At 58.3% G+C, this 230,686-nt stretch carries 199 protein-coding genes and 1 pseudogene (2 of these 200 running past the window's edge); 103 read left to right on the forward strand and 97 right to left on the reverse strand.

The annotated features are described in order from the left end of the window. Nucleotides 1-551: the end of a YVTN family beta-propeller repeat protein gene (locus EU556_RS16730; RefSeq protein WP_084549015.1), read on the forward strand. The gene continues 922 nt to the left of window position 1, outside the view; only the last 551 of its 1,473 coding nucleotides appear in the window; the start codon falls outside the window, past its left edge; it ends in the stop codon at nucleotides 549-551. A gap of 101 nt (nucleotides 552-652) precedes the next feature. On the opposite strand, the gene EU556_RS16735 is transcribed toward EU556_RS16730, so the two are convergent. From EU556_RS16735 to EU556_RS16760, 6 genes and pseudogenes are all read right to left on the reverse strand, one after another. Then, the gene (locus tag EU556_RS16735) at nucleotides 653-937 is read right to left on the reverse strand and encodes a DUF202 domain-containing protein (protein WP_073285404.1); all 285 of its coding nucleotides are present in this window, start codon (nucleotides 935-937) and stop codon (nucleotides 653-655) included. A gap of 11 nt (nucleotides 938-948) precedes the next feature. Continuing rightward, complete coding sequence (locus EU556_RS16740) at nucleotides 949-1,611, reverse strand: MBL fold metallo-hydrolase (protein WP_073285406.1); 663 nt, start codon at nucleotides 1,609-1,611, stop codon at nucleotides 949-951. 62 nt (nucleotides 1,612-1,673) lie between these two features. Further along, nucleotides 1,674-2,744: a YeiH family protein gene (locus EU556_RS16745; RefSeq protein ID WP_230687945.1), complete on the reverse strand. Its 1,071-nt coding sequence runs from the start codon at nucleotides 2,742-2,744 to the stop codon at nucleotides 1,674-1,676. Nucleotides 2,745-3,027: 283 nt separating this feature from the next. Beyond that, complete coding sequence (locus tag EU556_RS16750) at nucleotides 3,028-3,939, reverse strand: LysR substrate-binding domain-containing protein (RefSeq protein ID WP_073285409.1); 912 nt, start codon at nucleotides 3,937-3,939, stop codon at nucleotides 3,028-3,030. Nucleotides 3,940-4,027: 88 nt separating this feature from the next. Further along, entirely contained in the window at nucleotides 4,028-4,168 is a 141-nt protein-coding gene (locus EU556_RS16755; protein WP_179225616.1) for a hypothetical protein, read from the reverse strand. Between the two features lie 420 nt (nucleotides 4,169-4,588). Beyond that, a pseudogene (locus tag EU556_RS16760) lies at nucleotides 4,589-5,334 on the reverse strand (IS5 family transposase). Nucleotides 5,335-5,498: 164 nt separating this feature from the next. On the opposite strand from EU556_RS16760, the gene EU556_RS16765 reads away from it, so the two are divergent. Together EU556_RS16765 and EU556_RS16770 are read left to right on the forward strand one after the other, a co-directional pair. Beyond that, nucleotides 5,499-7,235 (forward strand): phospho-sugar mutase, encoded by a 1,737-nt coding sequence (locus EU556_RS16765; protein ID WP_135435266.1) that lies wholly within the window; start codon nucleotides 5,499-5,501, stop codon nucleotides 7,233-7,235. A gap of 75 nt (nucleotides 7,236-7,310) precedes the next feature. Then, entirely contained in the window at nucleotides 7,311-7,820 is a 510-nt protein-coding gene (locus EU556_RS16770) for a hypothetical protein (protein ID WP_135435267.1), read from the forward strand. Between the two features lie 27 nt (nucleotides 7,821-7,847). On the opposite strand, the gene EU556_RS16775 is transcribed toward EU556_RS16770, so the two are convergent. From EU556_RS16775 to EU556_RS16805, 7 genes are all read right to left on the reverse strand, one after another. Then, nucleotides 7,848-9,539: an ABC1 kinase family protein gene (locus EU556_RS16775; RefSeq protein ID WP_135435268.1), complete on the reverse strand. Its 1,692-nt coding sequence runs from the start codon at nucleotides 9,537-9,539 to the stop codon at nucleotides 7,848-7,850. A gap of 165 nt (nucleotides 9,540-9,704) precedes the next feature. After that, nucleotides 9,705-10,247, reverse strand: a complete 543-nt coding sequence (locus tag EU556_RS16780; protein WP_135435269.1) for a phasin family protein — start codon at nucleotides 10,245-10,247, stop codon at nucleotides 9,705-9,707. Between the two features lie 208 nt (nucleotides 10,248-10,455). Then, entirely contained in the window at nucleotides 10,456-11,397 is a 942-nt protein-coding gene (locus EU556_RS16785; RefSeq protein ID WP_135435270.1) for an alpha/beta hydrolase, read from the reverse strand. Nucleotides 11,398-11,504: 107 nt separating this feature from the next. Then, entirely contained in the window at nucleotides 11,505-12,662 is a 1,158-nt protein-coding gene (locus EU556_RS16790) for a lysophospholipid acyltransferase family protein (protein WP_245327719.1), read from the reverse strand. A gap of 187 nt (nucleotides 12,663-12,849) precedes the next feature. After that, on the reverse strand, nucleotides 12,850-13,965 hold the full coding sequence (locus tag EU556_RS16795) for an aspartyl protease family protein (RefSeq protein WP_167855610.1): 1,116 nt from the start codon (nucleotides 13,963-13,965) through the stop codon (nucleotides 12,850-12,852). Between the two features lie 302 nt (nucleotides 13,966-14,267). Beyond that, on the reverse strand, nucleotides 14,268-15,350 hold the full coding sequence (locus EU556_RS16800) for an o-succinylbenzoate synthase (RefSeq protein WP_135435272.1): 1,083 nt from the start codon (nucleotides 15,348-15,350) through the stop codon (nucleotides 14,268-14,270). Between the two features lie 213 nt (nucleotides 15,351-15,563). Beyond that, nucleotides 15,564-15,821 carry a KGG domain-containing protein gene (locus EU556_RS16805; protein WP_135435273.1) on the reverse strand — a complete coding sequence of 86 codons (258 nt, stop codon included), beginning with the start codon at nucleotides 15,819-15,821 and terminating at the stop codon, nucleotides 15,564-15,566. A gap of 267 nt (nucleotides 15,822-16,088) precedes the next feature. On the opposite strand from EU556_RS16805, the gene egtB reads away from it, so the two are divergent. From egtB to EU556_RS16835, 6 genes are all read left to right on the forward strand, one after another. Beyond that, entirely contained in the window at nucleotides 16,089-17,390 is a 1,302-nt protein-coding gene (gene egtB / locus EU556_RS16810; protein WP_135435274.1) for an ergothioneine biosynthesis protein EgtB, read from the forward strand. A 141-nt stretch (nucleotides 17,391-17,531) separates the two neighbouring features. Beyond that, the gene (gene egtD, locus EU556_RS16815; RefSeq protein WP_245327737.1) at nucleotides 17,532-18,485 is read left to right on the forward strand and encodes an L-histidine N(alpha)-methyltransferase; all 954 of its coding nucleotides are present in this window, start codon (nucleotides 17,532-17,534) and stop codon (nucleotides 18,483-18,485) included. Between the two features lie 142 nt (nucleotides 18,486-18,627). Then, entirely contained in the window at nucleotides 18,628-19,776 is a 1,149-nt protein-coding gene (locus EU556_RS16820; RefSeq protein WP_210116314.1) for a pyridoxal phosphate-dependent aminotransferase, read from the forward strand. Nucleotides 19,777-19,873: 97 nt separating this feature from the next. Continuing rightward, on the forward strand, nucleotides 19,874-21,250 hold the full coding sequence (locus EU556_RS16825; protein WP_135435277.1) for an MATE family efflux transporter: 1,377 nt from the start codon (nucleotides 19,874-19,876) through the stop codon (nucleotides 21,248-21,250). A 137-nt stretch (nucleotides 21,251-21,387) separates the two neighbouring features. After that, complete coding sequence (locus tag EU556_RS16830) at nucleotides 21,388-21,954, forward strand: DUF922 domain-containing protein (protein WP_135435278.1); 567 nt, start codon at nucleotides 21,388-21,390, stop codon at nucleotides 21,952-21,954. 101 nt (nucleotides 21,955-22,055) lie between these two features. Next, nucleotides 22,056-22,388 (forward strand): tRNA-binding protein, encoded by a 333-nt coding sequence (locus EU556_RS16835; RefSeq protein ID WP_135435279.1) that lies wholly within the window; start codon nucleotides 22,056-22,058, stop codon nucleotides 22,386-22,388. Nucleotides 22,389-22,393: 5 nt separating this feature from the next. Here the strand turns inward: EU556_RS16835 and EU556_RS16840 are convergent, their stop codons facing one another. After that, complete coding sequence (locus tag EU556_RS16840; protein ID WP_135435280.1) at nucleotides 22,394-22,762, reverse strand: DUF4296 domain-containing protein; 369 nt, start codon at nucleotides 22,760-22,762, stop codon at nucleotides 22,394-22,396. A gap of 38 nt (nucleotides 22,763-22,800) precedes the next feature. Here EU556_RS16840 and EU556_RS16845 point away from each other — a divergent pair, with 38 nt between their 5' ends. The 5 genes from EU556_RS16845 (at nucleotide 22,801) to EU556_RS16865 (ending at nucleotide 26,931) form a co-directional block, all read left to right on the forward strand. Then, nucleotides 22,801-23,703: a DUF58 domain-containing protein gene (locus EU556_RS16845; protein ID WP_135435281.1), complete on the forward strand. Its 903-nt coding sequence runs from the start codon at nucleotides 22,801-22,803 to the stop codon at nucleotides 23,701-23,703. Further along, nucleotides 23,696-24,634 carry a hypothetical protein gene (locus EU556_RS16850; RefSeq protein WP_135435282.1) on the forward strand — a complete coding sequence of 313 codons (939 nt, stop codon included), beginning with the start codon at nucleotides 23,696-23,698 and terminating at the stop codon, nucleotides 24,632-24,634. The genes EU556_RS16845 and EU556_RS16850 overlap by 8 nt, the downstream gene beginning before the upstream one ends. A gap of 119 nt (nucleotides 24,635-24,753) precedes the next feature. Beyond that, nucleotides 24,754-25,803 (forward strand): vWA domain-containing protein, encoded by a 1,050-nt coding sequence (locus EU556_RS16855; RefSeq protein WP_135435283.1) that lies wholly within the window; start codon nucleotides 24,754-24,756, stop codon nucleotides 25,801-25,803. Between the two features lie 11 nt (nucleotides 25,804-25,814). Continuing rightward, complete coding sequence (locus EU556_RS16860) at nucleotides 25,815-26,480, forward strand: YggS family pyridoxal phosphate-dependent enzyme (RefSeq protein ID WP_135435284.1); 666 nt, start codon at nucleotides 25,815-25,817, stop codon at nucleotides 26,478-26,480. Between the two features lie 73 nt (nucleotides 26,481-26,553). Further along, nucleotides 26,554-26,931, forward strand: a complete 378-nt coding sequence (locus EU556_RS16865; RefSeq protein WP_135435285.1) for a DUF423 domain-containing protein — start codon at nucleotides 26,554-26,556, stop codon at nucleotides 26,929-26,931. 6 nt (nucleotides 26,932-26,937) lie between these two features. Here EU556_RS16865 and EU556_RS16870 read toward each other — a convergent pair whose 3' ends face one another. The 9 genes from EU556_RS16870 to EU556_RS16910 form a co-directional block, all read right to left on the reverse strand. Beyond that, nucleotides 26,938-27,852, reverse strand: a complete 915-nt coding sequence (locus tag EU556_RS16870; protein ID WP_135435286.1) for a helix-turn-helix domain-containing protein — start codon at nucleotides 27,850-27,852, stop codon at nucleotides 26,938-26,940. Nucleotides 27,853-27,856: 4 nt separating this feature from the next. Beyond that, complete coding sequence (locus tag EU556_RS16875; RefSeq protein ID WP_135435287.1) at nucleotides 27,857-28,750, reverse strand: alpha/beta hydrolase family protein; 894 nt, start codon at nucleotides 28,748-28,750, stop codon at nucleotides 27,857-27,859. 58 nt (nucleotides 28,751-28,808) lie between these two features. Beyond that, nucleotides 28,809-29,804 carry an aldo/keto reductase gene (locus EU556_RS16880; RefSeq protein WP_135435288.1) on the reverse strand — a complete coding sequence of 332 codons (996 nt, stop codon included), beginning with the start codon at nucleotides 29,802-29,804 and terminating at the stop codon, nucleotides 28,809-28,811. Between the two features lie 137 nt (nucleotides 29,805-29,941). Continuing rightward, the gene (locus tag EU556_RS16885; RefSeq protein ID WP_135435289.1) at nucleotides 29,942-30,991 is read right to left on the reverse strand and encodes an aldo/keto reductase; all 1,050 of its coding nucleotides are present in this window, start codon (nucleotides 30,989-30,991) and stop codon (nucleotides 29,942-29,944) included. Between the two features lie 251 nt (nucleotides 30,992-31,242). Next, nucleotides 31,243-31,785 (reverse strand): DUF1573 domain-containing protein, encoded by a 543-nt coding sequence (locus tag EU556_RS16890; protein WP_135435290.1) that lies wholly within the window; start codon nucleotides 31,783-31,785, stop codon nucleotides 31,243-31,245. A 248-nt stretch (nucleotides 31,786-32,033) separates the two neighbouring features. After that, the gene (locus EU556_RS16895) at nucleotides 32,034-32,708 is read right to left on the reverse strand and encodes a hypothetical protein (RefSeq protein ID WP_135435291.1); all 675 of its coding nucleotides are present in this window, start codon (nucleotides 32,706-32,708) and stop codon (nucleotides 32,034-32,036) included. A 134-nt stretch (nucleotides 32,709-32,842) separates the two neighbouring features. Then, nucleotides 32,843-34,267, reverse strand: coding sequence for an ATP-dependent DNA helicase (locus EU556_RS16900; RefSeq protein ID WP_135435292.1), 1,425 nt, complete (start codon nucleotides 34,265-34,267; stop codon nucleotides 32,843-32,845). A gap of 93 nt (nucleotides 34,268-34,360) precedes the next feature. After that, nucleotides 34,361-36,580 (reverse strand): ATP-binding protein, encoded by a 2,220-nt coding sequence (locus EU556_RS16905; RefSeq protein ID WP_135435293.1) that lies wholly within the window; start codon nucleotides 36,578-36,580, stop codon nucleotides 34,361-34,363. A 117-nt stretch (nucleotides 36,581-36,697) separates the two neighbouring features. Then, complete coding sequence (locus EU556_RS16910) at nucleotides 36,698-37,132, reverse strand: PaaI family thioesterase (protein WP_135435294.1); 435 nt, start codon at nucleotides 37,130-37,132, stop codon at nucleotides 36,698-36,700. Between the two features lie 134 nt (nucleotides 37,133-37,266). On the opposite strand from EU556_RS16910, the gene EU556_RS16915 reads away from it, so the two are divergent. From EU556_RS16915 to coaD, 3 genes are all read left to right on the forward strand, one after another. Continuing rightward, complete coding sequence (locus tag EU556_RS16915) at nucleotides 37,267-37,782, forward strand: NUDIX domain-containing protein (protein WP_135435295.1); 516 nt, start codon at nucleotides 37,267-37,269, stop codon at nucleotides 37,780-37,782. A 132-nt stretch (nucleotides 37,783-37,914) separates the two neighbouring features. Beyond that, on the forward strand, nucleotides 37,915-38,817 hold the full coding sequence (locus tag EU556_RS16920) for a DUF3822 family protein (protein ID WP_135435296.1): 903 nt from the start codon (nucleotides 37,915-37,917) through the stop codon (nucleotides 38,815-38,817). 133 nt (nucleotides 38,818-38,950) lie between these two features. Beyond that, complete coding sequence (gene coaD, locus EU556_RS16925; protein WP_135435297.1) at nucleotides 38,951-39,424, forward strand: pantetheine-phosphate adenylyltransferase; 474 nt, start codon at nucleotides 38,951-38,953, stop codon at nucleotides 39,422-39,424. 43 nt (nucleotides 39,425-39,467) lie between these two features. On the opposite strand, the gene EU556_RS16930 is transcribed toward coaD, so the two are convergent. The 10 genes from EU556_RS16930 to nagB form a co-directional block, all read right to left on the reverse strand. Further along, entirely contained in the window at nucleotides 39,468-39,896 is a 429-nt protein-coding gene (locus EU556_RS16930) for a hypothetical protein (RefSeq protein ID WP_135435298.1), read from the reverse strand. A gap of 86 nt (nucleotides 39,897-39,982) precedes the next feature. Continuing rightward, nucleotides 39,983-40,684 (reverse strand): NUDIX hydrolase, encoded by a 702-nt coding sequence (locus EU556_RS16935; protein ID WP_135435299.1) that lies wholly within the window; start codon nucleotides 40,682-40,684, stop codon nucleotides 39,983-39,985. 333 nt (nucleotides 40,685-41,017) lie between these two features. Then, a complete protein-coding gene (locus tag EU556_RS16940; RefSeq protein WP_135435300.1) occupies nucleotides 41,018-41,416 on the reverse strand; it encodes a group III truncated hemoglobin in 399 nt (132 codons plus the stop codon). Between the two features lie 23 nt (nucleotides 41,417-41,439). Beyond that, entirely contained in the window at nucleotides 41,440-41,928 is a 489-nt protein-coding gene (locus EU556_RS16945) for a hypothetical protein (protein WP_135435301.1), read from the reverse strand. 211 nt (nucleotides 41,929-42,139) lie between these two features. Further along, a complete protein-coding gene (locus tag EU556_RS16950) occupies nucleotides 42,140-44,185 on the reverse strand; it encodes a HelD family protein (protein ID WP_135435302.1) in 2,046 nt (681 codons plus the stop codon). Between the two features lie 280 nt (nucleotides 44,186-44,465). Continuing rightward, complete coding sequence (locus tag EU556_RS16955; RefSeq protein WP_135435303.1) at nucleotides 44,466-46,334, reverse strand: beta-N-acetylhexosaminidase; 1,869 nt, start codon at nucleotides 46,332-46,334, stop codon at nucleotides 44,466-44,468. Nucleotides 46,335-46,463: 129 nt separating this feature from the next. Continuing rightward, a complete protein-coding gene (locus EU556_RS16960; protein WP_135435304.1) occupies nucleotides 46,464-48,038 on the reverse strand; it encodes a SusD/RagB family nutrient-binding outer membrane lipoprotein in 1,575 nt (524 codons plus the stop codon). Between the two features lie 32 nt (nucleotides 48,039-48,070). Then, a complete protein-coding gene (locus EU556_RS16965; protein ID WP_135435305.1) occupies nucleotides 48,071-51,139 on the reverse strand; it encodes a SusC/RagA family TonB-linked outer membrane protein in 3,069 nt (1,022 codons plus the stop codon). A gap of 136 nt (nucleotides 51,140-51,275) precedes the next feature. Continuing rightward, nucleotides 51,276-52,211, reverse strand: a complete 936-nt coding sequence (locus EU556_RS16970) for a glycosyl hydrolase family 18 protein (RefSeq protein ID WP_135435306.1) — start codon at nucleotides 52,209-52,211, stop codon at nucleotides 51,276-51,278. Between the two features lie 96 nt (nucleotides 52,212-52,307). After that, the gene (gene nagB, locus EU556_RS16975; protein ID WP_135435307.1) at nucleotides 52,308-54,224 is read right to left on the reverse strand and encodes a glucosamine-6-phosphate deaminase; all 1,917 of its coding nucleotides are present in this window, start codon (nucleotides 54,222-54,224) and stop codon (nucleotides 52,308-52,310) included. A 572-nt stretch (nucleotides 54,225-54,796) separates the two neighbouring features. Between nagB and EU556_RS16980 the strand changes: the two genes are divergently transcribed. The 5 genes from EU556_RS16980 (at nucleotide 54,797) to EU556_RS16995 (ending at nucleotide 60,139) form a co-directional block, all read left to right on the forward strand. After that, the gene (locus EU556_RS16980; protein WP_135435308.1) at nucleotides 54,797-55,885 is read left to right on the forward strand and encodes a LacI family DNA-binding transcriptional regulator; all 1,089 of its coding nucleotides are present in this window, start codon (nucleotides 54,797-54,799) and stop codon (nucleotides 55,883-55,885) included. A gap of 667 nt (nucleotides 55,886-56,552) precedes the next feature. Continuing rightward, on the forward strand, nucleotides 56,553-58,217 hold the full coding sequence (locus EU556_RS16985) for a heavy metal translocating P-type ATPase (RefSeq protein WP_245327740.1): 1,665 nt from the start codon (nucleotides 56,553-56,555) through the stop codon (nucleotides 58,215-58,217). Between the two features lie 84 nt (nucleotides 58,218-58,301). Further along, the gene (locus EU556_RS26535; protein ID WP_245327750.1) at nucleotides 58,302-58,979 is read left to right on the forward strand and encodes an HAD-IC family P-type ATPase; all 678 of its coding nucleotides are present in this window, start codon (nucleotides 58,302-58,304) and stop codon (nucleotides 58,977-58,979) included. A gap of 145 nt (nucleotides 58,980-59,124) precedes the next feature. Next, nucleotides 59,125-59,220: a cbb3-type cytochrome oxidase assembly protein CcoS gene (ccoS, locus tag EU556_RS26770; RefSeq protein ID WP_317128719.1), complete on the forward strand. Its 96-nt coding sequence runs from the start codon at nucleotides 59,125-59,127 to the stop codon at nucleotides 59,218-59,220. Nucleotides 59,221-59,638: 418 nt separating this feature from the next. After that, nucleotides 59,639-60,139: a metallophosphoesterase family protein gene (locus tag EU556_RS16995; protein ID WP_135435309.1), complete on the forward strand. Its 501-nt coding sequence runs from the start codon at nucleotides 59,639-59,641 to the stop codon at nucleotides 60,137-60,139. Nucleotides 60,140-60,311: 172 nt separating this feature from the next. Here EU556_RS16995 and EU556_RS26115 read toward each other — a convergent pair whose 3' ends face one another. After that, complete coding sequence (locus EU556_RS26115) at nucleotides 60,312-60,482, reverse strand: hypothetical protein (protein ID WP_167855613.1); 171 nt, start codon at nucleotides 60,480-60,482, stop codon at nucleotides 60,312-60,314. Nucleotides 60,483-60,580: 98 nt separating this feature from the next. On the opposite strand from EU556_RS26115, the gene EU556_RS17000 reads away from it, so the two are divergent. The 3 genes from EU556_RS17000 to EU556_RS17010 all read left to right on the forward strand — a co-directional run bounded on the left by EU556_RS17000 (nucleotide 60,581) and on the right by EU556_RS17010 (nucleotide 63,734). Beyond that, on the forward strand, nucleotides 60,581-61,612 hold the full coding sequence (locus tag EU556_RS17000; protein ID WP_135435310.1) for a threonine aldolase family protein: 1,032 nt from the start codon (nucleotides 60,581-60,583) through the stop codon (nucleotides 61,610-61,612). A gap of 173 nt (nucleotides 61,613-61,785) precedes the next feature. After that, a complete protein-coding gene (locus EU556_RS17005; RefSeq protein WP_135435311.1) occupies nucleotides 61,786-63,063 on the forward strand; it encodes a cation:proton antiporter in 1,278 nt (425 codons plus the stop codon). A gap of 38 nt (nucleotides 63,064-63,101) precedes the next feature. Continuing rightward, on the forward strand, nucleotides 63,102-63,734 hold the full coding sequence (locus EU556_RS17010; protein WP_135435312.1) for a DNA-3-methyladenine glycosylase family protein: 633 nt from the start codon (nucleotides 63,102-63,104) through the stop codon (nucleotides 63,732-63,734). Nucleotides 63,735-63,747: 13 nt separating this feature from the next. Here the strand turns inward: EU556_RS17010 and EU556_RS17015 are convergent, their stop codons facing one another. Genes EU556_RS17015 through EU556_RS17025 form a run of 3 tightly spaced genes read right to left on the reverse strand, consistent with a single transcriptional unit; the run spans nucleotide 63,748 to nucleotide 65,218 of the window. Continuing rightward, entirely contained in the window at nucleotides 63,748-63,978 is a 231-nt protein-coding gene (locus EU556_RS17015) for a hypothetical protein (protein WP_135435313.1), read from the reverse strand. A gap of 25 nt (nucleotides 63,979-64,003) precedes the next feature. Further along, on the reverse strand, nucleotides 64,004-64,261 hold the full coding sequence (locus EU556_RS17020) for a hypothetical protein (RefSeq protein WP_135435314.1): 258 nt from the start codon (nucleotides 64,259-64,261) through the stop codon (nucleotides 64,004-64,006). Nucleotides 64,262-64,297: 36 nt separating this feature from the next. Then, nucleotides 64,298-65,218: a DUF58 domain-containing protein gene (locus EU556_RS17025; protein ID WP_135435315.1), complete on the reverse strand. Its 921-nt coding sequence runs from the start codon at nucleotides 65,216-65,218 to the stop codon at nucleotides 64,298-64,300. A 317-nt stretch (nucleotides 65,219-65,535) separates the two neighbouring features. On the opposite strand from EU556_RS17025, the gene EU556_RS17030 reads away from it, so the two are divergent. The 4 genes from EU556_RS17030 (at nucleotide 65,536) to EU556_RS17045 (ending at nucleotide 68,207) form a co-directional block, all read left to right on the forward strand. Further along, the gene (locus EU556_RS17030; RefSeq protein ID WP_135435316.1) at nucleotides 65,536-65,877 is read left to right on the forward strand and encodes a DUF3276 family protein; all 342 of its coding nucleotides are present in this window, start codon (nucleotides 65,536-65,538) and stop codon (nucleotides 65,875-65,877) included. A 363-nt stretch (nucleotides 65,878-66,240) separates the two neighbouring features. Further along, nucleotides 66,241-67,338 carry a redox-regulated ATPase YchF gene (ychF, locus tag EU556_RS17035; protein WP_135435317.1) on the forward strand — a complete coding sequence of 366 codons (1,098 nt, stop codon included), beginning with the start codon at nucleotides 66,241-66,243 and terminating at the stop codon, nucleotides 67,336-67,338. 58 nt (nucleotides 67,339-67,396) lie between these two features. Beyond that, nucleotides 67,397-67,606 (forward strand): alkylphosphonate utilization protein, encoded by a 210-nt coding sequence (locus EU556_RS17040; protein WP_125419623.1) that lies wholly within the window; start codon nucleotides 67,397-67,399, stop codon nucleotides 67,604-67,606. A 106-nt stretch (nucleotides 67,607-67,712) separates the two neighbouring features. Further along, a complete protein-coding gene (locus EU556_RS17045; RefSeq protein ID WP_135435318.1) occupies nucleotides 67,713-68,207 on the forward strand; it encodes a hypothetical protein in 495 nt (164 codons plus the stop codon). A 27-nt stretch (nucleotides 68,208-68,234) separates the two neighbouring features. On the opposite strand, the gene EU556_RS17050 is transcribed toward EU556_RS17045, so the two are convergent. The 4 genes from EU556_RS17050 to abc-f all read right to left on the reverse strand — a co-directional run bounded on the left by EU556_RS17050 (nucleotide 68,235) and on the right by abc-f (nucleotide 74,785). Next, on the reverse strand, nucleotides 68,235-69,686 hold the full coding sequence (locus tag EU556_RS17050; protein ID WP_135435319.1) for a M48 family metalloprotease: 1,452 nt from the start codon (nucleotides 69,684-69,686) through the stop codon (nucleotides 68,235-68,237). 151 nt (nucleotides 69,687-69,837) lie between these two features. After that, on the reverse strand, nucleotides 69,838-71,124 hold the full coding sequence (locus EU556_RS17055) for a cation:proton antiporter (protein WP_135435320.1): 1,287 nt from the start codon (nucleotides 71,122-71,124) through the stop codon (nucleotides 69,838-69,840). 155 nt (nucleotides 71,125-71,279) lie between these two features. After that, nucleotides 71,280-72,629 carry a type IX secretion system plug protein gene (locus tag EU556_RS17060; RefSeq protein WP_135435321.1) on the reverse strand — a complete coding sequence of 450 codons (1,350 nt, stop codon included), beginning with the start codon at nucleotides 72,627-72,629 and terminating at the stop codon, nucleotides 71,280-71,282. Between the two features lie 245 nt (nucleotides 72,630-72,874). Continuing rightward, nucleotides 72,875-74,785 (reverse strand): ribosomal protection-like ABC-F family protein, encoded by a 1,911-nt coding sequence (gene abc-f, locus EU556_RS17065; protein ID WP_135435322.1) that lies wholly within the window; start codon nucleotides 74,783-74,785, stop codon nucleotides 72,875-72,877. 109 nt (nucleotides 74,786-74,894) lie between these two features. On the opposite strand from abc-f, the gene EU556_RS17070 reads away from it, so the two are divergent. Continuing rightward, complete coding sequence (locus EU556_RS17070; protein WP_135435323.1) at nucleotides 74,895-75,836, forward strand: restriction system modified-DNA reader domain-containing protein; 942 nt, start codon at nucleotides 74,895-74,897, stop codon at nucleotides 75,834-75,836. 169 nt (nucleotides 75,837-76,005) lie between these two features. On the opposite strand, the gene EU556_RS17075 is transcribed toward EU556_RS17070, so the two are convergent. Then, on the reverse strand, nucleotides 76,006-77,643 hold the full coding sequence (locus EU556_RS17075) for an amidase (RefSeq protein ID WP_135435324.1): 1,638 nt from the start codon (nucleotides 77,641-77,643) through the stop codon (nucleotides 76,006-76,008). Between the two features lie 219 nt (nucleotides 77,644-77,862). On the opposite strand from EU556_RS17075, the gene EU556_RS17080 reads away from it, so the two are divergent. Further along, on the forward strand, nucleotides 77,863-78,891 hold the full coding sequence (locus EU556_RS17080) for an SMP-30/gluconolactonase/LRE family protein (RefSeq protein ID WP_135435325.1): 1,029 nt from the start codon (nucleotides 77,863-77,865) through the stop codon (nucleotides 78,889-78,891). A gap of 79 nt (nucleotides 78,892-78,970) precedes the next feature. Here EU556_RS17080 and EU556_RS17085 read toward each other — a convergent pair whose 3' ends face one another. The 5 genes from EU556_RS17085 to EU556_RS17105 form a co-directional block, all read right to left on the reverse strand. Next, the gene (locus EU556_RS17085) at nucleotides 78,971-79,498 is read right to left on the reverse strand and encodes a PAS domain-containing protein (protein ID WP_135435326.1); all 528 of its coding nucleotides are present in this window, start codon (nucleotides 79,496-79,498) and stop codon (nucleotides 78,971-78,973) included. A gap of 16 nt (nucleotides 79,499-79,514) precedes the next feature. Beyond that, entirely contained in the window at nucleotides 79,515-79,880 is a 366-nt protein-coding gene (locus EU556_RS17090) for a hypothetical protein (RefSeq protein WP_135435327.1), read from the reverse strand. 276 nt (nucleotides 79,881-80,156) lie between these two features. Continuing rightward, nucleotides 80,157-80,519 (reverse strand): STAS domain-containing protein, encoded by a 363-nt coding sequence (locus EU556_RS17095; protein ID WP_135435328.1) that lies wholly within the window; start codon nucleotides 80,517-80,519, stop codon nucleotides 80,157-80,159. Nucleotides 80,520-80,899: 380 nt separating this feature from the next. Then, complete coding sequence (locus tag EU556_RS17100; RefSeq protein WP_135435329.1) at nucleotides 80,900-83,590, reverse strand: sensor histidine kinase; 2,691 nt, start codon at nucleotides 83,588-83,590, stop codon at nucleotides 80,900-80,902. A gap of 95 nt (nucleotides 83,591-83,685) precedes the next feature. Further along, the gene (locus tag EU556_RS17105; protein ID WP_135435330.1) at nucleotides 83,686-86,607 is read right to left on the reverse strand and encodes a CheR family methyltransferase; all 2,922 of its coding nucleotides are present in this window, start codon (nucleotides 86,605-86,607) and stop codon (nucleotides 83,686-83,688) included. 362 nt (nucleotides 86,608-86,969) lie between these two features. On the opposite strand from EU556_RS17105, the gene EU556_RS17110 reads away from it, so the two are divergent. The 3 genes from EU556_RS17110 to EU556_RS17120 all read left to right on the forward strand — a co-directional run bounded on the left by EU556_RS17110 (nucleotide 86,970) and on the right by EU556_RS17120 (nucleotide 89,003). Then, on the forward strand, nucleotides 86,970-87,983 hold the full coding sequence (locus EU556_RS17110) for a chemotaxis protein CheB (RefSeq protein ID WP_210116316.1): 1,014 nt from the start codon (nucleotides 86,970-86,972) through the stop codon (nucleotides 87,981-87,983). A gap of 174 nt (nucleotides 87,984-88,157) precedes the next feature. Beyond that, complete coding sequence (locus EU556_RS17115) at nucleotides 88,158-88,415, forward strand: KGG domain-containing protein (protein ID WP_135435331.1); 258 nt, start codon at nucleotides 88,158-88,160, stop codon at nucleotides 88,413-88,415. Nucleotides 88,416-88,547: 132 nt separating this feature from the next. Continuing rightward, nucleotides 88,548-89,003: a hypothetical protein gene (locus EU556_RS17120; RefSeq protein ID WP_135435332.1), complete on the forward strand. Its 456-nt coding sequence runs from the start codon at nucleotides 88,548-88,550 to the stop codon at nucleotides 89,001-89,003. A gap of 211 nt (nucleotides 89,004-89,214) precedes the next feature. On the opposite strand, the gene EU556_RS17125 is transcribed toward EU556_RS17120, so the two are convergent. Both EU556_RS17125 and EU556_RS17130 read right to left on the reverse strand, forming a co-directional pair. Next, nucleotides 89,215-89,865, reverse strand: a complete 651-nt coding sequence (locus EU556_RS17125) for a response regulator (protein WP_135435333.1) — start codon at nucleotides 89,863-89,865, stop codon at nucleotides 89,215-89,217. A gap of 149 nt (nucleotides 89,866-90,014) precedes the next feature. Then, a complete protein-coding gene (locus EU556_RS17130; protein WP_135435334.1) occupies nucleotides 90,015-92,174 on the reverse strand; it encodes a DUF748 domain-containing protein in 2,160 nt (719 codons plus the stop codon). A 179-nt stretch (nucleotides 92,175-92,353) separates the two neighbouring features. On the opposite strand from EU556_RS17130, the gene EU556_RS17135 reads away from it, so the two are divergent. From EU556_RS17135 to EU556_RS17145, 3 genes are all read left to right on the forward strand, one after another. After that, on the forward strand, nucleotides 92,354-92,932 hold the full coding sequence (locus EU556_RS17135) for a 2'-5' RNA ligase family protein (RefSeq protein ID WP_135435335.1): 579 nt from the start codon (nucleotides 92,354-92,356) through the stop codon (nucleotides 92,930-92,932). A 98-nt stretch (nucleotides 92,933-93,030) separates the two neighbouring features. Beyond that, nucleotides 93,031-93,501 carry a hypothetical protein gene (locus EU556_RS17140; RefSeq protein ID WP_135435336.1) on the forward strand — a complete coding sequence of 157 codons (471 nt, stop codon included), beginning with the start codon at nucleotides 93,031-93,033 and terminating at the stop codon, nucleotides 93,499-93,501. Nucleotides 93,502-93,644: 143 nt separating this feature from the next. Continuing rightward, the gene (locus EU556_RS17145) at nucleotides 93,645-93,848 is read left to right on the forward strand and encodes a hypothetical protein (protein ID WP_135435337.1); all 204 of its coding nucleotides are present in this window, start codon (nucleotides 93,645-93,647) and stop codon (nucleotides 93,846-93,848) included. Here EU556_RS17145 and EU556_RS17150 read toward each other — a convergent pair. From EU556_RS17150 to EU556_RS17170, 5 genes are all read right to left on the reverse strand, one after another. Beyond that, nucleotides 93,845-94,606 (reverse strand): SDR family NAD(P)-dependent oxidoreductase, encoded by a 762-nt coding sequence (locus tag EU556_RS17150; protein WP_135435338.1) that lies wholly within the window; start codon nucleotides 94,604-94,606, stop codon nucleotides 93,845-93,847. The two genes, EU556_RS17145 and EU556_RS17150, sit on opposite strands and share 4 nt — an antisense overlap. Before the next feature lie 71 nt (nucleotides 94,607-94,677). After that, nucleotides 94,678-95,097 carry a helix-turn-helix transcriptional regulator gene (locus EU556_RS17155; protein WP_135435339.1) on the reverse strand — a complete coding sequence of 140 codons (420 nt, stop codon included), beginning with the start codon at nucleotides 95,095-95,097 and terminating at the stop codon, nucleotides 94,678-94,680. Nucleotides 95,098-95,361: 264 nt separating this feature from the next. Next, nucleotides 95,362-95,544 (reverse strand): hypothetical protein, encoded by a 183-nt coding sequence (locus tag EU556_RS17160; RefSeq protein ID WP_135435340.1) that lies wholly within the window; start codon nucleotides 95,542-95,544, stop codon nucleotides 95,362-95,364. 15 nt (nucleotides 95,545-95,559) lie between these two features. Further along, the gene (locus EU556_RS17165; protein WP_135435341.1) at nucleotides 95,560-96,030 is read right to left on the reverse strand and encodes a carboxypeptidase regulatory-like domain-containing protein; all 471 of its coding nucleotides are present in this window, start codon (nucleotides 96,028-96,030) and stop codon (nucleotides 95,560-95,562) included. 49 nt (nucleotides 96,031-96,079) lie between these two features. After that, nucleotides 96,080-96,478: a hypothetical protein gene (locus EU556_RS17170; RefSeq protein WP_135435342.1), complete on the reverse strand. Its 399-nt coding sequence runs from the start codon at nucleotides 96,476-96,478 to the stop codon at nucleotides 96,080-96,082. A gap of 318 nt (nucleotides 96,479-96,796) precedes the next feature. On the opposite strand from EU556_RS17170, the gene EU556_RS17175 reads away from it, so the two are divergent. Beyond that, nucleotides 96,797-97,534 carry a LytR/AlgR family response regulator transcription factor gene (locus EU556_RS17175; RefSeq protein WP_135435343.1) on the forward strand — a complete coding sequence of 246 codons (738 nt, stop codon included), beginning with the start codon at nucleotides 96,797-96,799 and terminating at the stop codon, nucleotides 97,532-97,534. Nucleotides 97,535-97,632: 98 nt separating this feature from the next. Here the strand turns inward: EU556_RS17175 and EU556_RS17180 are convergent, their stop codons facing one another. After that, nucleotides 97,633-101,457 carry a PAS domain-containing hybrid sensor histidine kinase/response regulator gene (locus EU556_RS17180; protein ID WP_135435344.1) on the reverse strand — a complete coding sequence of 1,275 codons (3,825 nt, stop codon included), beginning with the start codon at nucleotides 101,455-101,457 and terminating at the stop codon, nucleotides 97,633-97,635. 281 nt (nucleotides 101,458-101,738) lie between these two features. On the opposite strand from EU556_RS17180, the gene EU556_RS17185 reads away from it, so the two are divergent. From EU556_RS17185 to EU556_RS17200, 4 genes are all read left to right on the forward strand, one after another. Further along, entirely contained in the window at nucleotides 101,739-102,638 is a 900-nt protein-coding gene (locus tag EU556_RS17185) for a helix-turn-helix domain-containing protein (RefSeq protein WP_135435345.1), read from the forward strand. An 82-nt stretch (nucleotides 102,639-102,720) separates the two neighbouring features. Continuing rightward, nucleotides 102,721-103,560 (forward strand): oxidoreductase, encoded by an 840-nt coding sequence (locus EU556_RS17190; protein ID WP_135435346.1) that lies wholly within the window; start codon nucleotides 102,721-102,723, stop codon nucleotides 103,558-103,560. Between the two features lie 161 nt (nucleotides 103,561-103,721). Next, nucleotides 103,722-104,570, forward strand: coding sequence for an SDR family oxidoreductase (locus EU556_RS17195; protein WP_135435347.1), 849 nt, complete (start codon nucleotides 103,722-103,724; stop codon nucleotides 104,568-104,570). A gap of 373 nt (nucleotides 104,571-104,943) precedes the next feature. Continuing rightward, nucleotides 104,944-105,846 carry an N-acetylmuramoyl-L-alanine amidase family protein gene (locus EU556_RS17200; protein ID WP_245327751.1) on the forward strand — a complete coding sequence of 301 codons (903 nt, stop codon included), beginning with the start codon at nucleotides 104,944-104,946 and terminating at the stop codon, nucleotides 105,844-105,846. 72 nt (nucleotides 105,847-105,918) lie between these two features. Here EU556_RS17200 and EU556_RS17205 read toward each other — a convergent pair whose 3' ends face one another. Continuing rightward, a complete protein-coding gene (locus tag EU556_RS17205) occupies nucleotides 105,919-106,248 on the reverse strand; it encodes a hypothetical protein (protein ID WP_135435348.1) in 330 nt (109 codons plus the stop codon). 239 nt (nucleotides 106,249-106,487) lie between these two features. On the opposite strand from EU556_RS17205, the gene EU556_RS17210 reads away from it, so the two are divergent. Further along, nucleotides 106,488-107,285, forward strand: a complete 798-nt coding sequence (locus tag EU556_RS17210) for a hypothetical protein (RefSeq protein ID WP_135435349.1) — start codon at nucleotides 106,488-106,490, stop codon at nucleotides 107,283-107,285. Between the two features lie 809 nt (nucleotides 107,286-108,094). Next, complete coding sequence (locus EU556_RS17215) at nucleotides 108,095-108,544, forward strand: DUF7878 domain-containing protein (RefSeq protein ID WP_135435350.1); 450 nt, start codon at nucleotides 108,095-108,097, stop codon at nucleotides 108,542-108,544. Between the two features lie 74 nt (nucleotides 108,545-108,618). On the opposite strand, the gene EU556_RS17220 is transcribed toward EU556_RS17215, so the two are convergent. From EU556_RS17220 to EU556_RS17250, 7 genes are all read right to left on the reverse strand, one after another. Next, nucleotides 108,619-109,590 carry a deoxyhypusine synthase family protein gene (locus EU556_RS17220; RefSeq protein WP_135435351.1) on the reverse strand — a complete coding sequence of 324 codons (972 nt, stop codon included), beginning with the start codon at nucleotides 109,588-109,590 and terminating at the stop codon, nucleotides 108,619-108,621. 133 nt (nucleotides 109,591-109,723) lie between these two features. Then, nucleotides 109,724-110,218: an STM3941 family protein gene (locus EU556_RS17225; protein WP_135435352.1), complete on the reverse strand. Its 495-nt coding sequence runs from the start codon at nucleotides 110,216-110,218 to the stop codon at nucleotides 109,724-109,726. A gap of 14 nt (nucleotides 110,219-110,232) precedes the next feature. Continuing rightward, on the reverse strand, nucleotides 110,233-110,769 hold the full coding sequence (hslV, locus tag EU556_RS17230; protein ID WP_135435353.1) for an ATP-dependent protease subunit HslV: 537 nt from the start codon (nucleotides 110,767-110,769) through the stop codon (nucleotides 110,233-110,235). 459 nt (nucleotides 110,770-111,228) lie between these two features. Beyond that, the gene (locus EU556_RS17235) at nucleotides 111,229-113,562 is read right to left on the reverse strand and encodes a S9 family peptidase (RefSeq protein ID WP_135435354.1); all 2,334 of its coding nucleotides are present in this window, start codon (nucleotides 113,560-113,562) and stop codon (nucleotides 111,229-111,231) included. 259 nt (nucleotides 113,563-113,821) lie between these two features. After that, the gene (locus EU556_RS17240) at nucleotides 113,822-116,371 is read right to left on the reverse strand and encodes a TonB-dependent receptor (protein WP_135435355.1); all 2,550 of its coding nucleotides are present in this window, start codon (nucleotides 116,369-116,371) and stop codon (nucleotides 113,822-113,824) included. 313 nt (nucleotides 116,372-116,684) lie between these two features. Further along, a complete protein-coding gene (locus tag EU556_RS17245; protein WP_135435356.1) occupies nucleotides 116,685-118,439 on the reverse strand; it encodes a pyruvate dehydrogenase complex dihydrolipoamide acetyltransferase in 1,755 nt (584 codons plus the stop codon). Nucleotides 118,440-118,727: 288 nt separating this feature from the next. Then, entirely contained in the window at nucleotides 118,728-119,354 is a 627-nt protein-coding gene (locus EU556_RS17250) for a histidine phosphatase family protein (RefSeq protein WP_135435357.1), read from the reverse strand. Nucleotides 119,355-119,563: 209 nt separating this feature from the next. Here EU556_RS17250 and EU556_RS17255 point away from each other — a divergent pair, with 209 nt between their 5' ends. From EU556_RS17255 to EU556_RS17280, 6 genes are all read left to right on the forward strand, one after another. Further along, nucleotides 119,564-119,995, forward strand: coding sequence for a hotdog fold thioesterase (locus tag EU556_RS17255; protein WP_135435358.1), 432 nt, complete (start codon nucleotides 119,564-119,566; stop codon nucleotides 119,993-119,995). Then, nucleotides 119,992-121,215 (forward strand): chorismate-binding protein, encoded by a 1,224-nt coding sequence (locus EU556_RS17260; RefSeq protein WP_135435359.1) that lies wholly within the window; start codon nucleotides 119,992-119,994, stop codon nucleotides 121,213-121,215. Before EU556_RS17255 ends, EU556_RS17260 begins: the two co-directional genes overlap by 4 nt. Before the next feature lie 171 nt (nucleotides 121,216-121,386). After that, a complete protein-coding gene (gene menD / locus EU556_RS17265) occupies nucleotides 121,387-123,342 on the forward strand; it encodes a 2-succinyl-5-enolpyruvyl-6-hydroxy-3-cyclohexene-1-carboxylic-acid synthase (protein ID WP_135435360.1) in 1,956 nt (651 codons plus the stop codon). A 15-nt stretch (nucleotides 123,343-123,357) separates the two neighbouring features. Continuing rightward, complete coding sequence (menB, locus tag EU556_RS17270) at nucleotides 123,358-124,182, forward strand: 1,4-dihydroxy-2-naphthoyl-CoA synthase (RefSeq protein WP_135435361.1); 825 nt, start codon at nucleotides 123,358-123,360, stop codon at nucleotides 124,180-124,182. A 131-nt stretch (nucleotides 124,183-124,313) separates the two neighbouring features. Beyond that, on the forward strand, nucleotides 124,314-124,673 hold the full coding sequence (locus EU556_RS17275) for a DUF6370 family protein (RefSeq protein ID WP_135435362.1): 360 nt from the start codon (nucleotides 124,314-124,316) through the stop codon (nucleotides 124,671-124,673). A 582-nt stretch (nucleotides 124,674-125,255) separates the two neighbouring features. Continuing rightward, nucleotides 125,256-125,771, forward strand: a complete 516-nt coding sequence (locus tag EU556_RS17280; RefSeq protein ID WP_135435363.1) for a hypothetical protein — start codon at nucleotides 125,256-125,258, stop codon at nucleotides 125,769-125,771. Between the two features lie 120 nt (nucleotides 125,772-125,891). On the opposite strand, the gene EU556_RS17285 is transcribed toward EU556_RS17280, so the two are convergent. Next, nucleotides 125,892-126,110 (reverse strand): DUF4102 domain-containing protein, encoded by a 219-nt coding sequence (locus EU556_RS17285; protein ID WP_135435364.1) that lies wholly within the window; start codon nucleotides 126,108-126,110, stop codon nucleotides 125,892-125,894. A gap of 169 nt (nucleotides 126,111-126,279) precedes the next feature. Here EU556_RS17285 and EU556_RS17290 point away from each other — a divergent pair, with 169 nt between their 5' ends. The 3 genes from EU556_RS17290 to EU556_RS17300 all read left to right on the forward strand — a co-directional run bounded on the left by EU556_RS17290 (nucleotide 126,280) and on the right by EU556_RS17300 (nucleotide 128,620). Beyond that, nucleotides 126,280-126,726, forward strand: coding sequence for a hypothetical protein (locus EU556_RS17290; RefSeq protein ID WP_135435365.1), 447 nt, complete (start codon nucleotides 126,280-126,282; stop codon nucleotides 126,724-126,726). Nucleotides 126,727-126,779: 53 nt separating this feature from the next. Next, nucleotides 126,780-127,913 carry an AMP-binding protein gene (locus tag EU556_RS17295; protein ID WP_135435366.1) on the forward strand — a complete coding sequence of 378 codons (1,134 nt, stop codon included), beginning with the start codon at nucleotides 126,780-126,782 and terminating at the stop codon, nucleotides 127,911-127,913. A 278-nt stretch (nucleotides 127,914-128,191) separates the two neighbouring features. Beyond that, the gene (locus EU556_RS17300; protein ID WP_135435367.1) at nucleotides 128,192-128,620 is read left to right on the forward strand and encodes a hypothetical protein; all 429 of its coding nucleotides are present in this window, start codon (nucleotides 128,192-128,194) and stop codon (nucleotides 128,618-128,620) included. Nucleotides 128,621-128,717: 97 nt separating this feature from the next. Here the strand turns inward: EU556_RS17300 and EU556_RS17305 are convergent, their stop codons facing one another. Then, a complete protein-coding gene (locus EU556_RS17305) occupies nucleotides 128,718-129,416 on the reverse strand; it encodes a hypothetical protein (RefSeq protein ID WP_210116317.1) in 699 nt (232 codons plus the stop codon). Between the two features lie 160 nt (nucleotides 129,417-129,576). On the opposite strand from EU556_RS17305, the gene EU556_RS17310 reads away from it, so the two are divergent. Both EU556_RS17310 and EU556_RS17315 read left to right on the forward strand, forming a co-directional pair. Continuing rightward, on the forward strand, nucleotides 129,577-130,038 hold the full coding sequence (locus tag EU556_RS17310; RefSeq protein ID WP_135435369.1) for an ABA4-like family protein: 462 nt from the start codon (nucleotides 129,577-129,579) through the stop codon (nucleotides 130,036-130,038). A gap of 35 nt (nucleotides 130,039-130,073) precedes the next feature. After that, the gene (locus tag EU556_RS17315; RefSeq protein WP_135435370.1) at nucleotides 130,074-130,925 is read left to right on the forward strand and encodes a hypothetical protein; all 852 of its coding nucleotides are present in this window, start codon (nucleotides 130,074-130,076) and stop codon (nucleotides 130,923-130,925) included. Nucleotides 130,926-130,930: 5 nt separating this feature from the next. Here EU556_RS17315 and EU556_RS17320 read toward each other — a convergent pair whose 3' ends face one another. Beyond that, complete coding sequence (locus tag EU556_RS17320; RefSeq protein ID WP_135435371.1) at nucleotides 130,931-132,475, reverse strand: hypothetical protein; 1,545 nt, start codon at nucleotides 132,473-132,475, stop codon at nucleotides 130,931-130,933. A 499-nt stretch (nucleotides 132,476-132,974) separates the two neighbouring features. On the opposite strand from EU556_RS17320, the gene EU556_RS17325 reads away from it, so the two are divergent. From EU556_RS17325 to EU556_RS17395, 15 genes are all read left to right on the forward strand, one after another. Beyond that, complete coding sequence (locus EU556_RS17325; protein ID WP_135435372.1) at nucleotides 132,975-133,883, forward strand: branched-chain amino acid transaminase; 909 nt, start codon at nucleotides 132,975-132,977, stop codon at nucleotides 133,881-133,883. A gap of 156 nt (nucleotides 133,884-134,039) precedes the next feature. Continuing rightward, nucleotides 134,040-135,767: a dihydroxy-acid dehydratase gene (ilvD, locus tag EU556_RS17330; RefSeq protein WP_135435373.1), complete on the forward strand. Its 1,728-nt coding sequence runs from the start codon at nucleotides 134,040-134,042 to the stop codon at nucleotides 135,765-135,767. Next, nucleotides 135,724-137,487, forward strand: coding sequence for a biosynthetic-type acetolactate synthase large subunit (gene ilvB, locus EU556_RS17335; RefSeq protein ID WP_135435374.1), 1,764 nt, complete (start codon nucleotides 135,724-135,726; stop codon nucleotides 137,485-137,487). Before ilvD ends, ilvB begins: the two co-directional genes overlap by 44 nt. 177 nt (nucleotides 137,488-137,664) lie before the next feature. Then, nucleotides 137,665-138,270, forward strand: a complete 606-nt coding sequence (gene ilvN / locus EU556_RS17340) for an acetolactate synthase small subunit (protein WP_135435375.1) — start codon at nucleotides 137,665-137,667, stop codon at nucleotides 138,268-138,270. Nucleotides 138,271-138,458: 188 nt separating this feature from the next. After that, nucleotides 138,459-139,526, forward strand: coding sequence for a ketol-acid reductoisomerase (gene ilvC / locus EU556_RS17345; protein ID WP_135435376.1), 1,068 nt, complete (start codon nucleotides 138,459-138,461; stop codon nucleotides 139,524-139,526). A gap of 142 nt (nucleotides 139,527-139,668) precedes the next feature. After that, nucleotides 139,669-140,940 (forward strand): threonine ammonia-lyase IlvA, encoded by a 1,272-nt coding sequence (ilvA, locus tag EU556_RS17350; protein ID WP_135435377.1) that lies wholly within the window; start codon nucleotides 139,669-139,671, stop codon nucleotides 140,938-140,940. Nucleotides 140,941-141,381: 441 nt separating this feature from the next. Beyond that, nucleotides 141,382-142,548, forward strand: coding sequence for a 2-isopropylmalate synthase (locus EU556_RS17355; RefSeq protein ID WP_135435378.1), 1,167 nt, complete (start codon nucleotides 141,382-141,384; stop codon nucleotides 142,546-142,548). 85 nt (nucleotides 142,549-142,633) lie between these two features. Beyond that, nucleotides 142,634-144,028, forward strand: a complete 1,395-nt coding sequence (gene leuC, locus EU556_RS17360) for a 3-isopropylmalate dehydratase large subunit (RefSeq protein WP_135435379.1) — start codon at nucleotides 142,634-142,636, stop codon at nucleotides 144,026-144,028. 168 nt (nucleotides 144,029-144,196) lie between these two features. Beyond that, nucleotides 144,197-144,796, forward strand: a complete 600-nt coding sequence (leuD, locus tag EU556_RS17365) for a 3-isopropylmalate dehydratase small subunit (protein ID WP_135435380.1) — start codon at nucleotides 144,197-144,199, stop codon at nucleotides 144,794-144,796. Next, the gene (leuB, locus tag EU556_RS17370) at nucleotides 144,784-145,908 is read left to right on the forward strand and encodes a 3-isopropylmalate dehydrogenase (RefSeq protein ID WP_135435381.1); all 1,125 of its coding nucleotides are present in this window, start codon (nucleotides 144,784-144,786) and stop codon (nucleotides 145,906-145,908) included. Before leuD ends, leuB begins: the two co-directional genes overlap by 13 nt. A 302-nt stretch (nucleotides 145,909-146,210) precedes the next feature. Continuing rightward, nucleotides 146,211-147,161 (forward strand): alpha/beta fold hydrolase, encoded by a 951-nt coding sequence (locus tag EU556_RS17375; protein WP_135435382.1) that lies wholly within the window; start codon nucleotides 146,211-146,213, stop codon nucleotides 147,159-147,161. A 9-nt stretch (nucleotides 147,162-147,170) separates the two neighbouring features. After that, nucleotides 147,171-148,223 carry a sensor histidine kinase gene (locus EU556_RS17380; RefSeq protein WP_135435383.1) on the forward strand — a complete coding sequence of 351 codons (1,053 nt, stop codon included), beginning with the start codon at nucleotides 147,171-147,173 and terminating at the stop codon, nucleotides 148,221-148,223. Nucleotides 148,224-148,240: 17 nt separating this feature from the next. Continuing rightward, on the forward strand, nucleotides 148,241-148,711 hold the full coding sequence (locus EU556_RS17385) for a DoxX family protein (RefSeq protein WP_135435384.1): 471 nt from the start codon (nucleotides 148,241-148,243) through the stop codon (nucleotides 148,709-148,711). A gap of 60 nt (nucleotides 148,712-148,771) precedes the next feature. Continuing rightward, a complete protein-coding gene (locus EU556_RS17390; RefSeq protein WP_135435385.1) occupies nucleotides 148,772-149,575 on the forward strand; it encodes a LytR/AlgR family response regulator transcription factor in 804 nt (267 codons plus the stop codon). A 103-nt stretch (nucleotides 149,576-149,678) separates the two neighbouring features. After that, nucleotides 149,679-150,812 carry an acyltransferase family protein gene (locus tag EU556_RS17395; protein ID WP_135435386.1) on the forward strand — a complete coding sequence of 378 codons (1,134 nt, stop codon included), beginning with the start codon at nucleotides 149,679-149,681 and terminating at the stop codon, nucleotides 150,810-150,812. Nucleotides 150,813-150,830: 18 nt separating this feature from the next. On the opposite strand, the gene EU556_RS17400 is transcribed toward EU556_RS17395, so the two are convergent. From EU556_RS17400 to EU556_RS17420, 5 genes are all read right to left on the reverse strand, one after another. Further along, nucleotides 150,831-151,625 (reverse strand): LytR/AlgR family response regulator transcription factor, encoded by a 795-nt coding sequence (locus EU556_RS17400; protein WP_135435387.1) that lies wholly within the window; start codon nucleotides 151,623-151,625, stop codon nucleotides 150,831-150,833. A 337-nt stretch (nucleotides 151,626-151,962) separates the two neighbouring features. Then, nucleotides 151,963-153,090, reverse strand: a complete 1,128-nt coding sequence (locus EU556_RS17405) for a sensor histidine kinase (RefSeq protein ID WP_135435388.1) — start codon at nucleotides 153,088-153,090, stop codon at nucleotides 151,963-151,965. Between the two features lie 317 nt (nucleotides 153,091-153,407). After that, on the reverse strand, nucleotides 153,408-154,106 hold the full coding sequence (locus tag EU556_RS17410) for a hypothetical protein (RefSeq protein ID WP_135435389.1): 699 nt from the start codon (nucleotides 154,104-154,106) through the stop codon (nucleotides 153,408-153,410). A 257-nt stretch (nucleotides 154,107-154,363) separates the two neighbouring features. Beyond that, the gene (locus tag EU556_RS17415) at nucleotides 154,364-155,137 is read right to left on the reverse strand and encodes a phosphodiester glycosidase family protein (RefSeq protein WP_135435390.1); all 774 of its coding nucleotides are present in this window, start codon (nucleotides 155,135-155,137) and stop codon (nucleotides 154,364-154,366) included. Between the two features lie 75 nt (nucleotides 155,138-155,212). Continuing rightward, nucleotides 155,213-157,414, reverse strand: a complete 2,202-nt coding sequence (locus tag EU556_RS17420) for a TonB-dependent receptor (RefSeq protein WP_135435391.1) — start codon at nucleotides 157,412-157,414, stop codon at nucleotides 155,213-155,215. Nucleotides 157,415-158,351: 937 nt separating this feature from the next. Here EU556_RS17420 and EU556_RS17425 point away from each other — a divergent pair. Continuing rightward, nucleotides 158,352-158,996, forward strand: a complete 645-nt coding sequence (locus EU556_RS17425; RefSeq protein WP_135435392.1) for an MOSC domain-containing protein — start codon at nucleotides 158,352-158,354, stop codon at nucleotides 158,994-158,996. 13 nt (nucleotides 158,997-159,009) lie between these two features. On the opposite strand, the gene EU556_RS17430 is transcribed toward EU556_RS17425, so the two are convergent. Further along, nucleotides 159,010-160,923, reverse strand: coding sequence for a tetratricopeptide repeat-containing sensor histidine kinase (locus EU556_RS17430; RefSeq protein WP_167855614.1), 1,914 nt, complete (start codon nucleotides 160,921-160,923; stop codon nucleotides 159,010-159,012). 437 nt (nucleotides 160,924-161,360) lie between these two features. Here EU556_RS17430 and EU556_RS17435 point away from each other — a divergent pair, with 437 nt between their 5' ends. Beyond that, a complete protein-coding gene (locus EU556_RS17435; RefSeq protein WP_135435394.1) occupies nucleotides 161,361-162,014 on the forward strand; it encodes an HAD family hydrolase in 654 nt (217 codons plus the stop codon). 155 nt (nucleotides 162,015-162,169) lie between these two features. Here EU556_RS17435 and EU556_RS17440 read toward each other — a convergent pair whose 3' ends face one another. Next, entirely contained in the window at nucleotides 162,170-162,406 is a 237-nt protein-coding gene (locus EU556_RS17440) for a glycine zipper domain-containing protein (protein ID WP_135435395.1), read from the reverse strand. Nucleotides 162,407-162,617: 211 nt separating this feature from the next. On the opposite strand from EU556_RS17440, the gene EU556_RS17445 reads away from it, so the two are divergent. Both EU556_RS17445 and EU556_RS17450 read left to right on the forward strand, forming a co-directional pair. After that, nucleotides 162,618-163,499, forward strand: coding sequence for a pirin family protein (locus EU556_RS17445; RefSeq protein WP_135435396.1), 882 nt, complete (start codon nucleotides 162,618-162,620; stop codon nucleotides 163,497-163,499). A gap of 416 nt (nucleotides 163,500-163,915) precedes the next feature. Then, nucleotides 163,916-165,532 carry a PQQ-dependent sugar dehydrogenase gene (locus tag EU556_RS17450; RefSeq protein ID WP_167855615.1) on the forward strand — a complete coding sequence of 539 codons (1,617 nt, stop codon included), beginning with the start codon at nucleotides 163,916-163,918 and terminating at the stop codon, nucleotides 165,530-165,532. 142 nt (nucleotides 165,533-165,674) lie between these two features. Here the strand turns inward: EU556_RS17450 and EU556_RS17455 are convergent, their stop codons facing one another. Next, a complete protein-coding gene (locus EU556_RS17455; RefSeq protein WP_135435398.1) occupies nucleotides 165,675-165,866 on the reverse strand; it encodes a hypothetical protein in 192 nt (63 codons plus the stop codon). A gap of 271 nt (nucleotides 165,867-166,137) precedes the next feature. Between EU556_RS17455 and EU556_RS17460 the strand changes: the two genes are divergently transcribed. The 4 genes from EU556_RS17460 (at nucleotide 166,138) to EU556_RS17475 (ending at nucleotide 170,091) form a co-directional block, all read left to right on the forward strand. Continuing rightward, the gene (locus tag EU556_RS17460) at nucleotides 166,138-166,959 is read left to right on the forward strand and encodes an aldo/keto reductase (protein WP_135435399.1); all 822 of its coding nucleotides are present in this window, start codon (nucleotides 166,138-166,140) and stop codon (nucleotides 166,957-166,959) included. A gap of 277 nt (nucleotides 166,960-167,236) precedes the next feature. Beyond that, complete coding sequence (locus tag EU556_RS17465) at nucleotides 167,237-168,334, forward strand: SDR family oxidoreductase (protein WP_135435400.1); 1,098 nt, start codon at nucleotides 167,237-167,239, stop codon at nucleotides 168,332-168,334. Nucleotides 168,335-168,407: 73 nt separating this feature from the next. Then, the gene (locus EU556_RS17470; protein ID WP_135435401.1) at nucleotides 168,408-168,785 is read left to right on the forward strand and encodes a hypothetical protein; all 378 of its coding nucleotides are present in this window, start codon (nucleotides 168,408-168,410) and stop codon (nucleotides 168,783-168,785) included. Between the two features lie 103 nt (nucleotides 168,786-168,888). Then, nucleotides 168,889-170,091: a Gfo/Idh/MocA family protein gene (locus EU556_RS17475; protein WP_135435402.1), complete on the forward strand. Its 1,203-nt coding sequence runs from the start codon at nucleotides 168,889-168,891 to the stop codon at nucleotides 170,089-170,091. Between the two features lie 280 nt (nucleotides 170,092-170,371). Here the strand turns inward: EU556_RS17475 and EU556_RS17480 are convergent, their stop codons facing one another. Then, entirely contained in the window at nucleotides 170,372-171,490 is a 1,119-nt protein-coding gene (locus EU556_RS17480; RefSeq protein ID WP_135435403.1) for a glycoside hydrolase family 43 protein, read from the reverse strand. Between the two features lie 540 nt (nucleotides 171,491-172,030). On the opposite strand from EU556_RS17480, the gene EU556_RS17485 reads away from it, so the two are divergent. Next, nucleotides 172,031-175,324 carry a cellulose binding domain-containing protein gene (locus EU556_RS17485; protein WP_135435404.1) on the forward strand — a complete coding sequence of 1,098 codons (3,294 nt, stop codon included), beginning with the start codon at nucleotides 172,031-172,033 and terminating at the stop codon, nucleotides 175,322-175,324. A 105-nt stretch (nucleotides 175,325-175,429) separates the two neighbouring features. Here EU556_RS17485 and EU556_RS17490 read toward each other — a convergent pair whose 3' ends face one another. Beyond that, nucleotides 175,430-175,969, reverse strand: a complete 540-nt coding sequence (locus EU556_RS17490) for a DUF4136 domain-containing protein (RefSeq protein ID WP_167855616.1) — start codon at nucleotides 175,967-175,969, stop codon at nucleotides 175,430-175,432. A gap of 356 nt (nucleotides 175,970-176,325) precedes the next feature. Further along, nucleotides 176,326-177,306 (reverse strand): aldo/keto reductase, encoded by a 981-nt coding sequence (locus EU556_RS17495; RefSeq protein WP_135435406.1) that lies wholly within the window; start codon nucleotides 177,304-177,306, stop codon nucleotides 176,326-176,328. Between the two features lie 215 nt (nucleotides 177,307-177,521). On the opposite strand from EU556_RS17495, the gene EU556_RS17500 reads away from it, so the two are divergent. The 8 genes from EU556_RS17500 (at nucleotide 177,522) to EU556_RS17535 (ending at nucleotide 186,673) form a co-directional block, all read left to right on the forward strand. Next, on the forward strand, nucleotides 177,522-178,001 hold the full coding sequence (locus EU556_RS17500; protein ID WP_317128720.1) for a GNAT family N-acetyltransferase: 480 nt from the start codon (nucleotides 177,522-177,524) through the stop codon (nucleotides 177,999-178,001). A gap of 258 nt (nucleotides 178,002-178,259) precedes the next feature. Beyond that, nucleotides 178,260-179,567, forward strand: a complete 1,308-nt coding sequence (locus EU556_RS17505) for a PAS domain-containing protein (RefSeq protein ID WP_167855617.1) — start codon at nucleotides 178,260-178,262, stop codon at nucleotides 179,565-179,567. Between the two features lie 42 nt (nucleotides 179,568-179,609). Next, a complete protein-coding gene (locus EU556_RS17510; protein ID WP_135435408.1) occupies nucleotides 179,610-179,972 on the forward strand; it encodes a hypothetical protein in 363 nt (120 codons plus the stop codon). A 146-nt stretch (nucleotides 179,973-180,118) separates the two neighbouring features. After that, complete coding sequence (locus EU556_RS17515) at nucleotides 180,119-181,783, forward strand: M28 family peptidase (protein ID WP_135435409.1); 1,665 nt, start codon at nucleotides 180,119-180,121, stop codon at nucleotides 181,781-181,783. A 144-nt stretch (nucleotides 181,784-181,927) separates the two neighbouring features. After that, nucleotides 181,928-182,530: a hypothetical protein gene (locus EU556_RS17520; RefSeq protein WP_135435410.1), complete on the forward strand. Its 603-nt coding sequence runs from the start codon at nucleotides 181,928-181,930 to the stop codon at nucleotides 182,528-182,530. A gap of 238 nt (nucleotides 182,531-182,768) precedes the next feature. Then, nucleotides 182,769-184,220: an AMP-binding protein gene (locus tag EU556_RS17525; protein WP_135435411.1), complete on the forward strand. Its 1,452-nt coding sequence runs from the start codon at nucleotides 182,769-182,771 to the stop codon at nucleotides 184,218-184,220. Then, entirely contained in the window at nucleotides 184,177-185,430 is a 1,254-nt protein-coding gene (locus EU556_RS17530; RefSeq protein WP_135435412.1) for a DUF3419 family protein, read from the forward strand. The genes EU556_RS17525 and EU556_RS17530 overlap by 44 nt, the downstream gene beginning before the upstream one ends. 40 nt (nucleotides 185,431-185,470) lie before the next feature. Further along, nucleotides 185,471-186,673: a phosphotransferase family protein gene (locus tag EU556_RS17535; RefSeq protein WP_167855619.1), complete on the forward strand. Its 1,203-nt coding sequence runs from the start codon at nucleotides 185,471-185,473 to the stop codon at nucleotides 186,671-186,673. A 98-nt stretch (nucleotides 186,674-186,771) separates the two neighbouring features. Here EU556_RS17535 and EU556_RS17540 read toward each other — a convergent pair whose 3' ends face one another. The 3 genes from EU556_RS17540 to EU556_RS17550 form a co-directional block, all read right to left on the reverse strand. Next, nucleotides 186,772-187,830 (reverse strand): hypothetical protein, encoded by a 1,059-nt coding sequence (locus EU556_RS17540; RefSeq protein ID WP_135435414.1) that lies wholly within the window; start codon nucleotides 187,828-187,830, stop codon nucleotides 186,772-186,774. Between the two features lie 54 nt (nucleotides 187,831-187,884). After that, on the reverse strand, nucleotides 187,885-190,533 hold the full coding sequence (locus EU556_RS17545; RefSeq protein WP_135435415.1) for a PEP/pyruvate-binding domain-containing protein: 2,649 nt from the start codon (nucleotides 190,531-190,533) through the stop codon (nucleotides 187,885-187,887). Nucleotides 190,534-190,658: 125 nt separating this feature from the next. Beyond that, on the reverse strand, nucleotides 190,659-191,573 hold the full coding sequence (locus EU556_RS17550; protein WP_135435416.1) for a UbiA prenyltransferase family protein: 915 nt from the start codon (nucleotides 191,571-191,573) through the stop codon (nucleotides 190,659-190,661). A gap of 437 nt (nucleotides 191,574-192,010) precedes the next feature. Here EU556_RS17550 and EU556_RS17555 point away from each other — a divergent pair, with 437 nt between their 5' ends. Beyond that, on the forward strand, nucleotides 192,011-194,233 hold the full coding sequence (locus tag EU556_RS17555) for an efflux RND transporter permease subunit (protein WP_135435417.1): 2,223 nt from the start codon (nucleotides 192,011-192,013) through the stop codon (nucleotides 194,231-194,233). Here EU556_RS17555 and EU556_RS17560 read toward each other — a convergent pair. From EU556_RS17560 to EU556_RS17570, 3 genes are all read right to left on the reverse strand, one after another. After that, nucleotides 194,193-195,776 (reverse strand): ArnT family glycosyltransferase, encoded by a 1,584-nt coding sequence (locus EU556_RS17560; RefSeq protein ID WP_135435418.1) that lies wholly within the window; start codon nucleotides 195,774-195,776, stop codon nucleotides 194,193-194,195. The two genes, EU556_RS17555 and EU556_RS17560, sit on opposite strands and share 41 nt — an antisense overlap. A gap of 129 nt (nucleotides 195,777-195,905) precedes the next feature. Beyond that, nucleotides 195,906-197,015, reverse strand: coding sequence for a hypothetical protein (locus tag EU556_RS17565; protein ID WP_135435419.1), 1,110 nt, complete (start codon nucleotides 197,013-197,015; stop codon nucleotides 195,906-195,908). A 243-nt stretch (nucleotides 197,016-197,258) separates the two neighbouring features. Continuing rightward, nucleotides 197,259-197,504, reverse strand: a complete 246-nt coding sequence (locus tag EU556_RS17570) for a hypothetical protein (protein WP_135435420.1) — start codon at nucleotides 197,502-197,504, stop codon at nucleotides 197,259-197,261. Between the two features lie 95 nt (nucleotides 197,505-197,599). On the opposite strand from EU556_RS17570, the gene EU556_RS17575 reads away from it, so the two are divergent. Then, nucleotides 197,600-198,949: a YfcC family protein gene (locus tag EU556_RS17575; protein ID WP_135435421.1), complete on the forward strand. Its 1,350-nt coding sequence runs from the start codon at nucleotides 197,600-197,602 to the stop codon at nucleotides 198,947-198,949. Between the two features lie 106 nt (nucleotides 198,950-199,055). Next, entirely contained in the window at nucleotides 199,056-201,101 is a 2,046-nt protein-coding gene (locus EU556_RS17580) for a tetratricopeptide repeat-containing sensor histidine kinase (RefSeq protein WP_135435422.1), read from the forward strand. A 171-nt stretch (nucleotides 201,102-201,272) separates the two neighbouring features. On the opposite strand, the gene EU556_RS17585 is transcribed toward EU556_RS17580, so the two are convergent. Continuing rightward, nucleotides 201,273-202,280 carry an SDR family oxidoreductase gene (locus EU556_RS17585; protein WP_135435423.1) on the reverse strand — a complete coding sequence of 336 codons (1,008 nt, stop codon included), beginning with the start codon at nucleotides 202,278-202,280 and terminating at the stop codon, nucleotides 201,273-201,275. 618 nt (nucleotides 202,281-202,898) lie between these two features. Between EU556_RS17585 and EU556_RS17590 the strand changes: the two genes are divergently transcribed. Beyond that, nucleotides 202,899-204,902 (forward strand): carboxypeptidase-like regulatory domain-containing protein, encoded by a 2,004-nt coding sequence (locus tag EU556_RS17590; RefSeq protein ID WP_135435424.1) that lies wholly within the window; start codon nucleotides 202,899-202,901, stop codon nucleotides 204,900-204,902. Nucleotides 204,903-205,024: 122 nt separating this feature from the next. Here EU556_RS17590 and EU556_RS17595 read toward each other — a convergent pair whose 3' ends face one another. Then, complete coding sequence (locus EU556_RS17595; RefSeq protein WP_135435425.1) at nucleotides 205,025-205,426, reverse strand: DUF6960 family protein; 402 nt, start codon at nucleotides 205,424-205,426, stop codon at nucleotides 205,025-205,027. Between the two features lie 215 nt (nucleotides 205,427-205,641). On the opposite strand from EU556_RS17595, the gene EU556_RS17600 reads away from it, so the two are divergent. From EU556_RS17600 to trpS, 10 genes are all read left to right on the forward strand, one after another. Next, nucleotides 205,642-206,331: a DUF421 domain-containing protein gene (locus EU556_RS17600; RefSeq protein WP_135435426.1), complete on the forward strand. Its 690-nt coding sequence runs from the start codon at nucleotides 205,642-205,644 to the stop codon at nucleotides 206,329-206,331. A 72-nt stretch (nucleotides 206,332-206,403) separates the two neighbouring features. Then, nucleotides 206,404-207,105 (forward strand): DUF421 domain-containing protein, encoded by a 702-nt coding sequence (locus EU556_RS17605; RefSeq protein ID WP_135435427.1) that lies wholly within the window; start codon nucleotides 206,404-206,406, stop codon nucleotides 207,103-207,105. A 250-nt stretch (nucleotides 207,106-207,355) separates the two neighbouring features. Continuing rightward, complete coding sequence (locus EU556_RS17610; RefSeq protein ID WP_245327752.1) at nucleotides 207,356-209,197, forward strand: alpha-amylase family glycosyl hydrolase; 1,842 nt, start codon at nucleotides 207,356-207,358, stop codon at nucleotides 209,195-209,197. A 316-nt stretch (nucleotides 209,198-209,513) separates the two neighbouring features. Continuing rightward, nucleotides 209,514-211,352, forward strand: coding sequence for a glycosyltransferase (locus EU556_RS17615; RefSeq protein ID WP_135435428.1), 1,839 nt, complete (start codon nucleotides 209,514-209,516; stop codon nucleotides 211,350-211,352). Between the two features lie 209 nt (nucleotides 211,353-211,561). Next, the gene (locus EU556_RS17620) at nucleotides 211,562-212,395 is read left to right on the forward strand and encodes a DUF4198 domain-containing protein (RefSeq protein ID WP_135435429.1); all 834 of its coding nucleotides are present in this window, start codon (nucleotides 211,562-211,564) and stop codon (nucleotides 212,393-212,395) included. A gap of 101 nt (nucleotides 212,396-212,496) precedes the next feature. Continuing rightward, entirely contained in the window at nucleotides 212,497-212,871 is a 375-nt protein-coding gene (locus EU556_RS17625; RefSeq protein WP_044002696.1) for an STAS domain-containing protein, read from the forward strand. 157 nt (nucleotides 212,872-213,028) lie between these two features. Then, nucleotides 213,029-213,961, forward strand: coding sequence for a ribonuclease Z (locus tag EU556_RS17630; protein ID WP_262709661.1), 933 nt, complete (start codon nucleotides 213,029-213,031; stop codon nucleotides 213,959-213,961). Nucleotides 213,962-214,088: 127 nt separating this feature from the next. Continuing rightward, on the forward strand, nucleotides 214,089-214,838 hold the full coding sequence (locus EU556_RS17635; protein WP_135435430.1) for a queuosine precursor transporter: 750 nt from the start codon (nucleotides 214,089-214,091) through the stop codon (nucleotides 214,836-214,838). Between the two features lie 33 nt (nucleotides 214,839-214,871). Continuing rightward, nucleotides 214,872-215,519 carry a hypothetical protein gene (locus EU556_RS17640; protein WP_135435431.1) on the forward strand — a complete coding sequence of 216 codons (648 nt, stop codon included), beginning with the start codon at nucleotides 214,872-214,874 and terminating at the stop codon, nucleotides 215,517-215,519. A gap of 12 nt (nucleotides 215,520-215,531) precedes the next feature. Next, nucleotides 215,532-216,509, forward strand: a complete 978-nt coding sequence (trpS, locus tag EU556_RS17645; RefSeq protein ID WP_135435432.1) for a tryptophan--tRNA ligase — start codon at nucleotides 215,532-215,534, stop codon at nucleotides 216,507-216,509. Between the two features lie 143 nt (nucleotides 216,510-216,652). Here trpS and EU556_RS17650 read toward each other — a convergent pair whose 3' ends face one another. The 5 genes from EU556_RS17650 to EU556_RS17670 form a co-directional block, all read right to left on the reverse strand. Next, nucleotides 216,653-217,501, reverse strand: a complete 849-nt coding sequence (locus EU556_RS17650; protein WP_245327753.1) for a hypothetical protein — start codon at nucleotides 217,499-217,501, stop codon at nucleotides 216,653-216,655. Nucleotides 217,502-217,694: 193 nt separating this feature from the next. Next, nucleotides 217,695-218,843 (reverse strand): CaiB/BaiF CoA transferase family protein, encoded by a 1,149-nt coding sequence (locus EU556_RS17655; protein WP_135435433.1) that lies wholly within the window; start codon nucleotides 218,841-218,843, stop codon nucleotides 217,695-217,697. Between the two features lie 17 nt (nucleotides 218,844-218,860). After that, nucleotides 218,861-219,535: an ATP-binding cassette domain-containing protein gene (locus EU556_RS17660; protein WP_135435434.1), complete on the reverse strand. Its 675-nt coding sequence runs from the start codon at nucleotides 219,533-219,535 to the stop codon at nucleotides 218,861-218,863. Next, a complete protein-coding gene (locus EU556_RS17665; RefSeq protein WP_135435435.1) occupies nucleotides 219,532-219,858 on the reverse strand; it encodes a hypothetical protein in 327 nt (108 codons plus the stop codon). Before EU556_RS17665 ends, EU556_RS17660 begins: the two co-directional genes overlap by 4 nt. A 45-nt stretch (nucleotides 219,859-219,903) precedes the next feature. Continuing rightward, on the reverse strand, nucleotides 219,904-220,644 hold the full coding sequence (locus EU556_RS17670) for a class I SAM-dependent methyltransferase (RefSeq protein ID WP_135435436.1): 741 nt from the start codon (nucleotides 220,642-220,644) through the stop codon (nucleotides 219,904-219,906). 159 nt (nucleotides 220,645-220,803) lie between these two features. Between EU556_RS17670 and EU556_RS17675 the strand changes: the two genes are divergently transcribed. Further along, entirely contained in the window at nucleotides 220,804-221,820 is a 1,017-nt protein-coding gene (locus EU556_RS17675; protein WP_135435437.1) for a Gfo/Idh/MocA family oxidoreductase, read from the forward strand. A 156-nt stretch (nucleotides 221,821-221,976) separates the two neighbouring features. Continuing rightward, entirely contained in the window at nucleotides 221,977-223,659 is a 1,683-nt protein-coding gene (locus EU556_RS17680) for a DEAD/DEAH box helicase (protein ID WP_394346116.1), read from the forward strand. Nucleotides 223,660-223,758: 99 nt separating this feature from the next. Here the strand turns inward: EU556_RS17680 and EU556_RS17685 are convergent, their stop codons facing one another. From EU556_RS17685 to argS, 7 genes are all read right to left on the reverse strand, one after another. After that, entirely contained in the window at nucleotides 223,759-224,682 is a 924-nt protein-coding gene (locus EU556_RS17685; RefSeq protein WP_135435438.1) for an NAD(P)/FAD-dependent oxidoreductase, read from the reverse strand. Between the two features lie 173 nt (nucleotides 224,683-224,855). Continuing rightward, nucleotides 224,856-226,133 carry a hypothetical protein gene (locus EU556_RS17690; protein ID WP_135435439.1) on the reverse strand — a complete coding sequence of 426 codons (1,278 nt, stop codon included), beginning with the start codon at nucleotides 226,131-226,133 and terminating at the stop codon, nucleotides 224,856-224,858. 354 nt (nucleotides 226,134-226,487) lie between these two features. Next, nucleotides 226,488-227,444, reverse strand: a complete 957-nt coding sequence (locus tag EU556_RS17695; RefSeq protein WP_135435440.1) for a 1,4-dihydroxy-2-naphthoate polyprenyltransferase — start codon at nucleotides 227,442-227,444, stop codon at nucleotides 226,488-226,490. A 200-nt stretch (nucleotides 227,445-227,644) separates the two neighbouring features. Next, nucleotides 227,645-228,313, reverse strand: a complete 669-nt coding sequence (locus tag EU556_RS17700) for an HAD family hydrolase (RefSeq protein ID WP_135435441.1) — start codon at nucleotides 228,311-228,313, stop codon at nucleotides 227,645-227,647. A gap of 135 nt (nucleotides 228,314-228,448) precedes the next feature. Continuing rightward, entirely contained in the window at nucleotides 228,449-229,021 is a 573-nt protein-coding gene (locus EU556_RS17705; RefSeq protein ID WP_135435442.1) for a glutathione peroxidase, read from the reverse strand. Between the two features lie 165 nt (nucleotides 229,022-229,186). Beyond that, a complete protein-coding gene (locus EU556_RS17710) occupies nucleotides 229,187-229,768 on the reverse strand; it encodes an LOG family protein (protein ID WP_135435443.1) in 582 nt (193 codons plus the stop codon). A 110-nt stretch (nucleotides 229,769-229,878) separates the two neighbouring features. After that, a protein-coding gene (gene argS / locus EU556_RS17715; protein WP_135435444.1) for an arginine--tRNA ligase crosses the window boundary here: on the reverse strand, nucleotides 229,879-230,686 show its end. 986 nt of this gene lie beyond the right edge of the window; 808 of the gene's 1,794 nt are visible here — the last part of the coding sequence; its start codon lies off the right edge, out of view — the gene reads right to left on this strand; the stop codon is at nucleotides 229,879-229,881.

The following is a 230,686-nucleotide window of genomic DNA, read 5'->3' on the forward strand; positions in this document are numbered from 1 at the left end:
TCCCGGTGGGGGCCAACCCGCACGGTGTGTGGCCCAACGGCGACGGCAGCAAGCTCTACGTGGGCCTGGAAAACGGCGACGCGCTGGTCAGCATCGACACCAAAACCAACACCAAGCTCACCGAAACCGGCAGCGGCCAGGCCCCGCAGGCCCTGCTCTACGTGGTGAAAGCCGGCGGTGGCAGCCCCGGCGCCAGTGGGCTGGAAGCCTTCACGCCGGTGACGCCGGTGAACATCCGCCTGGTGCCCGTGGGTACGCAGCCGGTGCCCGGCGTGGGCGGCGGGGCCACCATCCGCCCCACCGAAGACCTCGACGAAATGGTACTGGCCCTCAAGCAGCTGGCCGCCAACACCACCTACACCCTGTACCTGTCGGACAGCAAAACCGCATTGGTGGCCCCGGAGCCGGTCATTTCCTTCAAAACCGATGATGGTGGCGCAGTCGAAGTCAACGCCTACTACCAGATTCGGCTGCGGCTGGCAGGCCGGTTCGCCGTGGTGGTGCTCGGCGACAAAAACCCGGCCGGCGCGGTCACGCTCACGCAGCCGTAAGCCGGCTGCTGACCAAGAAGGCCCCTGGTGCATGTCGCATCAGGGGCTTTTTTAGGGGCGCAAACGCTTTTGCTTCGGGTAGCACCGGGGTTTTTTGTTGCTCAACTACCTTCGCCGCTTGCTAGCTGGCAGGCCGCCAATTCCCGGCAATGGGCCCGAAAGCGCAGCAGCCCGACCGTCAGCACCAGCCCCGCCACCGCCAGCGCGGAGTAACCCAACCGGCCGCCCCGCTCGGGGTGAAACTGAAGGAGCGCCAGCCCGAAGCCCACCAGCGCCAGGCTGGTGCGCACGTAGGTGAGCAAAGTGCGCTCATTGGCCAGCCGGGTCCGTTGCAGGGCCAGCCGGTCCGAGAGGGCGAGTGGGTTGGTGGGGGGGGGTAGCGGCATAAGGGAGTAGGCTACGGGAGGGTAATGGCATCGCCCGGTTCGGCCAGCCGGTGAAACACGATGCCGTGCTTCTCAAAATACGGCCCGTAGTTCTCGTAGCGCTGCTGGATGAAGAAGGGCTTGAGGTAGCCGTCGTGTACGGGCAAAATTTGCCTGGGACGCATTTTCAGGGCGAAATCGGCCACCACCAGCTCCGTGAGAAAAGGCGCGGTGACGGGCAGCAGGAGCATTTCCACCCCCGCGAAGGGCAACAAATTGTTAGCAAAAGAGTCGGCGGGATTTAGCACCTTGCCATTCACCAGCCAGGCGGTCATTTGCGGCAAGGGGCTGTCGAGAATGGCCTCGTGCTGCACCGGAAGGGCCAGCAGCTGAAACACGCCCAAGTCTAGGCGACCTTCCTCGTGGATTTGCACCGTGAGGCCGTGCGCTTTCAGTTCGGTTGCCACCTCGCGGTTAGAGATGATAATGACCTGACGCAGGGCCACGATTTTCTGAAGCGCCGCCACGTCGAGGTGGTCGGGGTGGTTGTGGGTGATGATGATGACCGATACGTCTTTGAAAACCTCGGGGTGCACCAAGCCTTCGATGAAGGAAAACTTGCCCGGGTCGAAAAGAATCTGTTGGCCGTCGAGTTCGAACAGCAAACAGGAATGAATGTATTTGGTGATGCGCATGGCATTGAAAATGAGGTTGTTCTAGCTGCTTCGGTAGTCCAACTTCCTCCGTGCGCTTTGCGCTATACCGTGTGCAGAATCACGTAGAGCGAGCCAGTCGAAATCACCAACCAGAGCAGGATGCCCAGCACGTAGGGCTTGATGCCCACCGAGCGCACCACCTTGGCCGACAGGCCCGCGCCGATGAAAAACAGCGTCACCGTGAGGCCGATTTTGGCCAGGTTCACCATCACCGGGCCCAGGGGCTTGGCGGCGGGCACGAAGGTGTTGAGCAGCATGGCGGCGATGAAGCCGAAGATGAAATAGGGAATTTTCACCTTGACGCCCTTCTGCTTGAAAATCATGGCCGTGCCAATGGAAATCGGGATAATCCACAGGGCCCGGGCCAGCTTCACGGTGGTGGCTACTTCCAGGGCTTTATTGCCGTAGGCGGCCGCCGCGCCCACCACCGAACTGGTGTCGTGGATGGCAATGGCGCACCAAAGGCCGAACTGGTTCTGAGTCATGGCCAGCGCGTGGCCGATGGGCGGGAAGGCAAACAGGGCCAGCGCGTTGAGCACGAACACCGTGCCCAGGGCCACCGACATCTCCTCGTCCTTGGCCCGCAGCACCGGCCCGATGGCCGCGATGGCCGAGCCGCCGCAAATGGCGGTGCCGCACGAAATCAGATGCACCACGTGCCGGCCCAGCCCCAACCACCGGCCCACCACCAGGCCCAGCAGCAGCGTGCCGAAGATGGACACCACCGTGAACAGGATGCCCTCCTTGCCGGCCTGCACCGCCGCGTGGGCGTTCATGCCGAAGCCCAGCCCGATAACCGAGAACTGCAGCAGCTTGGCCGTGGCCTTTTTGGTTTGGGTAGTGAAGGGGTTGCCGATGGTCTGGGCCAGCACCAAGCCCAGGGCCAGGGCAATGGGCGGCGAGGCCCAGGGCGTGAGGCAGAACACGAAGAACAGCACGAACACCACCTGCTTCAGGGTGAAATCCTGCCCGAACAGCACGCGGGGCGTGTGCAGGTGGCGGAAGAAGCCGGTGGTTTCGTTGAATTCAGGAGCGGCCGGTTCCTGCGCCGGAGCGGGAGCGAGCGGCGAATCAGGGGCTTGCGGAGTTGCGGAATGAACCGGGAGTGCCATGAGCGGGAGGGGGTTGTTTCTGAGGCAAATATACGGCGACCCCTACGCAAAGGATTATCCAATCGTGTTATCCTGCATAACCAAAAGTTATTTATAGAATAGCTGATTTTTGCATTCCCGCCAGTCTTGAGCCGCCCGGATGGCCGTGGCAGCAGTTGTTACGGCACCGGCAGACCTGTGCCATCGCCAATCTGCCGTTGGACGAACCACCCGGTTCACCTCCTGCTGTATAAGTACAGCCGCTGCCAGCTGACACCGAATGGTTATCCGGCATCGCCAGCCTTTATTTGGCCCCCTTGAATTGCCCCTGCACGAAGCTCAGAAACCGCTGGGCCGGCCGGGCCAGCACCTGTCCCTGCACCCAGAGTGCCTCGAACTGCCGGGCCAGGTGCAGCCCTTTGATGGGCACGATTTCGAGCAGTCCAGCCGCCAGCTCGCGGTCCAGGGCCCGGCGCGACACGAATCCCAGGGCCGCCGGCGCGGCTTCGAGGTAGCGCTTGATGGCTTCCGTATTGTCCAGGTAAAGGGCTACGGAAAGGCTGCTGAGCTTAATGTGCTGCGCCCGCAGAGCAAATTCGAGAATTTCCAGCGTGCCCGAGCCCCGCTCGCGCAACACCAGCGGGTGGGCCAGGGCCTCGGCCAAGGACAGCGGCGTGGCGAGCGGGGAACCGGGCGCGACGCGGCGCACGGCCACCAACTCGTCGGGCAGCAACGGCTCGTAGTGCAGGTCGTGGCTTTTGGTGCGGCCTTCTACAAAGCCCAAATCCAGCTCGCCGCGTAGTAGGGCATCGGCAATGCGCTCGGAATTGGCGTTCAGGAACGAGAGCTGCACCTGCGGGTAGCGGGCCTGAAAGGCGGGCAGCAACCCCGGCAGCACGTACTGGGCCAAGGTGGTGCTGGCCCCCAGGCGCAGGCGGCCGGCGGCCTCTTCGGGGTCACGCAGGGCCAGGAGCTGGTCTTCGAGCTGCTGCTGGGCGGCGGCGGCGGCATCGGCGTGGGCGTGCAGCAGGCGGCCGGCCTCGGTGAGGCTCACGCGGTTGCCGCGCCGCTCCAACAGGCGCTGGCCGTACTGGGCTTCCAGCTCACGAATGTGCTTGGTGACGGCCGGCTGGCTCACAAACAGCTCCTGCCCGGCCTTGGTAAAGCTCAGATGCCGGGCCACGGTGGCAAATACGCGCAGACGAAAATCGGACATGGCGGCAAGGTAGGCAGTTTGCTATAACCTCGGGGCGGACCCTCCCCGCTCATTTCGGGCACTCATCCGCCCACCCTGCCAACGCCGCTTACCGAACCAGCTTCTCCAGCGCGGCCTTGAACTCGGGGGTGTAGTACGCGGCCATGCCGTCGTGGCAGGTGACCACCTGGCCGTCGGGGCCGATGATGACGGTGGCAAGAATGGAGTTGGAATCGAATGGGGCAGGCACTTCGGCTTTTCAGAGGCCGATATAGTACAGCGAGGCGAGGCCCAGCGAAAGCCTGACGAAGCGGATACTACCTTCCCAAGGCGCTGGTTTACGCCGAGGTGCAGCAGGTTGATAGACACGAAGTAGGCGAGAAATTGGTCGGACGCATTTCGGAGTGGCAGACACAGGTGTTTCGGTGCGCCGGGCGGAGCCGTGCCGGCCGCCTCCCTTACCATCCAGACCAAACTCCTTATCTCTCCCTCAATGGTCTACACTCCGTCGGCGAGGTACGGCGTACGCTGGCGCAGTACCAGCAACGGCTCAAGTTACGGCCAACCAAATGAGTGTAGTAAGCAGGTATAGGGTAACCAGAGCGTGACGCTGACGCAGCAGCATTAGCACAGCTTACTGCCCAACGTCCGTTCTAGGCTGTGTGGACATCTAGCGCATCCAGTCGAGTGCGGCGAGCAGGTGGGCCACGGCTAAAAAGGAGGAGGCGGTTTTCTCGTAGCGGGTGGCAAAACCTCGGGCTTCTTTGAGCCGGCCAAAGAACCGTTCGACCTTGTTGCGGTCGGCGTAGAGGTTGTCGTCGTAGCCGCGTTGGTCCAGCCGGGTCGCTTTGGGGGGGATGACGGCTTCTGCCTGCTGCTGGGCCAGCGTGTCCAACACGGCGTTGGTGTCGTAGGCTTTGTCGGCCACTACCGCGCCGGGCGACTCGGGCAGCGCGGCCAGCAAGACAGGCAGTTGGGGGCTGTCGGCCGCTTGGCCCGGCGTCAGGACCAGGTGCAGGCCGTTACCCAGCGCGTCCACCACCGCGTGCACTTTGGTGCAGAAGCCGCCGCGTGAGCGGCCTAGCGCTTCGGCTGCGGGCGTGCTTTTTTTTGGCCGGCCGCCGCTTTGTGGGCCTTGGCCGTGGTCGAATCGATGAGCACCCAGGCGTAATCCGGCTCCTGCACGGCCTGAAACAGGGCCTCCCACACGCCCGCCTGCGCCCAGCGGCGGAAGCGCCGCGCCGCCGTGTTCCACGGCCCAAATCGTTCTGGCAAGTCGCGCCAAGCCACCCCGGTACGTACTCTGTACAGCACGGCGTTGACAAACAGGCGGTTGTCGCGACCCGTACCCAGACGCCCCAACGTGTGGGGCTCGACTACTTTCCATTCGCGTTCGGTTAATTCGTGACGGCGCATGGGGCAAAACTACGGCCCACGCTGTCCACAGACTCTAGGCCACTCCTAATAATCCTCGACGAGTATATAATATAAACATAATTTAAACTCGTCTTTTACGCATCCAATAAAAACCTCTTTTCTTTACTCCCGTTCTCAGAACCCTATTCTTTCAACCACCTGTTATGGCGCTTACCTCCGAAATCCAACAGAAGATCAATAACTGGCTGACCGACAGCTACGATGCGACCACTCACGCTGAAATCCGCGAGATGGTAGCCCAAAATCAGGAGGACTTCCTGAACGACGCATTCTACCGGAATCTGGAATTTGGGACGGGTGGACTACGCGGCATCATGGGCGCGGGCTCAAACCGCATGAACCGCTACACCCTCGGTATGGCCACGCAAGGGCTCTGCAATTACCTGCTGCAGGAGTTTCCGGGCCAGGAAATTAAAGTGGCCATTGCCCACGACTCGCGCAATAACAGCCAGGAGTTTGCTCGCATTGCGGCTGGTATCTTCTCGGCCAACGGCATCACGGTGTACTTGTTTGAGGCGCTGCGTCCTACCCCTGAGCTGTCGTTTGCTATTCGCCAGTTGGGTTGCCAGAGCGGCTGCGTAGTAACTGCTTCGCACAACCCCAAGGAGTACAACGGCTTCAAGGTGTACTGGAACGATGGCGCCCAGGTAGTAGCTCCCCACGACAAGAACATTATTGAGAAGGTAAACGCCATTCACTCCGTGGCGGAGGTGAAGTTCCAGGCCGATGAGTCGCGCATTCACCTGATTGGGGCTGATCTTGATGCCGCATACCTTGCCAAGGTGAAGGAGCTGAGCATCAATCCCGAAGCCATTCAGCGCCAGCACGACCTGAAGATTGTGTACACGCCGCTGCACGGCACGGGTATTACGCTGGTGCCGAAGGCACTGGCACAATTGGGCTTCACCAATGTGCACATCGTAGAGGCCCAGGCCACCCCCGACGGCAACTTCCCCACGGTACAGTCGCCGAACCCCGAGGAAAAAGTAGCCATGCAGATGGCGCTGGATCAGGCCAAAGCCCTGGATGCCGACCTTGTTATTGCCACTGACCCCGACGCCGACCGTGTAGGTATTGCCGTAAAAAACACGCACGGTGAGTGGGTACTGGTGAACGGCAACCAAACCGCCGCCCTGCTCACTCACTATTTGCTCTCGGCCCGTAAGGCCGCCGGCAAAATGACGGAGACGGACTTCATTGTGTACACCATTGTTACCAGCGACGTGCTCGGTGATATTGCCCGCGCCAATGGCGTAACGGCCTACCAGACCCTGACGGGCTTTAAATACATTGCCGGCATCATCCGCGACCTGGAAGGGCAAGCTAACTACATTGGAGGCGGCGAGGAAAGCTACGGCTACATGATTGGCTCTTTCGTGCGCGACAAAGACGCTATTTCCGCTTGCGTAATGCTGGCCGAAATGGCAGCCGTAGCCAAGAACAATGGCCACACGCTGTACCAAGAAATGGTGCACATGTACGTGAAGTACGGCTTCTACAAAGAGCACCTGATTTCGCTGACCAAGAAAGGCCAGCGCGGCGCCGAGGAAATTCAGGAAATGATGCGCGACCTACGTGCCAACCCGCCAGCTACCATTGCTGGCCTGCTCGTAGTTGAGTTACGCGACTACAAAACCGGCAAGATCCGGGACCTGCGCACTGGCCTAGAATCGGAGACTGGCCTAGAGAGCAGCAACGTGCTTCAGTTTATCCTAGAAGACGGCAGCAAAATATCGGCCCGCCCCAGCGGCACCGAGCCCAAAATCAAGTTCTACTTCAGCGTGCGCCAACCCTTGGCCTCAGAAGTAGATTTTGAGTTAGCTGACCGGCTGGCCGGCGAGAAAATCCAGCGCATTATCGACGATATGCAGCTAAAGTAATCAGGAACTACTTGTGTTCTTTGCACAGCCCAGCCTATTGTGAAGGCTGGGCTGTTCTTGTATAACTAAAGCTACGTGTATAAGATTTCTACTCTTACAAATGGTGTCTCTAAACCACAACTAGGTACATCAACACTAGTAATTGAAGGCCCCAATATTGTAAAAGCTGCTTTCTACACAGTAGCAGGGGTTGCCTTACTATATCATAGCCTCTACGTTTTTGGTGTCATAAGCTTAGCTATTGCTGTATTTGCAATTACGACTAATAAAGGCATTGAACTGGACCTTACATCTCGTCACTACCGATTGTTTACCTCATCACTTGGCATCAGAATGGGTGACTGGGAAACCATTCCGGCAGTCCAACATATTACGATGAAGTACTTTTCGGACTTGGTCACGTTTGGCAGACCAGGCCGTATGCGTATAGATAAAGACCAGCGTTATTTAGTCATGTTCTCCATCTTAAATTCGACGGAAGGAGTCATACTGCACAAATTCCAGAAGTACGATTCTGCCTTAAAGCTAGCTCGCTTTCTAGCTGATGCACTTTCCGTAGAGGTAAAGCTTTATGACCACTTTTAGGCCTACAGTAAGAAGAGCTTGAATTTGCTATTCCCGGCGTCGTTCATCCTTGGTCCCTAGGATAAACAAAATCAGAAGCAGAAAGGCGGCAATGCCTAAACTATACCACGTAACCAACGGCAGGCCGCGGAAGTAGCGCATCTGGCCCGGTGGGTAGTGGCCTAGCAGGCTCAGGCCGGCAAACACAATCATGGCCACTGAAATAGCCGCCAGAATCGAGCGGCTTACTAGCTGGTCGGCTTTGCGAAGCAGTAATTGGTAGCCACTTAGCTCTACGCGCACGCGTAGGTCACCGCGCGAGATTTTGCGCATGATCTGGCGCAGGTCGGTGGGTAGAGTTTGCAGCAGGGCCAGCAGTTGGGCACCGGTATATTGGGCTTCACTCAGCACGTTTTCAGGCGAATACTGCTCCGCGATGATGCGGGCGCCGTAAGGCCGTACGAAGTCGAAGGTATTGAAGCTGGGGTGCAGCACTTTACCAATGCCTTCAAGAATTACGAGGGCCCGCAGAATCAGGAATACCGCGCCGGGCACCTGCAGCTTGTAGCGGTAAATAATGCCCTGCAGCGCATCGGCCAAATCCGACATGCTCATCTCCTTCACGTCGAGGCTGGCAAAGTCGTCAATGAGTTGAGCCAGGTCGCTCTCGAAGGCCCGCATATCGGGTATCTCAGACGTCAGAGCCAAGCGACGGAAGTTCAGGGCCATGCTGCGCGCATCTTGCCGTGCCATTCCAATAAACACCCCGGCAAAAGCATACTTCTGCTGCTTAGTGAGGCGGCCGACCATTCCAAAATCAATAAGGACTATGGTGCCATCGGGGCGCACTAGTACGTTGCCGGGGTGCGGATCGGCGTGGAAGGCTCCAAACTCAAAAATCTGGGTCAGGTAGATGTCCATGCCGGTTTCCGCGACCTTCTCCGGACTCAGGCCCCAGTCCAGCAGTTGGGTCTTGTCGGTGATTTTGCAGCCGCTTACAAACTCAATCACCAGGATTTTGCTGGTGCTGATTTCGCGGTAAGGCTTAGGGATGTAGAAGGTTTCGTAGGCCTCGTATAGCTTGCGGAACTGCTCCATGCTACGGGCCTCGGAGGTGTAATCGAGCTCCTTGGTCATGCTCCGCTCGAAGGCATCCACGATGTCCTGTGGGTTGGCCAGGCCCTGCTTGCGCAGGAAGGGCGCCGTTAGGCTTACGAGTTCGCGCAGCAGGCTGAGGTCGGTGCGCACTTTCTCCTGCACGTCGGGGCGCTGTACTTTCACTACTACCTCCTCCCCCGTCATGAGGCGGGCGCGGTGTACCTGCCCGATGCTGGCCGAGCCCAGCGTTTCCTCATCAAATTCCAGAAATACTTCCTCCAACGGCTGGCCTAATTCCTGCTCAATGATGCGGCGGGCCTGCGCCACCGGAAAAGGCGGTACGTTGCTCTGCAGCTTCTCAAATTCATCAATGAGGGGTTGCGGGAGTAAGTCGGCGCGGTTGCTTAGCGCTTGGGCCAGCTTGATAAACGTGGGCCCGAGCTCCTCAATGATCATCCGGATGCGTTGCCAGCGCGTGGTTTCAAACACTGGGTATTCCCCCTCCTGCCACGACTTACGTCGGCTTTTAGGTACCAGCCGCCGTAGTGCCGTGCTGGTAACTACATCCTCAAAGCCGTAGCGAATAAGCACCTCCGCTACCTGCCGGATGCGCGCGAGGTTGGAAATCGTGTTTTTAAACATGCTCTGCAAAATCGGAATAAAACCCGGACCTCCCGCTACTCAGTAAGCAAGGCAATTAGTCTTGATAGGCTAGCGGCGCTTCTTGTGCAATTTTTGGGAGGAGGAGTAAACACAAAACCCCGTTTACTGGATGTAAACGGGGTTTTGGGGTAGTATCCTAGGGGCCTACGACAGCTCGCTGCCGCTGCTCGAGGTGTTATCGTTCGGGGAAATGGCCTTCTTGGCCGCCGTTTTATTTGCCTTCGTCTCTTTGCTCTCACCCCCTGCTTTGCCAGCAGCTGACTTCGAGGACTTGGCCGTGGTGTTGCCCGCTTTGGTGTTGGATGCTTTTACAGCTGCGGCCGTTTTGGCGGCAGTAGTGGTGCCTTTTACCGAGGTGGAGCTGACCTTGGCCGCCGCGGGAGAGGTTGAGGATGACGACGTTTTAGTGCCGCCGCCCTTTACCGTGCGCTTTAATTCCTCCACATCAGCGTTGGTGGCAATACCGGCGCTTTTCATGAGGCGCGAAGCCAGCCCTTGGAACTGCTTCTCCATTTCCTGGCGCTTGGTGTCGGTGTTCTTCCTCAGGTCATCCATAATCCGGGCTCCCTCCTGCTCCGACAGCTTGCTTTCCTTAACCAGCGCGTCGATTGTTTTCTGCACCCGGTCGTTGGTAAGCGAAACCAAACCTACGCCGGCGTTAATGAATTTCTTAAACAGGTCTTCCATAAGAGGGAATAGTTAGAAAAGGTGGGAAAAGGATGAGAAACAAGCGGTGGCTGGCAGCGGCCCGAAGTAGTATGCAAGCCTACTATTTCAAGCAAACCTACAAAATGGCCGCTATATAGTGGAACGTGCGAGTTAACTTTTTCTTTTGCGCCATTTTTGTCTGAATCAAGATCTTATCTGCTGTTTGGTGAAGTGGCCTAGCCGATGTTTAGGCTGCCGCAGACTGGTTCCTGCTTAGGGTATCCTGGTTTTGCCACACCTGCCGCGAGAAAGCCGCCACCTGATTGAGGGCCTGACGGGCTTCGGGCACAAAGCGCCAAAACAAGTGCCACCAGTGTACCAGCCCCTGAAACACTTGCAGGGTAAGCGGCACGCCCGCCGCCTGGGCTTTGGTAGCAAAGCGCATTACGTCGTCGCCTAGTACTTCTGAGTCGGATATCTGGATTAGTAGCGGGGGCAGCCCGTGCAGCTCGGCATTTACCGGCGACACCAGCGGGTGGGTAAGTGGCAGGTGGTCGGCGTACATGGCGCCCCAGTTACTGATTTCAAGAGCCTCGAGCACTTGGCTTTCCTCGTAGGCCACACGCCGTAGCAGCGGGCCCGGCAGCACCAAATCCGTCCAGGGGGAGAGGCCTACGGCAGCGGCGGGCATAGGCTGCCCTTCTTCCCGCAGCGCCAGCAGCAAGGCCAGAGCTAGGCCACCACCGGCAGAGTCGCCGGCCACGATGATATTCTGGGGGAGGTAGCCCTGCTTCAGCAGCCAATGGTAGGCCAGGAGGGCATCGTCGAGGGCGGCGGGAAAGGGATATTCGGGGGCTTTGCGGTAGTTGATGGCTAGCGCATTGAGTTGGCAGCGCTGGGCCAGCGTGCCCACCAAGCTACGGTGGGTGTTAAGGGAGCCCAGCACGTAGCCGCCGCCATGCAGGTAAAGCAGCACCCGCTCGGCCGGGGCTCCGGCGGGGCGCACCCACTCGGCCGCCATGCCCTCAATAGTTACGTCCGTCAAAAACACGTTCCAGGGCATAAGCTGGCCCAACGACAATACTTCAGCAGCAAAGCGCATAGTGGCCAGCCGAGGCCGATACTTAGCCAGCGGGCCAGTGGCAGCGGTAAGGAGTTGTTTTAATAGAAGATGCTGGGTGGAAGGCATGAAGAGCAACAAGTAAGAAACAGACCCTGGAGAACCCAAGGCCTCAGCAACGGCCGTAAAATCGGTCGTTGCAGTTGCCGGGCCTCGGCTCTGAGTTACCAGTTCAGTTATTTCCCCAGCTTATGGCCGCGGTATCCCCGAATAGCAATAGGAATCCATCCTAATACGGGAATAAAAAAGGTGAGGGTGAAGGGATTGCGCCAAATCATTCGCCAGTAGGCGCCGGGGCTGCGCAAGTCCAAGTCGAAGTCGCGGCGGCCGTTGCGCACGTATTGGCGCTCGAATTCCTGAAACAGGGCCGGCCAAGCCCAGGGCAGGAAGAACGGAAAGAAGCGGCGGTTTTCTTTCATGCGCTGCCATAGCTCCCGCCAGCGGTACGGGTGCTGCCCATGCTCTTTTACAGCGGCATCAAGCTCGGTCTGCATCCGCTGCCGTACCTGCTCCGCCAAGGCTTCGTAATCGGGGCGGGTGAGACTCTCTAAGGGCTTTTCTGTGAGTTCGTAGGGCTTGATGCGAGTACCCAGCACAAAGGTGAGCTTGGCCGGGTAGGCCATATAGAAAAACCAGGGCTGCAGCAGCACCATCAGCAAAATAGGCCCCATCGGGATGAAGGGTATCCCAATCTTCTTGCTTAAGCGGTTCACCCATTCCCAACTGTAGGTGTAAGGGTTGAGGTACTCGCCATTGATGGTGTAAAAAGGCACGATGTCGGTGCGGTGCTGAATACCCAGGCGCACGATGCTAGTGGCCAGCCGCTGCAGTTTGTACTTACGATTAAACCCCTTGCCTATGCCCGGCACGCCCTCGGGATACAGCATCAGGTTATGGTCGTTGTAGAACATCATGGTTTCGAAGTTGAGCGTGGTAGCATCCACGCAGCCGCTTTTCTTCCAGAAGTTCTTGACCAAAAAAGGGTTCATTAGCACCGACTGCGAGAGCATCGGTGCCGAGAGTGGCCTAGGCAGGTTGCGTAGGTCGGGCAGGCGGCGCCACATGTGCGAGAGAGCCACAATGGCGTCCCAGGGGAAGGCCATGCCCGAATGGTTGGAGGCAAACAGTAGTGGCCGCGCCGGGTTGTTGCGCTGCGGAAAATTATCAAAGCCTACCAGCCGCGACCGAAACCACACCCGATCCAGCAACTGCAGGATGTTCCGATCCAGCGTTTCCACAAAATCCTCGTCGAAATAATCGGAGTAAATGTGCTGGTTTGCCAGAATGGCGGGGGTCGGCTGGGGCAGCGCGGTGGGCGGAGAAGCCGTGGGCATTGGGCGGGCGAGGTAGAGAGGTGCGGAACTTCTAATGTAGGTAATTTGCGGGTGAAGCGGCCACATGAGCTACGGCGCCATACGCCTGCGCCATGCCCGCTGCAGACAAGCCCACAGCACCCTAGCCTAGGCCACCCCCGGCATTCTTTGACTTACGCAATACGTGGCTTCGCAGCGGTAAGCGGCTTTAAATCTGACGCTGCAACCGCAGAGCAGTAGTGTAGAGCTCACCCGAAGGGCGCCGTATCACCAACAACAGCAATCGATTGTGGTAAGACCGAAAGAGGTTGCTAATTTGGGTCAGGCTTAGCTCTGCCGTCGGAATCAGGTTGATAGAAACGAGCTCATCATTCGTCTGCAGCCCCGCCAGGGCGGCCGGCGACTCAGGCTGAATTTTGCCGATGACGTAACGACGCAGTTCGGGTCCGGCGGCCACCAGGTCGAAGCCGCTCATATCGTGCTCGAAGGGCTGTCGGAAGGTACTGTTGGGGCGCAATAGCAGGCGGTTGTGCGTGTAGTCAATAACTATCATAAAGCGCTTCAGCAGCTCAAACCCCAGGTTACCATTGCGAAATACATCGGCGCGCTGTGCTACATCTGCCGCATCGGGGAAGGACGTGAGCAAAGACGGTACCCGGTAGCGCCCCAAGCGCAACTCCGTCACACGGCCCAGATAACCATTGATGTAGCCATTAAGGCCCCGGCCGAGTTGGGTGCGCAAGTGCTGCGCGGGTAGCTTCAGCTGCTTATCTGAAGTTGTTTCCAACGAAAGCGCATGTCCCGCACCAGTATCAAGCACCAGTTTCAGGGGCAGCGTAAGAGAGTCGTTGAGCGTGACCGGCAATGTAACGTAGGTTTTGTTGCCTTCCATGTCGAGTGGAATCTGTGCCCAGCGTCGCCCTCGCGGGGCGCGATAGTCTTCCGGCTGATGGAACACCACTTCCTGCTCAACTGGGTTGATTTCTACCACAAAACTGCGGAAGATGTCGGCCCCCAACAGGCCGTGAATTGGCATGCCCACGTACCCCGACAGATTAAGAACGTCATTCGACAGCAGGAGCAGGGACAGGGCCGGACACGCAATATTTTTCAGCTCAACTTGCACGCTGTCTACCAAGAAAGCTTCCAGGGGTTCTTCCTCCCCTGCTCCCGAAACCAGAAAACGCTGTTTGGGGCGCAGACGCAGTTGCTGGCGGAGGCTGGCATCAGTAATCAGAGAGGTATTAATGCCGGTATCAAGCAGAAAATTGAATGGACCTTGCCCGTTGAGGCGGAGCGGAATAATCACGAGGTTCCGCTGCATGAAAACCGGTATTCTTACTTTTTTCTCCTGGGTGGCAACCAAGCTAAAAGGTCCGGGCTGGGCAAGGGCCGGGCGCTGCACCCCGCTGCACAGGCAGCATGCCAGTAGAAGTGACAGGCGTAGCCAGCCCGCTCGTATGCGGCCCCAGAATAGCCATATAACCACAGAGCGTAACGGCATAGGGAAGATGTGCAAGCTGGGTAAGTTACTCAAAAAAAGCACTTACTGCTCCCCTCTCGTCTGGCTATTTTCTGCTCATCTAGCTCAGAAGTGCTATTTTTTAAGTCAATAGTTCGGCACCGCTACTGGGCCTCAACTACCAGCGGCTCCCAGGTGCCATCTGGGGTGTAATGCAGCTCGCCGCCGGCAATGTGCAGCGGGGCTGCCACATTGTTGTGGTATAGCTGCCCCGTGCCTAAGCCTTGCGGGAAACCGGCCTGTGCGTAGGAGCCAGCGAACTGACTTATGGCGTTTAGCCCTACGTTCGACTCCAGGGCCGAGGTTAGCCAGGAAGCAATACCGCGCTGCTCGGCTGCTTTCTGCCAATCGAGAGTAGCGTGTAGGCCACCTACTAGCGTAGGCTTGAGGATGATGTAAGCGGGCCGAATCTGATCTAACAGCGCCTCTTGCTGCTGCGCATCGGTCACCCCAATCAGTTCTTCATCCAGCGCCACCGGCACGGCAGCCTGCCGGCATAGTTCCGCCATAGCTTGCCACTGTCCCGCTTTAATGGGCTGCTCAATGGAGTGCAGGTCGAATTCTGCCAAGCGCTCTAGCTTGCCAAGCGCCTCAACGGGAGTGAAAGCGCCATTGGCATCAACCCGTAGCGTAAGGCGCTCGGAGCCGGCCACCGCCCGAATTTCGCGCAACAACTGCAGTTCCGTTTCAAAATCTAGGCTGCCAATCTTCAGCTTCAGGCAGGCGTATCCTTCGGAGAGCTTTTTTTCGATTTGCTGCCGCATGAAGGCAGCATCACCCATCCAAACCAGACCATTAATTGGAATACCCGCTTCCCCCCGACTAAAGGCATTGTTGTAGAGGCAGCGGCGGCCACCGTGGAGCAGGTCTAGCGTGGCCGTTTCCAGCGCGAAGCGCAGCGCGGGCCACTCTAGGCCTATGAGCGCGGCGGCTTCCTCTGGTAACAGGTCGCGGAGTTGACGGCGGTTGAACTCGCGGCAAAACCCTTCCAGTGTAGCCTCAAAGTCGGGCCGGTGGTCTGGGCTGAGGCCAGCCAGTGGGGCTGCTTCGCCTAGGCCTATCACCTCGGGCCGGGTACTGTCGTGCAGATGCAGGTAATAGGCCACATGCTCGGTGAGGGCTCCGCGCGATGTGCGAGCCGGAAAGTTAAAACGGAGTGCGCGGTGGGAAGTACTCAGTTGCAACATGCGGATAGAGCTAAGAAAGACCGGGCCATTACAAACACGGACGGCCTCAATTGTTTGCTGAAGGAGCGAAACCTTCCTATACGCCTAGCACCACGTAATAGATAGGCCTAGCCTAACAAAAACGCAGCTTCTACACCTAAGTATAGAAGCTGCGTATTGTGGGTAGCACGCGTAGCAGAAAACCAAGTCTCGGCTACTGATGCATGTAGCGCGTTAGACAGCCGCAGGCGTGTCTTGGTTGCTCCGTCCGCGGCTAGCCTGGCCGCCTTTACGGCCGGCAGCACGGGCTTCCTCGGGGGTGAAACGATGCCCACGGCCACTCTGGTGCGAGGCCCGGCCACCTTCACTGGCAATCCGGCGCTGCTGAGCGGGGTCCATGGCGGCAAAGCCACGCGCACGCTTGGCCGGCGGGTTTTCAGAATTGGATTTTGCGGAGCGTGCCCGACCGGCAGCGGCAGAATTGGTTGTCATAGCAGAGGTAAAAAGAGGAAAGGAAGAGTGCTTCAGGATGGTTGCGCCGAGTAGCTTAGCCCAGCTGCCTCCGCTCAAGTTGACAGTAATACTGGACAAAACCGCGGACTCATTGTAAAATACCGCTTTGTACTGATCAGCTTGTCGGTAGTAATACCTAGACTTTAAATAGCCCACTGTTCAGCTCCGTATTACCCGCTATTCGCCCAGTTTCGTAACCAGATAGTTGAGTTTCTAGTTACTTGCGTACGCCAACTCCCCTGCCTTATGTCTACTCCTGCTCCTTTGGTTGCCACCCCTGCCTCAGCCAACCATTTAGGGCTGGCCGCCCGCTTCCAAGCTATTCGCCATCAGTCTGTTGCCTTGTGCCAACCCCTGCTTCCCGAAGACACGGTGGTGCAGCCTGTAATTGATGTTAGCCCCCCTAAGTGGCACTTGGCGCATACCACCTGGTTTTGGGAAACCTTCCTACTACGCGAATACTTGCCTGGCTATCAGGTTTTTCACTCAGATTATGCCTTCCTGTTTAACTCGTACTATAACTCACTGGGCTCCCGGGTAAACCGTGCCGACCGGGGCACCCTCTCCCGGCCGCCGCTCAACGATATTTATACGTACCGCGCCTATGTAGATGAGCACATGGAGCAGTTGTTGGCGCTCCAGGATACGCTACCGCCCGCTTTTGCCGAAGTGCTGGAACTAGGCCTGCAGCATGAGCAGCAGCACCAAGAGCTTCTGGCCACCGATATCAAATACATCCTGAGCACTAGCCCCCTAGCACCAGCCTACCAAGCCGCCCCAAAGGACCGCCCTTCGGTGGCAACGGCGCCGCCCGCCACGTGGCTGCCCGTGCCCGGAGGAGTTCACCAGATAGGGTTTGAAGGAGAAGGTTTCTGCTTCGATAATGAATTGGGCCGACACAGCGTGTATGTGGCCGATTTTGAGCTGCAGAACCGCTTGGTTACCAACGCCGAGTACTTGGAGTTTATTGAGGCTGGCGGCTACCAGGACTTCCGTCATTGGCTGGGAGAAGGCTGGGATCTAGTGAAGCAGCAGCAGTGGGTGGCTCCGTTATATTGGGTTAAGCTAGATGCGGGCTGGCACCGGTTCACGCATCATGGTCTCGTGCCGGTAGATATGGCAGCGCCCGTGACGCACGTCAGCTTTTACGAGGCCGATGCTTATGCACAGTGGCGCGGCCTACGGCTTCCTACTGAGCAGGAATGGGAAATTGCCGCCCGGCACTTTAACGCTACGGCTGCTAATGGCACCTTCCTGGAGAGTGGACTTCTTGATCCGCAACCGCTTGCCCCTGGTGCCTCACCCAACCAGTGCCACCAGTTGCTCGGCGATGCCTGGGAATGGACGTACTCTCCCTACCACGCTTACCCCGGCTACCACCGGGCAGCAGGGGCGCTGGGCGAATACAACGGCAAGTTTATGGTCAACCAGCTGGTGCTACGGGGCGGCTCGTGCGCTACCCCGGAAAGCCACATCCGTATCACGTACCGCAATTTCTTCCACGCCGATAAGCGCTGGCAGTTCACGGGCATCCGGTTGGCCCGCTAGGCCAGTTGGTAGTTCCCGCCACCTTAGGGTTAGGCTGCCTCTCACTGGCCTAGCTCTTCTCTCCCACACCTGATGGCCACTCTAGGCCAGTTATGTATGAGCTCTTTACTCGCAAAGTCCCCTCCCCTAGCTTCCCCAACCTTGCCCACTTCCTCCTTGGGCGAGCACGTACGGGGAGGCCTGCGCAAACCATTCAAAACGTTATCGTCGATGTATTTCTACGATGATGAGGGTAGCCGGCTGTTTCAGGAGATAATGGCCTTGCCCGAATACTACCCTACCCGCACCGAGTTTGGCTTGCTCACGGAACATGCCGCTGCTATCTGCGCCACGCTGCGTCCCGCCACCGGTGAGCCCTTTTATCTGCTAGAGCTGGGGGCTGGCGACGGGCTGAAGACCAAAATACTGCTGCGCCACTTGCTGGAACAAGGCGCGCAGTTTGCGTACGTGCCCGTGGATATTTCTACGGCGGCGTTGGATGGGCTCTCGGCGGCGTTGCAGGCGGAGCTGCCTGGCCTAGCCGTGGAGCCAGTAGTGGCCGATTACGCCGATGCGCTTACGCTGATGGCCTCTCGCCCCGGCCGGAAAGCGGTTCTGTTTCTGGGCTCCAACATTGGCAACTTTCTGCCCACCGAGCGGCAAGCCTTTCTGCGCCGCTTACGTCAGCCCCTCACTGCCGACGACCGGCTGCTGATTGGGTTTGACCTGCAGAAAGATCCGCGGCAGATCAGGGCGGCCTACGATGATGCCCAGGGCGTGACGGCCGCATTCAACCTGAATCTCCTACGCCGCCTCAACCGAGAGCTGCAAGCCGACTTCGATCTGGACCACTGGCAGCACTATACCGACTACGACCCCATTTCGGGGGCGGTGCGCTCTTTCTTGGTTAGCACGCAGGCCCAGTCAGTGCATATGGCAGCTATTTCTGAAACGGTAGACTTTGCGGCCTGGGAGATGATTCACACCGAAAACTCCTACAAGTTTACCCGCCCCCTAATTGAAGGGCTGGCTACCGACGCGGGCTTCACTATGCAGGAGTTCTTTACGGATCCGCAGGCCTTGTTCTCCGATGTTATTCTAACGCCGAGCACCTAGGCTGTTATTCCAGCTCGAGTAGTAGCGCGTAGCCCGGCCCCACCCCATGTACCTATGCCTAGCTAAGTACATGGGGTGGGGCCGGGCTTTTGCTTTAGCACACCGCGCGCGTATTTGCACCCCACAACCCTCTGGCCCTACCTTGCACCCACTCATTTCGGCGCAACTCATTCCTTCAGCAATGCGAGATAAAATCAGTTTGGCCTCGGGCTATGGAAATTTCGCAGTTCCCGCGGTAGCGGCTGAAGCAGCCATTCGCAGCATTAGCTCCGGAACGCTTCCGGTTAGCGACGCAGCTGGGCTTCCGGCCCTGCGTGAAGCGCTGGCCCAAGGCTACCAACGGCCCATAACTGCTACCCAAGTGGTGGTAACACCCGGGGCAAAGTCGGCACTATTTGCGCTGTTCAAGACCCTGCTCCGCCCCCAGGAAGAAGTGCTGCTTCCTACGCCCAATTGGTTTGGCTTTGGCGAGCTGATAACACGCGCGGGCGGCCGGGTTTGTCCACTTCCGCTCTCATCGGAAAGCAATTATGCCCTGACCCCTGCCCAGCTAGAAGCGGCCCTGACACCCCAGACCCGCATCCTGCTGCTCTCGAACCCCAACAACCCCACTGGCCGGGTATATACCCGCCAAGAGATGCAGGCCCTGCTGGACGTCACGCGCCGATTCCCGGAGCTGTACGTCGTGTCGGATGAGATATACCACCTCATCACGTTCGGGGCAGAGCCAGTGCCCTCGTTGCTGGATTTTGAAGACCCGCACGAGCGGCACGTGGTAGTAAATGGCTACTCAAAGTCATTGGCCTTGATTGGCTGGGGCGTGGGCTATCTGGTAGCTCCGGCGGCAGTAGCCGCGGCCTGTGCCGCCTGGCAGTTTGCTACCAGCGTAGCAGTACCCGCCCCCAACCAGCTCGCGGCCCTGGCCGCCACGCAAGCCGCTTCTGCCATTGCCGCTGAGTTGCTTGCGCAGCTTCAGCCTACCCGGGCGCGTATGTTGGCTGAGCTGGCTGCCCTGCCCCACGTGCCCCATGGTCAGCCCGAGGGCACGTACTACGCTTTCCCCGATTTTCGGGCGTACCTAACCCCTCACCTGCCAGCCGCGGCCGCCGCGGCTGAGCTGGTGGCCAGTTTCCAGGAAGCGGGCGTGCAAGTAGTTGACGGCAGCAGTTGCGGCCCCCCCGGTTTCGTGCGGCTCTCCTATGCCGTTCCGGAAGAAACCTTGCGCGAAGCCATGCACCGGATAGCGCTGGTGCTGCAGGCGCGACAGCTAGCAAGTGACCTAGGCTGCTAGCTGAAGCCCCAGAACCAAATGCCCGATCATTTTCAGACCGGGCACCTGCTACCCGGCCCTGGTGTGGTACCTTTGCGGCAGTTTTTCAGCTGTTGTTATGCTTCTGCCCACCCTGCGTCCTCACCTTCGTCCTACCCTCACGCTAGCGTACCCGGTTATGCTCAGTCAGCTGGGCCACGTGCTGGTAAACGTCTGCGACAGCATGGTGGTAGGCCAAACTGGTAAGGTCGAGCTGGCCGCGGTTTCGCTGAGCGTGAGCGTGTGCACGGTGGTTATGGTATTTGGAATGGGCCTAGCCATGGGTATTACCCCCCTGGTTGCCGCCGCCGATGGCCGTCGCGACGTAACTACCCTGGGGCGCCTGCTGGTGAACGGAGTGTGGCTGTGCACGGCAGCTGGTGCCCTGCTGGGTGGCCTAGGCCTGCTGCTGCCGCCCTTCCTGCCTCTGTTGCACCAGGAGCCCGACGTAGCCGCCCTGGCTGCCCCCTGGATTCGGGTGATATTTTTGTCGTTGCTACCCTTAATGGTTTTCCAGGGCTTTAAGCAATTTGCCGAGGGGCTGGGCCTCACCCGCCAGGCCATGGTTCTCTCCGTTGCGGCCAACCTGCTCAACGCCTTCCTCTGCTACGTTTTAGTGTTCGGCAAATTTGGCTTCCCCAACTTGGGTATGATGGGTGCCGCCTGGGCTACCCTACTTGCCCGAACCCTGATGGCAGTGCTAATGGCGGCCTACGTGCTGGTAGCGGCGCGCCTGCATCCCTACCGCGAAGCCGCCGCTCATAACCTGCTTCCTGATGCCGCCAGCTTACGCCGCCTCATTGGGTTTGGCTCACCCATTGGTGTGCAAATGATGTTCGAAATGGGCGCCTTTAGCTTCTCGGCCATCATGATTGGGTGGCTGGGCGCTACCGAGCTGGCCGCCCACCAAATTGCCATCAACGTAGCCTCTGTTACTTACATGGCCGCCAGCGGTATTGCGGCGGCGGCCACTATCAGGGTGGGCAATCTGCGGGGTGCCGGCAATGCCCCTGGGGCCCGGCACGCTGGCTACGCGGCTTACCTCATCACGTTTCTATTCATGAGCCTGATGGGGCTGCTGCTGATTATTGGCCGCCACTACATTCCGCAGTATTACAACAACGACCCCGCCGTAATTGCCCAGGCGGCCGCCCTGCTGCTCATTGCGGCGGCCTTCCAGATTTCTGATGGTCTGCAGGTGGTGGGGCTGGGCGCCCTGCGCGGGCTAGAGGATGTGAAGGTTCCCTCCATAGTAGCGCTACTGGCCTACTGGGCCGCCGCGCTGCCGCTAGGCTACCTGCTGGGCTTTGTGCTAGGGCTGGGTGCTACTGGGGTGTGGCTTGGCTTACTCACGGGCCTTACGCTGGTAGCCGGTCTGTTGCTATTGCGCTTCCGCCACCGGAGTCGCACACTAGCTACAGCGCATCTGAACGAAGTTGTAGCCAGCGTGCGTTAGACGGCTACTGATGCAATAAAATCAGAAAAATCCTGTTCGGTGCCTTAGCTGCTTACCAGGCGAGGCGAAGTCCCGACGTTGCTGGTTTTTAGCTTCTTACTTTGCGTATTTGCTACTCTGACCTTTATCTGTCGCCGATGCTGACGACCTTTTTGCTTCCCCTGCAGCTGCTGAGCACGCTAGGCCACTGGTTCCAGGGCGCACCCGCTGCTACTTCCGCCGCCCCGGCCCCAGCTACTATTGAGTGGCGCGCCGACCGCCGCCTGACGTGGGAAGACTTCAAAGCCCGCCCTAACACCGACCGGTTGGCGGCCCTTACTTCTTCCACCATCGACGCCAAAGTCGGGTGCGTAGATTACCAGTTCTCGGCTAAGGTGCGCGCAATTTTTGTCCCTAATGAGTCGTGGGTACGCAACGCGGCCACGGCCAGCCCCATTCTGCTACGCCACGAACAGCTGCATTTTGATATTACGGAGCTGCACACCCGCAAGCTGCGTCAGAAGCTAAGCCTCGTGAAGCTCGACTGCCTGCACCTGCAACCGGCCTTTAACAACATCACTAAGCTGGCGTTTCTGGAGTGGCAGCGCGAGGAAGCCAAGTACGATGCCGATACCAACCATGGTCTGAACGAACCCCGGCAAAAAGCCTGGGAAGAGCAAATTCAGCAGAAGTTACAGCAGTTCGAGGCCTTTGCGGTGAAATAAGTGGTGTTATGAGAGGTGAAGTTGTGAATAGCAAACCAAGGATGATGTGCTGATTACATTGCCATTGTTTTACTTCACTACCTCACTCACCACTTCACTACATGATTACCTGGGCTGACTTTGAGCGCGTAGACCTGCGCGTGGGTACCATTCTCGAAGCCCGAGAATTTGCGGCTGCCCGTAAGCCGGCGTACCAACTCGTAATTGACTTCGGGCCTGAAATCGGACAGAAAAAATCCAGTGCGCAAATCACGCATCACTACCAGCCGGCTGAGTTGGTGGGGCGGCAGGTACTGGCCGTAGTTAACTTTCCGCCGCGGCAAATTGCCAACTTCATGTCGGAGGTTCTAGTAACGGGCGTGGCCGATGCCGATGGTCATATCGTGCTGACCTCGTTTCCGGTGCCCGTACCTAACGGTAGCCGGCTGATCTAGGTGGCCTAGAGGGCATCGGGCGACACGCCCAACTTCTGCTCCCGCTTGCCCAGACTGTCAATCACGATTTTATAGATGTCGTCGAGGTCTTTGTCGTGCACGGCGTAGTAGCGGTAACTCTGCCGGAAGGAAGAGTCTGTGACGCCGTAGCGCTTAAACAGCTCTTTTTTCTGTTGCAAAAACAGGGCGCGGGCCGAATCAGATGGCAGAGCCGAAGCATCTACCTGCGCCTCCAGAATATGAATGTTCACGAGCACGCTAACCATCTTATCCTGGGGCAGTAGCTTGCTCGGGGGTGCCACGTCTTCGGGCTTCTGGCACGCCTGTAACCAGGCCCCTAGAATCAGTAACAGATAAAGGAAAGTATTTTTCACAGTCGCAAAGTTAAGAGGAACGCGTAGTTTTAGTCCAAATGCATCCTGCCACCCCCTCCCCTTTTCAACATCTCGTCCGCCGGCTGCGCCAGATGGAAATCCGCATTTTGAAAGCGGTGGATGCACAGCTGCAGGGAGACTTTCATTCGGTGTTCAAGGGCACTGGCCTAGAATTCGACGACGTGCGGCTTTACCAGTACGGCGACGAAGTGCGGGCCATCGACTGGGCCGTTTCCAGCAAGGGCCACGGCACCTTTGTGAAGACCTACAAGGAAGAACGTGAGCAGCAGGTGCTTTTGTTGCTTGATGTAAGCGGCTCACAACAAGTTGGGGCGGCCAACCGCCGCAAGATTGATGTCGGCCGGGAAATTTGCGGAGTGCTGGCCTTGGCTGCCGCTCGGCAGGATGCGCAATTGGGCATTCTGGCCTTTTCTGATCAGAAGGAGTTCTACTTGCCACCGGGCAAGGGCATCCGGCACGCGTATGCCCTCATCAAGCGCCTGTTTTCGCTGGAGCCCCAGAGCCGACAAACGGCCGTGGGAGCTGGTATTAAGCAGGCGCTAGGGCTGCTGAAGCGTCGCACCATTGTGCTACTGATTTCGGATTTTATTGATACCAACTACGAGCGGGAGCTCACCATGCTGGCCCGTAAGCACGATTTGGTGGTGCTGCAGCTCCTGGACCAGCGGGAGCGGGAGTTTCCACCTTTGGGCATTATTCCGCTCCATGATCAGGAATCGGGCCGCACGGTGTGGGTGAATACCTCCTCCGAAGCTTTCCGGGCGCGCTACCGAGCCACCTACGAGCTAAACCGGGAGCAGATTGGCCAGATCTGTCGTCGTCATCGTACTGAATACCTTTCCATTGCTACCGATACTGATTTCATTCCGCAGCTGGTGCGGCTGTTTCGGCGGCGCAACCAACGGGGCAGCCGTGGATAAGGGTCTGAGCAAATTGCTGCGCCGGGCAGCCTGGCTAGGCCTGTCTCTACTCCTCAGCGTGGCCTCACTGGCGCAAACCCAGCCCGACACGCTTCCCCAGGGCCGCTTTCTGCGGCAAACGGCCAAAGTAGGCGAACTTGTAGAGTATGAACTGCGCTACGAGCATGCCCCTGGCCTAGAGGTCATCTTCCCCGACTCGGCGGCTAACTACCAGCCCTTTGAGTTTGTGGGCAAGCGGTACTCCCCCACTCGCACGCGGGAGAGCCGCAGCCTCGACCGCACCGTGTACCGCCTGCGCACGTTCGCCCTAGATTCAGTGCAGCGCCTGAGCTTGCCTATTACCGTCCTCCGTGGCCGCGACACGCTGGCTATTTCCTCGGTGCCTGCCCAGGTGCGGTTGGTACGAACGGCACCGCCGGTGGTACCCGGTCAAGTGCCTAACCTGCGCCAAAACCTGAGCATGCAGCCCGTAGAACCCCAATTCAACTACCCTTATTGGCTGGCAGGGGCAGCGCTGCTGCTAGGGGTAGCCGGTGGTGTAGTGCTGGGGTTCCGGCGGAAGCTGCGCCTGCGCTACCGTCGCTACCGCCTGCGCAAAAATCACGCGTACTTCTTGGCTCAATATGCTCGTCACGTAGAGCGTTTTACGCTTTCCCGCTCCCTTACCAACATGGAGCGCGCCATTACACTCTGGAAAAACTACCTCTCCAACCTCGAAAACAACGCCATCAACAGCCTTACTACCCGCGAAATTGTGGCCCATTACCAAAACGACTCCGACGTGCGTCTGGCCCTCAGTCTTGCCGACCGAGTGATTTATGGCAACCAGTTTTCGGAAGATGACACGGAAACCGATCTGGCCTTTGTGCTGCTCCGCGACTTTGCCGACCGGCAGTATACCCGCGTGGTAGCTAACATGGTGCAGCCCTGACTCGGGTGCTCGTCGGGCCTCACTAGCCTGTTGGCCTGCTCACAGCTAGAAATCTGCTTCAGTCATGATTCCAGCTGATTCAGACTACTTTTGCGCCTTCCGCCTCTCTCACTTCCCTCATGCAACAACTTTGGCAGCAGCTGTTCGCCCCCATTCTGGATAGTGTGCGCTACGCCACGCTAGCCAGCTACACCTGGGCCGAGCCGCGCTTGTTGTTGCTGCTGCCACTGGTGCCGCTGTTGTTTGTAGCGCGCTGGGTGCTGGCCCACCGGCGTCGCTCGCGGCTGGGGGTAGCCTTTGTGCGGGGGCAGGTTCCGCGCGACTGGAGCACGCTGCTGCGCTTTCTGCCCGATGTATTGCTGGCGCTCAGCATTGGGTTTGCTATTGTGGCCCTGGCCCGCCCCCAGCGCACCGACGAGCGCGTGGTGCAAAACGGCGAAGGCATTGATATTCTGCTGCTACTTGACGTTTCGGCCTCCATGGAACTGCAAGACCTGCGGCCCAACCGCCTGGAGGCTGCCAAGCGCGTAGCCCGCGACTTTATTGCCGGGCGCCAGGGCGACCGGATAGGCCTAGTGGTGTTTGCCGGTGATGCCTATTCGCTGGCTCCCCTCACTACCGACTATGAACTGCTACTGGACGACCTGCAGGATATCCGGCTGGGCATGATTGCCAATGATGGCACCGCCATTGGTACGGCGCTGGGCGTAGCTACCAACCGCTTGCGCAATTCCCGCTCCCGCTCCAAGGTATGCATCCTGATTTCGGATGGAGAAAACACGGCCGGCAGCCTCGACCCGCTGACGGCCGCCCAACTGGCCCACGTCTACGGACTCAAAATCTACACCATAGGCCTAGGCCAGGATGGCATAGTGCCTTACGGCAAAGATGAAACTGGGCGCCCCCGTTACGTAGAAACCCGCCTCGACGAAACCACCATGCGCCAGATTGCTCAGGCCGGCGAGGGACAGTTCTTCCGAGCCACCGACAATGCCGGCCTCACCCAGGTTTTTCGGCGCATCAACCGCTACGAGAAATCGGAAATCAAGCAGACCCGCTACCGCAACACCAAAGACTATTACCGCATTTATCTGTTCTGGTCTCTGGGGCTGTGGTTGATTTGGCTGGGTCTCAAAAACACCTTTCTCACCAATGCTCTGGAAGATTAATTCTGCACTACATGTCCATAGCCGATAATATTCACCGAATTCAGCAGGAGCTTACGGGCACTTCCGCCAAGCTGGTAGCAGTAACTAAAACTCACCCCGTGGCTCTGCTGCAAGAGGCCTACGATGCCGGCAGCCGCATTTTTGGCGAGAACCGGGTGCAGGAAATGGCCGCCAAGCAGCCAGAGTTGCCCGCCGATGTGGAGTGGCACCTCATTGGGCACCTGCAAACCAATAAGGTGAAGTATATCGCGCCCTTCGTGCACACCATCCAAAGCCTCGACAGCCTGAAGCTGCTGCAAGAGGTGGAGAAACAGGCGGCCCGCCACCAGCGCGAAATTCGGGGGCTGCTGCAGTTTCACATTGCCAAGGAAGAAACCAAAACCGGTCTGTCTCTGGCCGAAGCCGAGGAAATATTGCAGTCGGCGGAATTTCGGGCCATGCGCCACGTCCGGCTGGCTGGCGTGATGGGCATTGCCACTAATACGTCCGATGAACACCAACTCCGCCGCGAGTTCCGGGAGCTGCGCGGCTACTTCGACAAGCTTAAGGCACTGTACTTCGCTGAGGATGAGAACTTCCGGGAGGTATCTATGGGCATGAGTTCAGACTACCGGTTGGCTCTGCAAGAAGGCAGCACGCTCATTCGGGTGGGCAGCGCTATTTTTGGCGCCCGGTAGCTGCACTCTTTCGCTGCTGCCGCTTGAGTGGCCTAGGCCACTTCTTTCTCTCCACTTCCTTTTACTTCTTCCCATGACGGCTCGCATCATTCTTCAATTGGCAGCTCTGCTGGGTGCTTTGGGCGTAGGTATTGGCGCTTTCGGGGCGCATGGCCTACGCAGCATGCTCGAAGCCTCCAACCGCTTCGACACCTTCGAAACAGCCGTGCGCTACCAGTTTTATCATGCGTTGGCGCTGTTGGCCGTGGGCATTTTATACCATGTGCGGCCTGAGCTGCGCGGCCTGGGCACCACGGCTTGGCTGTGGCTGGGCGGCACCATCGTATTTAGCGGCTCGCTGTACGTACTCTGTCTGACGGGTATTACCAAGCTCGGGGCCATTACGCCCATCGGCGGCCTCCTGTTTATTGCCGGCTGGATTACCCTGCTCCTGGCCGCCCGCCAGCTCTAGGCCACCCTACTGCACCGAAAAGCGGAAGGCAGCCGGCGTGAGACCCGTTTTACTCTTGAATAGCCGGGTGAAATACTGCGGGTACTCGAAGCCCAGCTGAAATGCAGTTTCGTTGATGGTCAGTGAGGTACCCAGCAGCAACTGTTTGGCTTTGTTAATCAGGGCTTGGTGGATGTGCTGCTGGGTGTTTTGGCCCGTTAGCGCACGTAGCATGTCGCTGAGGTAGGCCGGCGACACGTGCAAGGCATCGGCGAAGTACTGCACAGTGGGCAAGGGATGCTCACCTTCCAGGGTGAAATACGCGGTTAGCTGCTCCTCGAAGCGAGTAAGCAGGTCGTGCTCGGCGGGGCGGCGCGTCAGGAACTGGCGGTGGTAGAAGCGGTTGGCATAACTCAGCAGCACATCCAGCTGCGACACCAGCACATCTTGGCTGAACGCATCAATCGGCTGCTCGCACTCCCGCCGGATGTTAGCTACCAGTCCGTCCAGCATTTCTTCCTCACGCGCGGCCAAGTGCAGGGCTTCGTGCACTTGGTAGGAGAAGAACCCGTAGGTGGTAATCTTCTTGCCCAGCGGGTACTTGTGCAGCAGATCGGGGTGAAAAACTACCATCCACCCCGATAGTTCCGAGATGTCAACGGAGGTGTTACTCTCGCACAGCTGCCCCGGCGCGTAAAAAGCCAGTACTCCGGCATTGAAATCGTAGGCGCGCCGCCCGTATTGGATTAGCCCCTTGAGGTTTTTCTTGAGGGTAATGATGTAGAGCTGCCGCAGGGCCGGCATGGTTTGCGGAATTAGGTGGCGGGTCTGCTCCAGATCAATTACGGCCAGCAACGGATGCACCGGGCTGGGGAAGCCGAAATGCTGCGTGAAGTCTGATACGGATTCTAGCAAGCGGAATTCCTTGGCGGGCTGTTTCATAAGATTAGGAAGACGTATTCAGAAGAGTCCGCGACAAGAATGCCTCAATCGCAGGGTATAGCTCGTCGTGGAAATGCAGCCGGTTAAAGCCCGCTGGGTCTTGGGAAGGAGGAAACGCTGGACTCACACGCGCCGGCGGAAATGGACTCAGGAAGGAGAAATGGCCGGCTTTATCAATTACCCGAAGCGTTACCTGCCGGGCATTGGGCACGCCCGCCAGTATCTGTTCAACCTGCGCGGCGGGGGTATGCTCATCCTGCTCACCAACCAGCACTAGTAGTGGCACCTGCACGTGCTGCAAACTGCCTTCTGACCCAAACCACGGTATGGCGGGCGCCAACAGCACCACGGCTTTCACTCGCGCATCAGCCGGCGGCGTGGGGATACGGAGCGGTGGTCCGTCGGCCGTTTCAGGAAGGCGTCCAACGGGCTCCCCGCCCACCAACGCTAGCGCCGCGTACCCACCGAGTGAATGCCCAATCAGGGCAACCGTATCGGGCTGAAGCGCTGCCGCTAAACTTTGATGGTTAAATAATTGATTAATAGCCAGCAGTAGATGCCGGGGGCGGGCCACCAGATTTTGCGGAGTATTGGCCCAGCTGTTGTCGTCGCGGTTGTTGTGGGCGTGCTCCACTAGGCCTACTACGTACCCGTGCCGCGCCAAGTAGTGCGCCAGGTTGCGATGCACCAGCCCCGAGCTGCCTGTGCCGTGCGAAATAAGTACCAGCGGAAAAGTGCCCGGCGACACCGGGGCCTCGGGTGCCACGTATAACTCATAGGGGCCAATTGGCACCCGCTCGGCGGGAGTAAGTGTAGGATAGAGCACCCTTACTGGAAAAGCTAGTGCTAGTTGCGCATCTTCCACTGATACCGCGCAATACCCTACTGAGTCCGTCATGTGCTGCAAGAGTTAAGTACGGCTAAGTACGTCATTGCGCGGTAAACATAGCTTATGGCTACAGGCCAGCGGGGTAGGCCTCTCCCACCGAGCTGCCTACCGGCATGATGGCTTCTAGCTCTGTCAGCTCCTGCTGGCTAAGCGTGATGCTGGCAGCCGCCACGTTCTGCTCCAAATACTTGCGCCGCTTGGTACCCGGAATGGCAACCACGTCTTGCGCCAGTACCCAGGCCAGGGCTAGCTGAGCCGCCGTTACGCCTTTGCCTTCCGCCAGGGTTTTAAGCTTTTCTACCAACTCCAGATTCTTGTAGAAGTTTTCGCCCTGATACCGCGGAAAGAAGCGGCGCGAATCGGAAGCCTCAAAGTCGTCGGGCGACTTAATATCCCCCGACAAGAAGCCCCGGCCCAGCGGCGAGTAGGCCACAAAGCCAATGCCCAGGTCTCGGGCTGCCTGCAGCGTGCCTTTTTCTTCTACGCCGCGGTCAAACAAAGAGTACTCCGTTTGCAGGGCGGTAAGTGGGTGCACGGCGTGGGCCCGGCGCAAAATATCGACCGGGGTTTCCGAAACGCCCAGGTAGCGGACTTTGCCCTCGGCTACAAACCGGCTCATCTCCCCAATGGTGTCTTCAATGGGCACGTTGGGATCGTGGCGGTGCAGGTAGTAGAGGTCGATGTAGTCGGTCTTGAGGTTACGCAAGGAGCGCTCAATGCACTTACGGGCGTAGGCTGGGTGGCCATTCAGCTGACCAGTCCAGTTCTCGTTGTCGTCTACTTCAAAGCCAAATTTAGTGGCCAGTATTACTTCCTGGCGGCGGCCAGCTATGGCCCGACCTATTAGGCGCTCATTGAGCATTGGGCCGTACAGGTCGGCCGTATCCAGCAGGTTCACGCCTAGCTCCAGCGCCTGGTGCAGAGTGGCTAAGCTCTCGGTTTCATCGGCCTCGCCGTACACGCTCATGCCATTTACACCGGCCGTCATGCCCATGCACCCCAATCCTTCCACGGGTACTTCCAACCCCTGACTTCCCAGGGCTACTCTGTTGATGGTGCTCATATTGTTTGTTGGTGGTTACGTTAACTGTTTGCGTACTTGACCTGACAAAGGTCTGGCCCCACCCCCGCCCCCGAGTTATACAAACTGCGGCTTCTGCAATACAAAACGTAGACTGCGGCGCGGTACTAGGCCAGTGGTTACCGCCACACCGCTACGGTATTGCCCCCGAATATTCCGCGGTTAATGGCGGGGGTGAAGATGTTGTAGGGAAACGTTGCGCCGGGGGCGCTGGCGTTCTGCAGCGTAGTCAGTTGCTCAGGGTTTAGGCGCACCTCCAGAGCAGCCAGGTGGTCGTGCAGCTGCTCTACTCGGCTGGCTCCTACAATGGGCGAAGTAATGCCCGGCTGGGCCAGCACCCACGCCAGCGCCACTTGGGCCAACGGACGCTCCGCCTGCTCTGCTACTGTGCGCAGCACCTCCAGCACGCGCCAGTTCCGCTCGGTAAATAGCGTGTCGCCGAAGGGGTTGGGGCCGCTAAGCCGACCTTCGCCGGTGGCTCCGTGCTTCGTGCGCTCGTACTTTCCAGCTAAAAAGCCAGCCGCCAATGGGCTCCAGGGCGTGATGCTTAGGCCACTGCTTAGTGCGGCAGGCACGTGCTCCTGCTCTATGTTGCGCTCCACCAGGGAGTAGGCCAGTTGCATAGCTATGGGGCCGGGCACAGCATGGGCTGCGGCGAGGGTTGCAGCCTTGGCGGTGTACCAGGCGGGCATATCGGAGAAGCCGAAGTAACGAATTTTGCCAGCACGCACTAGGTCGCCGAGGGTTTGCAGCACTTCCTCCACGGGCGTAACCATATCCCACACGTGCAGCCAGTACAGATCTACATAATCGGTTTGGAGGCGGCGCAGGGAGCCTTCTAGGGCCCGATAGATGTTTTTGCGGCCGTTGCCGCCCGCGTTGGGGTTTCCAGGCTGGGCATTAAACCCAAACTTGGTGGCCAGCACTACGTGGTCGCGTAGGTGCCGCTTGGCAATATATTCGCCCACTAGCTCCTCGCTTCGGCCACCGGCGTACACGTCGGCCGTGTCCAGGAAGTTGCCGCCTGCATCAACGTAAACGTCAAATAGCTGCTGCGACACGGCATCGGCAGAGCCCCAGCGTGGGGTACCAAAGGTCATGGTGCCCAGCGCAAGTGGGCTGACGATGAGGCCAGACTGGCCTAGGGTCCGATAAGAAGTGAGGTTCATAGAGGGTAAATATTGGAAACCACTTGGTGCTGGTACAGCAACCATCTGGTTCTCAAAGGTCAGCCCTCTACGGCACTGCTGAGCTATACAAATTGCAGCTTCCTCAACACAAAACGCAGGTTGCTCAGCCCGCGGTCCGCTAGAGTGAGCTGCTAGGCCACTCGCTCGGGCCCTCGCAATGCGGCCAACAAAAAAAGGTGGCCTACCAAGTTGGTAAGCCACCTTTTGTGTAAGAAGTAGAAAACGGCGTCTTACGAAGACTTCTTCTTCATCTTGATTTTGTTGTCGCTCACTTTGGCTTTCTGCTTGCCGTCTTTGGCATCCATCTCGGAGGCCGATACCGCCGCAGGAGCTACCGACGAAGCATCAGCCGAAGCCGAGTCTTTCACGTCGCCTACCAGCGAAACCATGGCGTTGCCACCCACGGAGTTCGACTCAATGGTCAGGACCTTGTTTTGCATGCCCATTTTACCGGAGCTGTTAAACTTGGCCGATATAGTGCCGGTTTTACCGGGCATCACGGGCTCTTTGGTCCAGTCGGGAGTGGTGCAGCCGCAGCTCACGCCAATGTTGGAAATTACCAGTGGCTGGGTGCCTACGTTCTTGAACTTGAAGGTGTGGTCAACCACGTCACCCTGCTTGATGGAGCCGAAGTCGTACTTCATTTCCTCAAACTGAATCTGCGGACCAGCTACTTTGGTCTGGACATTGGCTGGCTTCACGGCAGCCGTCTGTGCCTGCGCGGCGAAGCCCATCGTGGTGAGCGACAAGGCCAGCAAAAGTACTTTTTTCATAGTCGGAGGAGTTGCATGCGTTAAGTAAACAAAAATACGATTTTCGGCTGCCGAGGCAAGATGAGTGCCATATTTCTACCCGGCCCGTGAAGTTCTTATGAAGGTCTGCTTCCTCGCCTAACAGTTGCTACGGTTAGAAGTTCAGCCACCCTTTAGGTTTCTTACTTACACAAGCAGCACTTGGGCAGCCAGCAAAAAGGGCGGCCAGAATTTCTTCCGGCCGCCCTCTCCTGCGCTTACCCTTCTGACTATTTACCGAACTCTTTGGAGTACGGGAACTGCCGTGAGGCTTTGCGCATAATCGTCGTTACAATGGAATTGGTGTCGCTGCCGAGGCCACGCGAGAGGCTCTTGTCGTACTTCCACAGCAACTCACCCGATTTGCCGTCGTGAATATTGAGCGTGAGCTTGCCGGTATTGGTAGCGCCGCTGGCTCCTACCAGCATGGTCATGGCCACGGCCGCGCCTCCCGACATGGGCTGGGAGCTGGCAAACGTACCGGTCATTACCCCATCTACACCTAGCAGCGTAGCTAGTTGCTCCGGGGTGAGAGCGGCCATAGTAGCTGGCGTGAGATTGTTCTGCTTTAGCAGAGCATTGGTGCGAGCGGGGTCCTGAATATCAACGGTAAGGTCGTTTTCAGCCTTGCGCTTCAGGAAGTACGAGTGCAACGCGCTCTGCACGTCTAGGCCTTCATTTTCCTCCAGCCGGGCTACGCCTTCAGGGCCACCGCTCTTCGCTACGGCATTGGGGCGTAGATCGAGCTTCACGGCGAAGGGCAGCACGGCCAGCTTCTTGTGCGAAACAGCAAGCGTCTTAAAGTTCTCGTTCGTATAAATTTCACGGGTTTGTGCCGTTACAGCCAGCGGAGCTAGCAATGCGGCACAAAGCAGCAGCCGTACGGTAGATACACGGGTGAGCATAACAAAAAGGAGGTATAGGGAGTGAAACGTGAGAATATGGCAGCAAACTACACATTCAGCAATATTCTCGCAACCCTAATCATCCGTTTTACGTAACGACGCCTCCGCTAGGCCTGTGCAGTAAGCTAATTGCATTATTCAGCTGATTCGTCGCCGATGAGTTTGGGGTTGAAGTTGAGCAGAAACAGCTTTTCGGAGGAGCGCGTAACGGCCGTGTAGAGCCAGCGGGCAAACTCACTGTTCACCATGTCTTCTTTCAGGAAGCCATGATCTACGAACACAGCCTGCCACTGCCCACCCTGCGCCTTGTGGCACGTCAGGGCGTAGGCAAACTTTACTTGCAGCGCGTTGAGGAACGGGTCTTTTCGCAGGGCGGCCGTACGGTCCTTTTTGGTGGTGAGGTGAGCGTAGTCTTCGTTCACCGCATCGTACAAGGCCTTGTTCTGGTCTGCCGTTAGCGCCGGACTGTCGGTGTGTAGGGTGTCTAGGAGCAGCTTCACTTCAATATCGGGCTCGTCGGGATAGTCGACGAGGCGCACGCGGGCATCGGCGAAGCGGAAGCCAAACTCCTCGGTGCGCCGAATAATCTTGACTACCTGCACAAAGTCACCGTTGGCCAGAAAGCCGATTTCAGAGTCTTTCGGGAGCCAGTAATAATTGTTGCGCACCACCATCAGGTAGTCGCCCGACTCAATCTCATCTTCCGCCTCAAACAGCATCCGCCGGATGTACTGGTTGTACTGGTTGGCGTTTTTGTTGGAGCGGCAAATAATGGTGCTGTTCTCGTGCCCAAAGTTCTTGTAGGCCCACCGTAGGCCATCCTCCAGCTTATCGCCCTGCATAGCGAAGATGTCGGGGTAGCCTTTAGTGAAAAACTGAATATGGGGCTGCTCTTCGCGCAGCTCCTCGCGCAGCACCGTAGCGTTCATCAGAATCCCCGACTGCTCGGCCTGGCGCATAACCTGGCGCAACTCCACCGACAGCACATCGGCCCGGAAGCGTTGCTGAAGTAAGGCGGGGTCGAGGGCAGGGGAAAGTAACTGGCCTACGGGCGGCAACTGGGCCGTGTCGCCGATGAGCAGCAGGCGGTTAGTGGGCTTCTCAAACACGTAGTTCATCACATCGTCGAGCAAGCCATTCTGGCCAAAGGCTTTCTCATCAGAAATCATGGAAGCTTCGTCCACGATGAACAAGGTGTCTTGGGCGCGGTTGGGCTGGCGCTGGAACGTAAGGCCCTGGCTAGGCGTGCCGCTGGTTTGGCGGTATATTTTCTTGTGAATGGTGCTGGCCGCCACCCCTGAGTAGGTGCTCATCACCTTCGCTGCGCGGCCGGTGGGGGCCATCAGGGTGTATTTACGGCCCATTTGGTGGAGCCACTGCACCAGAGCACTTACTACGGTGGTTTTACCCGTACCGGCGTACCCGCGCAGTACGAAGGCCTTGCGGCCGGGCAGTTGGTCTTTCAGAAACACATCCAGCTGCTGAAATAGCAGGGCCTGGTCCTGAGTGGGTTCGTAAGGAAAGTAGTCGCGGACGGAGGGAGTTCTAACGGAAAGCATAACGGCGTATTCGGGAAGAACAAAGCTACGCCCCTTTCCGCTCCCTGCCGCCCCGCGATTTTAGGTAATGAGTTGCTTGCTGCACCTAGTAGCTTACACGGGCAGTTGCACCACAAACTCAGTATACTCTCCTTCTCGTGACTCAACGAGAAGTGTGCCGCCGTGGGCCTTCACAATATCATGACTGAGGGAGAGGCCTAGGCCAGTACCTTCCCCAATGGGCTTGGTGGTAAAGAAAGGCTTGAATACTTTTTGCTGCACCTCCGGCGTCATGCCGCCACCGTTGTCGCGCACCCGAATTTCTATGCTGCCGGGCTGCTGGCGGGTGCTTACGCTGATGGTGGGCACATAAGTTTCCGGCTCGGCCTGGCGGCGCTGCTCTACGGCATAGAAGGCATTAGTGCAGAGATTGAGGAGTACCCGGCCCATGTCCTGCGGCACCACACTCACCAGGGGCAAATCGGGGGCTAGCTCCATGGAAAGCCGCGCCTTAAACTGCGGCTGCTGGGCCTGCTGACTCTCGTAGGCCAGATGCAGGTTTTCAGTGGCTAGCTCGTTGAGGTCGGTGGCCACGCGCTGGCCGGTGCCCGCTCGCGAGTGGTCGAGCATGCCGCGGATGATGGAGGACGCCCGCATACCGTGTTGGCTGATTTCCTGCAAGTTTTGCTTCAGCCCCTGCAAGATTTCCTGTTCCAGTCCAGTGTCGGATACTTGGCCCTGTTGGTGCATGCCATCGACCATGGTGGTACTCACCTCGGCAAACTTCTTCATGAAATTCAAGGGGTTCTGGAGCTCATGCGCGATGCCCGCGGATAACTCGCCCACAAACGCCCATTTCTCCGACTGCACCAACTGGTTTTGGGCCTGCCGCAGCTGCGCCAAGGCCCGACGCTTAATCTGAAGCTGCCTGTAGGCTAATACCCCCAGCCCCGAAATCAAGACGATGGCCACCCCTGCCACAATTAGTAGCGTGTTGCGCTGTTGAATACGCACGGCCTGAACAGCCTGAGCTTGCCGCAAGTCAGCAATTTGTGCCAGGCGCGTCCGCTCCTGCCGTTCGCCCTCATATTGGGCCACATGATGCGCGCCCTGCCTGACATTCATCGTGTCGATCAGGTTGAGGTAGATGCGGGTGTAGACCTGCGCCTCTGCCGGTTGCCCCTGCTTATCGTACAACCGAATGAGCTGCTGCAGATACTGGGGGCGCAGCATATTATACTTAGCTACCGTAGCCTTTTGATAGGCCTGCTGCCACCTGATTTCAGCCTTATCGTAGTCGTGCTGCTGCTCATAGTAGCGGGCCCAGGTGTCATCGAGAGCAAACTCTCCTGGTCTTCCCGTGATGGGCATGCGCAGAGAATCGGCAATATGCTGCGCACGTTGGAGCAGTGGACGTGCCTGCTGGGGTTGTTTTAGCTGCAGCAGTACGCTGCTCTGCTGCACCAGGGCGTAGGCCGTGTACTCGGCTTTTGTGGCGGGGCTGTTCTTGGCAAACTCCAGGGCCTGATCGGCGAACTGCCCTGCTTTGGCGTAGTCTTGGTAGTGGACGTAGAGTCTACTAATGGCCAATAGAGTATAGAAACGCTGCAGGTCATTGATGTGATGTCGGTTTTCCAGCTCCACGGCTTGCTGCATGTAGGCCAGAGCCTTCTGATTATTTCCCCAGTCGGCGTAGGCTGAGCCCGCCACTATGAGCTCATTTGCCTGCAGCTTGTGGTCGAATTTGGCAAACAGGTCGGCGGCATGCAAGTAGCAGCTGATAGCCCGGTTATGGTCGCCCCGGTGACGGTACGACCCGCCTTGCACTAGGTAGCAGGCCGCCAGATTCTGGTAGTTCTTGTGGAGTTGGTATTCGTTTAATTTCTGATTGAAATAGGTGAGGCGCTGCTCCGACTGTTGCAATTGGTTGTAGAGGGGCGCCAAATCGATGAGTAGGCGGGGCACTGGGTGCTGGGCCTGATCAAACAGGGTCACGGCCCGGTGCATAGCCTCCATGGCCTGGCCTAGCTGCTGGCCTTCCAACCAGAGCACTAGGCCCGAGCGTAACTCTCGGTACGGAGCATCATCCAGCAGCTGCGCGCGTTGATTTGCCCGTAGCAGCTCATTCAGCAGCGGCACAGCATCCTGGCGGCGGCGGAGTTCAGTTAGCTCGGTAACATCAAGCAGGTGCACAAGCGTGCGGACGCGCGCTGTATCAGAAGTTTGCCGCCGGGCCGCCTGCTTAAGAGAATCGTAAGGAGCTGCCCAATACGCGTGTTGCGCCTGCACTAAGCTGGTAAGAAATAACAACAGGGCACCGAGTATCCATTTCATGGGCAATAGTATCAGCTAAAGCAGCGGGGAAACTGCTTGAGCCTGATGACAAGATAAGATAATCTGCTAGCTAGCGGCGGCCCCGCCGGGCTGCAATCCGCTCTATCGTTCAGTTTGCTATACTGAGGGCTTCGTAACAGCCATGGTAGCAGAAGCTTTGGCAATTAGCTGCTCATCACACCACACTTCTGCCTCGCAGAAATGCAGGCGGCGGCCAGCTTTCAGCACCCAGCCTACGGCCCGCAGCTTCTTACCTACGCCCGGATGCAGGTAACTGGTTTTCAACTCAACCGTAACAACCCCTAGGCCCTCGGGCACCAGTGTTACGGCCGCAAAGCCCGCGGCCAGGTCGGCCATGGTGGCCACTAGGCCACCGTGAGCAAAACCGCTGTGCTGCTGATGCTGTTGTTGGAGCAGTAGCTCGGCCTCTACCCGGCCGGACTCAATCACGGTAAGATCTGCCCCAATGAGGTGCATAAAGTGCTGGCGCGTCAGCCGGCGGCGGATTCGGCTCTCCAATGATTCGGGAGCAGAGGATAAATTCTGATTCATGAGCCCCAAAGATACGGCAGCGGTCCGCAGCAACGTTGACACTAGCCCGCACGCAATTCACGCGGAAAGTTGAAATTTGCCGTCTGCCCTGTTGCTCACCCGTTCTAGTTTCTACCCCCTACCTATTCTTCACAATGCCTGATCCAACCTCTTCCCTGCTCCCGGTGACTGATTTGTTACAGGCCTACACCGGCCAGGTGCGCGTGCGCATCTGTGGTTTGTTGGTACGCAACGGCGCGCTTCTGCTGGCCGCCCACCGCGGGATGTTGCCGGAAGATGCTTCGTTCTGGTCGCCGCCGGGTGGGGGTTGGCAGTTTGGGGAAAGCCTGCAGCACTGCCTGCAGCGGGAGTTTGCCGAGGAAACAGGCCTAGCCGTAACGGTGGGCCGCTTCCTGCACCTGCACGAGTTCCGAAGCCCCACTCTGCAGGCCTTGGAGCTTTTTTTTGAAGTGTTGCCCGTGGATGAACGTGCCGAGCCCCGCTTAGGTACCGACCCCGAGCACAACGCCGAGGATCAGCTGCTCACGGAGCTTCAGTTCGTGACTCCCCGCCAGCTAGGCCAGTTGCTGCCTACGCAGGTGCACCCCGTGCTGCGCGACATCATTAGCACCGACGACGTGTTCATTCCCCAGATTCGGTTTCAGCGTTGAGGCTCCAGACGCAAGCAGCTTGCTGGCCGAGAGGGAGTGGCCTAGCCTGGTAACGCCAGAGAGTTTGCGGCGGAGCTGGCGGCACTTGCGCCGCTGCTCTGTACCTTTAGCCCAACTTTTAGCTGTTTGCCCGTGTCTGCTGCCACTCTCGTTTCGCCCGCCGCGCCTATGCTCCACTCCGTTCCCGTTGCTCAGTATCGCCTGCGCGACGAAACTCTGGACCTCTCCAACCTGGCCGCATATAATCTGTACCTCACGGTAGGCGCAGCTGGTTTGCGCGTGGGCGTGGCCGACGTACGACGCAACAAGTTTGTGGTGTTGGAAGACTACCAAACCACCACCGACGCCCCCCTTGCCGCGCAGTTGCAGGCGCTGGTGGCCCAACACGATTTGCTAGGCCAGTCGGGCTGGAACAAGGTGCGCCTGGCAGTTCAGAACCGCTATTTCACCCTGCTGCCCGCCCCCTTGTTCCGGGCCGGCGACGAAGCGGCCTACCTGCGCCTGCATCATACCTTCGATCCGCAGCTGGAAACCGTGCACCACTATACCCATGCCAGCCTAGAGGTGGTGAGCCTTTTCGCTGCCGAAAAGGCCCTGACAGACTGGTTCAGGACTACGTACCCCGAGGGGCGCTTGCTGCACCAAACCAGTGCCCTGCTTGAAGGCGTGGTTCACCAGAGCGAGCAGTCGGGCCCGCGGCGCGTGTACGTGAGCATTGGCCACCAAGAGGCCACCCTGCTGGCCGTGCGCGACAAGCAGCCAGAGTTTTGCAATGTGTTCCCGTTCAGCACGCCCGAAGACCTGATTTACTACACCATTCTGGTGATGCAGGAGCTGCAGCTCAACCCCGACCAAGACTCAGTAGTAGTATGGGGCGACCTGATGCACGACTCCGAGCTGTTCACGATTCTGCGCAAATACATCCGCAACATCCGCTTCGGCAACCGCCCCTTCGACCTGGGCTACAGCTACCGCCTGAATGACGTGTTTGAGTACCGCTACTTCGAGCTCTACGCCTTACACCTCTGTGAGTAAGTGCCTTTGCGAAGTGCTGAAATTGTGAAGCCAGGTTTAACGTGCCAGAGCGCCGTCTAGGCCACTTCCCTCTTCACAAACTCTCCCCTTCGCTATTCGCAAATACGCCAATCACAACTTTACTCCCTACTGCATGTCTCGCATTGCGCTGTTTCCTGGCTCTTTCGACCCCTTCACCAATGGGCATCTGGATGTGGTGCGCCGGGGGGTAGCGCTGTTCGACCAGGTAATTATCTCGATTGGCAATAACAGCAGCAAACAGCGTTACCTGCCCGTCGAGCAGATGATAACCCTGATTGAGCAGGTATTTCAGGATGAGCCGCGGGTATCGGTCTGCTCTTACAAAGGCCTTACGGCCGACTTTGCCCGCGAAACCGGGGCCCGCTATCTGCTGCGGGGCCTCCGCAACACGACTGATTTCGAGTACGAAAACACCATTGCCCAGGCTAACCGCCACGTCAACCCCGATCTGGAAACGGTGTTTCTGATTACCTCACCCGCGCTGGCTGCCATCAGCAGCACCATCATCCGCGAGATTCACCGCTTCGGAGGGAATGTGGATGATTTTGTTCCGTTTCAGCTCCCGGCAGTTACAAGAGAGCAGTAGCCAAACGGCCCGCTTCTTGAACTAGAAGCGGGCCGTTTACTGGTTAGTTGCGGGCTACAACACGCAAGCCGGAGATATTAGCGGCACTATCTGACTGCGTGAAGGGCAGCACGATGTAACGGCTGGAAGTCAGGCTTAGGTTACCGCGCTGCAGTAGTTCTTCCTCGTTGGTGCCCACCAGCACGATGTCGCGCACTTTCCGGGTGCGGGCATGAAAGGCTACAATTATAGTCTGGCCGTTGCGCTCAAACGTGTTAATCCAGCCCTCACCATTGGTGAGTTTGAGTTCCGCCGGCGTAGGTTCCAGCCCTGGTTTGCTGGTGCTGGCTTCATGAGCAGGCCCGAGCACTTGACGTAGTTCATCAATGGATAGGCCTACGAGCTGAGTCACATCTACGGCAACGGGCTGGGTGGGCTTGGCGGGACGGGTGGCCGTAGCAGCCTTGGTTTCAACGGCCGATTGGGTGCCCATGCAGCTAGCAAGCCCTAGAAGTAAGCCCGGCAACAAGAATGCGTAGCGGTTCAGGCGCATAGGCTATCGGCGTTAGGTGCAGCTACTTACTTGGCTGGCTCCTTAGTAGCAGGAGTTTCGCCGGCCACATCGCTGAGGTAATGGCGCACCACCAGCTCAATGCTGGCGTAGGAGTCGTGGAGTACAGCCAGGGCTTGCTGGGGTGTCATCCAGCGTACTTCTTCAATGTACTCCTCAGCCTGGGGCTTCATCAGCGAGTCGTCGAGGCAGCGCATGATGTACCAGTTGGTTTTCTTCAGGATTTTGTTGCCGTTGTAAGCATAGGAGTGCCAGGTGCTGGGCAGCTTATCGGCCAGCTCCACCTGAATGTTGCACTCTTCTTCCACCTCGCGCAAAGCCCCAATGCCGGGGTCTTCCTCTTTCTTGAGCTTACCCTTGGGCAAGTCCCACTTTCCGAGGCGGTAAATCATCAGCACTAGGCCATCCTTCACCACGAGGCCACCAGCGGCCTTCACGATTTTGAACTGGTCTTTGAGGTGCAGAATCAGGCGCTTTTTCTTGCGGGCCAGCAGGGTCAGCGACTTCAGCTTTTTCAGCTTTTTCACCTCCATAAGCCGCAGCAGCCGGTCAATGAACACGTCCGTGACGTCGCGCACTAACACGTCGCCTACCAGGTCCTTGGAGATGAACTCGTCCTCGGGGCCCAGAATCAGGTCGTACTTATGCTTATATATTTTCTCGCTGTTCTTTTTAATAATCAGCGGGATATCGTTGATGAAGACGTTCATCGCGGGGTAATCAGGAGGGGCAAAAGAAAGTCCAGGCGGGTATGCTGCAAAACACAGCATAATTCCCCGAAAACGAAAACATCTTCCGGGTCGGGCAAGATACGGGATGTAAACCGTTGTGTTGTGCCACCCGCCTGCTTATGCAGCCAGTGAAGCACATATAGTTTACTACAGACTTAACCGGGCGGTTGTGCCCGGCCTATAACAACGTCATCCTGAGCAAAACACAAGATCTGTTACCGCCTAACCGAGAAGTTTTTACACCACTGGCCTAAACGAAAAAAGATCTGGGGTTACGCTCAGGATGAGGGTAAGATACAGAAATGATGGCAGCTACAACACCGACAACGGGTTGCGCGCCTGCCGAATCCGGAACTCAAACATGCGGGCGATATTGCCAGCCTTGTAGCAGGCTTCGTCGGCTTTGGGGCCAGCAAAGTTTTCGCGCACGGTGCTGGTAAACAGGGCTAGCCAGCGCTCAAAGTGGAGCAGCGCCACCGGCAAGCCTAGGTGTTTCGGGAACGGGCGCCCCCGGTAGCGCGTAGTGCCCAGCAGCACACTGCTCCAGAAATCGTACATGTTGGGCAGATGAGCCTCCCAGTGCACCTGCGCCACCGTGTTGAAGAGGGGACTCAGCAGCTCATCTGCATTTACTTTGTCATAAAAAGTATCCACCAGAAGCTTAATGTCGGCTTCGGTCTGGATATCAGAAAGGGCAGTTGGCTCAGACATGGGCTAAAAGTAAATCGGCGGCGCTAGGCCACTGTAGAAGATTTGGAATGGGCAGCCGGCACCGCCGGGGCGGTAGCCGCTTGAAACGCCTGGCTGCCCGTCACGAGCAGGGCCAGCAGCTTCACGGCATCAGCTACAATGTAAAGCACGTGCAGCTTGGAGGGCGGAGCTTCATGGCCGGCCAGCAGCATGGTGGTCCGTACATCGAGGGCCGGCAGCAGCCACAGCGTCTGGAGCAGTAGCACAAAGCCCAGCAGCCCTAGCCCCACCCACACCGCCACCGGCGCCCGCAGAATGCGCGCCGCGAGCAGACTACCCAGCAGCAGCACCAGCTCTACCCGGTTCAGGGCGTGAAACACGACCCGCCCGATGCCAGCGCCCAGCGGAATGGTAATGTGCGGGGCCGTGAACTTCAAGGGGGCTTCCATAAAAGAAATGGCTGCCACCATGCCCGCCCACAGAAACAGGGCCAGCACCAGTACCAACCACCAAACAGAACCGGATGTACGCATGAGCAAAAATTTGAGGGTGTTGCCTCACTCCCACTCCCGCAGCGGGGTAAGAGAGTGAGGCAATAGGCCTAGGCCACCTTTCAACAACGGCTCAAAGATGCAGGTTCGGAGGCAGGTCTTTCGCTGACTATTCTCACCCCCGCACCTGACATTCGTCATCCTGCCTGCCTTGGCTGCACCGGCGCGTGAAGCTGCCCGCCAAAATCAGCCTCTAGGCCACCAAGAACGCCGTAACTTCTCCAGTGTAGGTCAGGGTGAGCTGGTGCATGGCCCGGGTGCAGGCCACGTAGAGCATGCTTTTGTCGACTTCCGTTTTATAGGTACGCGCCGAGGCGAAGGGCACCACCACAACATCAAACTCCAGGCCTTTCGCTAAGTGGGCCGTGGTGATAATAATACCTTCCTTAAAGAGGGTAGACTCCGCCGTGAGCAGGTGCACATCGGGGGCTTGCAGGGCTTGGTGGGCGTAGGTAGCCTGGCGCTGGGTTTTGCAGATGATGCCCATCGAGTGGTTACCGGACGTGCGGAAGTCCGCTATCAGTTGCCGGATGGCGGCCAACTCCTCTTCATTGCTGGCGTAGTGCGTGACAGTAGGTTCCGGCCCGTGGCGCTCCAGCGGCATGATGTTCGGGTTGGGCGTGATGCGCTGGGCGAAGGCGGTAATTTCCAACGTCGAGCGGTAGCTGCGGTAGAGCTTCACCACGTCGGCCTGCGGGAACACCCGCTCAATGGTTTCGGCGGAAGAGGCGCTGTAGGGGTTCACCGTCTGGCTCACATCACCGAGGATGGTTTTGCGGCAGTGGAACAGGCGCGACAACACGGCGTACTGCACCGGGGTGTAGTCCTGCATCTCATCTACCAGCAGGTGCCGAACGTGCTCGTAGGCCGTAATGCCCTCCATGCGCACGCGCAGGTAAATCAGGGCAAACACGTCGGCGTACTCCAGGGGGCGGTTCGGGTCGAATTTGAACAGCTCGGGCCGACCTATCCAGCGGTAAAAGTCGCGGTAGAAGTCAAGCACGTTGCTGAAGCGGAACATGCGCGGAATGTTCTCCCCAATGGCCGCTTTCTCGCCGCCGGTAAGCTTGCGCTCCACCTTGTCACGCACGTAGGTCCGCACGTCGTTGGCTACCTGCCCGAAGCGCTTGAGCAGGGGCACGCGGTGGTAGGCCTTGAACTTCTGCTGGATAAAGGCCCCGGGCACTACCGTGCGGCCCACGCGCAGGTCAGCCACGCTGAAGTAGTTATTCTCAACGTAGAGTAGGTACTGGTTGAGTTTGCTCAGAAAGTCAAACGACGACTTAAACTGAATCCGCTCCACAAAGGCGGGGTCGGGGCGCTCCAGCAGCGTCGCTACCTGCTCGAAGAAAGTCTGGAAGGTGAAGCGGCTGTCGAGCAGGTCGGCAGCCAGCTCCTCCATGCCCAGCTCCGGAATGTGCTCCTCCCCTAGCTCGGGTAGCACGTTGGAAATGTAGTCGGCGAAGACCTTGTTGGGCGAGATGATGAGGATGTCCTTAGCCGCAATGGTGTCGCGGAAGCGGTAGAGCAAGAAGGCAATGCGGTGCAGAGCAATGGAAGTCTTGCCCGAGCCGGCTACGCCCTGAATCACCATCACTGAGGCGTCTTCGTTGCGAATCACGGCGTTCTGGTCGCGCTGAATCGTGGCCACGATGGTCTTCATCTTGTCGTCAGAAGACTTGGCCAACTCCCGCTGCAATACATCGTCGTGAATGTTCACGTCGCTGTCGAGCAGGAACTCCAGGCGCCCGTCGCGGATCTTGTATTGCCGCTTCAGCTCAATGCGCCCCTCCACCTCCCCCAAGGGCGTGGTGTAAGAGGCATCGCCCAGCTCGAAGTCGTAGAACAAGGAGGAAATAGGCGCGCGCCAGTCATAGATCAGGTTACGGCGCTGCTCATCCATAAACGAATGCACCCCGATGTAGACCGGCGCAGCTTCCTGGCCCTTGGCACCAAAATCTACGCGGCCAAAGTAAGGCGACTGCACCAGCTTAAGGATTCTCCGCTTGCGGGCCACGGCGCCCTCGCCGGTGTAGGCCATACGGTTGATGGACTGCTCGGCGGCCACCATATCAGCGTCATCCATCCCCGACTGATGCTCGTGGATGTAGCTTTTCTTTTCCCGGAGTTCGTTGGAAAACTGCCGCACGGCATCGTCTACGCGCCGGACGGCCAGCACCAGTTTCTCCTTCACCTCTTCCAGGTACTCACGTTCGGCTTGTTCGGTAGCGTTTATCACGGCGGCTCTCTCAGGGGAAATAAACCGCAAAGGTGCCAGCAAAATCTGGGTTGAGGAAATAGTCCTTATTCCGAGGCGAGAGTATAATTGGAAATATCTAGTGCGCTTTTCTGTGATTTCATACTTGAAGTTTGAACGACAGTTTTAGCCCTAATTTCATGATGGGTATTACGCTCTATTTTGATGACATGTATTTCCCATACGACACTTATTAGGTAGGCCAGCTGATAAGCGTGGCCGCTTAACTCTAGCTTGGAAGACGCCCTCGTATCGGGTGACGTTACTTGACGAGCAGCTCTGCCGGCGGACTTTTCCGGCCGTTGGGGGCGATGGTTACGGCCCGCACCATGAGTTGGCGCCCCTGAGGCACGGCAAAAGGCTTGGTATACAGCTCCGTGGTTTCATCAGGCAGCTTGCCGTCCAGGGTATACCTAATCTGGGCGCCCGGTACGAGGGAGCGTAGGGTAAATAGGGCCTTGCCGCCCTGCGATACCAGGCTGGCACTGTCTAAGCCTAGCGGCTCGGGCACTCGGTAATTAACCTTGTGGGCATCTAGGCGGGCAAAGTGCTGGCCCATGCGGGGCAGAAAGGCCGCGTAGCTTTTGCGGGCGGCAGGGGTCCAGGCCACCTCCGACACCGCCAGCAGCCGCGGGAAGAGCATGTACTCCACCTTCTGCGGGGTGGTGATGTATTCGGTCCACATGTTGGCCTGGGGCCCAAGAATGTGCTTCTGCTCGTCAGGGGTCAGCTCTTTGGGCAGGGGGTTGTAATTGTAGATTCGGTCTAGGGGTAGGTAGCCTCCAATCATGAGGGGCTCAAAGGGGCTGTGGGGTTGGGGGTTCTGGCCATAGTCGATGTACATGTTTGTGGTCGGGGTCATCACCACATCATGGCCGGCCCTGGCCGCTTCAATACCCCCCTTTTCACCGCGCCAGCTCATCACGGCCGCACTGGTTGGGATACCTCCTTCCAGAATTTCGTCCCAGCCGATCAGCTTTTTCCCCTTGTTGGCCAGAAATTTCTCAATGCGGCGATTAAACCAGCCCTGCACCTTTTCCACGTCCGTAATGCCCTCGCGCCGCATAATGTCCTGCACCGCCGCGCTTTCCTTCCACCGGGTCTTGGGGGCTTCATCACCGCCGATGTGGATGTAGGGTCCGGGAAACAAGGCGCTGACCTCGGTCAGCACGTCCTCAAAAAAGCGAAAGGTCGGCTCCGTAGGGCACACAATGTCCTCGTTCACGCCCCACATGGTCCAGGTTTCGTAGGGGCCGGGCTTGCAGGCCAGCTCGGGGTAAGCGGCCAGAATAGCCACTGAGTGGCCTGGCATTTCGATTTCCGGTACCACTGTAATGTAGCGCTGCTTAGCGTAGGCCACTACCTCCTTGATTTGCTCCTGGGTGTAGAAGCCCCCGTACGGAGTCGCGTCGTACTTGAAATCCTCGGGCTTTTTGAAGGTCTGCTGGGCACCAATCAGGGTTTCCTTGCGAAAGGCGCTGACCTGGGTTAGCTTGGGGTACTTCTTAATTTCAATGCGCCAACCCTGGTCGTCGGTCAGGTGCCAGTGGAAGGTGTTTAGTTTGTAGGCGGCAAGAAAATCGATGTAGCGCTTGATGAATTCCACCGGAAAAAAGTGGCGGCACACGTCCAGCATAGCCCCTCGCCAGCGGAAGGCCGGTTCGTCGGTTATGCGCACGTAGGACAGGCTGGTTGCCACCGGCCGGGCGGGCAGCAGCTGCAGCAGGGTTTGCGCGCCGTAGAACAGCCCCGCCCCACCCGCGGCCGTAATCCGCACGCCGCCCTTATCTACCACCAACTGATAGCCTTCCGGGTTGGGCGTCGCGGCCGTGAGCAGCTGAATTTGGGCGGCCGTACGGCTGCTGGTCAGCGTAACGGTTTTGCCCAGCGGGGCCAGTAGGCCCTGCAGCAGGGTTGCCACGTTGCGTTCCTCGGGGCTAACGGCGTAAATGCTAATTTTTTGGGGTAAAGAGTACGTGCCAGCCGAGGTTTTTACCTCCCGGGGCAACGGAATGAGGCCTAGCCGCTGGGCAGGTGCTTCGGCCTGCTGCGCCGAGGTGGGGTGGCCTATGAGAAGGAAAGCTGCGGAAACGAGTGCCAGACAGGAAGGAAGTGATATTCGAATGGGCATGCAGGATAGGGCTCTTAAGAGAGTGGGAACTGGCTCAAGTAAGTAAACAACTAAAGAACGACCCGCGGCGCGGGTCGTTCTTATTCCTAGTGGCGGCTAATATTAGTGAGTAGCCCCTTCAATGACTGCTTACTTATCCCACCACACACGGCCCGTTAGGTTGTCGCCGCCGGGCACGGCGCCGCTGGCAGCCCGATAGTTATCGGGGTTGGTGGTAATTTCCGAGGTCGGGTACGGGAAGCGGCGGGGAATCTGGCCGTTGGTAGCGTTGTTGGGGTACACCACCGGCGTCAGCGCCGGGAAGCCCGTGCGGCGCCAATTCGACCAGGACTCATAGAAGTCGAGCATTGTGTTGGTCAGCACCCAGTACTGGGTGCTGATCTGCTCCAGCCCTCGGCCGGCAGTATAAGGGTTGGCCGTGAGGTAGGCGGTGGCTTCGGCGGGCGTTACGGTCAGGGCCGGGTCGTATTGGCTGAGGTAGGTCATGGCCGCCGTTACCCCGTTGGTGTAGTGCTGGGCGGCGTTGCCTAGACCCCAGCGCTGGGCGGCCTCGGCCAGCAGCAATTCGGTCTCGGCGTAGGTCATCACGAAGGTGGGGCCGTTGCGCTTAATCATGCCGGGGCTGGGAGAAGAATAGTCCGGGAAGGACGTATAGCCTGGGGCCGTGGAAACGTCGTAGGCTGCCCGCCCGCTTAGGTCGCGGCCATTGGGCAGGCCCTTCTGTGCGGCGGCCGTTGAGATGGGCGCCGCGTTCTGGGTTTTGCTCGTGGGTGTGAGGTAGAGCTGGGTCACGGCTATTTTCGACAGGCGCGGGTCATTGCTGGCTTTGAGGTTGTCGATAAAGGTCTTGGACCACTTCACGTAGTAGTGCTCCTGGCCCCCGTCGCCGAGCAGCACCTGGCTATTGCGGTTCTGGGTGGCGCGGCCCCCGGCCACGTCGTGGGGCACCAAAGCATTATCGGCGTTGCTCTGCAGGGTTTTGCCCTGCACCTGGGTGGCGTAGGTGCGGGCGGTGGCCTCGTTCACCTTAGTCAGGCGCATGGCCAGGCGCAGCAGGATAGAGTTGCCCAGGCGCTGCCACTGTGCAATATTACCCTTGTAGAACACGTCGCCCGCCGGTGCGTCGGCGGCCGGGTCCAGGGCGGCAGTGGCCTCACTCGCTTCCTTCAGTAGGTCCGCGTAAATGGCCTCCTGCTTGTCGTACTGGGGCGTGATGATGTTCTGATAGTAGCCCTGACCAGCCTGGGAGTAAGGCACGTCGCCGTAGAGGTCGGTCAGGCGCTGCATTACCAGCACGCGCATGAGGCGGGCAATCTGGTGCAGGTTCTTGTAGGAGTCCTTGCCCCTGGTAGATTCCACCAGGTCGGTCACGGGCTTTACCTGCTCGCTGTAGCTTCTTTCCCAGTAGGCAGCCGTGTAGCCCTCATTCAGCAGGTACTTGTCGCCGCCCCAGTAGCTGATGACGGTGGCCATACCCTGCATCATGGTAGCGCAGTAAATCAGGTTCCCGCGCCAGGTTTCAAAGGCAAAGTCCGTGCTGCCCGTGTACGTGAGCTGCGTTTGGGTCAGCACGTAGTTGGGGTTGAACGTGGCCTGGCTGTACGTGGTCGGGTTGGTGTTGATTTCGTCGAAGTTATCGGTGCAGCCGCCGGCCAGCAGCAGGGCCCCCACCAGTGCGGTAGCTTTCGGTAGTATCGGTTTCATAAAGCTGTATAGTTGAGTGGATGGGGACAGGCCTAGAACTTCGCGCTCAGGTTGAGACCGTAGGTGCGGAAGGGCGGCACGCCGCCCAGCTCCAGGCCCTGCGAGAAGGCGTTGTAGCTGCCCTCGGGGTCGATGTTATCGGCCAGGCGCCGGATAAAGAACAGGTTACGGGCCACTACACTCAGGTTGAGCCGTTGCAGCTTCCCTCCTAGCAGCGTGCTGCCAAAGTTGTAGCCCAACGTCACCTGCCGCAGCTTAATAAAGCCAGCGTCCTGCACAAACTGGCTCGAGACGTTGTTGGCCAGGGTGCCGTAGTAAGTGGCCGCATCTAGGTTGCTGGGGCCAAAGGTGCCCTCCCGGTTTACCAGGGTCTGCTTGTGCAGGCCGAAGATGGTGCCATAGTAATCGGTGGCCGAGAAGATTTTGGCCCCGAACTTCCCGTCGATGAGTACGCCCAGACTCAGGCCCTTGTAGGTAAAGTCGTTGCTCCAGCCCCCGGTCCAGGGGTGGAAGGCGGTGCCGAACGAGGTGAGGTTGCCGCGGGCCGGCACGCCGTTGGTCGTCAGCACCACGTTGCCCTCCCCGTCGCGCTGGTAGTCGTAGGCCAGTATCTGCCCAAACGGCTTGCCCACCAACTGGCCTACGAAACCCACGCCCGAGCGGGAAGTAGCGTACACCGACTGCTCCTGCCCGGCCGCCAAAGACAGCACTGTGCTCTTGTTGTAGGCCGCGTTAAAGGAGGAAGACCATGTGAAGTTGTCGGTGCGCACCGGCGTTACGGTCAGCAGCATTTCCACGCCCTTGTTTTCCAGCTCGCCTTGGTTGAGCACGGCGCCTGAGTACCCCGAGGTTATAGAAGTCGGCGTGTTCACAATTTCCTTCGAAGATCTTTTCTTGTAGAAGGTTAAGTCCAGCCGAACCCGGTTGTCTACCATGGCCAGCTCGGTGCCGACCTCTACTTCCGTGGCCTGAGAAGCCACTAGGCGGCTGTTGGGGATATTGGGGTCCGAGGGGCCGCCGTAGGGAAAGCCCGCCAGCGGAGTCGAGGATAGAGAATAGTTCAGCTGGGTACGGTAGGGGTCGGTGGCCTGGCCTACCCGCGAGTAGCCCGCCCGCACCTTGCCGAAGGACAGAAAGCTGGGCTTCCAGAGCTCCGTAAATACGAAGGAGCCGCTCACGCCCGGGTAGGTGGTGCTCAGATCGTTGTCGAGGCCCGGGGTGGCCAGGGTGGAAAACCAGTCACGCCGCAACGTGGCGGTCAGGAACAGCAGCTCCCGGAAGGATAGGTCAAGAGACCCGTACACAGAATGCACCTCCAAGTCGCTGTACAGGGGCGCCACGGTGCGGGTGCGGGTGTTGCCCAGGGCGTTGATGCCGAACACGGCAAAGTCGTCGCCGGAGTTGCGGAAGCCCTCCAGCTTGGTGCGGCGGTAGCTGGCGCCCAGGTTAGGCGTGAAGCTGAAATCCTCCCCCACTGTAAAGGCCTTGCCCGCCAGCACATCGGCATTCAGGTCGGTGAACTGAGACGTTATTTCCGTGATGCTGCCGGTGGGCCGGTAGGCCGTGCCCGAGGGCGTCACGTTCGTGATGCGGTCTGTGTAGGCGTCGCGCCCCGCCCGGCCCTGCAGAAACAGCCCGTTGTCGAGGGTGTAGCGCGCCGACACGGACGAAATCAGCCGCTCCCGCCGGGTGTCGTTCACGAACTGGGAGGCCGCAAAGTAAGGGTTTGTATTAAAGGGGTTACCCGTGTTGAAGGTCAGCTCATTATTGTCGGCCCCGGTGCCGTTGCCGTTCGGCCCCTTCAAGGTGCGCACGTCCAGGCTGGTGGGCAGGAAGGCCACGTTGAAGTTGGCGTTGCCAGCCCCATCCGCCAGGATGGGCCGGTTTTTGGCCTGTTCCAGAATGTAGTTAGCCCGGGCGTCCAGGGTCAGGCGCTTGAACGGGTCAAACGTGCCCACAAAGTTGAACGTCTGCCGGTCGAGGCGGGAGTTGGGCACCACCGATTTATTGTCGAGGTTGCTGGCCGACAGGCGCACGGAGCCGCCCGTGAAGCTTTTGTTAAAGGCCACCGTGTTGGTGAAGCTGCTGCCCGTGCGGTAGAAGTTGGCCAGGTTGTTTTTCTGGGCCACGTAGGGCCGGGTGGTACCATCAAACTGCACCACCTGGGAACCGTCGAGGCGGGCGCCCCAGCTGGAGTTACCTGCCTGCGCGGCAATGACGGCCGTGGTGGGCTTCAGGTTGTTGGCGCCCTGCCCGTATTCGTACTGCCAGTCGGTGAGGTTGAACACCTGCTGCGCCACGTAGTTGCTATTGAATTCCAGCCCGTCGTTGCCCTTGGCGCTCTTGGTGGTAATCAGGATAACGCCGGCCTTGGCCCGGTAACCGTACAGGGCAGAGGCGGCCGCCCCCTTCAGCACAGAAATGCTCTCGATGTCGTCGGGGTTGAGGTTGGAAATGGGGTCCCCGAAGTCGGGCGCGTTGTCGTACTGGCCACCGCTGTTGCCGATGGTGGCGCCCGCACCGCCGCTGGGCTGGCTTTCTACCGGCACCCCGTTGATGACGTACAGCGGCTGGTTTGTCTGGTTCAGGCTGGAGGCGCCCCGGATAATCACGTTGCTGGAGGAGCCTGGCCCGCCCGAAGTAGAGTTAACGTTCAGGCCGGCTACTTTGCCCACCAGGGAGTTGGCCACGTTCGTTTCCCGCGCCTGGGTGAGCGACTCCCCCTGGATTTCCGTCACGGAGTAGCCCAGGGCTTTGCGCTCACGCGCCACGCCTAAGGCCGTAACAACCACTTCGTTCAGCGCTTGAGAGCCCTCGCTCAAGGTCACGTTGATGACGCGCTGGCCGGCCACGTTAATAGTCTGCGAGTCGAAGCCCACGGAGGAAAAGACCAGCGTGGCCGACTCCGGCGCCTCTAGCGAAAACCGGCCCTCCGCGTCGGTGCTGGTGCCCTGCTGGGCCCCGCGCACGAGCACCGTCACGCCGGGCAGGCCCTGCCCTTTGCCATCGGTCACCCGCCCGGTAACGGGCGAGGTTTGGGCGTGGGCCCAGCTGGCCGCGCCGAGGATCGCCAAAAAAGTAAGCCTGGTAAATCTTTTCATAAACGTCGAGTGAGATGTTTGGTGAGAAAAGCAGGAAGGCAACAACCACTGAGTCAGTGGCTATCCGGAGAAAGCCTTTATAGGCATTTCCCTAGGATGGCTAGGCCAGGCAGGGCAGCCCACCTAGCTATCGGGGCTAGCGCGGCGGGGTCGGGGCGCGGGCAGGCGTGTTTTTTTCTTTGCTAATAGCTTTAAGCAGCGAGTTAGGGCCCACTGCGTCCTGGGTTATTTCCCAGATCATGATTCCACTGGCTTGGCTGGTGGCCAGGGCTACTTTGCGCGCAATGGTGAGCCGACCGTTATAGCCTACGCCATTGTGCAGGTCGGCCTTGGGGCTGGCCCCGCGAGCGAGTAGGGCGCTGTAGGCCACCCCACCGGGCTGGCCGTAAAAGGGCACTCCCAGCACGGCCTTGCTGGCCGGCAGGCCTAGGTTTTTCCAGTATGCCAGGGTTTGCTCGGCGGCCGCGTAGGTGGCGTGGGCCGGTGCGGGGTCGTCGTAGGCCATAATGTTGAGAAAATCCACCGCTTCAAATACGCTGGGCTGAATACCCGCCCCCGCCCATGTGCCACCGGCTACGGCGGCCGTCAGCAGCTTACCCTGGGGGTGAAGCCGCGCAGCCAGCCGTTGCATTAGCCGGGCATAGCCAGCCGCAGTCTGGGCATCCGGGTGCTCCCAATCCATGTCCACCCCATCCAGTTGGTAGGTGGCTACTAACTCAACGAGCGCGGTGGCCAAGGCTTCAGTGTAGGCCTCGCTGCTCCCAATAGCATCGAAGGCGCTGTGGTCGCCATCGTGCCACCCTCCCACCGAGATTAGCACGCGCACGCCCTGGGCATGGGCGGCCGCAACCAGCTGCTGCAGCTTCTGTGGGTTGCGCAAGGGATCTAAGCCTCCGGTGGGGGTTGGCTGCACGAAGGCGTAGTTCACGTGAGTGAGCTGGCGCAGTTGGGCGGACTGAATTTCTCCGCGCCAGGAGGGCACGTAACCAACCACCCGAAACTGGGCTACTGCCGCTGTCGCCCCCCACAATAACAAGACTACTAGCCAACATAGGGAACAGGTTATTCTCATAGGCTTGCCGTTTGCTTACCGAAAAAGATACTACTTGATGCCCTGCGGGGGCACCCAGGCCGCCAGCGCGGGGCATTCCGGGTTCTATAGCCGGGGCTAGAACCGGTAGCGCACGAAAGCCTCCAGGGCTTCGTACTCGGTCAGGCCTAGCTGGTCGTAGAGCCGGGCTGTGGCGTGGTTGCGGTCCTCGGAGCGCTGCCAGAACTCGCGCTTGTCGTTGCCCGGAAATACCGCGCTGTCCTTCTGCGACTGGTGCTTGAAGATGGCCTTGCGCTTGCGCAGCAGCTCCTCGGGGCTGATAGGCACGGCCATTTCGATTTCGTCAATGTCCCACTCCTGCCAGGCGCCCCGGTACAGCCACAGGTAGCAGTCCTCCACCCAGGCCTCCTGCCCCTTCAGCCGGGCCAGCGCCTCAAATATGGCATCCAAACACACTCTGTGGGTGCCGTGCGGGTCGCGCAGGTCGCCGGCCGCGAAAATCTGGTGGGGCTGGATTGCCTGCAGCACGTCCATAACAGCCTGAATATCGGCCTCTCCCAACGGGTGCTTCTTTACCTGGCCCGTTTCGTAGAAGGGCATATTCAGGAAGTGCACGTTCGTCTCCTTCACCCCGCAGAAACGGCAGGCCGCCTCCGCCTCACCCTTGCGAATCAGGGCCTTGATGTCGCGCACCAGGGGGCTGTCCTCCTCTCCTAGCTTCTTGCGGCCCAAAAACTCCACTACCTGCTCCTGCTCCTGCTCCATCTGGCCGGGGCTGAGGCCCCGCTTACGGGCAAAATCCAGGGCGAAGTCGGCAAAACGCCGCGCATCGTCATCAAACACGGCTAGGTTGCCGGAGGTCTGGTAGGCCACGTGCACGTCGTGGCCCTGGTCGACCAGCCGCAGCAGGGTGCCGCCCATGGAAATCACGTCGTCATCGGGGTGGGGGCTGAAGATCAGGGACCTTTTCCGCGCGGGCAGCGCCCGCTCCGGCCGCTGGTGGTCGTTGGAGTTGGGCTTGCCCCCCGGCCAGCCCGTAATGGTGTGCTGCAGCAGGTTGAACACCCGAATGTTGAGGTGGTAGGCGCTGCCGGCTTCCACCAGCAGGTCGCTGAGGCTGCCGTCCCGGTAGTCCTCGTCGGTGAGCTTCAGAATGGGCTTGTGCAGCTTCAGGCTCAGCCAGATTACCGCCCGCCGGATCAGGCTCTCGTTCCAGGCGCAGAGGCCTACCAGCCAGGGTGCCTTAAGGCGGGTCAGCTCCTGCGCGGCCCACTGATCCACCACCACCTGCACCTGGGGGTGTTGCTGCAGAAAGGACGCCGGCACTTCGTCCGACACGGGGCCCTCCACCATCCGCTGCAGAATCTTGGCCTTGCCCTCGCCCCAGGCCAGCAAAATGATCCGGCGGGCTTTCATGATGGTGCCAACGCCCATGGTCAGCGCCCGCAGGGGCACAAACTCCTCCTTAATAAAGTCCTTGGCCGCATCCATGATCGTGAGGGCATCCAGCTTTACTAGCCGGGTGGCGGATGTGAGGCCGGACCCGGGCTCGTTGAAGCCAATGTGCCCGGTGCGCCCGATGCCGAGCAGCTGCAGGTCGAGCCCGCCCGCCTGCTCAATCAACTGCTCGTAGTGCTGGCAGTAGGCCTTTACCTGCTCAATGGGTAGTGTGCCGTCGGGAATGTGGATGTTTTCCCGCGCGATGTCCACGTGGTCGAAGAGCTGTTCGTGCATGAAGTAGACGTAGCTCTGCAGCTCATCCGGCCGCATGGGGTAGTACTCGTCGAGGTTGAAGGTAACTACATTGCGAAAGCTTAGGCCTTCTTCCCGGTGCAGGCGGATCAGCTCCTGGTACACGCCAATCGGCGAGGAGCCAGTGGCCAGCCCCAGCACGGCTTTTTCTCCTTGGGCCTGCTTGCGTCGGATCAGGTCGGCTAGCTCGTGGGCGACGTGGACCGCGCCCTGCCGCGCCTCCTCGAAAATTGTGACGGGTAGTTTCTCGTAGGTGGTTTCGGGGTAGCTAAGTACTTCCATAATACGCTAGGTAAATGAACAAGTGAAGCCGTATGCGCGCGGCCGACTAACGACCTCCAACCTGGTAATCCCCCCACTCTCTGCACCTAATGGCAGCCATAGCCACCACCTAGTGGGTCCCGATAATCAACTGTATGCGTACTGCCGGCTACTATATTTTCCGGCCCACGGCCGGCACGCGTAATAGAACTTTTCAAGCACTAGCTTGCTAATTGTCTTAAATATAGATATATACTATATACAACACAATGTTTGAAAAAGAAAAAATGTGTGCGCACACGCAAATCCTACTTGCTTGAGTGTGCGCGCACGCAGAAGTACTATTAGCAGGTACCATTCCTTTCCGTATATTGATACAAAGTATAATAAAGCTTAGATGCTATCAATAATTAGCTGGCCCATGCCCTAGGCACAACGAGCTAGCCTAGGCCACTGGCTCGCTTTCAGCTAAATCAGCAGCCACTACACCGGCGCTATCCAATTAAAAATGCCGACTAGGCCACCTGTGCCCGCTAGCCCGGTGATTTGGTCATTTCCTCTCCCTGGTTTTCACAGATGCGCTCCGAACACTTATGGGAACGACTGCCATACGTATCAAGGATATTGCCGCCAAAGCCAACGTCTCGGTTGGCACCGTCGACCGCGTGCTGCACAACCGGGGCCGGGTGTCAGAGCCGGTGCGTCAGCGGGTACTGCAGATGATGCAGGAACTGGCCTACGAGCCGAACCTGCTGGCCCGGACGCTCGGGACTAACAGCACACACCGCGTGGCTGTTCTGCAGCCGGATCATACGCTGGACCCCTATTGGCAGGCTCCATGGGAGGGTATTGAGCAAGCCGCCCGCGAGCTGAAACCCTACGGCGTATCGCTCACCCGCTACCCCTACGACTTACACCAGGTTGACTCTTTTCTGGAGCAGGCCAACCGCGCTACCCTTTCCGAACCCGATGGCATCCTAGTGGCACCCCTTTTCTACCAGGAGTCACTGGCCTTGTTTACGCGCTGGCAGCAGCAACACATTCCTTACGTATTGTTTAACACCTATATCGAGGAGGCCTCCCCCCTGAGCTATGTCGGACAAGACTCTTACCAAAGCGGCTTGTTGGCCGGCAAGCTAGTGCAGTTCGCTCAGCCCGCCGGTGCAACATTTCTGATCGTGCACATTGCCGAAGACATTGCCAACTCGCGCCACATTACCCAGAAGGAAAAAGGCTTTCGGGAATACTTTGCCCAGTTAGCCCATAATTCGCGCCCTTCTGAACTCAGGGAGCAGCCTTACACTATCCGCTGCTTGGAGCTGCCCCCGCCTACCGACCCCGCCTTCGCCCGGCGGCTAACCCAGTTGCTGGATGAGGAAGGAACCCAGCTGCGGGGAATGTTCGTGAGCACTTCAAAGGCCTACGAGGTTGCACCCTATCTCCAGGCCTATCAGCGGGAAGAAATTCGGCTAGTAGGCTACGACCTGCTTGAGCAAAATATTCATTTCCTGCGGGAAGGCGTGATTCACTTTCTGATCAATCAAAACCCTAAGCAGCAGGGTTACCGCGGGGTTTTCACCCTGGCGGACCAGTTGATTTTCAAGAAGCAGGTTTCCCCCCTGTCCTACCTGCCGCTCGACATCATCACTCAGGAAAACCTGCAGTACTACCTCGATAAGTAGCCGTTGGGCCGGCAAATGCTGCAGAAATTCCGCCTGGCCAGGCGCACGGGATTATCTTGCTTGGAACTCACCCTGGCGTGCCCACCTGACCTGCTAGTGGGTGGTCTAGCAATGTTCGGGCTGCATGCTGTTAAGCCAGTACCTGCAGTGAAAGCAAGAACAAGAGTTCCTGCCAGGCGACGAAGCCCCCGTGCGGTACAGTTGCCTAAACAACGAGGAGCGGGCGCCTAAATCAGGAGTGGCACCATAGGCGGATTTATAGGTATAATAACGGCCAACAAATGCATAAGCGCCCACAGTAGCATGCGATGTATACATTTTATAAGAGACTATCACCATGAAAAATAGGTTGACGCAGTGTCCTACTTCAAAAGATTGTGACAGATCGTGAACATGATTTACAGAATTGCTCCCGTACACCTGTGCATTAAAATAGAAAATAAACAATCGACATATATAATACTACAACGTCTTGACAAGTAATTACTTCTTTCTGTTAAAAACTGTCGTACGGAGAGACACAGCCTAGGCCTTTATAAAAACCGCTTTGCGACGGACATATCCTCGCTCTTTTCTGATATCAATCAGGCCTAGCGCCTGACATTTGTCATCCTGCGGGGCAGGCGTGCGCCGGACCTTTGGGCTGTTCAGCTGCTCCTGCCTGCGCGTGCCTACACTGCTTGCTCCCGAACCACTTACCCGCAGCACCTGCGCCCACTGCGGCGACGAGTGCGCGGATGATGCGCTGATCTCTCACGGCCAAAGCTTTTGCTGCGCCGGCTGCCGGACGGTGTATGAGTTGCTGGCCGAAAACAACCTCTGCTCCTACTATAGCGTGAGCGAGCCGCAGCCCGGCCAGAAAATTCCGGCCATGGAGCTACCCGGTCGCTTCGATTACCTTGATTCCGACATCGTGCAGACCCAGCTCCTAGCCTTTCGGAGCGATACGCGCGCGCGCCTCACACTTCAAATTCCGCAGATGCACTGTGCTTCTTGCATCTGGCTGCTGGAGCGTCTATACCAGCTCAACCCCGGCGTGCAAGAGTCGCAGGTAAACTTTCTGCGCAAGGAAATAGCCATCAGCTACCACCCCGGCCAAACCACGCTGAAAGACGTGGTGAAACTGCTGGCGGCCTTGGGCTACGAGCCCCAGATTACCTTGGCCGAACTCGGCCCCGCGCAGGCCGGCCCCGACCGGACCATCTACTACCGGCTAGGCCTAGCGGCGTTCTGCTTCGGCAACGTCATGTTGCTAGCCTTCCCCGATTACTTTTCTTTCACGGAGGAGCTAGCCACCAACTTCGGTCAGTTCTTCGGCTACCTGAGCCTAGTGCTTGCCTTGCCGGTACTGGCCTACAGCGCGCGTGGCTTCTATGAGTCGGCGTGGCAAGGGCTGCGGCACCGCTACATCAACCTCGATTTTCCCATCAGTCTAGGCCTGTCGGCGCTGTTCCTGACCAGCGTGCACGACATCATTACCCGCAACGGCCCCGGCTACCTCGACTCGTTTACGGGGCTGGTGTTCTTCATGCTGATCGGTAAGTGGGCCCAGCAGCACACCTACGATGCCCTACGCTTCGACCGTGACTTTACTTCCTACTTCCCGGTGGCCGTGACGGTGCTCAGCCCGGAAAGCGAGCGGACCATCTCGGTGAAGGAGTTGCGCGTAGGCCAGCGGATTCGGGTGCGCCACCAGGAAGTAGTGCCCGCCGATGCGGTTCTGATGCAGGGCGCCGGCCAAATAGACTACAGCTTTGTGTTGGGGGAGAGTGAGCCGGTGGCGAAGGTGGCGGGCGAGCTGGTGTATGCCGGCGGCCGGCAAGTGGGCGAAAGCGTGGAGCTGGAAGTAGTGCGCGAAGTCTCGCAGGGCTACCTCACCCAGCTCTGGAACAACCCCGTTTTCCAGAAAGCCGAAAAGCAAACCCTGGAAACCTATGCCAACAAGGTAGGCCGCTACTTCGTGGCTCTGACGCTGGTGCTGGCCACCGGGGCCGTGCTATACTGGTACCCCCGCGACCCGCAGATGGCGCTACGGGCTTTCACCTCGGTATTGGTTATTGCCTGCCCGTGTGCGCTTTCCCTGGCCACGCCTTTTGCGCTGGGAGCCGCGCTACGGGTATTTGGTCGGCGCAACTTCTACCTCAAAAACTCGGTGGTGGCGGAAACGCTGGCCCGCGCGAATACTATTGTGTTCGACAAAACGGGCACTCTCACGGAGGTTTCCAGGTCACAGGCAGAATATTACGGCACGCCGCTCACCACCCAGCAGCAGGCCTTAATTGCGGCCGTAGCCGGCCACTCCACGCACCCGCTAAGTCAGCGCATAGCCTAAACTCTAGGCCACCCGGCCCGGCTATTAGCGGAGTTCCGGGAGGTGCCTGGGCAAGGCGTGTGTGGGGTGCTGAACAATGTGCGAGTGAAGCTTAGCTCCGCGGCCTTTGTGGGGGCCAACCCTGCTTCCACGGTTTCGGCGGCAGTTTGCCCCGGGGCATCTCGAGTGTACGTGGCCCTCAATGAGCATCCTATGGGGTGCTACGTTCTGCTCAACGCTTACCGCCCCGAGCTGCCGCAAGTGCTGCAAGAACTCTCTCAACCCTACAACTTGGTGGTACTCTCCGGCGACAACGACGCTGAGCAGGGTCGTCTGCGGCAGCTGTTCGGACCCAAGGCAGAGCTCCGGTTCTTTCAGTCGCCGCAAAGCAAACTAGAATACGTATCGGAGCTGCAGCGCCAAGGCCGCCACGTGGTCATGCTCGGCGACGGCCTCAACGATGCCGGTGCCCTCCGCCAAGCCGATGTGGGCATTGCCCTGACCGATAAAATCACCCACTTCTTCCCCGCCTGCGACGCCATCCTGGATGCGCGCAGCTTCGGGCAGTTGGGCACCTTCCTGCAATTCTCGCGCAACTGCATGCACATTGTGCTGGCCACGTTCGGCCTGTCATTTCTTTATAATGGCATTGGCCTCATGCTGGCCGTGCAGGGTCGCTTTACGCCCATCGTGTCGGCCATTCTGATGCCCATCAGCTCGCTCAGCGTGATTTTATTCGCAACGCTGCTGGTGAAGCTGGCGGCCCGCCGCTGGAAGCTGTAAGTGGCCTAGAGCCGGTAGCAGGTTGCGCTTCCACTGCTGCTAGGTCAGTCTTTCTCACTCGTTCTTGTCTTACTCCCATGACTATTATATTTCTGCTCATCGGCATTAGCCTTACCGTGGCCGTGGCTTTCCTAAGCGCCTTCTTATGGCTGTGCGTTCCGGGCAATACGGCGATACATACACGCCTTCGGTGCGGGTGCTATTTGAGGAAGAAAGCACTGGTCCGCTTCCTCCCCAGTAGCGCCGCTAGAACGCAGCTCCCCTCCTTAAGTAAGGAGGGGTTGGGGTGGTTGAAATGAACTAAAACAACAAACACGAGCGTCATGTCAAGCTTGTCGAGACATCTCGCGCGCTGATGTTGCCAAAGTAACTTAACTAAATGGCACGTCATCCTGACGCAGGAAGAATCTTCTCACGTCAAAACGATACGCTAGCCAGTCATTTACATGGGGTAAAATTCCTGCGTCAGGATGGTGCTAACGATGGTCAACCACCCCCAACCCCTCCTCATCTGAGGAGGGGAGTGCCAGGCCAATACTAGTTTCCCTACTTCCTGCAAAGCGGGCAGCGTGTACCTTTAGGCCCAATCAGGTCTGAAAGCACACGCTGCCCGCTTTTGATGCGTATAGTCCTTTTTACAGTCTCCACTTCCTGCCCTCATGAAGAAAATCGGCCTTCTCTCCGACACGCATAGCTACCTTGATGACCGCATCCTGCACCACCTCCAAGGCTGCGACGAAATCTGGCATGCCGGTGACTTCGGCACAGCGGCAGTGGCGGAAGAGCTGGCCACGGTGGCTCCGCTGCGGGGCGTCTACGGCAACATCGACGGCCGCGATGTGCGCCTTACGCAGCCACTAGTACAGCATTTTGAGGTAGAAGGCTTGTGGGTGCTCATGACCCACATTGGCGGCTACCCCGGCCATTATAGCCCTGCCGGCCGCGCGCTGGTGCAGGAGCATCGCCCCGGTTTATTCATCAGTGGCCACTCCCACATCCTCAAAGTAATGCCCGACCCACACCTAGGCCTTTTGCACCTCAACCCCGGCGCTGCAGGCCGTCACGGCTTCCATAAAGTGCGGACTATGTTGCGGTTTGAGGTGGCCGATGGCAAAGTGCAGCAACTGCAAGCCATTGAGTTGGGGCCGAGGGTTGGGTAGTGTAAGCCCTAAGCGAGTGTCATGCTTCGACAAGCTCAGCATGACGGTCTTAACGGTCTTTTAAAAACCATGACAACAAAAAAGCGTCTTCCCTTTGCAAGGAAGACGCTTTGGAAATTCTGACGGGAACCCACCGACACCGGGGTAGGTGTGCCAGACGCGAAAAACGCAATTAGGCGTTGGCTTCGGTCGTGGCAGCGCTCGTGGTGAAGCGGGCTTTCAGCTCCTCGATGTCTACGTTCTTCAGAACGGGGGTCAGGAGTAGTTGCTTAATAACGCGCTGCTTGTTGTTAGCGCGGGCAATGTTCTTGCGGTGCTTCCGCTTCAGACGGGTAACGCTCATTTTTCCGGGTCGGTTAAAGTCTTTCTGTAAATGAGGGGCAAAAGTAAGTACTAAATTTGACACCGGGAAACCTTTCCCGTAATTCCATTGAACATCTTATGAGCCTCCCCTTGATAGACCTGCGCTCCGACACCGTCACGCGCCCCACTCCTGCCATGCTCGACGCCATGTTCCGCGCCAGCGTCGGCGACGATGTATACGACGAAGACCCCACCGTACGCGCCCTGGAGCAGGAAGCTGCCGACCGCTTCGGCCTCGAAGCTGGCCTGTTCTGCCCCTCTGGCACCATGACCAACCAAATTGCCATCAAAGCCCACACCGAGCCGCTTTCCGAAGTGGTGTGTGAACAGACCTCCCACATTTACCTCTGGGAAGTGGGCGGCATTGCCTTCCACTCGGGGGCATCGGTGGCGCTGCTGCCTGGCAACCGCGGCCGCCTCACGGCTGAGCAGGTAGAGGCCGCTATCCGGCCCGTCAACATCCATTACCCCACCACCAGCCTCATTTCCCTCGAAAACACCCACAACCGCGGGGGTGGCAGCTGCTATGAGCTGTCGGAAATTGAGAGTATTGCCGAGGTAGCCCAGCGCCACAACATTCCGCTCCACCTCGATGGGGCCCGCGTATTCAATGCCCTGGTAGCCACCGGTCAATCAGCCAAGGAATACGGCCGCCTGTTTGATACCATTTCCGTCTGCCTCTCCAAAGGCCTGGGCGCGCCGGTGGGCTCGGTACTGCTGGGCAGCAAGCAGTTCATTCAGAAGACCAAGCGCATCCGGAAAGTGATGGGTGGCGGCATGCGCCAGGCCGGTTACATTGCGGCGGCGGGCCTATACGCACTAGAAAACAACGTGGAGCGCCTCGCTGACGACCACGCTCGGGCTCAGCGCTTAGGGGCTACCCTGGCCGCTCAGCCTTACGTAGCCACTGTGCTGCCCGTAGAAACCAACCTGGTTATCTTCAAACTAGCCGACTCTATGCCAGCGGAGCAGTTCCTCGTGAAGCTGGAGGAGCAGGGTATCAAAGCCTCGTCGTTCGGCCCGCAGATGATTCGCTTCGTGACCCACCTCGATATTGATGATGCCATGATTGAGCGCATCGAAACCGCGCTGACTGGCCTACAAGGCTAAGATTACCGTCTACTTTAGTGCCCCGCCCCGGCTATTCTCAGGTTTTCGAGAATGGTCAGGGCCGGGGCACTTGCGTACGTTGGCCGCCACCGGCAGGCCTAGTCCCGGCTTTTGGTGGCGTTTGTTCGTACAGTTTTAGCAACGCCCTTACTTCGCTCACCCACCCGTTGCCTATGCAGCTATACAATACGTTCGCTATTCTGCTCGTCCTGGCCGCCACCTTTGGCTATATCAACCACCGCTTTCTGCGGCTACCCAGCACCATTGGGCTGATGATATTGGCGCTGGTTTCCTCTCTGGTAACGGTAGGGCTAGGCCACATAGGGGTAGAATGGGTGCTGGCGGCCAGCCAGCTAGTGCGCAGTATTGACTTTCACACGGTGCTCATGCAGGTGATGCTGAGCTTTCTGCTGTTTGCCGGCGCTATTCACGTTGATGTGCGGGCCCTGGGCGCCCAACGCCTGCCCGTAGCAGCCCTGGCTTCCGTGGGCACCCTCATATCCACGGTGATAGTAGCCAGCATCATGTATTTCGTGTTGCCGCTGTTTAGGCTACCCATTGACTATATCTACTGTCTGCTGTTCGGAGCGCTCATCTCCCCCACCGACCCCATTGCCGTGCTGGGCATTCTAAAGGAAGCCCGCATCAGCAAATCATTGGAGATTAATATTGTAGGCGAATCCCTGTTCAATGATGGCATTGCCGTAGTGGTGTTCGTGAGCTTGTTTCAGATTGCGCGCTTCGGGGCGGGCGAGGCCACGGTGGGCGCCGTGGGTGAGCTGTTCCTGCGCGAGGCTGGGGGTGGCATTTTGCTGGGCGCGGCCTTGGGCTACGCCACCTACTGGGCCCTGCGCACCATCGACCACTACCAAGTAGAAGTGCTTATTACGCTGGCGCTGGTGATGGGCGGTACGGCCCTGGCTACGGCCTTGCACACCTCCGGCCCGTTGGCCATTGTAGTAGCCGGCCTAATTGTGGGCGACAAAGGCCGCAGCCTGGGTATGTCGGACGTGACCCGCGAGTACTTGGATAAGTTCTGGGAGATTCTAGATGAGATTCTCAACGCCGTATTGTTCGTGCTCATTGGCCTGGAAATGCTGATCCTTGACATCAACCGCATGATTCTGGTGGTGGGCGCCGTGGCCATTGTGGTGGTGCTGCTGGCCCGCACTATTTCGGTAGCGCTGCCCCTTAGCTTTCTGCGCAGCCGCTTTGAATTCAACCGCCCCAACCTGCGGGTACTGACCTGGGGTGGCCTACGCGGTGGCATCTCCGTAGCACTGGCCCTTTCCCTACCCGAAACCATGCCCCGCGACCTGATTGTGGGCATTACCTATGTAGTGGTGATTTTCAGCATTATTGTGCAAGGCCTTACTATTGGGCCGTTGGTGAAAAGGCTCGGCCTCAGCACACCTGCTCCCGAAGGGGGGGACGTTGCCGCTCACCATTAAGCTGAGTTTCTACTGGCCTAGCCACGTCCTCATTCTCTATGTCTATTTCCACTGATTCTGACCAAGCCCTAGGCCACCTCGCGCAAGCCGACCCTGTACTGGCACGACTTATAGCCCAAGGCCGACCCATTCAACCATCAGCCCACGAAGACTTGTATCTGGCGCTGCTGCGCGCTATTGTCAGCCAACAGATTTCTACCAAAGCCGCCGCGGCCATCTGGCGCAAGGTGCAGGCCCTGTTCCCACCAGATGGCTACCCCGAGCCGGCCGCCCTGCTCCTGCTCACTGATGAGGACTTACGCGCGGCGGGCATCTCGCGCCAGAAAGCGGGCTACCTGCGCGCCATTGCCGATTTCGCCCAGCGCGACCAGCTTGACCACACCTACCTCAGTCAACTCGACGCCGATGCCTTTACCGCCCATCTTACCCAGATAAAAGGCGTCGGCCGTTGGACGGCTCAAATGCTCCAGATGTTTGCCCTGGACCAGCCCGACGTATTCCCGGAAGGCGACCTGGGCATTCAAAACGCTATGAAACGACATTATGGCCTGGAAGAAACTGGCCGCGCCCTGCTCAAGCGCATGACTGCCATTGCCGAAGCGTGGCGCCCCTACCGCACGGTAGCCAGCAAGTACCTGTGGCAGTCATTAGACAATACGCCGGCGGAGTAAGGCTCGCTCTGGGTTAGGCGCTAGGCCTATCGGAACCAGCCTGTTCTGCCTCGCGGGTTGCCTGCCGCTTCTGGTCGAGGTAGGTGACGAACATGGCCACGAAAATGGCCACGAAGGGCACGCAGAACCCAAAAAGCAGCCAGCGCCACAACGACCGGTCGTTCATGTGAGCAATATAGGCCGTGATGAGGGCAGAAATCAGGCACGGAAACAGCATCCACGCCGCGAGGTCAAGTAACAACATAAAAAATATGCGTGTAAGCTGGCTGCTACTGGTAGGCCAGCGGTATTTGTGGTAGCTGAGCCGCCAGTTGCCAGCCACTGGGTTTGAGGTTGGCGTAAAACCACGGGGCGCCTTCGGTCAGCCAGGTCGCTCGGAAAAGCTGGGCCGTCACCACGTTGTAGTCGTCAATGCCAAACTGGGCGCCACAGCAGGCGCAACACGTGTAGTCAGGCGTGTGGCCATCTTCTCCCCAGGGCGAAACGTCGTAATCAAGCCCACAAACCCGGCAATACCACATTTCCATTCGGCAATAAATTAGAAGACAGTTCTGCTAGGCCACTTACCGCACCTTGCCGCGCTTCACTAAGTAAGCGTACAGCACCTTATCAAACGGCTCCCGAATATCAACGGGCACAAAATCAATCTTATACTGTCCGCAGCGCAGGGCCAGCTCCTGCTCGTAGGCCTGCATGGCGGTGCGGTACTGCTCCCGTACTTGCCCGGGCTGCAGTTTAATAGCTTGTCCCGTTTCCACATCCTCGAAGATGTAGGGCCGGTCTTGGAAGCCAAAATCAGACTCAGTAGCCCGATCCATTACGTGGAACAAGAGCACCTCATGATGCTGGTGGCGCAAGTGTTGCAGGGCGGCCAGTGCTTCGGTTTGCTCCTCGGGCGCCCGGCCCAGCATATCTGAAAACAGCACCACTAAGGAGCGTTTCGGGATTTGTTGGGCAATTTGGTGAATCACGGCGGCTACATCCGTCTGGGCGCGGCGGGCGGGAGCGGGCCGCTCCAGCAGCTGTTGCAGAGTGAGTAGAAGCGTGTGGCGATGGGTGCTGGTTGAGCGCACCGGCGTCTGCAGTTCTACTTGGTCGGCAAAGGTGACCAGGCCTACGGCGTCGCGCTGCTTCTGTAGTAGCGTGGTAATGGCAGCGGCGCACAGCACCGAGAACCGCAGCTTGTCGTGGCTGGGCGCGGGGTAATACATGCTGGGGCTCACGTCGAGCAGCAGGTGGCAGCGCAGGTTGGTTTCTTCCTCATAGCGCTTCACGAACAGCTTATCGGTGCGGGCCAGCACTTTCCAGTCGAGGTGGCGGGTGCTTTCGCCGGGGTTGTATAGCCGATGCTCCGAGAATTCTACTGAAAACCCGTGGTAAGGCGACTGGTGTAGGCCCGTAATAAAGCCTTCTACCAGCTGGCGGGCCAGAAACTCAAGGTTCTCGAAAGACCGTACTGCAGCTAAGTCAAGTGGTTGCGCCATAAGTAAGCGGAAGCATGATGAAGGAAGCAAGGTACAATGCCCACTGTACTCCCCTTCTATAAGCCGAAAAGTAAGCGTAGAGTTCTATTATTCGATATAGCCAAAAGTTAATGTGATTAGTCAAATTCCTTTTATTCCTGTCGATAGAAGGAACATTAACTTTTTTGCCCTTATATACGCTGCAACGACCCTTAACTGCATATTTACATTCGTTTATCGTAAAAAGCTGGTCTTTAAATTTTTATATATGGCGCCCAGCCACTATTTTGCGCTGTACTTTGAGAATCTTGGAATAACAAAACTTTACTGAAGGCCCTGTGGAAGATCGTCACGACCAGGAAGAAATTTACTCCCAACGCATTAAAGCCGGCAAGCGCACGTACTTTTTCGACGTGAAAGCTACCCGCGGCCAGGACTATTACCTGACCATCACCGAAAGCAAACGTCGTCTGCGCGACGACGATACCTTCTCGTATGAGAAGCACAAGATTTTCCTCTACAAGGAAGATTTCCTGAAGTTTGTTGATGCCCTGCAGGATGCCGTTGACTTCGTGCGCGAAGAGCTGCTGACCCCCGAGGAAGTTGCCGAGCTTGATCGTCCGCGTCCCGCCTACGATGGCGAAGGCTACTCAGCCAACCGGCCCGAAGACACTTATTAATCACTCTTAACTGGAAGCTTACTGAAACACTTTCTACTAGAACGCTTTTATTCGCTTCCCACTTACGGCGCGCCTGACAAAGCTCAGGCGTGCCGTTTTGGCTTTCTAGGCCACCCGCACCGCTAGCTGCCAGTCCGTTATTCCCCTAATGTTCAAGCAACATCCGGGTAGGCCACTTCCAGCCCCGGCTTGTACCCGACGCGATAGGCCTAGCCGGTAATAGCCAACAGATACCGCAGCCGGGAATTTCTACCGGGGTAGACAGGGCCGTGCTTTCCCAAAAAAAGCCCCGTACCTTTGCGGCACGAATGTCCCCCCTGGGCCTCATTCACTCATTCACTTAGTCACTCAATCACCTGTTATATGGGTCTCCGCTGCGGTATCGTCGGCCTGCCGAACGTCGGCAAATCCACGCTGTTCAACGCTCTTTCTAACGCCAAGGCCGAGTCGGCCAACTACCCGTTCTGCACCATTGAGCCAAACGTGGGCGTGATTACCGTGCCCGACGAGCGCCTCCAGATTCTGGAGCAGTTGGTGAACCCCAAGCGGGTGCTGCCTACTATCATTGAGTTCGTGGACATTGCGGGCCTGGTGAAAGGCGCCAGCAAGGGCGAAGGCCTCGGCAATAAGTTCCTGGCCAACATCCGGGAGGTAGACGCCATCATTCACGTAACTCGCTGCTTCGACGACCCCAACATTGTGCACGTGGCCGGCAGCGTTGACCCCGTGTTTGACAAAGACGTTATCGACACCGAGCTGCAAATCAAAGACCTGGAAAGCATTGATAAGAAGCTGGCCAAGTCGGAGCGCTCGGCCAAGGGCGGCGATGCTCAGGCGAAGAAAGAAGTAGCCGCTCTGCAGAAGTTTAAAGCAGCTCTCGAAGGCGGCCAGAACGCCCGCGCCGTAGAAGCTACTCCCGAGGAGCTGGAAGCCGTAGCTGATCTGCAGTTGCTCACCATCAAGCCGGTTATTTACGTGGCCAACGTAGATGAGGCCAGCGCCACCACCGGCAATGCCCACACCCAGGCCCTGCAGGCCCACGTGGCTCAGGAAGGCGCTGAGGTAGTGCTGGTGTCGGCGGCTATTGAGTCGCAGATTGCTGAGATGGAAGACCCCGAGGAAAAGGAGATGTTCCTGGCCGAGTATGGTCTGAAGGAGTCGGGCCTGAACCGCCTGATTCGTGCCTCCTACTCCCTGCTCAACCTGATTACCTACTTCACCGCCGGCGTGCAGGAAGTACGTGCCTGGACCATCCATAAGGGCGACAAAGCTCCCGCTGCTGCCGGTGTTATCCACTCCGACTTCGAAAAAGGCTTCATCCGGGCTGAGGTTATCAAGCTAGCCGATTACCAGGAGTACAAGACTGAAGTAAAAATCAAGGAAGCCGGTAAGATGGCCGTGGAAGGCAAAGACTACGTGGTGCAAGACGGCGATATTATGCACTTCCGCTTCAACGTCTAAACAAGGGTTTAGACGGATTACCCGGATTTGCTCTGACCCCGATTATAGCATACGCACCATGGACGTAAAAGACAGCAACGGCAACCTGCTCGCGGAAGGCGACTCGGTAACCATCACCAAGGACCTGAAGGTGAAAGGCATGGCCCAGGCGCTGAAGCGTGGCACTGTGGTTAAGAACATCCGCCTCACTAACAGCCCCGCCGAGATTGAAGGCCGGGCCGGAGGAAGCATGCTAGTCATCAAAACTGAGTTTGTAAAGAAAGCTTAGGCCACTCTTGCAGCTGCTAAGTAACTTAAGCGCCCTGGTCGTATGGTTCGACAGGGGCGCTTTTCTTTTTATTCAGAAAATGAGTTATCAGCTTCTCGTGGAGCATATGCTGCAACCTTTATCCATCGTCATGGGGCAAAGGATTTCAGAGTGCTTTTATCATGATGTTGTGGGGATAGAAGCCTTGACAACGAATGAGCACGGCATTGATATAATTGCACAGCAAGTAGAGCTGGTATTCGAAAATAGACAAACTGTTTTCATTGGGTGGAACGGGGTTAAAGGATGGCCTTCGTACACTCTTAGTGTCTCAGCAACATCTTTTTGCCTATCCAGCGAAAGGTTTAGTCCTGAAACTACCTTTTGGCAGCAGCTTATGGGCAAACGACTCACAGGTTTCGATGTTTTTGGCTTTCCTGATACTCGCCCGCACCTGTTGCTTATTCACTTTGAGAAAACAGACGTTGCAATAGCTAATTGTTATCTAGAATTTGATTTCATTCCTAAAAGTGTATTAGGAGACGATGTTTGGATACTGTCGGATTCGGAGAGCATTCAACTATTCATAAAAAAGCTAGACCTCAAGAAACTTGAGGTCTAGCTTTCAATTATTCTTAATACCTACGAGCTACTTTCCTACCACTTTAAATAGCTGGCCGGCCGTTAGCTTGTCGGTGGTTTTCATGCCGTTAAGGATGGCAAGTTCCTCGTAGCGCTTGGAGGAAACGCCGTTAGCGGCGAGGGCTGAGGCGAGGGTTTGGCCGCCTTTAGCCGTTTTGATGCGAATGCGCTCGGGCTGGCGGTTAAGCTTGCTAGCATCGGTGAGACGCTTGAAACCCTGAGCTGTACGCTGGAAGGCACTACCGTAAGAATCGAGCGTGCCGGGGCCACAGAGGCCTACCAGCGCGTATACCGTTTGCCCATCCTGAATCAAGTAGCTCAGGGTGCTGGCCGTGATGCCCTGCTGGCCCGTTTGCTGATCTTGGCCCACTTGGTCGCCTTGGATAACCACGGCGGGGAAGCTATTGACAGTAGTTTTCTGAGCCTGGGCATTTTGTAGCTTGAGCTGCTGGGCCAAAGCCTGAGCCGTTTCGTCGAGGCCCTTGTTGCCGGCGGGCAGCAAAATCATGACTGCTTTGCCGTTGGGCTCGGCCATCTGAAACTGACTGGGCGAGTTCTGCGACTTCCAGCCCTGGGGGATTGGAAATTGAAACTTCAGGTCGGGATGATAAAATACGCTGTTTTCAACGTAGCCCTCCCGCGGGTTGTCGCCATAGGGTAAGCCTTCAATCAGGCGCAAATACTGGTCGCGGTTAACCGCTAACTGCCGGCCGGCTTGCTGCTCGGCCGTAACGGCTAGCTTTTTCACGCGCGTGTAACGGTCGGCGGAGTTGGGGTGAGTCGAGAGGAATGTAGGTACCGGATCGGCACCACTGCTTTGCTCAGTGCGCTGCAGAGTCAGGAAGAAATCGGCCATAGAAGCGGGGTCGTACCCGATTTTGCTGGAGTACTTCACGCCTAGCTCATCCGACTCGTTTTCAGCGTCGCGGCCGTACTTCAGCAGGCCTAGGCCTACGCCCTGCTGCACTGCGCCCCCCACCGACTGCATCACGCGTGGGGCTACTACAGAGCCCAGAATAAGCCCAATGCCCGCAATGGTTGAGCGGGTTTGCTGCTTCTGGCTGTGGCGGGCCGTGATATGCCCAATTTCGTGGCCGAGCACCCCACTGAATTGGGCCTCATTGTTGAAATGGGCCATAATGCCACGCGTAAAATACACGTGCCCATCGGGGGTGGCAAAGGCGTTGATGATTGGGGAGTCAACGATGGTAAAGCCCTTTACATCGGCGGGACGGTCAGATATTCGGCCCATTTGCATGCCTTTGCTATCAATGTAGCTCTGCAGTTTGGCGTTGTCGAGCAGACCAAATTGCGCAATAACGGAAGGGTCCGGCTGGGCACCTTGAACGGGCAACGCCTTGCGGAGAGCTGGGGCCGGGCCCGCTGGTACGGAGCCTCCAAGAGGTAAGAGAAGTGCCAGCAGAGCGCCGGCTCGCACAGAAGACAGAGTGGGTTTCATGAGAGAGAGCTAGGGAGTTTCACAATAGGCGTGATAAGCCTGCAACGCAGCTTATCGGCCGAAAGGTTACGGCAGCTACCCACTGGCCTAGGCGAAAGACGTGCCATACTTCGCGGCACCACCGGCCTAGGCCACTGGTCGCTGCTCGTAATTAGTCGGTTTTGTTGGCCTCAAGCAAGGCTCGCTCCTCTTCCTCCATCACGGTAGGACGGCCGTGGTAGCGGTCCACCCAATTCATGATGGGAGTAGCCAATGTGCCATGCAGCAAGATTGAAAACAGTACGGTGAAGCCCGTAGTAGCCCACAACTCGCGGGCATCGGGGAAGTGCCGCTCGTTGAGAGCAAAAGCCAGGTAAAAGAAGGAGCCAATACCGCGGATACCAAACAAGGAAATAGCCAGTCGCTCGGGCCAGCTGGTTCGGCTGCGGGCCAGCGTGAGTAGCCCCGCCAGGGGCCGGAGAATTAACACCAGAAACAGGCCTAGCGCTACTCCGCCCCAGGTAAGTGGTGCCAGCAGCCCACGCACGAGCGCGCCACCAAACAGAATCAGGATTATTACAATCAGCAGGCGCTCTAGCTGGTCGGTAAACTCGTGCATCTCGGTGTGGTACTCGTGGCTGCGCTCGTGACGGCGCAGCGTTATGGCAGCCACAAATACTGCCAGAAAGCCGTAGCCGTGCAGAAGCTCCGTTACTCCGTAGGCCGTCAGCGTGACGGCTAGGGCTACAAAGCCGTAGGCCTCGGGACTGATGCGCACCCGGTGGGGCAAATCAAAAATCAGAAACGACAACACTCGCCCGGCAAGCCAGCCCCCGGCCACGCCCATCACAATGCGGTAGAGTACATCCATCCAGGCCCACTCCAGCAGGCGGTCGGCGAGCGGCAGCGCCGCAATGGGTAGCAACACTAGCGCTAAGTGCACAAACGGAAACGCCAAGCCATCATTGAGGCCAGCCTCACCGGTGAGGGCAAAGCGCACGTTGTCTTCGCCACCTTCGCCGGGCTTTCCGACTTGCACGTCGCCGGCTAGTACAGGGTCGGTGGGTGCTAATACGGCGGCTAGCAGTACGGCTGAGGCAGGCAGCATACCGGCCACCCGCCAAGCCACGGCCGCAAACACGGCAATGGTAATAATCATGAGTACCAGCACCAACTGCAGCGGAATTCGCCAGCGCACCAACGAGAATTTGCGGTCAATCTTCAGGCCGGTACCCGTGAGGGCCACCGTCACGCACAGTTCGGTGAGGTGGGTCAGGAAGCCTGTGTGCTCAACCGGGTCGGGACTGGGCAGGCCTAGCGGAAGCGCGTACACCAACGCCCCTAACCCCACAAACAAGATGGGGTACGAGAGCGGAAATTTTTTCAGTAAAGAGGGCAGCCAGGCAACGCCCAGAATGGCGATGCCCAACACAACCAAGGCTAAGTTGTAGTGCGGCATTAAGAAAGGAAGAGGGAGCCTGCGTATGCATTCGCTTACGAAACCTCAGGGTAATTTGGCTAAGCTCAACCCTAATTCCCAGTCTCTCTTCTCAATGGTTGCGGCGCGTTAGGCCAGTCTAGTGCGAGCAGCACCCTTCCCCACCAACCATAGGTCTAGGGCTGGCGGTTGTTGACATCGACCATCTGGTAGCCAATCAACAGGTCGGTACGGGTGCCGGGCGGGCGGTAGTACACCAGCAGATCGTAGCGGTTTTCGGTTTCCTGGTGGCTCCCTTCCCAATACACGCTGTTTGGCCCCTGGGAAGTTTGCACGGCGTATATGTAGTTGTAGTAGCCCTGCTTGAGCAGCGCATGACCCGTGTACTCCTTGGCCTCGGCATCATAGGTGAGCTTGAACTCGTCTTTGTACTGCCAATCGGTGAGGGCGCCCAGCACGTACACGGGGCCGGGGGCCGGCTGCTCAGCCCGCAGATGAAAGCCCACGTTGAGGTAGTCGCCGTTGATGGCGCCGTTGCCAAACTCGCGACTCTCAATCACGCGCTGCCCATTGATGTCATCGTACTGGGAGTAGCGTTGGCCGTTACGGGTGGTTTCGGGGAGTAGCTCGGCGGTGCGCGGTGTGGTGTTCGGGTCAATTTGGGCCACGCCCACACCCTGGGAGCGGAACGTGCGCAGATCGAAAAAGCGAAACTCGCTCAGGCCGGGAAAGGTGTTTTCAAAGTTGAAGTACTGATAATCGAGTTGGCGCTCGGCCTCCCGCACAAACGTGGGGCGCAGGTTGTACTTGGCGTTGTCCCAGCGGTAGTTTTGGCGCAGCACCACCTTCACCTCCTGCGAAGGATTTACAATCTGCATGTTGTAGCGAATTCCGAAGTCGAGTTGCTGCAAGGTGTAGCGCTCCTGCCCCGCCACCGGAATTCCCTGCTTCAGAAATACCTGCACGCCGCCCTCATCGTACACCAAAATTCGCCGCGAGATGAGCGGTGTACCGCCGGGGCTGGTGACCACCCACAAGTAATTACCCGAAAGCTTCACCCGCGGCATCTGCACCCGGTAGTGGTAGTAGGGCACCTTCGTGGCGTTTGAAACGCGGTAGTCGGTGATATTCTGCTCGTTGATTTCGCTCAGAAACTGCGTATCGGTAAGCACGGAGGGCTGCCAGTTGATGTCGCAGTGCACCAATTTGGCCGTGAGACGCCCGCCCTGGCCGCCCAGCACGTCAAACTCCAGCGTTACGGGCTGTCCCTGGCCTAGCGGTATTACCGGCGGGTTAAATACCTCATTTACCTGGCCCGTGGGCACGTAGCACAACACTGTCCGCACGTTGGGGTCGTAGATGGCGTCCTCGTAGCGCAGGGTTTTGTCGGCGTAGTATTCAACGCCAGCCTTCTGCCCCGGCGTGGCAGGCCTACGGGCGGCATTAGGGTCAGTGATGGGCGTACCCAGCGGCACGCAGGCAGTGGCTAGTAGTAGGAGAAGCGAAGAGGCAGGTAGGAAGCGCATACTGCGAATGTAGCGCGAAGCTTTTGCTTCTCGTTCCGTCAGAGCCTAGTAAGGTTTGGTTGAGCAACAATTTTAGTCAGCAAGTTGCTGCGTCTGCTGTCAGACCTTGTAACAGCCGTGCTAGTAATAATTGTGCTTAGCGCACAGCATACACGGTCCGCTGATAAGTAGAATTTCTATTAACCGAAAAGCCCCGCTGGAAACTGTTGTTTCCGGCGGGGCTTTTCTTATCTTTTATCAAGCGGTTACATCTCCGCTAGCATTTCCCAACGGTCATTGAGCTGGGCCAGCTCTTTTTTCACTTGCTCAAATTTGAGCGTGGCGTCTTTAAGTTGAGCAGCGTTCTGGTAGATCTGCGGGTCGGCAAGTTGGGCTTCGTACTGGGCCAGTTCCTTTTCCCGCTCGTCAATCTTCTTCTCAACCTCAGCCAGCTCCTTCAACGCTTTTTTCTGGTCAGGCGAAGGCGTTTTAGCCGGAGCAGCCTCAACTTTCTTCTCCTCTTTAGGCAGCGGCTTTGGAGCCGAAGGTGAGGGCAAGCCCGCTTTCTTGGCATTCTTCTCCCGGTCTTCCTGCCACTGCTCGTACTCATTGTAGGTACCGGGGTACTCCTTCAGCTGGTAATCTTCGATGTACCAGATCTTGTTGGCCACATTTTCCACGAAATACCGGTCGTGGCTGATGACGATGTAGGTGCCTTCATACTGGTCCAGGGCCTGAATCAGAATGTTTACCGACTGCATGTCCAAGTGGTTGGTCGGTTCGTCGAGCAGCAGAAAGTTAGCCTCCGAAATCAGGGTTTTGGCTAGGGCCACGCGGCTTTTCTCGCCCCCCGAGAGAACCTTAATTTTCTTGTACACATCGTCGCCGGTGAACAAGAACGAGCCCAGCACCGTGCGCAGCTCCATTTCAGTGCGCTTCGAGCCGGCCTCTACCATCTCCTGCAGAATCTCATTCTCAATGCGCAAGCTCTCCAGCTGGTGCTGAGCGTAGAACGACATGATAACGTTGTGGCCTAGCTGGTGGGTGCCCGAGGTGGGAACCTCTGAACCGGCTACCAAGCGCATCAGGGTAGATTTACCTTTACCGTTGGCACCAATGAGGGCAATTTTGTCGCCGCGCTCAATGTGCACGTGCGTGTCGCGGAAAATAAGCTTCTCGCCGTACTTCTTGCCCACGTGCTCCATGCGCAGAATGTGGCGACCGGGCGTCACGGTGAAGTTGAACTTGATGTTCACTTTGGCGTCGTCGGCGGCTACATCTTCAATGCGCTCCAGCTTGTCCAGGGCCTTCACGCGGCTTTGGGCCTGCTTGGCTTTGGAAGCTTTAGCCTTAAAGCGCTCAATAAAGCGCTCGGCCTGCCGAATCTGAGCCTGCTGGTTTTCGAAAGCGCCCTTCTGAATGGCATTGCGCTCCTCCTTCTCTTCGAGGTAGAAGCTGTAGTTGCCAGCGTAGGGAACCAGCTTGCCGCCGGTTACTTCCACCGTAGTATTGGTGGTGCGGTCCAGGAACTCCCGGTCGTGCGATACAATGATAACGGCGCCTTCGTAACCGGCCAGGTAGTTTTCAATCCACTTAATGGAAGGCAAGTCCAAGTGGTTGGTTGGTTCGTCGAGCAGCAGCAGCGAGGGTTGCTGCAGCAGGATTTTGGCCAGCATCACGCGCATGCGCCAGCCACCCGAGAACAGCTTCAGCGGCTTCTGCAGCTCCTCGGTAGTAAAGCCCAGACCTTCCAAGATTTCTTCGGTGCGGGCCTGCATGGTGTAGCCGCCCAAGGCCTCGAAGCGCTCCTGCAGGTCGGCCAGCTTTTCTACCAGGTCGTCGGTGTAGTTGGTTTCGAACTCCAGCAGCACCTCGTCAATCTTCTTCTGAATATCCAGCGCCTCGCCGAAAGCCTGCATGGCCACCACCAAAATGGGCTCGTGGGAGTCGTAGCTGAGCAAATCCTGGTTCAGGAAGCCCAGGCTCACGTCCTTGCTCATGGAGATGCTGCCCCCGTCGGGCTTGTACTCACCCACCAGAATGCGCAACAGCGTAGATTTGCCCCGGCCATTCAGCCCAATCAGGCCAATCTTATCCTTGGGTTTGATGTGCAGGTTGGCCTTATCGTAGAGCGTACGGGAGCCGAAATGAAAGTCGAGGTCAGTAATGGAAATCATCCTACTTTGCGGGCTATGAAGCCGCAAAGGTACGATCTATCTGGTTGAGGTTGGTAGCTTGAATGCCTTCTTCTTAAACACAACATCTAACATCTATACGCAACATTCAATGCTTATTTTCAACGACAGAAAGTTTGTAAAATCATCTTTTTCGTCAGAGGCCGAATTAGAGAAAGTAGTTATAGATAATTATGAACACCTTTTTGGACCAGATTCCTTTTTCTTACCTAAAACAAAAATCAAAACTTCTGACGGATCTGGTACGATACCTGATGGATTTGCCATTGATATAGCTCAAAAAAAATGGTATATAGTAGAAGCAGAACTTGAACACCACGGTGTGTGGGAGCATATTGCTAAACAAGTGTCCAAGCAAATAGTGGCATCTCTACAAACACAAACACGAAAGCAGCTTGTGGACATTTCTATGGCGCTTTATAAGAGTGATGAAACCCTAAAAGAGAAGTTCAACAGCTTAGAAATAAGCCCTGAAGACACCTACAAAACAATAGCTGAAATTTTAGAATCCGATCCAGTAATTGGTATTCCAATCGATGGAATTCCTAATGATTTAAATGACTGGGCTAGACAGCAAAAATTCAAGGTTAAATTATGGATAATAAATAAATTTATTGAATACAATAATACGGGTAATATAATCTACGAACTACCAGAAGAATTCAAGCCAAGCCTTGACACAGAGGAAGAGGATAAAATATTAGTATCCAATGCATCCATGACTAAATATGATATCTATATAATAGATCTAATCAATAGCAATATAATAAAACCACATGACAAGCTATTTATGAAGTATAAGCCGAAAAATGGTCCACCAAAAGTTTATGAAGCAACTGTTTTAGAAGACGGATCTATAAGTTTCCTTAACAAAATATTTACTAGCCCTAGTTATGCAGCTGTAGCTGGCATCCAAGATGCTGGCAGCACGCGTCAAACTGCAAATGGGTGGAATAGCTGGAAAGATATTAATGGTAAGACTCTCGCTGAACTTAGAGAACATTTACAACAAAAAGGTCCTATTCAATTGTAAGATTAATCTTTGATTTAGAAGCTTTTAGCTCATTTTTTTCGATTAAACCTGAAACACTTTTGCACACTCTATTTTGCAGTACCGGCAACACAGATACCTATCCTAAACTCAATAACAAGATAGCCCACCATAAGGTGGGCTATCTTGTTATTATAGTCCAATCGCTTCCCTACCCCACGAAAGGCGCCTTAAACTGTGGGGCTACGCGCTTTTTGGAGGCTTGCTCATAGGCGTAGGCCACCGTCAGCAATTCGGCCTCCTTGTAGGCGCCGCCCACGAAGGACAGGCCTACGGGCAAGCCATACACCTGGCCCATGGGCACCGTAATGTGGGGGTAGCCTGCCATGGCCGCCGGCGAGGAGAAGCCCGGACCGCCACCGGAGTCGCCGTTGATGAGGTCGATGCACCGGGCGGGGGCGTTGGTAATGGCCACAATGGCGTCGAGCTTGTTGTCGGCCAGCACCTTGTCGAGGGCCTGCTTGGCCCCGGTGTGCGACTTGCTCAGGGCCGCTTTATACTTGGCGCTGTCTAGGCCTTCCAGCTTGTTGGAGTCTTCCAGAATCTCCTGCTGGAAGAAGGGCATGGCCTTGGCCTTGTTCTGGGTGTTGAAGCTGATAACGTCGGTGAGGGTTTTCACCTGCGCATTGGCCGTAGCTAGGTACTTGTTTACGCCGTCTTTGAATTCGTAGAGCAGTACATCGTACTCGGCCTGGCCTAGCGGATCGGTTCTCTTCTCTACCTCTACTTCTACCACGGTGGCCCCCTGGGCTTTCAGCAGCTCCACGGCGGCCTGCAGCAACGGAATAGCATCGGAAGAGCCTTTCAGGTGACCTTTTTCTACACCCAGGCGCTTGCCTTTGAGGCCGTTGGGGTCCAGGAATTTGGTGTAGTCGGGCTGGGTTTTGCCATTGCTTTCCTTGGTTACGGCATCGGCGGCATCTTCCCCCGTGAGGGCACCCAGCAGAATGGCCGCGTCGCGGACGGTGCGAGTCATGGGGCCGGCTGTGTCTTGGGTGGTCGAGATGGGGATGATACCCGAGCGGCTCCAGAGGCCTACGGTGGGCTTAATGCCCACTAGACCACTGCACGAAGCCGGCGACACAATGGAGCCATCTGTTTCGGTACCAATGGCCAGGGCGCAGAGGTTGGCAGAAGCGGCAGCACCTGAGCCGGCGCTGGAGCCGCTGGGTGTGCGGTCGAGAATAAAGGGGTTCTTGGTTTGGCCGCCGCGGCTGCTCCAGCCACTAGTGCTGCGCGTAGAGCGGAAGTTTGCCCACTCACTGAGGTTGGTTTTGCCCAGCACCACGGCGCCTGCCTCGCGCAACTTCTTGATGATAAACGCATCCTGCGCGGCCTTGTGCCCGGACAGAGCCAGGGAGCCCGCGGTGGTTTGCTGCTTATCGGCCGTGTCAATATTGTCCTTGATGAGCACGGGAATGCCGTGCAGGGGGCCGCGCACTTTGCCGTCTTTGCGCTCTTTGTCCAGCGCATCGGCAATGGTGAGGGCGTCGGGGTTTACTTCGATAACGGAGTTAAGCTTGGGGCCGGCTTTGTCGATGGCGTCGATGCGCTTGAGGTAGAGCTCCGTGATGGCGCGGGCGGTGAGGGCACCGCTGCTCATTTTTTGTTGCAGGTCCTGCACGGTAGCCTCATTCAGTTCGAAGGTATCAGAGGAATTGCCTTCTGATGTACCATCAGCCGTGGCCGCTTGGCCTTTGTCGGGGGCAGTAGAGCAGGCGCTGAAGGAGAAGGTGGAAAGGGCCAGCCCCGCGAGGGAGCCATTGCGCAGGAAAATTCGGCGGTTCATAGGGGGAGTAAAGTTTACGCCTTCAAGATAGCGCCCGGAGGCCCGCCGTTTTGCTGCTGCTACTCAAAATCTTGGCTGGGCGCCACCCTGCTCCGACCCGGGCAACTGCAGAAACTTGACTACCAGCCGCCTAGACGTATAAAATCTAGGGCATTGCTACCCCCGCTGCCGAGCTAACCGTATGAGTGCTTGCCTGTTCACTTACACGTATCCTGCCCTATGCACACTTCTTTCTCTTCTGCACTACGCCCTTACAGCACGCGGGCACTGCTTCTGCTGACCCTGAGTGGCACTCTCCTGTTTTCGGCCACCAGCTGCTCCGATGATGACGACAACGATTCAGCACCCGGTTTACCCGAAACGGTGGCCTTCACGCAGGCCAACCTCTACCCGGAGGGGGTGCAGTACGACGCCAAAAACAGCCGGTACCTGGTAAGCTCCCAAACAGCGGGCACCGTAGGCCAGGTTAAAGACGATGGCACCTACTCAGTTTTTGCCACCAATACGGCGCTGGTTTCCAGCATCGGCATGCACCTGGATGATAGCCGCAACCGCTTGCTGGTGGCCGTGTCAGACCCCGGCTTCAATAAAGAGCGCACCTCGGCGGCTACGCTGCGGAAGCTGGCCCGGCTAGCCATTTTCAACCGCGACAACGGCCAGCTTCAAAATACGGTTGACCTGGGTAGCCTACGCCCAACGCTCAACCATTTTGCCAATGATATTGCCGTGGATGGGCAGGGCAACGCCTACGTTACCGACAGCTTCTCCCCCATCATTTACAAGGTAGATGCCCAGGGTACGGCGGGCGTGTTTCTGGAGAATACGCAGCTAGCTGCCCCCGCGGGTATGTTCGGGCTCAACGGTATTGTGTTCCACCCAGATGGCTACTTGCTGGTGGCGAAGTCTGATGAGGGCGCTATCTTCAAGGTACCCATCAACAACCCGGCGGCCTTCACCAAAGTAGCCATCAGCCAAGACCTGAAAGGTGCCGACGGCATGCTACTGCAGGACAACAATACCCTGCAGGTTGTGACCAATGCCCAAGCCAAGGTGTACCGCCTGACCACTACCAACGCTTGGGGAGCGGCCACCGTCTCGGGTACGTTTACAACGCCACCCCAGTACCCCACTACGTTGGCTCGCCGCGAAGGCGCCGACAGCTACGTGCTCTACTCCAACCTGAATGCGCTGCAGGCCAACCAGAATCCGCCGGTGTCAGTGTTTACCATTGCGCGGGTACGCTTTTAAGTGGCCTAGCCTGAACGCAAAGAAGCCCTCATCTGGCCGTTGGCAGATGAGGGCTTCTTTGTGCATTTCGCGGTTTGGGCTAGACGGCGTTCGTCTTGCCGGCTAATTGCTGGCGGAGGGCTTGCACTTCGCGCTCTAGCTCTAGGTTGCGGAAGGTTACTTTCACCTCCAGATCGGCGTAGGCCTGCTCCAGCTCCTGCTCGCGCTTACGGAGAGCTAGCTCCGTCATTTTTTGCTCGTGAATGTCGGTGCAGGTACCAAACCACTGGATAATCTGGCCATCCTCGTTGAGCTGGGGCTGGGCTTGGCCTAGAAACCACCGGTAGTCATCTTGCTTCGACTTAAACCGGTACTCAATCTCGTAGAACTCGCCGGTAGCCAAAGAGCGGCCCCACACCTCACGGGCTCGGGCCCGGTCGTCGGGATGCAGCAGGTTATTCCACATATCGGGTCCTACGCTGTCGGCCAGGGTGTAGCCGGTAAAGTCCGTCCAGCGCTGGTTGAAGTAGGTATGAAAGCCAGTGGGGTCTGTGAACCATACCAGCTGAGGAATCATATCGGCTAGAAAGCGAAAATCGTTGTTGGTCGCTTCGGCAACTTGCTCCATTGAGAGAAGGCAACAATTAATAGGATGGTTGCGAGAGCAGCAACTCCATCCCCGATTGAAAGTAGAGGTTTAGCTGGCTGCGTTGCCCATCCATAGAGCGGCGCAGACGGGTCACGAGGGCCCGGGTTTTCTCGGCGGCGAGTTGCAGCTCCAGGTAAGGCCGGTTCAGGAGCGCATCGCGCTCTACCGTCCAGCTACCCTGATCCTGCAGCTCCGGCGTCTGAATCTCCATCAGGCCCGGCTGAAGCCGGAAAAGCGTCGCCTGCGCCAAAGCCGTTGACGGATCGGTGTGGTTGAGCACCCGGTCGGCCACTGTCCACTCCCCCGTCAGATACTCATCGGGGAGTTGTTGCAGATTGACGTCAAAAAGTAATTCAGACATAATTAGGGTGAATGTTCCAGCACCAGATAACCACAGGGCAAAAGCCACTCCGGTTTCCTGCAGCGCTACCCGCGGCAGATTAGGTTTATCTACTACAGGTAACTATAGGAATATATAAAACTACGAAATAGTTCAGCTTGTTCTACCGAGAAAAAGTAACTACTTACCACTGAGCACCTCAAGGCAACAATTAAGTTACTGTTTAGGGCCTCAACTGCCCCAGATGTGAGGCACCGAGGCGAGCTTATGCCCTGCGGACTCCTACCCAACAGTGGCCTAGGTGAGGCCTATACCAGCCAGCCGAGGGCCCGAGCTGCGGCACTGCAGCTCCGCATCGAGCAACGATGGAGCTACCAGCAGGTTTGCATCGGAGCGCTCCATTTGCAGCGAATCGGGCGGGTGGCATACCACCAGCGTAATGTGCTGCTGCTGCAGCCAAGATGCGTAATGCCGTAGCACTGCCAGCACCGTGCTGCTGAGTTGCTGCACTTGGCTGCAATCAACCCAGATGCTGGATTTGCCGCTACCACACGCTTGCTGCAACGCCTCGGTGAGCAGCAACACCGTCAGATGATTGTCATCCGATTCAGTTAGGATTAGTAGACAGCTATTTGGTAGATTTTCTCGATACACCCGCATATGTTGACAGTTCACCCACTCACTACTCACTTCTACATTCTGCCCAAGCACACTACTTAGGTTCAACTATCCGGGCCGCCTGCTGCCGCCCTGCTTATCTCTAATTATTCAGCCTCCCACGCGCTGGTTTGCTTTTGGCCCTGGCCTAGAGCGTTCTACCAACTACCTCAACCAGTACGGGCACAGGGCGGCTTGCCGGCGGCATCCCGTACTCATGTGCCTGTATCTGGCTGTATTCCCATTCGTTCTACCCATAATACAGTTGGCGAACCGGACAAAGCTATAAATCCTAGCGTCTATATTAGCTTCAGATAATACGTATTCTGCACGGGCAACCTACCTAATTTTCTACGTATTTACCACACCTCCAAGCTGGGCAGCTAGGCTACGGGCAGCTGAATAGTGACCATGGTACCATGACCCGGCCGCGAACGAAGCTGAAACTGCCCATTTAGAAGCTCTACCCGACTCCGGATACTGCTTAACCCCATACCCTTTACCTCACGCGTTTGCTCCGTATCGAAGCCAACGCCATCGTCCTCTACGCTCAGGAGTAAGTGGTCGTCTTCCTTTTCCAGGTAGATAAAGACTTCTGCGGCGCGGGCGTGCTTCATAGTGTTGTTGAGCAGCTCTTGCACAATGCGGTACACGGCTATCTGCAGGGTTTTGGGCAAGTTGCGCGGGATGCGGGACTGAAGCCGGATGGGGGGCCGCGGAATCCGTTTGATTAGCTCCTTCATGGCCGTTTCCAGTCCAAAATCTTCCAGCACGCCGGGCGTTAGCTCAAAGGAAATTCCGCGCGTAGCCCGAATGGCTTCGTCGAGCAGGCTAAAGGCCGGGCTGGTGCGCGGCAGCTCGGCGGTGTGCTCTAGGTGCAGCTTAATGGCGTAGAGCAACTGGCCTACGCCGTTGTGCAGGGCCTCCGCTATGTGGCGGCGCTCCTCTTCCTGGGCCGTTATAATGGCCTCCAGCACGGCTTTTTGCTGCTGCAGCTTCAGCCGGGTAGTTTCGGTCAGCAGCTCCTCCCGTTCCGTCACGTCGCGCATAATGAGCAGGGCTCCAATATTTTCTTCGCGGCGGGTAAGGGGCACCAAGTAGAGGTCGAAGTAGCCGCCCATGGGGGTCATGTCCTTCATGGCCAAACGCGTGACGGGCTCCCCGGTTAGGGACTGCGCAATAAGCTCCCGAAACTCGGGGTGAGCGTGGCCTAGCGGCGTTTCCCAGATGTAGTGGCCTAGCGCCTGGGCTGGGGCTACCCCGGTTTGCAGGGTGGCGGTACGGTTCCAGGCGGTTACGTAGCCGCGTTGGTCGAGGGCGGCAATAGCGTCTACGCTGCTATCGAGCAGGCGTTCGGTAAACTCCTTCTCGGAGCGCAACTGGGCTTTCATCTGCTCCGAGCTGGTTACGTCGAGGGCGAAGAGAATAGCCTGCTGCTTTTGCTCATCAAAGAAGCCATAGTTCTGGTAGTACAGGTTTTCACCGTGGAAGTTGCCCGTAGTGATAAAGCTCACGCTCTGCCCCTCTAATAGGGGGCGCATCTGTTTGGCCGCATCGGGGTACACCTCCACGATGGGCTTCCCATCCAATTCATTATCCGCCACGTTCATGCGGCGCAGGCCGTGGCCTAGCAACTCCAGCACCTCGCCCTGGGGCGTAAACCGACCCAGTACCACAGGCGTATTGCTGAGGATGTGCTCCAGCAGCCGGTTTTTGTAGTTCAGCTCTTCCTGCTCCAGGCGCCGGGTGGTTACGTCGCGGATGAGGCCGGTGAGGCGGCGGGGCTCGCCGGGCAATACCTGCCCGGTGGCCACCACGTAGCGAATGCTGCCATCGGGCCACACTACGCGGTGCTCTAGCTCAAACGGCTGGTGCTCCCGCACGGCCTTCTCTAGTATAGCCGTAGCCCGGCCCAGGTCTTCGGGATGAATGGCGTTAACCAACCGGGTAAAGGGCACGGGGTTGGCGTCGAAGGCATGACCAATGATCTGCTGAGCCCGCTGGTCCCAGTAGAGCTCATCTGAGGAAAGGTCCCAAGCCCACACTCCCATCCGGGAGCCTTCCAGTGCCAGGCGGAGCCGTTCTTCACTGGCTGCTAAGCGCTGCTCATCGCGCTTACGGGCGGTAATGTCGCGCCAGGTTACGTGCATAATGGTGCTACCGTCTACTACCAGCGGGGTCACCACCACCTCCAGCCACAGGCCCTCGCCGTTTAGCCGGTACCGCCACCACTCAAACCGATGGTTGCCCCGCCGAATGGCCTCGGCCATGTGCTGCTGAATAAGGTCGGTGGAGCGCTTCCCATTGGGCTGCAACTCGGGCGTCAGCTCCTGAATTTTTTTCCCGAGCAGCTGCCGTTTGTCTACGGCGCCAATCAGGCGCAGGGCGGCATCGTTGCAGTCGATGTACTCCTCATTTCGCACCAGCAGCATGGCGTCGGCGCTTTGCTCAAACAACGTCCGGAAGCGTAGTTCACTGGCGCGTAAAGCCTCGTTGGTCTGGTGCTCGTGGGTGGTATCAAGTACAGCTAGGCGGCAGAGCTGCTCCCCTAGGCCATCGGTAAAGGCGAGCCCTTCCAGGCGCACGTACAGGAGCGTGCCATCGTCGCGGCGCAGCTCAAGGGAGCATGACAGGCGCTGCTCCTGCTGCAGCACCCGCGCCAGAAAGTCGGCAAACTGGCCGCGCTGCTCCTGGGTTACGAATAAGCCAAAGCGGCGGCCCAGCAGCTCGCGCCGCAACAGGCCTAGCAGCTGGCTTATGTAGAGGTTGAGCTGCCTGATTTCGCCGTTGCCGGAAAGGGTGCAGTACCCCACGGGGGCAAACTCGTACAGGTCGGCGTACTGGCTGCGCATGGCTTCGCTCTCAGCTTGGGCCCGCTGCAACTCCTCGTACTGCATTTCTAGCTCAATCTGATGAATCCGGAGCTCCTGCACTAGCCGAAGTACTTCCTCCGGAGTCTTCTCATCCGCGCTTTGCGAAACCAACCGTTTTCGCTCGGCCTGAGAACGTAACTTCTGGAGAGAGTTGTCTGAACTGGCGGCATCGTGATTGGGGGAGGGTGAATCGGCATCCATGCGCTATATCCTTTCTAAACTATGCCAACTGAGGGCGCCGTGCAGGGCAGCTCACCAGTATGCTACGCACTAGCACTCCGCTAGTTGCTACTCCACTACAGCATTTCTACACTAAGTAAAATTCGGTCGGTCTTGCTGCCCTGGCTGGATATGCGGCGCCCATATAGCCGCACGCGGCGGTGGCCTATCTCCGGGAAATCGGCTTCCAGCTCCACATTTTCAAATTCGCGGGCCTCGTTGTTGAGGAGCTTCAGCAGGCGGCGGTGCAGATCGGGCTGACTCCAGGCGCCCCCGCTCAGCGTATTTATCGACTCCCCTTTTACCGCCTCCGTGTTTATTCGGAAGAAGGTGGCAAACGCTTTACTCATTGTAAGCACCCGCAAGTCGCGGTCGAGGGCCAGCAGGGGCTCACGCACCGTTTCAATAATGCTCTCGGCCAAGCGGGTACTCTCCTGCAGCTCCTGCTCCAGGCGCTTCATACCGGTTACCTCCGTGAAGGTGATAACCGCTCCGCTGATGTAGTTATCGAGGGTGCGGTAGGGCAAAATGCGCATCACGTACCACTCGCCGTTTTTCGTCTGTATGCTCGATTCCAGCGTGATAAGGCGGTCGAGTACCAGTTGCACATCGTCGACCAGCGTAGAGTGCTGCAGGTTGTTGGCGAAGTGCAAGATGGGGCGTCCCACATCCGAAGGCAGCAGGTTGATGATGCGCGAAACGGGAGGCGTGAAGCGCTTAACCACCATGCTATTATCCAGGAAGATAATGGCCAGCTCGGTAGAGTCCAGCAGGTTCTTCATGTCGTTGGCGGCCTGCGAGAGCTCATCCGTCTTGCTCAGGTACTGCATGTTCAAGGTCATCAGCTCCTCGTTGAGGCTCTGCATTTCTTCCTTGTTGGTCATGGCTTCCTCGTTGGTGCTCTGCAGCTCCTCGTTGGTGCTCTTGAGCTCCTCCACGCTGCTTTCCATTTCCTCAATGGTAGTTTGCAAGCGCGACTTGGTGTACTTCAGCTCCTTTTCTAGGGCTACCAACGCGGCGTCGCGGCCATCGGGCTCCAGCTCCGGCGCTTTTTTGCGGCGTTGGCTGCGCTTAGGTTGGGGCAGGTTCTCGAACACCACCAATAGCAGCCCCGCAAGCGCGTCGGGCTCCGAGAGGTACTTTACAGTCAGGCGAATCAGCTCGTAGCCGGCTTCCGTTTTCAGGCGCACTTCCTCCAGCACCGCATCCTGGCGGGTTTGCATAGCCCGGTGCGCAGCCCCACTAATCTCGTAGTTCAACTCCTCACGGGCCATGTCGAAGAGGTTCATGCCGCTAAGGCCGGGAGCGGGCTCCAGGTACTTGCCGGTGCGCCCGTTCACAAACAGAATTTCGCCCTTGCCGTTGATTACAACGGCGGGCGGAGCATAATAGCGCAGAAGCACCTTTTGCACTAGCGTGGCAAAAGCTTCCCCTTCGCGGCGGGGACTAGAAGCATTCATAATTCCTACGGGATGCGCTGGCGCGGCGGGGTGGCGAGCAAGGGAAAAGGGGAAATTCGCCAGCCGGCTCAGGGAAGCCGGTGACTCCGAGCGCCGGGAGATTTTCCACTTTATATCAAGGGGGGTAAACAGATCCTGGAAGCCTGTTACATTTTCAGAAGGGCCCAGGAACAGTAGCCCGCCGGGGTTAAGTGCGTAATGAAAAATGGGCAGCAGGTTGCGCTGCAAATCGCTGGAAAGATAGATGAGCAGGTTGCGGCAGCAGAGCAAATCCAGCTTAGTGAAGGGGGCGTCTTTGCTCAGGTTGTGGAGGGCAAACACCACTATGTCGCGCACTTCCTTCCGAATTTGGTAGCCGACATCTACCTTATGAAAGAAGCGCCGCAGCCGCTCGGGGCTTACGTCGCCCGCAATATTTTCTGGGTAGTGGCCTAGCCGGGCGTAGTCAATGCCTTCGGGGTTGATATCGGTGGCGAAGATCTGCACTTTGAGGTACTTGCGCGGATCTATCTGGTCGAGACACTCCAGAATCAGCATGGCCAGGGAGTAGGCCTCTTCGCCGGTAGAAGCGCCCGGCGCCCACACACGGATGGTGCTCTCGGCAGGCTTTTTTTCCAGGAGCGGTATTAGCTGCGTTTGCAGGCTCTTGTAGGCCTCCGAGTCGCGGAAGAACTTGGTTACGCCAATCAGCAGCTCCTTAAACAGCAGCTCTACTTCCTTCGGATGCTCCTGCAGGTACCGCACGTAGTGGGTAAACTCCTTGATCTGGTGGGAGTTCATCCGCCGCTCAATCCGCCGGAACAGCGTGTTGCGCTTGTAATAGGTAAAGTCGTGCCCGGTTTGGCTCCGGATGAGCATAAAGATTTTCTGGAGGGCGTGGGCTGGCTTGCTTTTCGATTCTGGGGCCAGCTCCCGCGGCGGACGCGTGAGCAGGGGGCGCTCAATGTACTCTAGCAGCTTAGCTGGCATATCCTCGGGCGGCAGCACAAAATCCACAAATTCAGTGGCCAAGGCCGAGCGGGGCATGGAGTCGAACAGAGCCGTTTCGGGCTGCTGCACCATGACCATTCCGAAGTTTTCTACCACCATCTTTAAGCCAATAGTGCCATCGGAGCCCAGCCCCGACAGAATAACGCAGACGGCCCGGTCGTGCGCATCTTTGGCTAAGCTCTGGAAAAAGAAGTCGATGGGCAGGCGACGGGCCTGGGGCTGGGTAGGGGCAAACAGCAGCAGCGTGCTGTGCAACAGACTAATGTCGTAGTTGGGCGGAATTACATATACGTGGTCGGGACGCACCCGCAGGCCGTCGGTGGCTTGCAGTACGGGCAGCGACGTGAAGCCTTGCAGCACCTGTACTAGCTCGCTCTGCTGGGGCCCCAAGTGAGTTACCACAACAAATGCAGCGCCGGTTTGGGCAGGCAAGTGCGTAAAAAACAGCTCCAGCGCTTCCAACGAGCCCGCCGAACCACCAAGCCCAACAATAGGAAATTTTTCAGTTGGAGGCTTTGGGCTGAATACCGTGAGTTCTTCAGTTACCATAAGGCCAGCGACGGCGGCAGTAGCCGCAGCTGACGTAGGTTGCTCTTCTAGCACAGGCAAAAGGGTATAAAGTCGGGAGCGGCGGCTATCCTCTAGAGAAAAGAGGAAAGTAGCGAGTACAAGAACAGGAGAATTAGGCAGCAAAACCGCTACAGCCGAGCTCCAGGGCACATTCTGAGGCTAAAGCTACGTAAAACAATTGGGGGTGCCGGGCCGGCGCGGCAGTAAGAGGAAGTAATCTGTCTTTCATATGCGCCGTTTGTACGTCTTTCCGTATAGCCAGTATTTACGGGTTCAGGCATGGCCTAGGCCACCTGACTGCGGCGGTCTACAGCCCACTCTGCACTCTTCCTCTCCTGTCTGTGAATTTTCCTTCCTACGTCATCGTCATCGGTACTTCTGCCGGCGGTATGCCTGCCCTTACTGAGTTGGTAAGTCAGCTGCCCGCGTCTATTCCTGCGGCCATACTCGTCGTACAACATCTCGCGCCCGAGTCGTCGGGGGAGGCGCTGGTGAATCGGCTGGCTCACCATTCGCAGTTGAAATGCCAGCTGGCCACCGATCAAACATTCATTGAACCTGGGCACCTATACCTGGCCCCCCCCGACCGCCACATGCTGCTGCGCGAGAATCGGCTATTGATTACCAAGGGGCCGCGGGAAAATGGCTACCGGCCCGCCGCCGACACCTTGTTTCGCTCGGCGGCCGTCAGCTTTGGCTCCAATGTCATTGGCGTGGTCCTGACTGGTCTGCTGCACGATGGCACAGCCGGCCTGGAGTTTATCAAGCGTTGCGGCGGTACCGCCGTAGTACAGGCCCCCTACGATGCTGAATACCCCAGCATGCCCGAAAGCGCCCTGCGCAACGTGGACATTGACTACACTGTGCCGCTTGCGCACATGGGCGGGTTGCTGGTAGAGCTTACGAACAACCAGTTACCGCCTCAGGAACTAGCGGCAATACCGAAAGATCTTCAAACTGAAGCCGCTATTGCGGAACGGGTCGTGGGAACAATAAACGAAGTACAGGAAATTGGTCACCAAGTGGCCATAACCTGCTCAGACTGCGGAGGCACGCTCTGGCAGCTTAACCAAGGAAATGTGCTGCGCTTTCGGTGCCACACCGGCCATGCCTTTACGGCGGAGGCACTGCTTGACGCAGAACAAAGCTCCTTGGAAGAAACCTTGTGGGTAGCCATCCGCATGATGGAGGAGCGCAAGATTCTGCTGACTAGCATGGCGTCGCGCGGCAGCGGCAGCTGGGGTGTGCAGCAGGAAGAACGGGCAGAAGAGCTCAAGCACCACATCAACCGCCTGCGCGAATTTCTGCTCAATGGTTCGTCAAATACGTCAGCTAAACAAGCAAGTACGGAGTAACGCCGACGAGTATCATAAGTACGCAGAAGCTGGTCCGTATTAGCCGCTAAGGTCATCCGTAAAAGGTACCAAATACCCGATAAACAAGGGTATTTGCCAGACAAACAGCAACTCAAAGCGGGTGAAGCGCCGTTGAAGAGGCAGAGTTTCATTCACCACTTCAACCTGCTTACCATGGCCCAAGCATCAAAAAACCAGAACGCCTCCACCAAAGGCCAGACCACCAACGGTCAGACCAGCAACACCAGCAAGCGCGGTTTCGCCAGCATGGACCCCGAGTTGCAGCGCCGGATTGCCAGTGAAGGCGGCCGGGCCTCGCACCAGAGTGGCCGCGGACACCGCTTCACTTCAGAAGAAGCTCGCGCTGCCGGCCGCAAAGGTGGCCAGGCTAGCCGCAACACCAACACCAACAACAACGCCCAGGCCCGCTAAGCACCGCCCGCAGTTGTGCCGGACATGGCCCCGGCAGAAGTTCAGTTCTCCCTTAGGCCATCTGACAACCATAAAGGCCCCGGGTACGCCGGGGCCTTTGTTGGCTATTCGTTCTCCTCACTGCCTTCTGTCATGTCTAGCATTCGTTTTTCCCTGCACAAAAGTCCCGATGACAATTTTCAACACTTGATTTTGCTTGTGCGGCAGCGCCCCCTGATGCACTGGGTGTTGCCGGCCGTAGCCGGGCGGGGCCTGAGTGCTTCGCTGGAGCGCGGCCTACTGCTGGAAGCGCCCGAGGTGAGTACGCCCTCTGCGTGTATTGCGCAGGGCCGCTGCCAACTGGCCTACGACCCAGCCCCCAGCACCTGCGCTAGCCTACGCGCAGCCCTGGCCAAGGGCCGCTTGCTTATTACCCTTTCGGGGAGTGATGTACAGGGTACGTATTCCCTGATTCGGCTTCATGCCACCAGCCCCGCCTGGTTACTCAGCCCGGCTACCTATGTACCCGGCAAACGCACGCTGGCTGGTGCCACTGGTCTAGGCTCGTTGGCCCCCAGCTTTCGCGCTCAAACGGCTGGCCTAGCCTAACCGGCTGCTGACTTACTGCCCCCCGCTTCTCCCCTCCCCCTATTGCCCACCCACGCTCTGGTTTCCCGAGCACCTACCCGCCCCACCTTTCCCAGCCAACGCACTCAGCTTCTTGCTTACTATTTAACACGGCCCCACCTGAGCTACACGTTCGGGTGGGGCCGTGGGCGTTAACGGCAGTGACACAAAAGGTGGCCTAGGCCACTATGGGCTAGGTAAGCAAGCCTTGGCGCACGGCGTAGCTGATTAGGGCCGCCGTGTTTTTGGCCTGGGTTTTCTCAATGATGTTCTGGCGGTGGGTTTCAATAGTGCGCTTGCTGGTAAAGAGCTTTTCGGCTATTTCCGCATTGGTCAGGCCCTCGGCAATAAGCTGCAACACCTCCGTTTCGCGTTTCGATAAGCCATCGGTTTTCTTGGCCGTGGCCGTTACGTCGGGCGTGGGGGTCTGCATCAGCTTCTGCAGAAACTTCATTCCCAGCTCTGAGCACAGAAACTGCCGGCCGCTGGCTACCGTCCGGATGGCGTACACGATTTCGAGCCGGCCCGCATTCTTGAGCACGTAGCCCAGCGCCCCGGCCTCAAACATGCGGTTGATGTATTCCTCATGATCAAGCATAGACAGGGCCAGCACCCGCACCTCCGAATATTCCTCGTGGAGCCGACGGGTAGCCTCCATCCCGTCCATCACGGGCATGTTCATATCCATCAGCACAACGTCGGCCGGGGTGGTGGTGAGCAGCGCTAATAACTCCTCACCGTTGCTGGCCTCCCCTACCACGGCAATATCATCTTGGTTGGAAAGCAAGGCGCGGATACCATCCCGAATAATGGTGTGGTCATCAACAAGAATAATCCTAATCATGAGAGCGGGGAAAATGGGCCTGGGCTATCTTACGCACAAGACAGGCCATCTTCTTTAAATGTTCGGTGTAAAGCCTAAAAACGGTATTTTCCCCCCTGATCTTTCCGTATTAATACGCACCTACTGGTACACTTCCCCGCGGGCAGGATCTACTGACTTTCACTCAATTTCTTGGCCAGGGGCAGAGGCACTCCGGCACTGGTAAGCATGCCACTCACGAGGCCCTGCCGCCAGAGCGAAAACACGGAAAAGCGCCGCTCCCGGGCAGAAACTATTGGGCCGGGTTTCACTGGCTGACCCGGCTTGCGGGGGTTGTTATCGCGCAGGAAAATTCCGTTGACCAGGGAGGTTTCAATGCGCTTCAGGAAGCCGGGGCGCTCCTGCTGGTTCAGGAGCTGTAGCTTCAGGTCGGAGTAGCGGGCCCACATGGTACCACGGACGGCGGCCCGGTTTAGCTGCATGGCAAACCTGATCTGCTCCACAGTACCACTCTTAATGGCTATGCCGCGTGTGGGCACAATCATGGGGTTGAGGATGGCCAGGGGTGTTTGCTGAAACGTGCCCTGCAGAGTGTGGGCCCCCGAGCGGTCGAGGAGATTAGCCCGCAGGGCAAGCGTGGCATAGCAGCGGTTACTGAGCCAACCACTCGCTGAGCCAACCAAAGGTGAGCCCGGCCCCATGCGCTTGGGGTTGTTTGACACATTGCGCAGCGTAATGGCCAGCCGATTAATAGACAAGGTACCCGGCACCGGGTCGCGGGGGGCACGGTAAGTCATTTGTATGGTACCGTGCTGAAAACGCACTACCCGTACATCAAACTGAAACGGCACCTGGCCTAGCGCCTCCGGTGTCACTACTGATATGGATGGGTTGATGGGAAAACGCCCATCGCTGTTAGTGTAGAGCTGGGCACTAGGAACCGTGATGCTAGTTACTTGCACTACTCGGTTATACTGAGCCGCTCGGTAGTCGACGCCCGCCATCCGGAGTTCGGGTATCTGCAGCTTGAGATGCGCCGCCTGGTGCCCTTTGCTGCGCGCCAATGCTACTACCGACAGGGTTGGCACTACCCGTAGGCCAGTAAGGCGCAGCGTGCCAGGGCGTGTATCGGCCTGGAGCTGCTGCCACGACAGGTTGTAATACGGCGCGTCGAGGTTGAGCGTGGCGCGCCCCGTCCGGACCGACCACGCCTGGGCGTAGTAGATGGCCGTGCGGGTGGTTTGGCGGGGCAGCACCTGAATGTTGGTAGCCCAGGCCCGCACATTGGCGGCCACGGGAGCCTGCTCTATGCCCGCTACGCGCAACGCTCCGCCCACTACCTCCAGGTGCTTAAGGCGGCACTCGCGCAGGTAAGGAGCCAAGAGCACGTGCAAGGAAGGCGGCTTTACGGTGGGCACCGTGAGAGCCAGCCGGGGCGCAGTAATTCGCAGGATGTCGGCTCGGAAGTGCTGGCGGGTCAGTTGGGCGGCCCGTACGCCCGTCAGCTGCAGCCGCGGCAGCACCAGGCTGATGCGGGCCGTTTTGCCACGTTGGTTGTTGATGGGCTGGGTAGGGTGCACCACCACCGAGTCGAGGGTGAGCAACTGCTGCGCTGAGGTAAACGCGCCCCGCACCAGCTTCACCTTATGGCCCGGCACCTGCACGGCCAAGCCCCGCACCTGTCCTGCTACGGCCGCCGCATACCCCACGCGCTGCGAGTCGGCGGCCCCGGCAGCACTGATCCATATATCCTGAGCCGAGAGTTGCCCCTGCCCTAGTTGCACCATGGGCTGCGGGCCGGGCCCGTAAGCCCCTCGCACTTGGCGCAACCAGAACTGGCCTACGCGCACTCCCGCCACCGGCAACTGCTCATGCAGCTTACTTCCTTGCTTGGTTTTGGGAAGAGATGCCAGTTGCAGGGCTACCGAATCAATGGCTATTCTATCAATGGGCACTACCCCGCGCCGCAGCAGAGCAAGTAGCCCCACCCCCGCCACCTCCACCCGCCCCACTGCCAGGCGCACGCGCGGTAGCCGGGCCGAGTCGGGGGTGCTGCTGGTGGTAGTGCGTAGCCACACGTGGCCAAGCGTGAGGGAGCGGCTGCGCAAGCTGGTGTGCAGGTGCCCGATGCGCAGCTGGTAGCGGCCGTGGCTGGCCGTGGTTACTTGCTGCTCCAGCTTGCGCCGCAGCCAGGGGTCGAGCTGCTGCAGAGCTAGGCCTACTGCTAGGCCTAGCAGCAATAGCACGGCCAGCACCCACCTGCCCCAATGCACGTTGCGGGGTGGCGGTGAGGATGTAGCAGGCTCAGAGGAAACAGCAGTTGGGAACACGGGAAAGCATTAGGTCCCTCTTACGCAAACCCCCTTGCTTCGACTATATATCCGGAGTAAAGAGGCAGCAGACCAGAAAAACTCATTTATTTGTCGGCCCTACCGGTGGGCGTTTCTTTCTTTTATACCTGCGTCGCCCGTTTTTCCAACCTGATGGGTTCGTTTCCAGTTAACCAGCTATGCTTGCTATAACTTCTCTGCTTAACCCGCAAAGTGCGGCCCGCATCAACCGGATTATCAAGAGCCTGGAAACGGAGTTTGGCCTGGACGATGTGCAGGCGACGCCCGATCCGCACCTTACCTACCAGCTGGCCGGGGTCCGCAAGCTGTCCTCACTGAAACAGGTGTTGCGCGATGTGGCCCGTCATACCAAGCCGTTCACGGCCCACACCACTGGCCTAGGCGTGTTTCCGGGCCCCAACCCGGTTATCTACATCCCGGTGTTGCGCTCCGACGCCCTGAACCACTTGCACCACCGCATCCGGACGGCCACGGCCCCCCTGTGCCTGCGCACCGATAAGTTCAGTGGCCCCGACTGCTGGCTCCCGCATATTTCGCTGGCCCTGCACGATACCACTCCTGAGCTGCTAGGTCCCGTGCTGCAGTACCTCAACCAGCAGACGTTTAACATGCAACTGCTCATTAACAACATTGCCATTCTGCGTCAGCAAGGCGAGCTGTTTGTACAGGAGAAGTGCTTTTCCTTTGAAGGCCACAAGCACGAAACCTCTCCCGACCTGTTTGGCCAACTGGCCTAGGCCACTCGGAGAAGGCGTACCGGAATTTTGCGGCGTACTGTACCGCATTTTAGCTTGCACCCCCGACCTTTACCGCTTCTAACCCATTCCATTCTTGTATGAACGCATACACTCTTGTTCTGGCCCTGCACTCCTGGACGCGCTGGCTCGTGTTGATTTTCGGACTTATTGCCCTGTTTCGGGCGTTTTCGGGCTGGCAAGGCCGCAGGCAGTGGGCCGGCGCCGATAATGGAATGGGCGCTGCGTTTGTTGGCTCTATGCACCTGCAGCTGCTGCTAGGCCTCATCCTGTACTTTGGCCTGAGCCCCTACGGCGTAAAGGCTTTTGAAACGGCCGGTGGTGCCGTGATGAAGGATGCAGGCAGCCGGTTTTTTGCCGTTGAGCACTTAGTAGGAATGATTCTGGCCGTGGTAGCCGCTCAGGTGGGCCGCACGCTCTCCAAAAAAGCCACCGACCCCGTGCTTAAGCACAAGAAAGCCTTCACGTGGTTCCTGATTGCCCTGGTGCTGGTGCTGCTCATGATTCCGTGGGGCATCTGGAATCCGGCCCGCCCGGCGTTCCGCCTCTAGAGTTTCTACAACAAAAAAGCCGCCTCCCACTACCGGGAGGCGGCTTTTTTGTGGCCCTTAGGTTGCGCGTTGCAAAAACCTGTACCTTATGGGGCGTAGCGCGCATATCCGCCTACCCAGGCTTATTAGCTTCAGGCTTGCCCATGCCGTTTTCTACCACCTGCGCGCCTAAAGGGCGGGTTTCCTGCCCGGAGTTTGCCCTCCTAATTGCCTCCCACCTCCGGGAGCTGGAGAGCCGTCCAGAAGTCAGGCCCAATCACCGGGCACTCTTGGCCGTGTTGCGCCAACAGCTTACGGAGCAGCAGCCACAGCTCTCCACAGCAGCGGCCAGTGGCCTAGCCTGCTAGAGCGAGTACCCGCCGGAAGCCTCCAGGCGCTGCGCATTCACCCAGCGCGCCGCCTCAGAGCACAGAAAGACTACTACGCCACCAATATCCTCGGGCTCGCCAATCCGGCCCAGCGCCGTCTGCCCCGACATGTAGGCCTCTAGCTCTGGGTGCTGCTCACGGACGGCCTTGGTGAAATCGGTTTTGATGATGCCCGGCGCCACCAAGTTGGCCCGAATGCCGCGGCTTCCCAGCTCCTTAGCCAGGTACTTGGTGAAGATTTCAATGGCTCCCTTCATGGAGGCGTAGGCCGCATAGCCGGGAGTAGTAAACCGCGTTAGCCCCGTCGATAAGTTGACGATACCGCCGCCATCGGCCAGTAAGGGCAGCAGCGTTTGCGTCAGGAAGAACACTCCCTTAAAGTGCACATTTAGCAAACGGTCGAAGTTCTCCTCCGTGGTTTGAGCGAAGGGGGCTGCTGCATCAATTCCGGCGTTGTTAATCAGAAAATCGAAGGTGCTGCGGCCCCACTGCTCCTGTAGCTGCTGGCCCAGCGTTTCGGCAAACCCAGCAAACGATGCTACCTGCCCAGCATCGAGCTGCAACGCCACGGCCTTGCGGCCCAGGGCTACTACCTGGCCTACTACGGCCTGGGCTTCGGCCTGCTGGCTATGGTAGGTCAGAATAACGTCGTGGCCGGCCTGTGCCAGTTGCAAGGCCATTTCTTTTCCCAGGCCGCGGCTGCCGCCGGTTATCAGGGCTATCTTGTTTGTGCTCATTTGGTAAAGGGTTATCGTGAGAGCACAAAGGTTGGGCCCCTGCCGCGGGAAGTTCTGGTGACTGTTACAGATTAAATGGTGAGCATTTCCGATGTTGCCCCCCGCAGTTCGGCCCAGGCGGCCTCGCGGTACTGTTTTGGTGTTTGTCCGTCTGCGAAGCGCTTAAAGAACTTCGTGAAGTTGGAAGGATCATAGGTGAGGCGGGCCGCTATTTCCGCCACGGGGGCCGGGGTATCGCGCAACAAGCGCTGGGCCAAGGCCAAGATCCGGACCTCGAAATGGGTGCACGGTGAGTGCCCGGTGGTGAGCTTGATGGTGTTGCTGAGGTGGGTAGGATGCACGTGCAGCCGGTCCGCAAAGTCCCGGATTTCCAGCATTTCCGTGACTAGGCCAGCTTCCAGGTCAGCCAGGTGGTTGTCTATTTCGCGCAGGAAATCAGTGGTTATCTCGTGCTGGCGGGCGAGAAGCTTTTTAGGTATAAGAGTAGCCATCGGAACGTTGTTTTAGCAGAGGACGAATACCGGGGCAAAGTACTTTATCTGCGCTGGCGATACCGCCCCTCTTGCATGGCCTAGGCCACTGTAAGCAGAAGCTACCCGATGCTTACTGCCTTAGCTCTACACAACAGATACGTGCGGTACCTGTGGGCTGGCTGCGGAGTTGGCAACAGTGGCCTAGCCCCAACAACAATTGCCCCACCAGCTATGCGCGGGTAGGGCAACAGACAGGGTGTAGCTGTAAGGATCTGAACGTGGCTATCGGGTTTCAGGGCCGGGGAGCGGGCGGTTAACGGCGCTGAGTCGGTAGTCAATTTTAGGCATCCGAGAAGCAGGCAGCTTAGTACCCTGAGCCGAGCGGCTGAAGTAGTAAGAGCCCCCAAAACAACCAATAACCAGCAAGAGCATCCGGACCCAGGCAAGCAGCGTTCTGATATACATGGTGTTACTTGAAAGTTAGTGTTTGCGCCGCCCAGTGGTGGCCTGGAGGGTGAAAACCACGTCTTGCTGCTGGCCGGGCGTTTGCAGAAACAGGGCTTGCTGCTTGTAGCCCTCATAGCCGCAGCTCAGGCCCACGGGGCTGGCATCGGGGAGGGTAATATTGAAATTGCCCGCCGAGTTAGTCACCGTAACTTGTTGGGTAGTGCCACTCACCCAAATGGTAGCTCCGGCCAGGGGCAACCCGTTGCGGCCCTTTACGCCACCACGCAGCGTGATAGGAACATCAACCGGAGTGGCAGAGCAGGGCACCGCTACCATAGGCCGCACGGGCGCCAAACTACGGGTTGCTTTTTGCGGAGCCGCCTTACGAACGACGGGCTTGTGCCTAGCAGCCTGCTGCGTAACAGGGTTAGGAGCGGCTAGGCCTGCTACCGTGGGCATCAGGCAGAGCGCCCACACGCGCAGAGAAGAAGTAATAAAAGGCATAGAAAGCTGAAAAGTCAGAGACAACAGAAACCTAGTATTCGCTGGGCGGCTACTTAGTGCTACCCGCCAATAGGTGCGCAATGGGTTGGCGCTCTTCCAGCCACCGAAACGTGCTGTACTGGCCCGGCGTCAGGATGCGCAGCATGTCTGCGTCGTACTGCTGTAGTACCTGCGCCACGGGGAGCAAGGCCCCCTGTTGTTTCTGCTCCGGCACGGTGGGGTCCAGCTGTTGCAGCTTCCGGTAGGTTACAGTTCGTACTTCGGCGGCCTGTTGTTGCGTGAGCCGGAGCACATCGGTGAAGTAACACGTCAGCTGCAAGGCTCGGTTTCGCACCTGCTGTTTATGAGCCGAAGCGGTGGGCTCATCAGCCAAAGAAGGGCGTGGAGCTGCCAGCGCTGTGCTACCCAGAACTACAAGACCAATGAACGTGAGGTATACATTCTTCATGGCAATAGGGGAGTGTGAGGTGAGAGCGAGATTGTACTTCAAACCTAAGCCACTCCTGAACCCCGTGCCGGAGAACTAGCCTAACTGCGGCATACTGGCTGTGAGCAGTCCTGTTTTCTCTCCGAAAGAAGCTATCTAACTTCTTTGATAAGCATATAACCGATATCAAATTAATTATATTTATAACTACCAGTCTTTATCCCATTTTGAGACAAAATTTATCAACCGATTGATAGGCAACAAATAAATCTATCTCATAAAGAAACATACCCTCAGCACCTAGTACCTTAGCTCAACAATACTCTACTCACCTGTTGCATGCCGCTCTCCCCGCTTACGTGTGTCGTGGTCGACGACAACGAGATTAACCGCCTTACCCTCGAACACCTCATTGCGCTTACGCCTGACTTAGAACTAGCCGCTTCCCTTAGCGGCGGGGTTGAAGCCCTAAACTACTTCCGCCAAGGGGGCCAGGCCGATATCCTGTTCCTGGACATTGAGATGCCCCTTCTCTCGGGGCTCGATTTGCCGCGGCTGCTACCTACGCCGGCCCCGGCCATCATCATGGTAACCACCCACCGCGACTTTGCCGTGGATGCCTTTGCCCTGCAGGCGTTGGACTACTTGGTGAAACCCGTCACGCTTGAGCGCTTCGGCCAGGCACTGGCGCGCGTGCGAGAACAGCGCCTAGCCGCTCAGCCGCAACCCACCCATTCCATTCCGGCTACTCCGGCACCCGAGCCTGATACCAACTTGTTTGTGAAGGTGGGCACGCGCATGCTGCGGATAAACTTCAGTGAGGTGCTTTACATTGAAGCGCTATCCACGTACTCGGTGCTGGTGACAAAAGCGCAGAAACACATTGTGTACCTAACGCTGAAGGCCTTACAGGAACGGCTGCCCTTCGCCCATTTTGTGCGGGTACACCGGAGCTACATCGTGAATACCGCCCTGATTGAAGCCGTGCAGGACAATATGCTTAAGCTTGGCAGCCACGAAATCCCGGTTGGCAAGTCATATCAGGAAGAGTTCTTCCGCAACCTGCGAGGCCTTTAGTCTCCAGCTCTACTCAGCAAGGAACAGGGGCGGCCAGACGAATAATGTCGGGCCGCCCCTGCGAATGAAGTTTGGTAGGCCTATCCTCTTTGATCCAATTAGCGCTGGGTCTCTTCCGTAGGCAACTCAATGGGTAACTCTACCAGAGCGCGTTGCACCTGGCTTATCACCTGGGTTACGGCCCGCTGAATGGCTGGCAGTTCCTTTTCGGCGCTGGTGGGGGCGCGTTCCAGCTGCTGCACGGCCTCAGTAACATCTACTATGCCCAAGGCATCGAGGCTGGGCTTGATGTGGTGCGCCACACCCGCCGCTTGCTTCCAGTCGGCAGCGGCGGCGGCGGCTTCCAGCTTGGCCAAGCTTTGGGGCATGTTGCTCAGGAAGGAGCGAATGATTTTGCTCACGAAGGCCGAGTGCCCTTGCGCCATTTCGTGCAGCTTACTCAGGTTATAACTCCTGACCACTGGTGCCGGTTGCTCGGTGGGGCGCAACAGCCACTCCAGTTCCCGGTAGAGGGCGCCTTCCTCAAATGGTTTCGTCAGGCAGGCATCCATACCGGCCGCCAGGTACCGCTCATTATCGGCCCGAAAGGCATTGGCCGTAAGCGCCAGAATAGGCACATTCGCCTTGGCCGCGTCCGGCAGCTTCCGAATGATAGCAGTAGCCTCTAGGCCACTCATACCGGGCATTTGAATGTCCATGAGCACCACATCGTAGGCATTAACGCTGTACAAGGCCAGCCCCGCCGGACCGTTTTCAGCCTCGTCTACCATCATGCCCCACTCTTCCAGCAGCAGCCGGGCCACGTGGCGGTTAATTTCGTTGTCTTCCACTAGCAGCACACGGCGGCCCTGCAACGCACCGGCGTCGAAGGGTGCGGGGGTAGCTGCAGCCGCCACGGCCGTGGTGCGGGGCAACGTCAGCTCGAATGAAAAGCGGCTCCCCTGCCCTACCGCACTTTCCAGCCGCAGCTGGCCACCTAACTGCTCTACCAGTGCTTTTGAGATGCTCAGGCCCAAGCCCGTGCCTCCAAAGCGTCGGGTAGTGTCGGCGTAGGCCTGGGTGAAACCCTCAAAGATGCGGGCTTGAAAGGCGGGCGCAATGCCAATGCCGGTGTCTGCCACAATCAGCTCCACGGTAAGCGTCTCTTGCGTTTCAGCAATCTGCCGGCTGATTACCGTGATGCGTCCGCCCGGCGGCGTGAACTTGATGGCGTTGCCCACCAGATTAATCAGAATCTGGTTGATGCGGTACGGGTCGCCGAGCACCCACGGGTGGGGGCAAGAGTTGCGCAGGGGCGTTCCTTCTACCTCCAGCCCCTTCTCTATGGCTTGGTGCACCAACGGCTGCAGAGCCTGCCCCATGGAGTCGCAGAGGTTAAAAGGAGCCTGCTCAAACTCCAGCTTGCCCGAGGTAATCTTGGCCATGTCCAGCACATCATTGATAATGCTGAGCAGGTGCTGGCCCGAGCTGCGGATAATGCGCAGAAACTCCTGCTGACGCGCATCCAGCGGGGTTTTGCTGAGCTGAGTGGCCATGCCCATCACGCCGTTCATCGGCGTTCTGATTTCGTGGCTCATGTTGGCCAGGAAGTTCTCCCGGGAGCGTACGGCCGCCTCCGCTTCATCCTTGGCCCGTTTCAGCTCTTGCTCAGCCAGAACCCGGTCGGTAATGTCTTGGCCGTAGCCAATCACGTAGGCTGGTCGGCCGCCGTCTTCCTTTACTAAATAGTTCTGGTATAGAACGTAGCGCACCTCGTCATGGCCAAATGGTATTTCTACCACTCCCCGGTTTTCGCCATCGCGGGCAATAGCGGTGAGGTAATGGCCTAACTTGGCTTGCTGTGCCGGCAATAGAGCTTCTTGCAGGTAGCGGCCCGGCAACGACTCGGCCGGCAAGCCCATGAACTGCGCCACGGCGGGGTTCACCGACAGCACCTTGCCGCTAAGATCATGGGTGCAGATGAGAGCCTGCGAGTACTGCATCAGGTCGCGGTACTGCTTCTCGTTGTGCTCCAACGTCTGCTGAGCCTTTTTAAGGGCGGTGATGTCGGTGCTGACCACCAGCACGTGTAGGCTGCCGTCGGGCAGGCGCAGGGGGCGCTTCACGGCCTGAAACCAGAGCACCTCTCCGCTGTAGAGAGTGACGGAAGACTCGTAGGTGTACTGCTCGCCAGTGCTCAGCACATGGGCATCTGTTTCAGCGTAGCGGGCCATTTCGCGCGCCTGCACGCTGTTGGGATCCAGTGGGGAGTTGTCCTGCAAATGAGCCGACAAGCTCCGCAGCGCCTCGGTAGCCCGGTTCTGAAACAGAACAGCGCCCTTCGCGTCGCGCACAAAAATGACGCTGGGGCTGGTATCAAGCACCAGCTGAATAAACTGCTGCTGCTCCTGCAGTTCGCGCCGGGCGGTTTCTTCGCGGGTAGTGTTAGTAAGGACCAGCAACTGGCTGGCATCACGGAGGGCTACCAAACGAGCGTTGTGGTAGGTAACTGTACCGTCGGGGTGGGTTAACTCAAACGCCTCTTCCTGCACTTCTGACTGAGGTGGCCCGCTAACCAGCTGCATCAGGCGGTGCGCCACCGTGGGCGGCAGCAGCTCGGCGAGGGCAGCGCCCTCCAGTTCCTGGCCAGGGTGGCCTAGGGGCGTGCTGCCGGGCTTGGCTTCTTGCACGCGCCCCTCGGCATCGAGCACCAGAATGGTATCGGGCAGGGCTGAAAACAAGGCCCGCATCTTGGCTTCGTTGGCACTAGTGCGGTTTTCTGCTTCCCGCCGCAGCGTGATATCGGAGCCGTACCCAATTACACTCTCAACAGCCCCAGCTTCATCAAATATGGGCTGATAGTGCCGCATAGCATATTGCTTGGCCCCGCTGGGAAGCTCCACTTCTTCCTCCCATACCGTCATGCGGCGCTCTTGCACGGCTAGGGCAAATTGCCGCTGGCGGTTTTCGGCAATGGCCGCCGGCCAGCCTTGGGTAGCGGTAAAAGCCGCCACCCCCTGGCCTAGCAACTGCTCCCGAGCGGCCAAGCTGGGTAAAGCAAAGGCATTGAGGTAACGGTAGCGCTGCTCCAGGTCAAACACGGCAATCTGGCTGGGCATCCGGTCGAGGATGGTTTCGTAGAAGGCGCGCTGCTCGGCCAGCTGTTGCTCTACCTGCACCCGGGCCGTGATGTTGACGAGGTAAATATTCACGTACCCCTCGGCCGGAAAGGGCACCACAAAGGCTGTGTGCTGCTGCCGGGCCACGGCCACGTCTACCTCCGTAACCGTTCCGGCGGCCAGGGCCTCGGCGGCCATCCGATGAATCTGGGCAAACATCTGTTGCCGTTCTTCTTCGGGCAGGGGCTCGTAGAGTTGGTGGGCGGCGGGGTTAGCAAAGGATAGCTCTCCCGCTGGCCCCACCCGGAAAATAGGGTTGATGTTCTCGTGCGGAATGCTGGCTACCCGTTGTAGCTCCTGCAGCTGGCGGTGCTGCCCGGTAATTTCGCGCAGGCAAATGTGCAGGTTGGCGAGCGGGGCATTTTTCTCCCCTTCTTGCGCAACCTCTTGCAAAAGCACGGCGCCACTTGTAAGCACTACGGTTTCGCTACGCACAGTTCCTCCGAGCTGCCAGCTGCCTTCTAACACTGCTGGCTCCGTTACGCGCAAGGCCAGCTCGGGTAGCAGCTCCGTTGCCAGGTGGCCTAGCCAGCGGCTAGCAGGCGAGGGCAAGCCATAAAGCGTGCAAAATTGGTCGTTGAGCAGGATAATGATACCCACCTCGTTGGTGAGGAGCCAGCCGGTTTGCCCGTGCGCCGTTAGCTGGCCTAGCTGCCGGCTGAGCGCATCAGAAGTGGTAGTGGCGAGCTGCAATGCCCGCTCTAACTCCGCAATCCGCTGGTGAGCTTGCTGGATATCCGAGGGCATTTGGGGCGGAAATTCCATAGGAACGAGTGAGTGGAACCCGAAAATACGGTGCAATCAGCGAAATAGTAGCAGGCTCATTTGATAACCGCTGGGTGGGGCGGCATCGGGCAACTGTCTTGCTCTTACCGGCGGTGCTTGGCTAATGTGTTACTTGCTATGGGCAGCTAGGCCACTGAGCACTTACAAGGCGCAGAAACCTTGTTGCACAGCCACGCAATCCGTACTCTAGCTGAACCCTTGCAGTGCCATGTGGCCTATCGCCACTGGTGGCCTTCGTTTGAATTACGTAACTTAGCTTTATGAGCAAGCCCCAGACCCTCGAAGACTTTTACCGGAACAAAATTCATTGGATGCCCGAAAACCTGCAGCAGGATATTGGGCATTTCAACGTATTCCGGCTCGATGACTTCGTGGGCCCGAAAGCCGGCCACTTGCCCTACAGCCGCAAAGACTTTTACAAAATCACGCTGGTTTCAGGGCGGAGCAACTACCACTACGCCGACAAAACCGTGGAAATACGGGGTCACGCGCTGCTGTTTGCTAACCCTATGGTGCCCTACGACTGGGAGCCCCTCAACGACCAGATCACGGGCTACTTCTGCATTTTCACGGAGGCCTTCTTGCAGCGCCACTTGGCGGGTACCCTGGAATTGCCCATGTTCAAACCAGGTGGGCAGCCGCTCTACACACTTCGTGATGAGCAGCTTCCGGCCGTTCGGCAGCTTTTTGAGAAGATGTTTGCTGAGATAGAGTCAGACTATGCCTTTAAGTATGACCTGCTGCGCAACTATGTGTTCGAACTAGTACACAGTGCCCTGAAGCTGCAGCCGGCCACTTCGCTCTACCAAGAGGCCAACGCCGCTACCCGCATTGCCTCGTTGTTTACGGAGTTGCTGGAGCGCCAATTCCCAATCGAAACGCCTGGGCAGCAGGTGCGGCTGCGCAGTGCCAATGATTTTGCCAGGCATCTGGCCGTCCACGTCAACCACCTGAACCGGGCTTTAAAGGAGGTAACCGGCAAAACCACCACCCAGCTCATTGCCGAGCGACTGGTGCAGGAGGCCCACGCCCTGCTTAAGCACACGCCCTGGAACGTAGCAGAAATTAGCTATTGCCTGGGCTTCGAGGAGCCCGCTCATTTCAACAACTTCTTCAAGAAGCGGGCCGGCACAACGCCTACCGCCGTGCGGGTTGTTTGATTTTCGCAAGCATCGGTTTGATTGTGGCAAGCCCCCCGGCCTAGGCCTGCTCTAGTTTTGCACTGTACTAACAGCGCATGCAATGAGCAACTCTCAGATTTGGTTTGTTACCGGCGCCTCACAGGGTCTAGGCCTGTGCCTGGCGCAGCAGCTTCTGCAGGCCGGCCACCGCGTGGCGGCCACTTCCCGCACCCTCACAAGCCTAACCCAGGCCCTTGGCAATGCCTCTGCCAACTTCCTGCCCCTGCAAACTGACCTGACCAGTGAGGCCAGCGTGCAGCAAGCCGTGGCGCAGGCGGTGGCCACGTTCGGGAGGATTGATGTAGTGGTGAATAACGCCGGCTACGGCATTGGGGGCAGCATTGAGGAGCTGACGGATGCCGAGACCCGGCAAGCCTTTGATGTGAATGTATTTGGCGGGCTGAACGTGATTCGGCAGGTGCTGCCCCACATGCGGACGGCCCACAAGGGGCACATTATCAATATCTCGTCTATTGCGGGTATCTCGGCGGCTACCGGCTGGGCCATTTATGCGGCTACCAAGTTTGCGGTCGAGGGCTTTTCGGAGGTGCTAGCGCAAGATGTGGCCTCGATGGGCATTAAAGTTACCGTAGTGGCGCCGGGCGCCTTCCGCACCAACTTCCTGACGCAAGAATCATTGGTGCTGGCCGAGCAGCCGCTAGTGGCTTACCAAGAGGTGCGCGCTTCCCACGAGAAATACCGGCAGATGAATGGCGCTCAGATCGGGGACCCCGAAAAAGCCGCCGCGGCCATCATTCAGGTTGCCCAGGAGTCTAACCCGCCCCTGCACCTGCTGCTAGGCCAGGATGCCTACAACCGCGCCATCCGCAAGCTAGACACGTTCCGCGAGGAAATTGAGGCCTGGAAGCCTCTGACCCTTTCCACCAACTTCGAGGGGTAGCTCACCCAATGTTACCATTTGGTTTCCGGGTACGGTAAAATCCAGGTTGGTGCGTCTGTCTTTTTAGTTGTCCACCTTTTTACGCCCTGTTCTTATGCTGTACTTATTCGGGAGCCTCGCTCTACACGACTCTTTGTCCTATCACGAAAATCACCAAAACGATGACCACCAACAAGATTTGGTTTGTGACCGGCGCCTCGAAAGGCCTCGGCCTGACCCTCGTCCGGAAACTCCTGGCCCAAGGCTATGCCGTGGCCGCTACCTCCCGCAACCTGACGGAGTTGCAGCAAGCCGTGCCGCATAACCCCAACGGCCGCTTTCTACCCTTGCACATGGACCTTAGCAGCGAGGAAAGTGTGCGGCAGGCTATTGCCACCACCATCAGTACCCTGGGTGGGCTTGATGTAGTAGTGAACAATGCGGGCTACGGCCAAGTGGGTGGCCTAGAAGAAATTACCGACCAGGAGGTTCGGCAGAACTTTGAGGTAAACGTGTTTGGGCTACTGAACGTGATTCGGCAGGCTACACCCCACCTGCGTGCGCAAGGCTCAGGCTACGTGTTCAATATTTCTTCCGTAGGCGGCTACACGGGTGCCTTTCCGGGCTGGGGAATCTACTGCGCTACCAAGTTTGCAGTGGCTGGCCTCACCGAGTCGTACGCGGCCGAGATGCAGGAGTTTGGCGTGCATGCCACAGTAGTATACCCAGGTTATTTCCGCACCGATTTCCTGACGGCCGGCTCCCTGAGCATTCCCAAGCAGCCAATTGAGGCCTACCAATCAGTGCGCGACTCGCAGGCCCAGCACCAAGAGCAGATCAACGGCAACCAACCCGGCGACCCCGAAAAGGCCGTAGACCTGCTGATCCAGGTTAGTGAAACGGCTACTCCTCCCCTCCACTTGTTTCTGGGGGAAGATGCCTACCATTTAGCTGAGCAGAAGATGCAGGCCGTGCAAAAAGACCTCCGTGCGTGGGAGGCTGCTTCAACGGCTACGGCCTTCTCCGCGTAGCCTCTTTCCCTGGCAATCCTCGTTAAAAAGGCCCGCGGCATAGCTGCGGGCCTTTTTTGTTCGTATTCTAACTGCTAACCCCGTTCTTTTGTAGTTCGGTAGTGCGTTAAGCTCTTACTGTGGCATCGGTTACGGGCTCCTGCTCACGGGTGAGGAGCGTACTCAGACGCTTGCAGTAGGCTTGGTGTGCGCTGCCTTTAGGCCTGGCATCCACTCATTTACTTGTCTGCTTTTGCGAATAGCTGCTCTACTCCTGCTCTTACTGCTTTCTACCGAGGCCTTTTGTCAGGGCACTTATCGCCGAGCCGTTGCCAAGTCAGGTGATGGTGTGCAGACGCTGCTGCTGCGTTACGGTTTGAACTCTAGGCCGTATGTGCAACAGTTTAGGCAGCTGAACCGCAAAAATCTAACGGCCAAGGGTGGCCTAGTGGCAGGCAGAAGATACCTCTTACCAAACCCTAGCCCCAAACGCACTACTGCCACAAAACGCTCGACCACAGGTGCCAAAGCAGGCACTTCGCACGGCATCAGCACCACGCCGCTGCTACCCTCAGCCCTGTTTGGCTCGGCCTATTCGCCGGTTCCCGTCCGCGACCGGGCGCTGGGGGGAGCGGTGTACTATCTCTCCCCTGGCCACGGCGGCCCCGACCCCGGTGCTATTGGCACCTACGGCACCCACAAGCTGGCCGAGGATGAGTACGCCTACGATGTTACTATTCGGCTAGCCCGAGTGCTGAAGGAGCACGGCGCCACGGTGTACATGATGGTGCAGGACCCCAACGATGGTATCCGCGACGAGGCCATCCTGAAAATGGACCATGACGAAATCGGCTACCCCAACCAAGTCATTCCGCTCAGCCAAGTGTATCGCCTGCGCAAGCGCATTGCTGAAGTCAACCGCCTACAGGCTCGTCACAAAGGGGCCTACCAGCGCCTCATTGCCCTGCACGTAGATAGCCGTAGCGCCGGCCAGAATATCGACGTATTCTTCTACCATCACCCGGGTAATGCCATGGGCTTACGACTGGCCAAAAACATTCACAAAGTGTTTACGGCCCGCTACAAGCGCGCCCAGCCCAATCGGCCCTACTCTGGCAACGTCTCGGAGCGGGGCACTCTGTTTGAGGTGCGCAACAGCCGCGCCCCCGCTGTGTTCATGGAGCTGGGAAACATCCGCAACCAAAAAGACCAGCGTCGCTTCCTAGTCCCCGATAACCGCCAGGCCCTGGCCAACTGGATTTACGAAGGCCTGCTGGCAGATTACACAGGCAGATAAGCAAAGAGGTGGCCTAGTGGCTCTATCATTGAATACAGGTCAGCTAGGCCACCTATTTACTGTATCACCGCATCACGGGTTCATCAGCAAGTAGAGCAGATTGTGGTAAAGAATGCCCTGCTCTCCATCGTGAATGCCATCTAGGCCAGCGTCTTCCAGTAGGGCTTCTACCTCTTCGTAATCCGTCAGAAAATCTATTTCTGGTTCCTCTTCATCTGGCAACATGGTGTGCACCAGGTAGCGCCGCTTAGGCTCAAGCGTGATGAACAACTTCCGGTAGCGAGTCTGCGCGATCAGCAAGGCATCGTAGGAGGTAATGGTTTCCTCGTCGGTGTGCAGGTAAATAACCGTTTTCTCGCTCTCGGGCGTGTGTTGCAGGAAGCTGGCAAGGTCGAGGGGCATGGTGAAGCAGGCAGATGTGAGGGATGGGCGAAGGTACGTAGTGGCTGCCTAGAACTGACTCCGTTCTTATAGCCTACTTTATCTCCAATTAGGCAGCCGACTAGATAGGCCTAGCCGAAAATATATCCCTGCCCGACGGGTGCATGCAACGTTTGTCGGCCGAAGCATCTCCTTAAATAGTGCTGCCTTCCGCCGTAGCACCGTTTCAAGTATTGTCTCTACTCTTTACTACTATTTCTATGCGCTTTTTGTACGTAGCTCTCATTTGCGCCGCAGCTTTAGTTAGTAGCTGTGAAGACCCTGGGTCTTCTGCAGCGCCAAATGATCCATCAGTTGCTCCCGATGCCAACTTGCTTACTACCGGCCGTATCCGGATGCGGGCGTTGGAGTCTGGCTCGGGCTCTGGGCGTCAGTTGCAGCTTCTATTCCAGGATGAAGGCAACTACCCTTGCGCAAACTACAAGCTGAATACCACTTACGAGCAAGCGAACAAGCAAGTCAAACTCGCCTTTACCGGAATCACGAAGCCAAGCGGCATTTGCCTCACGGCTATCGGGCCAGCTCGCTCAGCAGTAGATGTTTCCACCTTGCCCATTGGCAAGTACCAGCTGTTATTTGATGTTGGAGGCCGCAGCACTTCTGGTACGCTGGAAATACAGAATACCCAACTGAAGCTGTCTTCCAACGACCCTAGTTTAGTGGAAGTACTCATTCCAGAGATACACTTTACGCCCAAGAATATCATCTGGGGGTACGCTACCACCATGCTGCCACAAGCGCAGGCTTCCGTAGAAGTGTTGCGCGACTCCTTGCAGCGACTTGGGGCCACGCCTATCACGCTGCCAGCCGGGGTATATTCGCCGTTTACTATTGCGGCTAACGGCCTGCCGGAGCCCCCGCAGGTTTCTGCAGGTGCACGGGCTCTGCTGCTCTTGGCCAATTACTCAGGCTCTCCTGAGCGCATACAGGCCTACGTGAAGCGCGCCAACGCCGCTACGCCGGGGCTTAACCTGTGGATCAATACTTCGGGAATTTAATGTAACTCGACTTATCTGTAGGCTTTGCAGAATGCACACCCCCATCGCAGCACAGTCTATTTGATACAAGAGTTACTTTCCCATGCCATGTAGTTAGCCTTAACATGAGCGTAAAGACCGCAGGGGTTGATGCTCGATTTATGGCAAGCATTTGAAGCATCAAGGTTGCCGAATGAGGTGTGTAGCAAAAAGAGAATAAAATTTTCTTAGTAAGTAATCCCATCAAATATTGGGACCATGAAATTTGAGTACCGCTTCTTGAGTGAATTCATGACTGAATTTTTAGTCAAGTGCCCTAATTGTGATTCAAAAGGAGTAGTAGCTACGTCATTCAAGGATACTTGGCAAGCATCTTTTATATGTATTACCTGTTCATCACATAGGCTTTGGAGTGGCAATTCTAGTTCATTTGTAACAGCACACTCAAACTATGACCAGTACGATGGTATTCTCTCTGGTCCTGCTGTAGACTGCTTTTTTCGATATCCCCTTTGGTATCAGGCAGAATACAAAGGCAATGTGCTTTATGCCTATAATTTAGTTCATCTAAACTGGCTTAGGCTGTACTTAGAAGCTAAGCTGCGCGAGCGGGTTCAAACACTAAATGGATGGAGTAATCAAAGTCTACAAAGCAGGATTCCCCAATGGATGTTAATTGCGAAGAACAGGGCTGCTATAATTAAGAAGATTAAGGCTTTAGAAAGGAAATAGCTTAGACTAGAAAAAACTGCTTCATATAAAAAGCCCGCCGCTGAGTACAGCGGCGGGCTTTTATTAAACTCTGAATTAGCAAAAACTGGTATAACCCCGTGGCAAACACCAGCAATCCTACGATGGTATTGAGTTATAAAATAGCCAACCTAGCGTTTGGCGCTCCTTGGCTACTGAAATCTCCAAATCACTATTTTGCCTTTTGCAGCATTGAGGGTGATTTCAAGTTCTGGATTGACAATAAGTTGATTCTACAAGAGCCGAGTTGGAATATTGGTGAACTAGCAGTTCAGTTGGCTGCTTGGCTCCAATTAGGGCTACAAGGCGACTTTCATTATCAGTGCATGGATGCTGAAGAACAAAACTTATTTACGTTTCAACATCAGGGATCTAGCTTTCAATTTATTTCAGAGTGGGCTACAGACAGCACGTACAGGCTTATCACTGAAGAGGCCCTTACTGCTTTTATCAGTCAATACAGAATTGACGTCAAAAATCGAATCATGAATGATTTGGGGTACGACTCCGGTTCTTACTTAGGCAAATAGGAATATAGCTCGAATAAAAAAAGCCCGCCGCTGAATATCAGCGGCGGGCTTTTTTTATTATCTGTAGGCAAAAATTACTGGCCTAGCACCATGGCAAACACCAGCGGCGCTACGATGGTAGCATCCGACTCGATGATGTACTTGGGCGTATCCTGGCCTAGCTTGCCCCAGGTGATTTTCTCGTTGGGCACGGCACCGGAATACGAGCCATACGAGGTGGTCGAGTCCGAAATCTGGCAGAAGTAGCCCCACAGCGGCACTGAGGTGCGCTGCAGATCCTGGTGCAACATGGGCACTACGCAGATCGGGAAGTCGCCGGCAATGCCGCCACCAATCTGGAAGAAGCCTACTTTGCTTTCCTCGGTAGCCTGGTTGGTGTACCAGTCGGCCAGGTAAATCATGTACTCAATGCCCGTGCGTACGGTGTGCACGTTCTTAATGTCGCCGCTGATAACGTGGCCCGCGAAGATGTTGCCCAACGTGGAGTCTTCCCAACCGGGGCAGATGATGGGCAGGTTTTTCTCAGCGGCAGCCAGCATCCAGGAGTCCTTGGGGTCAATCTGGTAGTACTGCTCCAGCTCACCCGACTTCAGGATCTGGTAGAAGAACTCGTGGGGGAAGTACCGCTCACCGGCCTGGTCGGCCTTTTCCCAGAACTTCAGTACCGAGTGCTCCAGGCGGCGCATAGCCTCCTCTTCTGGAATGCAGGTATCAGTTACGCGGTTCATGTGGCGCTCTAACAGAGCCTGCTCGTCGGCGGCCGTCAGGTCGCGGTAGTTGGGTACCCGCTCGTAGAAGTCGTGGGCTACCAGGTTAAAGATATCCTCTTCCAGGTTGGCACCGGTGCAGCTGATGATTTGCACCTTGTCCTGACGGATCAACTCGGCCAGCTGGATGCCCATTTCGGCGGTGCTCATGGCGCCAGCCAGGGTAATCATCATCTTGCCACCTTCCGCAAGGTGCTTGTTGTAGCCTTCGGCGGCATCAATCAGAGCAGCGGCGTTGAAGTGGCGGTAGTGGTGCTTGAGGAAGTTCGTTACGTTCATTGAGTCGTGTGTTCTGTACTTATGGGTGTCAGTGTTCTATCAAAAAAAAGGCTGGAATCGTTCAATCAGGTTGCCCTATATCGAAGATTCTGAATAGCGTGCTATTGCGGCTGGGTTGCTCACAAAAACAGGCCTAGGACTGAAGCTGAGCAGCTGCGCTTTGTTTCAGAATGTACTCTAGTAGCTGCTCCGGGTTTAGGTCGACACCGCTAAGGTTGATAGACAACGGCGTAAAGCCCAGGGCCGCGTTAGCCCCCGCCAGCTTCCGTTTCAGCGGCGACAATCGGCTCAGGTAGGCCTGTTCATCGCGCACGTGCAAGCAGACGAAGTTCTCCTGATTTATGGACCGCACGTAGGCGTCCGTGATGTCGGTCCAGGGGATGAGGCCTACGCCCAACGTGCGGTCCAGAATGCCCTCATCGGTGATGCGTAGCCGCGGGCGGGTATCCAAGAACTGCCAAGCACCCACCGCCGCACCGGCTCCGAAGAAGACAATGGTTATCAGCCCAAGCCCCCAGTTGCCTTTGGTCACGATCATAAACACCCCCATGGCTACAAAAGCAAGCGCACCCAGGGTTAGGAGAGCATGCCGCTTACGCGAGTTGTAGTAAATCAGGTCTTCGGTCATGACGCAAGAGTGGCCTAGCGGGGCTCTTCAATCATCAGGTTGTGGTTGGTGTAGATGCAGATGTCGGCGGCAATGTGCAGGGCATCTTCTACCATCTGGCGGGCCGTGAGGTGGGGCGCGTGCTTCTTGAGGGCCAGCGCGGCGGCCTGCGCGTACATAGCCCCGGACCCGATGGCAGCCACGTCGGAGTCGGGCTCCAGCACGTCGCCGGTGCCAGCAATAATGAGGAGCTCATCTTTGTCGGCCACTACCATCATGGCTTCCAGCTTGCGCAGGTACTGGTCTTTGCGCCACTCCTTGGCCAGTTCAATGGCCGCGCGGCGCAGTTGCCCACCGTAGCCGTTGAGCTTCTCTTCAAACTTATCGAGCAGCATGAAAGCGTCGGCGGTGGAGCCGGCAAAACCGGTTACTACTTTGCCATCCTGCAGCTTACGCACTTTGCGCACATTGCTCTTGGCCACGTGCTTGTCCATGGTGGCCTGGCCATCGGCGCCGAGGGCAATTTCGCCGTTGTGGCGCACGCCCAGCACGGTAGTGGAACGGATTCTCATAGGGAAGTCAGAAATAGTACACCCTGCTTTTTCAACAGGAAGGCGCAAAGCTACGGGAATCCGGCGGCAACGCCCAGCAGAAGTAACGGTATGGGTTAGCAGCTAAAAGCTAGTAGCTAGTTCCCCTCCTCAGATGAGGAGGGGTTAGGGGCGGTTGACTTGGCCTAGAACGACAAAAAAGAACATCATGTCGAGCTTGGCGAGACAATTTGCGTGCTGATGATGCCACACTAAACCAATCTAATAGCGCGTCATCCTGAGCAGCGCGAAGGATCTTATCAGGCGTGAACGACAGGCCTAGCGCCTCGTGCTGTCGTGGTAAGATCCTTCGCGTTGCTCAGGATGACGTGCGGGAGTAAATCGAACAACGATTATCAACCACCCCTGACCCCTCCTCATCTGATGAGGGGAACCAGCTCTAGCTTTCGTTCGCCTTCTTTCAAGAACACGCTAGGCCACTTATTGCACTGCGTTGCGGGGGTCAGCCATGGGCTTCATTTCGTAGTTCTGCGGGGGCTCGGCACCAGCTAGGTGCTGCACGAAGTAGTCCCAGCGGCGGCGCATCATGTAGGGGCCATAGGCTCCGAAGCCGTGACGGGCATTGGGGAATACTACTAGGTCGTAGCTCTTGTTGGCGCGGGTGAGGGCTTCCACTACCAGCCAGGTGTTGTAAGGCGGCACGTTATCGTCCATCAGGCCGTGAGCCAGCATAAGCTTGCCCTGCAGGTTTTTGGCGAAAGTGGCGTTGGCCTGGTTGTCGTAGTTGGTGGTGCCGTCGGGGTTGGTTTTGAGCAGGCCGATGTAGCGCTCCGCCCAATCGTCCTCGTAGTTGCGGTTTTCGTGGTTACCCGACTCTGAAATGCCCACTTTGAAGAACTCGGGGTAGCGGAACATGGCGGCGGCCGTAGCGTAGCCCCCACCCGAGTGCCCCCAGATGCCGACCCGGTTCACATCCATATATGGATGCTTCTGGGCCAGCTGCTTGATGCCGGTTATCTGGTCGGATAGCGTGTTTTCGGCCATGTTGCCGTAGCAGGCATCGTGGTAGCTCTTGGAGCGCAGGGGGTTGCAGCTACCCTCAATCACTACTACCACAAAGCCCAACTCAGCTAAGGCTTGGTGGTCACTACGGCCGGCGCTAAACGACCAGCTGCCGACGCCCCCACCCTGCGGGCCGGGATAGATGTAGTCGATAACCGGATACTTTTTGCTGGCATCGAGGGTAGTCGGCGTAAACATCAGCCCGTACAGGTCGGTCTGCCCGTCAGCGGCTTTCACCGTGATAGATGTGGGCGCCTTCCAGCCAGTGGCAGTGAGGCGTGAAATGTCGGTTTTCTCCAGCGTTGACAGCAGCTTGCCCTCAGCCGAGCACAGTACCGTCTGGCCGGGCTTGTCGGGCTGGGAGTAGGTGTCGATGAAATACTGGCCCGAGGGCGAGAGGGTAACCTGGTGGTTGCCCGGCTCAGGGGTAAGCAGTTTGAGGTTTTTGCCGTCTAGCCCAATGCGGTAGAGGTGGGTGAAGTAGGGGTTGCCCGGCTCCCGGCCATCGGCTAAGAAATACAGCTCCCGCTTCTGCTCATCCACGCGCAGCAGCTTGGTCACTACCCAGTTGCCCTTGGTAATCTGGCGCTTTACTTTGCCGGTGCCGGCATCGTAGAGGTACAAGTGGCCCCAGTTGTCGCGCTCCGAGTACCAGATGATTTCCTTGGTTTTGGGCAGGTAGCGCCAGTTGATGGCGCCCTGTCCCGACTCGTACTGCGTGGCCACGGTTTCTGTAAACACGTCGCGCACGGTACCGGTAGTAGCGTCAGCAATGCGGAATTTCTCCTCTTTGTGGTCGCGCGAGGTTGAAACGAAAGCCAGCTCCCGGGTATCGGAGCTCCAGTCTACGTCGTCGAAGGTGCCGCTGCTGGAAATGTCGTCAGAAAGGGTGCCGCGGTGCGGGTCGGGGGCCATCTGGAAACGCACCACCTTGGCCGGGTTCACCTCGATTACCACCCGCTCAATCATAGCAATGTCCTTGTCACCGGGCAGGGGATACTTCCAGCTATCCAGGCGGGGGTGGCCTACGTTGGTGGTCACCAGGTACATGTTGCCCACGTTGCGCTGGTCTTGGCGGAAGGTGGCAATCTTACGTGAGTCGGGCGACCAGCGCAGCACTGGCGCGTCGCTGTGGGTCCAGCCGGCGTTATCGGTGGCGTAGCCATAGTCCTTAGTGCCGTCGGTGGTGAGTTGGGTGAGCTGGTTGGTATCGGTGTTGCGCACCCACAGGTTGTCGTCCTTGATGAAAGCAGCCAGCTTCCCGTCCGGCGACACCACCTCGTTGCCAGCATTGGCAGAGGGCTTGGCCGGTGAGGTGTCGGGGGTTAGTTGCCCGCTACCCACATCATACTTCCAAGCTTTGCCGGCGGCGGCAAACGCAATGGTTTTCCCATCGGCGGAGTACGAAAGATCCCGGAAAGGCAGTCGGTTAGCCTCGTAGGTTTTGCCACTTGCCGACGACAGTGCAGCGGCCAGCTTGGCTTGGTCGAAAGCTACGGTGCGGGTTTTGCGGGCCGGGTCTACCAGCACGTATTCGCTGCCCCGGGCCGTGAGTACCCGGTACCAGAACCGGTCGTTGGGTAGCCAATTCGGCTGCACGGCGCTGCCATCTATCAGAGGCTGGGTGTTGTAGCTCAGAAAGCGTTCAGCCCGGGTGTAATCCTGGGCGGTAAGAACGGGCCGCTGTTGAGCAGAGGCATGGGCCGGAGCCAACCATACCGCCACCGAAAGGGCCAGTAGATACTTGTGCATAAAGTGTAGAGAAGGGTGGTACAACCGCCTAGTTCTGACGGTGACGGAAGGTAGCACACATTCTGCGCACTGCATATGGGTGGCCTTTTGGATGTACTCCCAAAAACTCCACAACCAGCAACTAGGCCACTACCCAAAACGCCAAACGTCATGCTGAGCGCAGCCGAAGCATCTCTACCTCTGGCTAACCACTGGCCTAGAGAGGCGGTAGAGATGCTTCGACTTCGCTCAGCATGACGTTCAATTACCCTATCCCTTATCAGAAGCGGGCCTGCAGCTTGGCAAAGTAGAACCGCCCATTTGAGCCCATCTGCACGGGGTCCCAGGCACCGCCCGTCTCCGTCAGCTGCGGATTGAACAGCGTGGGGTACCGGTTAAACACGTTGGCACTGCCCACAATCAGCTGCAAGTGATTGGTGAGGGCATAGTTCAGGGTCAGGTCGGTGGTGATGCGGCTGTCATACTTCATCGGGTCACCATTCCAATCGATGAGGGTAATCTTATCGAAGCGCACAAAGCGTACCAGCGCCCCAAATCGGCCCAGTTGGTAATCAAACGTCAGGTTGATTTTGGACGGTGGCGCCGAGGCTTTCACGAAAGCCTGCTCGCGCGCCCCAAAGAATTCCTCTTCCCGACCCGTGAGGCGACCCGAGGTCTGTACTCGATCAATGCGCAGCTTGTTGAAGTTGGCAGCCAGCGTAGAGTTCAGACGGCCGGTTCCGAGGGGGAGCGTGTGGTTCAAGACCACGTCTAGGCCTAGTGACCTGGTATCGGCAGCATTAGCAAAGAACTGCGCCTGGTCAACATTCAAGGCTTGTAGATCTGCGCCAATTACGGGGTCATCGGCGGAGAACTGGCTGGTGAGTACTACGCGGTCTTTCACCTTAATGTAGTAGCCATCCAGGGTCAGACTAAGGGAGGAACCAATGCGGCTGGTTAGTCCTACGTTGGCGCTGTTGGACGTTTCCTGCTTGAGGCTCGGGATGCCTAGCTTCTGCGTCACGGCGCTGTTGTTGCGAGCCAGGAGCACTTCCACCGGCGTACCGTTCACGAAGTTGGTGAAGGTGGAATTGAAGTTGACTTGGGCCAGTGAGGGCGCCCGGAAGCCAGTGCTATAGGTACCGCGCAAGGTCAGGAACTCGGTGAGGTTGTAGCGCGTGGACACCTTGTAGTTGAGCGTGCTGCCAAAGTCGGAGTAATGCTCATAGCGCAACGCCCCCGCCAGTAGCCAGCGCTGGGTTATGCTTAGCTCGGCATCCACGTAGGCCGCCAGGTTGTCGCGGTGGGCCTTAATGGCGTCGCTGGGCTGGAAGCCGGGGAAGCCCTGAGAGCCACCGGACACATCGGGGTTGTAGTTGCGGTACGACGCTTCTTCGCCCGGGAACAGCGAGTACCACTCGCGGCGCCACTCGCCGCCGGCCGCCACGTTGAGGCCCTGCAGTACGGTTTTATAATTACGCGTGAGGCCTAGGTTTACCACGTTCTGTTGCAGCTGAAAACCACCAGCGTTAAACGACGTGGGCGAACTGGCTCCAAGTGAGGCATTCAACGTATTGCGCACCCCGTACTCAAAGCGGTTAGAGCCGAAGTTGTTGCTCAAATCTAGCTCCCAGCCGCCCAGCGCCGTGCGTAGGCCTGCCACCGCCGAGGCATCCACAATATCACTGGTGATAATGGGGTCGAAGCCGTTGGGGTAAATGCTCGGCACGTTTCGGTCATCATCGGCAAATCGCGTCCAGGCGTAGGAGTCGCCCTTACGCTTGTTGGCGCCCCCAAATACGTACACGTACGACTTATCGCTGAGGGCAAATCGAGAGTTCAGGTAGCCCGAGAGGTTACTGATTTCAGGGTCGCCGTACTCGCGGCGGGCCAGGCCATCGGGAGCCGGCACGTTGGCGCGCTGGGTATGCTCCCGGCTATTGTAGTCGACGGTGGCATTCACGAAGCTGCCCCGCTCGCCTAGGCCTATGCCGTAGTTCAGATTGGCGTTGAAGTTGCCACCATCAAACTTCTGGTCGTCGCGGCGGTATTTGGCGTCGTAGGCGCCGTAGTTCACATTGGCGGTCAGCTCCTTCACGGAGCTTTTCAGCACGATGTTGATGACGCCGGCAATGGCATCGGAGCCGTACTGGGCCGCCGCTCCGTCGCGCAGAATCTCAATGCGCTCAATGCTGGCGGCGGGTATCACGTTCAGGTCGGTGCCGGTGTTGCCGCGGCCCCGGGTACCAAACAGGTTCACCAGCGCCGACTGGTGCTGCCGCTTGCCGTTCACTAGTACCAGCGTTTGGTCGGGCCCTAGGCCACGTAGGGTGGCGGGGTCTACGTGGTCGGCCCCATCGGAGCCAGTTTGGCGGTTGGAGTTGAACGAGGGCGCTACAAATTGCAGCAACTGATTCACATCAAGCTGCCCGGTTTTGGTGGTCACTTCCCGCAGGTCAATGATATCCACTGGCGAAGGCGAATCCGTGACGGAGCGGTTCTGGCTGCGCGAACCTACCACCTGCACCTCCCCTAGGCCAGTAGAAGCATCGGCCAGCCGAATGCTCACTTCCCCACCATCAGCGGTTATTTCCTGGCTGGCATACCCAATGGAGCTGACTTGCAGCCGCGGGTTGGCCGAGCGGGTGCGGAGGGTAAAACGGCCGTCGTTGCCGGTAGCCGTACCGTTGTTTGTTCCCTTCTCAACTACTGTGGCGCCAATAACTGGCTTGCCTGCACTGTCTAGCACTTGTCCGCTTAACGCTTGCCCCTGTGCGAAAGCAGTTGCGCTAACCAGGCACAATGTTGCTGCTAGTAGATTCTGCTTCATACCTCTTACTCGATTGAACAATTAACAATCGGGTGCCGCCGGCGTAGCTCCCACTGTCGGTAAGTATAGGGGTTTTGTGATAAAGTCCTGCGATTAGGAGGGCAGCACAACCAACCGTCATGTCGAGCTTGGCGAGACATCTCGCGTGGTGTCATTGGGTTAGCATTGCAACCTCAGCGCGCGAGATGTCTCGACAAGCTCGACATAACAGGCTGAAGATGATCATATTTTCCCCTAGGCCACATGCTCAACAGCCAACAAAAAAGCCGACCCTGATGGGCCGGCTTTCCTGTTACTACTTTACTTAATGCGCTTAGATGAGCATACGCAGCGGATCTTCCAGCAGGCTCTTCAGCGTCTGCAGGAAGGCGGCGCCGGTAGCACCGTCTACTACGCGGTGGTCGCAGGAGAGCGTCACCTTCATCACGTTGCCGATGGCCAACTGACCGTCTTTAACCACGGCAGTCTGCTTGATGCCACCTACTGCCAAGATACAAGCATCCGGCGGGTTGATGATGGCGGTAAACTCCTCGATGCCGAACATACCCAGGTTGGAGATGGTGAAGGTGCTACCCTCCCACTCGGCGGGCTGTAGCTTCTTGCTCTTGGCCTTGCCAGCCAGCTCTTTCACCTCAGTGGCAATCTGCGACATGCCTTTGCCGTCGGCGTTGCGCACTACGGGCACCAGCAGACCTTCGTCCACGGCTACGGCCACGCCAATGTTTACCACCTTGTTCTGGCGGATCTTGTCGCCGAGCCACGAGGAGTTGATGGCGGGGTGCTGCTTCAGGGCTACGGCCGAGGCTTTGATCACCATGTCGTTGAAGCTGAGCTTCACCGGCGACAAGGCGTTGAGCTGGGTCCGAACTTCCATGGCGCGGTCCATCAGGATTTCCATCGTCAGATAGAAGTGCGGGGCCGTGAAGAGGCTTTCCGACAGACGGCGGGCAATCACCTTACGCATCTGTGATACCGGGGTATCGGTGTACGTACCCTCGGCTGCGGCGGGAGCAGCCGTTGGGGCCGGGGCGGCTTTTGGTTGCTCGGGCAGGGCAGCCTGGATGTACTCCGACTGCACGGCAGCGGGCTGGGCTGGCTGCGAAGGAGCGGCGGCTGGTTGCGCGGCCGGAGCGGCGGCGCCCGGCTGAGCGTTTTCCAGGTCGCGGGAAACGATGCGGCCGTTTTCACCCGAGCCCTTGATGGTGCTCAGGTCAATGCCTTTGTCTTTGGCGATGCTCTTAGCCAGCGGCGAAGCGAAGATGCGGCCACCGTTCTGGGCGGGAGCAGCTTCTGCAGCCGCGGGAGCCGGAGCCGAGGCAGTGGCCGAAGCAGGAGCGGCTTCAGCCGCAGCCGGAGCAGCACTGCCACCCGACTGACCACCGAGCAGGGCCTGTACGTCGGCGCCTTCTTCCCCGATGATGGCCAGTACGCCGTCAACGGGAATAGCTTCGCCTTCTTTCGGACCGATATAGAGTAGGGTACCGTCTTCGTAGTTGTCCAGCTCCATGGTCGCCTTATCGGTTTCCACTTCCGCCAGAATATCACCCGACTTCACCTTGTCGCCTACTTTCTTGAGCCAGGCCGCAATAGTGCCTTCCGTCATCGTGTCGCTCATTTTGGGCATCCGGATGATGGTGGCTTTTTTGCCGTTGCCGGCGGGAGCGGCCGGTGCCGCGGGGGCTGGCGCTGGGGCGGCAGCTGCAGGAGCTGGCGCAGCAGGTGCGGGAGCCGGAGCAGGTGCCGGGGCTGGCGCGGCTTCAGCTTTGGGTGCTTCGGCAGCTGGTGCAGGGGCGGCACCACCGCCATTCAGCAGCGCCGAAATGTCTTCACCTTCTTTCCCTACGATGGCCAGCAGACCATCAACGGGTACTGCGTCTCCTTCTTTCGGACCGATGTGCAGAAGGGTGCCGTCTTCGTAATTTTCGAGTTCCATCGTGGCTTTGTCGGTTTCAACTTCCGCCAGGATATCCCCTGATTTCACTTTATCGCCTACTTTTTTGAGCCACGAGGCAATGACCCCTTCGGTCATTGTGTCGCTCATTTTGGGCATTTTTATGAGTTCGGCCATCTGCTTCTTCGGTTGGAATTGAGTGGGGCCAAAATTAGCCCGAAAATCCGGGGGTGCAAACTAAAGGCGTTCTTCTGGCTATAGGCCTAGAACAGCGAATTTTCGCACTCCTGTTTATTGATTTACTGTGTGCTTTTTACGGCTTGAGTCGATTTTCATTTTCAGCCTTGCATACTGGCCTAGCCATGGTACTTTTTGTCATCGGGAGACCTATCCTAGTGCACCCAAGCAGTTCATATTGCCTAGGCCAGTTGCGCTGCGGCATGTATAGCTGTTGGCTGCGCTAGGCTATAGAGCCGTTTCCTGCAAGTGCCGCATGTCCAGAAAGCTGCGGACGGTGAACATGGAACCGGTGTAATCGAGTTGGTATAGGCACAGGTTGTGGTGCTCGAAACTATCCATCTGACTTAAGGGATAGCCCAGCAGTTGACAGAGGATAGCTCGCATAGCGCGACCGTGCATGCAGATCAGCACCGTCTGCTCTTCGGGCCTCGACAGCAAAAGCTCAATGAAGGCACGTTGGCGGGCGGCCATTTCATCGGGGCTTTCCCCGCCTTCGAGGCGGGCACTGGTTTGGCCGGCGCGCCACTGCTGCAGCACGCTGTGGTACTCCTCGTCTTCCTCGGCCGTAATGCGCGTACCCTCGCGCACACCCCAACTAATCTCGTTGAGGCCAGGGTGCTGCTCATGCGGCAGGCCTAGGTCCAGAAACCCTTGCACCGACTCGTGGGTGCGGCGCAGCAGAGAGGTGTAGACTTTATCGAAGGCAATATGACGATAGGCGGCGAAAAAACGGGCTGCCTGACGACGCCCGGCCTCGTTCAGGGCGGAATCGACACCGCTGCCTTGCACGATGCCACGCACATTGAAGTCGGTTTGCCCGTGCCGAATCAGGTATATTTTTTTGACGCTCACTTTCCCCCTAGTTTTGCTGTTCTGCCGTTAAAGTACGGCGATTTTGTCTGGACAGCTGTGTTCCGACACCTATTTTCCTTTGTCATCCGAGGGGGAGCGAAGGACCTTTTCTTGCTAGAGCGGTTATCGTAGCAACGAGCCTTTCTATCCTGACTACGTCCCTGGTCACCACAGGATGATTCCTTGACGTTGCAACCCTCCTCACCCGCATGACGCTGGAGCAAATCAACCAGTGGGTCGGCACTCGCCCTACCCTCGCCGATGCCCTAGGCATAGAACTCACCGCCCTTACCGACGACTATTTAGAAGGGCGGATGCCCGTTGATGGCCGCACGCACCAACCTATGGGCTTGCTGCACGGAGGTGCCTCAGTAGCCCTGGCCGAAACATTGGGCAGCATCGGCGCTGCTACTAAGCTCGACCCCACCAAACAAGCCTGCGTAGGCCTAGAAATTAATGCCAACCACCTCAAAGGCGTGCGCGATGGCTACGTAATTGGGCGGGCTACGGCCCTGCATGTAGGGCGCAGCACCCAGGTTTGGGAAATCCGGATTACGCACGAAGAAACCGGCGCTTTGGTATGCATCAGCCGTATTACCATGGCCGTGATTGACTTGCCCGCTGCTAAACCGCAGGCATGAGTAGTTTGCAACGCATTCCCTGGAAACCTAACCTGCCGGTAGAGGACCGCTTGCGGCGCTTGGTGGCCCTGGCCCTGACCAGCGGCCGACCGGTAGCTCTCTGGCGGCTGCCCAATGATACGCACCCGCGCCTCTGCCTCAGTCTGAAGGTAGATGCCGCGTTTGTAGGCCTGCCGCCGGCGCTGGAGCCCTCGGCCCCGGCGGGCTTTGCCTTCTTTCCGTTCCGGGATTCCGACCACAACCCGCCTCTGTTTCTGCCCGCCGATCTGTTTTTTGACTTGGCCCTGCCCGAGGAAATTCAGGTAAGCTCGGCGGCGGCGGCCCGCCTCCCGGAGTTGCGGCAGCGCTTCGCGGCGCTGCCCGAAACAGCGGTGCTGCCCTGGCACGTGAGCCGGCAGCCCGTGCCTGCTACGGCTTCGCGAGAAGAGTACGAGGAGTTGGTAACGGCGGGCATAGCGGCTATTGAGGCTGGTACGGTGCAGAAGGTGGTGTCGAGCCGGGCGGCGCGTAGGCCACTACCGGCGGGCTTTGATGCGCTGACGGCTTTTGCGGAGCTGCAGGGGCGCTACCCCAATGCTTTCGTATCATTGGTGAGTGCGCCGGGCGTGGGCACTTGGCTGGGCGCTACCCCGGAAGTGCTGGCCGAAATTACTGACGACCACGTGTTCCGGACGATGGCCCTGGCCGGCACCCAGCCGCTCATGCCCGGCATGAAACCTGCCACGGCGCGCTGGGCGCACAAAGACCTGGAGGAGCACGCCATGGTGGCCCGCTACATTGTCAACTGCTTCAAGCAGCTGCGCCTGCGCGAGTACGATGAGCGTGGCCCCCGCACCGTAGGCGCCGGACAGCTGCTGCACCTGCGCACCGATTTTGCCGTGCACCTCGACCAGGTTCCCTTCCCTACCCTGGGCACCGACATGCTGCGTTTGCTGCATCCCACGCCTGCCGTGGGCGGCGTGCCCAAGCAACCGGCCCTCGATTTTCTGCGCCGCCATGAGGGTTACGACCGGGCCTACTACGCAGGTTTTCTCGGCCCCGTAAACCTACCTGAGACGGGCGTATCACAGCTATTTGTAAATCTGCGCTGTCTGCAGCTCCATCCTACCGAAGCCATTTTGTACGCCGGCACCGGCCTCACCATCGACTCGGAGCCCGCCCGCGAATGGCAGGAAACGGAGCTGAAGCTGCGCACCGTGGGCGCTATCCTGCATGATTGAGTGGATCTATACACAGCGTTTTGAGTAAAAGGACCGTCATGCTGAGCGCAGCCGAAGCATCTCTACCGCTTGCTAACCAACTGACCTAGCAGCGACTTGTGAAGCGGTAGAGATGCTTCGGCAAGCTGACGCCAGATAAAGCTTCTTACTTATTTCTGCTTACCCTACCCTATGTCTTCACTTCAAGCCGTTCATAATATCCCCGAAATTTGCGCCCAGCTAGGTATTACGGATGTGGTGCTTTCGCCCGGCTCTAGGTGCGCGCCGCTCACTATTGCCTTTGCTCGTCACCCAGCCATACAGGTGCGCACGGTGCCCGATGAGCGCGCGGCCGCCTTCATAGGCCTAGGCCTGGCCCAAACCCAGCGGCGGGCGGTGGCGCTGGTGTGCACCTCGGGTACGGCTGGATTAAACTACGCTCCCGCCGTAGCCGAAGCCTACTTCCAGCAGATTCCGCTGGTGCTGTTTACCGCCGACCGCCCTCCGGAGTGGATCGACCAGCTCGACGGGCAAACCATTCGGCAAACTGACCTTTACGGCGCCCACGCCAAAGGCACATTTACCTTCCCCGCCGATACCGCGCACACCGATGCCCAGTGGCACGCCACGCGTATCGTTTCCGAAGCCATAGGCCTAGCGGAGCAATTTCCGGCGGGCCCAGTGCAGGTGAATATTCCGCTACGAGAGCCCTTTTATCCGAAAGCCGGCGAGGAGCTGCAGTTTGGCCCCATAAAAGTTACCCGCGAGCTACCAAGCCAGGCCCACCTCCCAGCTGCTGTGCTCGATGACTTGCGTGCTGCCATCAGGAGCACCAACCGGGTGCTGGTGGTAGGCGGCCAGCACCCCGCCGACCCAAAGTTATTGCTAGCTCTGCGGCAGTTTGCAGCGGCGTATCAGGTGCCGGTTGTCGGCGACCTGATTGCCAACCTGCACCTGCCCGCCGCTCCTGACTACGACCAGCGCCTACGCCCGCTAGGCCACCAGGATGTGTTTATGGCCGTGCCGGAACCCGGCTTGAAGGAAGCCCTGAAACCGGAGCTGCTCATCACGTTTGGTCAGTCGCTCATTTCCAAAGCCCTTAAGCTCTACCTGCGCAACTCTAGGCCAGCCCAGCACTGGCATATCCAGTCGGCGGGCGCCGTAGCCGATACGTTCCAGTCCCTGACAAAAGTGGTGCGCATGGAGCCTACTACTTTCTTTGCTTCCTTGACTGGTAAGGCGCATAGTACAACGGATAGTACGGGAGCCTCCGAGGCTCTTGATCCAGGTTTGATTCCTGGCGCAACCACAGCAATGGGAGGCTTAACATCAGCCTTGCCTACCCCAAATCATGCCACTGCTCAGGACGCCACGCGGGTTGCGCCGCGTCCCGCTCCTACCGGGCCGGTGCGGCTGACCTGGGCTAGTAGCGGCTCGCAGCTAAGTGAAGCGGAAGCGACGGCCAAAGCAACCTACCTGAAGCCCTGGCTGGCGGCGGAAAATTGGGCCACGGGTTTCCTGCAGGAATTTATGCAGCAACCAAATCAGCCCTTCAACGAGTTTACGGCTATTTACCGGGCCCTGCAGTTGCTCCCCGACCGCACTGCTCTGCACTTGGCTAATAGCATGGCCGTGCGCTATGCCAACATTCTAGGCCTGCCAGCGGGCCGGATGGTGGAGATATTCGCGAACCGTGGCACCAGTGGTATTGATGGGTGCACCAGCACGGCCGTGGGCTCGGCCTTGGCCCAGCCCGACCGGCCCGTGGTGCTGCTCACCGGCGACGTTGCGTTTTTCTACGACCGCAACGCCTTCTGGCACAACTACCCCACGCCCAACCTGCGCGTGATTCTGCTCAACAACCACGCTGGCGGCATCTTCCGCATGATTGATGGTCCGCGCCAACAGCCGGAGCTAGAGGAGTTCTTCGAGACGCGCCAGATGCTGCGGGCCGAAAATACCGCCCGCGACTTCAACCTGCGCTACTTCCCGGTTTCATCCTTCGCTGAACTAGAATCAGCTTTACCGGTTTTCTTTGCACCCGAATCCGGCGCGAGTCTGCTCGAAATTACCACCGACAGCCCGACCAACGCCAAGTTTTTTGAACAGTACCGCGCCGCGGTACGAACGTCATTCTCTCAATCATAAGGAAACCCTCCCCCTATGGCCGAACAACTGACCTGGACCCCGATTAAGGAGTTCCGCGAAATTCTCTTCACCCAGTCTGGCGGCATCGCCAAAATCAGCATCAACCGTCCGCAGGTGCACAACGCCTTCACGCCTCTCACGGTGCAGGAGATGATTGAGGCCATGGACATCTGCCGCAACCGCACCGACATTGGCGTCATCATCCTGACGGGTGAGGGCGGCAAGGCCTTCTGCTCGGGCGGCGACCAGAGCGTGCGCGGCCACGGCGGCTACGTGGGCGAGGACACCGTGCCCCGCCTGAACGTGCTGGATCTGCAGAAGATGATCCGCTCCATCCCGAAGCCCGTGGTGGCCATGGTGGCCGGCTGGGCCATTGGTGGGGGCCACGTGCTGCACGTAGTTTGCGACCTGACCATTGCCGCCGAAAATGCCCGCTTCGGGCAGACCGGCCCCAACGTGGGTTCGTTCGACGGAGGCTTCGGGGCTAGCTACCTGGCGCGCATCGTAGGCCAGAAGAAGGCCCGCGAAATCTGGTTCCTCTGCGACCAATACAACGCCCAGGAAGCCCTCGATATGGGCCTCGTGAACAAAGTAGTAACCCTGGAGCAGCTAGAGGAAACCACCGTAGCCTGGTGCCACAAAATCCTTGAAAAAAGCCCCCTCGCCCTGCGCATGCTTAAATCGAGCTTCAACGCCGAGTTGGATGGCCAGGCTGGTATTCAGGAGCTGGCCGGCAACGCTACGCTGCTTTACTATCTCTCGGAGGAAGCCAAAGAAGGCAAGAACGCCTTCATTGAGAAGCGCAAGCCCGACTTCTCGAAGTTCCCCAAGTTCCCGTAACCAACTGGGGTGGCCTACACTTTCCGGAAACGGCTCGCACCAATAAGTGCGGGCCGTTTCTATTCCCCCTGCTTCGCGTATTGTGAGCTATATTGCCTAGCCAGCGTAATTCTGACTTTTCTTTGCTGCGTATGAAATCTTTGCTGACCCTGCTATTCCTTGGTTTTGCTGGCCTAGCGGCGGCGCAAACCCCAGTTGCCCCCGCTGTTACTACTGCCACTCTCGACAACGGTCAGCCGGTACTGCTGGTGGATGCTGCTTGCGGACAGTGTCGGCTAGGCCTCCCGGGCAAAAGCTGCGACTTAGCAATCCGAATGAATGAAAAGGCGTATTTCGTCGATGGCACTGATATCGACTCCCACGGCGACGCCCATGCCAAGGATGGCTTCTGCAACTCGGTGCGCAAAGCCCAGGTGCAAGGCAAAGTGGTTGATAACCGCTTCAAAGCCACGTATTTTCAACTGGTGCCCGAAACAGTTTCCGCTAAATAGGGCAGCCTCCTCCAGCATACCTTTTCCGCATTCTACTTTCCACGGCTTATGCTCTTCAGCGTGAGCCGTTTTGCATGTCTCAACCCGCTAAAATTTATCTGTTTACAGTACCTCCTTTTTGCATTTAACCTGACCCGTGGCCATGAACCGCCAACTGCTGCTTCTGTCTCAGTGCGACTACTCGCAGGAGAAAAGCGCACCTTCTCCACAGGTTGCTGAATGAGCTGGACCTGAAGCGGAGAAACACTAGGTTAGGCGGGTTGCTGTCCACTTTGGTAACGCTGCTCTGGAAACCTCTTGCGGCGAAACAACCCGTTCCAACTTCAAGTTGGGCCTACAGCTTACTTCCGGCAGATTCTTTCCAGCCCGAATTAACTGATTACCAGCAGTATGTGCGGACCCTAGTAACCCGATGGAAGAACGGGGTACCAGTTAACACACTGATAACGCAGTGAGGAGCTTTTTGCTTGTGCTTTCACCTGCACAACCATACATTTAAGCCTACCTGTTTTTGCTCGGTAATACCGCCCTACGGGGCACGGCACCGGGCATCACATGCCTTATTACTTATTTCCTAAGAGTATGCCAGAGTATCTAGTAAAAGCCAACGGTACCCGAGAGTTTCACCTATTAGCCGCCGACACCCAGGTAGGTGTACTGCACTATCCCGAGTGGTACACGCTAAAGGCAGATGTTCAGCTGGCCAATGGGTCCGCTTATCAGGTTGAGCCTCGCGGATTTTGGGGCACCACTCTTGAGCTGAAAGACCAGCAGACAGTGCTGCTCAGCTTCAAGATGAATTGGAGCGGCGACATCATTATCAAATCCAAGCTCGATGCCTCGGCTAAGGTCTTGGTGTTTAAGAGCAAGAGCGTACTCAAACACACGTATGTGCTACACGACAAAGAGGGCAGGGAACTGCTAACAATTCAGCCTGATTTTCAGTGGAGCAAGCTCAATTACAATTACACCATTACCACTACGCCAGACTTCGAGCAAGTTGAATCCCAGGCGTTGCTTCTGCTTATGGCTGTGCACTGCGCCAATTATTTCATGACAATGCTGGCTACTGTGACCACTTTCATGGTGGCTACCTAAGCTCGCGAAGCTGCGACTTTTCTTCGTCGGGAAGCGTAGCGTTGCTAGGCCACCCCCTGTAAACCAACAGCGCCCCCTAGGCCAGGGGGCGCTGTTGGTTTGTATACATAATAGTTCCAGTTAGAATATCGACCCGTAGGCGCTGCAGCCTTCACACCACCCAAAAAAGTTGCGGAGTCGTTCGTGTTTTGCTTGTTTCTTCAGCAGCTTACGGGCTCGGCGGGCTGCCTCAACGGCGGGCGTCATGGCCGGCGCAGCCATCTGGCGGCGCAGGGTAAGATAACGCCGGAAAACGAAGGTCTTGGCCAGAACAAACGGACTTGGAGCGGTGGGATGCATGGCGTTTGGAGGTTGGTGACTCGTTTAAGATACGATACTATGTGGCTAGCAGTCAAGAAAAAAGTAGTTTATCCACATAAAGAAGAGGTTTAACCGCCACGGAAGTTACTGCTATGTTACTCGCTCAGTATCATGAGTTGTTTGGCCGGCGGGTTTACGTTACTTCGTTATGAATAACCCCGATTTCCATTTGGCTATCCGCCGAATCCGGCGCTTACATTGGCTGCACTACCCAGTTCAGACTCTGGTAATGGCGGCAGTGGTAATGGGTCTTGGGAGCCGTCTTTCGGGCCTAGCGGGCTCCGCTGTAACGCCTGCGTGGCCGGGGGTACTGCTGCTAAGCGCCATGGTGCCACTGGTAGGCCTGTTGCTTTATTCTGTGTCGCGGCGCCTGCGGCCTAACCTCCGACGGCTGGCTGAAGACAATCTACGTATCTACAAGAGCCGGATATTTCTCCGCAACAGTCTACTGGGTTTGCTTATCCTCCCGCTGCTGGTTTCGTACGTGCTAACTCACGGCTGGCTGGAAATCGTATGTTGCGGTATTCTCCTGCTAGTTTTGCCCATGCTCACTGCTCCCTCAGCCACTGCCTATCAGCGCTGGTTGCTGAGCTGAAAGACCCTACTCCTCTGGTGGTAGCCGCTGCCACTGGTTTTACCCAACTTCTTATGCCTGCCTCTTCCCTGCTTCCCGACTCCCTTCTGCTTAACGGCCGCGAATTTCGCTACCACGACATCCAGCAATACCCCGCCAACTCTCCCACCGATCTGAACGGCTATGAGGCACGGGTGCTGGACTTTTGCCGGCAGTGGCTGAATGGGGCGCAGGAGTTTGGGCTACGCACCTCAGGCTCCACGGGCAAGCCCCAACTGGTGCAAATGAAGCGCCGGCAGCTGGAGGCCTCCGCCCGCCGCACCGGCGACTACTTCGACCTAGGCCCCGGCGACCGGATGCTGGTGTGCCTCAACTGTGAGTTTGTGGGCGGCATTATGATGCTGGTGCGTGCTTTCGAGCGCAACATGCACTTGACCATTGTAGAGCCCCAGGCCGACCCTATGGTGCTGGTGCCGGCTGCTAACTTCGACTTTGCCTCCTTCGTGCCGCTGCAGCTGCGAGAGGTGCTGGCCAACGGCCACGGCCCCCGGCTGAACCGGATGAAGGCCATTTTGGTGGGCGGGGCCTCAGTGGAGAAAAGCTTGGAGAAAGAAATTCAGAAGCTGAAAGTGCCCGTGTACCTCACGTATGGCATGACGGAAACAGCCTCGCACATTGCTTTGCGCCGCCTCAACGGCCCCCATGTTTTGCCTACTTACCACGTGCTGCCGGGCATTCACGTAGGCCAGGATGAGCGGGGCTGCCTCACGGTGCGCGCCGATGTCACTAACGACCAGCTCATCACCACCAACGACCGGGTGATACTGCACCCCGAAGCCCACACGTTTGAGTGGCTGGGCCGCGCCGATTTTGTTATCAACAGCGGCGGCGTGAAGGTGCAGGCCGAGAAGGTAGAGTTGGTGCTGGAAGTGGCCCTAACGGAGCTAGGCCTCTCCCGGCGCGCCTTTGTAGCCGGCCGGCCCGATAAGCGGCTTGGCGAGCAGGTAACAGCTTTCGTGGAAGGTGCTCCCCTGCCGCCGCACCAGCAGCAGCAGTTGCTGGCCCTCCTCACCGAGCGCCTCGACAAATACGAGCGGCCCCGCGAAGTGGCCTACGTGCCGCAGTTCAAAACCACCGCCTCAGGCAAGCTCGACCGGCTGGGCACCATGCGCGGGCAGGGCACCGCTCCGGAGTCGCACCAACGGTAGAATACTACTTTTGCGCTGCCTCACGCGGGAATAATAGCGCAACGAGCTTCTTCCTTTCGTAATATATCCGTTGCTTTGCAAGCAGCAACTGGCTTGCGTAGGCGTATTCCTACCTCAACCTCATGGTTGCCCTATCCTATTCTATTAAAAAGACTGGCCTAGCTGCTCGTAAAGCCTTTTTACACTTTCTGCGTGCCTTGGTCGCGTCATTTTTTCGCTCCGTAACTCCACACCAAACGGCACTCCATCGTACGCCGCTCATCCAATCAGCTTACCTCATGAAACACGTTTTCGCCTCACTGCTGCTCCTTGGCGCGGCTGCTACTACTTCTCTGGCCCAAACCAAGCCAGTATCCCTAACCACCGCGCAAGATCCTATCCGCTACGAGTATTGTGAGCTGATGCGCACCGGTGCGGCCCAGCTTGGCAAGCCGGAAAAGGAAAAGAGCGGCGACATCTTTGTTGATTTTGGCTACGGCTACGAGAAGCTTGGCGGCTCGGAGCAGGTAATGCGGGAAGCTGGTAAAATTCAGGTGTTTGCCACCACCATCAGTGCCCTCAATTATATGGGCTCGTTGGGCTGGGAAATTGTGCAGATCCAAGAGCAGCCCACTACCTATAACACAGCCGGCACCCCACAAAACCTGGTGTACCGCTACATGCTGCGCCGGCCCCTCACAGCCAAAGCCGTAGCCGTACCTCGCTAGGCCACTTCTACCCTCAACAACAGCCCGCCCCGCAACCGTTAAGTCAGACGGCTGCGGGGCGGGCTGTTGTTGGATGCAGCTTCGGTCAGTTACGTTATTAGTGAGCAGGCCCCAGGCCTTGCTGCGTGAATAATCGTTCATGGCCGCGTACGACTTTAATAAAGTCACCCAGGAACAACTTCACGCGACCGAAGAAGATAACCCCGCTCATCTCATCCTCAGGTTGTTTGCCAGCGGCCAGTGCCTGCCGGTAGCCGGCCCCGGCTCCTAGGCCAATCCAACGGAACACCCGGTAGTGCGCCGCCACGGAGGGCTCTAGCATAAACAGCACCTCTCGGTTTGTGCGGCGTACGCCCCCATCCGGGAAGTAATATTTGGTGTAGTAGCTGCCCACGCCCAGTTGCAGAGGGGTGCTGAGTTCCCAGCGCTGGTTGCCAATAAACACGTACTCGCCGTACGCTGCCAGGTACCGAAACCGGACCTCGTCGCGGGTGCCGGGTGGGGTACCTACGGGTTGAGCAATACGCGTGGGCACGCCCCCCGATAGGCGGTAAACCCCAAGGCCCGCGCGCCAGCGGCCACGCCACTCAATACCGCCTTTCAGCCCATTGATGCCCACGACTTTACCATTCAGAATGGAGAAGCGCTGATCAAACTGAAATACAGCCCGGCGGTGCGCCTGCCGCACAAAAGTGCTATCATCAGGCGCACCCACCTCGCCATAGGCCACCCTACCAGCCCCCAACAGGAGCAGCAGGCTCACACGCGACAAACAAGGCAGAATAGAGGTAGTCACGCAGCAAATGTACACTGACTTGCCCTCCCTTGGCATATGTGGCTGCTCACAGTTCGCCCCCGGTCCGCGCCGGTTTACCCCTTACTGCACACGGTTCACCCGGTTTACTCTTCTGAAAACCATCCACAATGCCCATGTTTGGGCATCAACTAGCAAGCCCATGAATCTCGCCCCCGACCCTCTGTTTTCACTAGCCAATACCGTTGCTCTGCTTGGGTGGGGCCTGCTACTTGTTGTGCCGCGCTGGCGCGTTACCCAGGTAGTAGTATTGAACGGGGCGCTGCCCATACTGCTGGCCGTGGCCTACGCGCTGCTTATTGGCTCGCACTACCTTGGGCCACATGCTTCGGAAGGTGGATTTAACTCCTTAGCCGAAGTGGCCGCCCTGTTCCGCGACCCTTGGGGGCTGCTGGCGGGCTGGGTGCATTACTTGTGCTTTGATTTGGGAATTGGCATCTGGGAAAGCCTCGATGCCCGTCGCCGCGGCGTGCCGCACCTGCTGCTTGTGCCATGCTTGCTGCTCACCTTCTTGTTTGGGCCCGTGGGGCTGCTGCTTTACTCTGTGGTGCGGCGCTTCTACCACCCTTCTGCTGCTGGTTCGCTTCCATCTACCACTGTCTAACACGCTGCCTCATGTCTGCTACCCTACCTTCAAAAATGACTACGGTTTCTGGGTTTCCGAGCGGCCGAGCCAAGACTTCTCCCCTGGCCTACGCTGCTACGTGGCTGCGGATACTGCACCGCGTGAATCCAGTATTGTCGGGTACGGGATGGGTACACGTGGCCTTCCTGGTGGTGGCTCTAGGCCTCTTGCCCTTCGACCACCGCGTGGTAACAGGCCTGCCGGTGTGGGTGAAGCCCGCTAAGTTTGCTGTATCGGGGTTGGTGTACCTCTGGACACTGGGCTGGCTGCTGGCCGATTTGCCCGCCGTAGCACAACGCTCGGTACGGCGCATCAGTTGGGGGGTAGCGTTGAGCATGATGGTGGAAATGCTGTGCATTGGGGGGCAGGCCGCACGGGGCACTACCTCGCACTACAACATTGCCACCGGCTTCGATATTCTGATATTCAACCTGATGGGCGTGTTCATCATGCTCAATACCGTTCTCATCATGTGGGCCGTGTACTTGGTGTGGCGGCACCGCCCCCATGGCCCCGCTGGCTATGTATGGGGCGTACGGCTGGGCCTACTGCTATTTTTGGTAGGCAGCGTGCTGGGCGGCATGATGATTCACCACAACCAACACACGGTAGGTGCCCCCGATGGCGGACCGGGCCTACCGGGCCTTGGCTGGAGCACCCGCGCCGGCGACCTGCGCATCGCCCACTTTCTAGGCCTGCATGCGCTGCAAGCGGTGCCGCTGCTGGGCTGGGTTGTCAGTAGAGTAGTTCCTCGGCACGCCACGCTCCTGACGTGGTTAGGCGCCGCCCTGTATGCTGGCCTAGTAGCTCTGCTGTTTGTGCAGGCATTGCATGGGATACCATTTCATCACCTCATCACCTCTTAACTGCATCACCTCAACTGTTTGAATTTGCGGCGGATAACCTCCTGCACGGGCACGTTTTCAATTTTGCTTTCCAGCCAGGAAATGATGTCGAGGTAGAGGAAAGGGCGCCGCTCGAAGGGGTTTTCAGCAATACGAATGAGCTGGTTTTTGAGCTTGATGAAGGCGTCTTTCAGCTCAAAAGGTGCAATGTCGCCGAGGTTGCGCAGAAACCGGAAGATGGCTTCCTGCATCTGCTGCTGGTCGTTCATTTTGCCCAGAAAGCGGTACACCGAGCGGATTTGATACTCCAAAGCTTCGTCGCGGCCAGCCTCGTAGTGGGCAATCAGGTTGAGGATGCGGGCAAAGCACTGAATGTCTTCGCGCAGACTCACGTCTTTGAAGTAGATGACCTTATTGAGGTACTCAATGGCCTTGTCGGGCTGGCCGCTGCCGAAGTACAGGCTGGCAATTTTATAATAGAACACCATTCGCCGGTGCGAGTCCATCTGTAGCCGAAAGCGCTCTATATTTTCCAGCAACTCCGGCACCATGGTTAACCCCTCCGTGAACTGCCCGCGCATGAAATATCCGTTCAGCCGGTTCGTGTAGATGTACAGGAACAGCAGCATTTCAATGTTGGGGTTGGTGCGCCGGTCGGGGTCGGCGGCGTAGGCCTCTAGCTGCGCCAACACTTGCTCAAACTTACTGTAGTACAGCAGGTTGTGGGCCGTAATCAGCAGGTTGTGCAGGCCTTTGATGTAGAGCATGGCTTGTTGCTCACGCATCGTGGGGTTATTCTCAAACAGGTCGACCCATTTCTGTGCGTAGCGGAAGCACAGGCGGAAATTCTGCGTGATGGTATAGTACCACACGTGCGCCTGGTAGTAGTACAGCTGCTCGTAGAAACCCGCTTGTCGCAGGTCTAGCGCGGGTAGCCCCTCGCGGAAGTAGGCCGTGATTTTGTCGTAGTCCTGCTGATTGCGGGTGTGCCCGATTTTCAGGTAGCGTCCGTACATGCGCAGGGCCAGGTTGGAAAGCTCATGCTCCCGCGCCAGGTGGGTAACCGTATCCGTCGCCTCATCCGACAGCTCTCGGGCCCGGCCGCGCAGGCTGCGCGTGATGTATTGCCCCTCAATCAGCTTTTCAAAATCTAGGGCCAGCAGCACTATGTGCGGCATTTCGTACTGGTGGGCGGTGGCCTTTATCTTTTCCAGCATGCGCAGGCTCTGTTGATAAAGACCACGGTTGTAAAGCACCCGGGCGTAGTCAAGTTGCTCGTGCAACTGAATATCGGGATTATGGCTGGCGTGGTACATGCGCAGGCTGGCCAGCAGCTGCCTATATAAGTTGGCTTTTAGGTTGGCTACTTGTACTTTCTTGATGGTCGGTACTTGGGCCAGCACACGCTCCTCATCGTACTTTTCCTGGCCGTCAAGCGCATCAAAAAGCTGAAGAAACTTCAGCCCATCGGTAGAGCCCTGCCGGTTGGCAAACAGCCGGAAGTGCCGCTTCTCTGTGCGGGTTAAGGTCTTAATCAGTTGAAAAACCGGATCGGTATTTTCGTTGGGCATCGTATTAGGCAAAAAGTCAACTAACTGATTAATAACTATTTGTCATTTACATAGCAAATAATAGAAATAGTAAGAAAGTCAGAAAAAAGTTTTAGGCGCTGCCGTAACGTCATGTACTTGCGCTCATCAATAGAGCGTAAAGATGATATGCCCGAGCATTTTTCCACCTCCTGGTCTGCAATTTTTCTTCCGTTAGTAACAGCCGGTTGGCGAGCTATCATCACGCAGGCTGCTCCTTCCGGAGACACCATCAGTGGTTGTTACTCTCTGCAAAGAATAGAAGCAAATCAAGGCCTGCGTAGGCCACTTCCATCACCTTCTCCCTCTTTCCATTTCCGTTTCCCATGAGTACTGCTTTCCGCCTCGTCCTGCAAGTCATTATTCTGCCACTGCCGGGCTGAAAGGAAGCGCCTTGTCCTGATTCGACTAGCCTTTCTCAGCCCCGCGCTCGGAAAGGCTTTTTCATAGCCGATTTTCTCTCCTTACCTTACCTCTACTCATGTACTACACCAGTAATACCGTTGCCTTTCTGGATGGCGAGTTTGTGCCGGCCGAGCAGGCTACCTGCGGCGCGTATGCTCAGTCGTTGCACTACGGCTACGCCGTGTTCGAGGGCATCCGGGCCTACAACACCCCGGCTGGCACCCGCATCTTCAAGGCCGAGGAGCACTACGAGCGGCTGCATTACTCGTGCAAGTGTATTGGCCTGCCGCTGGGGTACTCAGTAGAGGAACTCACCCGCATTAGCTACGAAGTGCTGGAGCGCAACCACCTGACGGACGCCTACATTCGGCCGCTAGTGTACGCTGCTACCCCCAATATGAGCCTGAAGGCCGCCAACAGCAGCAATGTGCTGATTGCGGTGTGGGAATGGGGCAAATACCTCGGCGACCAAAGCCTGCGCCTCACCGTGTCGCCCTACGAGCGGCCCAACCCCAAGGCGGTGCCCATTGAGGCCAAAGTGTCGGGGCACTACGTCAACTCCATCATTGCCAGCACCGAGGCCAAGCAGCGTGGCTACGATGAGGCCCTGCTGCTGGACATGAACGGCTACGTGGCCGAGGGGCCCGGTGCCAACTTCTTCTTTGAGCGGGACGGAGAACTGCACACGGCTCCGCAGGGTAGCATTCTGCGCGGCATCACCCGCAACACCATCATTGACCTGGCCCGGGAAGCCGGCATTACGGTGCACGAGCGGTTCTTCCGCCCCGAGGAGCTGCGCACCGCTTCCGCGGCCTTCATGACGGGTACTGCCGCCGAGGTCATCGGTATTGCCTCCGTGGATGATATCGTGTTTGAGAAGTCCTTCCAACATTCCATCGGCGGCATGCTCGCCAGCCACTACCAGGCGCTAGTGACCGGGCAAGCCGTGAGCCGCAACGCCAGCTTTGCGGAGCAGGCTCAGTAGTGGCCTAGAGTTGAACCATCCACAGTAAACGTCATGCTGAGCGCAGCTGAAGCATCTCTACCGCTTCGTTGAGGTAGCATTGCAACGTCAGCACGCGAGATGTCTCGCCAAGCTCGACATGACGCCCTCCATCACATCAGTCCAATTCCGCCCGAAATGACCCTCCTGAACAAATACAGTCGCATCTACACCCAGGACGACAGCCTGCCGGCGTCCCAAGCCATGCTCATTGGCTCGGGGCTCTCAGATGCTGATTTGCATAAGCCGTTCGTGGGCATCTGCTCCACGGGCTTCGAGGGCAACACCTGCAACATGCACCTGAACGGCCTGGCCGACCAAGTGAAGGTAGGCGTGCAGGAGCAGGGGCTGGTGGGGCTGCGGTTTAACACCATTGGGGTATCGGATGGCATCACCAACGGCACGGCGGGCATGCGCTACTCCCTGGTTTCCCGGGAAATCATTGCCGATTCCATTGAGGCCATGGCCGGGGCGCACAATTACGATGCCCTGGCCTGCGTGATGGGCTGCGACAAGAACATGCCGGGTGCGCTCATTGCCATGGCGCGCCTAAACCGACCTTCGCTGATGGTGTACGGGGGCACGATTAAGGGCGGTACGTTCAAGGGGCAGCAGCTCAACATTGTGTCGTGCTTTGAGGCCTATGGCAAAAAGCTGCAGGGGCAGATATCGGACGAGGATTACCGGGGCATCATCCATAATGCCTGCCCGGGACCAGGAGCCTGCGGGGGCATGTACACGGCGAATACCATGGCGGCGGCCATCGAAACGCTGGGCATGAGCGTCCCGTTTTCCTCGTCCTCCCCGGCGGTTAGCCCGGAGAAGCAACAGGAGTGCCTCACGGCCGGCGCCTACCTGCGCCGCCTGCTCGAACTCGACCTCAAGCCCCGCGACATTCTGGTGCGCGAGGCCTTTGAAAATGCCCTGGTGATGACCACCGTGCTCGGTGGCTCTACCAACGCCGTACTTCACCTGATTGCCATTGCACACGCCGCGGGCGTGCATCTCACCATGGAGGACTTTCAGGCCGTGAGCAACCGCACGCCGGTACTGGCCGATCTGAAGCCCAGCGGCAAATACCTCATGGAGGACCTCTCGGCCCTGGGCGGCGTGCCGGCCGTGATGAAAACCCTGCTGAACCTAGGCCTGCTCCACGGCGACCTACTGACGGTAACCGGTAAGACCTTGGCCGACAACCTGGCCGACGTGCAGCCCCTAGGCGCAGAGCAGGATCTGCTCCGCCCGCTGAATAACCCCATCAAAGCTGATGGCCATATTCAGATTCTGTATGGCAATCTGGCCGAAAGAGGTGCGGTGGCCAAAATCACCGGCAAGGAAGGACTGCGGTTTGAGGGGCCAGCTATTGTGTTCAACTCTGAAGAAGAACTGAACGAAGGCATTTCGCAGGGCAAGATTCAGCCCGGTCAGGTCGTCGTGATTCGCTACGTGGGCCCCAAGGGCGGACCAGGCATGCCGGAGATGCTCAAGCCTACCTCGGCCATCATCGGCGCCGGCCTAGGCGACAAAGTTGCCCTAATTACAGACGGCCGTTTCTCGGGCGGTACCCATGGCTTTGTCATCGGGCACGTGTGCCCCGAGGCCTACGACGGCGGCACCATTGCGCTGGTGGAAGACGGCGACTGGATTGTGCTGGATGCCAGCACCAACACCATGGAGGTGCAGGTAGAGGACGCCTTGCTGGAGCTGCGCCGCCAGCAGTGGCAGCGGCCCCGGCCCACCGTGCAACAAGGCGTGCTGCTGAAGTATATCCGCACCGTGAGCGACGCGAGCCGCGGCTGTATCACCGATTACCAGGAAGACCATGTACTCGAACCCACAACCCCAGCCCGCGCCAACCTCACCTGAAACGGCCGTAGCCACGACGGAGCCCGCTACCCGCACCTTGTCGGGCGCCGAGGCCACGCTGCACGCCCTGCTGGCAGAGGACGTGGACACCGTGTTTGGTTACCCCGGCGGCGCCATCATCCCAATTTATGATGCGCTTTACGACTTCAAGGAGCAGCTTAACCACGTGCTGGTGCGCCACGAGCAGGGCGGCATTCACGCGGCCCAAGGCTACGCGCGCTCGTCGGGGAAGGTGGGGGTAGTGTTTGCCACTAGCGGCCCCGGCGCCACCAACCTCGTTACCGGCCTGGCCGATGCCCTGATTGACAGCACCCCGCTGGTGTGCATCACGGGCCAGGTGTTCGCGCATTTGTTGGGCACCGATGCTTTCCAGGAAACCGACATCCTCAACATCACCACCCCCATTACCAAGTGGAACCACCAGGTAACGGACGCCAGTGAAATTCCGGAGGCGCTGGCCAAGGCCTTCTATATCGCGCGCAGCGGCCGCCCCGGCCCAGTCCTGATCGACATCACCAAAAACGCTCAGATGCAGAAGGCGGACTTCGCGCCGTATCAGCCCTGCACCCACATCCGCAGTTACCGGCCTAGGCCAGTTGTGCGCCCGGAGTACGTGGCGCAGGCGGCGGCCCTCATCAACCAGGCCAAGCGCCCGTTGGTGCTGTGGGGCCAGGGGGTATTGCTGGGCAAGGCGGAGCAGGAGTTTAAGCAGTTCATTGAGAAAAGCGGCATTCCGGCCGCTTGGACCATCCTCGGCGCGGGTGCCCTCCCCACCGGCCACCCCCTGAACGTGGGCATGCTGGGCATGCACGGCAACTACGGCCCCAACGTGCTGACCAACGAGTGCGACGTGCTCATTGCCATTGGCATGCGCTTCGACGACCGGGTAACGGGCCGCCTGGACAAGTACGCCAAGCAGGCCCAGGTCATTCACCTCGACATCGACCCCACGGAAATCGACAAGAACGTGAAGGCCACCGTGCCCGTGTGGGGCGACTGCAAGGAAACCCTACCCCTGCTCACGGAGCTAGTAGAGGCCCGCTCCTACCCCAAATGGCGCCAACGCTTCCTCGACCACGACGCGGAGGAAATAGCCGCCGTCATCCAAGATGAGTTGTTCCCGACCTCCGACGAGCTGACCATGGGCGAGGTAATTCAGCAGCTGAACGAGCTGACCCAGGGCGAGGCCATTATTGTGACCGACGTAGGCCAGCACCAGATGGTGGCTTGCCGCTACGCCAAGCTCAACCACACGCGCAGCAACATCACCAGCGGGGGCCTGGGCACCATGGGCTTTGCCCTGCCCGCCGCCATTGGGGCCAAGTACGGGGCGCCGGAGCGCACGGTGGTAGCCGTCATCGGCGATGGGGGCATTCAGATGACGATTCAGGAGCTGGGCACCATTATGCAGACCGGCGTGAACGTCAAGATTCTGCTGCTCAACAACCAGTTCCTGGGCATGGTGCGCCAGTGGCAGGAGCTGTTCCATGACCGGCGCTACTCCTTCGTGGACATTGCCAGCCCCGACTACGTGACCGTGGCTAGCGGCTATAGTATTGCCGGCCGCCGCGTGGACAACCGCCCCGAGCTGCAAACGGCGTTGCGCGAGATGCTGGAACACCCTGACTCTTTCCTACTGGAGGTGATGGTAACCAAGGAGAACAACATCTTCCCCATGGTGCCGCAAGGCTGTGGCGTTGGAGAGATAAGGTTGAAGTAAAGCAGTCCTAAAGAAGATCGTCATGTCAAGCGCAGCCGAGACATCTCGCGTGCTGACGGTGCCAGGCCACTCCAACAATTCGAGCGAGATGTCTCGACAAGCTCGACATGACAGGTAGTGAAAATGGGAAAGTTGCTCCGGCAAACCTGCCATTTCACCCCTCACAACTTTACCTCTATGACACAGCAATCCATCGACCGGCGGGAGTACAACATCACGGCTTACACCGAGAACCAAGTGGGGCTGCTGAACCGCATTGCCATCATCTTCTCCCGGCGCAAAATCAACATCGAGAGCCTCAACACTTCCCCTTCCGAGGTCGAAGGAATTCACCGCTTCAATATAGTGGTGGTAGAAACTGAGGAAGTGGTGCGCAAGATTGCTCGCCAGATTGAGAAGCAGGTAGAGGTACTCAAGGTGTACTTCAACCCCAACGAGGACGTCATCTGGCAGGAAATGGCCCTCTACAAAGTACCCACCGACGTCATTGCCGAGCGGGCCCTGGTGGAGCGGCTACTGCGGGAACACGGGGCCCGCGCCGTGGTCATCCGTAAGGATTACACGGTGTTTGAAACCACCGGCCACCGCGAGGAAACCGACAAACTCCTGACGGTGCTGCAGCCCTACGGCCTCATCGAGTTTGTGCGTTCGGCCCGCATTGCCATCATCAAAGACAGCCAGGGCTTCCACCATAAACTCCGCGAGTTCGAGCGCACTGAACCCAGCCACGAGGTCAGTGAAAATGACTACCTCAACAGCCGCGACAAGGTGTTTACGATGTAAAAACACTCGCCATCGTGAGTAAAAAAGGAACGTCATGCTGAGCGGAGTCGAAGCATCTCTACCGCTGGCTAACTCTACTGGCCTAGGCCTCTACAACGAAGTGGTAGAGATGCTTTGACAAGCTCAGCATGACAACCTGAAAAACCAACAAACCGACATTTTCATCTTCCAACCCAATATCCAACATCATGGCAACCATCAACTTTGGCGGCGTAGAAGAGCACGTAGTTACCCGCGACGAATTCCCTCTGGAGAAAGCCCGCGCAATTCTGAAAGATGAAGTTATTGCCGTGATTGGCTACGGCGTGCAGGGCCCCGGCCAAGCGCTGAACCTGCGCGACAATGGCTTCAACGTCATCATCGGGCAGCGCCGCGACTCGGCTTCTTGGAGCAAGGCCGAAGCGGATGGCTGGGTAGAAGGCGAAACGCTATTCGACATTGAAGAGGCCGCTGAGCGGGGCACCATCATCGCCAACCTGCTTTCCGACGCCGGCCAGATTGCGGTGTGGCCTACGCTGAAAGCCAAGCTGACGCCCGGCAAAACCCTGTACTTCTCGCACGGCTTCGGCATTACGTTCAACGACCAGACCGGTATTGTACCGCCCGCCGATGTAGATGTGGTTCTCGTGGCTCCGAAGGGTAGCGGCACCAGCCTGCGCCGCCTGTTTGTGGCCGGCGGCGGCCTGAACTCCTCGTTTGCCGTGTACCAGGACGCGACCGGACAGGCCTACGACAAGGCCATTGCCCTCGGCATTGGGGTAGGCTCGGGCTACCTGTTCGAAACCGACTTCAAGCGCGAAGTGTATTCCGACCTTACCGGCGAGCGGGGCGTGCTGATGGGGGCCTTGGCCGGCATCATTGAAGCCCAGTACCAGGTGCTGCGCCAGCGCGGCCACTCCCCTTCCGAGGCCTTCAACGAAACCGTAGAAGAACTCACCCAGAGCCTCGTGCCGCTGGTCGGTGAAAACGGCATGGACTGGATGTTCAGCAACTGCTCCGTAACCGCCCAGCGCGGCGCCCTCGACTGGAAAGGCCGTTTCCGCGACGCGACCCTGCCCGTGCTCAACGAGCTGTACGACAGTGTAGCCTCCGGCCAGGAAGCTGCCCGTACTATTCAGCGCGGCTCTACCCCCGGCTACCGCCAGGAGCTGGAAGCCGAACTGAAAGAAGTACGCGACTCTGAGCTGTGGCAGACGGGCGCCACCGTGCGCGAGCTACGCTCCAAAGCCACTGAGAAAGTAGAGGAGCTAAGCTAAACGCCCTTAAATTCTTCGGAACGTTATGTCGAGCTAGTCGAGGCATCTCGCGTGCTGATGTTGGAATGCTATTCCAACGATTCGAGCGAGATGTCTCGACTAGCTCGACATGACGTTTTTTTTTCTGCTCACAACTACCCCTATGGAACAAGACACTCTCACCTCTGCCCCCACGGTGCGGCTGGAAAACGTGGAACGGGCGGCGCGCACGCTGGACGGCGTTATTTACAAAACGCTGCTGCAGCACAACCTAGGCCTATCGGAGGCTTATGGGGCGCAGGTGTACCTGAAGCGCGAGGACCTGCAAGTGGTGCGTTCCTATAAAATTCGGGGGGCGTATAACAAGATTGCCGGCCTGAGTCGGGAGCAATCGGGACGAGACGTGGTGTGCGCAAGCGCGGGTAACCACGCGCAGGGAGTGGCCTACGCCTGCCAGCTCCTGGGGCTGCGGGGTCACATTTTCATGCCCGCCCACACCCCGGCGCAGAAGGTAAATAAGGTGCGATTATTCGGGAAAGACCAGGTAGAAGTTGTCCTGACCGGGGCCACCTTCGATGATACCTACCAGGCCGCGAAGGACTTCTGCGACCAGCGCGGCAGCACCTTCGTGCACCCTTTTGATGACCTGGCCATTGTGGAAGGACAAGCCACCGTAGGCCTAGAGATTCTGCGCGATGCCCCTAGCTCCATTGACTTTTGCTTTATGCCCATCGGGGGCGGAGGCCTCGCCTCGGGCGTCAGCAGCGTATTTCGGCAGCTGAGTCCGCACACCAAGCTAGTTGGGGTGCAGCCGCTGGGGGCTCCTTCCATGCAGCGCGCTATGCAGACGGGCCTACGCCAACCCCTGGAGCACATCGAGAGCTTCGTGGATGGCGCCGCCGTGAAGTGCCCCGGCGAGTTGACGTTTGAGCTATGCCGAGAGCTATTGGATGAGGTGGCCCTGGTACCGGAAGGCCAGGTGTGCGAAGATCTGCTGAAGATGTACAACGAGGAAGGCATTGTGCTGGAGCCAGCGGGCACGCTTAGCGTGTCGGTCCTGCACCAGTACGCCGACCAGATCCGGGGCAAAACGGTGGTGTGCGTGCTCAGCGGCTCCAACAACGACATCACCCGCATGGAGGATATCAAGGAGCGGGCCATGCGCCACCAGGGCCGCAAGCACTACTTCCTGGTCACCTTCAACCAGAAGCCCGGCGCCCTGCGCCGCTTCGTCAACCACGTCCTACGCGAGGGTGACGACATAATCCAGTTCCAATACATCAAGAAGAACAACAAGGAAAAAGGCCCCGTCTTCATCGGCCTGGAAGTCCAGCGCCCCCATGATATCGAAGGCATCCAACTCCGTATGGCCGCCGAAGGCTTCGGCTATGAATACCTCAACGGCAAGCAGGATTTCCTGAGTTTACTGGTGTAGTAGAGCTATCAGAACGAAGCTCCCCTCCTCAGATGAGGAGGGGTTGGGGGTGGTTGACGAGGCCTAGAACGTCACTACTGAACAGGTACCCAAGAATGTCATGCTGAGCTTGTCGAAGCATCTCTACCTCTGGCTAATCAACTGGCCTAGCACAGCAATGAAGCGGTAGAGATGCTTCGACAAGCTCAGCATGACGGTCTTTCTGTAATTGTTCAACGAGTGGTCAACCACCCCCAGCCCCTCCTCATCTGAGGAGGGGAGTGCTGTTCTTCACTGCGTTAGCCATTGTATTTTATCAAAATACTATCATCTCACTATCAGGTATTTATAAATAATAAATCAACTTTTTGAAATAGTAGGCGTGCCGAGAAACTGTTTTCAAACGCACGCCTTGGCCATGTACTTGCGGGCAGCAACTTTCGCTGACTGAACCCTAGAAACATGGCAACTCAGAAAATCCACATCTTCGACACGACCCTGCGCGACGGGGAACAGGTGCCGGGCTGCAAGCTGAACCGGGACGAGAAATTGCTGATTGCCCGACAGCTAGAGCTACTCGGCGTCGACGTGATTGAGGCGGGTTTTCCGGTGTCGAGCCCCGGCGACTTTGCGGCGGTGGCAGCCATTGCGGCCCAGACGCACTACGCTACGGTCTGCGGACTTTCGCGGGCCGTGGAGAATGACATTATTACGGCCGCCGAGGCCCTGAAATCGGCCAAGTACCCGCGCATTCACACCGGTATTGGCACCTCCGATTCGCACATCAAGTTCAAGCTCTGTACTACCCCCGAGAAAGTGTTGGAACGGGCCGTGGCGGCGGTGAAGCTGGCCAAGTCCTTCGTGGAAGACGTAGAGTTTTACGCCGAGGACGCGGGGCGCACGGATAACGAGTTTCTGGCCCGAGTCTGCGAGGCCGCCATTCGTGCCGGTGCTACCGTGCTGAATATTCCCGACACCACCGGCTACTGCCTGCCCAGCGAGTACGGGGCCAAGATTAAGTACCTGGCGGATAACGTGCGTGGTATTGAGCACGTGCGCCTCTCTACTCACTGCCACAACGATTTGGGTATGGCTACGGCCAACTCCATTGCCGGCGTGCTCAACGGTGCCCAGCAGGTAGAGTGCACCATCAATGGCGTAGGCGAGCGGGCCGGCAATACGGCCTTGGAAGAAGCCGTGATGGTGCTGCGCCAGCACCCCTACCTCAACTTCGAGACGGGCATCAACACCAAGCTGCTCGCCGAAACCTCAGCTATGGTGTCGCACCTGATGAGCATGCCAGTGCAGCCCAATAAGGCCATTGTGGGCGCCAACGCGTTTTCGCACTCCAGCGGCATTCACCAGGATGGCGTTATCAAGCACCGCGAAACCTACGAAATCATTGACCCGCGCGAAGTAGGCATGCCCGATTCGGCCATTGTGCTGACCGCCCGCTCCGGCCGCGCGGCCCTGGCCTACCGCCTCCAAAAAATCGGCTACGACTTCGACCGTACTGCTCTCAACAAGGCCTACGCCTCTTTCCTTGTCCTCGCCGACCGCCAGAAAGAAGTGGTTGACGAGGACTTGCACGTTATGGTGGAGCAGGAGCAGCTCGTTACCGTCAGCTAAGTATCACCTCTCGAGAGACCGTCACGCGTAGCACCGCCTACGCCTGACGGTCTGCTTTATTCTAACCCGCCCCCACCCCTCTCTCATGGCTAAGACCTTATTTGATAAAATTTGGGACGCGCACGTGGTGCGCGAAGTAGCCGGTGGCCTCACGGTGTTTTACATCGACCGCCACCTGATTCACGAAGTAACCAGCCCTCAGGCGTTTGACGAGCTAACGGCCCGTGGGCTCACGCTACGCCGCCCGGAGCAGATAGTAGCTACCGCCGACCACAACGTGCCCACGCGCCACCAGGACCAGCCAATTCAAGACCCGCTGTCACGCTCCCAGGTGGATAAGCTCACCGAGAACTGCGCCAAGTTTGGCGTGGAGCTGTATGGCCTAGGCCACCAGTACCAGGGCATTGTGCACGTAATTGGGCCGGAACTGGGCATCACGCAGCCCGGCCTGACCATGGTGTGCGGCGACAGCCACACCTCTACCCACGGCGCGTTTGGGACTATTGCCTTCGGCATTGGCACCAGCCAGGTTACGCAGGTAATGGCCTCGCAGTGCCTGCTGCTCGACAAGCCCAAGCGCATGCGCATTACCCTGGATGGTGACCTGCGGCCCGGCGTGACGGCCAAGGATTTAATTCTGTACGTGATTTCCCAGCTGGGCACTGGTGGCGCCACGGGTTACTTTGTGGAGTACGCCGGCAGTGCCATTCGGGGCCTGAGCATGGAAGGCCGCATGACGGTCTGCAATATGAGCATTGAAATGGGTGCCCGCGGCGGCCTCATTGCCCCCGATGCTACCACGTTCGAGTACGTGAAAGACCGCCGGTTTGCGCCCCAGGGCGAGAACTGGGACCGGGCCGTGGCTTACTGGCAGACCCTGTACTCGGACGAAGACGCCGTATTTGATGCGGAGCTGCAGTTCGATGCTTCGGCCATTCAGCCCATGATTACCTACGGCACCAACCCCGGCATGGGCATTCCGCTCTCGGCCAGCATTCCGGTGCTCAATGGGGGTAGCGAGGCTACCAGCTTCGACAAGTCGTTACGCTACATGGGTTTTCAGCCGGGCGAGTCGCTTCTGGGCAAGGAAATCAACTACGTGTTCATCGGCAGCTGCACCAACTCACGCATTGAGGATTTGCGCACGGTAGCGGCCTACGTGCGAGGCAAGCAGAAAGCAGCCCACGTAGAGGCCATCATCGTGCCCGGCTCGAAGCAAGTAGAGCAGCAAGCCATTGCCGAAGGCCTCGACAAGGTGCTGGCCGAAGCTGGCTTTGAGCTGCGCGAACCAGGCTGCAGCGCCTGCCTGGCCATGAACGACGACAAGATTCCGGCCGGCGCCTACTGCGTTTCCACCTCCAACCGCAACTTCGAAGGCCGCCAGGGCCCAGGCGCCCGCACCCTACTCGCCAGCCCGCTGGTAGCGGCTATTACGGCGGTAGAAGGCCGCTTAGTAGACATCACCCAGTATTTGAACTAGTAGTGGAACCTAGCTCCCCTCCTCAGATGAGGAGGGGCTGGGGGTGGTTGACCAATCGTTGAACAGTAGGCTAGTTTATAGAACCGTTCTAGGCCAATTAACCACCCCCAACCCCTCCTCATCTTAGGAGGGGAGCTAGTACAAGCCTCTTAAATTTTCCCCACCCCCATGGAAAAATTCCAGACGCTACGCTCCGGCGTAGTGCCGCTTCCGATAGAAAATGTGGACACGGACCAGATCATTCCGGCGCGCTTTCTGAAGGCGACGACTCGTGAAGGATTTGGTGCGAATCTCTTTGCCGACTGGCGCTACACTGCCGACGGGCAGCATAAGTCGGACTTCGTGCTTAATGACGCCCGCTACCAAGGACACCAGATTCTGCTGGCTGGCAAAAACTTCGGATGTGGCTCCAGTCGGGAACACGCCGCCTGGGCCTTGTATGACGCCGGATTCCGGGTGGTCATCAGCAGCTACTTCGCCGATATTTTCCGGGGCAATGCGCTGAACACGGGACTGCTGCCCCTGCAGGTTTCGGATGAGGTGCTGCAAGGTCTGTTTGAGGTGGTAGCCCAAGACTCACAGACCGCCTTGACGGTGGATTTGCAGGCGCAAACCCTGACAGTACCCGGCTGGAACGAGGTGATTCACTTCGAGCTGGACCCTTACAAAAAAGAGTGCCTGATCAACGGGTACGACGACATCGATTTTCTCATTAGCCAGGAGGCGGCCATCACGGCTTTTGAACAGCAACGGTCATGGGTATTTTAAGCAAACGCATTGTAGTGTTGCCGGGCGACGGCATTGGTCCGGAAGTGTGTAGCGAGGCCGTGCGTGTACTGCGGGCTGTATCCAGCCGCTTCGGGCACGAGTTCGAGTTTGATTACCAACTGATGGGGGCCTGCGCCATTGACGCCACCGGCTCGCCCCTACCCGACGCTACCCTCGAAGCCTGTCGCCGCGCCGACGCCGTGTTGCTCGGCGCCATTGGCGACCCCAAGTACGACAACGACCCCACGGCCAAAGTGCGCCCCGAGCAGGGGTTGCTAGGCCTGCGCAAGGCCCTAGGCCTGTACGCCAACATCCGCCCCATCACGGCCTACGATCAGCTACTGGAACACTCCCCACTGAAAGCCGAGCGCATTCAGGGTACCGATATTCTGATTTTCCGGGAGCTGACCGGCGGCATCTACTTCGGCGAGAAGGGCCGCAGTGAGGACCGCACCTGGGCTTACGACCACTGCACCTACTCGCGGGATGAAATCCTGCGCATTGCGCACCGCGCCTTCAAGGCTGCCGAAACGCGCCGCCACCAGCTCACGCTGGTGGATAAGGCCAACGTGCTAGAAACTTCCCGCCTGTGGCGCGAGACGGTGCAGAGCATTGCGCCCGAATACCCCAGCGTAGCCCTCGATTACCTGTTCGTAGATAACGCGGCCATGCAGATCATCCTCAATCCGAAGCAGTTCGACGTTATCCTGACCGAGAATATGTTCGGGGACATTATTTCCGATGAGGCCTCGGTTATTGCGGGCTCCCTAGGCCTGTTGCCATCGGCATCGGTAGGTGATGGTGCGGCGCTGTTTGAACCCATCCACGGCTCCTACCCCCAGGCCAAAGGCAAAGGCATTGCTAACCCCATTGCCACCATCCTCTCGGCCGCCCTGCTCCTCGACCACTTCAATCTGCAAGAGGAAGCCGACTGCGTGCGCGACGCTGTGCAGCACGCCCTCGACCAGGGTGTGGTAACGCCAGAGCTGAACCCTAGCACCCTCTACACCACCGAGCAGGTGGGCAACTTCATTGCCTACAGCGTGCTCGACATTGCCGATTGTGAGGTACACCGCAATAACATCAAGCTCGGTATGAGCACGATTATCTAAAACGACCCAGGGGTGGGTTTGTAAAGTCCGGGTGTCAGGCAGGGGTGTCTGGCGCTCGGGCTTTTTTATTTGGCTGTGGACCCCACCCCCGGCCCCTCCCCTCCGGGAGAGGGGTGCCAGACATCAGCTAACTCCAGAACGCACCCCTCTCCCGGAGGGGAGGGGCCGGGGGTGGGGTCCACGTTGCTCTTCTCCCGCTTCACCCCGCTCCTACAGCGCTTCGCCCTGATTTTGCTACCACCGGCGACGGGCTTTTCGGATGTTTGATTCAGTTATCCGCTACTTCAAACCTCCCTACCGCCATGACCAGCCTTCGCCTCCGTTTGCACTTCCTGTTAGTCGCCTGCCTGCTGCTCCTGACTGGCCTAGGCCAGTCGTGGGGCCAAACGAAACCGACTACCCTTCGCAACGGGGCTACTACCCTGCTGACTTCTGACTCAGTGCAGCTATTTGTGCAGGTGGCGGGCAAGGGCACGCCCTGCGTGTTTGTGCACGGCGGGCCGGGGGCGGGCAGCTACTCGTTTGAGAAGCTGGGCGGCAACCGGCTGGAAGATGGGCTGCAGATGATTTACCTCGACCAACGGGGTAGCGGCCGCTCAAGCAGCTCTCCGCGCAAAGACTACGCTATGGCCCGCGTGGTGCAGGACCTGGAGGAATTGCGTCAGCACTTAGGCCTGCAGAAGTGGGTGGTGATGGCGCACTCGTTCGGTGGCACTATTGCCACGGCCTACGCCGCCAAATACCCTGAGCGCGTGCAGGGCCTGGTGCTGGTGAACAGCGTGCTCAACCCCTTGGCCGGCCTGGATGCCATGCTGCAGTACGGTACTTCCCTGCTACCCACCGCTGAGCAACCCAACCCTAGCATTCCTATGATGCAGCGTTTTGGTATGGTGATGGGCGCGCTCCAGCAGAAGAAACTGGCCTACCAGCTGCAGTACTCTACCGATTCCCTGGCCGCCCGTACCAGCCGCGTAACCCGCGCCGTGCCCACCAACCAAGACTTTGCCACCCAAGTATTCAGCGGCCGCCTGCCCGACTATGGCCAGGATTACGCCCCCGCCACCGCTAAACTATCCATGCCCGCACTCATCATCCTGGGCCAGGACGACCGCACCACGGGCACCACGCCGCAATCATTTCGGTTCCGGAAACAGCAGGTGGTTACGCTACCCGGCAAGCACTATTCGTTTCTGGAGCAGCCCACGCAGTTTCGGCAGGCGGTGGTTAGCTTCGTGCAGAAACTCCCCCGCTAACTCCTGCGCATGGCCCAACCCGCTGCCCCAACGCCCCAACACCCGCTCAACGACCGGCGCTTTGTGCTGATTGGCATCCCGGTGCTGGCCCTGCTGGTGCTCATTCCGCGCGGACTGCTGCACGCCCGGTCCTGGCAGGAAGTAGTAGTGGCCTGGCTGATTTCGCTGGTGTTTACTACCTGCTTTTGGCTGTCGGGCCGGGCGCTGTGGCTAGGCCTATTCCGCCGGATGCCGCGGGTGGAGCAAACCGCCCGGCGCCTGTGGTGGCTGGCCGGTACCAACACGCTCACGGCCATGCTGGTTACGCTGGGCCTGGGCAACGTGGCCGCCTGGGCCCAGGGCGGGCACCTTGATGCCGCTACGTTTTGGGTTGAGTTCGGCCTGAACATGGTACCGACGGTGGTAGTGCAGCTCATCTACGAAAGCCGCCACTTCTTCCAGCAGTGGACCGAGAACGTGCGCCGCGCTGAGCAACTCCAAAGCGCCGGGGTCCAGAGTCAGCTCGAGGCCCTGCAGAGCCAGCTCGACCCGCACTTCCTCTTCAACTCCCTCAACACCCTTTCGGCCCTCATCGAGCCCGAAAACGAGCCCGCCCAGCAGTTTGTGGAGCAGCTCTCCGACGTGTACCGCTACGTGCTGCTGGCCCGCGACCGGACCACCGTCCCACTCAGCGAGGAGCTAGCCTTCGTGGATACCTACCTGGCCCTGCACAAAGTCCGCTTCCGCGACAACCTGCGCGTTACCCAGCACATTCCGCCCGCGGCCCTAGGCCAGTCGGTGGCGCCGCTCAGCGTGCAGCTGCTAGTAGAAAACGCCCTGAAGCACAACGTAGCCTCGCGGGAGCACCCCCTGGAGCTGCGCCTCACCGCCGACCTGACCGCCGGCTGCTTCTTAGTAGAAAACACCCTGCGCCCCCGCACCGCCGGCCTCGCGCCCGGCACCGGGACTGGCCTACGCAACGTGCAGCACCGCTACGAGCTGCTACGGGCGCCTAGGCCAGTGAAGGTAAGTGCCACCGATGGCTGGTTTCGGGTGTGCCTGCCGCTGCTGGCGGCGCGGTAATTTCCTTTCTACACTTTATGAAACCGCTGATTGTATTGCTCACTGTGTTTGGGCTGCTGGCCGCTGGTACGTATTTCATTCAGGGTACTCCCAATTATCTATTGGCCGGCAACGGGGCCATGGCGGCCATGCTGCTACTTACCGGCGCGGCCCATTTTACCTTTACCCAAGGCATGATGCAGATGCTGCCGGACTGGCTACCCGCTAAAAAAGCCTGGGTGTATGCTACCGGTGTGCTAGAGCTGGCCCCAGCGGCGGGACTACTGATTCCGGGCGTGCGGATGGGCACGGCGGGGCTGCTCATAGCGTTTTTCGTGCTGATACTACCCGCCAATATTCTGGCCGCCCAACGTCACCTCAATTACCAAACCGGCACCCTCGATGGCCCTGGCCCGCGCTACCTCTGGTTTCGGGTGCCGCTGCAGTTCTTTTTCGTGGCCTGGACGTGGTATTTTGGCTGGTACTTGCCTGTTGTCACTACCTTCTGAGAAGGAATAGTCGGCCCATTTCTAAGGCGGTGTATAGCCTTTTGCTTTTACAGTGAACTTATGACGGTTTTATTACTCGAAGATGAATACCCGGCCGCCGAGCGGCTCCAACGCCTGCTCCTGCAAGCTGCCCCCGAAGCGCACGTACTAGCTGTACTCGATAGTGTGAGCAGCGCCGTGCAATGGCTCAGCGCTAACCCTGCTCCCGACCTCATTCTCTCCGATATTCAGCTGGCCGACGGCCTGAGCCTAGACGTGTTTGATCAGTTGGTGGTACGCAGCCCTGTCATCTTTACTACCGCTTATGACGTCTATGCCATTCGGGCGTTCAAAGCCAACAGCGTGGATTATCTCCTGAAACCGGTGAAACTCGCGGAGCTGCAGGCCGCCCTCACCAAGCTACGCGAGTGGCGCACCGCTCCTTCAGAAACCCCTACCTCGCTAGTCTCGCCTGCGACTGACAAAGACGAAACCGCGCACCGCTTGGAGCGCCTACTCGACGCCCTGCCCCGCCCCGACCGCCAGTACAAAACCCGCTTCCTGGTGCGCAGCGGCGAGCAGCTCCTACCTCTCGCTGTGAGCCAAGTGGCCTGGTTCCAGAGCCGCCACGAAACCACTACCCTCGCTACCACCGACAACCGCCGCTTCGTGGTGGACTACACGTTGGAGCAGCTTGAAAGCCTGCTGGACCCCGCCCTGTTTTTTCGGATAAACCGCCAGTTCATTGCTCAGCTCCCAGCCGTGCAGCGCCTGCACCCGCACTTCAATGGCAAGCTCCTATTAGAGCTGCAGCCCACCCCGAGTGAAGAAGTGCTGGTGAGCCGGGAGAAAGCTGGGGCAGTAAAGCAGTGGCTGGAGGGGTAAGTCACTGGGCAGGCTGCAAGGATTAACAAGCTCGTAAGTTGCAGGAGAGCCGGTAATGTAGTTCTTTGCCCTACTACCTATTACCCGTATCCTTCCCGACTCTATGACGCCCCAACTTGTATCAGAGCAAACGCCCCCCGCGTTAAGTACGAAACCGCACTACGCCATTCTGGACGGACTGCGAGGTATTGCGGCGTTGCTGGTAGTTGCCTTTCATCTGTGTGAGCCCCTTGCCACCAGCCACTTCGATCAGATGCTCAACCATGGGTATCTGGCCGTTGATTTTTTCTTCCTGTTGTCGGGCTTTGTGATTGGCTACGCGTACGACGACCGGTGGGGACGCATGAGCGTGCGGGAGTTCTTCAAAAGAAGGTTAGTACGGTTGCAGCCGCTAGTGGTATTAGGTATGGCCATTGGAGCACTGTGCTTCTATTTCCAAGACTCCCCCGTGTGGCCTGGCATCAGCGAAGTACCTGTCTGGAAAACGCTGCTGGTCATGGTCATTGGCTTCACGCTGCTGCCCGTGCCCATTTCGCTTGACGTAAGGGGGTGGCAGGAAATGCACCCGCTCAATGGGCCGGGCTGGTCGTTGTTTTATGAGTACGTAGCAAATATTCTGTACGCGCTGGGTGTGCGCAAATTCTCCAATACGGCCCTGGCGGTGCTGGTAGCCCTGTCAGGTGCCGCCCTCATTCACTTGGCCGTTACCAGTCCGGCCGGTGATGTTATCGGGGGGTGGTCCCTGACCCCGGAGCAATTGCGTGTGGGCTTTACCCGAATGATGTATCCGTTTTTTGCCGGGTTGTTGTTGTCGCGGGTGGTTGTGTTAGCCAAGGTGAAACGCGCCTTTTGGTGGTCGGGGCTGTTGCTGACGCTGGTGCTTGTGTGCCCCCGAATTGGCACCTCCGAAACCGTGTGGCTTAATGGTTTGTATGATTCGCTCAGCATTGTGGTGCTCTTCCCGCTGATTGTATGGGTGGGCGCAAGCGGTCAGCTAACCAGCACGGGTGCCACCCGGCTTTGCAAGTTCTTCGGCGACATATCCTACCCCATCTACATCACTCACTTCCCCCTCGTTCTCACCTACACTGGCTGGGTAAGCACGCACAAGCCTACGTGGCAGCAGGCGCTTCCGGTGGCTACACTCACGTTTGTAAGTGCCCTTGTACTGGCCTACCTCAGCCTGAAGTTCTATGATGAGCCCGTGCGCCGCTGGCTGAAGCAAAAGCTCGGCTAATGCCCGCCAGCCGCGGCCCTACCGATCTAGCCAGGCCTTGAACGCCGACACTTTCTCGCGGCTGACCAGCACGGTGTCGTTGTCGGGGGCGGTGGGTTTGAGGATGGTTTGGAGGCGGGAGTTGGTGTAGTGGATGATGTCGTGAATGGCTTCGGCGTGGGCCAGGTAGGCGCGGTTGAGGCGGAAGAACTCGGTAGGGTCGAGCATGCCTTCGAGCTGCTCTAGGGTGTAGTCGACCACGAACTTGCGGCCCTCACGGGTGTGCAGCAGGGTTACCTTCTCGAGGCTGGCGAAGTAGGCAATCTGCTCCACCGGAATGGCCTTCAGATGCTCCCCTACCCGCACCACGAATCGTGATTTGTATTCCTTGGCCGGCTGGGCCTGGCGCAGCACCTGGGCCAGCAGGTTCGCGTCGAAGGCGGGGGTAGCGGTCTGGCGCTGCCGCTCCAGCTTCTGCAGGGCCCCGGTGAGTTCTTCGGGGTCGATGGGCTTGAGCAGGTAGTCGACGCTGTTCACCTTGAAGGCGCGCAGGGCGTATTTGTCGTAGGCCGTAGTGAAGATGACCGGGCTCTGGATGTCGAGGCGCTCGAACAGCTCGAAGCTCAGTCCGTCGGCCAAATGAATATCCAGAAACAGCACGTCGGGCGCTGGGCGCAGGGTGTGCAGCAGGGCTTCCGCTTCCGCCACCGATTCGGCTTTGCCCACTACCTCCACCGGCTGCGGTTGCTTGCGCAGTAGCTCCGTCAGGCGGCGGGCAGCCAGAGGTTCATCTTCAATAATCAGAGCGCGGAGTGGGGTAGCGGTTGCAGGCATAGAGGCGAGGTTTCTACAAGTAGGGTTTCCTGTAAGTAAGGCTAGAGCTAGCTCCCCTCCTCAACTGAGGAGGGGCTGGGGGTGGTTGATGACGGGAAGAACGGTATTTAGAGCTAGAAGCTAGAGTGTATTAAGAGCGAATATTAAAGAACGTCATGCTGAGCGGAGGCGCAGCCATAGTCGAAGCATCTCTACCGCTTCGTCCTCACGTCGGGAATTAGCCAGAGGTAGAGATGCTTCGGCTTCGCTCAGCATGACGTTCTTTTATACTGTTCAACGGTTGGTCAACCACCCCCAACCCCTCCTCAGCTAAGGAGGGGAGCCTAACCTCTAGCATCTAGTTATGTTGCAATTCCAGCACGGGCAGGACTACCCCGAACTCCGTTTCCGACTCCTCTACCAGCACGGGTTGGCTGGTGAGGAAGGCGTAGCGGGCGCGCAGATTTTTCAGGCCCAGGCCCGTCGATTCGCCATCGGGGAGGCGGCGGGGGCGGCGGATGTTGCGCACGGCCAGGGTGCGGGCGTTTTCATCGAGCTCGATGCGGATGCGGAGCGGGTCGCGCTGGGAGGTGGCGTTGTGCTTGAGGGCGTTTTCCAGCAGCAGCTGCACAGCCAGCGGGGGCACTACCAGAGTTTCGAGAGCGGCGGGGGGTAGGCGCATTTCTACCTGCACGCCTTCGCCTAAGCGGGTACGCTGCAGAAACAGATAGGCCTCTACAAAGCGCATTTCTTCTGAGAGCGGCACCACTTCCTGGTCCTGACTATCGAGCACGTAGCGGTACACCTGGCTGAGCTGGCGGATAAAGCGCGTGGCCCGGGCCGGGTCGTTTTCCTCGACCAGGGAAGTCAGGGCGTTGAGGGAATTGAACAGGAAATGCGGGTCGAGCTGGCGGCGCAGGGAGTCGGCCTGGGCCTGGGCGTTTTCCTTCTGCAGGCGCTCGGCCTGGGTGGTGGCATCGCGCCAGCTCAGCAGAAACGAGCGGCTGTGCATAAACAAGGATACTACCACCGTAATCAGCAAGGGCATCACGAAGGGCCGCCAGGTAATAGAGCTCAGGGGCCGGTGATGGTAGAGCACGTTGAAGCCCGTAGTGACCAGGAATATCACAATCAGGGACAGCACCAGCGACATAGACAGCGTAATCAGAAAGCGCCGGATGGGCTGAATCGTCCAGTCGACGCGGCGGTTCAGCCACTCATTGGGAAAGCCGTTGGCCAGCCACAGGCCGTTGGTATAGAAAAAGTTATACCCAAACGTCACCAGAAAATCCTCACTCCATACCGAGCAACCACCGCAGAACAATAGGGCCAATCCAACCGACAAGGCCACCATCATACCCAGCATGAGCACCCATTTGCGGTGCGGATAGTGCCGGCTCAGGTTGGAGAGAGAGGCTTTGCGCACGTCCAGGGCTTCTTCGGTAGTCAGGGGCGAGCGGTTCACGGGGAGGGCAGAATCAAGCATAGTGGGAAACCCAGCGGGCCAATAAAGCAAGGAAAAAGATAGGTAAAACCAGCGGCGTACAAGTGTAGGTGTTCGGCTGTGAATGTCTCTGGCCTTTTTGAGCTTCTTCCCAGTTATGCCTTTGGCTCAACTGGTGAAGTTGTTTAGAAAGTACTCAGGATGTCATGTCGAGCTTGTCGAGACATCTCGCGTGCTGATGTTGTGGTAGTCAGACGTCAGCACGCGAGATGTCTCGGCAAGCTCGACATGACGTTCTTTTCTCATTTCCTACTGATTATGGCACAACTCCTTGAGTTGTGAACGCAACCTGATTTACCTTACTTAACTGAGGCCGTTTCATAGCTTTTCAGGCGGCCTTTTACCTGCCGCTCACCCCAGTTCGGGGACAGCACGGAGGCAGGTTTGAAAGCTGTAAAGCGCGTCTGGGCTTCCTGGAAGAGGGGCTTGGCTACCTCGGCCCCGCCCCCGAACATGGAAGGCGTGTAGTACACGTTGTTGGCCTGCACCAAGTAAATGCGTGGGTTAGCAGGGTTGATTTTCTTGGCTTGGGCCAGCGTTTCGGTCACCATTTTGGAGTACTTCATGGAGCGCAGCATGGGCGAGATGCTCAGGCGGGCCTGGTAGATGTACGCCTGCACCACCAGCAGCTCCGATTCCTCGCCGCCCAGCTTGCGGGCCTGGGCCAGGGCAGCTTCGGCTTGGTCGAGGTACTTGTCCTTGGTTTCATCTTCCTCTTTGCTCACGAAGGCGGTAATTACGCGGGCGTAGGCCTGGTAGTAGCGGGGCAGCCAGTCTTTGGGGGCTACCTGGGCGGCGCGCTCCAGCTTGGCATCAGCTTGCTTGAGTTTGGCGGGGTCGCCGGTGCTCATCAGGTCCTGAATGGTGGCGGCCATCATGCTGGTGTAAGCATCGGGGTTGTTAGTGGCGGCGGTGGCAGCGGTGGGCTGCTGCGTTACGGCGGCGAAGGACGAGAAAGAGGCGGCTACCAGGGCGAGGGTGAACAGGGCTTTTTTCATGGCGAGGAAGTGTTTGTGGTGGTTGATGATTCAAAGGTGGCCCAGCCCCGGCGCCAAAGAAATTTGCCGTTACCGAACCGTCGGATTTACCGGATGAAGCGTAGCCGGCAGCTCCCAAGCGAAAATCAACGCGGCCCTTTTCCCGCCCTTTACTCCTTCCGGCCAACTAAAAACCGCCCGCGCTACCGCTAGCAGTGGTGTGGGCGGCGCAGCCCTACCCCTCTATCCGGCCCCAACCCGGCTGAGACAAGCAGGCCCTACCGAGCCGGTTCCGTCACGCCGATAATGACGCCGAAGTCCCCGTCCGTCTGGACCCAGTGCTGTTCCGGCAAATACGTGCGCGACACAAACCCATCAAGGTACAAAGCCGTCTGGCAGCCCTGCCGCTGGAAATACGTGGCAAAATCAAGGAAGCTGACTTTCTCCTTCGACATAGCAAACAGCGCATTGCCATTGGGCAGTATTCCTACACCGTTGCGGATATGCAGGTTGGGGGAGTGCGGCTTGAAGGCCGGGTGCACCCGCCCATTCAGTATCAGTAGCGGCCCCGACTGCGTGGCGTAGCGCACATCCGGCACCCTGGAAAAGGCTGCGGTAAGTACAATACCGGGCTGCCCGCCAGCCGTCAGATAAAACACCCCGTTTGGCTGCAGGTAGAAGTTTCCTACCCCCTGGGTGGTATCCAGCGGCGTGCGCACTACCCCCTGTTCCAGCAGCAACCCCAGCGGCACGTTACCGGCTTTATACATGCCGCCGTTGGTAGCAAACAAGAGGCGCTGCCCCCGGGAAGCCAGCCACTCGCGCAGCCGCCGGATACTACGCAGCTTCTCGCCCCGCTCATCCTGCCAGTACAGGCGCAGCGTCTGTCGGCGCGGATTTACTTGGTAGCTGACGTAGTGCTCGGGGTCAGAGGCAGCCGGCGCGTGGCCGGGCCCACACTGCGTACCGCTCAAAAGCCCCAGCCCGGCCACCCACTGCAGCAGGCGACCGGGCTGGGGGCCCTGGCTATTCCGGAATAATTTCCAACTCATGGCGCAAGTAAAGCAAGAGCAACCTACGCCCCTACTTCCCCTGGGAACCAGCAACTCACCCCTGGCAACTGAACTCTACTCCGGCCGCTCGTTCACGTCGGCGGCGCGGTTCTTATTGATGGAGATGAACAGGCCCACGAACAGCATGCGGGGCGCGGTGGGCGTTACGGCCACCCGGTTGAAAGTGCCAGCGGCGTCGGGCTGGGTGGCGTAGCGGTAGCCGAACACGTTCTGCCGGCCCAGCACGTTGGTGGCCGAGACGTGCAGCACCGTGTACTGCCCGAATAGGCGGGTGACGTAGCTGGCGTTCAGGCTCAGGTCCTGGTAAGTGGGGAGCACACCCTGGTTGTAGCCGTGCTCAGGGTCGTTGAGGTCGTGGTAGCGGCGGGGGCTGCCGTAGCTGTAGGTAGCGCCCAGCAGCGTGTGCAGGCTACCTACCCAGTACTTGCCAACTACCGACACATTATGCCGGGCGGCAAAGGTAGGCACGGCCAGCACGGGGTCCTGGCGGTACTGGCGCTTGGTGTCCAGGAAGCCGTAGCTAACATAGTATTCCAGGTTTTTGACGGATTTCCGGTCACGCCAGAGCACATCCAGACCGCGGGCGTAGCCGGAGCCACCGTTGTCGTAGGTGTACGGGTTGCGCGGGTTCTGGCCGTCGTAGCGGGTGAGGTGGTTATAGGTTTTGTAGTAGGCCTCCACCTGCAGTAGCTGCCGGTCGTGGGTGTACTGGTAGGTAAGCACCGAGTGGGTGGCTTGCTCGAAGCGCAGGCGGGGCTGCACCAGCAGCAGGGCGTTATCGGGGGTTTGGTAGAAGCGGCCGTAGGCAGCCGAGAGGGAGCTGTTTTCGGTGGTTTGGTAGACCAGGGCTAGGCGCGGGGCCGCGTTCCACTGCTGTAGCAGCGCCGAGTATTCCGTGCGGCCTCCTACCCGGCCGGCCAAGCGGTCAGAGAGTTGAAAGTCGGATTCCACGAAGCCCGCGGCCCGTTTTTCGGTAAACTCCGGCCGGTACACCGTGGCCAGCGTCGCGTTGGGTTGTACTTGTTGCTGTACATTTTGTGCCAGCACTTCGGCCCCAATTTTCACGTTCCAGCGGGCGGCGGCTGAGTCATTGATGAGCACCAGCCGGGCCGTGAGGGCCTGCTCCAGGGTACCAATGCGCACCGTATCGGGGGCTACGCGCTGGTGGTCACGGCTCAACCCTACCCCCGACTGCAGGCTCCAACCCCGGCGCAGGGGGCTACGGAAGGTAGTGTTGAGGTAGCCGTTGCCCGCGCGCAGGGCCACCGTTTGGGTGCCGGCTGGCTCGGGCGAGGGCTGCCCGATGGTCATTTGCTGCTGATTCCACACTCCGTACACTTTCAGCATGCCGGCCTGACCGGTGCGATGGCGCAGGTTCACGGAAGCCGCCAAGCCGCGCGGCGACTGAGGCCAGGTCACGTTTTGGGGTAGCAGGCGCTGGTAGGGCTGCAGGTTAGTGTAGTCGAGGGTGGCGGCTACGGAAGTGCGCTCCCAGCGCTGCGTGCGGGCTGCGCCCAGAAACAAGGAGGTAGCCGAAATGCCGGTTTCCGTTTCCGGGGCCAGATCCGTGGAGTTCAGCAGCAACACCCCCGACAAGGCCTGCCCGTACTGAGCCGAGTAGCCGCCGGTGCTAAACACGGTGCCTTTAAACAGGCTGGGCGAGAACCGCCCGCGGGCCGGCACAGCCGCCACGGTGGCGTTGTAGGGGTTTTGCACGGGTAGGCCATCCATATACACCTTTGTTTCCGAAGCCGCCCCACCCCGCACGAACAGCATGCCATCCTCCCCTACCCGCGTGGTGCCGGGCAAGGTGTTAAAGGCGGCGGCCACATCGGCCAGGGCCCCGGCGGTGGTTTGCACGTCGCGGGTGTTGAGGGCGGCGCTACGGTGCTCGTCGCTGGCCTCAAAGGCCCCGGCCGTAATTACCACCGAGCCGAGGGCGTGGGGGGTGCTTTTCAGCACGAGCTCCAGTTGCAGGGGCTCTTGGCGTAGCGTTACGGGCCGCTCCAGCGTTACGTAGCCGAGCAGGCTGGCTTGCAGCACGTAGCCGCCGGCCGGCTGGGTGGTCTCGAAGCGGAAGTGGCCTAGCGAGTCGGTGCTGGCGCCATCAAAGGTGGCTTTAAGAAATACGTTCACGCCAGGCAACCCCTGCCCCGCCCCGTCGCGGACGGTGCCGCTGACAATAGTGGCAGATTGCGCTAGTAGGCCTAGCACCGGGGTGAGGAACAATAGAGCGAAGAGTAGCAGACGTTTCATGGCAGCAGCAGCGTAGTGATGGACCAAAAGTGGCCCGCTGCCATGGCGCCTGAAACTTGCCGTTACCGAAGCGTCGGATAAGTGGGATGAAGCGTCATTCAGTTGCCAAGTGTGAGCTGCCGGTTGCCAGAACGCTTACTGGTCGCGCTGTAGCCTTTCTGCCACGGCTTTTTGCAGCCACGGCGAATCACTTTTATGCGCTTGAGTTGCTCTGCTGATAGCCTACTATTTGTAATCAGCGCGTGTCGCACAGTTGCTTCCGAGTCTTGCCCTAGCGATGCCAGGATAGCTTCGTCAATCTTCCGCTTTCAGGCCACAGCTGCTCTCACGTCCGGGTTTTCGTCCTGGGCCAGCTTATGCAATATCACGAGCGGCACCGTTTTATTATGAATCACCCACACTTTGTACTCCGGATACCGCTCAATAATTTCCAACCACGTGGAGATGTCGGCAGGCTCATGCGCGGCTCTGTAGTATTCTGCAGGCAGTTTACTGGTTCTGAGCCTGATGAATTCCTCCGCTGATGTCAACATCTTTCTGGCGTTGTTTCGTCTTTTAACCCTAGTCACCCCCTATAGTTCTGCACCATGCGCAGCCTCCTCTATCATCTGACCATCTGGCCGCTGGTGCTCCTGGCAGTTCTAGCAAGTATCGGCTATGGTAGTAGGTATATTTTGCTATTCGGGCTGCTGCAAATAGGGCTATTCTTCCTGGCTGCTCGTACCTTTTTCGCTGGGAAGTACTGACGAGCCGGACCAGCGTGTGGTCGTGGCTATGCCTTAGGGCGATGATAGTTCTGACTTGCTGGGTATCGGCTATCTGCTGGCTTTTTCGTGACCTAGCTGTGTAAGCAGCCAGCAGCAGACTAAGTAACCCGAAACTCCAGCTTCTTGCCGGCAAGCCTTTATCTTGCGCCAGCTCATCAGGCACTAGCAGCATGCAACTACTCTCTGTCAATATCGGATTACCCCAGGAATACAGTTGGAAGGGTAAGCAGGTCCGCACCAGCATATTTAAGCAGCCTACTACCGAAGCCGTGCAAGTGCACGCCGAGCATCTGGCCGGTGATGGGCAGGCCGACTTACGGGTGCACGGCGGCCCCAACAAGGCCGTGTATTCCTATCCGCAAGAGCATTACACATTCTGGCAGAACCACCTTGGTGTTGCGGAGTTGGAAGCGGGGGCTTTCGGAGAAAATCTCACTACCACGGGGTTACTAGAAAACCAGGTGCGCGTAGGCGACTGTTACCAGATTGGCACGGCGGTGTTAATGGCCGTTCAGCCCCGGCAACCCTGCTTTAAGCTAGGGTTACGATTCCAAAACGACCAGATGGTTCGGGAGTTTGAGCAGGCGGGCCGTAGCGGTATCTATTTTCGGGTAGTACAGGAAGGCACTCTCCGGGTGGGTGATTCTATCACGCTGGTCCAGCAAGCAGCCCACCCCGTAACCATTCAGGACCTAACCGATAGCCTTGCAGCGGGGCCGAAGGATGCTCAAAAGCTTGCGGCCATGCTTGCGGTTCCTGACCTGATTCCGTCGTGGCGCGAGCGGCTCACCCGAATCCTAACGGCCCAAGAATAGAAAGCAAAAAACCCTAGCTGGTTACAGCCGGCAGCGTCAGCACGAACTCGGTGCCCTCCCCTTCCTGACTGTGTACCTGCAGGGTTCCGCCGTGGCTTTTCACGATGTCATGACTGAGCGACAGGCCTAGGCCAGTGCCTTCGCCCACGGGCTTAGTGGTGAAGAAGGGCTCGAAGATGCGGCCTTGTTCGGCAGCAGGAATACCCACGCCATTATCCCGAATGCTGATTGCCACGCCCCCCTCTGGCGGCCTGGAAGTGCTTACCGTTACGTGCGGCTCGTAGCCGGGACCTGCCGTTTGTTGGCGCTGGCGCACGGCGTGCAGGGCATTAGTGCACAGGTTAAGAACAGCCCGGCCCAGGTCGGGGGCCACTACGGGCACGGGTGGCACGGCAGCACCGAGGTGGGTAGTTAAGCGGGCCGTGAATTGAGGATCTTGCTGGCGCATGCCCTCATAGGCGAGCTGCAGGTGCTGCTCCACTAGCTGGTTGAGGTCAGTGGGTACGCGTGGCCCAGTGCGGGCGTGCTCCAGCATGCCTTTGATGATGGCCGTAGCCCGCTGCCCGTGCTGACTGATTTCCTGCAGGTTCTGCTTGAGGCCGGCCAGAATCTCGCGGTCGAGGGCGCCGTCGTGGGTGAGGCGCTGAGCACCGTTGATTTCGTCAAGCAGGCCCGTGCTGGCGGCGGCAAACTGTTTCACAAAGCCCAGCGGGTTCTGCAGTTCATGGGCCACGCCGGCTGTCAGCTCGCCCAGAAAGGCCATTTTCTCGCGCTGCACCAGCATCAGTTGAGCTTCCTTCAGCTCGGCTAGGGAGGCTTGCAAGGCCTCGTTGACGCGGTGCTGCTGGCGCCAACCACGCACCAAGAGGGCTACAACCAGCAGCAGCACCGCCAGCCCCGCTAGCAACGCGTAGGTCTGGTAACGCGCTTTCAGGGCGGCTTGGGCCGCGAGGGCTTGCTGAGCGCGCTGCTGTTCCCCGTAGCTGAGCCCCTGCAAGCGCATAACTTTCTCCTGCCCAAACAAGGTATCTTTCATGGCTAGCACTTGCCCCTGGTACTTGAAGGCGCTATCTACCGGGCCACGCACCTTAAAATCCTGCGTCAAGACCAAGCTAGCGTTAAGCACCCCGCGCAGGAAGCCATTGAGCTGAGCCGCCTGGTAGCCCCGCCGAGCGTAATAAATGCTGGAGTCGAGGCGGCCTTGCTGCTGATGGAGGGTAGCGAGGCCCACGTAAGCGAAGTTGGCGCTACGCGAGTGGTGCAGCTTTTTCGACTCCCGAATGCTACGCCGGTAAAAGTCCAGCGCGTCGGCGGAGCGCCCTTGTTTGCGGGCCACTTGGCCTAGGCCATACAGGATGTAGTTGGTGGGCGTACCCAGGCGCCGGGCCAGCTGGTAAGCACGCTCCTGAAAAATGCGGGAAGAGTCTACTTCGTTGTACAGATCGTAGGCCAGCCCAATGTTGCTGAGCTCAATGACCATGCGCTTTTCATCGTGCATTTTCTCGCCCAGGCGCAGGGCCCGGAAGTAGTAGGCCAGTCCCTCCCGCCGGTCGCGCAGGTACACATAGATAATGCCAATGCTACGCAGGTTCTGGGCTTGCAGGCGGAGGTCGTGGGTGGCCTCGCCCAGGCGCAACGACTGCTGAAACAGCTCCAAGGCCTGCGCCAAGTTGCTCTCCCGATATACGGAGCCCAGCCGGTTCAGAGCCTCGCCCTCACCGTGGCGGTAGTGCGTTTGGCGGGCTAGCACCAGCGCCCGGTTAGCATAAGCCGCCGCCGAATCGACGCGCAGCACCCAGTACTGGTCGCTCATTTGGCAGAGCAGCAGTACCCGAGTGGTGTCTGAAGGGGTTTGCTGCACCAGTTGGCGCAGGCTGTCCAGCGCCGGGCTTTGTGCTTGGGCCCGCAGGCAAGTAAAAAGCAACAAAAGCCCCAGAACGACAGCTCTGCGGAGGTATAGTAATACAGGAAATGTACAATGACCGAGCATGAGAATAGCGCAAGCTGTTATAAAGATACACGTCCATAGCTCAACCATATACTTCGCCTAGGCCTGCATATAGCTTCCACTTTTATAACCCCTTTTCCCGAGCTTTAAACCCGCATTTTAGGTATAAAAAATATTTCTCATTTTGAGACTTACATGTATAAGCAAGTTCAACAGCGAGTATGAACACTTGATTTTCACAGCGTTAACACAAGCAGCAACGCCTACACTTTGTTCTATTCTTGACATTTGCAATCTAGCTGCTCGTCGGCGCGACGTCCTCAAAACTATCCGGACTAGTAGGGGTTCATTAGCCGGATGGGCAGCAATTAGTAGCCCTTGCTGCTGCTTGCCCTTCCTTCATTCCACTTCCTTTGATGAAAGCATTTCTGTTCGATTTGAATGGTACCATGATTCACGACATGGACTACCATACCAGCGCTTGGCACCACATTCTCACTCATGAATTAGGCGGCAACTTCACCTGGGATGAGGTAAAGCCCCAGATGTACGGCAAAAACCAAGAAGTGCTGGTGCGCCTGTTTGGCCCAGATAGGTTCACGACCGAGGAAATGGACGAGCTGGCCGTGCGCAAGGAGCAGCGCTACCAAGAAGAGTTTCGGCCACACCTAGCCCTGTTGCCGGGTTTAGCAGAGTTTCTGGAGCAGGCCTACCAGGGCGGAATAAAGATGGCCATAGGCTCGGCGGCCATTCCGTTCAACATCGACTTCGTGCTCGACAACCTACATATCCGGCACTATTTCCAAGCCATTGTTAGCGCCGATGACGTCTCCCGCAGCAAGCCCCATCCCGAAACGTTCTTGAAGGCGGCCGAGCAGCTTGGTGTTTCGCCCACCGACTGCCTAGTGTTTGAAGACGTGCCCAAAGGCGCTGAAGCAGCGTTGAATGCCGGCATGCAAGCCGTGATTCTCACCACCACGCACACCGCCGAAGAATTTGAGCACCTTCCCAATATCCTTCACTTCGCCCCCGATTTTACGGCTCCCGCACTCCGGGCGCTTCTGCCGTAGTAGCGCCTGCTTATTGGGTGGCCTACAAATGGCCCGTCTTGGTCCTCCAGGCCTGCATACAGTTGTCATAACAGAAAGGCCGCTTCCCCACCGTTACGCACGGCAGAGAAGCGGCCTTTCCGTTAGAGTGCCCTGGTGGCTAGACCACCTTTAGGCTATTGGTTGCGCTGGGCTTCACGCTCAGCCTTTTTCCTATCGCGCTGTTTACCAATGGCCCGGCCACCTACGGCACCTGCCGCGCCGCCAATAATAGCGCCGGGGGTACCTCCAATGGCGCCGCCTACAACGGCACCACCCGCACCGCCTACTACCGTACCGGTACCCTTACTGGTGCTGCAATCCGTAAATAAAAAACAGGCCGCAGCCACGAAAGCAAAACGTAGTTTTCTCATCTGCTTAGGAAGTTTTTATGCAAGAAGTAAGTGCCTTCCTGTTGCATAGGAGGCACAGTCTACACAACGACATTCCTATTTTTTAGTTATTAAATACCATAAATCTGTATCTACGGATGAGTTTGCTAGGCCTGTTTGGTGGGTGTATGCGTAACCATTTGCCCGCCCAACGCTTATTACATTCTCCACAAGCTTTACCCGTCTCGCACATATGACGACCTCTACTGGCCGCCGCATTTTTCAGGTTATTGATGGCAACAAGAAATTTGTGGGCGATGGATTTGATGTAACCAGCCCCATGCCAGGGCCCCGCATCCGTCAGCTCAGCCCCTACCTGCTCATCGACCACACCGGTCCCATGCCCGTGGCCCCTACCGATGCGCCCCTGGGTACCCCGCCCCACCCTCACCGCGGCTTCGAAACGGTAACGGTGATGTACGAAGGCTACCTGGCGCACCGCGACACGGCCGGCCACACCGGCTCCCTTGGCCCCAGCGATGTGCAATGGATGACAGCTGGCGCTGGCTTGCTCCACGAAGAGCGCCACGAGAAGGAATTTGCCAAGCAGGGCGGCACCCTGGAACTGCTGCAGCTGTGGGTGAACGTGCCGAAGAAGGACAAGCTGGCCCCGCCGCGCTACCAGAACATCGTGGGCGCTTCTATTCCGGCCGTAACTACCCCCGATGGTCTCGGCCGCATTCGGGTAATTGCGGGCACCTACGAAGGCACTACTGGCCCCGCCGAAACCTTCTCGCCCATCACCCTGCTCGACGTGCATCTACAGCAAGGTAACCACACCACTCTACGCCTGCCCGCCGACTACAACGTGGGAATTTATGTGGTGAAGGGCGACATTCTGCTGCACGGCGACCGGGCCGCCGCCACCAAACAGCTGGTAGTATTCGGGTGGGACTCCCCCGATATCCACCTAACGGCCACCACCGACGCCGTGCTGCTGGTGCTGGCTGGTGCTCCAATTGAAGAACCGCTGGCTACGTACGGTCCCTTCGTGATGAACACCAACCAGGAGCTAGTACAAGCCATTGCCGACTTTGAAAGCGGCGGCATGGGTACCTTCCCGGAAGACGAATAAGTAAACTCAGTCTCTCACCCATCCTCGCTCCAGCCCGTCATCCTGAGCGTACGAAGGATCTTACCACGTTGGCACGACTACTGGCCTAGAACAGTTTGTGGCTTGAGTAATAAGGTCTTTTGCACGTTCAGGATGACGTGCTTTAGTGGTAGGTACATAGAGCTGTCTCGGCAAGCAGATGCCAGATGAAGCATGACGCTTTTTTGCTGGCTGCCAGGAGCTCAAGCATAACCTAGCCGCCTTGTAACAGGTAAGGAAGCCCGCCATCTGGCGCTTTCTCTTATCATATTACACCTGCCTTGATGCGGTTACACTCTATTCTATCAGGAGGGCTATGGTTGAGCCTCCTAGGCCAGTCCTACGCCCAAGAAATAGTGAAAGGCCCGAGGGGGGAACAGTTCACTTCGCGCGTACTCGTGCGCCAGCTCAGCGACCCGTGGGCCGTGGCCTACGCCCCTGATCAGGCCCTGTGGGTGACGGAAGCCCGCGGCTACCGGGTTAGTCGAATTGAGCCGAGCACGGGCACCCGTAAAGTGGTGCTGGACCTGAGCAAAGCCCGCGAATTTCCGCGCTACGATAAAATTCCGGACGCCGTGGATGGCGGCAAGCCCTGGCCGCAAGGCGGCCTGATGGGCCTAGCTGTGCACCCGCAACTGCTGCAGGGCAAGCCCTTCGTGTACCTGGCCTACATCTACCGTTTTGCGGGCGCTCAGCAGCCCGGTAACGGCAGCGCCCCCAACTACGGCGGCAACTTCTTCACGGGCCGCGTGGTGCGCTACGAGTACGATGCCGCGGCTCAAACCCTGGTGCGGCCCCAGATCTTGTGCGATTCCATTCCGGCCAGCAACGACCACAACGCCGGCCGCCTGCTGCTAGCCCCCGTAAATGGGCGCGACTACCTCTTCTACACCGTCGGCGACTTGGGGGCCGGGCAGTTCGAGAACGGCGGCCGCCCCAACCACGCCCAGCGCCCCGATGTGTACGAAGGCAAAGTGCTGCGCTTCAACGCCGAGCCTGATACCGATGTAGGCCAGTATGACCGTTGGATTCCAAACGACAACCCCTTCAATAGCCCACGGCAAAACGCCGTCTGGAGTCTGGGCCACCGCAACCCCCAAGGACTGGCCTACGCCGTGGTGGGCGGCACGGGGCAGTTGTATTCCTCGGAGCACGGAGCGTTTTCTGATGATGAAATCAACCTGATTGAGAAGGGCAAGAATTACGGCCACCCGTTGGTGCTGGGCTTCGCCGATGGTAATTACAATGGCTTGGCGGCGGCGGCTTCAGAGCGCGCTACGCTGCCCGGCCCCTGGCACACCACTTATCCCACTATCGGTAGTGAGCAGGCCAACGCGAAAGCGCTGGGGGCTGCCTATCGGGAGCCGCTTACTACGTTTTACCCCCTTACCCACCAGTTCCTGACTACCGTGCTTACCCGCATCCGGGATAAGGCCCCGGAGCAGCCCACCTGGAACTCAGAAGCGCCCAGCAGCCTGGCTGTCTACACGGCCGCAGCTATTCCCGGCTGGCAAAACTCGCTGCTCATTCCTACGCTCAAAAAGGGCAAGCTCATCCGCCTGCAGCTCGCGCCTGATGGCCGCCGCATCGTCGGCGACACGCTGATGTACTTCAAGGCCCCCGTCCGCTACCGCGACGTGACCGTCTCGCCGGATGGCACCCGCCTTTACCTCATTACCGATAGTACCACCGTCACCTCGGGCCCCTCAGAAGATGCGCCCAAAGGCACTAGCTGCAAAGGCTGCCTGCTGGAGTTTACCTACGTGGGCGGCGGCACGGCCGCTAGGCCAGTAGTCAGCGCCTCTAAGGCTCTAAGTCCCGAGCAGGCCTTACAGGAAGTCATGGCCATGGCCCGGCGCCTGAAACCACAAGACCAGCGAGTGAAGCGGGCGGGGCTGCCAGCAGCGCAACAACCCCTGTTTGATTTGCTTCTGAAACCGAACCTAACGGCACCTGAGAAAGCTCGCCTCCGGCAAGGAGCACCCGCCTTGCTGGCAGGCCTACGTCAACAGTAAAAACTACAAAAGCTGCCCTTCCTCGCTTTTGCTTGGAAGGGCAGCTTTTGATAAACCGTCACGGAGAAATCAACCAGAAAAAAGGCCGTCATGCTTCGAAAAGCGTAGCATGACGGCCTTTATGGTTTTATCAGCCCGTGGCTTAGTCGTTGTTGCCGGTAGCGCCTTCGTTGGTGAAGTCGCCTTCAGTGCTCGGGCTCGATTGAGTTGCTTCGGCTACTTCGTTGGTCAGCTCTACATCTACCTGTGGCTGGGCGCCACCTTGTCCGGCTTGGCCAGACGTGTTTTTCGAGTTATCGGAGCCCGACTGGTCTCCTGCGGGTTTGTTGCTCATGTTGAAAGGCCAGGTTTTTTGGATGTAACTCAATACCGCTCCGGCTGCTAACACAGCTAGAGAAGCGCCAACCCACGTGTTGGTGTTACGCTTTTTCTTTTTGTAACGCATGGATGGTTGAGTGAGTAGTTGAACAGTAGTCTTAGTACGTATTCTGCCCCCAATAGATGGCCCCTAGGCCTATTTCCCGGTATAATCCCACTCCGGTTACGCCGGCCGTAGTGCCCAGCAGTGGCCTAGGGCAATACCGTAACCACTCAACTTCTCCACTATGCTCACCCGCCTGATTCCTTCCAGCCAACAACCTTTGCCTGCCATTGGGCTGGGCACTTGGCAGACTTTTGATGTACGCGGCAAAGCAGCGTACCCACCCCTGCAGCAAACCCTGGAGGTACTGCACGCTGCCGGCGGCAGCGTCATTGATTCTTCGCCCATGTATGGCCGAGCCGAGGAAGTAGTGGGCGACCTTACGGGCGAAATGGATAGCCGCAACGCTTTCTTCTACGCCACCAAGGTCTGGACCCAGGGCCGCGAGGCCGGCATCCGGCAGATGGAGGATTCTTTGCGTAAGATGCGCCGCACCTCTCTGGATCTGATGCAGATTCACAACCTCGTCGACTGGCAAACCCACCTGCGTACCCTGCGGGAGTGGCAGGAGGCAGGCCGGGTCCGGTACTTGGGCATCACGCACTACACCGACGGCATGCACGAGCAACTGGAGCGCGTGTTCTCCCAAGAGCCCGTTGATTTCGTGCAGTTCAACTACTCCATCCTCGACAGCCACGCCGAACAACGCCTGCTCCCAGCCGCTGCCGACCGGGGGTTGGCCACGCTCATCAACCGGCCCTTCAGTGAGGGCAACCTGCTGGCCCGCGTACGTCGGGAGGCGCTGCCTGGCTGGGCCGCGGAGTGGGGCATCACCAGCTGGGCGCAGTTCCTGCTGAAATTCATCCTCTCCCATCCTGCCGTTACGTGCGTGATACCTGGCACCAGCAACCCGGAGCACCTCCAAGACAATCTGCGCGCTGCCCAAGGCCCACTGCCCGACGAAGCTACCCGCGAGAAAATGGCCGCCTACGTGCGGGCTTTATAGCAACCTGACAAAAGCATTATATCTGCTCTGTCTGCCTTGAAAGCAGCTTGCCCAGGACTGTGGTAAAAGTGGCCTAGCGTGCAGCTTGAGCCACTTTTTTATTCCACTCGACTATAACAGCCTGTTGATGAGGCCGTACTGCCTATCTCGTAGGTTGCGGCTTTGGGTGGTGATGACGGCTTTGTGGGAAGGCCAGCCTGAGCTCTAGGCTTCTAGTTGAAGCCGCACCTACACCCCTATCTTTTGTTGGCGCTTTCTTTCTGTGGCTATGAACAGCATGAACCTCAAACTCAAACCGCTTCACCAGCAGACTATCGTTATTACGGGCGCTTCCAGCGGTATTGGTTTGGTAACGGCGCGCATGGCCGCGAAAAAGGGTGCCCGAGTGGTGCTGGCCGCCCGCAACGCCGATGCCCTGCGCCAGCTGGCACACGAGATTAACAGCCAAGGCGGACAGGCGCTGGCCGTCCCTACCGATGTGGGCAGTGAGGAGATGATGCGGCTGGCCGCTGCCGCCCAGGCTGCGTTCGGAGGCTTTGATACGTGGGTTAACAATGCGGGCGTATCCATCTTCGGCCACTGCGACGAGGTAAGCATTCCTGACATGGAGCGCATGTTTGCTACCAACTTCTGGGGTACCGTATACGGTTCTCGGCTGGCGGTGCAGCACTACAAGCAGCGCCGGGAGCCCGGTGCCCTCATCAACATCGGCAGCTTTTTCGGCGACCGGGCCACGCCGGTACAGTCCACCTACTGCGCTTCCAAACACGCCCTGCATGGCTGGACGAACGCCCTCCGCATGGAGCTGGAAGTGGAAAAGGCGCCGGTTTCCGTCACGCTCATTCACCCCGGCCGCATTGATACGCCCTACAACGAGCACGCCCAGAGCTATTTTGAGCAGCAGGTAGCCCACCGCGGCATGGTATACCCACCCGAAGCCGTTGCGGAGGCCATCCTATTTGCCGCTGCCCACCCTAAGCGCGACATGTACGTGGGTTTCCAGGCCAAGGCCCTCACGCTGGCCGGTCATCTGGCCCCGCGCATTATGGATAAAGTAATGGAGGCCCTGATTTACCCGACGCAGCTAGACCCTAAACGCCCCTCACGCAATGCCGAAACCAGTGCCTTGTACAAAGCCGGTTATGGCCTGCATGAGCGTGGGTCGCACGAGGGCTGGTTCCGCTCCCGCAGCCTGTATGTAAAAGCTGAAAAGCACCCGCTGCTGGCCGCTGCCGCAGTAGCCGGCCTAAGCACTGCCGCCTGGCTGCTTACCAGATCACGCAGCGCCAGCAGCGCTATTAGTGCTGACACTACCGCTGCTAGCCCCGACATTACCAACAGTGAAGTAGATGAACCCGTTGTTGCTCAGGTCTAGGCCACTGTCCCTTCTACACCAGTTAACTTCCTAATCACCTGAGCCGCATAACCTGCTAGTTTCTAGGCACCATATGCTGCACTTCCCTCACATTATTTCGCCTAAGGCCCACGCGTATTTCGACGCGGGGGCCTTTCCGGCTATCCTTGGGCTGGCCGCCTGGATGTGGCGCCGCAACCGGAAAGCCGCCACCCTGATTGCGGCCAACGGGCTACTGGAAGGCACCACGGCGGCCCTCACTAACTTTCCTCCGCCCGGTCCCTTCCCTATCTTCAGCTTCCGCACGCACATCCGTATTGGGCTGGTCGGGGCCCCAGTATTTCTTGCGGTCAGCAGCTTGGTGCCGGGTATTCCGTGGCGGCACCGGCAAGTGGTGCTAGGCCTGGGGATACTACCGGTTCTACTAAACGGGCTCAGCACCCCTCACTCCTCGCGCTCCACCAATCGGTAGCAGTTGCAAGGCATTTTTCAGGGTGTTTGATGCTGGATGAATGGCCCCTACGTAACCTACGGCCCATGAGCGCGGTACGCATGGGGAAACTAACCTGTGCGCTATGAAATCTCTTGACCAGTTTTCCGCCGCCTCCCGCCGGGAGTTTATGCGGACTTTATCCCTAGGCCTCGGCGCTACTCTGGTCGGCACCTCGGCTATTGGGGGGCCGTTGTCGTGGCTGGAAGAAATCAGCTATGGGCCCGCTAGCCTCGATGCGCTGCAGAGTGGCAAGCAGCTGGGCGTGGCGCTGGTAGGCCTAGGCAAGTATAGCACCGGCCAACTGGCCCCGGCCCTGCAGCAAACCAAGCTCTGCAAGCTGGCGGGCATTGTAACGGGCACGCCCAACAAAGCCGCGCAGTGGAAAAAGCAGTACAACATCCCCGACAAGAACGTCTACGATTATAAGACCTTCGACCGCATCGTCGACAATCCTGACATCGACATCATCTACGTAGTACTTCCCGTAGGCCTGCACGCCGAGTACGTGGAGCGGGCCGCCCGGGCGGGCAAGCACGTCATCTGCGAGAAGCCCATGGCCCCCACCGCCGAGGAGTGCCGCCGCATGATTTCGGCCATGCAGAAAGCTGGCAAGAAATTCAGCATCGGCTACCGTCTGCACTTCGAGCCCCACCACCAGGAGATGATGCGCCTAGGCCAACAACAGGCCTACGGACCTATCACCAAGCTTACATCCGATAATGGCTTCCGCTTTGGCAACGATACACCCTGGCGCGTCGACAAAGAATTGGCCGGTGGCGGACCGCTCATGGATATGGGTATTTACAGCGTGCAGGGCGTGATTTATACCAAAGGCCAACTGCCCGTCTCCGTCACAGCCAAACTAGCGCCAAACCCTGACCCCAAGGGCCTGTTTAAGGAGGTGGAAGCCGGCGTGAACTGGCAGATGCAGTTTGCCGATGGTGCCGTGGCCAACTGCCGCACCAGCTACGCCGAGAACATGAATAGCCTCCTGCGGGCCGAATCCAGCAAAGGCTTCCTGGAGCTGCAGCCTGCCTTCGGGTACGGTGGTATTGATGGCCGCACCAGCAAAGGCCCAATGAACCTACCCAACGTGCCCCAGCAAGCCCGCCAAATGGACGACTTCGCCGACTGCATATTGAACAACAAGCCCACCCGCGTACCCGGCGAGATGGGCCTCCGCGATGTGCAGATTCTGCAAGCCATTTACCGCGCCGCCGAAACTGGCCAGAAGGTATCTACCAAAGACATCCAGCAAGTACTCGACAAAACTAACAGCCGCTAGGCCAGTGTGAGGGTAGTACCTGAATTGCATTCTGCTACGGAGCCACAGCCATTTCCATATCAACCGAAAGCCCGTCATGCTGAGCATGTCGAAGCATCTCTACCTCTGGCTATTTAACTGGCCTAGAACGAAGCGGTAGAGATGCTCTAATCACTGGCTTGATGCGCCACATGCTCAGCACGAGGAGCTCTCCCATCAATACCACTCTAAACCACACCAAAACCAACAAGCCCGGACCTGCACTGCAGATCCGGGCTTGTTGGTTTTTACGCTAGGCCACTTAGGGGTTGAGGGTTTCGAAACCGCCGTCGGGCTTGCGCTTCAGCTCCGTCACTTTCACGTTGCGGAGCCAGGTTTTGTTGGAGAGCTCCGTGTCGTGGTAGAAGAGGTACCACTTGCCGTCTTTCTCGATGATGGAGTGGTGGGTCGTCCAGCCTTGTACTGGGTTCATGAGCACGCCCTGATAGGTGAAGGGGCCGTAGGGCGAGTCGCCGGTGGCGTACACCAGCAGGTGCGTGTCGCCGGTAGAGTACGAGAAATAGTACTTGCCGTTGTACTTGTGCATCCAGCCGCCCTCGAAGAAGCGGTGCGTGTTGTCGCCCGACAGGAAAGGCTTGCCATCCTGGCCTAGAATCTGGATTTCCTTCACTGGCTCCGCGAAGCTCAGCATATCCGAGCTGAGGCGGGCCATTTTAGGTCCAAGCGCCTTTTCTTTGGGGCCCGGCTCCTGCATTTTCGGGTCGCTGGCGTCGTACTTGCCGGAGCGCCAGCGCTGAAGCTGGCCGCCCCAGATGCCCCCCATGTACATGTACGTTTTGCCGTCGGTGTCAGTGAACACGGCGGGGTCAATGCTGAGGCTGCCCTCAATCGGCTTGGGCTCAGCCTTGAACGGACCGGTTGGCGACTTGCTGGTGGCCACGCCAATCCGGAATATGTCCTGCTTGTCCTTTACAGGGAAGTACAAGTAATAGGTGCCATTTTTAAATGCGGCATCTGGTGCCCACATCTGGCGGCCAGCCCACGGCACATCCTTCACATCCAGCGCAACCCCGTGGTCAGTCACCTTGCCGTTGATGCTATCCATGGACAGGATGTGGTAGTCGCGCATGGCGAAATGGTCGCCGTTGTCGTTCTCCGGCATTCCCGTCTCAATGTCGTGCGAAGGGTAGATATAAATCTTGCCGTTGAACACGTGGGCCGAGGGGTCGGCGGTGTAGATTTCCTTGATCAGCGGCTTGGCCAGAAACTTCTGCCCGCCGGTGGCGGAAGCAGCGGTAGCGCTGGTGTCGGCGGCGGTGCCGCTGGCCGCGGTTTCGCTGGAGGAGGTGTTGCTTTGACAGGCGTTCAGCAGAGACAGCGCGGCCAAGGCGGGAAGGGCCGGCTTCAGGAAATGGGACATAGAAGGGTGAAAAGAACGAATGATGGAAAGAGCAGGATCGTACTCATCAGCTTGCACTGATACCATCAAATATAGAAACCTTCAATTGCCGCCAATTAAGCCGGAAAACGCCGGAAGCGCAGATAAACTATCTAATCGTTTGTGATAGATAACCGGAAACGTTACCGATAGCTATACACTCGTAAATACCCAAATTTTTGTCCTGTCAGCTCAACTGCCTTCCGTTAAATCTGCCCTCATACCATTTTCTATTACCTCACTAGAGACCTGTGGAATTACACCATCTCAGACCCTCTAACATACTGCGTTAAGCTTCAGCCAGCACACGGCGTTGCGTGGCATATGTACCCTGTGTCTGTTGTCCTCTGCAGTGTGGCCTACCTAATTGCTCTCAACCTACTGGCCGTGTGATGATCCTGTTGATAATGAACCGGATATGATTATTCCAGATCAATTTCACTTATCAAGGAAATTATATTATATATCAATATACTTATACATTGCATCGTCAATCTTTCATCTTTTTATCCACTACCCTTTATGAAGAAAACATTACTGCGCGTAGGCAGACTAGCCGCCTGTACAGGCTTGCTGTTTGGCGTCATCACCACTGGCTCTGCTCAGACCAGCAAGGCCACGGCCCAGAAGTTTAAGGCCTCTTCTGAGCTACGAGAACTCGCCAACAAATCCACCACGGCCTCTCGTACATCTGCCGTTGGCGGCCTTCAGAAGGCTGATGTTCTGCAGGTTAAAGGCAATTATGTTGTTATCGAGGCTGTTTCCAACGATGCCGATGGGCAGGCATTGCTGCGCCAACTGCAACAGCTAGGCCTCAAGAACGGCGCTTCGTTTGGGCGGATGGTATCCGGCCTCTTCCCTATCGGTAAAATTGATGAGCTGGAGACAGTTGGGCAGCTGCGCTACGCTGTTCCCTCGTACCAGCCCATGCACAACATAGGCGCCGTAACGTCGCAAGGCGACGTATCGCTGGGGGCCGATAAGGTGCGCACCAAGTCGGCCGTAACGGGGGCAGGCTCTAAAGTGGGCGTACTCTCCGACAGCTACGGCTCTATCCCCGGCGGTCCGGCCGCTGGCGTAGCCTCCGGCGACCTACCCAATGACGTAGAAGTACTGGAAGATACAGGTGCTGGCTACAGCGACGAGGGTCGGGCCATGGCAGAGATTGTGCACGATGTAGCTCCCGGCGCCAAAATCGCCTTCAACACGGCGTTCCTGGGACAAGCCTCATTTGCCAATGGCATTTTGCGCCTGGCCGATAAAGGGTGTAACATCATCGTGGATGACGTGTACTACTTTGCCGAGCCCTTTTTCCAGGACGGCATCATCGCGCAGGCTGTAGATAAAGTAGTAGATCGGAACGTGTCCTACTTCAGCGCGGCCGGTAACTCGGCCCGCCGCTCGTACCAGTCGGGCTTCCGCAACTCTGGGCAGTCCATTACTATTGGGGGAGTTAACTACGGCGTCGCGCACGACTTTGGTGGCGGCGACATTCGGCAGACCATTACCATTCCGGCGGGCGGTCAGCTCCGGTTGGCGTTGCAGTGGGCCGATCCGTTCTTCTCCGTGAGCGGTGGCACCGGTGCCCGCACCGACCTAGACGTGCTAGTGTTCTTCAACGGTGCTCTGGCCTTCTCCTCAAGAGCTAACAACATCGGGGCCGACCCCTTCGAGTATCTAGCCCTCAATGCTTCCCCGGCCGGATCGGCTACCATTGAAATAGCCATCACGAAAGTAGCTGGCCCCGACCCAGAATTACTGAAATACATTGAGTTTGGTAACTCTACTATTGTGGAGTACAACACCACCGGCTCAACGGTTGTAGGCCACAACAACGCCGCGAAAACCATCTCGGTAGGAGCTTCCCCTTGGTACAACACTCCGCAGTTCAACACCAACATTACCCGGCCGGTAATTGAGTCATTCTCGTCTTTGGGTGGCACGCCGGTGTTCTTTACCACCTCTGGCGTGAACACGGGTATCGACCCCAGCAAGGTGCGCCGTAATCCGTCGGTAGTAGGTCCTGATGGGGGCAACAACACCTTCTTCGGCTCCGATACCTCCCTGGACCCCGATGCCTTCCCGAACTTCTTCGGTACCTCAGCCGCCGCGCCGCACGTAGCAGCCGTTGCCGCGCTTATGCAGCAGGCCGCAGGCAACACGCTCACGCCTCAGCAGGTGAAAGATGCGCTGACCAGCACCACCCAAGACATGGACGACCCCTTCACGGTGGGAGTATTTGATACGGGCTACGATTTCCGCACGGGCTATGGCTTTGTGCAAGCCGAGCAGGCCGTGTCGGCCGTGGCCAGCCCCTGCGTAGCCGACGTGACCCCACCCAAAATTCTGGCATCTGGCTTCGTGACCAAGCTGGAGAATGGGAAGCGTACCATCTACGCCGAGGACGTGGATTATGGCAGCACCGATAACTGCGGTATTGCCTCCATGACCATCAGCCCCAGCACCTTCACCTGCGCCAACGTGGGCCCCAACAAAGTAACCCTAACCGTTACCGACAAAGCTGGCAACTCAGTTTCTGAAACCGTGACGGTTGAAGTACTGGCTGATAATACCTGCACGCCGCTAGTGCAGGTGCTGTACCAAAACGGTGACCTAGGTCAACCCGCCAATAGCGTAATACGTCCGAATCTGCAGGTTGTCAACAGTGGTACCACCGCCATTCCGTACCAGGAGCTGACGTTGCGCTACTGGCTGACGCCCGAAAATTACTCGCAGCTGACCACCAACGTGAACTGGGCCAAGCTCGGTACCCAGTTTGTGAGCATGCGCTACGTGGCGTTGCCCACTCCCCGCGAAGGTGCCTTCGGCTACGTGGAGTATTCCTTCCTGCCCGGCGCAGGTAGCTTGCCGGCTGGCGGCTCCTCTGGTCCGATCTTCAGCAACATCAACGACCAGCTGTGGAAGAACTTCGACGAAACCAATGACTATTCCTACGCTGCAAATAGCGACTATGCACCCACTACGCGCATCACGGCGTACCGCAATGGCGCACTCATCAGTGGCGTTGAGCCAGCCGCTGTAGCCGCTACCACGCGCCTAGTGGCCTACTCCGAGAACCGGGGTGCTACCGTTACGCCCGCGGGCAGCGTGTTGCTGCAGCTCGGCAACCTGGGCAACTCGCCGGTGCCTTACGAAGACGTGACCATCCGCTACTGGGTGCAGCCCAACCAGGTTTCTCAGCGCGAGTACTCTGTGTCTTACGCCACTATTGGCAGCGAGAAGGTACTGCTCACGCGCGGCCAGCAAGGTCAGCAGGCCTACGTGCAGCTCGGCTTCTCGCCTAGCCTAGGCCTGTTGCAGCCCAGCACCAACACAGGCGTGGTTCAGCTTTCCTTCTATCAAGTATATGGAGTGGCCTACGACCAGAGCGGGGACTACTCATATCGTCCGGCCGGCCCGCTGGCTGAGCAGCCCAAAGTAACGGTGTACGTAAAGGGACAGTTAGTATACGGCACTGAGCCGGGCAACAGCACTGCCCAGCGCCTAGCTAATACCTCCGGCAGCGCGAGCCCAGCTGCGGCTAGCCTGGCCGCCATTGGCCAAGTAGAGGCTTACCCCAACCCCTTCACGAGCACCGCGAAGGTTCGCTTCCTGGCTGCGCAAACCGGCCCCGTGCAGGTGCGCGTGTACAACAGCCTAGGCCAAGTAGTGGCTACCCTCTATGAGGGAACTGCCACCGCCGGCCAGGTAGTAGAGCAGACGCTCAACGGTACCAACCTGCCCGCAGGTCTGTACACGTGCCGTCTGATCAGCCAAGGCAAGAGCATAACGCAACACCTCGTGTTAACCAAATAGGTGCTGTAGCTAAGCCCATCAAAAAGGCCCCAGGAAATCCTGGGGCCTTTTTCTGTTTAGAGCACATTTAACTGCCGGCATTCGTAACCGACTGCACTATTGCCTTCACAGCTGCGCGGGCACTGGGTAAGAGGCAAAAAGCTCCGCCGTGGCTTTATCAATTCGTTTGGCGCGCTTATCGGAGTTGGGGGAAATGATGCTGGTGAGCGTACCTTCCCACACCCGCTCGTTGCGGGCAGCATCTACCAGCTCAATGGAGGCCGTGCCCTCTGAGTAGCGGTTTACTACCACTTGCTCACTCTGCCAGTGGTAATTGCGCTGCCCAATGTAGCGGGGGGCATCTCGGATGTTGGTTTCGCGGGTTTGCACTTTGTTTTGGGTTACGACGCCAATGTTTACCCACAAATCGGGAGTATCTGACTGTCGGTAGCCGCGGCGCTCCAGCTCCTGCGTGATGGCTTGCTTGATTTCGGGCACGCCGGTAATGTAGGTAGGCGTGGTGCCTTCTGTGCGGGCCTTCACGTCCATGAAATTATAGGTCTTGTAGGCCGAGAAGTTGACACCGGGCGTGAGTTGAGCGCGTGGCGCTTGTTCCGCCGCGCAGCCCCCCAGCAAAAGGGCCAGCCAAAGCAAGTGAGGTTTCATCAGATAAAGCACTAGAGTGGAAATAAAGCGCTTGTCTTGGCAATGCGCTCTACTGCTTACGCAATTCGGCCGCGGGTGGTCCATGCTTTGGGTGAGGCGTTTACGTACCCGCATCTAGTGTTCTGCTTGGCTGCCCTAGGCCACTCGTACAGATGATTTGGATAGTGGCCTAGGGCCTTAGTTGCCCAACTTGGCACTTCATCCTGAGCCAAAGCAATGGGCCTTTCTATGCCAGCACGCGGCGCTAGGCCTGTTGTAGCGTGATAAGGCCCTTTGTTTGGCTCAAGATGACATACTTCATTACCGGCAGCGCCGGTGCTAGTTCCAGGCGCAACCGTTCTCCTGAGTGTATTGGCTTAGGAGAAGCCGAGCACCGGGTGGGGCTGATAAAGCTCTTCTAGCCGCTTGATTTCTTCACCCGAGAGCTTTACCTCCAATGCCGCCACGGCATCTTCGAGGTGGCCGGGCTTGCTGGCTCCCACAATGGGAGCCGTAATAACTGGCTTCGACAGCATCCAGGCCAGGGCAATCTGGGCGTTGGGGAGGCCGTGGGCTTCGGCAATTTCGGTTACGCGGTCGGCCACGGCAAAGTCATCATCGCGGCCATAGAGGCTTTTGCCAAAGGCATCGGTGCGGGCGCGCTCGGTTTCGTTGCGCTCCTTGCTGCGCTTGCCCGTGAGCAGCCCCCGCGCCAACGGCGACCAAGGAATGACGCCAATGTTTTGGTCCTGGCACAAGGGCAGCATCTCGCGTTCCTCCTCCCGGTACACCAAGTTGTAGTGCGGCTGCATGCTCACGAAGCGCGTCCAGTTGTGCTTGTCGGCGAGGTACAGGGCCTGGGCAAATTGCCAGGCGTACATGCTGCTAGCCCCGATGTAGCGGGCCTTACCGGCCTTCACCACATCATGCAGCGCCTCCAGAGTTTCTTCAATGGGCGTATCATAATCCCACCGATGAATCTGGTAGAGGTCTACGTAGTCAGTACCCAACCGCTTTAGGCTGGCGTCAATAGCGCTCATGATGTGCTTGCGCGAGAGGCCCCGCTGGTTAGGCCCTGGCCCCATGGGGTTATATACTTTGGTGGCCAGTACTATCTCGTCACGCTTGGCAAAGTCGCGCAGGGCGCGGCCCACCACTTCCTCGCTGGCGCCATTAGAGTACACATCGGCCGTATCAAAGAAGTTAATGCCGAGTTCCAGGGCTTTTTGCAGGAAGGGGCGGCTCTGCTCCTCGTTTAGGGCCCAGGGCCAGCGGTCGGTGGGCGTGCCGTAGGTCATGGTGCCCAGGCATATTTTAGAAACCTTGAGGCCGGTGGCCCCCAAGCGGATATAGTCCATGGTGATTTGCGTAGGGTTGGTGAAGCTAGCGGCACGTAGCGCCGACTAGAGTGTTAAGGTTATACGCCATTGCGGCGGGCAGGCCGAAATTATTCCTGAGTATTGCCGGCTAACATTTTGGCATTCAGTCCTCCCTACCTCGTGCGCGTTCCGGCATCATTTTCCTAGCGCACATGGCTATTACTGGCCTAGTAGGGCCTACTTTTGCATTCCCGTTGCTCCCCCTCTTTCTGTTTTTGCGCTTCATGACCCTCACCTGGACTACTAAGCCCTTTGCCGCCCTCACGCTTACAGAGCTTTATGCGCTGCTTCAGCTGCGCTCCGAAGTATTTGTGGTGGAGCAAACCTGCGCTTTTCAGGACATTGATGGGCAGGACCAGATGGCCTACCACTTGCTAGGCCACTCCGAGGCGGGTGAGCTACTGGCCTACACCCGCTTGTTTGCAGCCGGTATCAGCTACCCCGAAGCTAGTATCGGGCGGGTAGTGGTTAGCCCCAGTGCGCGGCGCTACGGCTTAGGCCGTGAGCTGCTGCGCCAGTCCATTGCGGCCATAGATGCCTTATTCGGCTCTCAGCCCATTCAAATTGGGGCCCAGCTTTACCTGAAAGAATTTTACGAAAGCTTCGGCTTTCAGCAACACGGGGAGGGCTACCTCGAAGACGGTATCCCGCACATCCACATGATCCGGCGGTAGCGGGTAGTAGTGCGGCTCTGCATCCATGCTCAGCGGGGCAAATCGGGTATTCATCCAGCAGTAGCCTAAGCTCAACTATTATCCGACAAATAGTTAATCCTTTTTGCTGACTTTTGTCGACTTGGGCTACGCGGATTGCGTTAGTTCAAGCTGTTACTGCAGCTTTTTACGTAAGCCGCTGTGGCTCGCGTTTCTTACTGCTCTGCTCTCAGGCAGGCCTAGCCCCACCTCTATATTCCTATGCCTTCCTTTCCAAATATGTCCACGTCGTCTGCGTTTCCAGTTGACTATCAGCACTTGTTTCATTCGCTGCCAGAAAACTTTCTGCTCATTGCGCCTAACCCCGAAGCCACTATCCTCGACAACACCGACAGCCACGTGGCCGTGTCGTTGAAAAGCCGGGAGGAAGCCGTGGGTAAACCTTTTTTCGAGGCCTACCCTCCCACTGATGAGCAGTCGGCGGCCGTTATTCGGGAGTCGCACGAGCACGTACGCCGACACCTGGAGCCCCACACCATGCCTCTGATTCGGTATGACCTGGAGCGCCCCGCCGAGTTGGGTGGTGGCCTAGAGGAGCTGTATTGGGAGGCCACGCACTACCCTATTCTGAATGAGCAGGGTGAGCTACAGTTCATTTTGCAGCGTACCCAAGACGTTACGGAGCAATACCGGGCCCGTTTGCAGGCTGAGCAGGCCCAGCGGGAACTGGCCAAGAGCCAGGAGCGCATGCGCTTCGCCCTAGAGTCGGTGCCGATTCTGGTCTGGACGGCCGACCCTAACGGCCAGCGGGACTATTTTAACACACGTTGGCTGCAGTTCACTGGCCGGCCTCTCGAAGAGCAAGTTGGCAGCAACTGGATGGCTGCCCTGCACCCCGACGACCACGCCCGGGTTCAGGACATATGGCACCACTCCGTAACTACCGGTCAGCCCTACCAGGTAGAGTACCGCCTGCGCCGCGCCGATGGCCAGTACCGCTGGGTGCTGATGCATGGCCTGCCCCACTTAGATGCCGACGGGCAAATTCTGATGTGGGTTGGCGGCGGCACCGATATCCACGACCAGAAACAGATGGTAGAAGAGCTGCTGGAAACCAATGAGCAACAGGCTATTCTTTCCGACCAGGCCTACCAAGCCCTGCAGTTAGCAGAGCAGCAGCGCTCTACGTTCTATAACCTGTTTATGCAGACGCCCGCCCTGATCTGCATTCTACGTGGTTCTGAGCACCGATTTGAATTCGTTAACCCCGAGTATCAGAAGCTTTTCCCGCACCGTGAGCTAATGGGCAAAACGGTGGCCGAAGCCCTGCCCGAAGTGGTGGACCAAGGCTTTATCACTCTGCTGGATAAGGTATACAACACCGGCGAAACGTTTATTGGCAAAGAACACGAAATCATGCTCGACCGGGATGGCAGCGGCCAGCTGCAGCGCAGCTACCTCAACTTCACCTATCAGCTCTTTACCGAAGGCGACCAGAAAGCCGGCATTACGGTATTTGCCTTCGATGTCACCGATTTAGTGCTGGCTCGTCAGGCCCTTGAAAACCGCAACTCTGATGTTCAATAAGGAAGTTTCCCACCCTGCTTTCGGGCTACTATCCTGCTGCGCATGGAGATAACCAATCTAGATTTTCAGCAGGCCCGAATTAAGCTGGTCCTGTTTAAGTCGCGGCTTCGCTCGGTGCTATATGGCGTGCGGGAGCCCGATGAAACGCTGTTCTCTCTGCGGCAGAATCCGCTGGGCGAGTGGCTATACGCTATTGTGAAGCCGCGTTATGGGGGCGTTTCGGCGGTGCTTTTCCTGGAAAATGAGCTTTCCAGAATGCTGGATACCGCCCGCTCTTTAGTGCAACAACACCAAAACGGCAAGCTGGAAGAAGCTCGCTTAGGCCTAGAGCGCATCGATATGCACGCCGCTCAGATTGAGTCGTTGCTGAAGCAAGTAGAGGAATCGGCCTTGCTCCAGCCCTAACCTTACGCCCGAGAGGGCGCGCCCCGCGCCTGCATCCTATGCCCCCGCCCGCTACGCAGGTAGCCGGTGGGGGCTTTTGTTTGTTGCCAGCCCCTATCAGAGCCGCTGTACCTGCCACGAGTGAGTTGATTGCGTATTTTGGGGCGATGAAACAATTCTTCCTCCTCCTGGTGGCCGGCATGCCACTGTGCTGCGCAGCCCTTGCTCAACCGGCTGCCCCGGTTCCGAAGCGAGTGGCTAAGGCCCTCACGAAAGTTAAACCCACCGCTATTAAAGCCCACATTCAGTACCTGGCCGACGACCGGCTGCTGGGTCGCAAACCTGGCACTCCAGGCTATCAGATGGCCGTCGACTATGTAACTGGTCAACTCAAAAGCTTTGGCGTGCAGCCTGCGGGCGAAGAGGGCAGCTTTACGCAACGTGTGCGCCTGCGCCGGTCTACCGTGCGGCCGGGCGCTACCATCACCTATCAGCCGGCCAGCAGTGGCAACGTGGCCCTGACTCCTACTGAAGTGCACTTATACCCCCACCCCGAGCAACCCGAGGTGAGGGTAGCCCCTACTGAACTGGCTTTTGCCGGGTACGGCATCTCTGCCCCCGACCAGGGCTACGACGATTACCAGGGCCTCGACGTGAAAGGCAAAGTGGTGGTGATTGTGCGCGGAGCACCCCGCCGCTTTCCCAGCACCGTAGCTGCCGCCAGCCAAGACCAAACCTTGCTTGTGCAAACGGCGGCTCAGCGCGGAGCTGTGGGCGTGCTGTTTGCTTCTCCCAAACCCGCTCCTGCGGCCGCTGCCGCGGCTTTGGCCCGCCCCCTGTCTACCACTAGTGTGCTGGGCGCCGACGGCAAGGTAGCCGCGGCCCGGGGTTTTATTAGCGGTTCGGGCATTACCCTCACGGGCACGCTGTCGGCGGCTGGTCTGCAGGCCTTGTTGCGCAACGCCGCTTCCGATACGGCGCAGGTGCTTGGCAATCTGCGGCAGGGCAAACCCGCGCCCGTCGCCTTGCGCGGCACGTTGGTCGCTACCTGGCAATCGGCGTATCAGGATTTCGAGAGCTACAATGTAGTAGGCAAACTGCAGGGCTCCGACCCAACACTGCGCGACGAGTACGTGGTGCACTCGGCCCACCTCGACCACTTGGGCGTGGGGGCCCCCGTGCAAGGCGACTCCATTTACAATGGGGCGCACGACAATGCCTCGGGTGTGGCTTCGGTACTAGAAATTGCCCGCTTGTATTCTCAACTCAAGGAGAAGCCTAAGCGCAGCATTCTGTTTGTACTCCAGACGGGGGAAGAGCTAGGCCTACTGGGCTCGGCGTATTTCGCCGCCCGACCCACGGTACCCAAGTCGGCCATTGTGGCTGATGTGAATACCGATATGCCTACCATTATTGCCCCGCTGCTTTCCGTAGTGCCACTCGGGGCGCAGCACTCCAGCCTGAGCCAACCTGTAGCTGATGCTGCTCAATACTTGGGCCTGACGGTAGAAGCCGACCCCGAGCCCGATCAAAACCGCTTCATCCGCTCCGACCAGTACAGCTTCGTGGCGCAAGGCATTCCGGCCCTACACATCAAGTACGGCAACCGCACCGCCGATGGGAAGAACAACCTCAGCGAGCAAGTGCAGAAGTGGCGCGCCGTTACCTACCACAAGCCCCAGGACGACATCAACGGCACCTTCGACTTCGAGGCCGGCCGGAAGTATGTGCAGCTGAACTTCCTGATTGGCTACCTGGTGGCCCAAGAGCCGCAGCGCCCCACCTGGAACGCCGGCGACTTTTTCGGGCAGCGGTTTGCTCAACGACCCTAGGCCACTTTTCAGGACGGAGGCGTGGTATTTTGGCTGAAAACCCCGAATATTATGCACGTAACATATTACACCAGCCCTAGGCCACTGCCTGCAAATAGGTTCTAGGGTTTCCTGCTCACTGCTAAGCTGCTTCTCAGCACTGCTATGATTATTTACGGCCACCGCGCCTCCCATCTTATCACGGAGCCCGTACCGGGCACCTGCCCCTCCTGCGCCACCCCCGACAGCCGCCGAGTAAGTGTGTTTGGGCGCTACGCGCACATCTACTGGATTCCGCTCTTTCCATTCGGCAAGACCGGCATAGTGGAATGCGGCCATTGCCGGCTGGTAGTGCAGGACAAGGAAATGGACCCGGCTCTGAAGCAAACCGTGCGCGAGGTTAAGCAGCGCGTAAAAGCGCCAGTGTGGCACTTCAGTGGCCTTATTGTGTTGGCCTTGGCCGTGGTGTGGGGACTTGTTGTGCACAGCCAAAATCAAAAAAACACGCAAACTTTCATTCAGGCTCCGCACCCCGGCGACTTATACCACATTCGGACGGAGAACGGCCACTACTCGCTGCTAAAGGTGCAGGACGTGACCGGCAACAGCGTGAAGCTGCTGCCCAATAACTATGAAATGGAAAGCCAGGCGGAGGTAGCCAAGCTCAACAAGCCCGAAAATTACGCCGCCGAGCCCGTGGAGCTCACGCGCTACGACCTGAAGATTATGCTCACGAAAGAGGAGATTCTGGAAGTAGAGCGTCCCTAAGTACGAAGTAGTAACACACCACCTTTGAAAAGTCCCGACAGCGTACGTCTGTCGGGACTTTTTTTGTACCCACAGGTTTGTCTAGGCCACTTTTTGCGTGCCAGCATGTGCGCTGAAAAGTCTGAATAAGTACGCTTGTGGTTTTGAAAGCGGCCAGAACTACGCTCCATTTGAAGCACCTCTCCGGCGGCTTCTTCCCCCGGCCTTCTCTCCCGCTCGGTACCCTGGTTCCACTGCCATGTCTGCCAATTTCTACGAGCTGATTCATGCCACCCTCACCTCCCACCCCGCCGAGCGGGTGTGGGTGCACTGGCCCGCGCTACCCGGCCAGCCAGCGCCAGCCCCGGATACGGGCCAGCGTCTGCTAGCCCGGATCGGGGCCGTGAGCACGCGGCTAGGCCACTACGGCGTGCAACCCGGCCAACGGGTGCTGCTAGCACTGCCAGTAGGGCCGGCCCTACTGAGTGGCCTATTGGGTCTGCTGGCTATGGGGGCCGTGCCCGTGCTGCCGCTGGCGGGCAGCACAACTACAAGTTTGCGCAAGCTGGCCCAAGAGCAGGGCATTCGGGTGGTGCTGGTGAGCGAGGCGGTGTCGATTGGGGTGCGGCTGCTGGCCCGGCTCAACGGTCTGCATTTGGTGGTATCAAAAACCGATAGCCCAAGTTCGGCAACTGGCCCGCGCCCCTGCCCGGTGCCGGCTCACCAGCCCGCTTTGGTTTCGCATAGCTCGGGCTCAACGGGCGGGCGGCCCAAAAGGGTGGTGCGTACCCACGCTGTACTCACGGCCCAACACCTCGCCCTAAAGGCTGCCTTCCCGCCCCTTCCTAATCAGCACGATTTTCCGCTGTTTCCCAACGTGTTGCTGCACAACTTGGCGGCGGGCGTAACCAGCGTGCTACCAGCCGTGCCCGCGCTGGATGTGCGCCAATTGGCCGCCGAGGCCGTGGTGGCGCAACTGAGAACGGGCCAGGTGCACACACTCACCGGCAACGTGTTCTACTTCCGCCGCTTGCTGGAGCATTTGGCGCAGCACCCCGCCGTTTTTCCGGCGGTAGTGGCCCTGGGCATTGGTGGCTCGCCGGTGCCCGAGGCGGTGCTGACGGCCTTGCAACCCTTCTTCCCGAGGGCTCAACGCTTTGTTATTTATGGCTCTTCTGAGGCCGAGCCGCTTGCCATCCGGGAGGCAGGTGCCTCGCCGGCGCCCTCACCCGCGTCTGGCTACTGCGTGGGCCCGCTTCGGCCGGAGCTAACCTGGGAGCTACGCCCGCTAGGCCAGGTGCAAACGCCCGCGGGCCAGTGGGTAGCGGTGGGCGAGCTGGCGGTGCGCGGCCCGCACGTGGCGGTGCCCGGCCAAGAGTGGTTTCTAACCGGCGACTTTGGCTACCTCGACGCGCAGCAGCAGTTAGTGCTCACGGGCCGCAAGGGCAACGAAGCCATTGTGGCCGGGCTGCAGCATTACCAGCTGGAACACGCCCTGAGTACCGTGCCCGGTGCGGAGCGGGTGGCGGCCGTGCCCCAGGCAGCGGGCTTTGCAGTGTACGTGCAAGGCTCCCCCAGCCTGGAGCCTGCCCTGCGCGCCGCGCTAGGTCAGTATTTCTCTCCGGCCCCACCCGTTGTATTTCAGTTTCGGGCGGAGCTGCCGGTAGATGGGCGCCATCATTCCAAAATTCTCTATTCCCAACTGGCCTAGCCACCGCGGCATTGCAACCTGGCATCTGTTCTCCGCCTCTTCCTTTCACCTGCTCTCGATACTGCTTACCGCCATGAACTCCGAGTTCTACAACGTTGCCCTCGACCGAGTGCGCTACTCTCTGGTGTGGGAAGATAGCCGCACCTTGTACCAAGCCCTGGAGCTGACTTCCGCGGATGAAGTACTCATTATTACCTCGGCGGGCTGCAATGCGTTGAACGCCCTGCTTCAGGGCCCGCGGCGCGTCACGGCCCTCGACCTAAACCCAGTGCAGAACCACCTGCTCTCCTTCAAGTGCTACCTGATCAGGTATCATACGGCGGAGGTGTTTCAGGCCCTGTTGGGCCTGAGGGGGCCGGCAGAAGTAACGGCGGCTTGGGCAGCCATTGCGCCCGCCATGCCCTGCGCGCTACGGCAGTATTGGCAACCGTTCTTCAGAAGCCACCCCGGCGGCTTGCTGACGGCCGGACGCCTGGAAACCTACCTCGCCGACTTTCTGCCCAGCCTGCCGCTAATTACTCAGGCCGCCCTGCATGGTTTGTTCACTTTCGCTACCATCCCCGAACAGGCGGCGTTTTTTGAGCGGGAACTGCACGGCACCGCGTTTCAGGAGCAGTTTATCCAATACTTCGACGCGGCTAACCTCAGCAAAGGCCGCGACCCGCATCTGTTCCGCCACGCTCCCGAGTCGGGTGGGGCAGCGTTTTACGCCCGGCTTCGGCAGCAGCTCCGCACCCAGCTGGCCAGCGACAACTTTTTCCTGCGCTTCTTCTTTTTCGGGCCCGCGTATATGCCCGAGTCGCTGCTGCCCCCGTGCTACCAGACCGAGCACTTTGCCACGCTGCGCGAGCGGCTGCCGAGCCTGCAAATCCGCCAGGGCGAGGCCAGTGACTTCCTACTTTCGCCAGCTGGGCGGCACATCACCAAAGCCAGTCTCTCCAATATCTTCGAGTACGTGAGTGCTGCCGAATTTCGGCGAGTGATGGCGGCGCTGCTGCCCAGCCCGGAGCGGCAGTTGCGGTTGGTGTTCTGGAACCTGCTGCAGCCCCAAGGAGAAGCAAACCTGGCCCTGCCCCTCGACCACCACCTATCGCAGGCACTTACGGCTACGGATGGCTGCTTCTACTTCCGCAGCGTGCGGGTATACGACTCGGAGCTGGTGCCCGCGTCGGCCGAAGTGCGCCTGCCCGTGGCCTACCATCGGTCTTGACAGCAACAGTTGGTCTTCACCTTTCTTTTCCTTCTCAGCCATGCATCCCGCTCACTATGCCTCGCCTGCCTTTTTGGAAAGCCTGTTGCGCGCCCACCCCGGCGCCCCCACCGATTTGCAGGTGGAGCACGTCCGTCCGTTTCCGGTAGATAACTCGGCCAGCATTTTGGCGGTACTCACGGCGGGACACGCGGGCCGGGCTGTAGGCCACTTTGGGGTGGAGGTAACCTGGCGGGCGGGTGGCCTAGCCGAAACCCGCCGCCTAGTGCTGAAGCTCAAACCACCCGGTGCCGAGGTGGCCGCCATGCTGGCCAGTCTGGCCCAGGCGACCGGCGAGCCGCTGGCCTCGGTGTACCCTGCCTACGTGAGCCGGACGGGCTTTGCCCACACGCACGGCCGGGAGCTAGCCGTATACGAGCAGCACGTCGGCCACCCGTTACTACCCAAAATCTGGGGGCTGCACGCCGATGAAGAACATGGCGTGTACGTGGTGCTGATGGAATACCTGGAGGAAGTGGAGCTCCTGGACTCGGTGATGCAACCCGAACGCTGGACCGATGCCCACATGCGTACGGCCCTGACGCAGCTGGCGGCCTGGCACGCCAACCACCTGCATGCGGCCCCCCGGCTGCCCGCACTGCCCGGCGGCGAGTGCGCCGGCCCAGAGTACATGCTAGAGCACGTACCCTTGTGGGAGGGGTTGCTTTGCAGCGCCGCTAGACACTTTCCTAGCCTCTACTCGCCAGCGCGCGTAGGCCACCTGCGCCAGGCCCTGGCAGCCTTGCCCCTGCACAATGCTGCCCTGGCGGCTGAGCCACAAACCCTCATTCACAACGACCTGAACCCACGCAATACCTGCTTCCGCCGCAGCGCGGCCGGGGAATTGCAGTTTTGCGCCTATGACTGGGAGCTGGCTACTTACCACGTGCCCCACTACGACGTTGCCGAGCTGCTTTGCTTTGTGCTGGATACCGACCGCTACCACCTGCGCGCTACCTACCTGGAGCACTACCGCCAGCAGCTTCACCGGCTTACTGGCTCCTACCCCGATGCCGCGGCGTTCCGGCACACGTTTGGGGTGGCGGCGTTGCATTTTGGTCTGCACCGATTGGGCATGTACCTGATGGCCCACGCCGTGAGCCCCTACCCCTTCCTGCCCCGCGTGGTACACAGCTTTTTTGACACCATAGAGGAGTTTCTACCCCAACGGGTAGCAGTACCGGAGCAGGTGTTGGCGCAATAACGCCGCCGGTACTGGCCTACGAATGAATGAAGAGCGTCATCTGGGGTAAGATGGCGCTCTTCGTTTATTGATCTAGGCACTACCTAATGCAGATTCATCTACAACTCCTTTCTATACAGCGCATAGTGCGCGGTTTCGGCGGGCAAGCCGTCGGTGAAGTGTAGGGAAAAGTTGTCGGTGCGCATCAGGCAGAAAATCACTTGCTCATACCACTCCCGAAAGTGCACCATGCCGTAAGCCCCTAGGGCATTCATGAGGCCGCGGTTACGAAATGAGGGGTGCACTCCTACCGTTTTGGCCAGCAACGTGGGCGCCGCCAACCGAGGATAATCACGCTGAAAGTTGGGCTGCTGATCAGCGGGCAGGCCTAGCGGGGCGTAGTTGGGCTGGCACAAACTGAGCGCCGCCAGCTGTCCCGACTCCCGGTCGCGCAGAAGCACGGAGGTATGCGGGCATAGCCCCGCCGCGTAAGTGGCGTTGTATAGGGCTCGAAACTGCGCACCCGACACCGGCCGGTACGCCGGATTGGCCCCGAATATGGTCTGTACGAGGTCGAAGAGCTCCGTCTCGTACTGCGGCCACGTGTCGGCTGTTAGGGGCAGAAACTCGAAGGGCAAGGCCGCCAGTGCAGCTAGCAGGTGCTGTTTGTCGGCGTAAACGGCCGGCACGGTTTCGGGCCGGATCAGGCGGCTCTCGAAGGTAAGGTGGGGCTGGAATCCCAGGTTTGCCAGTAAATCCGGATAGTACGCAGGGTTGGTGGGCTCCCGATCAAAGCGCCCCCACGAAGGCGCCGCCCCCACCCGCAGGCGGTAGCGCTGAAACGTGTTAAAGTCGAGGGGGCCTACCAGGGCCGGGCAGCCCCGCCGTCGGGCTTCTGCTTCCAGGGCGGCAAACGCTTGGGCGTTGGTTGGGGCATCGGGACTGGTTTCCCAAAAGCCAAAGTGGGCTTCGCCACCCTCCTTCGGGAACAGGCCTACGAGCCGCACTTGGGAGAAATCGGTATAAAACCAGATGTCGTAGCGCTCGGCTTCTTCCGCAAACACCGCCGCGAGCAGTGCCTCATTGGGCGCAGGAGCATCGGACGGCAGTGCCACCTGAAAAAAGCCAGTTGGCAGTGTGCCATCATATGGCAAGGCCACGGGCGTACTGGAGAACATAGATCCAAGATATAGAGGTATGGGCGATGTGAATAGGGCGACTAGTTTGCGAGCTTATATAGCGGCCGGACTGGCTTGCGGGCGCGGACTGCCAGCCGTCACAGGGTCATCGGCCGAGCTGAGCACTTGCAGTTCGCCCCGGCCACCGTCAAAGCGCAGGTGCTGGCCGGACTGAAGGCGACGGGTAAGGCCAGGCACGTTAATGATGGTAGGAATGCCTAGCTCGCGCAGCAGAATAACGGAGTGCGACAGGGCCGAACCTTTCTCAATGACCACGGCCCGGCAGTTGGGGAATAGCACCGCCCAGCCGGGGTCGGTACGGAGAGCACACACAATTTTTCCGGCCACATCCAGGTTGTCCTCGGGGCTCCGGATGACGAGAATTTCGCCTTCTACCACGCCTGGCACGCAACCTGTGCCGCGCAACTGATCAGGATTTTCCACAGCATCTTCCTGGTTTTCGGCAAAGACTGGGGGCGCGGGTACCGTTACACGGGCCGGCACTTCCGCTTGCGAATAGCGCGCAAACTCCGCTCTGCGGCTTTCTACCAGCTCTTGCATACCGGCCGGCGGCTGGCTTTGCAGCGCCCCCGTTATTTCGGCTTCCGTCAGGTAAAACACGTCGCGGCTGGTAGCTAGGCCACCTTGCTGCACCAGCCATTCGCCGGCGGCCAGGTATAGCGCCCGGTACATGCCAAACAGCCGGGTGCGCTCTAGGCGGAGGGTTTCGCGGGCGTGAATGGCGGCCCGCAACTGCCGGAGCGCCTTATGGGTCTGGCGGCGTGCCCACCAAGAGTGGCCTAGCAGCGCATGGGCCAGCTCAGCTTCAGCCGCATCTTTCAACGCAGTGGTAGCAACAGGCGCCGGGCGCGGCCCCTCCACACTGCCGAGGTAGTTGCGCAGGTACTGATAAAAGATGCGCGGCGCCAAGCGCATAGTGTGAGTTTCTAGCTTCAGTTCCCCCACCGTCCGGTCGCCGTAGCGACGGATAAACTCCGTGACGGCGGCTTTAAAACCCGGTGCGAGCTGCTCAACCCGGGCGTGTACGTCGGGAGGCAACTCCAGCAGCAACGGCAGCAGCCCAGGATGCGCCTTAACCTGCTGGGCCAGCTCTTGCATGCGGCGCGAAATTTGGGCGCTAGGCAGGTCTTCGTCGCCGGAGAGGTAGCGGTGCAGGAACTCCTCGGGCTGCGCGAGGCCCCAGCGGCGCAGTAGGCGTAAGGCGCGGCCGTTGGCCATCATCACCCGGAAATCGTTCACAATGGGCGTTGTCCACTGTTCCAGCAGCCCAGCATCGAGGGCCATCTTTTCCGCCAGCAGCTCCGCTCCCGATAAAGAGGCCAGCGGGAGTTGATAGAACCGCTCGTAGTGGTGCTGAAAGTCGGCCTGAAATGCTGCAATGCGCTGCGGCAGCTGCTGAAAAGCCCGCAACAGGCGGCCTAGGTTCAGCAGCAGGCGGGGCAGCATCCGCAGGCGCTCCGGTAGGCTTCTAACTCGGCTCTGCACCAGATCTACCGGCTCTTCCAGCCCCATCATTCGCTCCATATCGGCCTTATTCTGGCGGAATGAAGGCAGCAGCAACAGCCCCTGGTACCAGTGGTTGATGTGGTAGTAGATGCGTCCCTGCACCAGGCCTAGCAGCTGCGTTACCACGGGCTCGTGGGCGGCTACCACGGCCGGGGGCAGGCCTAGCACGCGCATGGTTTGGCGGTACACAGTGGCGTAGGCGCGCTGGGCAAAGCTGAAGGTGAGCGGCGTGGTAACGCCGCAGTAGCTTTCCTGAATGTTGGAATTGTCGTAAACCACCACCTCCGGAATGGCCTGCGTGATAGGGCGCATTTGCACAAGCCAGAGCCGGCCGTCGGCCACCACAAACTCTACGTCCTGGGCCCGGCCGGTCAGGCGCTCTAGCTGCTCACCAGCCGCATGCAGTTCTGCTAGTTGTGCTGCCGTCAGGCAGGCTTGGGCCTGGGCGGGGGTGGACACGGGTACTCGCGCCAGGCCCGCTTCCAGTCCGCTAGCTCCAAACTGCTCTGGTTGCGGGGGGAGTCGCTGCCCACATACTTCCCCGGTGGTTTTGCGCAGGTAGGTTTCCTGCGGATCGAAGTGGCCGCCTACCAGCCCTTCGCCGAAGCCGCGCACGGCGTGTATGGCCTGATAGAGCGGATACTCGGGGTAGGTGGTGAACAGCACGCCGCTTACGTTGGCGGCCAGTTGCTGCTGCACCACCACGGCGGGGCGCGCGGCCAGCGGCAGCCCTTTTTGCTGCCGGTAGGCCACCGCCCGCGCCGAGTAGGCACTGGCGGCGCATTGGCCCAGGGCAGCCAGCACCTCAGGCAAAGTGGTGAGGTTTAGAAACGTATCCATGAGTCCGGCAAACGCGGCGGTGGCCCCATCCTCATCGGCCACGGAAGAGCGCACCACCACCGGCTGCGCCGGGAAGCCCCAGCTAGTCAGTACCTGGCCTAGCGCTGCCTCCTCGGCAGCCGGCAGCCGAAACACTCGCAGTTGCGCCGCGCGCTGCTCTAGGCCTGCCGCTGTCAGGGGAAGGCCCTGCAGCACCGCTTCAAACGTCTCGGCCGGCACTACCAGAAAAGGCGGAACCGGCAACCCGAACTCCCGCAGTTGGTACAAACCGGCCGCCTTGCCGCCGGGCGTATAGGCGCGGCGAGCGGAAAGCGGCGTATCATGGTGCAGTAGCATAACGTATGGTGAATAGAGATAAGCTGCTGATTCGGGTATTCTGGCCACCTCACTGGCCACGTGACAGTTGCCGGAAGCAGGGAGCAGTACAGTGCATTTGAATTATCAAGAAGCAGTCAGCTTGACTATAGGCGGTGGCCTAGGCCGTGAATTTCCAGCAGAATAGAACAGTAGCTGAGCAGCATAAAGAGCGAGGTGAGCAGCTCCGCTTGCTTTAGCCGGGGAGCAGTTGGCTGACGCCATGCCCGGAAGTAGTGCCCTACCGTGAGCAGGTACAGCAGCCCCAGCACCGCCATTGGCACAGGGCCTGCCTGCAGCATCTGCAACAGCCGCGCCTGCACCAGCACCCCAGCTAGCAACACCACCAGCACGGCCAGAATGGCCCCGCCGTAGCCTAGCGCACGAGAATAGGAATCAAGCCCCGGCACTTCTACGGGGCGAATCTTACGAGCTATTTCGAAGGCTAGGCCACCCAGCAAACTTAAGGCCGCCAGCAGCCCAAACACCGGCGGCAGATGGCCCGCGCCGGTTAGTGCCCACCACAGCCACAATATCACGAGGGGCATCACGAACAGATGGGTAGCGGCGTAGAGCAGCAGTCGGGGCCGCAACCAGTGGCCTACGCCAAACTCGTAGCGCATCAGTAAGCTGTAGCCCGTGGCCAGCCCCCAGCCCACCACGGCCAACGGCCCCATTGCGGCCGACCATAGTAGCTCACCTACGCTGCCTAGCGCCGCCACCACCCCTAACTGCCGCAGCGTAACGCGGCCCGTTTGCAGTACGCGTTGCGGGTGGTGTTCTGCATCGGAAGCGTAATCCTTGTACTCATCAAACACCCGCAGCCGGTAGAAAAATGAGATGCTAGCCCCAATGCCCACTGCTTCGCGCCACCCAAACCCGGCCGCCCCGCCCGCTGCCACCGCCATGGCCCGCACCGCCAAGAACACAATGGCGAACAACGCCATGTTCACGGGCGGAAAACGCTCCTGCAGGTAGGCAGCAAAGGCACGGGAAGCAGGAAAAGGCAGGGCGAATGGCATGGGGCAGCAGGAGTTTTACTGGGTAGCGGATCTACTTGTAAAGACTAAGCACGCGCGCACGGCGCGGGCGGCAGGAACGGCATAGGCCTAGCGCAGCTTAACTCGTTAAGGGTCGGTAGTTGCATTTGCCCGGCTACGCAGCGGGTGGCTGGTCAGCAAAGGATTTATGCCTGCAACAATAGGTAATGTCGGGTGCCGTTGCTACTCCGCTCACGGAAAGAACCTCCAGCGCAAAAGTCCTAGAAACGAGACACCTCCACTTCAATCAATTATCTTTATATCAGCTCATTAACTCAGTAAATTAGGTCTATTTGGTGCTGCTTCCTGCTTGGTGAGAAGTCCGTAACGTCATACTTATTCTTCGCGGGAGGGCCCGGAAGCCGGTTTCTTCGGGCCAGGCTCGGCGCTTACAGCCCCGTTGAGCCGTTGGTCCTCGCATGATTACCACACTTTATAGATGGCGCTTCTTGTTTTTGGTATTTCTGGTGGGGCTGTGCGCGCTGCTCTGGCCGGGCGTGCGAGCCGGCGTGCAGGTAGATAACAGCCTCGCCGCCTGGTTTCTGGAGGACGACCCGGCGCTAGTGGCCTACCAGGAGTTTCAGGAGCGCTTTGGCAATGACGAGGTGGTGATTATAGGCGTGCACGACTCAACCACTTTGCTCACGCCCGGCAACTCGCAGCGGCTGCGGCACCTTAGCTTGGCCCTTGAGGCGCACCCCGCGGTAGCGGCCGTCCTTAGCGCCGGTACCACCACGGTGCCCACTCCCAACGGCCTGCATGCCGCCCGTCCCCTCCTCGACTCGGGCGCTACTCCGGCCGCCGCGCGCCGCTACCTGAGCCGTAGGCCTACGCTCCGCCAGCAGCTGTTCAGCCCCGACTACCGCACGGCCCGCCTACTGGTGGTACTGCGGGCCAGCCCCAACTTCGACGACCAGCGCGGCGAGATTCTAACCCAGCTGCGCCGCATTACGGGGGCGCATGTGCCCAGGGGCAGTTACTGGCTGGGCGGCGTGGGTGTAGTATACGCGGGCCTCAATGCGCTTTCGCAGCAAGATTTTGGGCTCTTTCTTGGCCTCGGGTATGCGCTGATGTTCGTGCTTATTTGGCTACTCTACCGTAACCTGTGGCTGCTGCTCTACACGCTGGGTATTGTGAGCTTGGCTACCTACGTGACGCTGGGTGTGTATGGCCTGCTGGGCTACCGCCTCAACCTGATGACGGTACTGCTGCCAGTGATTATCATTCTGCTGGGCCTGATGGACGCCCTGCACGTGGTAAATGAGCGCAACCACTTGGCCCGTCCCGGCAGCACCGGCCCCGCCGACACCCTGCAGGCCCTGCGCAACCTGGCCCGCCCCTGCCTAGCCACCATGCTCACCACCGTAGCCGGGTTTCTGGCGTTGCTCAGCAGTCCGATGGCCATCTTGCGGGTGTTTGGCGTTTTCGCGGCCCTGGGCATTGGGCTGTGCCTGGTATTTACATTTGGGTTGGGCGTGTTGGTGCTGCCCTACGCGGCACCCAGTCCGCGCGCCACGCGCATTACCAGCAACCGCCTAGTAACCTTTTACGAGCTAGTGCTCAGGCACCGGAGGCTGGCCACAGCCGCTTCGGTGTGGCTCGTGGCCCTAGGCCTGTGGGGAGCTACCCGCCTACGCGCCGACACATACACGCTGGGCTACTTGCCCGCAAACCACCTAGTAGTACACGACCACCAAGCCCTGGAAGCAGCGTGGGGGCCCTACTTGCCGCTGGAGCTGCTGGTAGAACCGCGTTCTGGCTACTCTTTGGCCAGCCCGGCCGTGCTGCAGGCGGCGGCCGCCTTCGCCGACTCGGCCCGGACGCTGCGAAGCGCGGGGCAGGTCTTCGGCTTTCAGTCGCTCTATCAGGCTGGCCTAGAAACCCGCTATGGCCCCCGCGGCGGACAGCTGCTAGGCCAGGCCAGCGCGGTGCAAGACATGGACGCCCGGCTCCGGCAAGATTACCCGCAGCTGCTAGCCCAATTCGTGCATCAGCCCTCGGGTACCGGCCGCATCACGGTATCGGGCCGGATGCTGTCGGCCCGACAGCTCACGGCCACCACCGATACCCTCCTGCGCATGGCGAGCCACACGCTGGGGCCAGTGGCCCGCGTGCGCCCCGCCGGCTACCAACCCCTCTACGCCCGCATTACCAACTACGTCACAACTTCTCAAACCAACAGCCTGCTGCTGTCCTTTCTGCTGGTGCTGGGTCTGGTGTGGGTGTTTGTGGGCAACTTCCGGCTGGCTGTGCTGGCCCTCATTCCCAACGTGTTTCCGGTGGTAGTGCTGCTGGGCGTGATGGGGTGGGCAGGCATTGCGATGGATACTGCTACGGTCAGCATTGCGGCCATCGTGCTGAGCTTCTGCACCGACGATACCGTGCACTTTATCCATGCGTACCGGGAGCAGCGCCGCCGAGGATTGGGACCCGCGGCCGCCCGCCACCGCACGGTAGCCCACGTGGGGCCCACCATCGTCCTGACCAGCGCTGTGCTGTTTGGAGGTTACGCCGTGATGCTGCTGGCCTCGTTGCAAACCGTGTTTTTGTTTGGCCTGCTGACCTCACTTTCCATTGCAGCCGCCCTTTACGGCGAGGTGATTATTTTTCCCCTGCTGCTGGAGCGCTTCGACCGAGACTAAGTCCGTTGCCCTCCCACTTGGCTACTTCCTCTGCGTGTTCCCGGTATGCCCGGTCAAGCAAGGCACTGCTGGGGTTGGTGCCGAGGTAAATGGTGGTGCCGCGCTCAATGGCGTAGGGGTTGGTAACTTCCCCCACTTTCCGAAATTCCTGGAAGTAAGGCGTCAGCTCATCGGGGTTACCTTCCCCTATCAGCAATAAGTAGCGGTAGGGCTGCGCGGGGCGGGGTGGCAGCCAGTACAAGTAGCTCCCGTTGAAGCTGGCGGCCGCCGGCATGGGCCGGTTGCGGTTGTAGTAATTGATGGCGCCGGCCTGCCCGTAGTTGTCGCATTTGATGAGGGTGCGGGCCCGCATAGAATCGGGTATAGCTTGGTAGGCCTGCCAGGTTTTGTCGGCCAGTTCCTGCCAACCTAGCATGTCGGCGAAGTCCTGGGGAATGGCGTGGTCGTGGCCGTCTTCCCAGCGTAGCGCGCCGGTGCCACGGTACGGAACCCCTATTTGCTCCATCTGGGCAGGGGCGTAAAACGGGAGCAGGAAAGGATACAGGGGCAGCACCAGTAGAAAAGGCAGCACCAGCAGTGCGGGCCGCAGCCACCGCCCGGCGCTAGGCCAGTGCGCCAGCTGCTGCTCCCACCATACGGCCCCGGCAGCAAATAGAATAGGATAATAGCCGAGGGCATAATAACTCTTGCCGTGCAGCAAAGTGATGATCAGCAGCCCGAAGCAGTAGAGCAGCCCCACGGTCCGGTACGGCCGAAACGACGGATAAACCAGCAGCGCCAACACACCAGGCAACCACACCCACAGGGCGGGCAAGCACATCAGCAGCTGGTCTTTCCAGAAATTAGCCACGCTCACGTTTACCAGCTGCGAGTCGTGCAGCTCCTGCATGTGGTGCAGAAATGGAATGCCGTGGCGCAGCTGCCACACTAGGTTTGGGAGCCACAGCAGCAGCGCCAGCCCCGCTCCTACCCAAAACGCCCGCGTAGTGAACATTAGGCGGGCCGGCGTCAGGAGCAGGCCTAGCACCAAGGCCGCCAGAAAGAAAAATGGCGTGTACTTGTTCAGCAAGGCCAGGCCCAGTATTGCCCCGATCCCATATAAGAAGCGCGGTGTTGGCCGCTGCTGGTACCGGATCAGCCAGTAACAAGCCAGCGTAAAAGCAAAAACTTCGAAGGAATTGGGTTGAAACAGAAAGTTGAGGCGAGAAAAAGCCCCAAGCAGGTAACAGAGCCCCGCCAGCACTACCGCCCACGTGCCGCCACCCAGCCGTTGCGCGGCCCGCGCCACCACGTACACCGTAAGGCTGCCCCAAAGCAGCGGCCAGAATTTCACCCAAAAATACCCCCCGCCCAGGGCCAACGTCAGCCAGCTTTGCAGGGCCGTGAAGGGGGGCACTTCAATGTAGCCCCAGGCCAGATGCTGCCCGTAGTTAAGGTACAGGTACTCGTCGCGATGCAGCTCGTAGGCGGAGCTGACGAGGAAAAAGCCGGATAAGAATTTAAGCAGAGCAAATCCCAACGGCAGCAAACGCGACGATTTCATGAGCCTAAGCAAAAGCTGTAATGGAAGGAACGGCGCCTGAGCGCGCCCCTAAAAGAACGGCAAAGCAAGGGAAGCACAAAGTCCCAGCCTAGTAGGCCTGGCAGGAAGCGTTGCGCAAGTGGCCTAACCTTACTGGGTTACGCGCTTCAGCATCCGCCCGAAACCGCCAATCCCTAAGTCAAGGTAAAGGATGCTGCCCTTGAAACCGGCGTCGTGGCGGGCCTGGCCCTGCCGGATACCGGCGCGTAGCTTCAGCATCCAGGAGCCGGTTTCGTGGCGGTAGGGGCCGGAACTCTCAGTTTGCCAGAGCTTGAAATCGAGGTTGACGCCGGCCGTGAGGGGATGGCGAAAAGTCATATTCAGCTCACTGTCGGGATTGTCTTTTTGACTAGTGGCGGCGGTGATGAAGAAGGCAGAAAGGCCCGCGAAGGGCGTCAGGCGCACCCGGCCGCCTTCGTATACCAAATAGCCCACCGACGCCTCGGGCACAAAATAATTTATCTTTAGCCCCTCACGCCAATTGCCGCGGTAAGCAAACTCCTGGCGCGTAGAGCCCAACCCAATATAGTTGCGCAAGTAGAGTTGGTACCGGTCCCAGCCAAACTCAAAGCCGTGGCCCAGGTTGGCGCCCGCCCGGAAGTAGGTTGGCAGGCTGCCGGTCAGGATGCTGGTGCCCGAGTGGAAGTCAAGGCCGTACGAAAACCGACTCGGCCGCATCTCGGGCTTCACAAACAACCGCAGAAACGCGGCATACTCCGTATTAGGATACTGGCCTAGAAAGGCGTTAGCCTCGGCGCTGCTTCCGCCAGCGGGGCTGGCGGGCTGTTCCCGCATCTTCAGCAACGAGACAAACAGCTGCAGGAAGGTGGAGTCTTCGGGTAGAAAACGAGCCCGCTGAATGGCCCGCCGCAGGGTATCCTCGCGGAGCAATACGCGGTGTGTGGCGGCCTCAAAGAGCCCATCCTGGGGCAACAGATTGTACTGACGCTGAGCCCGGGCTGATTGCGCCCCCGCCTCAAACCGGCTTATCTGTTTGATTAGAGGGTAAAATTCCTCACTTACGGCCAGCAAAGCCCACTCCTCGTAAGGCCGCAGGCTGCGCGTGGTGTCGGCGGTAGTTTCGCGCAGGTAGGTTAGCAGCGCAGGAATGGGCTGCACCCGACCGTGCCGCAGGTGGCCTAGCAGCAGCTCGCGTACTTGCACGGTGCGCACTAGGTCACTGGGGGTCTGTTTCCGCAACTGGGTGTCTATTTGCCGCTTCAGGCGCAGCAGTGAGTCAGGGGTCTGGGCACACGTGGGACGCGCCAGGCCAATTAATAAGCACAGCCATATCGCGCTAACAGCGAGTAGAGGTAGCCGCATTCTAACAACGTACGGTAACAGATGAGAGGACCTATTCCGCCTCTAGCATCCGCGGAATAGTACAAACATACTATGTTAACTGAAGCGTTGATAGGCCAAGGCCACTAAAAAACCACACCTTTACAGTTCCTCCGGCAACCGAATATTGTCGAGGTACTCGCGCAGCCCGGCGGGGTGCTGAAATAGATGAATAAACAGCACCTGCTCCTCGTCCCACACGCACCACTCCTCGGCGTAGAAGTCGCCGAGGGCAAACAGGCGCAGGCGAAAGCTATCCTGGCGCCGCTCGGCCAACAGGTGGCCGTGGTGGCGCAGGTGCTCGGCCTGCCGGTACAGATGAAGGGCTTTGAATGCGTCGAGTTTCATGAGGCTAGAGAACCCGAAGATACGGCCGCTGGGTTCCGTAGGCCAGGGGCTCCTCATTTCACGGCTTCATCACGTCGCGTTTCTACCTTCGCAGGATGAAAGTGATTCGGTTTCCGCACCCCTTGGTGCTGTTGGTTGGGTTTATTGTAGTGGCTTGCCTGCTGAGCTACGTGTTGCCGGCCGGAGTATTTGAGCGTCATACTGATGCGGCCACCGGCCGGGAGGTAGTAGTGGCGGGCTCTTACCACCGCGTAGTGGCCTCGCCGGTTAGTCCGCTGCAGGCTATTGTAGACATCCCGAAAGGCTTGCAAGACGCGGCCTCCGTAATTTTTCTGGTGTTTCTGGCAGGCGGCGCCTTCACCGTAGTCGACCAAACCGGTGCCTTACGTAGCGGGGTTGACTGGCTGCTTAACAAGTTCCGGGGGCGCGAGGCCATCGTGATACCCATTATTTCGGTACTGTTTGCCACCATGGGGGCGCTGGAAAACATGCAGGAAGAGATTGTGCCCCTGGTGCCGGTGCTCCTCATTTTGATGCGCCGCATAGGGTACCCTACCGTTACAGCGGCGGCCGTCAGCATTGGCTCGGCCGCAGTTGGTGCGGCATTTAGCCCCCTAAACCCGTTTCAGGTAGGCATTGCCCAAAAGCTGGCCCAGCTGCCCTTGCTCTCAGGCGGGGGGTTCCGCATGGTGTTTCTGGCGCTGGCCCTAGCCATCTGGATTGGGGGCACCGTGCGCTACGCCATCCGGCACCGCGTGCAGCCCGATACCGCCGATGAGGCCGACCCGGCCGCAGCCGCCCACACCGGGCGTAACCACGGGCTGGTGCTGCTGTTGATGTTCGTCACGTTTGCCTTTTTTGCCTACGGTGTACTGCAGCTGGGTTGGGAGTTTGAGCAAATGGCGGCCTTATTCTTTGGATTGGGCATCTTGGCCGGTGTGGTAGGTGGCCTAGGCCTCACGGGCACCGCCGAGGGGTTCATCGACGGCTTCCGTGACATTGCCTTTTCGGCGCTGCTGATTGGGTTTGCCCGCGCCATTTTTGTGGTGCTGGAGCAGGGCCAGATTGTGGATACCATCGTGAATAGCCTTTCAGCCCCGCTGGCAAACTTGCCGGCCTGGCTTTCTGCCCTGGGCATGATGGGCGTGCACACGGCCCTGCACCTGCCGGTGCCTAGCGTGAGTGGGCAAGCCGTACTGACCATGCCCCTACTCGTGCCCCTCTCCGACCTCATTGGGCTTTCGCGCCAGGTTACAGTACTGGCCTACCAGTACGGCGCGGGCCTGTGCGAGCTGCTGACGCCCACCAACGGGGCGCTCATGGCCATTGTGGCCGCCTGCGGGGTGCGCTTTGATGAGTGGTGGAAATTCGCTTTTCCGCTGTATCTGCTCTTGCTAGCCTTGGCTGTAGTAGCCATTATAGCAGGTATTGCCGTGGGTATTTAGGCCTTACACCAGACGCGCAGCAGTGCCCCGCACAGGTTAGTTAAGGTCAGCAATATAGAATCCGGTATCTTGTACTGTTGAGTAGCTTTGGCCCGCCTAGTAGGTAATGAATTCCCTGAATAGCTTTTTTGCGGTGGCCCTCAGCGCGGGGGTCAGCCTTCTCGCCTTTCTTCCGGTGCAAGCGGCCGAAGCAAGTGGAGCGCCCGTGCGCCCGGTAATTTCGGGGACTTTGCCTCCGCCTGCCCCGGCTGCGAGTCCGCGCGAAGTGCCGGGGGGCACTCACCGGTTGCCCCGGCAAAAACTGGATAGCCTGCAGCTACGCCTCCGGCAACATCCGCAGCCCGACACGGTGCGCGTCAACCGCCTCAATGCCCTGGCCCTGGCCTTGCGTACCAATAATCCGGCAACATCCGCAGCCTTGTTTCGGGAAGCGCTGGCCCTCTCCACCCGCCTCCAGTACCTGTTGGGGCGGGGCCACGCCCGGTTCGGCCTTGGCTACCACTACCGCGACAAAAGCCAGTACGACTCTGCGCTGACCTACACCCAACGAGCCTACCACGATTACACCCAGCTTCGCAACGACTACCACCGGGCCCGGGCCCTGTACGGGATGGCGCGCATTTATTTCGAGCAGGGTTTGTACGGCCAGTCGATGGCCAGCTGTCTGGAGGGCCTGCAGCTGGCCCGCGCCCAGCGCAGCCTGCGGCCCGAGCTGTTTCTGCTCACGCAGTTAGGCCACACCAGCACGGCTCTGGGCGAGTATGAGCAGGCCCACCAATACCTACGGCAGGCCCAGCGGCTGGCCCAGCAACTGCACGACCCCATCGGCAGTGGGCACGCCTACACGGCTCTCGGCGAGCTCAGCCAGCAGCAAGAGCGGTGGGCGCGGGCGCAGCAGTTTTACGAGCAGGCCATTGCGAGTTATCAGGCGGTGTATAACGCCCAGGGCTTACTACCGAGCCGTATTCGGTTGCTGGATATGGCCGAGCGCCAAGGCCGGGCCCAGCAGGCCTTGGCGGAGGGAGCCGCGCTCTTGCGCCAGGCAACTACGGCCAGTGAAATCAGTCGGCTACATGTGGTGCTGGCCCGCGCCTGGTTGCAGGCAGGCCAGCCCGACAGCGCCGCCCGCCACGGCCGCCAGAGTTTGCGCGTGAGTCAGGCTAGCCGGCTGAAGGAAGTGAGTGCCAGTGCTGCCCAACTGCTGGCCCAGGTGGCGGCGCGCCAAAACCGCTTTGCCGAGGCGTACCGCTACCAGCAACTCACAAGCTCGTATGCCGATAGCCTCACGGGCAACGCTACCCGCCGGTTGGTGGCGGCCCTGCAGTTTCGGGCGAGCCGGGAGCGGGAGCAAAGTCAGCGCAGGGAGCTGGCACAGCAGCAGCAAGTAGCCCGCTTGCGCCAGCAGCGCCAAACCATTTTATGGGGAGCCCTAACCTTGGTGGCAGCCGTGGCTAGTGGCCTAGGCGTGTGGCAGTACCGCCGCCAGCAAGCCGCCCGCGACAAAGAACTGCGCACCCGTTTGGCCGCCGACCTAAACAACGACGTGGGGGCCCTTCTGCAGCAGATTTCAGAGCAAAGTGGCCTCCTGCAAGAAGGCTTGGCCGACGGAGAAGCCCAGCGCCGGCAGCTAGACCAGATATCCGAATCAAGCCGCTCGGCCATGCGCCAGCTCAATGATGTGGTATGGAGCCTCGACTCTAAGAATGATAAGCTGGCTGACTTACTTGACCGCCTGCGAGAGTACGCTCACGAGGTACTCGACCCAGCTGGCCTTTCCGTCACCTTCGCCTTTCCTACTACGCAACTTGCGCAGCCTCTCTCCTCGCTGCTGCGCCGCAACCTATATCTGATTTATAAAGAGAGCCTACGCAACCTGCTTGACCACGCCTCGTGCGCCACGGCCGTTGCCGTGAGCGTGCAGTTGATGCCCGGCAGCCCTACGCAGCTTGCCTTAGAGGTGCGGGATAATTGCGGCACGCAGTGTCAGCCGCAGGGGCGCCAAGCTGGTCGGGGGTTGCGCACTATTTCGGCGCGGGCTCAGTCGTTGGGCGGTATTTCCTACAGCGGCAGCACAGCCGACGGGTTCCGGGTGTACGTGGTTGCCCCGCTGGCAGGCGGCTGGAATGCGCCCAAACGATACCAACCCAGCTAGGCCACTCTGGCTACCTATTATAGCTCTTCAGGCCTGATTGGGCTTCTGTTAAAGCTGCTACAAGGAGGCGCCTACGCAAGGTAAAACCAACAGCCCCGAATGGTATATACCATTCGGGGCTGTTGGCTTTTGCGGGGCTGGTGCTTTCACTCATGAAAGCTGAGTTGCCCTTTATGGTTGCCCACCGCCCCCAGCCGCGCCATATACCTGACCGGTAGCGTAGCTGGCATTGGGGTCGGCTAGCTGCACGTAAATAGAGGCAAGCTCGGCGGGTTGTCCCGGCCGACCCATGGGAGTGTCGCCGCCAAATTTTTTCAGCTTCTCTTGAGTGGCGCCGCCGCTTACCTGCAGCGGTGTCCAGATGGGGCCGGGGGCCACGCCGTTCACCCGGATGCCCTTCGGCCCAAGCTGTTTTGCCAAGGAGCGCACGTAGTTGGTGGTGGCTGCCTTGGTTTGCGCGTAGTCGTAGAGGTCGGCGGAGGGGTCGGTGGCCTGCTCAGAAGTGGTACCAATGATTACCGAGCCCGGCTGCATGTGGGGCAACGCCGCCTTAATAGTCCAGAATGGCGCGTAGATGTTGGTTTTCATCGTCGCGTCGAAATCCTCGCTGGAGAGCTCCAGAATGGATTGATGCTGTTGCTGCCGAGCCGCGTTATTAACCAGAATATCGAGCCCGCCGAGCTGACGCACGGCCTCATCAACCAGCTTTTTGCAGAAAGCTTCGTCGCGCAGGTCGCCGGGAATGGCTACGGCTTTCTGGCCAGCTGCTTTAATTAGGGCTATTACTTCTTTAGCGTCGGCTTCTTCTGCTGGCAGGTAGTTGATGGCTACGTCGGCGCCTTCGCGGGCGTAAGCAATGGCTGCCGCCCGGCCCATGCCCGAGTCGCCGCCCGTAATTAGGGCTTTGCGCCCCTTGAGGCGACCTGAGCCCTTATAGCTCTTCTCGCCGTGGTCGGGCACTGGGTCCATCTTGCTGGCCAAGCCCGGCCACGCCTGCGACTGGCCTTTAAAAGGTGGCCTAGCATATTTGGTGTTGGGGTTTTCGAGGGCAGCGGGCGCGGCCGCAGCGGGGCTGGCTACGCTTTCAACCGCTAGGCCTGGTGCTACGGCAGCCGCGGCTAAGCCGGCTCCTATTCCTACTAATACCTTACGCCGAGTGACGTTATTTTCTTCTTGCATGATAGCGTGATGTTCAATGGGTAGTCGAATAAGCCCTTATCGGATAGACATAGCTGCTGTACCAGGATAGCTAGTCGAGGCCTTCTCACGGTCTGATTTGGTCTTCGCCCCGCTGTCCCAAGTTTCCAACCTCTCTGTGCTTGCCCAAGGGTCTAAGAGTGTTACTACATCTGGCTCGCAACAGTTACCAATGCCCAAATTTTATCAGCAGCGGCTTCTATTGCTATACTCTTGCATCTACTTCTCTGACTTAGACCTTGACGCCTCGCCAAGAAACGCTCAATACTATTCGGCCCTTACTGGCCTACGCACCGTGGTGCACGGAGTTCTTCGTTGGGATAGGCCTAGCCCTCTGGATGCAGCGCACTACCAGCAAACACCTGCCCGATATATGTTGGAGTCGTTGCGGTTGTATTTACTGGGCTCTCCACCGTGTTGTATATGGGAGTGGAAAAGCCCTTGCAACGTCTGCTAGGCGCTAGGCCGCAAGCGACAGCAGCGCCCGGCTCCTTCGCGTCCCAGCCATTGCCCAAACGCCTCCCCTGGAGTTAGCGTAGAGCAAAGGGCCTACCTTCGGGTGTTGGGGTTAGGCCCTCTGCTTTTACTTCTGTTGCGCCTATGCTGCGTTTTTTGCTTTTGGGGCTGCTGGTATTGCTCACCACCATTGCCGGAGCCCAGCAGATGAGTACGGTGAAAGGGCGCGTGCTCGATGCCCAAACGCGTAGGCCAGTGCCGTACGCCTTAGTTGGGGCAGTGGGCAACCAGCTTGGTACCAGCGCCAATGAGGAAGGGCGTTTCTCACTGAGCATTCCGCCTGAATATCAGCCGCAGGCTCTCGAAATTACCTTTATCGGGTACCGCAAGGCTACGCTGCCGCTGCCCGTGCCAGCGGAGCAGGAAGTACAGATTCTGCTGGAGCCCGCACCTACCCAGCTGGCCAACGTCACGGTGTCGGGCTCGGCATTGGGCATTGTGCGGGCAGCGGTGGCGCGCATTCCGCGCAACTTTGCTACCCGGCCCGTGCAGCTCACGGGCTTTTACCGCGAGTCGAGCAACCTGCCAGAGGGCCGCTACCTGTACCTGGCCGAAGGTGTGCTGCGGGTGCGGAAGGAATCGTACCGCACGGCCCACCCTACCGGTGGCGACGTGGAACTGGTGCAGACCCGCAAGTACGAAGCCCACGACACCAGCCGTACCCAGCTAAACTGGCAGGCTGGCCCCCTGATTCCGCACCGCTTCGACTTTGTGTACAACCGCGCCGACTTCATCAGCAAGGCCCACTACGCCGAGTACGATTACCAGATTGCCGACGTGACCACCTACAACGGGAGGCCGGTGTATGCTATTTCCTTCAAGCCTCGTTCTGCCAAAGCCAACTACCAGGGCCGGGTATTTATTGACCTCGACTCCTACGCCTTCCTGGGGGCCGAGTTTAGCCTGACGCCCGGCGGCGTGAAGCGCTACCAAGCGGGTTTTGCGGCCATGGGCGACTACGCCTACAGCCGCCGCAGCCGCCAAGTCAGCTACCAGCGCTACGCGGGCCGTTGGTACCTCAAGCGCGTGTGGGACCAAGCCGCCAGTCAGCAGCCGGGCCGGGAGTACCAACACACCAGCGAGTTTATTACCACGGCCATTGATACCGCCAAAACCCGCCGCCCAGCCTACGCCGACCGTTTCCGGCCCGACGACGTGTTTCTGCGCAATGCCGTGGCCTACGACTCTACTTTCTGGCAAAACTTTACTACCCTGGTATTGCCCCGGCAGGTAGAGCAGCAGCTCTTAGATGAGGAACGCCAGCGTAAGGCTGAGCAGCTGTTTTCTGACTCAACGGCGGCCGCAGCAGCCCAGCCCGTAGTACCCGATTCAGTGGTTCCAGCCCCTGCTCCTGCCCCGCCGGCGGCACCCCGCCGCAAAGGCTTTCTTGAACGCCTGAGCTATTCATCTAGCCTAGTGGGGATGCCGCTGCAGGTAACGGAAGGCAATTTGGCAGTGGCCTACGCGCCGGCGGGGTCCTCTTTTTCGGCTGTGGGTAGCAGCCAGCTTGAGCCCCGCAGGTTGAGCGTGGTTCCGCGTTTTGATTACCTGTTTAGGCTTAGCCCGCACTGGCAGCTGCACTATGGGGCGGGCAGCTTACGCGGAGCGCTACGGGGTGGCCTACAAGCGGCGGGGGTCCACTACCTGCAGAATCTTTCCCGAAAGCGGCGCCCGGTGTACGTGCGCGCCGGCCTCGACTACAGCCGCATTGTGCTGCGGCAGCGCCTGGGCCGCTTCAACAACCCCGATGCCGGCTTGCAGGTAAACGGCACCTCCCTCGACGCTACCCGACTGGCCGTAGGCCTACAATCCATTACCAAAGGACTAGCCCCACAGCTAGGCCTGGAAGTTAAGATTGGCAGCAACCTGTACATCTTTACCGAAGCCAGCTATTGCATTCAGACCGCCACTACCAGCGAGTTGCTGGTGGAAGAAAAGCAAGGCTTCTTCTTGAGTCGCGCTGCTGCCCGCGTCCGCCTGCCCTCGCCTGATGTGCAGGTGCGGCTAAACGAGCAAGTGCAACAGTCGGCGCCCTTTGTGCCTAGGCCACTGCTGCTGCGCATAGGCATTGCCGTGGGCGGGCACTAGGCAGTGATACACCTCGCCTGCTTTCTTAAATTTACCGTGGATTCACTCCAGTAAAAAGCCCGGCCACCTTTGCGTGAAAGGCAACCGGGCTTATTACTCGATGTTAAGTGCGGACTAATGGCCTAGGCGAAGCGCAGTTCCTCGGCTTCGAAGATGCGCTTCACTTTGCGCTTCTTCTCCACAATCTGGAAACGGGCCTTATCAGCAGCTTCATCCCAGTACACATCAGAAACCAAGCCCTGGTGCGCCGGACGGCCGGGCTCGGGGCTCACCTCCTGCACCAAGTCGCCGAAGCTGAAGGTAGGCTTTGTATAGAGCTCCTTAAACAATTCGCCGCTGACCTTGAACTGCTGCTCATCGTAGCGCAGCAGAATCCAGTCGTCGGTTTCATCAATTTTTTCAAAGACTTTGCCCAAGGGCTCCAGCCACTCAAACGTGCGGCGGTTTGCTGGGTGAATGTAACGCAGGCCGTAGTCAGGGGTCCAGGAGTACAGGCCGTAGATGACGGGTTTAGGACGGGGCACGCAGGTAAGAAGAATAGAGTAAAAACAGGAGAACAGTTACTGACAGACAGAGGTTGCACCGCCGCGAAAAACTGGCTAGTAGGCCATAAAACTACACTAACCCGGATTAGTTCGGAGTAAAATCAGGCTTTGTACGGAGCGCTTTTAGTCTCTTTAACCATAACGCCGCCCCTACCCCCGACGTTCAGTACTGTATCTGACAGCAAGGACGTGGCATGAAGAAGGAAGACATTCACCTCGGTGATATACAACGCATTTTGTTTGGTGATACCCCCGCCGAGTTCACGCTGGAAGTCATCGTTCGAACAATAATCATATACCTGATCTTTCTGGTCATCATGCGCCTGTTTGGCAAGCGCATGAACGGGCAGCTCACTATCACGGAGCTTTCCGTGATGCTCACCCTGGGGGCCATCATTGCCGTGCCCATGCAGGTGCCCAACCGGGGGCTACTGCCCGGGGCTATTCTGCTGGTTTGCGTGCTGTACTTGCAGCGGGGCCTCAACTGGTGGTCGGTGAAGCGGCGCAAGGTGGAAGTAATCGTGCAGGGCAAGGTGATCATGCTGGCCAAGAATGGGATGCTGCTCCCCGACCAACTAAAGAAGGAGCGCGTTTCGCACGAACAGCTTTTTGCAGAGCTGCGCGACCATAAAATCACTCACCTAGGCCAGGTAAAGCGGGTGTACATGGAGGCCAGTGGCACTTTCAGCGTGTATAAGCAGGAACCCGCCACTCCCAGCCTGAGTGTGCTGCCTAGCCAAGACAACGCGCTGAAGGAGGAGCAGGAAAAAGCGCCCAACCAGCGGGTCTGCGAATACTGTGGCAACCAGGCCCGCCCCGAAGACCACGCCGGCGGCCGCTGCCTCAACTGCGGGCATGAGGAGTGGATTGCAGCCGTTTGCTAGCCCGTGGCGCAGTGGCCTAGGCCTCTCCCGCAGCCAGCATATCCCTTATTCTTTTGTACTTATAGCTAGTGTATGAAACCCGAAGACTTTCAGTTGTTTGAGCCCTTGCGCGTACTGCTGGGCGATGTTCCGTGGAGCTTTCTGCTGGAGATTCTGCTGCGCGTATTATTCCTGTACGGGCTGCTTGTACTGTCTATGCGGCTAATGGGCAAGCGCATGGGCGCCCAGCTCAGCCGTAACGAAATGGCGGCGCTCGTTTCGTTGGCTGCTGCCATTGGTGTACCCATTCAGGCCCCTGACCGCGGCTTGGTAGCTCCGCTCTGTATTGCCGCCATCATTGTGATTGGCCAACGCCTGATTTCCCGCTCTACGCTGCGCAGCAAACGGTTTGAGGAGTTTTCTCAGGACGATATTGCCATTATGGTGGAAAATGGCTGCCTGCACCTCGATAAGCTGCAAGAGGCTGTGGTACCCCAGGAGGGCATATTTGCCCAGCTTCGCTCGAAAAGCATCACCCACCTAGGCCAGGTAAAGCGCCTGTACATGGAGGCCAACGGCACTTTCACGCTGCTGCCCCAGGAGCCTCCGCAGCCCGGACTGTCCCTCATCCCCGACTGGGACGAGGAGTACCGGCAAGAGCAGCCCCTGGCCCCCGACACCTTTGCCTGCAACCGGTGTGGCAATCTGTGCCACAGCAAGCAAGCTCCCACCACGCCCTGTGAGCGGTGCGGCAATACCCGATGGGTGCAAGCCATTCTCACGAAAACGGAGTGAGCTACCTAGCCTTAACGTCACATCAGCCAGCGCCTGCGTTCCTCGGAACGGGGCGCTGGTTTGTTATGGGCCACTTAGGAAGAAGGGCCAGTGGCCTACAACGAGGCTGAGCAGTATACTGTCTGGGTCACAGAATGCGGAACTGACTCGCGGCGCTAGGGTCAATTATTGCTCTGCTTACAACCCAATTCCGGTCCAATCAGTATGAGGAGGTACTGTTGAACTTCAACACGGCTTCTCTTACACAAACATGTCCGTCATCGACTCCGCTCCCACACCTATTTCTATTCCCTCTACTGACTTACAGCCCGGTATGGGGGCTATTCCCCACGCAAACGGCACCACCTTCCGGGTATGGGCTCCGGCGGCCACGGCGGTTTCGCTAGTCGGCCCATTCAACGACTGGACCGCCACCCGGCACCCCCTCCAGCATGAAACCGAGGGCTATTGGGCGGCTGACTTTCCGGGCCTGCCGCCGGGGACCGAATATAAATTTTGGCTGAAAACGCCCACCGGCGAGCTAACCCGCAACGACCCCTACGCCCGCGAAGTCACGCACTCGGCCGGCAACTCTGTGGTGCCCGACCACAGCTTTGACTGGGAGGACGACCACTTTGAGATGCCGGCCTGGAATGAGCTGGTAATCTATGAGCTGCACGTGGGCACCTTCAACGCCCCCGACCCCGACAAGCCCGGCACCTTCCTCGACGTGGTTGACCGCCTCGACTACCTGCGCGACCTGGGCATCAATGCCATTGAAATTATGCCACCCACGGAGTTTCCGGGGGGCCGCAGTTGGGGCTACAACCCAGCTCACCCCTTTGCTCTGGAAACCGACTATGGCGGGCCCCAGGCCTTCAAGGAGCTAGTAAAACAGGCCCACCGCCACGGCATTGCCGTGATTCTGGATGTAGTGTACAACCACTTTGGCCCCGGCGACCTGGACCTGTGGCAGTTTGATGGCTGGCAGGAAAATGACGGGGGCGGCATTTACTTCTACAACGACTGGCGCGCCGAAACGCCCTGGGGGCACAACCGTCCCGACTACGGCCGCGACGAGGTGCGCCGCTACATCCGCGACAATGCCATGATGTGGCTGGAAGACTACCGCGTAGATGGCTTGCGCTGCGACTCAATCTCCCACATCCGCAACGTAGATGGCTCCAGCGACCCTACCCGCGACCTGCCCGAGGGCTGGAGCCTGATGAAGTGGATCAATGAGGAAATTCAGGAGAAGATGCCCTGGAAGATTACCATTGCCGAAGACCTCCAGGGCAATGAGTACATCACTAGGCCTACTGCTGATGGCGGACAAGGCTTTGCCTCGCAGTGGGATGCCGCCTTTGTAAACATTGTGCGTGATGCGCTGGTAACGCCCGAAGATGCCGACCGCAACCTGGAAGCCGTGGCGTCCGTCATCGGCCAGACGTACAACGGCGACGCCTTCCAGCGGGTGGTATACACGGAGTCGCACGATGAGGTAGCCAATGGCAAAGCCCGCGTGACGGAGGAAATCATGCCGGGTAACGCAGCTTCCTGGTTCCCGAAGAAACGCTCGACGCTAGGAGCCGCCCTGGTGTTTACCGCTCCCGGCATCCCAATGATTTTCCAGGGCCAGACTATGCTGGCCGACGGCCACTTCTCCGACGACCAGCCCCTGGACTGGAGCCGCGCCGAGGAGCACGCCGGCTTGGTGCGCCTCTACCGCGACCTGATTCAACTGCGCCGCAACACCGCCGGCCATACCCGTGGCCTGCTAGGCCAGCACACGGAGGTGTTCCACGTCAACAACGACGACAAGGTACTGGCCTACCGGCGCTGGGCCGATGGCGAAGGTGGCCCCGGCGACACCACCATCATCCTAGCCAACTTTGCCGACCGCTCCCACGAGGCGTACACCATTGGCCTACCCAGCGGCGGCCACTGGCGCGTACGTTTCAACTCCGACTGGGAAGGCTACGATGCTGAGTTTGGCAACTTTGAAAGTGTAGACACTCAGGCGGAAGAAGGCGAGTACGATGGCTGCACCTTCCACGGCTCCTTCGGACTTGCCCCCTACTCCGTGCTGATTATTTCGCAGGAGCCAGCGTAAGTGCCATCACTTTGCTTCTACGAACAAGCCCACCCCGGTCATTTCCGGGGTGGGCTTGCTGCTTTGTGTCGGCCCTCATACTATGCGGCTTTGCGCTGCTCACCATTGGCCGGCCGCGCGGTACTACTGCCGATATAGCCAGCTTATTCGATAAGAAGCAGCAGGAAGCAGCTCAGTAACCTAGAGACAGAAAAGCCCTGTTGCTGAAGTAGTTGGCTGGGCGTTTTCTCCCTATCATCAGGAAAAGCCTTGGTTTTCCCTTTGAAACTACGTAAGCACCTCTATCTTGCCACCACTCCCACCGAACTACACGCTCATGCAAGTTCCGCTTTCCTCGCCCGAACCAATTGCCCCCGATGCCCTGCTCGTTGAAGTAGCCTGGGAAGTTTGCAATCAGGTAGGCGGCATCTACACCGTTATCCGCAGCAAAGTGCCAGCCACCGTGCAGGTGTGGGATGAGCGCTACTGCTTGCTAGGCCCGTATTTCGCCCACCAGGCCCAGGGTGAGTTTGAGCCCTATGATGACTACCAGCTGGCCACCCTCAGCGACCCATTTGCCGACGCCGTGCGGGAAATGCGCCGCCAGGGCTATGATGTGCAAATGGGCATCTGGCTCGTTACCGGCCGCCCCCGGGTGGTACTCATCAATCCGTACCAAGTCTACGACCGGCTGGGCCAGATCAAATCTGACCTCTGGCACCACCATCACATCCCTACGCCCGATAACGACGACCTGCTGCATCAGGTAGAGGCATTTGGCTATCTGGCCAAAATCTTTCTAAAGGTGCTCACCGACCAAGTAGTACCGCCCCAGCGCGTGCTAGCCCACTTCCACGAGTGGATGACGGGCGTGGCCATTCCTGATCTGCGCCGCGAGCAGGTGCCGCTGCACTTGGTGTTTACTACCCACGCCACCCTGCTAGGCCGCTACCTAGCCATGAACGACCCCAATTTCTATGACCACCTTATGCAGGTGGATTGGGCGGCTGAGGCGCGGCACTTCAACATTGAAACCGCCGTGACCATTGAGCGGGCCGCGGCGCATGGCTCGCACGTATTTACCACCGTGAGTGAGCTGACGGTGCGGGAGTGCATTTATCTGCTCGACCGGATACCTGATGCAGTGCTGCCCAACGGCCTGAACATTGAGCGGTTTGTGGCCCTGCACGAGTTTCAGAACCTGCACCAGCAGTACAAGTCGAAGATTCACGAGTTCGTGATGGCGCACTTCTTCCAGAGCTATTCCTTTGATCTGGACAAGACCCTGTACCTGTTCACGAGCGGCCGCTACGAGTACCATAACAAAGGCTTCGACCTGACGCTGGAAGCCTTGGCCCGCCTGAATTACCGTTTGCAGCAGAGTGGCCTAGAAGGGCAAGTGGTGATGTTCTTCATCACGAAGCGCCCCTTCCACAGCATCAACCCCCAGGTGTTGCAAAGCCGGGCCGTGCTCGATGAGGTGCACGCCACCGTAGAGGCCATTCAGCAGCAGGTGGGCGAGCGACTGTTCTATGCCGCCGCCGCCAGCACCGACCACCGCCTGCCCGACTTGAGCAGCATGGTGGACGACTACTGGAAACTACGCTACCGCCGCACCCTGCAGAGCTGGAAAACCACCAACCTGCCTCCGGTTATCACGCACAACCTCGTAGACGACGCAAACGACGACATTCTGGGCTTTGTGCGCCGGGCCAACCTGGTCAACAACCAGCACGACCGGGTGAAAATCGTGTATCACCCCGATTTCGTGTCGCCGACTTCTCCGCTGTTTGGTATGGAGTACGGACAGTTTGTGCGCGGCTGCCACCTGGGCATTTTCCCGAGCTACTACGAGCCCTGGGGCTACACCCCCCTGGAGTGCGCTGCCCGCGGCGTGCCGGCCATCACCTCCGACCTATCCGGCTTCGGCGACTACGTGCTGCAGAACGTGGCCAGCCACGAAGACAAAGGCATTTTTGTGGTACACCGCCAAGAGAAAAGCTTTGAGGAGTCGGCGGAAGAGCTAACGGAAATGCTCTGGCAGTTTGTGCAGCTCAACCGCCGCGAGCGAATCATGCAGCGCAACAACGTGGAAAGCTCCTCGGAGCTCTTCGACTGGAAAAACCTGCGCGTGTATTACGACCGGGCTTATGCTCTGGCGCTGGAGCGCTATTAGTCTAGTAACAGCACGTTGTCCTCAAGCAGAACGGATCTTCTCACACGGTACCGACTGGCCTAGCGCCTCGTGCTGGCGGGAGAAGATTCTTCCTGCTTGAGGGCAGCGTGCAGGCGGGTATACAACCAGTAGAAATCAGTTGCGCCAGATACAAGGTATCAGCAGCGCGTCTTCATCTATCCTTAATCAAGATTCTGCTTTTTCGCTTTATGCGTCAGACCTCCTACCTACTGTTTGTGCCTTTGCTCTTGCTCGCGGGGGCAGCCGTGGCGCAGGAGTTTTGGCTGGCGCCGGCTAGGTTTACTATTGCTCCTGGCACTGCGCTGCACATTGGGGTGTTTACGGGCGCAAACTTTCAGGGCAAGCCCTGGGCCGGTAAAGTGAAGCGGGTTACGCAGTTACTTCATCGTACCCCTACTGGCCTAGAAGACCACACCGCTGCCGCCACGGCCACCGACAGCTTGCGCACCACGCTACCCTTCACGCAGCCCGGCACCCACCTTGTAGCCCTCACTACCGACTATGCTTTTGCCGAGTTCGGTGCCGCTGATTTTACTACCTACCTGCAAGAAACTGGCCTAGGCCACGTTATAGCTTTGCGTAAACAGCGCGGTGAGGCTGATAAGCCCGGACGGGAGATCTACCAACGCTGCGCCACTACCTTGGTGCAAGTGGGCGCGCCGCTGCCCCAAGACACGGCTCGGGCTTGGAGCCGCCCGCTTGGTTTGGCAGTAGAAATTGTTCCAGAACAGAATCCCGCACTTCTCAAATCGGGAATGTCTATTACCTTGCGAGTCCTAGCTGCTGGCAAGCCACTTGCGGGCCAGTTAGTGCAAGTTTGGCAGCGCGGGGACTTCCCGAATCGCCCGCCGCTCAAACTTCGCAGCAACCAAAATGGGCGTGTACTGTTTCGACTACTAACGCCCGCAGCATATTTAGTAAGTACTGTTCAGATGAGGGAGGCTCCTGCTCATCAGCAGGCCGACTGGCAGAGCACCTGGAGCACGTTTACTTTCGCCTTCCTTCCCAAAATTAGCCGCTAATGCAGCCTTTAGTTCTCATTTTTGTCCACTAACGACTCTGCAGCGCACAAAAGTTTTTTTGTTACCTTCGCAACTCCCATAAACACCGAACGACCGCCGGTATGAAGTACTCCATAGATAAAAAAGAAACCTACACGATTATCACGATTGATGAGAAAAAGCTCGACACTACCGTCGCGCCCGATCTAAAATCGGAATTCGTGAAGCTGAATGCTGAGGGTATCAATAACCTGATCCTCGACCTCAGCAACGTGAAGTACACGGATTCGTCGGGACTCAGCTCTATTCTGATTGCCAACCGTTTGTGCAACTCCACGGGTGGTCTGCTGGTGTTAACTGGCCTGCAAGACCACGTGATGAAGCTTATCACCATTTCCAAGCTGGAGTCGGTACTGCACATTCTGCCCACCGTAGAAGAAGGTATTGACCGCATTTTCCTGCACGCCATTGAGCGCGACCTGACCAGCAAAGAATAGCTGTTCAGAAAGCTGTAGAGCTGTTGGCTGTTAGCTGTTAGTCTTTTGCTGACGGCTACCGGCCAACAGCTTTTTCTTTGTAGGCCTAGGCTCGTACCATTGGCTAGCTGAAGCCTGATTTCTTTCATCCTTAATGTACGTGGGTGGCCTAGGCCACTTGCGCCTTGCCACTTTGGATTTTGAGCTAAAAATTCTGGGTAGTGCTTCGGCCACCCCGTTTATGGACCGCCACCACACGGCCCAGGTCCTGACGGTAGGCAACACCCACTACCTGATTGACTGCGGCGAGGACACCCAGCGCCGCCTGATGGAGCAGAAAATCCGGCATCAGCGCATCCACACCATCTTCATCAGCCACCTCCACGGCGACCATTTTTTCGGGTTGTTCGGGCTGTTGGGCACCATGCACCTGAACGGGCGCACCGAGCCGCTGCAACTGTTCGGCCCGGCCGGCCTCGATGAGGTGCTGACTACCCAGTTTCGCCATTCGGCCACTCACCTCAATTTCGAGCTGGAGTTTACCGCAGTGGACACCACCCAGCACGCGCTGGTGTATGAGGACAAGTACCTGACCGTGCACAGCCTGCCCATGCGGCACCGCATTCCGTGCTGCGGCTACTTGTTCCGGGAGAAGCCTAAACGCCGCCGGCTGCTTCCTGAGTTGCTTCCGCCTGGCCTCAACCCGACTCAACTTCATGCTTTGACGTTGGGTGAAGATGTGCTGGCTGACAATGGCGAGCTACTGGTCAGCAATGCAGCCGTAACCACTGAGCCCAAGCGTGCCCGCAGCTACGCCTACTGCTCCGATACGCTCTATACCGAAAGCCTGGCCGACTTGGTGCGCGGCGTGGATCTACTTTACCATGAGGCTACGTTCATGGACGATATGCGCGAGCGGGCGCACACCACGCACCACTCCACGGCGCGGCAGGCCGGTCTACTGGCGCGGCGCGCCGAAGTACACCGGCTGCTGATTGGGCACTTCTCCTCCCGCTACCGCGACCTACAGCCCTTGCTGGCCGAAGCCAAAACCATGTTTGAGTGGACAGAGCTGGCCATTGAGGGCCTTACCATTCACTTAGCGGAATAAGAAGCCTTCAGGACTAAACGAACCGGCGCCTAAGCAGTTCTTAGCTGGCTCATTGCCGGGCACAGGCCTAGGCCACCCAGTACCCTTTTTGCCGGCTCAGTTTTCTCCTCCTCTCTCTTTTGCGCGCATGCCTACCCCCTTTACCCACAAAAAGCAGCAGCTTTACCTCGTGCTCAGCGGCATTTTCATTGTTAATGCGCTGCTAGCGGAAATTATTGGGGTGAAGATTTTCTCCCTGGAGCCCCTCATCGGCCGCCCCGATAACCTGACGGCGGGCGTACTCATCTGGCCGGTGGTGTTCGTGACCACCGACATCATCAATGAGTACTTCGGCAAGGAGGGTGTGCTGCGCGTGAGCTACCTCACAGTGGCGCTCATCCTGTTCGCGTTTATCGTCATTTATGCCACTACCAAGCTGCCACCAGCCGCTTTCTGGCTCGACGTGAACAAGACCGATGATGCCGGCCGGCCCTTCAACATCGACTACGCCTACCAGAGCATTTTTCGGCAGGGCCTAGGCATTATTGCGGGCTCCATCACGGCGTTTGGTATTGGGCAGCTGCTCGATGCCACGGTGTTCCAACTGCTACGCCGCGCCACTAAGGGACGCTTCGTGTGGCTGCGCGCCACTGGCTCCACGCTGGTTTCTCAGCTCGTTGATTCTTTCGTGGTGCTGTACGTGGCCTTCTACTTGTTCGGCAACTGGACGCTAGACCAAGTGCTGAGCGTGGCAAACACCAATTACTGGTATAAATTTGCGGCGGCTATCCTGCTCACGCCGGTAATCTATCTGGCCCATTTCCTTATTGACCGCTACCTAGGCCAGGAGGAAACAGTAGAGCTGCAGCAAGAAGCTGCCGCCGACGTGAGTGTATAGCAAATAGCTGCTCTTAATAAATTTTAAATATTTATGCCGCGCCTCATACTTATTACCATTTTCTTCCTGTTAGCTGCGCCTCGATTATTATTTTCCCAGTCATACACCTCAGATGGAAGACCTAGCAGAAACCTAAAATTCGCTCTGGGAACCTGCAAAATAGAATTCGAGGATGGAAGCATAGCTGAAGAGAATATCACCTATTATGCTGGTATGCAGCCTTACTTAAGTAGCCAAAGTAATCAGGGCGAAGTGCGTTATTTCCCACATCAGGTTCGCTCTTTCAGTAATAAATATCGCAAGTATGTAACTGTAGGAAATTTCCCTGTTCACTTAAGCTACTCAACAAATATTAACAGAGACTTTGCAGAACTAATTGAATCAGGGCCATTGGAATTGTTAATCCATCAGAGCTACGACGTTTATACAATTCCTGGAGCCAATGGTGCGCAACAGTATGGAGGAATTGGAAGAAGTATTTATCTGCTTCGAAAAGCCGGTGAATTTGCTCCTTTCGCCGCCTATAGTATGACTGGTAAAAGCGATAAACAGTTGCGAGAATCTCTGTCACGTTACCTTTCTTCGCGTCCTGATCTGATTGAGAAGCTGAAGAAAAAATCAATCAGCTACGAAGACATACCTGCTTGCATTCACGCCTATAATACTGGGCAACCGTTGTAGTTTACTTTCCCTATGTCCCGCATTCTTACCGGCATTCAGAGCACTGGCCGCCCCCACCTGGGCAACCTGCTCGGCGCCATCCTTCCGGCCATTGAGCTGTCGAAAAGCACCGCCAACGAGTCGTTGCTGTTCATTGCTGACTTGCACTCGCTGACTACGGTGCGCGATGCCGAGCTACTGCGGCAGAATACGTACGCGGTAGCGGCCTCTTGGCTGGCCTGCGGTTTCGATACCGAGAAGAACATGTTCTACCGCCAGTCGGATGTGCCGCAGGTGACGGAGCTGGCCTGGTACCTCTCCTGCTTCACGCCCTACCCAATGCTGGCCAATGCCCACTCGTTCAAGGACAAGTCGGACCGGCTTTCGGACGTGAATGCGGGCTTGTTCACGTACCCCGTGCTCATGGCGGCGGATATTCTGCTGTATGATGCTGATGTGGTACCCGTGGGCAAAGACCAGATTCAGCACCTGGAAATCACCCGCGACATTGCCTCGGCGTTCAACAACCGCTACGGCGAAACCTTCGTGCTGCCCAAGGCCCGCGCCGACGAGCAGCTGATGACCATCCCTGGCCTAGACGGGCAGAAGATGAGCAAGAGCTACGGCAACATCATCGACATCTTCGTGGATGACAAAGCCCTGCTCAAGACCATCAAGGGTATCGTTTCCGACAGCACTCCGCTGGAGGCCCCTAAAAACCCCGATACCGACACCACCTTCAAGCTGTTCTCCCTGCTGGCGTCACCTACTGATGTAGAAACCATGCGTCAGAACTACCTCAACGGTGGTTATGGCTACGGCCACGCCAAGCAGGCCTTGTTCGAGGTAATCAAGCAGCGCTTTGCCGCCGAGCGCGAGCAATTCAACTTCTACATGAACAACCTTCCCGAGGTAGACCGCAAGCTGGCCGAAGGTGCCCGCAAAGCCCAGGCCTACGGCTCCGAAGTTCTGAACAAAGTCCGGGAGAAAGTAGGTTACTCGCGGCGGTAAGCAATACGTTTACAGGTCACTAAAAGCACGTCATCCTGAGCAGGGCGAAGGATCTTCTCACGTGAGCACTAGCCAATAGGCCAGTTGTTCAAACGTAACAAGATCCTTCGCCCTGCTCAGGATGACGTGCTTTTGGTGCTTATCTAATACGCTAGGCCATCAATGCTTTGGTGGCGCTGCTCGTTGGAGAAGCTGAAGCCTACCTTGCTCGCGCGGCTTACCTGCTGGTTTTCCAGCTTCTGCTTTACGCTGATTTTCTGAATATCGTCGAGCGGGGGCGCGATGAGGTCGTTGTTGACGGCGGCAATCATGGCGCTTTCCACGAAAAGCTTGAGGCCATCGGGCGTCACGGGGTTATCCGACATATCGTTGTCGGGCAGCTCCAACTGCTGCACGCCTTCCAGGAAGTAGTGGTTGTCGATATTGATGAGCAAGCGGCCCACGAGGTAGCCGGGGTCGTTCATGCGCTGGTACTTGATACTGTCGGCGGTGAAGTTGTAGGCCATGATGTGCCCGAAGAACCGCCGGCGGAAATCCTCCTCCACATACTTGGTGGGCATGGGCCCGTAGTCGTCGGGGAAGGTGACGATGTTGGAGTGCAGCACAAACACGAGCAGGTCGCCGGAGAACCGGATGTGGAACTCCATATCGTTAATCGGCCGGTACTCAATCACCACCGTCGAGTCGACGGGCGTAATGCGGCGGCTCAACTCCACCACCAGCTCCTGCGACACTTTTCGCAGCATATCGAAGGTGTTGAGCGTGTTACGGTAGATGGCCTGCTTGGCGGTGGACTTTTGTTTGAGGCCTTCAAAAATCAGGTCGAGGCGGTCAGCGGGCACTTCGCCGGGCGAGCCGGGCTCGTTGGGTGCGGTATTGTCGGTATTGGGAGCCGCCGCGCCGCTGTTTATGGCTGGCGCACCGGGCGTGCCATCATCTAGTTGAGAAGCAGAAACGGCGTTGGAGACGGAATTTTGGGGCGTTTCGTCCATGCAGAAAAGAACAAGGGAACACCTCACTTGAGGCGCGCCGGGTTGGAATAAAATCTGACTATAGGACCTTTCAAGGCCACTTTACGGTACTGGTAGGCAGTAGTACCTACGCAAAGAAGCAGTTTGGGAGTTTCGGTTGCCATTCTGAATGTCACAATTTCAGCGGAGCCGTACGACACACGTCTAGTTCTGCTTACGGCTCCTTGATAGAACTATTTCCCACCGCTGGCGGGGCAGGCAGCCGCTCCGCCAGGGGCCAGGAATTGCTCCGGAAAGCCACTGTGCGCAACCCTTGGTGCGAAAACTCGGGCGCAGCCGACAGCAGCATTTCCTGGGCTGATGGGTGACCTAGCGCCTCTCCTACCGTGCGCACCGCACCAGCCGGAACGTGGCGCTCCTCTAAATCCTGCAGTAATTCTTTCCCGCTTACTTCCGCAATCCGGACCCGCAGGATCTGCTCTAGCTCCTGGCGGTGGGCTACGCGGGCAGCGTTGGTTTGAAAGCGGGCGTCTTCGGCCCACTCGGGGTGGCCTAGCACCGCGCACAAGTGCTGAAATTGACGGTCGGCGCCCACGGCCAGCAGCAGGCGCACGCCATCGGCGGCTTGGTATACTGTGCCGTAGGGCACAATGCTGGGGTGGCCCGAGCCCAGCGGCTGTGGGTCGTGGCCCGTCATGAGGAAGCTGGTAGCCTGGTTGGCTAGGGAGGCTAGGGCGCTATGCAGCAACGACACTTGCACCAGGGCACCTAGGCCAGTCCGCTCCCGCTGATACAGAGCAGTTAGCAGGCCTTCCTTGAGTTGGTGCGCGGTGAGTAGGTCGACCATGGCCACTGGCATTTTCAGGGGCTCCTGGCCCGGCAGCGTATTCAGGTGCATAAAGCCCGCCTCGGCCTGCAGCACGGCATCGTAGCCGGCGCGATTAACGGCAGGGCCATAGCCGGTGATATGGCCGTAGATGAGGCGCGGATGGCTGCCCGACAGCGCCGCATAATCGACGCCCAGTTTCTCGGCGTCGCCGGGTTTGTAGCTGGCCAGTACCACATCAGACTGGCCTACGAGACGCAACACTTCTGCCTTGCCCTCCGGCGTGGTCAGGTCCAGCACCACCGACTGCTTGCCCCAGTTGGCGCAGGAGAAATACGCCGACACCGTAGTATCGGCCGGCTCGGTGGGGGTGCGCCAGGTCCGGGTTACGTCGCCGGTGGGCGCTTCTACCTTCAGCACTTCCGCTCCTAGTTCTGCGAAGAACTGGCCTACCTGCGGGCCGGCCAGCACGGAAGCCAATTCGAGTACTTTTAAGCCAGAAAAAGGAAGTGGAAGGTCAGCAGCAGATTGGGGCATGAAGTGAAGGATGAAGGTCAGCTCGCAAGATAGCCCCGGTCGCGGAGTGCGGGCACGGGGTCGGAGGGCAGTTGCTCCAGACGGCCATTTTGCAGCAGGTACACCACGTCGCAGAGCGGTAGTACCTCGGCGTAGCGGTGGTCGGTGAGCAAGATGCCTTTTCGGGCTTTAGCCTGTTGAAACAGGTCGGCCAGCGTTTCCACGTGCACCGGCATCACGCCCGAAAAGGGCTCATCGAACAGGGAAAATTGCGTGTTGGCGTGCAGCAACAGCAGCACCTGCACCAGCCGAGTAGTACCGCCCGATAGCTCTCCAATGCGGCGGGAAAGCTGGGCGCTCAGGTCCGGAAACCCATCGAGGGCTTGTTGCGCATTTACTCCGAACATGCGGGCGGCCTCCGCTACGGTGAGGCGCTCGGGCAGCAGCGGTACCTGGGGTAAGTAGTTCAGCAGGCCCGGCTGCCGGTACGCGGGGACCACGCGCCGCCCGTTCACCCGCACGGAGGCATCGGGCAGGTGGCGGCCCCCAAATACGGTTTGCAGCAGCGTAGATTTGCCACAGCCGTTGCGCCCCAACAGACCCACCACCTGCCCGGTCTGCACGCGCAGGTACACATCGGAGAGGATGCGCCGCTCCCCGAAGGCGAGCTGAATACCGTCAGCTTCCAGAACGTGCGAAGAAGCTGCGCTCATGGCAGCACGGCATGAAGTAGCAGCACGGCGGCGCTAAATAGGAGCGTATCTGCTACAATTACACCCGCCCACAGCTGCCAGGGCGCAATATGCAGATTCAGGTAAAGCCAGTATTGGTGAGGCCGCAGCTGCTCCGATAGGTACCAGATGACGGAAAACGTGCTCAGCTTAGTCAGCACCAGGCCTAGCGTGAGGGGCAGGGGCCAGTTAGGGAACGGCCCCACGGCCGCCACCGCAAAAATCAGAAGCGAAAACACAACGGCAAACGGCGCCACGGTGCGGTAGAACAGGCCTAGAGCCCGTAGGTACGTAGATATCGTCATGTTTCGCGCGTACTAAGTCAGCCAGGCAACGCGTCAAGTAACAGATTATTCTACCACGCCCAACCGCAGAAACACCGGAAACTCCACCTCCCGCTCGGCCTCGCCCCAGAGGCGCGTTACATCCTCGGCAATGAGTTGCACGGGGTCCTGTCCGTGCTGCTGTTGGTACTTCACCACACTCGACCAAGTGCGCAGGTAGTTCAGGAACCACTCCGCCGACCATTGTCGCCGCACCGGAAACCGGGCGTGCTCTACCTGCGCAAACGGGAAAGGCAGGCGGGCATATTCATCGGTGATGTGCCAGCGGTTGTCGTCCCAGTAGGGGCGCATAGTTTCGTCGTGAAACTTCTGCACTAGCGGGTCCAGCTCGGGGCTGATGCGCAGCAGACCGTAGCCCCATTCGGCCACAGTGGCGCCGGGGTGGCCTACGCGGCTAATTTCCCGGTTAAAGGCCTCCATATCGAACCAGTGCACGGCCTGGGCCACGGTAATCAGGTCGAAGGAATTATCGGGGAAAGGCGTATGCTCGGCGGGCGACAGTTGGTAGGTGATGTTGGGGCGGGCCGGCGCCTGGCCTAGCTGAGCGGCGCTGATATCGGTGGCCTCTACGTGGGCAAAGTGCTCGGCCAATACCGTGGCCACCTGCCCATTGCCGGTGGCACAGTCCCAGGCCCGCTGGCGGCCCGACACCCGCGCCAGCAGAAACGTGTACAGCTCGGCAGGGTAATCGATGCGGTAACGGGCGTAGAGGTCGGCTTGGGTGGAGAAACGGTCGAGGGTAGCCATGGGCGGTAGTTGTTGGTAAGGCGTAGTACAGATTCTCTGCCGATATTTCCCGCAGAGGTCCGCAGGGGTGTACGCAGAAGATTGCGGAAGCAGCTAAGCTCATCCTTCCCGGCAACTCGTACGCCTGCCCAACAACCATCCACCAACCATACCCAATTTATGACTTCTCCTATCCAAGCGGGCCTACTGGCCTACGGCATGTCGGGCCGCATATTTCACGCTCCTTTTCTGGCAGCTCACCCCGGCTTTCAACTGCGGGCAGTGGCGGAGCGCAGCCGCAAGCTGGCCGCCGCCGACTACCCCGATATTATCAGCTACGATTCCGTAGAAGAGCTGCTTCAGGATCCTGAGTTAGACCTGGTCGTTGTTAACACACCTAACTACTCGCATTTCGACCTGGCCAAGCAAGCCTTGGAAGCCGGCAAGCACGTCCTCATTGAAAAGCCGGTGGGCACTACCGCCGCGCAGATATCGGAGCTGTTTGCCTTTGCCCGCGAGCGGAATTTGCAGGTATTTGGCTACCAAAACCGACGCTGGGACAGCGACTTTCAGGCCGTGCGCGAAGTGGTGGAAGGCAGGCAGCTAGGCCAGTTGATTGAAGCGCACCTGCACTTCGACCGCTACAAGCCAGCTATTCATACCAAAGTGTTCAAGGAAGAGCCAACCACACCCGGCGCCGGCCTCAGCTTCGACCTGGGCCCGCACGTGCTGGACCAAGCTCTGAGCCTGTTTGGGCAGCCCGCGAAGGTGGAGAGAACCCTGGGCAGCTACCGGCCCCACTCCCAGGTCAACGACTATTTCCACTATCACCTCTCCTACCCCAGCGGCCTGCACGTGTTTGTGTCGGGCAGCCTGCTCGTGGCCGACCCCGGCCCGGCGTACGTCCTGCACGGCACCCAGGGTAGCTTCCGCCAGCACCGAACCGACGTGCAGGAAGCCCAGCTCGACAAAAAACTACCCCTTTCTGATGCGACGTATGGCCTAGATGCGCCCGGCACGGGCGGCGTGCTCACGGTAGTAAAGCCCGACGGGGAAAAGTCCAGTACTACCATTACCACGCCCCGTGGCAATTATATGGGCTTGTTTGAAGCCATGTATCAGTCGCTAATGAATGGGGCGCCGTTTCCGGTGCGCGAGGAAGAGCTTTTCTGGCAGCTTCAGATTATTGAGCAGTAACCTGAGTGGGTGGCGGGCTGGGCTCACTGCCTATTTGCGGGCTTGTACCGGCAAAACTACAGGGCACGAAATCCTCCTATCTTTGTTGTAACACTATACGCGGTTTGCTGACCCGGAAAGCAAGGTCAGCCATCTATCATTTTAACTCGCTGAACCTTGACGTTTCACGAATTCAATCTCCACGACGACCTACTCGCCGGCGTGGACGCCATGAACTATCAGAATGCCACGCCCATTCAGGAGCAGGCTATTCCCAAAATTCTCGAAGGCAAAGACCTAATCGCCTGCGCTCAAACGGGCACCGGCAAAACGGCAGCGTATCTGCTGCCCCTAATCGATAAGATTTCGCACGCCAAGCACGGCACCACCAGCACCTTGGTACTGGTACCCACGCGTGAGCTGGCCACTCAGATTGATGAGCAGGTAACGGGCTTCGGCTACTTTGTAGAAGCCAGCAGCATTGCCATTTATGGGGGCGGCAAAAGCGAAGGCTGGGAGCAGCAAAAGCGCGCCCTCACCTCCGGCGCCGATATTATTATTGCCACGCCCGGTCGCCTCATTGCCCACATGCAGATGGGCTACGTGAAGTTTGAGCACCTGAAATATCTGGTGCTGGATGAGGCCGATAAGATGATGGACATGGGTTTCTCCGACGATATTCTCAACATCGTGCGGCAGTTGCCCAAGGAGCGCCAGACGCTGCTTTTCTCGGCCACCATGCCGAACAAAATCCGGGAGTTCTCGCGGCAGATTCTCAATGAGCCCGACGAAATCCGTCTGGCCGTATCGAAGCCCGCTGCCGGCATCGACCAGCAATTCTACATGGCCTTTGATCGCCAGAAGATATACCTGCTAGAGCACATTCTGAAAACTCAGGAGGTGCAGAGCATGGTGCTATTTACGAGCCAGAAAGCGGCCGTGGGCGGTATAGTGCGCGCCATTAACAAGCTGGGCTACGAGGCCAAAGGCATTTCCTCGGACCGTACCCAGGAGGAGCGCGAGCAAATCATGCGCGAGTTCAAGAACAAGCAGTTCCCCATTCTGGTGGCGACTGACGTACTAAGCCGCGGTATTGATATCGACAGCCTCTCGCACGTGGTGAACTACGACATCCCGCGCGCCGCCGAGGATTACGTGCACCGCATCGGCCGCACGGCCCGCGCCGCCACCAAAGGCACGGCCATCACCTTCATCTCCGATCAAGACCAGGACCGCGTGGTGAAGATTGAGCAGCTGATTGAGCGTGAGCTGGAGAAGAAGAACATCACCGAAGAGCTAGGCCTAGGCGAAGCTCCGGAGTTTGACCCCAAGCGCTTTGCAGGCCTACGCGGTAAAGTGGGTGGCCGCCCCGAGCGCGGAGGTCGTTCTGGCGGCCACGGCGGTGGTAACCGCGACCGAGGCCCACGCCCCGAAGGTGGTGGCCGTGGCGGCCGCGATGGTAACCGCCCCGCCCGTGCCGGCGCCCCCGACCCTAAAGATCCTAAGCACCAGGAGCGTATTGCTAAGGCCCAAGCGGCCCTAGCTGCCCTCGATGCGGGCCAGGCCCCAGCCGTGCCCTACCAGCGCCCCCCACGCGAAGACCGCCCCGAAGGCAGTGAAAGCCGCCCCCGCCGTGAGCCCCGCGCTCCACGCCCCGAAGGCGAAGCTAGGCCACCCCGCGAGCCGCGGGCCCCTCGCCCACCCCGTGCAGAAGGCGAAGCCGCCGCAGAGCCCCGGGCCGAAGGCGAAAAGCGCGAAGGCCAGCGCCGCCGCAAGCGCGGTGGCCGCGGACGGGGTCCACGCCCGGAGGGTTCCGCTCCCGCCACTGAAGCCACAGCCTCAGCACCAAGCGCTGAGTAGTAGATAGCTCACAAAAAAGCCCCGCTGCGCAAGTAGCGGGGCTTTTTTTGTCTACGTTGACTCTAGGCTCAAAGTGGCTAGTTTGGTCATGTTGTTAATTTACTGCACAGCATGTAGATCAGTATACTCTCCTGCTACAATTAGCTCACGGACTATTGCTGCTCCCGCCTTGCCACCATTTGCCACTGCTACGGCCACCTGCCGCATGAACGTGGTAGCATCGCCGGCGGCGTACAAGCCGGGTACATTGGTGGTGCCAAACTCAGAGGCAGCAATGTGCCCGGTTTCCGTAAGCTCACACCCAAGCTGCTCCGCCAGGTTGCCGGCCAGCCGAATGGGGAAGCGAGCAAAGATGGCCTCAAGGGGGTAGTGTTGTCCGTCGGTGGTGTGCACGGCGGTCAGGTAGCCCGCCGTGTGCTCCAGTGCCCTAATGGGGGTTTCAATAACCGGCACCTGGTGCTGCTCAATAACCGCTCGCTGCTCAGAATCGAAGTCGGCCGGGCCATTCGTGAACAGCGTAAGCTGGCGGCTCCAGTTTCGGATCAAGGTTACCAGCTCGGCGCCGGCCGCACCGTTGGCCAACAGGCCTAGCCGCTGCTCCCGTACCTCGTAGCCGTGGCAAAATGGGCAGTGCAGCACCGAGATACCCCAGCACTCCGCCACGCCCGGAATTGGCGCTAGCTCGTCAATCACGCCGGTAGCTAGCAGGAGTTTCCGAGAGGAAAAGGTTTCGCCGGATTGCGTCTGGATCTGAAAGCCTCCGTCAGACGCTTCCGCATTAATGACTGTGTTGGTAAGGAAGGAAACGGTGGGATACTGGGCTACTTGCTCGCGGGCTATGGCGGCAATAGCGGCGGGGGTCTCTCCGTCGCGGGTTAGGTAGCTATGTGAGTGCGGCGTTTGCCGATTACACGGACGTTGATTATCTATGACCAACACTTGGCGCATCGAGCGCCCGAGGAGCATTGCCGCGCTTAACCCAGCGTAGCTACCTCCTACTATTATCACATCAAGCTTATTCATAGTACTTTACTAAAATGCAACTTTGTTTCATTAACAAAACTAGTCGAGTTGATAAATAATTGCAACATTGTTTCATAAATAAATAGATGCATAAGAAAGCCCGGTCTGAGCCGGGTTTTCTTGTTTTAGTGGGAAGACTAGGCCAAATAAATATTCAAGCGCACTTTGCCATTTTACTTCTCCTCCCGGACAGTAGCGCGGGCAACTAAATACGCCGGCAGTTTTTGCACTGACTGATTTAATGTCGCTATATTTTGCCGCTGTTGGGTCTTATCGGTGAGGTACTGGTTGTAATTGAGGAATAAGTAATACGCCAGCAGTCTGTTAAATGCGTCCAGGTTAGAATCTTCTACCGTCGACAGTAAGCGCTGTTCTAATTCTCGGGGCTGCTCTGTTTCGGCTAATGCTCGCCCAATGCGGTTTACGGCACCGAAATAATGGTTCTTACTCGGATTGTCAATTCGTAGGATGATTCCCAGCAGCAGGTCAGGCACGTTAATGTCCAATTCTTCTAATTCCCGCAAGTAGGTCTGGCGTTTTTCCCAGGCGTAGCTGCCATCCGACATCCGCTCAAACCGGTCGTTCATAATGTCGAGGTGAGCCCGCAGGAAGGTTTCCCAGTTCACAGCCTCCGCCGAAAGCTGCGCAATGCCCAGGGCGTGCAACCGGGGGCTGTCGTCTTGGCTGCAGCCCCCTACCACCCGGCGGCTCCGTTTGAGCAGCAGGGCTCTTGCAGGCGAGTAATAGCGGGCTACGTATTCCTCAAACTCATCTGAGGTAGTACCCAGCGCGGCATCATCCGTAGCGGCTTTTACCAACAGTTCCCGGAAGCGTGGGGTCTGGGCAATAGCATCTACCTTCTGAAGCCGTAGCGAATCCCACTCGCGGTACGCTCGCCACTGTGCTTTCTGCTCCTCCTCACTGATATTATCATTGTACTCAACAACCGGGCGCTTGGTCTGCTGGTGCACAAACTGCAAGAGCGCAGCTTGGCTTGCCGTTTCCTTCTGTGGCATTCGTACGCCAGTGCGTTTTGCCGCGGGCAAGTAGATCTGTGCAGTGGTGTCCACGAGGCAATCCGCGTACTGCACCCACATAGCGTATGATTTGGCCAGCGGCTTCCGGGACAGTCCTTCCGGGAAGTAGAATGCCTCCACATAAGGTTTTGGGTAGCCTCGCTTCTCATATTCTACAATCCACTTTCCCGAAGCAAGAGTGCTAGCCGAGGCATGACCATCCGTCGAAATAGTATAGTCGCCGCGCCCGTTTAGCGGAATACTGCGGTATTCTGTTGACGAGTGCGACTTGCCCTCGTACTCGTCCTGCTCGTGGGTAGCTACTACCAGCAGCCCAGGTTCTTGCTTGGCGGCCGGAAACTGGCGCAGAAAGTCGTCTACGGTAGTGCCCGACCTCAGCAGTTTGGCGGCCGCCGCCAAGTCTCCTTTTTCCAACCGAACGTAGGTGGCCTACCCCTGCCACTTGCCCTGATACACCCGCGACAAATCACAGACCTTGTGGCGCAGGTTTAGCGAATCTACTATTCGCTGCAGCCGGCTCATGGTACGCGGTGAGTAGAGCAAGCCGTTAGCAGTTGGTCCAAACTCGCCAACTGGCGTGGCTGGCATAGTTGATTGGGCGCGGCAAGTGGTTAACCCGGCCCATACACACGAAATAAGTATCCATATTCTCATAACATACTGCGGCGCAATACCGGGCCGCGAACGGGCTATGGTTGAGTAAATCAACGATGCTCGTTTTGCCCGTTTTGCACACGATGGCCCAGAAAAATTTCTGAGACGCAGTACTTACAGCACCTGGCCTAGCCCGAACAGCAGCGTAAACACGAGCGTAGTAAGGGCCATTTGCTTTAGCAGTGGGTCGAGCTGCATAGAGTCTTGGCGCTGCCACACGGAAAGGGCGTTGCGGAAAAGCAGTGGAGCCGACAGTACAAACAGCCACTGCCAGGGCGAGTGATATGTGAGGGCCACGTATACCACGGCGCAGCCAAAGCCCAGCAGCAACAGCAGCCAGTGGTAGCGGCGCGCCCGTACGGGGCCGAGGCGCACCGGAATCGTGATTTTGCCGGCTAGCTCGTCGGAGCGGATGTCGCGGATATTGTTTACGTTGAGTACAGCCGTGGCAAAGCAGCCCAGCGCGGCGGCGGGCAGTAGCACCGGCAGCGGCAGGGCCTCCGTCCAGGTGGGTACTTGGCTGTAGGCCTGCAGGAAGTAGGTGCCGCACACGCCTACCATTCCGAAGAAGATAAACACCGACAAGTCGCCCAAGCCAGCGTACCCGTAGGGCTTGGAGCCAGCAGTATAGTTCACCGCGGCCCATATGGCCGACAGGCCTAGCACGAAAAACGCCGTGAAAATCCAGGCACCGGCGGTACCCAGCGCTACCCAGAGCAACGCTAGGCCACTCACAAGTGAGAGCAGTCCAAACACGCCCATGCCCTTCTTCATCTGCTGGGGCGAGATGGCGCCACTCTGTACGGCCCGCTGCGGACCTTCGCGGTGCACACTATCGGCGCCGTTTTGGGAGTCGCCGTAGTCGTTGGCGAGGTTGCTCAGGATCTGCAGCAGAATGGTAGTCAGAGCCGCTAGGCCTACCACCGCGCCGCGGAACTGCCCGTGGCTGGCAGCCAAGAAGCCCCCGGCCATAATGCTGGCCAGAGCCAAGGGGAGTGTACGGGGTCGGAAGGCCGAAATCCAGGCTTTAGCAGGACTAATGGGGGCAGCGGGAGTGGCAGAAGAAGCCATTGAGATAAACTGTAACGGTTATGCTAAATCAGGCGGACAGTAAGCACGATCAGCAAAGAGAATGTCATGCTGAGCTTGCCGAAGCATCTTGCCAGAGGATAATCCTTAGTCTAAAATAGAGTCGCCATACAGAACTCATTTCTAGGCCAGTTGGGCGGCATCTGATGAGCTAACTCACCGAGGCCAGCATGATGAGTTGGCTACTGGAAAGCGGGGCCGAAGGCCATAATTCGTTCGGCGGATAGCTCTGAAAAGTGGCGGATTACTAGATCGGCGTGGCTCAGGTCTTGCATGGGCGAGTGCTCACTGTCGTAGCCAATGCAGTAAAGGCCGGCGGCTTTGGCGGCGGTAACACCGTTGGCGGAGTCTTCAATCACCACGCATTCGGTTTTGGGCGCTTTGGAGCGGGAGGCGGCAAACTCAAAAATGGCCGGATCGGGCTTGGAGCGCGGGAAGTCCTCGCCGCTGATGAGGTCAGTGAAGTAGGGGCCAATGCCGAACCGCCGCATTACGCGGTCAATAGTAGACTTGGAAGCTGACGACGCCAGGATGATTTGCACCCCGTGTTGGTGCAGGTCCTCCAGCAAAGTCCGCACTCCATCGTGCAGATCGAGGTCGGGCTTTTCATCGAAAGCCCGGTTGAAAAACTCGCGCTTGCTCATCACCAACTCCTCTACCGAAGGCGCTAGGCCATACTTGTCTTTCAAATACTGGTACACGTTTTTGGTAGAGCGGCCCGTGAACGTGGTGTACTCCTCCTCGGATACCTGAATTCCGAGCTCATCGAAGTGCCGGAAGTAGGCGTAGCGGTGTACGGGCTCGGTGTCGACGATGACGCCATCCATGTCGAAAATAACGGTGCGAATCATGCGGAGTGTGGTCTGTGGTGGCGAAGGTAGAGAAACCTAGTGCTTCCCCTACTACGAAAAACAGCAGCCTGCGCTTTCCGCGCCGGAGGCACTACGGAAAGCACAGGCTGCCACCTAAATCTGTTACGTTACACTCTATTTCAGCACCGCCGACACCAGCTCATCGCTCATGGGTTTCACTTTCGAGGGGTAGAACGCCACCACATGACCCTGCTCATCTACCAGGTACTTGCAGAAATTCCAGGTGGGCGCATCCCCTACCGCTCCGTTCTTCGACTTATCAGCCAAGAACTTGTAGAGCGGAGCCGTGTCGTCGCCCTTCACCGAGATTTTGCTGAACAGCGGGAACGTCACACCGTAGTTCTTCTCGCAGAAGGAGGCAATCTGCGCCTCGGTGCCGGGTTCCTGCCCACCGAAGTTGTTAGCCGGGAAGCCCAGCACTACCACCTTATCCCCGTGCTTCTTGTAGAGCTCTTCCAACTCCTTATACTGCGGAGTATAACCGCACTCCGAGGCCGTGTTCACGATGAGCAGCTTTTTGCCTTTGTACTGGCTCAGCTTCACGTCTTTGCCATCAATAGATTTCACGGTGAAGTCGTAGACGGTGCCGGCGGCGGGAGCAGTGGTTTCGGTCATGGCAGGAGTTGAGTTGTGGTAAAGTGACAGGCCGCTGGCCAGCAGCGCCCCAAGCAGTACAAAAGCTTTCATGGGATGAGGATGAGGGGAATTGTCAGTGACAAACCGAAGAGTATACGCAAAGTTTGAAGGCAAATACTGCTTCGTTGCAGACTCCTAGGCCACTTAGATTAGTCAGAGGTAGAGATGCTTCGACAAGCTCAGCATGACGTTCCAGGTTCCAGGTATTGCAATTGCCTACGTGGTGCGTGGGGTCAGCCACTTCTCCAGTGCAATGGGTTGGTAGGCCAGCATCTCCTCAATCAGGCCGTTGGGGTCGGGGTTGCTCAGGAGCTGCTGACGGTTTTCGCGGCGCAGCAGGCCTTCCTCCACCATGTGATCGAGGGCGCGAAGTAGGTGGTCGTAGAAGCCGGCCACGCCCAGCACCCCAATGGGCTTTTTGTGCAGGCCTAGCTGGCCCCAGGTCAGCACCTCAAACAACTCTTCGAGCGTGCCGAAACCGCCGGGCATAGCCACAAAGCCTTCGGCCAGGTCGGCCATCAGCAGCTTGCGCTCGTGCATGCTCTTCACAATGTGCAGTTCCGTCACGCCGCGATGCTCCACTTCTTTGGCCACCAGAAAATCGGGAATCACGCCGATAACCTTGCCGCCGTGGGCCAATACGCTGTCGGCTACGGCCCCCATGAGGCCTACACGGCCTCCGCCATACACCAGCGTCATGTCGCGCTCGGCCAGCACCCGCCCCATTTCCTGGGCTTGCTGGGCATAAATTTCATTGGTTCCGGCACTAGAGCCGCAATACACTGCTACGCTTTTCATTCTATGTAAGTGAGTTAATAACGAAAGAAAAACAGCAGCAACGCCAACCGTTGGCGTTGCTGCTGTATGGTTGATGGTGAAGCGCAAGCCAAGAGCGTTGCGCTACCTTCTTACATGCGCTCAGGCACCTGAATACCTAGCAGGCCCATGCTAGCTTTGATAGCTTTGCCCGCCTCAGCCGACAAGGCCACGTAGAACGCCCGGTACGTTTCGTTTGGCTCGGTAAAGATTTTTACTTCCGTATAGAAACGGTTGTAGGCCCGGGCTATATCGTAGGCGAACTGGCCTACCACGGCCGGCGAGAACGTGCGGGCGGCTTCCTGCACCACGCTCTGGTAGCGGCCCAGTTCCTGCACCATTTCACGGGCCGAAGCCGGCAGAGTAGTAATAGAGCTGGTGTTGGCATTCGTGGGGATGCTCATTTCACCAGCCTTGCGCAAAATAGCGGCAATCCGAGCATGGGAGTATTGGATAAAGGGTCCGGTGTCACCTTCCAACTGCACCGACTCTTCCGGGTTGAAAAGCATACGCTTCTTAGGATCCACTTTCAGCAGGTAATACTTCAGAGCACCTAAGCCTAAAGTATGATAGAGTTGAGCAAGCTCCTCCTCGTTCAACCCTTCGGTTTTACCCTTCTTAAGCGTAGCCTCCTTGGCAGCTTCCACTACTTCGCGCACCAGCTCGTCGGCGTCTACTACGGTGCCTTCGCGCGACTTCATCTTGCCCGAGGGCAAGTCTACCATGCCGTAGCTGAGATGGTAGATGGCATCGGCGTAGGGCTTGCCTAGCTTCTTGAGCACCGCCTTCAGCACCTGCATGTGGTAGTTCTGCTCGTCGGCAATGACGTACACTGAGAGGTCGTAGTGGAAGTCCTGGAACTTCAGCTCAGCCGTGCCCAGGTCTTGGGTGATGTACACG

The organism is Hymenobacter fodinae (genome assembly GCF_004745825.1).
Taxonomy (GTDB): domain Bacteria; phylum Bacteroidota; class Bacteroidia; order Cytophagales; family Hymenobacteraceae; genus Hymenobacter; species Hymenobacter fodinae.

Bases quoted from the DNA above. Each gene is read 5' to 3' on its own strand.
- ychF (WP_135435317.1), top strand. From the start codon at position 66,241: ATGGGTCTCCGCTGCGGTATCGTCGGCCTGCCGAACGTCGGCAAATCC.
- EU556_RS16860 (WP_135435284.1), top strand. From the start codon at position 25,815: ATGTCCATAGCCGATAATATTCACCGAATTCAGCAGGAGCTTACGGGC.
- menB (WP_135435361.1), top strand. From the start codon at position 123,358: ATGGCCGAACAACTGACCTGGACCCCGATTAAGGAGTTCCGCGAAATT.
- EU556_RS17640 (WP_135435431.1), top strand. From the start codon at position 214,872: ATGCCGCGCCTCATACTTATTACCATTTTCTTCCTGTTAGCTGCGCCT.
- EU556_RS17085 (WP_135435326.1), bottom strand. From the start codon at position 79,498: ATGGAGCAAGTTGCCGAAGCGACCAACAACGATTTTCGCTTTCTAGCC.
- ccoS (WP_317128719.1), top strand. From the start codon at position 59,125: ATGGCTGTGCGTTCCGGGCAATACGGCGATACATACACGCCTTCGGTG.
- EU556_RS16845 (WP_135435281.1), top strand. From the start codon at position 22,801: ATGCATCCTGCCACCCCCTCCCCTTTTCAACATCTCGTCCGCCGGCTG.
- EU556_RS17380 (WP_135435383.1), top strand. From the start codon at position 147,171: ATGGCCCAACCCGCTGCCCCAACGCCCCAACACCCGCTCAACGACCGG.
- EU556_RS17210 (WP_135435349.1), top strand. From the start codon at position 106,488: ATGCGCTTTTTGTACGTAGCTCTCATTTGCGCCGCAGCTTTAGTTAGT.
- EU556_RS17560 (WP_135435418.1), bottom strand. From the start codon at position 195,776: ATGAAATCGTCGCGTTTGCTGCCGTTGGGATTTGCTCTGCTTAAATTC.
- EU556_RS17670 (WP_135435436.1), bottom strand. From the start codon at position 220,644: ATGGCTACCCTCGACCGTTTCTCCACCCAAGCCGACCTCTACGCCCGT.
- EU556_RS17635 (WP_135435430.1), top strand. From the start codon at position 214,089: ATGCCTACCCCCTTTACCCACAAAAAGCAGCAGCTTTACCTCGTGCTC.
- EU556_RS17440 (WP_135435395.1), bottom strand. From the start codon at position 162,406: ATGAGAAAACTACGTTTTGCTTTCGTGGCTGCGGCCTGTTTTTTATTT.
- EU556_RS16800 (WP_135435272.1), bottom strand. From the start codon at position 15,350: ATGTTGCAACTGAGTACTTCCCACCGCGCACTCCGTTTTAACTTTCCG.
- EU556_RS26115 (WP_167855613.1), bottom strand. From the start codon at position 60,482: ATGAGCGTTACCCGTCTGAAGCGGAAGCACCGCAAGAACATTGCCCGC.
- EU556_RS16835 (WP_135435279.1), top strand. From the start codon at position 22,056: ATGATTACCTGGGCTGACTTTGAGCGCGTAGACCTGCGCGTGGGTACC.
- EU556_RS17710 (WP_135435443.1), bottom strand. From the start codon at position 229,768: ATGAAAAGCGTAGCAGTGTATTGCGGCTCTAGTGCCGGAACCAATGAA.
- EU556_RS17665 (WP_135435435.1), bottom strand. From the start codon at position 219,858: ATGACGATATCTACGTACCTACGGGCTCTAGGCCTGTTCTACCGCACC.
- EU556_RS17325 (WP_135435372.1), top strand. From the start codon at position 132,975: ATGTACTACACCAGTAATACCGTTGCCTTTCTGGATGGCGAGTTTGTG.
- EU556_RS17245 (WP_135435356.1), bottom strand. From the start codon at position 118,439: ATGGCCGAACTCATAAAAATGCCCAAAATGAGCGACACAATGACCGAA.
- EU556_RS17125 (WP_135435333.1), bottom strand. From the start codon at position 89,865: ATGATTAGGATTATTCTTGTTGATGACCACACCATTATTCGGGATGGT.
- EU556_RS17460 (WP_135435399.1), top strand. From the start codon at position 166,138: ATGCTCACCCGCCTGATTCCTTCCAGCCAACAACCTTTGCCTGCCATT.
- EU556_RS17685 (WP_135435438.1), bottom strand. From the start codon at position 224,682: ATGAATAAGCTTGATGTGATAATAGTAGGAGGTAGCTACGCTGGGTTA.
- EU556_RS17375 (WP_135435382.1), top strand. From the start codon at position 146,211: ATGACCAGCCTTCGCCTCCGTTTGCACTTCCTGTTAGTCGCCTGCCTG.
- leuD (WP_135435380.1), top strand. From the start codon at position 144,197: ATGGAAAAATTCCAGACGCTACGCTCCGGCGTAGTGCCGCTTCCGATA.
- EU556_RS16885 (WP_135435289.1), bottom strand. From the start codon at position 30,991: ATGAACCTCACTTCTTATCGGACCCTAGGCCAGTCTGGCCTCATCGTC.
- EU556_RS17700 (WP_135435441.1), bottom strand. From the start codon at position 228,313: ATGATTCGCACCGTTATTTTCGACATGGATGGCGTCATCGTCGACACC.
- EU556_RS17320 (WP_135435371.1), bottom strand. From the start codon at position 132,475: ATGCCCAACGAAAATACCGATCCGGTTTTTCAACTGATTAAGACCTTA.
- EU556_RS17620 (WP_135435429.1), top strand. From the start codon at position 211,562: ATGCGTCAGACCTCCTACCTACTGTTTGTGCCTTTGCTCTTGCTCGCG.
- EU556_RS17525 (WP_135435411.1), top strand. From the start codon at position 182,769: ATGTCTGCCAATTTCTACGAGCTGATTCATGCCACCCTCACCTCCCAC.
- EU556_RS17610 (WP_245327752.1), top strand. From the start codon at position 207,356: ATGTCCGTCATCGACTCCGCTCCCACACCTATTTCTATTCCCTCTACT.
- EU556_RS17050 (WP_135435319.1), bottom strand. From the start codon at position 69,686: ATGAAACCCACTCTGTCTTCTGTGCGAGCCGGCGCTCTGCTGGCACTT.
- EU556_RS17255 (WP_135435358.1), top strand. From the start codon at position 119,564: ATGACGCTGGAGCAAATCAACCAGTGGGTCGGCACTCGCCCTACCCTC.
- EU556_RS16895 (WP_135435291.1), bottom strand. From the start codon at position 32,708: ATGCTCACCCGTGTATCTACCGTACGGCTGCTGCTTTGTGCCGCATTG.
- menD (WP_135435360.1), top strand. From the start codon at position 121,387: ATGTCTTCACTTCAAGCCGTTCATAATATCCCCGAAATTTGCGCCCAG.
- ilvA (WP_135435377.1), top strand. From the start codon at position 139,669: ATGGAACAAGACACTCTCACCTCTGCCCCCACGGTGCGGCTGGAAAAC.
- EU556_RS17555 (WP_135435417.1), top strand. From the start codon at position 192,011: ATGATTACCACACTTTATAGATGGCGCTTCTTGTTTTTGGTATTTCTG.
- EU556_RS16955 (WP_135435303.1), bottom strand. From the start codon at position 46,334: ATGCCCATTCGAATATCACTTCCTTCCTGTCTGGCACTCGTTTCCGCA.
- EU556_RS17480 (WP_135435403.1), bottom strand. From the start codon at position 171,490: ATGTCCCATTTCCTGAAGCCGGCCCTTCCCGCCTTGGCCGCGCTGTCT.
- EU556_RS17490 (WP_167855616.1), bottom strand. From the start codon at position 175,969: ATGAAACCTCACTTGCTTTGGCTGGCCCTTTTGCTGGGGGGCTGCGCG.
- EU556_RS17225 (WP_135435352.1), bottom strand. From the start codon at position 110,218: ATGACCGAAGACCTGATTTACTACAACTCGCGTAAGCGGCATGCTCTC.
- EU556_RS17580 (WP_135435422.1), top strand. From the start codon at position 199,056: ATGAATTCCCTGAATAGCTTTTTTGCGGTGGCCCTCAGCGCGGGGGTC.
- EU556_RS16875 (WP_135435287.1), bottom strand. From the start codon at position 28,750: ATGACGGACTCAGTAGGGTATTGCGCGGTATCAGTGGAAGATGCGCAA.
- nagB (WP_135435307.1), bottom strand. From the start codon at position 54,224: ATGGAAGTACTTAGCTACCCCGAAACCACCTACGAGAAACTACCCGTC.
- EU556_RS17115 (WP_135435331.1), top strand. From the start codon at position 88,158: ATGGCCCAAGCATCAAAAAACCAGAACGCCTCCACCAAAGGCCAGACC.
- EU556_RS17060 (WP_135435321.1), bottom strand. From the start codon at position 72,629: ATGCGCTTCCTACCTGCCTCTTCGCTTCTCCTACTACTAGCCACTGCC.
- EU556_RS17020 (WP_135435314.1), bottom strand. From the start codon at position 64,261: ATGGAAATGTGGTATTGCCGGGTTTGTGGGCTTGATTACGACGTTTCG.
- EU556_RS16855 (WP_135435283.1), top strand. From the start codon at position 24,754: ATGCAACAACTTTGGCAGCAGCTGTTCGCCCCCATTCTGGATAGTGTG.
- EU556_RS17275 (WP_135435362.1), top strand. From the start codon at position 124,314: ATGAAATCTTTGCTGACCCTGCTATTCCTTGGTTTTGCTGGCCTAGCG.
- EU556_RS17180 (WP_135435344.1), bottom strand. From the start codon at position 101,457: ATGGAATTTCCGCCCCAAATGCCCTCGGATATCCAGCAAGCTCACCAG.
- EU556_RS16890 (WP_135435290.1), bottom strand. From the start codon at position 31,785: ATGAAAAAAGTACTTTTGCTGGCCTTGTCGCTCACCACGATGGGCTTC.
- EU556_RS16900 (WP_135435292.1), bottom strand. From the start codon at position 34,267: ATGCTTTCCGTTAGAACTCCCTCCGTCCGCGACTACTTTCCTTACGAA.
- EU556_RS17135 (WP_135435335.1), top strand. From the start codon at position 92,354: ATGCTTGCTATAACTTCTCTGCTTAACCCGCAAAGTGCGGCCCGCATC.
- EU556_RS17415 (WP_135435390.1), bottom strand. From the start codon at position 155,137: ATGAGTTGGAAATTATTCCGGAATAGCCAGGGCCCCCAGCCCGGTCGC.
- ilvC (WP_135435376.1), top strand. From the start codon at position 138,459: ATGGCAACCATCAACTTTGGCGGCGTAGAAGAGCACGTAGTTACCCGC.
- EU556_RS17470 (WP_135435401.1), top strand. From the start codon at position 168,408: ATGCTGCACTTCCCTCACATTATTTCGCCTAAGGCCCACGCGTATTTC.
- EU556_RS17260 (WP_135435359.1), top strand. From the start codon at position 119,992: ATGAGTAGTTTGCAACGCATTCCCTGGAAACCTAACCTGCCGGTAGAG.
- EU556_RS17475 (WP_135435402.1), top strand. From the start codon at position 168,889: ATGAAATCTCTTGACCAGTTTTCCGCCGCCTCCCGCCGGGAGTTTATG.
- EU556_RS17570 (WP_135435420.1), bottom strand. From the start codon at position 197,504: ATGAAACTCGACGCATTCAAAGCCCTTCATCTGTACCGGCAGGCCGAG.
- ilvD (WP_135435373.1), top strand. From the start codon at position 134,040: ATGACCCTCCTGAACAAATACAGTCGCATCTACACCCAGGACGACAGC.
- EU556_RS17605 (WP_135435427.1), top strand. From the start codon at position 206,404: ATGAAACCCGAAGACTTTCAGTTGTTTGAGCCCTTGCGCGTACTGCTG.
- EU556_RS17070 (WP_135435323.1), top strand. From the start codon at position 74,895: ATGCTTATTTTCAACGACAGAAAGTTTGTAAAATCATCTTTTTCGTCA.
- EU556_RS17295 (WP_135435366.1), top strand. From the start codon at position 126,780: ATGCCTGCCTCTTCCCTGCTTCCCGACTCCCTTCTGCTTAACGGCCGC.
- EU556_RS17150 (WP_135435338.1), bottom strand. From the start codon at position 94,606: ATGAGCACAAACAAGATAGCCCTGATAACCGGCGGCAGCCGCGGCCTG.
- leuC (WP_135435379.1), top strand. From the start codon at position 142,634: ATGGCTAAGACCTTATTTGATAAAATTTGGGACGCGCACGTGGTGCGC.
- EU556_RS17185 (WP_135435345.1), top strand. From the start codon at position 101,739: ATGAGCAAGCCCCAGACCCTCGAAGACTTTTACCGGAACAAAATTCAT.
- EU556_RS17355 (WP_135435378.1), top strand. From the start codon at position 141,382: ATGGCAACTCAGAAAATCCACATCTTCGACACGACCCTGCGCGACGGG.
- EU556_RS17590 (WP_135435424.1), top strand. From the start codon at position 202,899: ATGCTGCGTTTTTTGCTTTTGGGGCTGCTGGTATTGCTCACCACCATT.
- EU556_RS17420 (WP_135435391.1), bottom strand. From the start codon at position 157,414: ATGAAACGTCTGCTACTCTTCGCTCTATTGTTCCTCACCCCGGTGCTA.
- EU556_RS17285 (WP_135435364.1), bottom strand. From the start codon at position 126,110: ATGCATCCCACCGCTCCAAGTCCGTTTGTTCTGGCCAAGACCTTCGTT.
- EU556_RS16795 (WP_167855610.1), bottom strand. From the start codon at position 13,965: ATGCAGCGGAACCTCGTGATTATTCCGCTCCGCCTCAACGGGCAAGGT.
- ilvB (WP_135435374.1), top strand. From the start codon at position 135,724: ATGTACTCGAACCCACAACCCCAGCCCGCGCCAACCTCACCTGAAACG.
- EU556_RS16940 (WP_135435300.1), bottom strand. From the start codon at position 41,416: ATGTCTGAGCCAACTGCCCTTTCTGATATCCAGACCGAAGCCGACATT.
- EU556_RS17485 (WP_135435404.1), top strand. From the start codon at position 172,031: ATGAAGAAAACATTACTGCGCGTAGGCAGACTAGCCGCCTGTACAGGC.
- EU556_RS17655 (WP_135435433.1), bottom strand. From the start codon at position 218,843: ATGCCCCAATCTGCTGCTGACCTTCCACTTCCTTTTTCTGGCTTAAAA.
- EU556_RS16945 (WP_135435301.1), bottom strand. From the start codon at position 41,928: ATGCGTACATCCGGTTCTGTTTGGTGGTTGGTACTGGTGCTGGCCCTG.
- EU556_RS17575 (WP_135435421.1), top strand. From the start codon at position 197,600: ATGAAAGTGATTCGGTTTCCGCACCCCTTGGTGCTGTTGGTTGGGTTT.
- EU556_RS17280 (WP_135435363.1), top strand. From the start codon at position 125,256: ATGCCAGAGTATCTAGTAAAAGCCAACGGTACCCGAGAGTTTCACCTA.
- EU556_RS17010 (WP_135435312.1), top strand. From the start codon at position 63,102: ATGTCTATTTCCACTGATTCTGACCAAGCCCTAGGCCACCTCGCGCAA.
- EU556_RS16880 (WP_135435288.1), bottom strand. From the start codon at position 29,804: ATGAGCACCATCAACAGAGTAGCCCTGGGAAGTCAGGGGTTGGAAGTA.
- EU556_RS16935 (WP_135435299.1), bottom strand. From the start codon at position 40,684: ATGAACGTCTTCATCAACGATATCCCGCTGATTATTAAAAAGAACAGC.
- EU556_RS17235 (WP_135435354.1), bottom strand. From the start codon at position 113,562: ATGCACAAGTATCTACTGGCCCTTTCGGTGGCGGTATGGTTGGCTCCG.
- EU556_RS16735 (WP_073285404.1), bottom strand. From the start codon at position 937: ATGCCGCTACCCCCCCCCACCAACCCACTCGCCCTCTCGGACCGGCTG.
- EU556_RS17615 (WP_135435428.1), top strand. From the start codon at position 209,514: ATGCAAGTTCCGCTTTCCTCGCCCGAACCAATTGCCCCCGATGCCCTG.
- EU556_RS17175 (WP_135435343.1), top strand. From the start codon at position 96,797: ATGCCGCTCTCCCCGCTTACGTGTGTCGTGGTCGACGACAACGAGATT.
- EU556_RS17075 (WP_135435324.1), bottom strand. From the start codon at position 77,643: ATGAACCGCCGAATTTTCCTGCGCAATGGCTCCCTCGCGGGGCTGGCC.
- EU556_RS16960 (WP_135435304.1), bottom strand. From the start codon at position 48,038: ATGAAACCGATACTACCGAAAGCTACCGCACTGGTGGGGGCCCTGCTG.
- EU556_RS16995 (WP_135435309.1), top strand. From the start codon at position 59,639: ATGAAGAAAATCGGCCTTCTCTCCGACACGCATAGCTACCTTGATGAC.
- EU556_RS17695 (WP_135435440.1), bottom strand. From the start codon at position 227,444: ATGGCTTCTTCTGCCACTCCCGCTGCCCCCATTAGTCCTGCTAAAGCC.
- EU556_RS16980 (WP_135435308.1), top strand. From the start codon at position 54,797: ATGGGAACGACTGCCATACGTATCAAGGATATTGCCGCCAAAGCCAAC.
- EU556_RS17145 (WP_135435337.1), top strand. From the start codon at position 93,645: ATGCCGTTTTCTACCACCTGCGCGCCTAAAGGGCGGGTTTCCTGCCCG.
- trpS (WP_135435432.1), top strand. From the start codon at position 215,532: ATGTCCCGCATTCTTACCGGCATTCAGAGCACTGGCCGCCCCCACCTG.
- EU556_RS17005 (WP_135435311.1), top strand. From the start codon at position 61,786: ATGCAGCTATACAATACGTTCGCTATTCTGCTCGTCCTGGCCGCCACC.
- EU556_RS17425 (WP_135435392.1), top strand. From the start codon at position 158,352: ATGCAACTACTCTCTGTCAATATCGGATTACCCCAGGAATACAGTTGG.
- EU556_RS17625 (WP_044002696.1), top strand. From the start codon at position 212,497: ATGAAGTACTCCATAGATAAAAAAGAAACCTACACGATTATCACGATT.
- EU556_RS17385 (WP_135435384.1), top strand. From the start codon at position 148,241: ATGAAACCGCTGATTGTATTGCTCACTGTGTTTGGGCTGCTGGCCGCT.
- EU556_RS17160 (WP_135435340.1), bottom strand. From the start codon at position 95,544: ATGTATATCAGAACGCTGCTTGCCTGGGTCCGGATGCTCTTGCTGGTT.
- hslV (WP_135435353.1), bottom strand. From the start codon at position 110,769: ATGAGAATCCGTTCCACTACCGTGCTGGGCGTGCGCCACAACGGCGAA.
- EU556_RS16865 (WP_135435285.1), top strand. From the start codon at position 26,554: ATGACGGCTCGCATCATTCTTCAATTGGCAGCTCTGCTGGGTGCTTTG.
- EU556_RS17310 (WP_135435369.1), top strand. From the start codon at position 129,577: ATGAATCTCGCCCCCGACCCTCTGTTTTCACTAGCCAATACCGTTGCT.
- EU556_RS17100 (WP_135435329.1), bottom strand. From the start codon at position 83,590: ATGGATGCCGATTCACCCTCCCCCAATCACGATGCCGCCAGTTCAGAC.
- EU556_RS17660 (WP_135435434.1), bottom strand. From the start codon at position 219,535: ATGAGCGCAGCTTCTTCGCACGTTCTGGAAGCTGACGGTATTCAGCTC.
- EU556_RS17465 (WP_135435400.1), top strand. From the start codon at position 167,237: ATGAACCTCAAACTCAAACCGCTTCACCAGCAGACTATCGTTATTACG.
- EU556_RS17015 (WP_135435313.1), bottom strand. From the start codon at position 63,978: ATGTTGTTACTTGACCTCGCGGCGTGGATGCTGTTTCCGTGCCTGATT.
- EU556_RS17495 (WP_135435406.1), bottom strand. From the start codon at position 177,306: ATGGACTATATCCGCTTGGGGGCCACCGGCCTCAAGGTTTCTAAAATA.
- EU556_RS17095 (WP_135435328.1), bottom strand. From the start codon at position 80,519: ATGCGGGTGTATCGAGAAAATCTACCAAATAGCTGTCTACTAATCCTA.
- EU556_RS17400 (WP_135435387.1), bottom strand. From the start codon at position 151,625: ATGCCTGCAACCGCTACCCCACTCCGCGCTCTGATTATTGAAGATGAA.
- EU556_RS16825 (WP_135435277.1), top strand. From the start codon at position 19,874: ATGCTTCTGCCCACCCTGCGTCCTCACCTTCGTCCTACCCTCACGCTA.
- EU556_RS17205 (WP_135435348.1), bottom strand. From the start codon at position 106,248: ATGCCCCTCGACCTTGCCAGCTTCCTGCAACACACGCCCGAGAGCGAG.
- EU556_RS17080 (WP_135435325.1), top strand. From the start codon at position 77,863: ATGCACACTTCTTTCTCTTCTGCACTACGCCCTTACAGCACGCGGGCA.
- EU556_RS16970 (WP_135435306.1), bottom strand. From the start codon at position 52,211: ATGAGAATAACCTGTTCCCTATGTTGGCTAGTAGTCTTGTTATTGTGG.
- EU556_RS17165 (WP_135435341.1), bottom strand. From the start codon at position 96,030: ATGCCTTTTATTACTTCTTCTCTGCGCGTGTGGGCGCTCTGCCTGATG.
- EU556_RS16785 (WP_135435270.1), bottom strand. From the start codon at position 11,397: ATGCCTTCCACCCAGCATCTTCTATTAAAACAACTCCTTACCGCTGCC.
- EU556_RS17395 (WP_135435386.1), top strand. From the start codon at position 149,679: ATGACGCCCCAACTTGTATCAGAGCAAACGCCCCCCGCGTTAAGTACG.
- ilvN (WP_135435375.1), top strand. From the start codon at position 137,665: ATGACACAGCAATCCATCGACCGGCGGGAGTACAACATCACGGCTTAC.
- EU556_RS16780 (WP_135435269.1), bottom strand. From the start codon at position 10,247: ATGGAAGACCTGTTTAAGAAATTCATTAACGCCGGCGTAGGTTTGGTT.
- EU556_RS17045 (WP_135435318.1), top strand. From the start codon at position 67,713: ATGCTGCAACCTTTATCCATCGTCATGGGGCAAAGGATTTCAGAGTGC.
- EU556_RS17240 (WP_135435355.1), bottom strand. From the start codon at position 116,371: ATGAAGCAGAATCTACTAGCAGCAACATTGTGCCTGGTTAGCGCAACT.
- EU556_RS17510 (WP_135435408.1), top strand. From the start codon at position 179,610: ATGGAGATAACCAATCTAGATTTTCAGCAGGCCCGAATTAAGCTGGTC.
- EU556_RS17535 (WP_167855619.1), top strand. From the start codon at position 185,471: ATGCATCCCGCTCACTATGCCTCGCCTGCCTTTTTGGAAAGCCTGTTG.
- EU556_RS17000 (WP_135435310.1), top strand. From the start codon at position 60,581: ATGAGCCTCCCCTTGATAGACCTGCGCTCCGACACCGTCACGCGCCCC.
- EU556_RS17390 (WP_135435385.1), top strand. From the start codon at position 148,772: ATGACGGTTTTATTACTCGAAGATGAATACCCGGCCGCCGAGCGGCTC.
- EU556_RS17520 (WP_135435410.1), top strand. From the start codon at position 181,928: ATGATTATTTACGGCCACCGCGCCTCCCATCTTATCACGGAGCCCGTA.
- EU556_RS16910 (WP_135435294.1), bottom strand. From the start codon at position 37,132: ATGAATCAGAATTTATCCTCTGCTCCCGAATCATTGGAGAGCCGAATC.
- EU556_RS17315 (WP_135435370.1), top strand. From the start codon at position 130,074: ATGACTACGGTTTCTGGGTTTCCGAGCGGCCGAGCCAAGACTTCTCCC.
- EU556_RS17025 (WP_135435315.1), bottom strand. From the start codon at position 65,218: ATGGCGCAACCACTTGACTTAGCTGCAGTACGGTCTTTCGAGAACCTT.
- EU556_RS16830 (WP_135435278.1), top strand. From the start codon at position 21,388: ATGCTGACGACCTTTTTGCTTCCCCTGCAGCTGCTGAGCACGCTAGGC.
- EU556_RS17300 (WP_135435367.1), top strand. From the start codon at position 128,192: ATGAAACACGTTTTCGCCTCACTGCTGCTCCTTGGCGCGGCTGCTACT.
- EU556_RS17170 (WP_135435342.1), bottom strand. From the start codon at position 96,478: ATGAAGAATGTATACCTCACGTTCATTGGTCTTGTAGTTCTGGGTAGC.
- EU556_RS17410 (WP_135435389.1), bottom strand. From the start codon at position 154,106: ATGAAAAAAGCCCTGTTCACCCTCGCCCTGGTAGCCGCCTCTTTCTCG.
- EU556_RS17190 (WP_135435346.1), top strand. From the start codon at position 102,721: ATGAGCAACTCTCAGATTTGGTTTGTTACCGGCGCCTCACAGGGTCTA.
- EU556_RS16965 (WP_135435305.1), bottom strand. From the start codon at position 51,139: ATGAAAAGATTTACCAGGCTTACTTTTTTGGCGATCCTCGGCGCGGCC.
- EU556_RS17505 (WP_167855617.1), top strand. From the start codon at position 178,260: ATGTCCACGTCGTCTGCGTTTCCAGTTGACTATCAGCACTTGTTTCAT.
- EU556_RS17040 (WP_125419623.1), top strand. From the start codon at position 67,397: ATGGACGTAAAAGACAGCAACGGCAACCTGCTCGCGGAAGGCGACTCG.
- EU556_RS17140 (WP_135435336.1), top strand. From the start codon at position 93,031: ATGAACGCATACACTCTTGTTCTGGCCCTGCACTCCTGGACGCGCTGG.
- EU556_RS16790 (WP_245327719.1), bottom strand. From the start codon at position 12,662: ATGCCCACGGCTTCTCCGCCCACCGCGCTGCCCCAGCCGACCCCCGCC.
- EU556_RS17120 (WP_135435332.1), top strand. From the start codon at position 88,548: ATGTCTAGCATTCGTTTTTCCCTGCACAAAAGTCCCGATGACAATTTT.
- EU556_RS17585 (WP_135435423.1), bottom strand. From the start codon at position 202,280: ATGCAAGAAGAAAATAACGTCACTCGGCGTAAGGTATTAGTAGGAATA.
- EU556_RS17435 (WP_135435394.1), top strand. From the start codon at position 161,361: ATGAAAGCATTTCTGTTCGATTTGAATGGTACCATGATTCACGACATG.
- EU556_RS17195 (WP_135435347.1), top strand. From the start codon at position 103,722: ATGACCACCAACAAGATTTGGTTTGTGACCGGCGCCTCGAAAGGCCTC.
- EU556_RS16930 (WP_135435298.1), bottom strand. From the start codon at position 39,896: ATGGGCACCCAATCGGCCGTTGAAACCAAGGCTGCTACGGCCACCCGT.
- EU556_RS17220 (WP_135435351.1), bottom strand. From the start codon at position 109,590: ATGAACGTAACGAACTTCCTCAAGCACCACTACCGCCACTTCAACGCC.
- EU556_RS16870 (WP_135435286.1), bottom strand. From the start codon at position 27,852: ATGAAACAGCCCGCCAAGGAATTCCGCTTGCTAGAATCCGTATCAGAC.
- EU556_RS17650 (WP_245327753.1), bottom strand. From the start codon at position 217,501: ATGGACGAAACGCCCCAAAATTCCGTCTCCAACGCCGTTTCTGCTTCT.
- egtB (WP_135435274.1), top strand. From the start codon at position 16,089: ATGTCTACTCCTGCTCCTTTGGTTGCCACCCCTGCCTCAGCCAACCAT.
- EU556_RS16740 (WP_073285406.1), bottom strand. From the start codon at position 1,611: ATGCGCATCACCAAATACATTCATTCCTGTTTGCTGTTCGAACTCGAC.
- EU556_RS17540 (WP_135435414.1), bottom strand. From the start codon at position 187,830: ATGTTCTCCAGTACGCCCGTGGCCTTGCCATATGATGGCACACTGCCA.
- abc-f (WP_135435322.1), bottom strand. From the start codon at position 74,785: ATGATTTCCATTACTGACCTCGACTTTCATTTCGGCTCCCGTACGCTC.
- EU556_RS17530 (WP_135435412.1), top strand. From the start codon at position 184,177: ATGGGCGCCATCATTCCAAAATTCTCTATTCCCAACTGGCCTAGCCAC.
- coaD (WP_135435297.1), top strand. From the start codon at position 38,951: ATGTCTCGCATTGCGCTGTTTCCTGGCTCTTTCGACCCCTTCACCAAT.
- EU556_RS16775 (WP_135435268.1), bottom strand. From the start codon at position 9,539: ATGTTTAAAAACACGATTTCCAACCTCGCGCGCATCCGGCAGGTAGCG.
- EU556_RS16750 (WP_073285409.1), bottom strand. From the start codon at position 3,939: ATGTCCGATTTTCGTCTGCGCGTATTTGCCACCGTGGCCCGGCATCTG.
- leuB (WP_135435381.1), top strand. From the start codon at position 144,784: ATGGGTATTTTAAGCAAACGCATTGTAGTGTTGCCGGGCGACGGCATT.
- EU556_RS17290 (WP_135435365.1), top strand. From the start codon at position 126,280: ATGAATAACCCCGATTTCCATTTGGCTATCCGCCGAATCCGGCGCTTA.
- EU556_RS16905 (WP_135435293.1), bottom strand. From the start codon at position 36,580: ATGAAATGGATACTCGGTGCCCTGTTGTTATTTCTTACCAGCTTAGTG.
- EU556_RS17705 (WP_135435442.1), bottom strand. From the start codon at position 229,021: ATGAAAGCTTTTGTACTGCTTGGGGCGCTGCTGGCCAGCGGCCTGTCA.
- EU556_RS17675 (WP_135435437.1), top strand. From the start codon at position 220,804: ATGACTTCTCCTATCCAAGCGGGCCTACTGGCCTACGGCATGTCGGGC.
- EU556_RS17455 (WP_135435398.1), bottom strand. From the start codon at position 165,866: ATGAGCAACAAACCCGCAGGAGACCAGTCGGGCTCCGATAACTCGAAA.
- EU556_RS16915 (WP_135435295.1), top strand. From the start codon at position 37,267: ATGCCTGATCCAACCTCTTCCCTGCTCCCGGTGACTGATTTGTTACAG.
- EU556_RS17545 (WP_135435415.1), bottom strand. From the start codon at position 190,533: ATGCTACTGCACCATGATACGCCGCTTTCCGCTCGCCGCGCCTATACG.
- EU556_RS17055 (WP_135435320.1), bottom strand. From the start codon at position 71,124: ATGCCGCACTACAACTTAGCCTTGGTTGTGTTGGGCATCGCCATTCTG.
- EU556_RS17155 (WP_135435339.1), bottom strand. From the start codon at position 95,097: ATGGCTACTCTTATACCTAAAAAGCTTCTCGCCCGCCAGCACGAGATA.
- EU556_RS16745 (WP_230687945.1), bottom strand. From the start codon at position 2,744: ATGGCACTCCCGGTTCATTCCGCAACTCCGCAAGCCCCTGATTCGCCG.
- EU556_RS17550 (WP_135435416.1), bottom strand. From the start codon at position 191,573: ATGCCATTCGCCCTGCCTTTTCCTGCTTCCCGTGCCTTTGCTGCCTAC.
- EU556_RS17600 (WP_135435426.1), top strand. From the start codon at position 205,642: ATGAAGAAGGAAGACATTCACCTCGGTGATATACAACGCATTTTGTTT.
- EU556_RS17105 (WP_135435330.1), bottom strand. From the start codon at position 86,607: ATGGTAACTGAAGAACTCACGGTATTCAGCCCAAAGCCTCCAACTGAA.
- EU556_RS16765 (WP_135435266.1), top strand. From the start codon at position 5,499: ATGGCGCTTACCTCCGAAATCCAACAGAAGATCAATAACTGGCTGACC.
- EU556_RS16805 (WP_135435273.1), bottom strand. From the start codon at position 15,821: ATGACAACCAATTCTGCCGCTGCCGGTCGGGCACGCTCCGCAAAATCC.
- EU556_RS17090 (WP_135435327.1), bottom strand. From the start codon at position 79,880: ATGTCTGAATTACTTTTTGACGTCAATCTGCAACAACTCCCCGATGAG.
- EU556_RS17445 (WP_135435396.1), top strand. From the start codon at position 162,618: ATGACGACCTCTACTGGCCGCCGCATTTTTCAGGTTATTGATGGCAAC.
- EU556_RS17515 (WP_135435409.1), top strand. From the start codon at position 180,119: ATGAAACAATTCTTCCTCCTCCTGGTGGCCGGCATGCCACTGTGCTGC.
- EU556_RS17405 (WP_135435388.1), bottom strand. From the start codon at position 153,090: ATGCTTGATTCTGCCCTCCCCGTGAACCGCTCGCCCCTGACTACCGAA.